General features: G+C 71.8%; 177 protein-coding genes and 8 pseudogenes (1 of these 185 running past the window's edge). 106 read left to right on the forward strand and 79 right to left on the reverse strand.

Annotated elements, in window-relative coordinates:
• The 3 genes from OG357_RS37090 to OG357_RS37100 form a co-directional block, all read left to right on the forward strand.
• Nucleotides 1–1,481: the 3' portion of an ATP-binding protein gene (locus OG357_RS37090; protein WP_329625285.1), read on the forward strand. It extends 1,699 nt beyond the left edge of the window; the window shows 1,481 of its 3,180 coding nt (coding positions 1,700–3,180); its start codon lies off the left edge, out of view; it ends in the stop codon at nt 1,479–1,481.
• Between the two features lie 93 nt (nt 1,482–1,574).
• Nucleotides 1,575–1,949, forward strand: a complete 375-nt coding sequence (locus tag OG357_RS37095) for a hypothetical protein (RefSeq protein ID WP_329625286.1) — start codon at nt 1,575–1,577, stop codon at nt 1,947–1,949.
• Complete coding sequence (locus tag OG357_RS37100) at nt 1,946–5,290, forward strand: S8 family serine peptidase (RefSeq protein ID WP_329625287.1); 3,345 nt, start codon at nt 1,946–1,948, stop codon at nt 5,288–5,290. The genes OG357_RS37095 and OG357_RS37100 overlap by 4 nt, the downstream gene beginning before the upstream one ends.
• Nucleotides 5,291–5,370: 80 nt before the next feature.
• On the opposite strand, the gene OG357_RS37105 is transcribed toward OG357_RS37100, so the two are convergent.
• The 3 genes from OG357_RS37105 to OG357_RS37115 all read right to left on the reverse strand — a co-directional run bounded on the left by OG357_RS37105 (nt 5,371) and on the right by OG357_RS37115 (nt 8,040).
• Nucleotides 5,371–5,718, reverse strand: a complete 348-nt coding sequence (locus OG357_RS37105; protein WP_329625288.1) for a DUF1330 domain-containing protein — start codon at nt 5,716–5,718, stop codon at nt 5,371–5,373.
• Nucleotides 5,719–5,863: 145 nt separating this feature from the next.
• The gene (locus tag OG357_RS37110; protein WP_329625289.1) at nt 5,864–6,976 is read right to left on the reverse strand and encodes a hypothetical protein; all 1,113 of its coding nucleotides are present in this window, start codon (nt 6,974–6,976) and stop codon (nt 5,864–5,866) included.
• Nucleotides 6,973–8,040: a hypothetical protein gene (locus OG357_RS37115; protein WP_329625290.1), complete on the reverse strand. Its 1,068-nt coding sequence runs from the start codon at nt 8,038–8,040 to the stop codon at nt 6,973–6,975. The genes OG357_RS37110 and OG357_RS37115 overlap by 4 nt, the downstream gene beginning before the upstream one ends.
• A 175-nt stretch (nt 8,041–8,215) precedes the next feature.
• Between OG357_RS37115 and OG357_RS37120 the strand changes: the two genes are divergently transcribed.
• On the forward strand, nt 8,216–8,608 hold the full coding sequence (locus OG357_RS37120) for a nuclear transport factor 2 family protein (protein WP_329625291.1): 393 nt from the start codon (nt 8,216–8,218) through the stop codon (nt 8,606–8,608).
• Nucleotides 8,609–8,639: 31 nt separating this feature from the next.
• On the opposite strand, the gene OG357_RS37125 is transcribed toward OG357_RS37120, so the two are convergent.
• Nucleotides 8,640–9,602, reverse strand: coding sequence for a GlxA family transcriptional regulator (locus tag OG357_RS37125; protein WP_329625292.1), 963 nt, complete (start codon nt 9,600–9,602; stop codon nt 8,640–8,642).
• An 88-nt stretch (nt 9,603–9,690) separates the two neighbouring features.
• Here OG357_RS37125 and OG357_RS37130 point away from each other — a divergent pair, with 88 nt between their 5' ends.
• The gene (locus OG357_RS37130) at nt 9,691–10,641 is read left to right on the forward strand and encodes an NADP-dependent oxidoreductase (RefSeq protein WP_329625819.1); all 951 of its coding nucleotides are present in this window, start codon (nt 9,691–9,693) and stop codon (nt 10,639–10,641) included.
• 85 nt (nt 10,642–10,726) lie between these two features.
• Here OG357_RS37130 and argG read toward each other — a convergent pair whose 3' ends face one another.
• Nucleotides 10,727–12,181, reverse strand: coding sequence for an argininosuccinate synthase (argG, locus tag OG357_RS37135; protein WP_329625293.1), 1,455 nt, complete (start codon nt 12,179–12,181; stop codon nt 10,727–10,729).
• 145 nt (nt 12,182–12,326) lie between these two features.
• On the opposite strand from argG, the gene OG357_RS37140 reads away from it, so the two are divergent.
• Together OG357_RS37140 and OG357_RS37145 are read left to right on the forward strand one after the other, a co-directional pair.
• Nucleotides 12,327–13,151, forward strand: a complete 825-nt coding sequence (locus OG357_RS37140; protein ID WP_329625294.1) for a maleylpyruvate isomerase family mycothiol-dependent enzyme — start codon at nt 12,327–12,329, stop codon at nt 13,149–13,151.
• 89 nt (nt 13,152–13,240) lie between these two features.
• Nucleotides 13,241–13,540, forward strand: a complete 300-nt coding sequence (locus tag OG357_RS37145; protein ID WP_329625295.1) for a DUF1876 domain-containing protein — start codon at nt 13,241–13,243, stop codon at nt 13,538–13,540.
• A gap of 125 nt (nt 13,541–13,665) precedes the next feature.
• Here OG357_RS37145 and OG357_RS37150 read toward each other — a convergent pair whose 3' ends face one another.
• Nucleotides 13,666–14,268, reverse strand: a complete 603-nt coding sequence (locus tag OG357_RS37150) for a CBS domain-containing protein (protein WP_329625296.1) — start codon at nt 14,266–14,268, stop codon at nt 13,666–13,668.
• 158 nt (nt 14,269–14,426) lie between these two features.
• On the opposite strand from OG357_RS37150, the gene OG357_RS37155 reads away from it, so the two are divergent.
• Entirely contained in the window at nt 14,427–14,564 is a 138-nt protein-coding gene (locus tag OG357_RS37155; protein WP_443066781.1) for a hypothetical protein, read from the forward strand.
• 18 nt (nt 14,565–14,582) lie between these two features.
• Here OG357_RS37155 and OG357_RS37160 read toward each other — a convergent pair whose 3' ends face one another.
• The 6 genes from OG357_RS37160 to OG357_RS37185 form a co-directional block, all read right to left on the reverse strand.
• Complete coding sequence (locus OG357_RS37160) at nt 14,583–16,655, reverse strand: galactose-binding domain-containing protein (protein ID WP_329625297.1); 2,073 nt, start codon at nt 16,653–16,655, stop codon at nt 14,583–14,585.
• Between the two features lie 133 nt (nt 16,656–16,788).
• Nucleotides 16,789–17,382 (reverse strand): TetR/AcrR family transcriptional regulator, encoded by a 594-nt coding sequence (locus OG357_RS37165; RefSeq protein WP_329625298.1) that lies wholly within the window; start codon nt 17,380–17,382, stop codon nt 16,789–16,791.
• 445 nt (nt 17,383–17,827) lie between these two features.
• Nucleotides 17,828–18,928, reverse strand: coding sequence for a DNA helicase (locus tag OG357_RS37170; RefSeq protein WP_329625299.1), 1,101 nt, complete (start codon nt 18,926–18,928; stop codon nt 17,828–17,830).
• 7 nt (nt 18,929–18,935) lie between these two features.
• Complete coding sequence (locus OG357_RS37175) at nt 18,936–20,792, reverse strand: DUF1998 domain-containing protein (protein WP_329625300.1); 1,857 nt, start codon at nt 20,790–20,792, stop codon at nt 18,936–18,938.
• Complete coding sequence (locus OG357_RS37180) at nt 20,789–23,914, reverse strand: helicase-related protein (protein ID WP_329625301.1); 3,126 nt, start codon at nt 23,912–23,914, stop codon at nt 20,789–20,791. The genes OG357_RS37175 and OG357_RS37180 overlap by 4 nt, the downstream gene beginning before the upstream one ends.
• 55 nt (nt 23,915–23,969) lie before the next feature.
• Nucleotides 23,970–26,645 carry a sigma-70 family RNA polymerase sigma factor gene (locus OG357_RS37185; RefSeq protein ID WP_329625302.1) on the reverse strand — a complete coding sequence of 892 codons (2,676 nt, stop codon included), beginning with the start codon at nt 26,643–26,645 and terminating at the stop codon, nt 23,970–23,972.
• Nucleotides 26,646–26,965: 320 nt separating this feature from the next.
• Between OG357_RS37185 and OG357_RS37190 the strand changes: the two genes are divergently transcribed.
• The 9 genes from OG357_RS37190 (at nt 26,966) to OG357_RS37230 (ending at nt 47,314) form a co-directional block, all read left to right on the forward strand.
• Complete coding sequence (locus tag OG357_RS37190; protein WP_329625303.1) at nt 26,966–33,331, forward strand: protein kinase domain-containing protein; 6,366 nt, start codon at nt 26,966–26,968, stop codon at nt 33,329–33,331.
• Nucleotides 33,332–33,363: 32 nt separating this feature from the next.
• The gene (locus OG357_RS37195) at nt 33,364–36,312 is read left to right on the forward strand and encodes a DEAD/DEAH box helicase (RefSeq protein WP_329625304.1); all 2,949 of its coding nucleotides are present in this window, start codon (nt 33,364–33,366) and stop codon (nt 36,310–36,312) included.
• Nucleotides 36,312–40,358 carry an Eco57I restriction-modification methylase domain-containing protein gene (locus OG357_RS37200; protein WP_329625305.1) on the forward strand — a complete coding sequence of 1,349 codons (4,047 nt, stop codon included), beginning with the start codon at nt 36,312–36,314 and terminating at the stop codon, nt 40,356–40,358. Before OG357_RS37195 ends, OG357_RS37200 begins: the two co-directional genes overlap by 1 nt.
• Nucleotides 40,359–40,430: 72 nt before the next feature.
• A complete protein-coding gene (locus tag OG357_RS37205; protein ID WP_329625306.1) occupies nt 40,431–41,672 on the forward strand; it encodes a hypothetical protein in 1,242 nt (413 codons plus the stop codon).
• Between the two features lie 258 nt (nt 41,673–41,930).
• Nucleotides 41,931–42,671 carry a DUF4352 domain-containing protein gene (locus tag OG357_RS37210; protein ID WP_329625307.1) on the forward strand — a complete coding sequence of 247 codons (741 nt, stop codon included), beginning with the start codon at nt 41,931–41,933 and terminating at the stop codon, nt 42,669–42,671.
• A gap of 108 nt (nt 42,672–42,779) precedes the next feature.
• Nucleotides 42,780–44,981: a competence protein CoiA family protein gene (locus OG357_RS37215; RefSeq protein WP_329625308.1), complete on the forward strand. Its 2,202-nt coding sequence runs from the start codon at nt 42,780–42,782 to the stop codon at nt 44,979–44,981.
• A 664-nt stretch (nt 44,982–45,645) separates the two neighbouring features.
• Complete coding sequence (locus tag OG357_RS37220; protein ID WP_329625820.1) at nt 45,646–46,026, forward strand: ATP-binding protein; 381 nt, start codon at nt 45,646–45,648, stop codon at nt 46,024–46,026.
• A gap of 109 nt (nt 46,027–46,135) precedes the next feature.
• Nucleotides 46,136–46,807 carry a hypothetical protein gene (locus OG357_RS37225; RefSeq protein ID WP_329625309.1) on the forward strand — a complete coding sequence of 224 codons (672 nt, stop codon included), beginning with the start codon at nt 46,136–46,138 and terminating at the stop codon, nt 46,805–46,807.
• A gap of 210 nt (nt 46,808–47,017) precedes the next feature.
• Nucleotides 47,018–47,314, forward strand: a complete 297-nt coding sequence (locus OG357_RS37230; protein ID WP_329625310.1) for a hypothetical protein — start codon at nt 47,018–47,020, stop codon at nt 47,312–47,314.
• 33 nt (nt 47,315–47,347) lie between these two features.
• Here the strand turns inward: OG357_RS37230 and OG357_RS37235 are convergent, their stop codons facing one another.
• Nucleotides 47,348–50,647, reverse strand: a complete 3,300-nt coding sequence (locus OG357_RS37235) for a type ISP restriction/modification enzyme (protein ID WP_329625311.1) — start codon at nt 50,645–50,647, stop codon at nt 47,348–47,350.
• A gap of 298 nt (nt 50,648–50,945) precedes the next feature.
• Between OG357_RS37235 and OG357_RS37240 the strand changes: the two genes are divergently transcribed.
• The 6 genes from OG357_RS37240 to OG357_RS37265 all read left to right on the forward strand — a co-directional run bounded on the left by OG357_RS37240 (nt 50,946) and on the right by OG357_RS37265 (nt 60,738).
• Nucleotides 50,946–53,351 (forward strand): AAA family ATPase, encoded by a 2,406-nt coding sequence (locus OG357_RS37240; RefSeq protein WP_329625312.1) that lies wholly within the window; start codon nt 50,946–50,948, stop codon nt 53,349–53,351.
• Nucleotides 53,348–53,731, forward strand: a complete 384-nt coding sequence (locus OG357_RS37245; RefSeq protein WP_329625313.1) for a hypothetical protein — start codon at nt 53,348–53,350, stop codon at nt 53,729–53,731. The genes OG357_RS37240 and OG357_RS37245 overlap by 4 nt, the downstream gene beginning before the upstream one ends.
• Before the next feature lie 57 nt (nt 53,732–53,788).
• Complete coding sequence (locus OG357_RS37250) at nt 53,789–55,426, forward strand: hypothetical protein (protein WP_329625314.1); 1,638 nt, start codon at nt 53,789–53,791, stop codon at nt 55,424–55,426.
• Nucleotides 55,427–55,488: 62 nt separating this feature from the next.
• Nucleotides 55,489–57,345 (forward strand): DUF4357 domain-containing protein, encoded by a 1,857-nt coding sequence (locus tag OG357_RS37255; RefSeq protein ID WP_329625315.1) that lies wholly within the window; start codon nt 55,489–55,491, stop codon nt 57,343–57,345.
• A gap of 5 nt (nt 57,346–57,350) precedes the next feature.
• Entirely contained in the window at nt 57,351–58,559 is a 1,209-nt protein-coding gene (locus tag OG357_RS37260; protein ID WP_329625821.1) for an McrC family protein, read from the forward strand.
• 40 nt (nt 58,560–58,599) lie between these two features.
• On the forward strand, nt 58,600–60,738 hold the full coding sequence (locus tag OG357_RS37265; RefSeq protein ID WP_329625316.1) for a UvrD-helicase domain-containing protein: 2,139 nt from the start codon (nt 58,600–58,602) through the stop codon (nt 60,736–60,738).
• Between the two features lie 27 nt (nt 60,739–60,765).
• On the opposite strand, the gene OG357_RS37270 is transcribed toward OG357_RS37265, so the two are convergent.
• From OG357_RS37270 to OG357_RS37280, 3 genes are all read right to left on the reverse strand, one after another.
• Nucleotides 60,766–62,442, reverse strand: a complete 1,677-nt coding sequence (locus OG357_RS37270) for an N-6 DNA methylase (RefSeq protein WP_329625317.1) — start codon at nt 62,440–62,442, stop codon at nt 60,766–60,768.
• A gap of 96 nt (nt 62,443–62,538) precedes the next feature.
• Complete coding sequence (locus OG357_RS37275; protein ID WP_329625318.1) at nt 62,539–63,210, reverse strand: GntR family transcriptional regulator; 672 nt, start codon at nt 63,208–63,210, stop codon at nt 62,539–62,541.
• 73 nt (nt 63,211–63,283) lie between these two features.
• Nucleotides 63,284–64,468: a CaiB/BaiF CoA transferase family protein gene (locus tag OG357_RS37280; RefSeq protein WP_329625319.1), complete on the reverse strand. Its 1,185-nt coding sequence runs from the start codon at nt 64,466–64,468 to the stop codon at nt 63,284–63,286.
• A 158-nt stretch (nt 64,469–64,626) separates the two neighbouring features.
• Between OG357_RS37280 and OG357_RS37285 the strand changes: the two genes are divergently transcribed.
• Complete coding sequence (locus OG357_RS37285; RefSeq protein WP_329625320.1) at nt 64,627–65,808, forward strand: acyl-CoA dehydrogenase family protein; 1,182 nt, start codon at nt 64,627–64,629, stop codon at nt 65,806–65,808.
• A gap of 48 nt (nt 65,809–65,856) precedes the next feature.
• On the opposite strand, the gene OG357_RS37290 is transcribed toward OG357_RS37285, so the two are convergent.
• Both OG357_RS37290 and yczR read right to left on the reverse strand, forming a co-directional pair.
• A complete protein-coding gene (locus tag OG357_RS37290) occupies nt 65,857–66,360 on the reverse strand; it encodes an FBP domain-containing protein (RefSeq protein ID WP_329625321.1) in 504 nt (167 codons plus the stop codon).
• An 88-nt stretch (nt 66,361–66,448) separates the two neighbouring features.
• Nucleotides 66,449–67,915, reverse strand: a complete 1,467-nt coding sequence (yczR, locus tag OG357_RS37295; protein ID WP_329625322.1) for a MocR-like transcription factor YczR — start codon at nt 67,913–67,915, stop codon at nt 66,449–66,451.
• Between the two features lie 99 nt (nt 67,916–68,014).
• On the opposite strand from yczR, the gene OG357_RS37300 reads away from it, so the two are divergent.
• Nucleotides 68,015–68,236 carry a hypothetical protein gene (locus OG357_RS37300; RefSeq protein ID WP_329625323.1) on the forward strand — a complete coding sequence of 74 codons (222 nt, stop codon included), beginning with the start codon at nt 68,015–68,017 and terminating at the stop codon, nt 68,234–68,236.
• Here the strand turns inward: OG357_RS37300 and OG357_RS37305 are convergent.
• A complete protein-coding gene (locus OG357_RS37305; protein WP_443066782.1) occupies nt 68,195–69,652 on the reverse strand; it encodes a DUF6777 domain-containing protein in 1,458 nt (485 codons plus the stop codon). The two genes, OG357_RS37300 and OG357_RS37305, sit on opposite strands and share 42 nt — an antisense overlap.
• A gap of 140 nt (nt 69,653–69,792) precedes the next feature.
• Between OG357_RS37305 and OG357_RS37310 the strand changes: the two genes are divergently transcribed.
• Nucleotides 69,793–71,121, forward strand: a complete 1,329-nt coding sequence (locus OG357_RS37310) for a streptophobe family protein (RefSeq protein WP_329625325.1) — start codon at nt 69,793–69,795, stop codon at nt 71,119–71,121.
• Nucleotides 71,122–71,124: 3 nt separating this feature from the next.
• Here the strand turns inward: OG357_RS37310 and OG357_RS37315 are convergent, their stop codons facing one another.
• The 3 genes from OG357_RS37315 to OG357_RS37325 are packed head-to-tail and all read right to left on the reverse strand — an operon-like array spanning nt 71,125 to nt 75,429.
• The gene (locus OG357_RS37315; protein WP_329625326.1) at nt 71,125–72,111 is read right to left on the reverse strand and encodes a serine/threonine-protein kinase; all 987 of its coding nucleotides are present in this window, start codon (nt 72,109–72,111) and stop codon (nt 71,125–71,127) included.
• Nucleotides 72,111–72,809: a hypothetical protein gene (locus OG357_RS37320; RefSeq protein ID WP_329625327.1), complete on the reverse strand. Its 699-nt coding sequence runs from the start codon at nt 72,807–72,809 to the stop codon at nt 72,111–72,113. The genes OG357_RS37315 and OG357_RS37320 overlap by 1 nt, the downstream gene beginning before the upstream one ends.
• Nucleotides 72,810–72,813: 4 nt before the next feature.
• Nucleotides 72,814–75,429: an FHA domain-containing protein gene (locus tag OG357_RS37325; RefSeq protein WP_329625328.1), complete on the reverse strand. Its 2,616-nt coding sequence runs from the start codon at nt 75,427–75,429 to the stop codon at nt 72,814–72,816.
• Between the two features lie 103 nt (nt 75,430–75,532).
• Between OG357_RS37325 and OG357_RS37330 the strand changes: the two genes are divergently transcribed.
• On the forward strand, nt 75,533–76,189 hold the full coding sequence (locus tag OG357_RS37330; RefSeq protein ID WP_329625329.1) for a TetR/AcrR family transcriptional regulator: 657 nt from the start codon (nt 75,533–75,535) through the stop codon (nt 76,187–76,189).
• Here OG357_RS37330 and OG357_RS37335 read toward each other — a convergent pair.
• Entirely contained in the window at nt 76,153–76,959 is an 807-nt protein-coding gene (locus tag OG357_RS37335) for a class II aldolase/adducin family protein (protein WP_329625330.1), read from the reverse strand. The genes OG357_RS37330 and OG357_RS37335 overlap by 37 nt on opposite strands.
• 269 nt (nt 76,960–77,228) lie before the next feature.
• On the opposite strand from OG357_RS37335, the gene OG357_RS37340 reads away from it, so the two are divergent.
• Complete coding sequence (locus OG357_RS37340) at nt 77,229–77,888, forward strand: ThuA domain-containing protein (protein ID WP_329625331.1); 660 nt, start codon at nt 77,229–77,231, stop codon at nt 77,886–77,888.
• Between the two features lie 150 nt (nt 77,889–78,038).
• Nucleotides 78,039–79,436 carry an NADP-dependent succinic semialdehyde dehydrogenase gene (locus tag OG357_RS37345; RefSeq protein ID WP_329625332.1) on the forward strand — a complete coding sequence of 466 codons (1,398 nt, stop codon included), beginning with the start codon at nt 78,039–78,041 and terminating at the stop codon, nt 79,434–79,436.
• Nucleotides 79,437–79,460: 24 nt separating this feature from the next.
• On the opposite strand, the gene OG357_RS37350 is transcribed toward OG357_RS37345, so the two are convergent.
• Both OG357_RS37350 and OG357_RS37355 read right to left on the reverse strand, forming a co-directional pair.
• A complete protein-coding gene (locus OG357_RS37350) occupies nt 79,461–80,501 on the reverse strand; it encodes a PHP domain-containing protein (protein ID WP_329625333.1) in 1,041 nt (346 codons plus the stop codon).
• Nucleotides 80,502–80,511: 10 nt separating this feature from the next.
• Nucleotides 80,512–82,596 carry a SpoIIE family protein phosphatase gene (locus tag OG357_RS37355; RefSeq protein ID WP_329625334.1) on the reverse strand — a complete coding sequence of 695 codons (2,085 nt, stop codon included), beginning with the start codon at nt 82,594–82,596 and terminating at the stop codon, nt 80,512–80,514.
• Nucleotides 82,597–82,713: 117 nt separating this feature from the next.
• Between OG357_RS37355 and OG357_RS37360 the strand changes: the two genes are divergently transcribed.
• Complete coding sequence (locus tag OG357_RS37360; RefSeq protein WP_329625335.1) at nt 82,714–86,043, forward strand: ATP-binding protein; 3,330 nt, start codon at nt 82,714–82,716, stop codon at nt 86,041–86,043.
• A gap of 3 nt (nt 86,044–86,046) precedes the next feature.
• On the opposite strand, the gene OG357_RS37365 is transcribed toward OG357_RS37360, so the two are convergent.
• Nucleotides 86,047–86,208, reverse strand: a complete 162-nt coding sequence (locus OG357_RS37365; RefSeq protein WP_329625336.1) for a hypothetical protein — start codon at nt 86,206–86,208, stop codon at nt 86,047–86,049.
• Nucleotides 86,209–86,575: 367 nt separating this feature from the next.
• On the opposite strand from OG357_RS37365, the gene OG357_RS37370 reads away from it, so the two are divergent.
• Nucleotides 86,576–86,776, forward strand: a complete 201-nt coding sequence (locus tag OG357_RS37370) for a hypothetical protein (protein WP_329625337.1) — start codon at nt 86,576–86,578, stop codon at nt 86,774–86,776.
• Between the two features lie 148 nt (nt 86,777–86,924).
• Entirely contained in the window at nt 86,925–88,115 is a 1,191-nt protein-coding gene (locus tag OG357_RS37375; protein WP_329625338.1) for an acyl-CoA dehydrogenase family protein, read from the forward strand.
• A 49-nt stretch (nt 88,116–88,164) separates the two neighbouring features.
• Here the strand turns inward: OG357_RS37375 and OG357_RS37380 are convergent, their stop codons facing one another.
• Nucleotides 88,165–89,727 (reverse strand): MFS transporter, encoded by a 1,563-nt coding sequence (locus tag OG357_RS37380; RefSeq protein ID WP_329625339.1) that lies wholly within the window; start codon nt 89,725–89,727, stop codon nt 88,165–88,167.
• Nucleotides 89,728–90,045: 318 nt separating this feature from the next.
• Between OG357_RS37380 and OG357_RS37385 the strand changes: the two genes are divergently transcribed.
• Nucleotides 90,046–91,056 (forward strand): hypothetical protein, encoded by a 1,011-nt coding sequence (locus OG357_RS37385; protein ID WP_329625340.1) that lies wholly within the window; start codon nt 90,046–90,048, stop codon nt 91,054–91,056.
• Nucleotides 91,057–91,104: 48 nt separating this feature from the next.
• Here the strand turns inward: OG357_RS37385 and OG357_RS37390 are convergent, their stop codons facing one another.
• The 3 genes from OG357_RS37390 to OG357_RS37400 form a co-directional block, all read right to left on the reverse strand.
• Complete coding sequence (locus OG357_RS37390) at nt 91,105–91,845, reverse strand: phosphatidate cytidylyltransferase (RefSeq protein ID WP_329625822.1); 741 nt, start codon at nt 91,843–91,845, stop codon at nt 91,105–91,107.
• 62 nt (nt 91,846–91,907) lie between these two features.
• The gene (locus tag OG357_RS37395; protein WP_329625341.1) at nt 91,908–93,692 is read right to left on the reverse strand and encodes a histidinol-phosphate transaminase; all 1,785 of its coding nucleotides are present in this window, start codon (nt 93,690–93,692) and stop codon (nt 91,908–91,910) included.
• Between the two features lie 136 nt (nt 93,693–93,828).
• Nucleotides 93,829–94,596: an SDR family NAD(P)-dependent oxidoreductase gene (locus OG357_RS37400; protein ID WP_329625342.1), complete on the reverse strand. Its 768-nt coding sequence runs from the start codon at nt 94,594–94,596 to the stop codon at nt 93,829–93,831.
• Between the two features lie 189 nt (nt 94,597–94,785).
• On the opposite strand from OG357_RS37400, the gene OG357_RS37405 reads away from it, so the two are divergent.
• The 4 genes from OG357_RS37405 to OG357_RS37420 all read left to right on the forward strand — a co-directional run bounded on the left by OG357_RS37405 (nt 94,786) and on the right by OG357_RS37420 (nt 101,510).
• Nucleotides 94,786–97,341 carry an ATP-dependent Clp protease ATP-binding subunit gene (locus OG357_RS37405; RefSeq protein WP_329625343.1) on the forward strand — a complete coding sequence of 852 codons (2,556 nt, stop codon included), beginning with the start codon at nt 94,786–94,788 and terminating at the stop codon, nt 97,339–97,341.
• A gap of 134 nt (nt 97,342–97,475) precedes the next feature.
• On the forward strand, nt 97,476–98,909 hold the full coding sequence (locus OG357_RS37410; RefSeq protein WP_329625344.1) for a hypothetical protein: 1,434 nt from the start codon (nt 97,476–97,478) through the stop codon (nt 98,907–98,909).
• 76 nt (nt 98,910–98,985) lie between these two features.
• The gene (locus tag OG357_RS37415; protein ID WP_329625345.1) at nt 98,986–100,245 is read left to right on the forward strand and encodes an AAA family ATPase; all 1,260 of its coding nucleotides are present in this window, start codon (nt 98,986–98,988) and stop codon (nt 100,243–100,245) included.
• Nucleotides 100,242–101,510 carry a vWA domain-containing protein gene (locus OG357_RS37420; protein WP_329625346.1) on the forward strand — a complete coding sequence of 423 codons (1,269 nt, stop codon included), beginning with the start codon at nt 100,242–100,244 and terminating at the stop codon, nt 101,508–101,510. The genes OG357_RS37415 and OG357_RS37420 overlap by 4 nt, the downstream gene beginning before the upstream one ends.
• 19 nt (nt 101,511–101,529) lie before the next feature.
• On the opposite strand, the gene OG357_RS37425 is transcribed toward OG357_RS37420, so the two are convergent.
• Entirely contained in the window at nt 101,530–102,672 is a 1,143-nt protein-coding gene (locus tag OG357_RS37425) for a helix-turn-helix transcriptional regulator (protein ID WP_329625347.1), read from the reverse strand.
• Nucleotides 102,673–102,774: 102 nt separating this feature from the next.
• Between OG357_RS37425 and OG357_RS37430 the strand changes: the two genes are divergently transcribed.
• The 3 genes from OG357_RS37430 to OG357_RS37440 all read left to right on the forward strand — a co-directional run bounded on the left by OG357_RS37430 (nt 102,775) and on the right by OG357_RS37440 (nt 106,376).
• A complete protein-coding gene (locus OG357_RS37430) occupies nt 102,775–103,068 on the forward strand; it encodes a hypothetical protein (protein WP_329625348.1) in 294 nt (97 codons plus the stop codon).
• 75 nt (nt 103,069–103,143) lie between these two features.
• Nucleotides 103,144–103,998 (forward strand): oxygenase MpaB family protein, encoded by an 855-nt coding sequence (locus OG357_RS37435; RefSeq protein ID WP_329625349.1) that lies wholly within the window; start codon nt 103,144–103,146, stop codon nt 103,996–103,998.
• A 92-nt stretch (nt 103,999–104,090) separates the two neighbouring features.
• Entirely contained in the window at nt 104,091–106,376 is a 2,286-nt protein-coding gene (locus tag OG357_RS37440; protein WP_329625350.1) for a serine/threonine-protein kinase, read from the forward strand.
• Between the two features lie 99 nt (nt 106,377–106,475).
• Here the strand turns inward: OG357_RS37440 and OG357_RS37445 are convergent.
• Nucleotides 106,476–106,627 (reverse strand): annotated as a pseudogene (locus OG357_RS37445) (M15 family metallopeptidase); the annotation flags it as partial.
• A gap of 60 nt (nt 106,628–106,687) precedes the next feature.
• Here OG357_RS37445 and OG357_RS37450 point away from each other — a divergent pair.
• The 4 genes from OG357_RS37450 to OG357_RS37465 all read left to right on the forward strand — a co-directional run bounded on the left by OG357_RS37450 (nt 106,688) and on the right by OG357_RS37465 (nt 111,632).
• Nucleotides 106,688–108,259 (forward strand): phytoene desaturase family protein, encoded by a 1,572-nt coding sequence (locus OG357_RS37450; RefSeq protein WP_329625351.1) that lies wholly within the window; start codon nt 106,688–106,690, stop codon nt 108,257–108,259.
• Nucleotides 108,260–108,448: 189 nt separating this feature from the next.
• Nucleotides 108,449–109,483, forward strand: coding sequence for an L-threonine 3-dehydrogenase (tdh, locus tag OG357_RS37455; protein ID WP_329625352.1), 1,035 nt, complete (start codon nt 108,449–108,451; stop codon nt 109,481–109,483).
• A 3-nt stretch (nt 109,484–109,486) separates the two neighbouring features.
• A complete protein-coding gene (locus tag OG357_RS37460) occupies nt 109,487–110,686 on the forward strand; it encodes a glycine C-acetyltransferase (RefSeq protein WP_329625353.1) in 1,200 nt (399 codons plus the stop codon).
• Between the two features lie 37 nt (nt 110,687–110,723).
• Nucleotides 110,724–111,632, forward strand: coding sequence for a LysR family transcriptional regulator (locus OG357_RS37465; RefSeq protein WP_329625354.1), 909 nt, complete (start codon nt 110,724–110,726; stop codon nt 111,630–111,632).
• 71 nt (nt 111,633–111,703) lie between these two features.
• Here the strand turns inward: OG357_RS37465 and OG357_RS37470 are convergent, their stop codons facing one another.
• Nucleotides 111,704–113,767 (reverse strand): sialidase family protein, encoded by a 2,064-nt coding sequence (locus OG357_RS37470; protein ID WP_329625355.1) that lies wholly within the window; start codon nt 113,765–113,767, stop codon nt 111,704–111,706.
• A 260-nt stretch (nt 113,768–114,027) separates the two neighbouring features.
• Entirely contained in the window at nt 114,028–115,794 is a 1,767-nt protein-coding gene (locus tag OG357_RS37475) for a serine hydrolase (RefSeq protein ID WP_329625356.1), read from the reverse strand.
• Here OG357_RS37475 and OG357_RS37480 point away from each other — a divergent pair.
• The 5 genes from OG357_RS37480 to OG357_RS37500 all read left to right on the forward strand — a co-directional run bounded on the left by OG357_RS37480 (nt 115,793) and on the right by OG357_RS37500 (nt 120,669).
• Complete coding sequence (locus OG357_RS37480; RefSeq protein WP_329625357.1) at nt 115,793–116,851, forward strand: hypothetical protein; 1,059 nt, start codon at nt 115,793–115,795, stop codon at nt 116,849–116,851. The genes OG357_RS37475 and OG357_RS37480 overlap by 2 nt on opposite strands.
• Before the next feature lie 45 nt (nt 116,852–116,896).
• A complete protein-coding gene (locus OG357_RS37485; RefSeq protein ID WP_329625358.1) occupies nt 116,897–117,094 on the forward strand; it encodes a hypothetical protein in 198 nt (65 codons plus the stop codon).
• A 105-nt stretch (nt 117,095–117,199) separates the two neighbouring features.
• Nucleotides 117,200–118,309 (forward strand): NAD(P)H-dependent flavin oxidoreductase, encoded by a 1,110-nt coding sequence (locus OG357_RS37490; protein WP_189512914.1) that lies wholly within the window; start codon nt 117,200–117,202, stop codon nt 118,307–118,309.
• Entirely contained in the window at nt 118,306–119,856 is a 1,551-nt protein-coding gene (locus OG357_RS37495; protein ID WP_329625359.1) for an acyl-CoA synthetase, read from the forward strand. The genes OG357_RS37490 and OG357_RS37495 overlap by 4 nt, the downstream gene beginning before the upstream one ends.
• Nucleotides 119,857–119,964: 108 nt before the next feature.
• A complete protein-coding gene (locus tag OG357_RS37500) occupies nt 119,965–120,669 on the forward strand; it encodes a GNAT family N-acetyltransferase (protein WP_329625360.1) in 705 nt (234 codons plus the stop codon).
• 14 nt (nt 120,670–120,683) lie between these two features.
• Here OG357_RS37500 and OG357_RS37505 read toward each other — a convergent pair whose 3' ends face one another.
• A complete protein-coding gene (locus OG357_RS37505) occupies nt 120,684–121,589 on the reverse strand; it encodes a nitroreductase/quinone reductase family protein (RefSeq protein WP_329625361.1) in 906 nt (301 codons plus the stop codon).
• Between the two features lie 153 nt (nt 121,590–121,742).
• Here OG357_RS37505 and OG357_RS37510 point away from each other — a divergent pair, with 153 nt between their 5' ends.
• Together OG357_RS37510 and OG357_RS37515 are read left to right on the forward strand one after the other, a co-directional pair.
• A complete protein-coding gene (locus OG357_RS37510) occupies nt 121,743–122,147 on the forward strand; it encodes a MarR family winged helix-turn-helix transcriptional regulator (protein ID WP_329625823.1) in 405 nt (134 codons plus the stop codon).
• 41 nt (nt 122,148–122,188) lie between these two features.
• Nucleotides 122,189–123,286, forward strand: coding sequence for a calcium:proton antiporter (locus OG357_RS37515; RefSeq protein WP_329625362.1), 1,098 nt, complete (start codon nt 122,189–122,191; stop codon nt 123,284–123,286).
• On the opposite strand, the gene OG357_RS37520 is transcribed toward OG357_RS37515, so the two are convergent.
• Nucleotides 123,276–125,675, reverse strand: coding sequence for a penicillin acylase family protein (locus tag OG357_RS37520; RefSeq protein WP_329625363.1), 2,400 nt, complete (start codon nt 125,673–125,675; stop codon nt 123,276–123,278). The two genes, OG357_RS37515 and OG357_RS37520, sit on opposite strands and share 11 nt — an antisense overlap.
• Before the next feature lie 167 nt (nt 125,676–125,842).
• On the opposite strand from OG357_RS37520, the gene OG357_RS37525 reads away from it, so the two are divergent.
• Nucleotides 125,843–127,360 carry a fatty acyl-CoA synthetase gene (locus tag OG357_RS37525; RefSeq protein WP_329625364.1) on the forward strand — a complete coding sequence of 506 codons (1,518 nt, stop codon included), beginning with the start codon at nt 125,843–125,845 and terminating at the stop codon, nt 127,358–127,360.
• A 155-nt stretch (nt 127,361–127,515) separates the two neighbouring features.
• Here the strand turns inward: OG357_RS37525 and paaK are convergent, their stop codons facing one another.
• Nucleotides 127,516–128,808, reverse strand: coding sequence for a phenylacetate--CoA ligase PaaK (gene paaK, locus OG357_RS37530; protein ID WP_329625824.1), 1,293 nt, complete (start codon nt 128,806–128,808; stop codon nt 127,516–127,518).
• 234 nt (nt 128,809–129,042) lie between these two features.
• On the opposite strand from paaK, the gene OG357_RS37535 reads away from it, so the two are divergent.
• The 3 genes and pseudogenes from OG357_RS37535 to OG357_RS37545 all read left to right on the forward strand — a co-directional run bounded on the left by OG357_RS37535 (nt 129,043) and on the right by OG357_RS37545 (nt 131,709).
• Complete coding sequence (locus OG357_RS37535; RefSeq protein WP_329625365.1) at nt 129,043–130,266, forward strand: cytochrome P450; 1,224 nt, start codon at nt 129,043–129,045, stop codon at nt 130,264–130,266.
• 60 nt (nt 130,267–130,326) lie between these two features.
• Nucleotides 130,327–130,846, forward strand: a pseudogene (locus OG357_RS37540) (cupin domain-containing protein).
• Between the two features lie 86 nt (nt 130,847–130,932).
• Nucleotides 130,933–131,709 (forward strand): GNAT family N-acetyltransferase, encoded by a 777-nt coding sequence (locus OG357_RS37545; RefSeq protein ID WP_329625366.1) that lies wholly within the window; start codon nt 130,933–130,935, stop codon nt 131,707–131,709.
• A gap of 78 nt (nt 131,710–131,787) precedes the next feature.
• On the opposite strand, the gene OG357_RS37550 is transcribed toward OG357_RS37545, so the two are convergent.
• Nucleotides 131,788–132,633 carry an NAD(P)H-binding protein gene (locus tag OG357_RS37550; RefSeq protein WP_329625367.1) on the reverse strand — a complete coding sequence of 282 codons (846 nt, stop codon included), beginning with the start codon at nt 132,631–132,633 and terminating at the stop codon, nt 131,788–131,790.
• A gap of 81 nt (nt 132,634–132,714) precedes the next feature.
• Between OG357_RS37550 and OG357_RS37555 the strand changes: the two genes are divergently transcribed.
• On the forward strand, nt 132,715–133,686 hold the full coding sequence (locus tag OG357_RS37555; protein ID WP_329625368.1) for an AraC family transcriptional regulator: 972 nt from the start codon (nt 132,715–132,717) through the stop codon (nt 133,684–133,686).
• A 15-nt stretch (nt 133,687–133,701) separates the two neighbouring features.
• Here OG357_RS37555 and OG357_RS37560 read toward each other — a convergent pair whose 3' ends face one another.
• Nucleotides 133,702–134,517, reverse strand: coding sequence for a pentapeptide repeat-containing protein (locus OG357_RS37560; RefSeq protein WP_329625369.1), 816 nt, complete (start codon nt 134,515–134,517; stop codon nt 133,702–133,704).
• A gap of 133 nt (nt 134,518–134,650) precedes the next feature.
• Between OG357_RS37560 and OG357_RS37565 the strand changes: the two genes are divergently transcribed.
• Complete coding sequence (locus tag OG357_RS37565; RefSeq protein ID WP_329625370.1) at nt 134,651–136,171, forward strand: alpha/beta fold hydrolase; 1,521 nt, start codon at nt 134,651–134,653, stop codon at nt 136,169–136,171.
• Between the two features lie 7 nt (nt 136,172–136,178).
• On the opposite strand, the gene OG357_RS37570 is transcribed toward OG357_RS37565, so the two are convergent.
• Both OG357_RS37570 and OG357_RS37575 read right to left on the reverse strand, forming a co-directional pair.
• Nucleotides 136,179–136,604, reverse strand: coding sequence for a hypothetical protein (locus OG357_RS37570; RefSeq protein ID WP_329625371.1), 426 nt, complete (start codon nt 136,602–136,604; stop codon nt 136,179–136,181).
• Nucleotides 136,601–137,272: a protein kinase domain-containing protein gene (locus tag OG357_RS37575; protein ID WP_329625372.1), complete on the reverse strand. Its 672-nt coding sequence runs from the start codon at nt 137,270–137,272 to the stop codon at nt 136,601–136,603. Before OG357_RS37575 ends, OG357_RS37570 begins: the two co-directional genes overlap by 4 nt.
• Nucleotides 137,273–137,275: 3 nt before the next feature.
• Here OG357_RS37575 and OG357_RS37580 point away from each other — a divergent pair, with 3 nt between their 5' ends.
• Together OG357_RS37580 and OG357_RS37585 are read left to right on the forward strand one after the other, a co-directional pair.
• Nucleotides 137,276–142,066, forward strand: a complete 4,791-nt coding sequence (locus OG357_RS37580; RefSeq protein WP_329625373.1) for a DUF6531 domain-containing protein — start codon at nt 137,276–137,278, stop codon at nt 142,064–142,066.
• Nucleotides 142,067–142,129: 63 nt separating this feature from the next.
• The gene (locus OG357_RS37585; protein WP_329625374.1) at nt 142,130–143,215 is read left to right on the forward strand and encodes a hypothetical protein; all 1,086 of its coding nucleotides are present in this window, start codon (nt 142,130–142,132) and stop codon (nt 143,213–143,215) included.
• Here OG357_RS37585 and OG357_RS37590 read toward each other — a convergent pair.
• Complete coding sequence (locus tag OG357_RS37590) at nt 143,202–144,842, reverse strand: acyl-CoA synthetase (protein ID WP_329625375.1); 1,641 nt, start codon at nt 144,840–144,842, stop codon at nt 143,202–143,204. The genes OG357_RS37585 and OG357_RS37590 overlap by 14 nt on opposite strands.
• Before the next feature lie 183 nt (nt 144,843–145,025).
• Here OG357_RS37590 and OG357_RS37595 point away from each other — a divergent pair, with 183 nt between their 5' ends.
• From OG357_RS37595 to OG357_RS37635, 9 genes are all read left to right on the forward strand, one after another.
• A complete protein-coding gene (locus tag OG357_RS37595) occupies nt 145,026–145,826 on the forward strand; it encodes a crotonase/enoyl-CoA hydratase family protein (RefSeq protein WP_329625376.1) in 801 nt (266 codons plus the stop codon).
• A gap of 75 nt (nt 145,827–145,901) precedes the next feature.
• A complete protein-coding gene (locus OG357_RS37600) occupies nt 145,902–146,870 on the forward strand; it encodes a Zn-ribbon domain-containing OB-fold protein (RefSeq protein ID WP_329625377.1) in 969 nt (322 codons plus the stop codon).
• Complete coding sequence (locus tag OG357_RS37605) at nt 146,870–147,967, forward strand: thiolase domain-containing protein (RefSeq protein WP_329625378.1); 1,098 nt, start codon at nt 146,870–146,872, stop codon at nt 147,965–147,967. The genes OG357_RS37600 and OG357_RS37605 overlap by 1 nt, the downstream gene beginning before the upstream one ends.
• Complete coding sequence (locus OG357_RS37610; protein WP_329625379.1) at nt 147,960–149,126, forward strand: thiolase domain-containing protein; 1,167 nt, start codon at nt 147,960–147,962, stop codon at nt 149,124–149,126. Before OG357_RS37605 ends, OG357_RS37610 begins: the two co-directional genes overlap by 8 nt.
• A 34-nt stretch (nt 149,127–149,160) precedes the next feature.
• The gene (locus OG357_RS37615; RefSeq protein WP_329625380.1) at nt 149,161–149,556 is read left to right on the forward strand and encodes an ACT domain-containing protein; all 396 of its coding nucleotides are present in this window, start codon (nt 149,161–149,163) and stop codon (nt 149,554–149,556) included.
• Between the two features lie 134 nt (nt 149,557–149,690).
• Nucleotides 149,691–150,848 carry a serine hydrolase domain-containing protein gene (locus OG357_RS37620; RefSeq protein WP_329625381.1) on the forward strand — a complete coding sequence of 386 codons (1,158 nt, stop codon included), beginning with the start codon at nt 149,691–149,693 and terminating at the stop codon, nt 150,846–150,848.
• 439 nt (nt 150,849–151,287) lie between these two features.
• Entirely contained in the window at nt 151,288–154,077 is a 2,790-nt protein-coding gene (locus OG357_RS37625) for an ATP-binding protein (protein ID WP_329625825.1), read from the forward strand.
• A 56-nt stretch (nt 154,078–154,133) separates the two neighbouring features.
• Nucleotides 154,134–154,634: a hypothetical protein gene (locus OG357_RS37630; protein ID WP_024757478.1), complete on the forward strand. Its 501-nt coding sequence runs from the start codon at nt 154,134–154,136 to the stop codon at nt 154,632–154,634.
• Nucleotides 154,635–154,650: 16 nt separating this feature from the next.
• Nucleotides 154,651–155,016, forward strand: a complete 366-nt coding sequence (locus OG357_RS37635; protein ID WP_329625382.1) for an RNA-binding S4 domain-containing protein — start codon at nt 154,651–154,653, stop codon at nt 155,014–155,016.
• Nucleotides 155,017–155,076: 60 nt separating this feature from the next.
• On the opposite strand, the gene OG357_RS37640 is transcribed toward OG357_RS37635, so the two are convergent.
• Complete coding sequence (locus OG357_RS37640) at nt 155,077–157,278, reverse strand: terpene synthase family protein (RefSeq protein WP_329625383.1); 2,202 nt, start codon at nt 157,276–157,278, stop codon at nt 155,077–155,079.
• 156 nt (nt 157,279–157,434) lie between these two features.
• The gene (locus OG357_RS37645) at nt 157,435–159,363 is read right to left on the reverse strand and encodes an N-acetylmuramoyl-L-alanine amidase (RefSeq protein WP_329625384.1); all 1,929 of its coding nucleotides are present in this window, start codon (nt 159,361–159,363) and stop codon (nt 157,435–157,437) included.
• A 318-nt stretch (nt 159,364–159,681) separates the two neighbouring features.
• On the opposite strand from OG357_RS37645, the pseudogene OG357_RS37650 reads away from it, so the two are divergent.
• Nucleotides 159,682–160,068: pseudogene (locus OG357_RS37650) on the forward strand (transposase); the annotation flags it as partial.
• 67 nt (nt 160,069–160,135) lie between these two features.
• Here the strand turns inward: OG357_RS37650 and OG357_RS37655 are convergent.
• Nucleotides 160,136–162,397, reverse strand: coding sequence for an MMPL family transporter (locus OG357_RS37655; protein WP_329625385.1), 2,262 nt, complete (start codon nt 162,395–162,397; stop codon nt 160,136–160,138).
• A gap of 175 nt (nt 162,398–162,572) precedes the next feature.
• On the opposite strand from OG357_RS37655, the gene OG357_RS37660 reads away from it, so the two are divergent.
• Entirely contained in the window at nt 162,573–163,745 is a 1,173-nt protein-coding gene (locus OG357_RS37660; protein ID WP_329625386.1) for a sensor histidine kinase, read from the forward strand.
• Nucleotides 163,720–164,382: a response regulator transcription factor gene (locus OG357_RS37665; RefSeq protein WP_329625387.1), complete on the forward strand. Its 663-nt coding sequence runs from the start codon at nt 163,720–163,722 to the stop codon at nt 164,380–164,382. The genes OG357_RS37660 and OG357_RS37665 overlap by 26 nt, the downstream gene beginning before the upstream one ends.
• 340 nt (nt 164,383–164,722) lie before the next feature.
• On the opposite strand, the gene OG357_RS37670 is transcribed toward OG357_RS37665, so the two are convergent.
• On the reverse strand, nt 164,723–165,850 hold the full coding sequence (locus tag OG357_RS37670) for an aminoglycoside phosphotransferase family protein (RefSeq protein WP_329625388.1): 1,128 nt from the start codon (nt 165,848–165,850) through the stop codon (nt 164,723–164,725).
• A gap of 233 nt (nt 165,851–166,083) precedes the next feature.
• On the opposite strand from OG357_RS37670, the gene OG357_RS37675 reads away from it, so the two are divergent.
• A complete protein-coding gene (locus OG357_RS37675; protein ID WP_329625389.1) occupies nt 166,084–167,577 on the forward strand; it encodes a DNA-binding protein NsdB in 1,494 nt (497 codons plus the stop codon).
• 121 nt (nt 167,578–167,698) lie between these two features.
• Here OG357_RS37675 and OG357_RS37680 read toward each other — a convergent pair whose 3' ends face one another.
• Nucleotides 167,699–169,204 carry a PP2C family protein-serine/threonine phosphatase gene (locus tag OG357_RS37680; RefSeq protein ID WP_329625390.1) on the reverse strand — a complete coding sequence of 502 codons (1,506 nt, stop codon included), beginning with the start codon at nt 169,202–169,204 and terminating at the stop codon, nt 167,699–167,701.
• A 426-nt stretch (nt 169,205–169,630) separates the two neighbouring features.
• On the opposite strand from OG357_RS37680, the gene OG357_RS37685 reads away from it, so the two are divergent.
• Nucleotides 169,631–170,662 (forward strand): hypothetical protein, encoded by a 1,032-nt coding sequence (locus OG357_RS37685; RefSeq protein ID WP_329625826.1) that lies wholly within the window; start codon nt 169,631–169,633, stop codon nt 170,660–170,662.
• Between the two features lie 58 nt (nt 170,663–170,720).
• Nucleotides 170,721–171,944: a threonine synthase gene (locus tag OG357_RS37690; protein WP_329625391.1), complete on the forward strand. Its 1,224-nt coding sequence runs from the start codon at nt 170,721–170,723 to the stop codon at nt 171,942–171,944.
• Nucleotides 171,945–171,967: 23 nt separating this feature from the next.
• Here OG357_RS37690 and OG357_RS37695 read toward each other — a convergent pair whose 3' ends face one another.
• The 3 genes from OG357_RS37695 to OG357_RS37705 form a co-directional block, all read right to left on the reverse strand.
• On the reverse strand, nt 171,968–172,639 hold the full coding sequence (locus OG357_RS37695) for an NADPH-dependent F420 reductase (RefSeq protein WP_329625392.1): 672 nt from the start codon (nt 172,637–172,639) through the stop codon (nt 171,968–171,970).
• A 72-nt stretch (nt 172,640–172,711) separates the two neighbouring features.
• Entirely contained in the window at nt 172,712–174,004 is a 1,293-nt protein-coding gene (locus OG357_RS37700) for an MFS transporter (RefSeq protein WP_329625393.1), read from the reverse strand.
• Entirely contained in the window at nt 174,001–174,537 is a 537-nt protein-coding gene (locus tag OG357_RS37705) for an ArsR/SmtB family transcription factor (RefSeq protein ID WP_329625394.1), read from the reverse strand. Before OG357_RS37705 ends, OG357_RS37700 begins: the two co-directional genes overlap by 4 nt.
• Before the next feature lie 401 nt (nt 174,538–174,938).
• Between OG357_RS37705 and OG357_RS37710 the strand changes: the two are divergent.
• Nucleotides 174,939–175,034: pseudogene (locus OG357_RS37710) on the forward strand (IS5/IS1182 family transposase); the annotation flags it as partial.
• 38 nt (nt 175,035–175,072) lie between these two features.
• Here OG357_RS37710 and OG357_RS37715 read toward each other — a convergent pair.
• Nucleotides 175,073–175,819, reverse strand: coding sequence for a hypothetical protein (locus tag OG357_RS37715; RefSeq protein WP_329625837.1), 747 nt, complete (start codon nt 175,817–175,819; stop codon nt 175,073–175,075).
• Between the two features lie 86 nt (nt 175,820–175,905).
• Between OG357_RS37715 and OG357_RS37725 the strand changes: the two genes are divergently transcribed.
• Nucleotides 175,906–176,768 (forward strand): IS5 family transposase gene (locus OG357_RS37725; protein WP_443066783.1). Its coding sequence is split into 2 segments (ribosomal slippage): nt 175,906–176,299 and nt 176,299–176,768, totalling 864 coding nucleotides; the frame shifts between segments, so codons are not numbered across the junction.
• Nucleotides 176,769–176,842: 74 nt separating this feature from the next.
• Nucleotides 176,843–177,265: a VOC family protein gene (locus tag OG357_RS37730; RefSeq protein WP_329625396.1), complete on the forward strand. Its 423-nt coding sequence runs from the start codon at nt 176,843–176,845 to the stop codon at nt 177,263–177,265.
• A gap of 45 nt (nt 177,266–177,310) precedes the next feature.
• Here the strand turns inward: OG357_RS37730 and OG357_RS37735 are convergent, their stop codons facing one another.
• Nucleotides 177,311–177,784 carry a hypothetical protein gene (locus OG357_RS37735; protein WP_329625397.1) on the reverse strand — a complete coding sequence of 158 codons (474 nt, stop codon included), beginning with the start codon at nt 177,782–177,784 and terminating at the stop codon, nt 177,311–177,313.
• 278 nt (nt 177,785–178,062) lie between these two features.
• Here OG357_RS37735 and OG357_RS37740 point away from each other — a divergent pair, with 278 nt between their 5' ends.
• On the forward strand, nt 178,063–178,239 hold the full coding sequence (locus OG357_RS37740) for a hypothetical protein (RefSeq protein WP_329625398.1): 177 nt from the start codon (nt 178,063–178,065) through the stop codon (nt 178,237–178,239).
• A gap of 94 nt (nt 178,240–178,333) precedes the next feature.
• Here OG357_RS37740 and OG357_RS37745 read toward each other — a convergent pair whose 3' ends face one another.
• The 4 genes from OG357_RS37745 to OG357_RS37760 all read right to left on the reverse strand — a co-directional run bounded on the left by OG357_RS37745 (nt 178,334) and on the right by OG357_RS37760 (nt 182,892).
• A complete protein-coding gene (locus OG357_RS37745) occupies nt 178,334–179,323 on the reverse strand; it encodes a hypothetical protein (RefSeq protein ID WP_329625399.1) in 990 nt (329 codons plus the stop codon).
• A gap of 48 nt (nt 179,324–179,371) precedes the next feature.
• On the reverse strand, nt 179,372–180,550 hold the full coding sequence (locus OG357_RS37750) for a hypothetical protein (protein ID WP_329625400.1): 1,179 nt from the start codon (nt 180,548–180,550) through the stop codon (nt 179,372–179,374).
• Nucleotides 180,551–180,651: 101 nt separating this feature from the next.
• Entirely contained in the window at nt 180,652–181,620 is a 969-nt protein-coding gene (locus OG357_RS37755) for a hypothetical protein (RefSeq protein WP_329625401.1), read from the reverse strand.
• A 36-nt stretch (nt 181,621–181,656) separates the two neighbouring features.
• Nucleotides 181,657–182,892, reverse strand: coding sequence for a hypothetical protein (locus tag OG357_RS37760; RefSeq protein WP_329625402.1), 1,236 nt, complete (start codon nt 182,890–182,892; stop codon nt 181,657–181,659).
• Between the two features lie 481 nt (nt 182,893–183,373).
• Here OG357_RS37760 and OG357_RS37765 point away from each other — a divergent pair, with 481 nt between their 5' ends.
• Nucleotides 183,374–184,483, forward strand: coding sequence for a hypothetical protein (locus tag OG357_RS37765; RefSeq protein ID WP_329625838.1), 1,110 nt, complete (start codon nt 183,374–183,376; stop codon nt 184,481–184,483).
• 73 nt (nt 184,484–184,556) lie between these two features.
• On the opposite strand, the pseudogene OG357_RS37770 reads toward OG357_RS37765, so the two are convergent.
• A pseudogene (locus OG357_RS37770) lies at nt 184,557–184,655 on the reverse strand (holo-ACP synthase); the annotation flags it as partial.
• A 462-nt stretch (nt 184,656–185,117) separates the two neighbouring features.
• Here OG357_RS37770 and OG357_RS37775 point away from each other — a divergent pair.
• Nucleotides 185,118–185,297, forward strand: a pseudogene (locus OG357_RS37775) (transposase); the annotation flags it as partial.
• On the opposite strand, the gene OG357_RS37780 reads toward OG357_RS37775, so the two are convergent.
• Both OG357_RS37780 and OG357_RS37785 read right to left on the reverse strand, forming a co-directional pair.
• Nucleotides 185,298–185,777 (reverse strand): DUF1772 domain-containing protein, encoded by a 480-nt coding sequence (locus tag OG357_RS37780; RefSeq protein ID WP_329625403.1) that lies wholly within the window; start codon nt 185,775–185,777, stop codon nt 185,298–185,300.
• A 186-nt stretch (nt 185,778–185,963) separates the two neighbouring features.
• Nucleotides 185,964–186,404: a hypothetical protein gene (locus OG357_RS37785; RefSeq protein WP_329625404.1), complete on the reverse strand. Its 441-nt coding sequence runs from the start codon at nt 186,402–186,404 to the stop codon at nt 185,964–185,966.
• Nucleotides 186,405–186,503: 99 nt separating this feature from the next.
• Here OG357_RS37785 and OG357_RS37790 point away from each other — a divergent pair, with 99 nt between their 5' ends.
• Both OG357_RS37790 and OG357_RS37795 read left to right on the forward strand, forming a co-directional pair.
• Nucleotides 186,504–187,025 carry a GNAT family N-acetyltransferase gene (locus OG357_RS37790; protein ID WP_329625405.1) on the forward strand — a complete coding sequence of 174 codons (522 nt, stop codon included), beginning with the start codon at nt 186,504–186,506 and terminating at the stop codon, nt 187,023–187,025.
• A 178-nt stretch (nt 187,026–187,203) separates the two neighbouring features.
• On the forward strand, nt 187,204–187,944 hold the full coding sequence (locus tag OG357_RS37795; protein ID WP_329625406.1) for a class I SAM-dependent DNA methyltransferase: 741 nt from the start codon (nt 187,204–187,206) through the stop codon (nt 187,942–187,944).
• Between the two features lie 25 nt (nt 187,945–187,969).
• On the opposite strand, the pseudogene OG357_RS37800 reads toward OG357_RS37795, so the two are convergent.
• Together OG357_RS37800 and OG357_RS37810 are read right to left on the reverse strand one after the other, a co-directional pair.
• Nucleotides 187,970–188,176: pseudogene (locus OG357_RS37800) on the reverse strand (IS5/IS1182 family transposase); the annotation flags it as partial.
• A 198-nt stretch (nt 188,177–188,374) separates the two neighbouring features.
• The gene (locus tag OG357_RS37810) at nt 188,375–188,959 is read right to left on the reverse strand and encodes a YdeI/OmpD-associated family protein (RefSeq protein WP_329625407.1); all 585 of its coding nucleotides are present in this window, start codon (nt 188,957–188,959) and stop codon (nt 188,375–188,377) included.
• A gap of 183 nt (nt 188,960–189,142) precedes the next feature.
• Here OG357_RS37810 and OG357_RS37815 point away from each other — a divergent pair, with 183 nt between their 5' ends.
• The 4 genes and pseudogenes from OG357_RS37815 to OG357_RS37830 all read left to right on the forward strand — a co-directional run bounded on the left by OG357_RS37815 (nt 189,143) and on the right by OG357_RS37830 (nt 190,893).
• Nucleotides 189,143–189,469 (forward strand): LacI family DNA-binding transcriptional regulator, encoded by a 327-nt coding sequence (locus tag OG357_RS37815; RefSeq protein WP_329625408.1) that lies wholly within the window; start codon nt 189,143–189,145, stop codon nt 189,467–189,469.
• A 46-nt stretch (nt 189,470–189,515) separates the two neighbouring features.
• Nucleotides 189,516–189,716: pseudogene (locus OG357_RS37820) on the forward strand (ABC transporter substrate-binding protein); the annotation flags it as partial.
• A 37-nt stretch (nt 189,717–189,753) separates the two neighbouring features.
• Entirely contained in the window at nt 189,754–189,951 is a 198-nt protein-coding gene (locus OG357_RS37825; RefSeq protein WP_329625409.1) for a hypothetical protein, read from the forward strand.
• A 3-nt stretch (nt 189,952–189,954) separates the two neighbouring features.
• Nucleotides 189,955–190,893 (forward strand): carbohydrate kinase family protein, encoded by a 939-nt coding sequence (locus OG357_RS37830; protein ID WP_329625410.1) that lies wholly within the window; start codon nt 189,955–189,957, stop codon nt 190,891–190,893.
• On the opposite strand, the gene OG357_RS37835 is transcribed toward OG357_RS37830, so the two are convergent.
• Both OG357_RS37835 and OG357_RS37840 read right to left on the reverse strand, forming a co-directional pair.
• Nucleotides 190,871–192,160: an ATP-binding protein gene (locus OG357_RS37835; RefSeq protein WP_329625411.1), complete on the reverse strand. Its 1,290-nt coding sequence runs from the start codon at nt 192,158–192,160 to the stop codon at nt 190,871–190,873. The two genes, OG357_RS37830 and OG357_RS37835, sit on opposite strands and share 23 nt — an antisense overlap.
• 193 nt (nt 192,161–192,353) lie before the next feature.
• Nucleotides 192,354–192,713: an SPW repeat protein gene (locus tag OG357_RS37840; protein ID WP_329625412.1), complete on the reverse strand. Its 360-nt coding sequence runs from the start codon at nt 192,711–192,713 to the stop codon at nt 192,354–192,356.
• 309 nt (nt 192,714–193,022) lie between these two features.
• On the opposite strand from OG357_RS37840, the gene OG357_RS37845 reads away from it, so the two are divergent.
• Entirely contained in the window at nt 193,023–193,394 is a 372-nt protein-coding gene (locus OG357_RS37845; RefSeq protein WP_329625413.1) for a cupin domain-containing protein, read from the forward strand.
• 51 nt (nt 193,395–193,445) lie between these two features.
• On the opposite strand, the gene OG357_RS37850 is transcribed toward OG357_RS37845, so the two are convergent.
• Nucleotides 193,446–194,405, reverse strand: coding sequence for a TauD/TfdA dioxygenase family protein (locus OG357_RS37850; RefSeq protein ID WP_329625414.1), 960 nt, complete (start codon nt 194,403–194,405; stop codon nt 193,446–193,448).
• Nucleotides 194,406–194,908: 503 nt separating this feature from the next.
• Between OG357_RS37850 and OG357_RS37855 the strand changes: the two genes are divergently transcribed.
• From OG357_RS37855 to OG357_RS37895, 9 genes are all read left to right on the forward strand, one after another.
• Nucleotides 194,909–196,138 (forward strand): ROK family transcriptional regulator, encoded by a 1,230-nt coding sequence (locus OG357_RS37855; protein ID WP_329625415.1) that lies wholly within the window; start codon nt 194,909–194,911, stop codon nt 196,136–196,138.
• Nucleotides 196,139–196,214: 76 nt separating this feature from the next.
• Entirely contained in the window at nt 196,215–196,286 is a 72-nt protein-coding gene (locus tag OG357_RS37860; protein ID WP_329625827.1) for a putative leader peptide, read from the forward strand.
• Nucleotides 196,287–196,609: 323 nt separating this feature from the next.
• On the forward strand, nt 196,610–198,229 hold the full coding sequence (locus OG357_RS37865) for an ABC transporter substrate-binding protein (protein ID WP_329625416.1): 1,620 nt from the start codon (nt 196,610–196,612) through the stop codon (nt 198,227–198,229).
• 1 nt (nt 198,230) lies between these two features.
• The gene (locus OG357_RS37870) at nt 198,231–199,175 is read left to right on the forward strand and encodes an ABC transporter permease (protein WP_329625417.1); all 945 of its coding nucleotides are present in this window, start codon (nt 198,231–198,233) and stop codon (nt 199,173–199,175) included.
• 5 nt (nt 199,176–199,180) lie between these two features.
• Nucleotides 199,181–200,056 (forward strand): ABC transporter permease, encoded by an 876-nt coding sequence (locus OG357_RS37875; protein WP_329625418.1) that lies wholly within the window; start codon nt 199,181–199,183, stop codon nt 200,054–200,056.
• Nucleotides 200,053–201,981, forward strand: a complete 1,929-nt coding sequence (locus OG357_RS37880) for an ABC transporter ATP-binding protein (protein WP_329625419.1) — start codon at nt 200,053–200,055, stop codon at nt 201,979–201,981. The genes OG357_RS37875 and OG357_RS37880 overlap by 4 nt, the downstream gene beginning before the upstream one ends.
• A 110-nt stretch (nt 201,982–202,091) precedes the next feature.
• Complete coding sequence (locus OG357_RS37885) at nt 202,092–202,916, forward strand: formylglycine-generating enzyme family protein (RefSeq protein ID WP_329625828.1); 825 nt, start codon at nt 202,092–202,094, stop codon at nt 202,914–202,916.
• A complete protein-coding gene (locus tag OG357_RS37890) occupies nt 202,913–205,231 on the forward strand; it encodes an arylsulfatase (RefSeq protein WP_329625420.1) in 2,319 nt (772 codons plus the stop codon). The genes OG357_RS37885 and OG357_RS37890 overlap by 4 nt, the downstream gene beginning before the upstream one ends.
• 72 nt (nt 205,232–205,303) lie before the next feature.
• Nucleotides 205,304–205,696, forward strand: coding sequence for a nuclear transport factor 2 family protein (locus OG357_RS37895; RefSeq protein ID WP_329625421.1), 393 nt, complete (start codon nt 205,304–205,306; stop codon nt 205,694–205,696).
• A gap of 96 nt (nt 205,697–205,792) precedes the next feature.
• On the opposite strand, the gene OG357_RS37900 is transcribed toward OG357_RS37895, so the two are convergent.
• From OG357_RS37900 to OG357_RS37910, 3 genes are all read right to left on the reverse strand, one after another.
• Entirely contained in the window at nt 205,793–207,004 is a 1,212-nt protein-coding gene (locus OG357_RS37900; protein ID WP_329625422.1) for a serine hydrolase domain-containing protein, read from the reverse strand.
• 136 nt (nt 207,005–207,140) lie between these two features.
• Complete coding sequence (locus tag OG357_RS37905; protein ID WP_329625423.1) at nt 207,141–207,482, reverse strand: DUF5713 family protein; 342 nt, start codon at nt 207,480–207,482, stop codon at nt 207,141–207,143.
• Nucleotides 207,483–207,804: 322 nt separating this feature from the next.
• On the reverse strand, nt 207,805–208,215 hold the full coding sequence (locus OG357_RS37910; RefSeq protein WP_329625424.1) for a hypothetical protein: 411 nt from the start codon (nt 208,213–208,215) through the stop codon (nt 207,805–207,807).
• A gap of 112 nt (nt 208,216–208,327) precedes the next feature.
• Here OG357_RS37910 and OG357_RS37915 point away from each other — a divergent pair, with 112 nt between their 5' ends.
• Nucleotides 208,328–208,801, forward strand: coding sequence for a GNAT family N-acetyltransferase (locus OG357_RS37915; RefSeq protein ID WP_329625425.1), 474 nt, complete (start codon nt 208,328–208,330; stop codon nt 208,799–208,801).
• 291 nt (nt 208,802–209,092) lie between these two features.
• Here the strand turns inward: OG357_RS37915 and OG357_RS37920 are convergent, their stop codons facing one another.
• On the reverse strand, nt 209,093–209,458 hold the full coding sequence (locus tag OG357_RS37920) for a hypothetical protein (RefSeq protein ID WP_329625426.1): 366 nt from the start codon (nt 209,456–209,458) through the stop codon (nt 209,093–209,095).
• A 52-nt stretch (nt 209,459–209,510) separates the two neighbouring features.
• Nucleotides 209,511–210,464, reverse strand: a complete 954-nt coding sequence (locus OG357_RS37925; protein ID WP_329625427.1) for a LysR family transcriptional regulator — start codon at nt 210,462–210,464, stop codon at nt 209,511–209,513.
• 136 nt (nt 210,465–210,600) lie between these two features.
• On the opposite strand from OG357_RS37925, the gene OG357_RS37930 reads away from it, so the two are divergent.
• Entirely contained in the window at nt 210,601–211,953 is a 1,353-nt protein-coding gene (locus OG357_RS37930) for an MFS transporter (protein WP_329625428.1), read from the forward strand.
• A 52-nt stretch (nt 211,954–212,005) separates the two neighbouring features.
• On the forward strand, nt 212,006–213,442 hold the full coding sequence (locus OG357_RS37935) for a carboxylesterase/lipase family protein (protein WP_329625429.1): 1,437 nt from the start codon (nt 212,006–212,008) through the stop codon (nt 213,440–213,442).
• Between the two features lie 34 nt (nt 213,443–213,476).
• Here OG357_RS37935 and OG357_RS37940 read toward each other — a convergent pair whose 3' ends face one another.
• Both OG357_RS37940 and OG357_RS37945 read right to left on the reverse strand, forming a co-directional pair.
• On the reverse strand, nt 213,477–213,950 hold the full coding sequence (locus OG357_RS37940) for a hypothetical protein (RefSeq protein ID WP_329625430.1): 474 nt from the start codon (nt 213,948–213,950) through the stop codon (nt 213,477–213,479).
• A gap of 53 nt (nt 213,951–214,003) precedes the next feature.
• Nucleotides 214,004–214,435 (reverse strand): hypothetical protein, encoded by a 432-nt coding sequence (locus OG357_RS37945; RefSeq protein ID WP_329625431.1) that lies wholly within the window; start codon nt 214,433–214,435, stop codon nt 214,004–214,006.
• Between the two features lie 87 nt (nt 214,436–214,522).
• Between OG357_RS37945 and OG357_RS37950 the strand changes: the two genes are divergently transcribed.
• Nucleotides 214,523–215,155, forward strand: coding sequence for a hypothetical protein (locus tag OG357_RS37950; protein ID WP_329625432.1), 633 nt, complete (start codon nt 214,523–214,525; stop codon nt 215,153–215,155).
• A gap of 242 nt (nt 215,156–215,397) precedes the next feature.
• On the forward strand, nt 215,398–217,626 hold the full coding sequence (locus tag OG357_RS37955) for a sulfatase-like hydrolase/transferase (RefSeq protein ID WP_329625433.1): 2,229 nt from the start codon (nt 215,398–215,400) through the stop codon (nt 217,624–217,626).
• Between the two features lie 172 nt (nt 217,627–217,798).
• On the opposite strand, the gene OG357_RS37965 is transcribed toward OG357_RS37955, so the two are convergent.
• Nucleotides 217,799–218,236: an OsmC family protein gene (locus tag OG357_RS37965; RefSeq protein ID WP_329625434.1), complete on the reverse strand. Its 438-nt coding sequence runs from the start codon at nt 218,234–218,236 to the stop codon at nt 217,799–217,801.
• Between the two features lie 161 nt (nt 218,237–218,397).
• Here OG357_RS37965 and OG357_RS37970 point away from each other — a divergent pair, with 161 nt between their 5' ends.
• Nucleotides 218,398–218,559, forward strand: coding sequence for a hypothetical protein (locus OG357_RS37970; protein ID WP_329625435.1), 162 nt, complete (start codon nt 218,398–218,400; stop codon nt 218,557–218,559).
• Here OG357_RS37970 and OG357_RS37975 read toward each other — a convergent pair whose 3' ends face one another.
• Nucleotides 218,560–219,375, reverse strand: coding sequence for a type 1 glutamine amidotransferase (locus tag OG357_RS37975; RefSeq protein ID WP_329625436.1), 816 nt, complete (start codon nt 219,373–219,375; stop codon nt 218,560–218,562). It lies immediately after the preceding gene.
• 193 nt (nt 219,376–219,568) lie between these two features.
• Between OG357_RS37975 and OG357_RS37980 the strand changes: the two genes are divergently transcribed.
• The 3 genes from OG357_RS37980 (at nt 219,569) to OG357_RS37990 (ending at nt 222,915) form a co-directional block, all read left to right on the forward strand.
• The gene (locus OG357_RS37980; protein WP_329625437.1) at nt 219,569–219,955 is read left to right on the forward strand and encodes a hypothetical protein; all 387 of its coding nucleotides are present in this window, start codon (nt 219,569–219,571) and stop codon (nt 219,953–219,955) included.
• Between the two features lie 168 nt (nt 219,956–220,123).
• Nucleotides 220,124–222,421 (forward strand): molybdopterin cofactor-binding domain-containing protein, encoded by a 2,298-nt coding sequence (locus OG357_RS37985; protein WP_329625829.1) that lies wholly within the window; start codon nt 220,124–220,126, stop codon nt 222,419–222,421.
• Between the two features lie 14 nt (nt 222,422–222,435).
• A complete protein-coding gene (locus OG357_RS37990; RefSeq protein ID WP_317593015.1) occupies nt 222,436–222,915 on the forward strand; it encodes a (2Fe-2S)-binding protein in 480 nt (159 codons plus the stop codon).
• Nucleotides 222,916–222,941: 26 nt separating this feature from the next.
• On the opposite strand, the gene OG357_RS37995 is transcribed toward OG357_RS37990, so the two are convergent.
• Entirely contained in the window at nt 222,942–223,319 is a 378-nt protein-coding gene (locus OG357_RS37995; protein WP_329625438.1) for a MerR family transcriptional regulator, read from the reverse strand.
• Between the two features lie 63 nt (nt 223,320–223,382).
• On the opposite strand from OG357_RS37995, the gene OG357_RS38000 reads away from it, so the two are divergent.
• The gene (locus tag OG357_RS38000) at nt 223,383–224,615 is read left to right on the forward strand and encodes an MFS transporter (protein ID WP_443066784.1); all 1,233 of its coding nucleotides are present in this window, start codon (nt 223,383–223,385) and stop codon (nt 224,613–224,615) included.
• Nucleotides 224,616–224,686: 71 nt separating this feature from the next.
• Here the strand turns inward: OG357_RS38000 and OG357_RS38005 are convergent, their stop codons facing one another.
• The 5 genes from OG357_RS38005 to OG357_RS38025 all read right to left on the reverse strand — a co-directional run bounded on the left by OG357_RS38005 (nt 224,687) and on the right by OG357_RS38025 (nt 230,374).
• A complete protein-coding gene (locus OG357_RS38005; RefSeq protein ID WP_329625439.1) occupies nt 224,687–225,514 on the reverse strand; it encodes a hypothetical protein in 828 nt (275 codons plus the stop codon).
• Nucleotides 225,514–226,788, reverse strand: a complete 1,275-nt coding sequence (locus OG357_RS38010; protein WP_329625440.1) for a VWA domain-containing protein — start codon at nt 226,786–226,788, stop codon at nt 225,514–225,516. The genes OG357_RS38005 and OG357_RS38010 overlap by 1 nt, the downstream gene beginning before the upstream one ends.
• A gap of 248 nt (nt 226,789–227,036) precedes the next feature.
• A complete protein-coding gene (locus OG357_RS38015) occupies nt 227,037–228,260 on the reverse strand; it encodes an HTTM domain-containing protein (protein WP_329625441.1) in 1,224 nt (407 codons plus the stop codon).
• A complete protein-coding gene (locus OG357_RS38020) occupies nt 228,250–228,942 on the reverse strand; it encodes a DUF5819 family protein (protein ID WP_329625442.1) in 693 nt (230 codons plus the stop codon). Before OG357_RS38020 ends, OG357_RS38015 begins: the two co-directional genes overlap by 11 nt.
• Before the next feature lie 169 nt (nt 228,943–229,111).
• Nucleotides 229,112–230,374 (reverse strand): ice-binding family protein, encoded by a 1,263-nt coding sequence (locus OG357_RS38025; RefSeq protein ID WP_329625831.1) that lies wholly within the window; start codon nt 230,372–230,374, stop codon nt 229,112–229,114.
• Between the last annotated feature and the right edge of the window lie 312 nt (nt 230,375–230,686).

Raw genomic sequence — 230,686 nt, forward strand, 5'->3', positions numbered from 1 at the left:
AGCCGGACGCCGACGCCGTTCCCGACGGCATCCGCCGCCTTGTCGGCGGCAGACTCACCCGACTGCCCAAGGACGCCCGCCGCACGCTGGCCGCTCTCGCGGTCGCGGGCGGTACCGCCGTCTCCCTCACCGAGCTGGAGGCCGTCACCTCGGCCGGTCTGCATCCGCCGCCGGCGGGGCCGGAGGTCACCGCCGCGCTCGACGCGGCGACCGTCTCGGGCATCGTCGAGGAACGCGATGTCGTCCTCGGCGGCCGGGCCGTTCTCGGCTACGCCTTCCGCCACCCTCTCGTACGGCTGGCCTGCGCGGACCAGCTGAGCAGGGCCGCGCGCAGGCGCCTCCACCAGGCGTACGCGGACACGGTGCTGCGGCTGCGTCCCGACGCCGTCGACACCCTCGCGTTCCACATGACGGTGGCCGACGACGAGCGGGCACCGGTCTTCCTCCGGGCGGCCGCCGACCGGGCGGCCTCGCTGTACGCCAACGACAGCGCCTGCGACTACTACCGGGAACTGGTCGCCCGACTCGACACCACCGACCGGCCGGCGGCGGGAGAGGCGCGACTGGCCTGGGGGGAGGTCCTGCGCCGCGCCGCCCGCTACCCGGAGGCCGAGGACGTGCTGAGGCGGGCACTGCGGGACCTGACGGCGGCCGGGGACCCGTCCGGTGCGCTGCGCGCCGCGGTGTGCCTGGCGGAGGTCCTCGGCCGTGCCGGACGTACGCTCGACGGTCTCGCGGTGCTCCGCGAGGCGCCGCAGAGCGGGTCGACGGCCGGTGACCGCGCACGGCTCCATCTCGCCTTCGGCGCCCTGGGCTTCCACGCCGGGCACTTCGAGGACACGCTCGCGGCTCTGCGTTTCGCGGAGCGGGAGACCGCGGGGCTCCCCGCAGGAGAGCGGGATGCGGTGCTGTCCCGCACGTTTACCACCCGCGCCGCCGCCCTCCTCGTCACCGGACAGGTGCGGGAGAGCCGCGAGGCGGCCGAGGCGGCACTGCGGACGGCCGAGCGGACCGGCGACGCGGCCCTGATCTCCAGCGCGCTCTCCGTCGTGGGCGAACTGGCCCGCGAGGAGGGCCGGCCGACGGCCGCACGGGACTTCGCGCGGCGCGCCGTGTCGGTCGCCCGGCGCACCGGCGACCCCACCGTGCTCGCCTTCGACCAGAGCAACCTGGCGGGCGCGGAGCTGCTGGTGGGAGACCACCGCCGGGCGACCGCTCTGGCCAACGCGGCAGTACGGCTGGCCCGTTCACTGGGCACCTCGTGGGCGCTGCCGTACGCCCTGGTGGGACTCGCCGAGGTCGAACTGCGCTGCGGGCGTCGGGCGCGGGCGGAGGAGGCGCTGAAGGCCTGCGCCGACGCGCTGCCGTCGGCCCGCGACCCGCAGGTGCTCGAAGGAATGCGACGGCTGACGGAGGAACTGGCCGCGACGCGGGAAGCCACCGGGAGCGCCGGTCGGCGGACCGCGCCGGCAGAGCGGTAATTCGCGGGTAACGAGGGTTGCCTACGGTCCTGGCCACCCCCGGAACCCCGGGGTGAGCGTGCCCGTACTCCCGCCCGCCCAGGAAGAACCGCCATGTGTACTGCCTCGCCGCCGACGTCGTCCGGCGCCCCGTACGCCGGGTCGTCCGGCCTGCACGACACGGACGAATCCGTCGGCTCGGTCGACTCGGTCCGTGCCGTCGTCGACGCGGGCGGCGAGCCATGGGCGCGCATCCTCGGCCTGCTGGAGCGGCACCGGTACGAGCTGCCCGAGAGCAGCGTGCTGGAACTGCACAGCGCCAACCCCCAGGTCCGCCCCGCCCTCCGCGAGTGGTGCCGGCTCACCGGAACCATGCTGCTCACGGAGGAGGAGACGGACGACCGGAGTGCGTACCGCATCAAGCTGCCGCCGCCTTCCGCGCCCGGCACGCCGACCCCGTCCCCCCTCCAGAAGCCGGAGATCCCATGAGACCCCTCGCCCGCGCCCGACTCGTGGCGGCGATCACCGTCGTCACCCTGTGCGCGCCCGCGGCCCTGCCGTCGGCGACCGCGGCGCCTGTTCCGGACGTGGCCGTCACCCCGGCCGTCACCCCGTCCGGCGCCTCGGAAAGCCGTACCGTCACTCTCGTCACGGGCGACCGGGTCACGGTCACCACCACCGCGGACGGCAGGAAGGCGTACAGCGCGGAGCCCGCGGCCGGTTCGGCGCCGGGCACGCTCCTCGCCCGTACGGACATCGACGGCGACGCGTACTTCTACCCGAGCGACGTCATCGGCAAGGTGGGCTCCGTCCTGGACCCGCAGCTGTTCAACGTCGACGGTCTGATCCGCGACGGGTACGACGACTCCCGCGCCGGCACGCTGCCGCTGATCGTGCGCCGTACCGGCGCCGAGCGGCCGGAGACACTGGCCGACGACGGACTGCTGCCCGCGCAGCGCGACTTCCGCTCGCTGAAGGCGAGCACGGCGGTCCTCGACAAGGACGACGCGGCCGAGCTCGGTGACGCCCTCGACACCCAGGGCGGACTGAACGACGGCGAACTGAAGGGCGTCGAGAGCATCTGGCTGGACGGCAAGGTCCACGCCGACGCGCTGGACCGCAACCTCACCCAGATCGGCGCCGACACCGCCTGGCAGTCCGGCCGTACCGGCAAGGGCGTCAAGGTCGCCGTGCTCGACACCGGCGCCGACCAGACCCATCCCGACCTCGTGGGCCGCGTCAGCGCGACCAAGGACTTCTCCGGCAGCGGCAGCACGCTCGACAAGCAGGGCCACGGCACCCATGTCGCGGCGACCGTGGCGGGCAGCGGCGCGGGTGCGCCGGGCCTCCGGTCCGGCATCGCACCGGACGCCGACCTGATCGTCGGCAAGGTCCTCGGCGACGACGGGTCCGGCTCGGACTCGCAGGTCATCGCCGGTATGGAGTGGGCGGTCGCGCAGGGCGCGAAGGTCGTCAACATGTCGCTGGGCAGCGGCCCGACGAACGGCAAGGACCCGGTCACCCAGTCGCTCGAAGCACTGGCCACCTCGTCCGGCACCCTCTTCGTGGTGTCGGCGGGCAACAACGGTCCGAACATCAGCACCGTGTCCGCCCCCTCGATCGCCCCGCACGCCCTGTCGGTCGCCGCGGTGGACTTCATCGGCGGCACCGCCTCGTTCTCCAGCCGCGGCCCGTCCTTCAACGGCACCGTCAAGCCGGAGATAGCCGCCCCCGGCGTCAACGTCGTCGCGGCCCGTGCCACGGGCACGAACATCGGCACCGTGCAGTCCGACCCGGCGTACACGGCACTGTCCGGTACGTCGATGGCCGCCCCGCACGTCGCCGGAGCCGCGGCCCTCCTGGCCCAGGAGCACCCCGACTGGACCCCGGAGCAGCTCAAGCACACGCTGATGGGCACCACGAAGGCTCCGCAGAACGGTCAGTCGCTGTACGACGTCGGCACGGGCGTGCTGAACCTCCCCGCCGCGCTGAAGCAGACCGTCGTGGCCGACACGGGGGCCCTGGACTTCGGGCGCCTGGACGTGACCGACGGCACCGCGACCCGTACCGTGAAGCTCACCAACAAGGGTGACGCGACCGTCACCCTGGACCTCACGGGCACGCTGGCCGCGACCGGTTCGACCCCGCCGGCCGGCATGCTGACCCTCTCGACCCCCACCGTCACGCTGGGCGCCGGTGAGTCCACCGACGTCACCCTCACCGTCGACGCCACGGGCACGCCGACCGGCACCTACACCGGCGCCCTGACGGCGCTTCCCGCCGGCGGCGGCCCGGCGCTGCGCGTCCCGCTGCTCCTGGACCGGGCACAGTCCGTCAAGGTCACCACGCTCGACCGCGCAGGGAAGCCCGCACCCGCCCAGATCTCCCTGCTCAACGCCGACAGCGGTGCCTCGCTGAACGCGGAGATCCGTGCCGAAGGCACCCGCGACCTGCGGGTCCCCGAGGGCCGCTACATGGGCCTCGCGATGATCGCGATGACCATCGACGGACTCCGCCAGATCGCCATCGTCAGCGCCGACCTGAACGCCGGCTCGAACGAGATCGTCTTCGACGCCCGCAAGGCCCGTCGCTGGACCGCGTCCATGGAAGGCAAGGACACCAGGCCCGAGTTCATGGCCGGCAACCTGACCCGTACCACCGACGACGGCAAGTACGGCATCCGGCACAGCATGCTCGCCGGCGGCGCCTACGGTGCCTTCCCGCGCGACGCGCTCTGGATCACGCCCACCACGGAAACCCACCTCGGCAAGGTCGCGTTCAACGAGCGCTGGCGTCTCGCCGACGCGGACAGCGACACCACCGTGGGCGACACGTCCGTCCTCTACGACGCGGCCTACGCCCGGACCGAGGTCGGCGACGACCCCGAGCGACGGCTGACCCGCAGTGAGGTCGAGACGTTCGCCAAGGTCCGCATGACGTACCGGGGCATGAACGAGAAGCACCGTTACCAGGAGGGCAGCACGGTCTACGGGACCGGGCTGAACGGCCTCAACGCGTCCTCGCCGTCCTATCTGACCGTCCCCCGGGAGCGTACGGAGTACATCCAGGCCGAGGACCGGATCTGGCTGCGCTTCACGTACCGCAACAAGGACGGGGTTTCGGTGAACTACGCGCCCGCCCAGTTCACCTACCGGCCGGGCACCACCACGAAGGACACCTGGTTCACCGGCCCGTTCTCCGTGCTTGCCACCGGCCAGACCACCGGTGCGCGCCTTCAGTTGAAGCTGGACGACAGCGTCGACCCCGAGGGGCGCGTCGGCCAGAACGGCGACTTCAACTTCCCCCAGCGCGTCCAGACCACGACACGGCTCCACCGCAACGGCACCCTGGTCGCCGATCGGGGCTCGCTGATCGACAAGACCTTCGCCGACGCCGACAAGGCCTCGTACGAGCTGAGCCGTACGTACACGTCCGCCGGCATCTTCCCGATGGGCGGCGAGGCGACCTCCAAGTGGACCTTCACCGCCGGTGGTGCGGGTGACACGGCGACCCCGGTGAAGCTGCTCAACGTGGCGTTCGACGCGCCGTTGGACCGGCTGAACCGGGCGCGCGCCGGCCTCCCGCTGCTGGTGAAGGCCGATGTCACAGGGGCGGTCGACGGTCTGCGCAAGGTGCGCGCCTGGGTCACCGCCGACAACGGCGTGACGTGGAAGCAGGTCCTCGTCTTCGGCCACGACGGCGAGTACCGGTTCCTCGCACCGCACACGGCGCTGAAGCCGGGCGGCTTCCTGGGCGTTCGCGTCACGGCCGAGGACGGTAGCGGCAAGACCGTGGACACGGCGCTCCCCAGGGCCATTCCGGTCGGCTGATCCCGCATTGACGACACGCCGGTGCCACCGCCCCTTGGAGGGCGGTGGCACCGGTGTGTTCCAGGAGCAGACCGCGTTGCCTAATCGGCGGGCAGGGCCTCCCTCATGGCCTTCGCGGTGGCAGCCGGGTCGTAGTCCGCGGGGACGCCCTCGACCAGAATGATGTCGCCGCCGATGTGCCGGGACCGCAGCGGCGCGATCTCCCGGTACGCCGGCGAGTCCCACCAGGCCCGCGCCTCGGCGATCCCGGGGAACCCGATCATCACCACCGCTCCGGACCAGTCGCCCTCCTTCACCTCGTGTGCCGTCCCGTGCACGAGGAAGCGGCCGCCGTACGGCTCGAAGGTGGCGGGGATGCGCTCGATGTACTCGACGACCTCGGCGTGCGGGGTCCCGTTGTGCAGCTTCGCGATGGCGTAGGCGGTCATGGCGTTGCGTCCCTTCGGTCGGTTCCTGCTCCGTACACGGATGATCGTGGCATTGCGCCGTGGCAGGGGTCGATGACCTGGCAGGTAATCGACTCCGTCGCCCGGCCCCGCCCCGGCCCCGGTCGCGCGTCCCGCCGGACAGGCCCTAGTCGACGGTGACCGTGCAGTCGTGGGCCTTCGCCGAGCGGTCGGCGAAGGCCGAAAGAGCGGTGCGGAGGCCCGCGTGGTCGAGGGCCAGGTCGGTGGTGCGGTCGCGTTCGCCGCCCACGGGTTCGACGACGTAGGCGGCCCGGTCCACCGCGCCGCGGCACTCGGCCCACAGGACGTAGCGGCCGTCCGGGGCGTCGCCCGCCCGCTGGTCGGTCACGTCGTCGAGGAGGTCCCGCGTGCTCCGCTCCAGTGCGGGGCCGTACGACGCGGTGAACGTGTACAGCGGCGCGCCCCGCAGGCCGCCCAGGGTGCAGCCCTCGACCGGCTTCGGTCCCGGCGCGGTCTCCACGGCCGTACGGACGCCCCAGCGTGCGGCGGTCCGCGGGTCGACGATTCCGGCACAGCTGCCCGACACCGACGCGAAGGGCTCGTAATCCCAGGCGTTCACGGAGGTGGCGACCTTCCGCACCGGCTCGCCCTCGGTGACCTCGCACCCCTCCTGCTGCCGGGCGTAGGCCGTCGCCGTCCGGGTCAGCACCGCGGTGAGCTCCGTCCGGGCTTCCGGGTGGCCGAAGTCCGCCCGGTCGATCCTGGCGCTCACCTCCGCGACGACGCCGCCGCCCCGTGTGCCGCCGCAGTCGAGCAGGACGGTGGCGGACGCCTCGCCGCGGTCCTCCCGGTCGGGATCGAACGCGAAGCCACCGGTCCACCCGTGGCCCAGAGGCGCGTCGGTGCGTGTCGCGTCCACCGTGGCGAAGTGGTCCCGCGCGTCGCTCACCGTCACGCGGACGTCGATACGGCCGTCCTCCTCGTACTCCTCATCGGCTTCGCTCACCCGGCACTGCCAGAAGCTCCGCCCCGTCCTCACCTCCGCCGTCACTTCGGCCCCGCCGACCAGCTCCCGCACCGGATCGGCCGCCAACGTGCCGTCGCACGCCGAGTCCAGGGCGCGGTCGTGGAGCCAGGCCTGCAAACCGCCGGACAGCCAGAACAGGCCGCCCGCCACCACGGCCGCGCCGGCCGTCAGGCCCGCCGCGAGCCGGATCCGCCGCCGTCGGCGCATCCGGTCCAGCTCCTGCTCCTGGGTCTCCACGGTCTCCTCGCTCATCCCCACACCTTTCCGAGCACCTTCGTGTCACCGCAGTCGCCCGACGCGTCGAGGTAGCGCGCGAGGAGCGAGTCGGCGCGGGAGAGCAGCAGATCGCGGTCCGCTCCCTCCAGGCCGAGACGGTGCAGGGTCCGGCCGCCCGCGCACCGGGCCTCGGCCCACACCGCGAGTTCGTACGTCTTCGCCCCGGCGGCCGGCCGTCCGTCACGCCCGGCCATCGCGAGCTCGCGGCCGTACTCGGTACGCACCTCCGGCAGCACCTCGCCCCACCAGCTCGCGGAGCTCACCACCACGCCGCCCCCCGGCTTCGAGAGGGTCGAGGAACAAGCCCTGGCCCAGGCGTGCGTGGCCCCGTAGGCCGACTGCTCGGCGCCCTTCAGGGCAGGGCCGAGCAGCGCCGGGCGGAACCAGGCGCACTCCGCGGGCGGCGCGTCCGGCGCCTCCTCCTGCGCGGACGGGGAGACCGGTCGCACGTCCGTGTCCCGCACCGGCGCACCGCCGCAGCGCCCGCTCCCGCGTACGTCCTCGGCGACGGCGGCGACGAGCGTGCCGAGCCATTCGCTCGCCGGGCTGTCCGTCGAGGCGTGCACCCGGAAGGACGTGACCGGGCGGGCGTACCCCGGCAGGCCGTTCGGGCAGGGGACCGTGACGACCTGGTTCGCCCGCTTGTGTTCCTTGGCCCAGTCCGGCAGTTCCTCGTACGGGGTGCGGCTGACGACGTCGTCCACCCGGACGCTCTCCAGCGGCGGGTCCAGGACCGGCTCCGCCGTCACGGTGAACCACGGGTCGCCGTCGCCGTCCCCGCCGAGGGTGCACGACACAAGACCCCGCGGCCCGGGTCCGGTCCGCAGCGTCCACCAGGCGTCGTCGGCCAGCAGCTCCGCCGCGTCCTCCCGGGGCAGCGCCCCGCCGCACGCCCGGGCCAGCGCATCCTCGTTGTGCCGGTCGCGCTGCTCGCCCCGTACGAGGGCGAAGCCCGCCGTCAGTGCCACGAGCAGCAGGACCAGCGTCGCCTGCGGCAGCCACCGGTGCCGCCGGAACCGGGCCCATGCCGAGTCGCTCATCCCCGCCCCCCTCTTTTTGCTTCCCGCCCTCGCGCAGGGGCATCGCACCTGCGAATCAACCACCGCACGCTATCCCACCCGCCCCACGCGCCTGCCGCTGGACAGCCGCACCGTCCAGGCATAGCCTCCGACTCACCTATTCAACTTATTGAGTACGTGTACGTGAGGAGGGTCCATGCACCCGTTCCGCAAGGCCGTCGAGGACCGTGACCCGGACGCCCTGGAGGCGCTGCTCGCCGAGGACGTCGTCTTCACCAGCCCGGTGGCGTTCGCGCCGTACGCGGGCCGGGCGATGACCGCCGCGATCCTCCGCGGCGTGATGCGCGTCTTCGAGGACTTCACGTACGTACGGGAGATCGCGAACCCCGACGGCCGCGACCACGCCCTCGTCTTCACCGCGACCGTCGCCGGGAAGCAGATCCAGGGCTGCGACTTCCTGCACGTCGACGAGGACGGGAAGATCGACGACCTGACCGTCATGGTCCGGCCCCTGTCGGCGGCCCGGGCGCTCTCCGAGGCCATGGGTGCGCAGTTCGACCGGATCGCCCGCGAGGCGGCCGGCGGCTGAGTCGCCGAGTCGATGAGGGCCGGGGCGGGCCTCAGGCCACGGGCACGCCGCGGAAGGTACGCCGGTAGGCGAGCGGGGTGACGCCGATCGCGGCGTGCAGGTGCTGGCGCAACGAGGTGCCCGTGGCGAAGCCGACCTGCCCGGCGATGTCGTCCACGGCCAGGTCGGTCGTTTCGAGCAACTGCCGGGCGCGGGAGACCCGCTGCTGGATCAGCCACCGCCCCGGGCTCATGCCGACCTCCTCGTCGAACCGCCGGGCGAACGTGCGCAGGCTCATCCGGGCGTGCCCGGCGAGCTCGCTCAGGGCGAGCGGTTCGTGCAGTCGCTCCAGCGCCCACTGCCGGGTCGCCGAGGTGTCGTTCGCCGTCGCCTCGGGGACCGGCTGCTCGATGTACTGCGCCTGCCCGCCGTCCCGCCACGGCGGTGCGACGCACATGCGCGCGACCCGGTTGGCGACGGCGGCGCCGTGGTCCTTCCGTACGAGATGGAGGCAGACGTCCACTCCTGAGGCGGCGCCCGCCGAGGTCAGCACGGATCCGTCGTCGACGAAGAGGACCTCCGGGTCGAGCGCCACCTGCGGGAACCACGAACGGAAGGTCTCCACGAGCGCCCAGTGCGTCGTGGCGGGTCGCCCGTCGAGCATCCCGGCCGCGGCCAGCACGAACGCGCCCGTGCAGATGGAGACCAGGCGAGCCCCCGCGGGTACGGACGCGAGCGCCTCGGCGACCGCCGGCGGCACCTCGCGGGTGAGGAGCGACAGGTCGAAGGGCGGCAGCACCACCGTGTCGGCCGTGCGCAGCACCTCCGGGCCGTGCGCGACGGTCACCGAGAAGTCGGCATTGGTCCGGATGGGCAGGCCGTCCACCGAGCAGGTCGCGACCTCGTAGAACTCCGGCACGGCACCGAACACACGGTTCGGGATCCCCAGCTCGAAGGGGTACACCCCGTCCAGGGCGAGGACGACGACACGGTGGCGGTTTCCCCTGACGGTCATGGCAGAATCCTGTCGAAAGATGGCAATCATGCCATGGTACGCCGCGGGGCGGGCGGCGAGGCTGGTGGGCATGACGAATCACCGCACCATGCGCGCCATGAGCCAGGATCTCCACGGAACCCCCGACGTTCTCCAGGAGGTCGTGGTCCCGCGGCCCGAGCCGGGCCTGAACCAGATCCTCGTCGCCGTCCGCGCGGCCGGCGTCAACCCGACCGACTGGAAGCACCGTTCCGCCGGCCTGTTCCTCGACCGTCTGCCGCTCGTCCTCGGCTGGGACGTCTCCGGTGTCGTGGAGGCCGTCGGCTACGGCGTGACCGTCTTCAAGCCGGGCGACGAGGTCTTCGGGATGCTGCCCTACCCGTACGGCGTCGGCGCGCACGCCGAGTACGTGACGGGCCCCGCCCGCGCCTTCGCGCACAAGCCGGCCGGCATCGACCACGTCCAGGCCGGAGCCCTCCCGCTCGCCGCCCTCACCGCGTACCAGGCGATCGTCGACACCGCCCAGGTCGGCCCCGGACAGCGGGTCCTCGTCCACGCGGCCGCCGGCGGCGTCGGTCACCTCGCCGTCCAGATCGCCAAGTCCCGCGGCGCGTACGTCATCGGCACCGCGAGCGCCGCCAAGCACGACTTCGTCCGCTCCCTCGGCGCGGACGAGGTGATCGACTACCGCTCGGTCGACTTCGCCGAGGTCGTCGGGGACGTCGACATGGTCCTCGACGCGCTCTCCGGGGACACCCGCGTCCGTTCCCTCGACGTCCTGCGCCCCGGCGGCGTCCTCGTCTCCCTCCTCCCGGGCACCGACCCGGACGAGGCGACGAAGGCCGCGGCGCGCGGAGTGCGCGTGGAGACCCTCCTCGTGGAGGCCGACCACGCCGGTATGAACGCCGTCGCCGGTCTCGTCGCGTCCGGCGCGCTGCGCGCCCACGTCGAGGCCGTCTTCCCGCTCGCCGACGCCGCCAAGGCCCACGCCCTCGGCGAGACCGACCGCACCACGGGCAAGATCGTCCTGGTCGTGGACGGGGTGCCCGCCGCGGGCTGAGCGCCCCTCGACACAGGAAAGGCCGGCTCGGCGCTTCGCGCGCCGAGCCGGCCCTTTCCGTGTGCCCGAAGGGGCGGACGGACCGTTAGTCCGTGCCCATCTCCATCGCCGCGCGGTCGAGCATCTCGTCGTCGTCCGAGACCTCGCCGCGGGAGGCGATCGCCTCGGCGCCGCCCTCCGGCAGCTCCGTCAGGGTGCCGATCAGGCCGGTCGCGGCGGCCTGGGCGGCGCCGATGGCGGGGCTGCCCGTGCCGATCAGGCCGAGAACGGCGTACTGCTCCAGCTTGGCGCGGGAGTCGGCGATGTCGAGGTTCCGCATGGTGAGCTGGCCGATCCGGTCCACCGGGCCGAAGGCCGAGTCCTCGGTGCGCTCCATGGAGAGCTTGTCCGGGTGGTAGCTGAACGCCGGGCCCGTCGTGTCGAGGATCGAGTAGTCCTCGCCGCGCCGCAGCCGCAGCGTCACCTCGCCGGTGACGGCCGCGCCGACCCAGCGCTGGAGCGACTCGCGGACCATCAGGGCCTGCGGGTCCAGCCAGCGGCCCTCGTACATGAGACGGCCGAGACGCCGGCCCTCGTTGTGGTACTGGGCGAGGGTGTCCTCGTTGTGGATCGCGTTGACGAGCCGCTCGTAGGCCGCGTGCAGCAGGGCCATGCCGGGCGCCTCGTAGATGCCGCGGCTCTTGGCCTCGATGATCCGGTTCTCGATCTGGTCCGACATGCCCATGCCGTGGCGGCCGCCGATGGCGTTGGCCTCCATCACCAGGTCGACGGGGGAGGAGAACTCCTTGCCGTCGATGGTCACGGGCCGGCCCTGGTCGAAGCCGATCGTGACGTCCTCGGCGGCGATCTCGACCGACGGGTCCCAGAAGCGGACGCCCATGATGGGCTCGACCGTCTCCACACCGGTGTTCAGGTGCTCCAGGGTCTTCGCCTCGTGCGTGGCGCCCCAGATGTTGGCGTCGGTGGAGTACGCCTTCTCCGTGCTGTCCCGGTAGGGGAGGTCGTGGGCGACGAGCCACTCCGACATCTCCTTGCGGCCGCCGAGCTCGGTCACGAAGTCCGCGTCGAGCCACGGCTTGTAGATCCGCAGGTGGGGGTTGGCCAGCAGGCCGTACCGGTAGAACCGCTCGATGTCGTTGCCCTTGAACGTCGAGCCGTCGCCCCAGATCTGGACGTCGTCCTCGAGCATCGCCCGGACCAGCAGGGTGCCGGTGACGGCACGGCCGAGCGGCGTGGTGTTGAAGTAGGCGCGGCCGCCCGAGCGGATGTGGAACGCGCCGCAGGTGAGCGCGGCCAGGCCTTCCTCGACCAGCGCGGCGCGGCAGTCGACCAGGCGGGCGATCTCGGCGCCGTACGCCTTCGCACGGCCGGGCACCGAGGCGATGTCGGGCTCGTCGTACTGGCCGATGTCGGCGGTGTACGTGCACGGGACGGCGCCCTTGTCACGCATCCACGCGACCGCGACCGAGGTGTCGAGGCCGCCCGAGAAGGCGATGCCGACGCGCTCGCCGGCCGGAAGGGAGGTAAGGACCTTAGACATAGGAAGAGTATGCATGATCCTGCATGGTCATGCAACGTGGGGTCCGCGTGAAGATCGGCGCCGCGTGGGCTTACCCCTGGTACGGTCCCTCACCGACCGGTACTCCGCAACGGGAGCCACCGGCGTCCTGGGAGGGGTGGAGAGGGTGCAGCGAACGGCCGGGGTACTGACCGAGGAACTCGCCGAGGCGATACGCGGAACCGCCGAGGACATCGCGAAAGTCCTGCGCGCACCGCAGGGCGGGGGCGTCGGGCACCGCGGCGGTCTGCCGGTTCCCCGGTCCGTCTGGACGGTCGGCGAGGCCGCCGCACACCTGGCCCAGGCGAACGCCCTCATGGCCGACCTCGCCGCCGGTCACGAGCGCCCCTACGGCGACGGCACCCCCGGCAGCCTGGCCGAGGCCAACGAACGCGCCCTCGCCGGATTCGCCGAGCGCGACCCGGCCCTCCTCGCCGACATGATCACTGCGCAGGCCGAAGCCTTCCTCGACGCCGTCGAGCGGCGCCGACCGGACGAGGTGCTCACCACCCCGCTCGGCACCATGAGCCCGGCCGTCCTCGGCTCGTACCTGCTGACCCACATGCTCGGCCACGGCTACGACCTGGCCCTCGCCCTGGGGCGCCCCCACATGGCCGACGCCCACCGGGTCGCCCTCACCCTCCCCTTCATGTTCGTCGCGATGCCGAGGGTGGCCGACCCGGCCGCCGTCGCCGGTCTGACCGCGGCCTTCGCGGTACGGCTCCGGGGCGGCCCGGCCTTCGGCGTCACCGTCACGGACGGCGAGGTCCGGGTCGCCCCCGAACCGCCCGCACGCCCGGACTGCACGATCCTCACCGATCCGGTCGCCTTCCACCTGCTGGCCCTGGGGAGGCTCGACCCGTGGCCCGTGATCGCCCGGGGCAAGGCGCTCGGCTGGGGGCGCAAGCCCTGGCTCGCGCCCCGCTTCCCCCGCCTCTTCCGCGCGCCCTGACGAGGTTCGGGGGCGCCGGCCCCGCGCCCCCGCGCGCGGAGGCGCGGGCCGGTGGATGCTGGTAGTAGCCATGCGCGAGGAGGCAGACCATGACACGCACCCTGGAGTGGACGGTCGGCCTGGAACTGGTCGAGGAGAGCGGCAGGACGGACGCCGAGGCGCGCCTGAGCACCGGCACCTCGACCATCACGGGCCACGGCACCGCCCGCTGCAACCCGTCGGACGTGGACGTCCCGGCGATCGGCGACGAGCTCGCCGCGAGCCGGGCCATGAAGGACCTGGCCGGCAAACTCATGCGGGAGGCCAACCGGGAGATGGAGGCGGTGGGCGCGGATACCGTACCCCGGCGCACCGGCCCCGGATACGGCTGGCCGGAGGCGGTCTCCTGACCCCGGTCTCCTGATCCCTGGTCTTCCGATCCCCGGTCTCCCGACCCCTGATCTTCCGATCTCCTGACGGAGTCGCCACCCGCCCCCGGGGTCCGGCCGGACGGCACCGCCCGGCCGGTTCCCCGCTAAGCGGTGCCGCCGCCGTCCTCGTATGCGAGCCGGTCCACGACCTCCACGACTCCGTCCACCGTCTCGCACAGCCGGACCAGGATCGGCGCGGTGTCCGCGCTGTCCAGGGTGCCGCTGAGTGTCACCACGCCCTCGTCGACGTCGATGTGCACGGCGGCGGGGGAGAGGCGCAGGATGCGGACGACGACGTCCTCCCGGATCTCCTCCTGGATCGACCGGTCCCGCCGCAGGAACAGCTGGAGGAGGTCGCTGCGGCTCAGTACGCCGATGAGCCGGCCGTCCGAGTCCACCACCGGCAGCCGCTTCACGCGGTGCCGCTCCATCAGCCGGGCCGCCTCGACCGCCGTCCACGACGGGCGGGCCGTCAGGACCGGGCTCGACATCATCGCCTCGGCCGTGCTCGGGCCGTCCTTCGCGGTGTGCCGCCGCAGCAGGTCCGCCTCGGAGACGACGCCCACGGGCCGGTTCTCGTCGTCGACGACGGGGACCGCGGTGATGCCGTACTCGTCGAGGAGCCGCGCGATCTCCTTGAATGACGTCCCCCGCTGCACCGCGACCGCGGCCGGCGTCATCAGGTCCGCGACACTGCGGTTCCTCATCGTCCGTTCCGTCCCTTCTGCGTTCCGGACTCCATGGTCCCGCACCGGAGGTAGTCCTGGTGTGAGGGGGTGGTGATCGAGGGCCGGACAGGGGCATGTCGGAGATGGCATGTGCATGGTTGCACGGCTCGCGCCACCACGGTCTGTCGATCAGTCCCGTGACGGCGATCGACTTCGCCACCGGCCCGCGGGTGGCCACCGGCCCGCGGGTGGCCACCGTCGATGTCGGCGACCACCCCCGGCGCGTCCGGTTCGCCCGGGTGCCCGCCGACTGGACGGGCACCACGGGGTGTTGAGCCGGGGCGCGGCGAGCGTCAGGTGCGGTGCACCGCGACCTCGTGGAGCGAGTAGCCCCACTGGGTCGCGCGCCGCACCCCCTGGATCCGTACGTACCGCGCGGACTGCGAAGCGAACTCCGCCGTGTCGTAGCCGCCGTCACCGGCGTCCGTGGACCATGCCGTCCGCCAGTCCGTGCCGTTCTCGGACAGCTCGATGCGGTACTCCCGCGCGTAGGCCCGCTCCCAGTCGAGGGTGACCTTGCCCACCCGGTGCACGGAGCCGAGGTCCATCTGGAGCCACTGGCCGTCCGACCAGTTGCTCGCCCAGCGCGTGCCCGTGTCGCCGTCGACGGCACGGCCCGGCGCGTAGCTGGTGAACGGGTGCCACTCCGCGGAGCTCGCCGAAGTCGCCGCACCCGAGGCGAGGTTGATCCCCGGCTCGTGCTTCTCGGTCGACTTCCACGTGGTCAGGTACGACTCCGCGCCGTCGGCCAGCTCGTCCACGACTCCCTGGCCGCCGCTGAGCCGGATCTGCTCGATCCAGTCCGGGACCAGGCCGTTGTGCGCGGCGCCGTCGGTGTTGAGGTCCCACGTGCGCTCGCCCGTGACCTGACGGTCGATCATCGCGCCGCCGTCGGCGCTGCGGAAGGGGTACTTCACGGCGTTCGGCGCGTCCGGGCCGACCGGACCGGGCCAGCCTCCGACGCCGTTCATGTCCGTGCCGTAGCCGAGACCGACCCCGTACTTCTCGCGGAGGTCCGCCTTCTGGCCCGCCTCGCCGATGAAGCCCTCGGCGCCGTGCATGTACTGGGCGACGAAGCCACCGAGGCGGTAGAGCCGCTCGGTCCAGTCGAGGTCCATCCAGCTGTGGGTGGAGAGGACGCCCGGGTACTCCTGGGACTCCAGGATGTCGAGCGCGCGGCCGGCGGCCTTGACGCTCATGTGGTCGAGCTCCAGCATCATGCCCCGGTCGATCATGCCCCGCAGGGCGTGCTCGCCGAGTCTGGTGAGGCCCCGGGTGTTGCACTTGGCGTCGGAGGCGTACGAGGGCACGCTCACCCCGGCCGGCAGCTTCTGGGCCATCACGGGCGCGGCGGCCAGACCGATCGGGTTGTCGTGCTGCGGGCCCGTGCACTGCTCCGTGGCCCAGAAGGTCCCGGTGGACAGGAACTGGCCGATGTTGACGGCGGCCCCGATGGTCCCGGAGTCGAAACGCACGCCGCACAGCGCGTTGTCGAACTTGTGGCACAGGAACATGCTGCGCACGCCGAGCCCGTACAGCTCGTCGAGACCGCGGTCGATGTCGGCCTTGTCGCACTGGGCGACGTCGAGGATCTGCTTGCAGCCGAACGGCTCCGAGGTCTCGACGCCGAGGACCACCGCGAGCTTGCCCTGCTCGATCACCGAGCGCGCCTGGGCGGAGTCGGTGACGATCCGGAACCAGCCCTTTCCGGGGCCTCCGTACATGCCGTCGACGTAGTCCTGGAGCTCGTACGTCTTCTTGGCCTGGAGACGGATCGAATCCATCTCGTCACAGCCGCGGTCCCGGGGCAGGATCGAGCAGATCAGGCCGTTCGTCACCAGGTCGTTGACGAGGACGCGCTGCCCACCGCGCCAGGCGCGCTCGACCCAGGCGTAGTAGTTCTGCTGATGGGTCAGGGAGTTGTTGGCGGGCCAGTCCTTGAACGAGGGCCAGCCGACCGGGTCGTGCGTGCCGTCCGCGCCGCCGGTGATGTTCTCGAAGAGGGCGCCCCTGCCGTCCGGGTAGTGCTCGGGGCAGTCCTTGAGCGCGTCGGCGATGCCCGCCGTGGAGAACGTCTGACCGCAGATGAGCCGGCCGCCGAACCCTTCGTTGGACATCAGGTGGTTGTGCGCGTCGACGAACCCGCGCACCTTCCCCTGGGCGTCGGTCCCGGTGAACGGCGCACCGGTGACGTTGATCCCGGAATCCGGTGCGGGCCGGGATGCCGGCTCCCACCACGTACCGGCGGCGGATCCGGCGGCCGCCGCGGGGACCGGCCCCGATCCGAACAGGAGCGCGGCGAGGGCGAGGAACAGGGCGAGGAGGGCGGATCTGCCGCCGGTCCTTCGCGGTGAGGGTCGAATCATGGTCGGCGATGCCTCCGGTCGGTGGGGGTGTGCCGGGCGCCCCGAGAATCGCGGTGTCGAGCCAGTGAGTCAAGAGTCCGGGACAAACGACCTGTTGACGAAGTGACCGACCGGTAGACCGACCGGTAGCCTGTCACTCGCCGATCAGGGCCACCAACTGATCAGCTGTCATGTCGAGCTGGTCGTCGGCGACTTGCTTGTCGCCCAGGACCAGGAACTGGAGGGTGAGCCCGTCGATCGCCGCCGCCAGATACCGCGCCAGCACCTCCACCGGCACCCGGGGGTCCGTGCCCCGCACGACGCCCACCTGCTCGATCAGGGCGGCCGCCGACGCCACGTACTGCTCGTACTGGGCGCGTGCCAGATGCTCGAACCCGGGCTCGCGCAGGGCGTACTGGGTGAGGTCGTACGTCAGCATGTGCTCACCGGGGTGCGCGGTGACGTGGTCCCAGTACGTCTGCAGCCCGGCCCGCACGGTCTCGCGCAGCGTGGCCCGCGGCTCGACCGCCGACTTCACCCGGGCGACGTAGTTGCCGGTGATCGTCTCGATCGCGGCTTCGAGCAGCGCCTGCTTGGACTCGAAGCAGTAGTGGAAGACGCTCAGCGAGACGCCCGCCTCGGCGCAGATCGACCGCGTGGTCGTCCGCGCGACACCGTCCCTGGTCATCGCCCTGATCGCCGCCTCGACGAGCTGCGTGCGTCGTTCGGCCGACGGCATCCGCGCCATGGTTCCTCCTCGCGTCCGGCGACAGGGTAGGCGAGAGCCGCGCCCGTTGTAACGGCGGTCCGCGGCCCGCCGCGCGCTCCGGGCGTGCGACGAGACAGGACGGCCGGAGGCGTCAGGGTGTACGGGCTGTCGCTGTGGCGCAGCTCGGTCATCGCCGGTTCGGCGACCCGGTACATGGCGGTGCGCGGATCGTGACGATCGCGGCCGGGGCGGCGTCCCCACGGGTCAGGTGGACGACGGTCGCCTGCCGCGCAGCCGGCGAGGAGGCATCGATCGATCACCGGCGTACGGTCCCCGAGCGAGGCAGCGGCGGCCGGTGCGCGGGTTCCGGCGTCGTTGCGCTAGGTGACCAGCCCTGCTCCGCGCGTCGCTCGTCTTCTGGTTCCGTGCATCCCAGGCTCCTCCTTGTCTGTGGAGGAATCACGAGAGGGTCGCGGGAGACTGCTTACCCCCGTACCAGGTCCCGGCGTGGTATCTGCGCGATCAGGGGCGGCTCGCTCTCGCCCTCGTGGCCGAAATGCAGCTCATGCCGGGCGCGGGTGGCCAGCACGTAGTACGCCATGCGCAGCGACGCGGAGGTGGGGTCGGTGCCGGCGTCCGCGTGGGTGTCGGGGACCACCACGACGTCGAATCCGAGCCCTTTCGCGCTGGCCCGGTTGACGAGGGTGACGCCAGGGCGTGCGAGGTCGAGATTGCGGTAACGGCCGTGCTCGGCCTCCGCCGTGTACATCTGCGTCTTCAGTCGTGGCGCGGCCCGGTCGAGCTGGGTCATCAGGGACAGCTGGGACCGGGTGGACTTCAGGATCACTCCGATGGAGTGCCGGGGATGCAGCTGGGCCATGCCCACGAGCAGGTTCCTGAGATCGCCGCGCCGGGCGAACGCGTGTACGCGCGGTGGTGGTCCAGTGCGTTCGGGCAGTTCGGGAGACGCATGCCCGACATGGAAATGGCGAGCCACCTCCGCGATCTGCCGGGTGTTCCGGTGATTGCCCTCGATTTCCCGTACGGGACAGCCGCCGAGCGCCTTCGCGATCTCCGCGAGCGTCGAGTGGGTCGCGGTGAGCTGCTGGCACTCGTCCGCGTACACCGTGATCCGGGCTCCCAGCACCCGGCAGAATCGGTAGAACTCGGGAGGTAGGTCCTGGCCTTCGTCCACGACCACCGAGAGACCGGGCACAGGTTCGGTGAGGGTGGCTGTACGGACGAAAGCACCCCAGTCGTACCAGCCGTCCTCCGAACGAGGCGCGTCGGCACCGGTCTGTTCCCGGTACCAACCGGCGAGCCAGGCGTGCGCCGTGGCCACCTCCACTCTGTCCTGCGACGGGCCCAGTGCGGACACCATGGGCGTGATCGACTGCCGCAGCAGGTTCGAGCGCGTCAGCAGCACCGCCGGTCCACCGGTGAGCGCCTGCAGCACCGCCCGCTGTACGGCCAGCAGGCTCTTGCCGCTGCCGGGAGCCCCACTGACGAGGTGGTTTCCACCGAACGGAAGGTCGTCGAGTGCCGCCCGCTGGTGTTCCGTCAGGTCCAGGTAGGTGAGAGTCATCGTCGGTTCACTCCATCGCTGTCGCCGCAGCGGCGCGGGCAGCCGCGACGATCGGCTCGAAGTATCCGGGCACCTGCCCGCCACCCACCACCAGGGCACGGTCCAACAGCGTGTTGCCCGTCTCGCAACTGGTCTCCGGCAGAAGGGCGCAAGCGTGACACGCTGCCCGGTTGAGGTTGTCGAAGCCCTGGCCGGTGTGCTCGGCACAGAGCGGATCGGCGGAGCACCAGGCCGCCGCCTCCGCCATCCGCAGAAGTGTCTCGGCGAGTCGCGGGGGCTCACCCTGCTGGACGAGACCACCCAAGGTGCCCTCCGCGTCACCCGCCGCCGTGTAGATCAGCACTCCGTACTGGTCGTTCTCGGGCCGCGCGTACACCCGCTCGCGGAGGCTCGCCGTGGAGTAGCCCGATTCGAACGACAGCTGTCGGATGAGGAGATGCGCGAAGGTGTGCAGGAGAACGAAACGCGCGGACAGCTCTTCGCCGGTCACCGCCGCAAGCCGGTCTGCCTGGAACGAGCGGGACAGATCGTCACGCAACCCGGCCACTCGGTCACGTACTTGCTCGTTCCGCTCCCATCCGGTCAGCTCGCCCTTGTCCAGGGTGAGGAAGATTCCCTCGCCGAACACCTCCACGGCCGGCAGCCAGCGCAGCCGCCGCGATGTGTCGGCCGGGACGAACGCCGAACTGGGGGACACCCGGCGGAATCCCTGGAGCGCACGCACCTCCCGGAGCCGGTCGGCGAGCACGATCCTGCCCACCCGCTTCCCAAGGCCGGCCCACGGTTCCGCCGTTTCGCCACCGAGCCCGAGATCCGTCGCACGAACGGCGAAGTCCCTCGTGGCCGGTTGGGCGGGGGCAAGGAAGGCTGCCCACTCCTCACGGCTCAGCTCCGGCACCATGGGTGCGTCCGAGGTGCTCTCTCCGGCCGCACCCGAAGAAGACGCCGGAGCGACGCCGATCTCCTCGGCGAGAAGTGCGTCCAGCAGAGCGTCGTCCGCGCCGGTGTCCTCCTTGATGATGTCGCGGTACATAGCGGCCCGGGGCGTGCCGGCCACCCGGCACAGCGGGACCCAGAGGTCCGAGCCGCGCACCCGCTTGGCCAGCAGCTCGTCACCGGCGTCGGCCTGGGCCTCACCCTCGGGAATGTCGAGCGCGGAACTGACGACGGGGTAGTACACGTTGCCCGCGGTGCGCTGGACGACCTGGACCGGTTTCACGCAGTCGGCGGTCTCGTTGCGACGCTGCCATGGGTTGCGTCCGGAGCACCGCATTCCGTGCGTGCCGAGGACGTCGAGCAGATCGCGGGAGGCGCCGCAGTCCTTCCCGGTGCAGGAGACCGACAGTGCCTCAAGGCCGGTCGCGCGCTCGGATACATCGAAGCGGAGCCGGTCGCGTGACGCGCATGCCTGCCGCGCCTGCGGATCGAGGCGGGAGTGCGCCCAGAACCACCAGTCGACATCGCCGAGATGACCGTCCGCGCAGATCTGCACGAACCGCATCGGCGACAACTGCCGCACCGGCGAGCAGTTCGGGCAGCGCGGGGGTGTGCCCGGCTTCTCGTCGGCGATGCGCCACCGGGTCATGCGCCGGCACGCGCCGCAGAACAGCCATGCCGGAAAGCGGATGTACGGCGCTCCCGCCGCGTCCTGCCGGTCGAAACGGTCGTCGGCGGCCGGAGGAGCGGCATAGAAGCCGCTCGCTCCCAACTGGTGGGCCAGCCGGGGCGACCGGACCTCCTGGCGTTGCCTCGGCCAGTCTCCGATGCCGGTGGCCACGAACGACTCGCCCTGGATGTCGAACACCGCCCCGACGCCGAAAGGAAGGACCGTCTGGGCCTGGCGCACGCGCAGTCGCCTGCTCACAGTTCCGCCCCCTTCACCGTCACCTGGCACTCCCGGTCGACGTTGCGCATCGAGTGCGGGGTCTCCCAGAGGCCCCCGTGCTGCTCGAAGTTCTTGAGTAGATTCATCTGGCCCTTGCCCTGACTTCGGTAGTACAGCTCCTTGCCCTCTTTGCGGGCGTCGAGCGCGTGCTGCTGCCATGCGGTCAACAGATCGTCGAGCTCTTCGAGCACGGCGGAAGCGGCTCGGGCATCACCGGCCGCGGCCCGGGAGGCCAGCTGTTCGGCGAGGGCGACGACCTCCGGCAGCCGGTCGAGCATGTCGCCCGCCTGGTTCTCGGCGGACAGGCCGAGGTCGTGGCGTACGAGAATCACCAGGGCGGCGTGCAGGGCGCGGCGGCGTGAGGGCGCGGACCACGGTGTCACGCTCGTCGGCTCGACATGCCGGTACAAGGCCCTGTGGTAGGCCTCGAACGTCTCGTAGTGTGAACGGTCCCTCGGTCGTGTGGCGTTGAAGAACGCCACCACGAGTCCGGGCACGGCGTGACGGCCCACCCGGCTGGTCGCCTGGATGTACTCGGCGGTGGTCTTCGGCTGTCCCTGCATCAGCATCAGGGCGAGCCGTTTCACGTCCACGCCGACCGACAGCATGTTGGTGCACGGCAGGAACGACACCGCGTCCGCCGCGGTGTACGGCTTCTCCAACCGGTCCAGCAGCACGGGCTGTTCGGCCCTGGGGAGATTACTCGTGAGCTCCTGCACCGCGTTGTCCGTCAGAGTCCGTGTGCCGTGCCCGCTGCCGAGTCCGGCCAACTGCGCGGGGATGTCGTCGGCGGCGGCGGTGACCGTACGGCCGAGTTCCCGGAGGCTGTGGTGGTAGGCCACCAGGGTCCAGTACGCGTCCCGGTGTTCCTCCGGCAGCTCCCACGCGCCCTGCAGCATCGCCGCGGCCGTGGTGACGGCGGCACGGCCGGCCGTGTGCCCCTGCGCCATCACTCCGACGTACCGCCTGCCGGGCCGTGAGGTGTCAGGCTCCGCGAAGTACGAGTGGCGGGCATCGAGCCCGGCAGGCGGGAACAGCTGCACCGCGCGTCCGTACAGCCCTCGCACCTGCTCCCCGGAACGCCGGATGGTCGCCGTGGAGGCGACGACCTTCGGGCCGACGCCGTCCCGTGTGCACAGCCCGAGCACGGCCGCCTCGTACAGCCCGACGGTCGTGCCCAGTGGCCCGGTCAGCAGATGCAGCTCGTCCTGGATGACCAGGGACGGCGGACCGGCAGGGGTTCCGGCGCCGAACAGGCGCCCGGACCGGGGCTCCCACGCGAGTCGCGCGAACTTGTCCACGGTGCCGAGGACGAACGTGGGCGGGCGGTCGTAGAGCTGTTCGTCGACGACCGCGACCGGCAGTTCGCCGTGGAAGGCGCACGCGTCACTCGGGCAGAAGAACGCGAAGGAGCCGGCCTCCGCCCGCACCCCGTAGTCGCCGATGTCCGGCGATTTGTGGCTGGGCAGGATACGTGTACCGCACCACGGACAGCGGTCGAGGATGAACACGTCCTCCGGCTTGGCCGCCGCACGCACGTCGTCGAACGCTTTGCGTGCCGCCTCGTAGGTGTTCGGTGACGTCGCCTCGCCCACCCACAGACCGATGGAGAACGGATCCTCTCCCAGGGCGGCGGAGTTTTCGCGCCGCAGGCTCTCCAGTGCGCAGACCGTGGTCGCCGCACGTTGGAACTGCTGCGTCGTCAGCAGGCTCAGTGTGTAGCGGCTGAGGACCGCCGTGCCGCCGCCGTCGGGCTCACGACGCCGCAGCACCATCACGAACGCGGCCAGCAGCAGATACGCCTCGGTCTTGCCGCCTCCGGTGGGGAACCAGATGAGATCGGCGATCTCACGGTCCGGGTGTCGGGGGTCCGCCACTCCGTCGACTGCCAGCAGGAAGAACGCCAGCTGGAACGGGCGCCATGCCGCGTCGGGGAAGGGGGAGGGGTCGGCGGACGTCGCGCCGCGCTGCCGTGCTCGTCGCTCTCCTGCCTGGTCGCGCGCGGAGTGCCGCATCTGCAGTGCCATGGCGCGGTTCGCCGTACGGAACGCCTCAAGCAGCTCGGGTCGGTCGGGATCGCACAGGGTGCGGACGCCCGATTCGATCCGCTCCACGACGGCTTCGACGCGGTCGAGGACACGCTCCGCGGCCTCCCAGCCCCAGTCGGGGATCTCGGTGGCACGCTGCTCGACGTACCACTGTCGGTATCCGGCGGTGAACGCCAGGAGCTCGGATCGCAGCGTGTCCCGAGGCACGGCGGGGTCGGCGAGGTGGAGCACCCGCAGTACGGGCAGCCCTACCGGGCCCGCCGCCCGGGTGGCGGGTACCTCGGACCGGGGCATCACGGTGGCCGCGACACCGGTAACGGCGCCGTTCTCGGCGTGGAGCTCTTCCACCGCGCAGCCATGGCCGACGGCGCGTGTGACGACATGCCGGTACTGGAGCGTCAGTTCCTGCTCCTCCGGATCGCGGCTGGCGAGCCTCACACTCGGGTAGGGACGAATCCGCCCGTCGCGAGGACGGGCCTCCAGCCGTACTTGGAACAGCATCCGATCCCACTGTGCCGCCCGGCCTCGGCCCGCCGCGGGGGCACTGGTGTGGGCGGCGTTGACCAGAGCGACCGTGACGAGCTGCCCGCCGCCGAACTCGCGACGCCGGAGCCGGATCTCGGCCCGTCCGTCGAGCACCTTCGTCATGTGCTCGTCCGTCCCCAAAATCACGGTCTCCACCGGCAGGGCGATTCGCTGCCAGTACCTCGACCGCTCGTCCTGCCGGGTCTCGTAGCGGGCGGCCCCGCACACGACCTCCAGGGTCGACGCGGTCGTGTAGAAGCTGAAGCCGAGAGACGACGGCAACCAGGAGTTGGATTCGGGAATGGGATCGGCGGCCGGGGACGTGTCGTCGGCCGTCCCTTCGGTTCCCGGGCCGTCCAGCTCCTCGGCGGTCTCGGTCAACCGTCGCTGGAGGTCCGCGTCCTGGGGGTAGAGCGTGCCCATGAGGTACTGCCGGTCCGGCGGGGCGTCGAGCACCTCGTCCTCGCCCTGGGCCGGGCCGACCAACTGCCTTCGCAGGTAGTCGACGAGCTCGTCTCGCGGGTTCACGTGCGGGGTTCTCCTTGTCGTCGATTCGGGGCGTCGTGCTTCCGGCGTCTCTGCTTCAGCCTTGCTGCCACCACTTGCGCGGGTCGGGACCCTGCGGGATCGCGGGCGGAGCCTGGGGCGCCGGGCGGAGCGCCGCGAGCTGAGCCTCCAGCTCGGCGATGCGCGACAGGGAAGCCTCCTGGACTTCGGCGACACGCTGTTCGGCCCGTCGCTCGACGGCCCGCATGCGCTCGGCCGTCTCGCGCTCCAGCGTCTCGGCGGCGGTGATCCGCTGGAAGGCCGCGGCCTGGCCCTCCCGAAGACGCCCCTCAATCGCGGCCACCCGCAGGGCCGCCACCCTTTCGACCTCGCGGACGCGTTCTTCAGCCTCAGCCTGCGCGTTCCTTATGCGCTCGTCGGCCGCCTCGTGTGCCTCGCGGAGCTCCCGTAGCCGGTGCTCGGCTTCCTGGTGGCGGTGCTCCGCCGTGGGTGCGGGCGGCTGCGTCCCGCCGATCGGTTCCTCAACCGTGACGTCAGGAGGAGTGAATTCCTTGAGCGCCTGGGCGAGTGCCAGCCGTCCCTCGGGCTTCACCGGGGGGTGTGCGGACAGATAGACCCTGGGGCATTGGCCGAGCAGAGCGGGAGAGGGGCATTCGAAGAAGTCCTCCGGCCGTAGTCCCTGTTCCTTGAGGGAATCCAGCACCCGGACGAGCACATGGAGTGCCTGTGCGACGGGCTGATCCGGGAGTCGGTTGCCGTCGGCTGCTTCATCCACCGTCCGTGCAGGATGGGGGCCGAGAATCTCGTCCAGCAGGGCGTGGCCGAGCGCGTGACGCACATAGTGAGCCATCCATCGCACGCTCCGGTCCAGCGTGACGGGCAGCTCGATGGCCTCCTCCCACCGGCCTGAGTACCGCTCGATGGCGGGCGCTTCAGGTACTTGAGTCACGTCGGTCACCTGATGTACCGCGGGCATTTCGGCCGGATCGGGTGTGACAGGCATGTACGGGACCTCATGCGCCTCGGGTGTATCGGTTCCGGCGGACACGTTCTGTACCACGGGTTCCGTGGGTGACGGGGAAGGCTGAGGGGCGGGTACGGCGGGGACCGGTGTCCGAGGCGGGACACGTCGGGGTGCCTGTCGTGGCTTGTCCGGGGTGTTCCTCCAGCGGAAGCCGACCATGGACAAGATGATCTTGCGATGCATCGGCAGGCCGTCGCCCGACTCTCCAGCGGTCGACCGCTGTTCGGCTGCCCACACCCCCAGGGGGAAGCCGCCTTCGACATGGTCGTCGGCGGGCCGCGCATGCCCCTTCCTGGCGTGGAAGGCACGCATGGCGACAACGCCAGCGCTCCATTTGCTGCTCCGGAGGTCCCTGCTGATCCCGCTGACAGGGTTCCCGCCGGCGCGAGGGTCCGTAAGCATGGACCGCAGGGCGGTGCGCGGATCCCCCGCGGGAGCCTCCAGCGCGAGACGCAGTACGGAGAAGACCTGCCCTTCCAACTGCCTCACCCGTTCTCGCGTCACCTGGAGTTCCGTCCCGATGACGTCGAGCGTGGCCGGCTCCTGGCCGTCGAGTCCGATGCGACGGTTGACCACGTACGCGTAACGCTCGGGCAGGAGTGCCACGAACCGGTGGACGTCCCGGTCGGCGAGGGACCGCAGCACCGTCCCTTCCACGGAAGGGAGTGCCGTGCGGGTCTCGACGAGCTCTCCGAGGCTGGTTCCGTCTCCGATGACGCGGTCGAGCGAGTCGGTCACTCTGCTGATGCGCCGGATCTCCTCGACCTTGGTGATCGGCAGATCGCAGGCGACGGCGATGTCGGCGGCGCTCAGGGAACGCCCGGCGGAGAGCAGCTGACGCTCGGCGCGGGCTACCTTGTGCATCAGGTCGTGCATGTAGACCGGAACCCTGATGGCCCTGCCTTCGTCGGCGACGGCGCGACTCACCGCCTGCCGGATCCACCAGGTGGCATAGGTGGACAGTTTGTTGCCCTGTGACGGGTCGTACTTGCGGACTGCGTTGATCAGTCCGAGGACCCCGTGCTGGAAGAGGTCCGCGTACTCCAGGCCCTGGTCGACGTACCCGCGGACGATGGAGTGGACGAGCCCCTGGTTGTGTGCGATCAGGCAGTCGCGTGCTCTGCGGCGGATGTCCTGAGGGGAAAGGTCTGCCAGTTCCCTGGCGGTCGGCTCGACACCGACGCGGGCGGCCCCTCCGCGGAGCAGCACGCTCAGTCCGACCTCTTCGGCCGCGGTGAGGACGCGCTTCTCGGGCCGCTCGGTGAAGCGGTCCTCGTCGAGGACCTTCATCGCGGCCGATACGGCGGGGCTGAGACCGTCCGGCAGGACGGTGAGGGCGTCGGGCCGGGATGCCGCAGCGACGGGTTCGGACCTGGCCGGACTCTCGGTGGGCGACGGCTCGGCACGCACCGAGAACCGTGCGGTCGCCCTTGCCCGGAACTCGGCGGATTCGGAGGCCGTCAGACCCGCCAGGCGCGCCACACCTGTGACGACGCGCTCTGACACGGAGCCCGCGACAGCGTAGCGAGCGACCAGATCCAGCAGTATCCGAACGGAAGAGGGAACGCTTTCCGCCGTTTGTGGGTTTTCCGGGCGCGACTGTGCAACCTTCTCCCCATCGTGGGTGTCGGAGATGGTTGAGAACTGAACATGGCGATCGCTCACGCGCAGTTTCATGCGATCCAGCTCGGCGACCAGTCTCGCCCGTGCCGCTTCGTCGAGTCCCAACCGCGCCACCTCGGCCTCGAAGGCGATGGCCGGGACGGCGCCGTCGACCGCGACCTGCTGGAGGTTGCGGTGGAGCGCTGCGAGTGCGGCCCTGAGGTCCAAGGTCACCCAACTTTCACGCGGTGTGGTGGTGGGAGTACGCCCCTGATGCGGAGTCAGCATAGGGTGGTCTGTTGGCGATGTAAACAGGTTGATGCGTGGGTAAAAGTCGGCGTGAACGTGTACGCTGTCCTCGTCGGATCCGCTCCGTCGGCGACGATGGAGCCCCGGCGGAAGCCAAGGGGAGGCGTGCGCTCTCGACCAGAGGGTGCGCGGGAAGCATGTACGAGGGAGTGGCCATGGACCTGGAGACGGTCGCGGGACGGTTCAGGCTTCGCGGACCGGTCGGTACCGGGAACATGGGGGAGGTGCACCGGGCCGAGGACCTCCAGGTGCCTGAGGGGGCCGCGGGACGCCTCGTCGCCGTGAAGCTGATCCTCCGCCACCGCTCCGGTGCGATCGTCGACACCCGAGCCGACGCCAAGGCCGTTGACCGGTTCGCTCGGGAAGTGCGCATCATGCGCCGCCTCCAGCACCCCAACATCACGCGCATCGTCGACGGTGGGGTGGATACCGCCCGGGACTCCGAGCGGGGCGGGCTGCCCTACCTCGCGATGGAGCTCCTCGACGGCGACACCCTCGGAGACCTCATCGACGAGGAGTCGCAGCTTCCCGTGTCCTGGGCCGCCGCCATCGGCGCGCAGATCGCCGACGGCCTCGCCCACGCGCACGCCGCCCGCGTCATCCACCGGGACCTCAAGCCGCGGAACGTCATGCTCACCCAGGGCGGCGTCGTCAAGGTCCTCGACTTCGGCATGGGCCGCATCGCGGACGACTCCGACGAGACACGCCTGACCAGCAGTGGCACCGCGGTCGGCACCGCACGCTACATGGCCCCCGAGCAGTTCAGGGCCGGCCTCGTCACCGAGGCGGCCGACCTCTACGCCTTCGGCTGTGTGCTGTACGAGATGCTCAGCGGCGTCCCGCCCTTCACGGACGGCTCCGCGTACGACCTCGCCCAGAAGCACGTCAACACCGCCCCGACCCCCCTGGGGCTCATCCGTCAGGACCTTCCCCGGGAGCTTCTCCGGCTCGTCGACCGGCTGCTGGCCAAGGCTCCGGCCGACCGCCCGGAGAGCGCTGTCGCCGCACGTGAGGCGCTCCTCCCCCTGGCTGTCTCCGACGGCGGCGCGTCGGAGGTTCCGTCCTGGGGCGCGTTCGATCCCGTCAGGGGACTGCGCGTCCTCGTCGAGGCGCGAAAGCCCGCCGACAGCGTTCCGGAACCGGCCGCGACCGTGATCCCCACCGCCGAGGAGCAGACTCCCGCCCCCGCCCCCGGCATGGACGTCTTCGGCTTGCACCGCGAGCTCATCAAGGATTACCGCGCCTTCACCGAGGGCGGTACCGTCATCCGCGACGAGGTCATCCGGCAGTTCGTCGAGAAGGACCTTGAGGGCAAGTCGCAGTGGCCCGACCCCTGGCTGTCCCTCAACCCCTTCTTCGCGAGCGGCGGCACCGTCCTCGAACTCGCCGGCCAGAAGGTCCTGCATGAGGAGTGCGCCAGGATCTTCCAGGCGAAGAAGACGGCGGGCGGCACGGTCTGCGACGGCCGCTCCCTCACCCTCCACCAGCATCAGCGGGAGGCGATCGACGCCGCAGCGGCACGCGCCTCGTACGTCCTCACCACCGGCACCGGCTCCGGAAAGTCCCTCTCCTACATTGTCCCGATCGTTGACAGGGTCCTCCGCGACCGTGACGCGGACAGCGATGCCGACCGCGACGCCGAGGGCCGGAAGCCGGAGAAGCGCGTCCGCGCGGTCATCGTCTACCCGATGAACGCCCTCGCGAACAGCCAGCTCAAGGAGCTGGAGAAGTACCTCCGCGACGGCTACGGCGAGGGCCGCGAGCCCGTCACCTTCGCCCGTTACACCGGCCAGGAGGACGACCAGCGCCGCAAGGAGATCCGCGACAACCCGCCGGACATCCTGCTGACCAACTACGTGATGCTGGAGCTGATGCTGACCCGCCCCGCGGACCGGGCCAGCCTCATCAAGATGGCCCGTGGCCTGGAGTTCCTCGTCTTCGACGAGCTCCACACCTACCGGGGCCGTCAGGGCGCCGACGTCGCCCTGCTCATCCGACGTGTCCGTGAGGCCTGCCAGGCTGCCGACCTGCAGTGCATCGGCACCTCCGCCACCATGTCCACCGAGGGCACTCTCGACGACCAGAAGGCCGTCGTCGCCGAGGTCGCCTCCACGCTCTTCGGCGCCACGGTCCGCCCCGAGCACGTCATCGGCGAGACCCTGATCCGTGCCACCGATCCGGCTCCCGACACGGTCCCCGCCGAGCGCCTGCGGACCCCCGCCGCCCCGCGCGCCTACGCCGACCTGGTGCGTGACCCGCTCGCACGCTGGATCGAGACCCACTTCGGTCTCGCCACCGACGAGGAGACCGGCCGACTGGTACGCCAGCGGCCGGCGAAGATCGAGGAGGCCGCGAAGGAGCTCGCCGAGCGGTCAGGTGTCGACGAGGAAGCCTGCGTCGCCGCAATCCGCGCCACCCTGGAAGCCGGTTCCCAGGCCAAGAACCCGAACACCGAACGCCCCCTCTTCGCGTTCCGCCTCCACCAGTTCCTGTCCAAGGGCGACACCGTCCACGTCACCCTGGAGGACAAGAACACCCGTCACATGACCCGCGCGTACCAGGTCGAGCAGCCCGGCAGCGGCGGCAAGCCGCTCATGCCGCTCGCCTTCTGCCGCGAATGCGGTCAGGAGTACGTGACCGTCTGGCGTGACGAGAAGGACGGAGATGTCCGCTACGAAGCACGTCGCGACACCGCCGCAACCGGCGGACGACAGGGAGACGGCTACCTCTACATCGATCAGGACCGGCGCTGGCCGACGAGTACCCAGCAGGCCGTCGTCGACCGCCGGCTCCCCGAGTCCTGGCTCGAAGTCGACGACAAGGGCCAGGAGGTCGTCAAGAAGTCCTACCGCGACCGTGTCCCGTCCGCCGTCACCGTCGACCCGCTTGGCTACGAGGGCCGGGGCGAGCTGAACGCCGCGTTCATTCCGTCCCCCTTCCTCTTCTGCCTGCACTGCGGAGTCTCCTACGAGCAGACCCGAGCCAAGGACTTCGCCAAGCTCGCCACGCTCTCCCAGGAGGGCCGCTCCTCCGCGACCTCCCTCATCTCCGCCTCCGTCGTACGCTCCCTGAAGTCCGTCCCCGCCGAGGCCCTCGACAAGGAGGCGCGCAAGCTCCTCACGTTCGTCGACAACCGCCAGGACGCCTCACTCCAGGCGGGCCACTTCAACGACTTCGTCCAGATCACCCAGCTGCGCGGCGCCCTGTACCGGGCGGCCCTCGACGCGGGTGACGAGGGCCTCCACCACGAGGATCTCGCCTCCGCCGTCGCCAACGCCATCGGTCTCGACCCCGTCGACTACACCGGTGACGGCGATCTGCCGCCCGCCCTTGCTCGTAACGCCGCCCGGACCCTGCGCGACGTGATCGCTTTCCGCCTCTACCTCGACCTCGAACGAGGCTGGCGCATCACCATGCCCAACCTGGAGCAGACGGGTCTCCTGGAGATCGACTACGAGGACCTGACCTGGATCGCCCGGAAGCAGGACCGCTGGGCGGGCACCCACAAGGCCCTGCGTGACGCCGACCCCGCCCTGCGAGCCGAGATCACGAAGGCGCTCCTCGACGAGATGCGCCGCTCCCTCGCCGTCGACGTCGCCTATTTCCGTGACGACTTCGACTCGCTCCAGCGTGCCAGCGAGGAGCGGCTGGTCGACCCGTGGATCCTCAGCGCCGCGGACAAGCCCACGGTCGCCACCGCCTACCCGCACCCCTCGCGCCCCGGCCTGGACCGTTCCAACCGGTTCCTGTCCGCCCGCGGAAAGTTCGGCAAGTACCTGAAGCGCGCGGACGCGGCCTTCATGGAGCTCGGTCAGGACGACCTCCAGCTTGTCATCGAGGAGTTGCTGAAGGTCCTTGCCAAGGCCGGTCTGGTGAAGGAGGTCGCCGAGGCTCCGCAGCGCGCCGGTCGCTTCCACCGCCCCACCGGCCCCGTGCCGACCGGATACAGGGTGGCCGCCCAATCCCTCGTCTGGCGGGCCGGCAAGGGTGCGATCGGCGCCCACGACCCGCTGACCCGTACGTACCAGAGCGGCGACGGCCCGCGCGTCAACACCTTCTTCCAGCAGCTCTACAAGGACGCGGCGAGCGAGCTGGCCGGCCTGTTCGCCCGCGAGCACACCGCCCAGGTCGCCCCCCAGGAGCGGGAGAAGCGCGAAGAGGCCTTCCGCAAGGCGGAGCTGAAGCTGCTGTACTGCTCGCCGACGATGGAGCTGGGCGTCGACATCTCCTCGCTCAACGCGGTGATGATGCGCAACGTCCCGCCGACGCCCGCCAACTACGCCCAGCGCAGCGGCCGCGCCGGCCGCAGCGGCCAGCCCGCCCTCGTCACCACGTACTGCGCCACCGGCAACAGCCACGACCAGTACTACTTCCGCCGCTCCGACCGCATGGTCGCCGGAGCCGTCGCCCCGCCGCGCCTCGACCTCGCCAACGAGGATCTGGTCCTCTCCCACCTGCAAGGCGTATGGATTGCCGAGGCCGGGCTCAAGCTGGGCCGGGCCATCCCCGAGGTGCTCGACGTCTCCTACCCCGAGACCGGCGACCGCCCGCAGCCCGCGCTCCGGCTCCAGCCGGACATCCGCGACGCCTCGCTCGACCCCGACGCCCAGCGCCGCACCGTCGACGCCGCCCTGCGTGTACTCGCCCCGCTGATCCCGCAGTTCGCGGAGACGACCTGGTGGTACGACGACTGGATCCAAGACCGTGTCCGCACGGTTCCGCAGCGGTTCGACGACGCCTTCGACCGCTGGCGCGACCTGTTCCGGGCCGCACTCGACGACCAGTACATCCAGAACAAGCGCCGGCTCGACTACACCCTCACCGAGGGCGACCGCAACCGTGCCAACGGCCGCCGCCGCGAGGCCGAGACCCAGCTCAACCTGCTGATGAACGAGAGCGTCGACAGCAAGTCGGTGCTCTCCGACTTCAACCCCTACCGCTACCTCGCCTCCGAGGGCTTCCTGCCCGGCTACTCCTTCCCGCGCCTGCCGCTCGCCGCCTATATCCCCACCATCGGCCGCCGCCGCGGCGACGGCGACTACCTTCAGCGTCCCCGCTTCCTCGCCATCCGCGAGTTCGGCCCCGGCGCGCTCATCTACCACGAAGGCGCCCGCTACCAGGTCACCCGCATCCAGCTCCCGCCGGACTCCTCGGGCGATCTCGCCACGACCGCGTCCCGCCGCTGCGACCGGTGCGGCTACCACCACGACCCGGAGGAGCGCGCCGACCGCTGCGAGATGTGCGACGAGCCCCTGGGCTCCGCCACCCACGGCCTGCTGCACCTGCACACCGTCTACACCACCCGCCGCGAGCGGATCTCCTCCGACGAGGAGGAGCGCCGCCGCGCCGGTTTCCGCCTGGAGACCTCCTACCGCTTCCAGGACCACGGCACCCGCAAGGGGCGCCAGGACGCCCAGGTCTCCGACACGTCCGGCGAGCGGATCGCCGTCGTGTCGTACGGGGACTCGGCGACCGTCCGCATCACCAACACCGGCCGGGTCCGCGCCAAGAAGGACGAACCGGCCGGCTACTGGCTCGACCTCGCCGACGGCCGCTGGATGAACGACCGCGACGCCGCCGAGGCCTCCGGCGACTCCAGCGAACTGCCCGTCGTCGACCCCGACGGCAACGAGCGCCGCAGCAAGAAGCGCGTCCTCCCCTTCGTCGAGGACCGCCGCAACATCCTGGTCGTCACCCTCGACGAGCCGTTGTACGAGCCTGTCGCGCTTTCCCTGATGTACGCCCTCGAACGCGGCATCGAGGCCGCCTACGAGCTGGAGGACTCCGAGCTCAGCGCCGAACTCCTCCCGCCCGACGACGGTCCGCGCAACCGCATCCTCTTCACGGAGGCCGCGGAGGGCGGCGCGGGCGTGCTGCGTCGGCTGCAGTCCGAGCCGGGCGGCCTCGCCAAGGCAGCCGAACGGGCCCTGGAGATCTGCCACTTCGACCAGGACGGCACCGACCTCGCCCACCCGGAGTCCGCACGGCCCTGCGCGCTGGGCTGCTACGACTGTCTCCTGACCTACGGCAACCAGATCGCCCACGCCTCCATCAACCGCCATGCGGTGAAGGAACTCCTGCTGCGCCTCGCCTCGGCGACCGCGGCACGCGAGAAGCGCGGCGAGTCCCGAACGGAGCAGTTCCACCGACTCCTTGGTCAGACGGACACGCCTCTCACCCGGGTCGAGACGGCGGTGGCCGAGACCATCGCCCAGGACAACCTGCTGACCTGGCTCAAGGCCAAGGGCCTCAACCTCCCCGACGAAGGCGAGACACTGATCACCGAGGCCAATGCCCAGGCCGACTACGTCTACCGGCTCGGCAACCTCGACATCGCCGTCTTCGTCGACCTGCCGGACACGGAACCCACCGCCCTGCGCGACGAGGACGCCGAGGAACGCCTCCTCGACGCCCGCTGGGACGTCGTCCGCTTCCCGCACGACACCGACTGGGACACCGTCGTCGCCGCACACCCCCGCATCTTCGGCACCACCACCCACTGACGCCCGCCCACCACGAGGACTCGACCACCGACATGGCACTCACATACACCGCCGGATCCCTGGTGACCGCCCGCGGCCGCGAATGGGTGGTGCTCCCCGAGAGCGCCCACGACATGCTCGTCCTGCGCCCCCTCGGCGGATCCGACGACGACATCGCCGCCGTCTTCCCCGCCTTCGAGAACGTCAAGGGCGCCGAGTTCACCGCCCCCGAGCCCTCCGACCTCGGCGACCAGCGCGCCGCCGGCCTGCTGCGCACGGCCCTGCGCATCGGATTCCGCTCCGGCGCGGGCCCCTTCCGCTCCCTCGCCGGCATCGCCGTCGAACCCCGTGCCTACCAGCTCGTGCCGCTCCTGATGGCGCTGCGCCAGCAGACCGTACGCCTGCTCATCTCCGACGACGTCGGCATCGGCAAGACCATCGAGGCCGGCCTCGTCGCGTCCGAGCTGCTCGCCCAGGGCGAGGCCACCGGCCTCGCCGTGCTCTGCGCGCCCGCGCTCGCCGAGCAGTGGCAGGCCGAGCTGCGCGGAAAGTTCGGCATCGACGCCGAACTCGTCCTCGCCTCCACCGTGTCCAGGCTGGAGCGCGGCCTGGACCTCGGACAGTCCCTGTTCGACAAGTATCCGCACGTCATCGTGTCGACGGACTTCATCAAGTCCACCCGCCACCGCGACGACTTCGTCCGTCACTGCCCCGACCTTGTCATCGTCGACGAGGCCCACACCTGCGTCGCCGCCGACGACACCTCGGCCGGCGCCCAGAACCAGCTGCGCTACGAACTCCTCAAGCGCGTCGCCGCCGACACCGAGCGCCACCTGCTTCTGGTCACCGCCACCCCGCACTCCGGCAAGGAGTCCGCGTTCCGTAACCTCCTCGGCTTGGTCAAGCCCGAGCTGGCCCGCGTCGACCTGGACAGCGAGTCCGGCCGAACCCTGCTTGCCCGGCACTTCGTCGCCCGCAAGCGCGCCGACGTCCGCCAGTACCTCACCAAGGAAGACGGGCTGAGTGACGACAGCCTGGCCGAGAAGACTGCGTTCCCCTCCGACCGGTACTTCAAGGACGAGACGTACAAGCTCGCCCCCGCGTACCGCGCCCTGCTCGACGACGCCATCGCCTACGCGAGCGAACGCGTCGAGGCCGCCGGCAGCCAGGGCAACCGGGAGGCCCGCATCGCCTGGTGGTCCGCGATCGCCCTCCTGCGTTCGCTGGTCTCCTCGCCGCGCGCCGCCGCCCAGACCCTCCGTACCCGCTCCGCCGCCGCGGTCGCCGCCTCCGCCGAGGAAGCCGACCGCCTGGGCGCCCCGCTGACCAGCGACTCCGCCGACAGCGACACCCTGGAAGGCATGGACGTCGCCCCCGGCGCCGAGACCGAGGAGGAGAACGCGGGCAGCCGCCTCGCCGAGCTCGCCGTCCGCGCCGCAGCGCTGGAGGGCCCCGAGCAGGACCTCAAACTGAAGGCGCTCGTCAAACACCTCAAGGCCCTGCTCGCCGACGGCCACAACCCGATCGTCTTCTGTCGTTACATCCCCACCGCCGAATACCTCGCCGCTCAGCTGGGCAACGACCCGGAGACGAAGAAGCGCGGCCCGCTCGGCGCGAAGACCGTCGTCAAGGCTGTCACGGGCACCCTCTCCCCGCAGCAGCGCATCGAACGCATCGAGGAGCTGGCGGTGGAGGCCGGCGACGACGCCGCCGCCCGCCGTGTCCTGATCGCCACCGACTGCCTCTCCGAGGGCGTCAACCTGCAGCACCACTTCGACGCCGTCGTCCACTACGACCTGGCCTGGAACCCGACCCGCCACGACCAGCGCGAGGGCCGCGTCGACCGCTACGGCCAGAAGCGGGACCAGGTCCGCGTCATCACCCTGTACGGCGACGACAACGGCATCGACGGCAAGGTCCTCGAAGTCCTCATCAAGAAGCACCGCCAGATCAAGAAGGACCTCGGCATCTCCGTCTCCGTTCCGGACGAGATGTCCACGGGTGTCACTGACGCGATCGTGGAGTGGCTGCTCCTCCGGGGCCGCGAGGGCGAGCAGCAGGCCCTCTTCGGCTCCGATGCCTTCCAGCAGAGCTTCGGCGACCTGGAGCAGGACTGGAACTCCGCGGCCGAACGCGAGAAGAAGTCCCGCTCTCGCTTCGCCCAGCGCTCCATCCACCCGGAGGAGGTTGCCCGCGAGGTCGCCTCGGTGCGCGAGGCATTGGGCAGCGCCGGCGAGATCGAGACGTTCGTACGCGAATCCCTGGGCGCGCTCGGGGGAGTACTGCGCGAGACGGGCGACCTGTCCGCAGGGGACTTCACGGCCCAGGTCGGCGGCACGCCCGCCGGCCTGCGCGACGCGCTCGCCCCCGCCGTCGGCCCGGAGATCATCGAGAAGGACCGCCCGATCCCCTTCCGCCACGACCCGGCGGTGGCACGCGGCGAGGCCGCCCTCGTCCGCACGGACCCGGTGGTCGGCGCGCTCGCCGGACACGTCCTGAACGCCGCCCTCGACAAGGAGGCCGAGGGAGTCCGCCCGGCCCGCCGCTGCGGCGTCGTCACCACGGACGCCGTCGCCACCCGTACGACCCTGCTCCTCGTCCGCTACCGCTTCCACCTCACCCTGCCCTCGCGAACCGGCGAAAGGCAGCTCGTGGCCGAGGACGCCCGGCTGCTCGCCTTCCGGGGTGCACCGAAGAACGCCGAGTGGCTCACCCAGGAGGAGGCGGTCGCGCTTCTCGACGCGACCGCCACGGAGAACACCCCCGCAGACTTCGGCGAGCGGACCATGACCCGCATCCTCGGCCAACTGGACGCGGTGACCGACCGCCTGGAGTCCTACGGCGAAGAGCTCGCCACCGAACTGGACGACTCCCACCGCCGGGTCCGCAAGGCCGCCGACGAGATCGTCCGAGGCCTCCGCGTCACCGCCCAGAAGCCCGCCGACATCCTCGGCGCCTACGTCTACCTGCCCGCAGCCGCTTCCGGAGAGGCCGTCGCCTGATGTCCGCCACCACCCGCAACCAGGTCTTCTCCGCCGTCCAGACGGTCGGCGCGCTGCTCCCGGCCGACATGCTGGTCCGGATCTCCGAGGGCAAGGACGTCCCCGGCTCCAAGCCCGCCGACTACGGTCTGCCGACCTCCCGCTCCGTACGGGACGAGGCCGAGCGCAGCTGGGAGTACCTCAAGCCCCTCTGGCGCGACCTCCGCAAGCGCCTCCCTGAAGACACCGGGACGGGCGCCCCGGCCGCCGACCCGACGGGCCTCGCGACCAGCGACTGGCTGGCCCCGCTCTGGCGCGAGCTCGGCTTCGGCCCGCTGACGGCGATGGGCCCGGCGGGCATCGTCGCCGACTCCGACGCGGACAAGTCCTTCCCGGTCTCTCACCGTTGGCGCCACGCCCTCATCCACCAGACCGCCTGGAACGCCGGCCTCGACAAGCGCGTCGCCGGCCAGGTCCCGCCCCAGTCCATGCTCCAGGAGTGCCTCAACCGGACCGAGGCCCACCTGTGGGGCGTCCTCACGAACGGCCGCCAGATCCGGCTGCTGCGCGACTCCAGCGCGCTGGCGACCGCGTCGTACGTCGAGTTCGACCTCGAGGCGATCTTCGACGGCGAACTGTTCAGCGAGTTCGTCCTGCTGTACCGGCTGCTGCACGTCTCCCGCTTCGACGTGGCGGACGGCGCGGCACCGTCCGGCTGCTGGCTGGAAAAGTGGCGTACGGAAGCCATCGCCTCGGGCACACGGGCCCTGGACCAGCTCCGCAAAGGCGTCCAGGCTGCCATCACCACCCTGGGCACCGGCTTCCTCCGCCACCCGGCCAACAAGGCCCTGCGCGAGGACACGGACGTCAAGGCCCTGCACGGAGCCCTTCTCCGCCTGGTCTACCGCCTGCTCTTCGTCTTCGTGGCGGAGGACCGCGACGCGCTGCACGGCCTGGAGGCGAGTGAACAGGCACGCGAGCGGTACGCGGCGTACTTTTCCTCGGAGCGGTTGCGCAAGCACGCCCGCCGCCGCCGGGGCACGGCCCACGGCGACCTCTACCAGGCCCTGCGGATCGTCCTCGACGCCCTCGGCGACGAGAACGGCCGCCCGGAACTGGGCCTGCCGGGCCTCGGCGGCATCTTCGACGCCTCGGACGTGGACGCCCCGCTGGACGGCCTGTCCCTGTCGAACGAGTACCTCCTCACGGCCGTACGCCACCTCTCCCAGGTCCGGGACACGGGCTCGCGCCGCTGGCGCACCGTCGACTACCGGCACCTGGACGCCGAGGAACTGGGCTCGATCTACGAGTCCCTGCTCGAACTCGTCCCGCAGCACAGTGCGGTGGACCGCACCTTCGAACTGGTGGAACTGGCCGGCAACACGCGGAAGACGACGGGCTCGTACTACACTCCGTCCTCGCTCATCGACTGCCTGCTCGACTCGGCCCTCGACCCGGTGATAGACGATGCGGTCAAGCGCGGCGAGCAGGCGGCGACGTCGGCGGGCGAGCCGGACCCGTCGAACGCGATCGTCCGCGAGCTCCTCGGCCTGACGGTCTGCGACCCGGCCTGCGGCTCGGGCCACTTCCTGGTGGCGGCGGCGCGACGCATCGCGAAGCGGGTGGCGGCGGTACGGGAACGCAACCCGGAGCCGACGCTCGAGGCCGTCCGCCATGCGCTGCACGAGGTCGTGGCCCGCTGCATCTACGGCGTGGACCTCAACCCGATGGCGGTGGAACTGGCGAAGGTGTCGCTGTGGCTGGAGGCCCTGGAACCGGGCAAGCCGTTGGGCTTCCTTAACGCGCACGTGAAGCACGGCAACGCGCTGATCGGGGCGACGCCGAGTCTGCTGCGGGGTGGGATCCCGGACGAGGCGTTCATCGCGACGGAGGGTGACGACAAGAAGCACGCCAAGTCCCTGGAGAAGCTCAACGCCGAGGAGCGGAAGGGCCAGTTCACCCTCTTCGACATGGAGGACGAGGGTGTGAAGGTTGCCAACACCACCTTCGCGTCCGGCATGCGTCGCATCACCCACGCTCCCTCTGACGACCTGAGGGACGTACGTGGCCAGGCGGCGGCCTACGAACAGTGGGAGAAGTCCTCCGACTACGTCAACGCCCTCCACCTGGCCGACGCCTGGTGCGCGGCCTTCATGTGGCTCAAGACATCGGAGGCTCCGAGGGCGGTGACGCACGGTGTGTTCCGCGCCCTGGAGGACCCGAGCGCGTCGAGCGCGTCGAAGGCGACCCACGACGAGATCCTGCGGCTGCGGGAGCAGTACCACTTCTTCCACTGGCACCTGGAGTTCCCGGAGGTGTTCGCGGTCCCGGAGTCGGGGAAGGGGATCAGCGAGGCGACGGGCTGGGCTGGCGGTTTCGACTGTGTCCTTGGCAACCCGCCGTGGGACAGCGTGGAGCTGAAGGAACAGGAGTTCTTCGCGCAGCGCGCCCCAGAGATTGCCGCGATCTCGAACGCGAGCGCCCGCAAGAAGCAGATCGCCAAGCTCCAGGAAGACCCGGAATCGCTGGAACTGTACAAGGAGTACGCGGAGGCGAAGCGAGCCGTCTACGCGGAGAGCCACTTCCTGCGCAGGTCGAAGCGGGTACCCCTGACGGGGCAGGGGAACCTGAACCTGTACGCGGTGTTTGCGGAGACGGACCGGATCCTGACGGGGGAGCGGGGACGAGCCGGCGTCATCGTGCCGACAGGCATCGCGACGGATGCCAGGACGCAGTACTTCTTCAAGGACCTGGTGGAGAACGGTTCGATCGCGGCGCTGTACGATTTCGAGAATCGTAACGCCCTGTTCCCTGACGTGGACTCCCGAATGAAGTTCAGCATTCTGTCCATCATGGGCCGGGGACTACGTGAGCTTGTAGCGCGATTCGCCTTCTTCCTCCACGACCCGGCAGAGCTGGACGACGTGGATAAGGCGTTCACCCTCACCCCGGAAGAGATTGCCCTCCTCAACCCGAACACGGGCACGTGTCCGGTCTTCCGTACCCGTCGAGATGCGGAGATCACCCTGGGCATCTATCGCAGGGTGCCCGTTCTTCTGAAGGAGGGAGATTTGAATGGGAACCCGTGGAGTGTTTCGTTTTCTCAGGGGCTGTTCAATATGGGGCACGACTCTGCCCTTTTCAATTCCCGGGCAGAATTGGAAGCGGGGGGTTGGCGCCTGAAGGGCAACGTTTTCGTCAGGGGAGACAACAGGATGTTGCCTCTATATGAGGCGAAGATGACGGACTTCTTCAATCACCGCGCCGCTGACGTGGTCAAGAGTGCGACTGCGGTTAAGCGTCAGAATCAGCCGCACCCCCTGACTCTCGCGGAGTGGGAAGATGCTAACCGGTGGGCGCTTCCGGACAACTGGGTAGAGGAAGCTGATGTTCGCTCTAGGTTGGCTGACAAGGCGTGGAGTCGCCGTTGGCACATTGGGTGGCGGGATGTGACTAGTTCGACCAATGAGCGCACGATGGTGACGTCGGTCATTCCTGACGTCGGCGTAGGTCACAAGTTCCTACTTGCTATGTCGAAGGCTCCGGAACTCCTTGTGTCTGTGTGGTCGTCGTTCGCCTTCGACTATGTCGCACGACAGGGTATCGGCGGCAACTCGATGAGCTTCTTCATCGTCAAGCAAGTGCCCGTCCCAGGCCCTGATGAGCTTTCCGCGCACCGCAGTTGGGTCGTACCGCGAGTTCTCGAGCTCTCCTATACGGCGACCGACATGGACGGATTCTCGGCTGACCTCGGCGATGATGGGGGCGCCTTCGTCTGGGACGAAGACCGCCGCACCGTCATCCGTGCCGAGCTCGACGCCCTCTTCTTCCACCTTTACGGGATCAACCGCGACGACGTCGACTACATCCTCGACACCTTCCCCATCGTCAAGCGCAAGGACGAGGCCAAGTACGGCACGTACCGCACGAAGGACCTCATCCTCGCCGAGTACGACCGCATGGCGGCGGCCGGCGTAAGCCTCACCACCCCCCTCGTGGACGGCGAGAACTACACCTCCACGCTCACCCCACCCCCGGGACACGGCCCCCGCCACCCGGCAGCCTGACACTCACCACGCCTACGCGGCCCGGACCGGAGGGGAGCCACGGTCCGGGCCGCGACCCGAAAGGGGTCGACCATGGATGACGAGATCCAGCTGTTCAGAGACAGCGATGGCCTGGCGGTCATCGGAGACCCGGCGGCAGTCGAACGCTTCCTCGTCTCGGAAGGACTGCCGTCGAAGGGCCCCGGAACGCGACGATTCGGAACCGCCCTCGGCAGCGTGGCCGGATTCGCGCAGACGGGTTCCGACATTGCCGCCGGCTCGGGTCGCTGGGTGAAGCTGACCAAGGAGTCCGCGCAGCGCATCGACAAGATCGGGCTGAGGAAGAGCGCCAAGACAGGGCTCGAAACAGGAGTGCTGAAGGGACCCAAGGGCCAGATCAAGGGGTTCGTCGAGTTCGCGAAGGGGGCCGGACCGTTTAAGGGCAACCCGGCACAGATGGCCAACATCGCGGCGGTCATGGCACAGCTGGCGATGCAGCAGATCGGGGACGAGATCACCGAATACCTCGCCTCGATCGACGAGAAGGTCGACGACGTGCTCCGCGCCCAGCAGGACCAGGCGCTGGCGCGGATGATCGGGGTGGACTTCGTGCTCAAGGAGGCCATCACGGTCCGGGAGCAGGTGGGCCGAGTCTCCGAGGTCACGTGGTCGAAGGTGCAGAACACCTCCACGACGATCGCCGATACCCAGGCGTACGCGCTGCGTCAGCTCGACGCGCTCGCGGAGAAGACGGAGCGCAAGAGCAAGATCGGTGAACTGGCCAAGGCGTCCAAGGAGATCGAGTCCAAGGCGCGGGAGTGGCTCGCCGTTCTGGCGCACTGCTTCCAGCTCCAGGACGCCTTCGCCGTACTCGAACTCGACCGGGTACGGGAAACGGATCCGCACGGGTTGGACTCGCACCACCTCGGACTTCGGGCTGCCCGGAAGAACCGGATGGATCTCATCTCGGAGAGCACCGAGCGCCTCGTGGCCCGGCTGCACACGGCCGCCGGCACGGCCAACGCGAAGGTGCTGCTGCACCCGACCACGTCCCGCGAGGTGGTGCACGCGCGCAACCACGTCGAGGTCGCCGTCGTCGACTTCCACGGTCGGCTCGGGATCGAGCGCGATCAGGAGTCGTTGGAGGCACGGCGCTGGAAGCAAGCGGCCGTGGAGGTGAGGGACAGGGCGCTGGAGAAGGGCGCGGAGAACGTCGACGCCGCCCGGCGCCTCGGCACCGAGACCCTCGGCCGGGCCAGGTCGGCGACGGGCAAGCTCTCCAGCGGGATCGCCGAGCGAGCGCGCCGTCGGAGCGGGGACGACGCGGAAGCTTGAGAGAGCGGCGATGGTCAGCCAGTTGGAGTCCGTTGAGACTGGACCAGCGAGCCTCTCGGGCTCGATCTACCGCGAAGGGCTTCATGTGAGCCGATCTGGCCTTGTCAGCGGCCACTTCTCTGAGATCCATGCGGTGATGGTGGGCCGGGCGCTGTCGGCAACCAGCGGACTGAGGCCCCACCCGCACCCTCGATTGCGTTGAGCCCCGAAACAGCCCTGCCCGCCCCGAACGGGCCCGCACCCCAGGAGCCTTCTGCCATGATCCCGCCCAAGCCCACCGACGAGCCCACGCTTCTCGCCGCTCCCGTTCCCGCGCCCGCCAGACCCCGGCTGACCCGTCGCGCCGTCGTCCTGGCGGCTGTCTGGACACTGCTCGTCGCCGGTGTGTCTTCCGGAATCACCGCCGCCGTTGTCGGAGGCGGCAGCGGCGACAACGAGGGCGCTGCCGCGCCGACGGCCAGTCCGTCGATATGGCAGGACCCCAGAACCTACCCCGCTGATCCCCCGCAAGAGCCGGAGGCGGTCCCCAGCCCATCGCCCACCGCTGCGAGCTTCTCCATGGGGGAGAAGGCGAAGAGCGGCGGTGCGACGGTCGTCGTCAAGAAGGTCAGTGAGGCCGCGATTGTGACCCTCGACGACTACGACTCGGACAAGATCCTCAAGGCCGGTAGGGGAGCGAAGTTCGCGATCGTGGAGACGACCGTCTACAACGACGGCACCGAGTCGTTCGACCCCGTGTGCGGTGGCGGGATCTCGCAGGGTCTCATCGACTCCGAGGGGCGGAAGTTCGACGTCATCGAAGAGGTGTTCCTGGTCAAGGCCAACCACAAGGCCGAAGCCTGCGGCGAGGAGTTGCAGCCCGGGTTCAAGCGTGACGCCGTCTTCGTCTACAAGTTCCCCGCCGACGCGAGCCCGGCCGAGTGGTCGTTCTCCGGCTCCAGGGGCATGACCGAGGGCGACCTGGCCGTCGTGAATCTCAGCGGCACCACGTCGAGTTGACGGGCCATCCGTCCGGCCGATCATCCTGTGCGCGGCGGTAGCCCGCCCGCACCGACCCTGAACATCCCGCACCATCCGCCGCCGCCGCTGACCGCCCGGAGCCGTGCCATGACGCCGTACGCCGACGAGGAAGACACCCGCAAGGTCCAGACCGCCGTCATCGGCCGGGCCGGATCCGACATGCCCGTCTTCCTCCCCTTCGAACCCGACGAGTTCGACACCTTCATGCGGGGCCGTTCTCGCGAGGACTTCTACTGTGGGACCCTCCTCGGTGGCTGCGGAAAGAAGTTGACGGCCAGGCGGTACACGCAGAAGAAGTGCCACTTCGCGCACCGCCCACCCGTCCACTGCCGACGTACCGCGAACGGCGAGTCCAGCGCCGACCACCTCTACATCGGCAAGGCGATCCTGGACTGGCTGGGTCGCCAATGCGGCCACCCGACGGCGACCGTCACCTACCCGGACCTGGGCGACGGTCCCGGCGGTGCCATCGAAGTCCGGTTCGGCAAGGGGCGGCTCATCCGGGTCCAGATGGGACGGTTGTCCCTCCGTGCGTGGCAGGCCGACGGCGACCGGCTTGCCCGACAGCACCCGCGCGGCGCCCACTGGGCGTACGGACCCGACAGCGGCCTCGCCCACAACGAGATCGAGGCGACCGGCCACGCCATCCGCTTCTCCTGCCGCACCGAGGGCGGCACCCGGAAGGTGTACGTCGGTACTCAGCTCCCCGGCCACGCCGTCGAGTGGGCGACACTCCCCGAGTGCCGGCTGACGGAGGACGGCATTGTCACGCCCACCCTCGTCGCCAGGAAGTCCGTGCCTGCACCCGAGGGGCCCGCCCCGGTGGCCTTCCCCCTTCAGGGCGGAGCCATCGCCTTCACTGGCGCGGTCGAGATCCCGGCTCGCCAGGCCGACGGCACTCGCCTCTACGAGGCTGACGTTCAGCCCGAAGGCTCAGCCGTGACCCGCGCCCGGATCGCCCTTCCTCGCCAGGCCCCCGTCCCGTCGGCCCACCTGATCCATACACTCGGCGGCCTCGCCCACCTGGTCCCGCTGGCGGACGCCCACTGGCTCATACGCGCCGAGGCCGCGACCCCGCTCCCGCACGGGACGGACCCCCGCTGGCCGGACCTCCGCCCGCCCGCCCCGCCGAGGCCGCTGATGGGCGAAGGAGAAATGGTCGCCCTCTTCCGTAAGAAGCTGGAGCAGGTTCACCGCTTGCGTGGGCGTATCGACTGGGAGACATTGATCGGTCGCGCGGACGCGACACCCGGCGACTTCACCCCGGCGGACCGTGTCCGCATCCTGGCCGCGGTCGACTCGCCGCACACTCCCGGGACCCCCCTGCTCTCCGCCGTGGTGCAGCTGAACCGGGAGACCCCGGGCCCCGCCCCCTTCTTCTCGGACATCCTCGCCCGCCTCGGCCTGGGCGCGGACCTCACCGACGCCAGGGTTTACCACGCCTGGCGGAAGGCAATTCAGCACCGGGACCAGATCCCGGAAGCTCCGGGTCCGCCCGCCGTAGGCAATGAACGGCAGCTGCATGAGCGAAAGTTGGTGAGCGCCCTCCGCCGAGAGCTGATGCTCGTGGCCAAGGCTGGTGGCCGGATCAAATGGAGCATGCTCCTGCAGCGGCAGGGCGTCGCCACGACGTCGGTGTCGTTCGATGCCCAGGTCCGCATGCTCGCCGCCGTGGACGGGTCGTACGAGCCAAATGGTCCGTTGTTGTCAGCGCTGGTGAAGGCGAAAGGTACGAACGGCCCCGCCCCGTCCTTCGAGAAGGTACTGACCGAGTTGGGGTGGCGGCCGGACAGGAAGACACCCACGGTGACAGCCGCCTGGCGCATCGGGCGGGACCGTGCCTACGAGGCGGCCGGTCGTTCCCCAGACCACATCGCAGAGCGGAGCAGGGCCGCGCGGGTGCCCGACGGCATGGGCGTGATCAGCAGGAGGGCCGTGCGACCTGTACGGCAGGCTCTTGTCGATGCCGCGCGCCGTCAGGTCTGCGTCGGCTGGCACACGCTTGCCGCAGCGGCTGGAACTGAGCCGGGAGAACTCTCCGCCGAGATGCGGAGGGCCATCCTGACGGCTGTCGACAGGCAACCCCACATCCCCGGAGTGCTCCTGTCAGCCCTGGTCATCGGCCCCGGCCACACGCCTGTCCCGTACTTCGACGACATCCTCCGTGCCCTGGGCCGACCCTATGGTCTGCGCCCCATCGAACTGGGCCTGGTACGGAAGACCGAGCAAGCCCGCGCATTCGCCGCATACGCGCCCGCGAAGTCCACTGACCCCAAGGGAAGACCATGAGAACCACCCGCCGTCGCCTCGCAATCGGCATAGCTGCCACCCTCGCCGTCGTCACGCTCTCGGGCGCGGCCGGTGCAGTGGCCGGCGCATACGTCGTCGCGACCGGCCCCGCAGGCGCCCAGGGCCCGGCCGGGCCCATTGGGGCTGAGGGCCCGCGAGGGGCACAGGGCGGACAAGGCCCGCAGGGAGAGCGCGGGGAGCAGGGGGAGCGGGGCGAGGAAGGTGCGCAAGGGCCTGCGGCCCTTCCCGTCGTCGCCGAGTTCCCTGACGACGAGTCCGGTCCTGATCTGTCCGGAGCCCTGGTCATCGCGGACGGTAGGTGTCCCTTGGGAACGTGGTACTCGGAGACCGTCTATGTCGGGCGGAGCTCCGTCCTGGGCTCTCCAGGTGAACTCGACACACGCTCGATGATGCTCTGCAAAATCTCCTGAGCGCAATCCCCCCACACCACCACAACCGAAACGCTGAGCGAGTCCCCCCCCCCTTGATCGACAGCACCACCCCTCTCCACGACACCACCCCCTCCGCGATACGCGCCGAGCGTCGGCGGGTCGTCGAGTCCGTCCAGGCGCACTGACGGCCGCTCTTGAAGCGGCGACTGTTCGAGGTCTCGGACCGGCAACGGCTGAACCGTGAGGCCAGGGAGCGCGACTGAAGCCAGCTCATCTCGTCCACTCGGCGCGGCGCGCGTCTCGCCCGGCTCCTGGCGGTGGCGCAACTCCACTCCTGGGATGTCTCGCAGGACGTCACGGAACGTGGGGAACAGATCGTCGCGGAGCTCGCCGCGAACGCCGTACTCCACGGAGGGCTTCCAGGGCGCGACTTCCGGTTCGCTCTCGCGCTCGACACGGTGGTCGGCGGGCTCCGCATCGAGGTCACCGACGCGCGGGGCGACCGGCTGCCAGTCGTGACATCGCCGGGCGAAGGCGACGGCGGCAGGGGGCTGCCGCTGGTGGCCGCCCTCGCCGACCACTGGGGAGTCGTCCCTTACCCACCCGGCGGCAAGACCGTGTGGGCATCCCTCGCCCTGCCGCCCGCCGCGTGAGGATTCTGACCGGAACTCCGCCGCAGCGGCCGTACACCTCGCCGACCTGCGGTCCGCGTGGCCCGGGGGGAAGCTGGAGGCGGGGGAGCGCTCGGAAGGAGCCGTCGCCATGGGAGGACACTCGCGTCGCCCTCACGGACTCGTACGCCTCGCGGCCGTCGGTGTCGCGGCGGTCGCAGGCGCCGCACTGCTGTCCGGATGGGGCGGCGACGGTACGGCGGGAAGAGTCCAGGGGCCGGCCCCGTATCTCACCGCCGCCGGACTGGCGGTTGCGGCACCGGCCGCGCCCAGCCCGTCGGCCGATGACGTACGCACCCTCAAGCAGGGCCAGACACTCACCGTCGCCATTTCGCCCAACAACACTTTCGACATCCCGGCGAGCTCGGCCGACGTGACCCTTACCGCCTTGAAGCAGGCGGACCGGCTCCCGCAGGGCGAACACCTGAAGCCCGAGGTCGCCAAGGCCGGCACCACCTTCGTCTGCCTGGAGTTCAAGGTCAAGAACGTGAGTACCGAGGAGTTCGACACCTCGCATCTGGCCAGGGCGCGTTGGACCGGCAAGGACGGCGAGACGACGAAGGTCGACCAGGAGACCAGCGGGAACTGCGCCGCGCTCGGGCTCGTCGAGGAGAATCTGCTGACAGAACCGGACCCCCGCCCTGGTGAGTTCGTGCGAGGGACCACTGTGTTCGAAGTGCCCGACACACAGCCGGGAGTCCTGGAGTTCGCTGACGGCCTGGACCACCCCATGTTCAAGGTCGAGACGGCAGCCTCACGCTGACCTCTGTGCATGATGGCGCGGCGGACCGGCGTGGCGGATGGGCATACGCCCGGACTGGAGCCAGGTCTCGGGCGACCGAGTGACAGCGGATTCTCCGGCTCAAGCCGCACGACGAGAGGAGCGATGTGCTAGGCATGCGCCATGCACGCTCCCGCCTCCCTACCGTATGTGGACCTCACAGGCCCTCAGTGGCACTTGCTTGAGCAGCTGGTGACGGCACCGCTTGAAGAGACCGCCGGGGAGACTACCGCCCGCGGCCTCGACCCCGACCAAGTGCGGGCCGACCTGCCAACTCTGCTCTGGCTCAAGCTCGTCGAGAGACGGGGAGAGCGGCTCACGGCCACTGACCGAGGGGCGGCTGTGCACTACCGGTCGCTGTACGAGGCCTCGGAGGAGCGCCTGAGTGAGATCGCCCGGTTCGCCCAGGCCCAGGGGACCGTCGCGCCCGACTTCGCGCGAGCCGTGCGCTTGCTGGCGCAGAAGCCCCTCTCCTCCACCGAGGCATAGGCCGGTCCCGGTGCGGAGCCGGCCTGACCCGCCTCATGAGATCGAGTCCTCACCGAACAGGCCGTTCGGCGCCGGCCGGCGCGCTTTGCGCGAAGCTTCCTTGACCGGCAGCACACACGACGCGACCATTTGGGACCGCGTGAGGACAGGGCCGGCCAGTACCTCGTGGAGGAGTTCGCTCTGGGCCGGCGCGAGGTCAGTGAGACGGCGCAGTACCGAGAGCAGCTCGATGAGCTCCATCGTCCACTCGGCCGGCCAGACATCCACATGGATGTCGTCCAGCGGACTCGTGCGCTTACTGCTGGGCCTGGCCTTGCGATAGCCGAACCACTTGGTGACGACGTGCATGCCACCGACGTCATAGGACCAGACGGCCTCGGGCACGGGGGCGAACGTACCGTCGCCGACATGGAGGGTTCGCGTGTCGACGTCGTACCGCATCTTCTCCGGAACTGCCCGGCCGATGGGCGTGAGATAGCGAACCTGCCGAGGATCCCCTGGCAGGAACTCGATGCCGCCTTCCTTACGTCCGGCATCGTGGTCCACGCGGCGATGGCCGTACGTCGATGCCCACATCACCTCCCCGCCCAGCGCGACCGCCCGGCCCCACAGCCCTGGATCGCGTGTCAGCGGCACGCGTACACCGGGGGTGAGGAGTTCCTCGGCGAAGTGCTCAGTGAACCGGCCGTGCCCGGTGATGCCGAGCACATACGCAGCCAGATCCACCGCGTCGACCGTCGTGCGGCCGAGAGCGCGTGCGAGTAGAGGAAGGAGGCCGCTGAGGACGTTCGGTGAACCGTCGGGGTGGAGAAGCGGCATCACTCTGCCGCCGCGTCCGTTGAAATGGTGAGTGTCCGGAATCAGGTGGGTCGCCATCACGGCGGGGCCGGACTCGATCTCATGGGACGACTGCTGGTTGAGGAAGAGTTGCCCAGTCTGTTGCGTTGCAGCCCACAGATCAGGACGGGGGAAGTCGATGACGCGGTGATCAGGAATCAGCCACTGCCGGTCGAAGCTCCGCAGAGCTGTCCGGACCGCTTGCGGCTGGGTCGACCCCTCCTGGGCGATCGAGCGTTGGTGGACCGGCTGACCGGGCAGGGGGTCTCTCTTCCCGGACAGAGTCCGGTCACGAGTCTCCTTGAACAACTCCGCCTTGGCCACTGGATCCGGCTCCCGAACCAATCGCGCCCACCTCTTTCGCAGAGTCTCGGCGGACGGGGCACTCACCCACGAGCGATTCGGCTTGACCCCCGGACTGCCCCAGGGGAACAGGTCGTCCAGTGCCGGGAATTCGTCCCAGCCGGACTGAGTCCGCGGCGTGAACGGGAGCACGTCCTCGCTGTGCGCCTCTCGCCAGTTGTCGTCGTCCAACTCGATCGCCCGTAACGCCGCGAACTTCTCCGTCCGCTTCCCCGAAACGGACCGGTAGTGGACAACAGCCCTGGGATCCGACGCATGCCGCCCCCTCTGCCTCCGCACGAAGACACATATGGCGAGCGGTTGGGCGACTCCAGGGAACACGCGGGTGGCGACATCGGACCGCTGGCCTTCCGGGGAGAGGTTGATGACCCAGCCCTCGTCGCAGGTGCGCCGCAGGTACTCCCTCATGCCACGGCCGCCCGGCCCAGTGGTCCACCCGGAGGGTGAGATGAAGCAGACAACCCCCTGCCGGTTGTCTTCATGGGTGTCGAACACCTTCCAGGCCGCCCAACGCCAGAAGTACACGTACATGTTCTTGAGCATGTGCTCGTATCGGCCGTTGCCTGGAAGCCGGAAATCATCGAGCAGCGGCCTGCCGTGGCCGCTGCCCTTCTCCACCCACCCGCCCCGGTTCTCCGCCTTGTCGTCAAAGGGAGGATTGCCGATGACGACGGTCACGGGCGTCCTCGCCTTGACCTCATTGGCTCGGCGTCTGGAGTCGGACAGTGCGCCGTACAGGGAGGGGAGGTGGTCGTCCTCGACGAAGGGGTTGTCCAAGGTGTCGGTGACGAAAAGGTTGAGTCCGCCCTCGGGGAGGGCCGACTCATGGCGTTTGAGGATGTCGGAAGCACGTAGCTCCGCGACCGCGAAGGGGCCCATTTGCAGTTCGAACCCGTAGAGACGGCTTGCCAGCCGGGAAACGGCGTCCCCGGCCATGGCCGGGCCGTGTCGTTCGGCAGCCCACCCCGCCACCCGCTCGATGACGGTGTGCAGATACGTACCGGTTCCCATGGCCGGATCCACGATACGTACGTCCTCGCCGCCGAAGCCTTCCTGTTGCCCGAGGCGGGTACGCAGGACGTCCTCAGTGAGGCGGACCATCTCCGTGACGACCTCGTGTGGCGTGTAGTAGGAGCCGCTCTTCTGGCGCAGCGCCGGGTCGTAGACGGTCAGGAAGTGTTCATAGAGGTGAAGGTAGGCATCCTGGTTGCCGGAGCGGATCGCCGGCCAGTCGACTCCCGCGATTGTGCGCTGCAGGAGATCGAGGGTGACGGTGAACCGTTCGTTCACATGGTCAGTCAGAAGCTGGAGCGCCTTGCCCATCAGCGCGTGGTCCGCATCGAGGCGTCGGCCGATCTCGTGCAAGCTCGGGCCGTTGTCGAGCATCCCCTCGGACCGGGCCAGGAGGAGGGCGAACGTGACGGCCTGCGCGTAGCCGTCGGCGAACGTGGCATCGTCGGCGGAGGGGAAGAGTAACCGACGCCACTCGTTCTTCAGACCGGTGAACGGGCGGGCGCGCGCGTCGTCGTCCGGACTAGGTGACTTGGCCTCGGCGGCGAGCTGTTCCAGAACCGTCGACCTGAGCAGGCGGCACAGCGGGGCGAGATGTTGGACGAGCCGGGTGACATGGGCGATCCGGGGCGGTTTCCACAACAGGAACATCTGCAGCAGCGCGTCGAAAGAGGCAGGGTCGGCAAGAGCGAGTTTGTCCCCCGCGCTGTGGAGAGCGCCTGTGAAGTACACGGTCTCGCCGAGCTGTTGCCCGTCGCGGAAGAGCCGCCATTCGGTGCCGTTCGAGTACAGCAGGTTAGGCAGGTTCCGCAGCTTCTCCCACTGCTCCCTGTTGGTCCTGGCGAAGGTACCGGGGTCCACGGACAGCCCGGGCTTCTTGAGCTCGAGGTAGCCGGTGACTTCTCCACCCGCTCGTACCGCGTAGTCGGGTCTCACGCCGAGATCGGCGACACGGAACTCGTCGTGCCAGGAGACCTCTCGGAGATCGTGGTGTTCACCCATGGCCTGGAGGAGGTTTTCGAGCGGCCCGCGGATCGAAGCCTCCGGGCTTCCGGCGCCGGAAAGCTTCGCCTTGCAAGTGTGGCCGAAACGTGAAACGGCAGCGCGCAGCCAGTCGTACACGTCCCCCGACATATGCCCCCCAGGATCGCGACTGATGACGAGGGTAGCCACGGCTGGTCAGTGAGGGAAGACGGAGTGTGAGGGGGCGGCAGGCTGGCGCGACGATCGAACTTCCCTGTAGATCATCGGAGTTGTAGTGGACGGCCGGGAGGGATCGAATTCACGCTTCAGGAATCGAACATGCCGGAGCATCTGTTGACTACGTAAACGCGCATGTGTCAGCCTGGTTGTGCGGCTATGCCGGGCGGCCTCCCCGTGCCGATCTCGACGTCGATGCCCGACCTGAGGAGCGCCAGCCATGACCGAAGACACCCCTTCTAGCCCGGCCCCTCTCCATGACCTCGTCCTCGGTCGACTACTCGACTCCGGCCTGGCGCCCGAGGCGCAGGACGTCGTGCGAGCACTGCTGCCTGCCACTCCCGTCGGACACGGCCGGCGGACGGGAAACGTGTACCTGGAGTCGGTCTCGGCATCCGGGTGGCGCGGCATCGGCCCGGGCGTCACGCTCGACGTTCCTCCCGGTCCGGGTCTGACGATCGTGGCCGGGCGTAACGGCTCCGGGAAGTCGAGCATCGCCGAGGCGGCCGAGATGGCGCTCACCGGCGACAACTACCGCTGGCAGGACCGTACCCAGGTGTGGAAGCAGGGGTGGCGGAACCTGCATGACCACGACAGTCCGCAGGTTTCCGTCACGCTGTCCTTCGGAGGTGCCGAGCCTGCCGGCACCGTGCGCCGGAGCTGGCACGGTATGGGACTGGCGGACGCCCGCACATTTGTCCAGCGATGTGACATGCCGGATGCTGCGCTTCAGGAGGTCATCTCCACGGACGACCTGGCGCTTTACCGGCCGTTCCTGCCCTATAGCGAACTGGGTGCGATGATCACCGCTTCGCCGAGCGTGCTGCATGATGCTCTCTCGCAGATCCTCGGATTGGACCTGCTCGGCGCGACCGACAAGAAGGCCCAGGTCCTCGCCAAGTCGCTGACTGACAGTGTCAACGCGGCGACCGCGATCGCGCGAGGCGTCCGCGAGAGGCTGTCGGAACTGGACGATCCCCGTGCGGCTGAAGCGGCGGACGCTCTCGCGGGCAAGGCCCCAGACCTCGGTCGGGTGCGGGCGCTCCTTGATGGGAGCACGCTCGCCGACGACGAGGATCTGGCGCGGTTGCGCCGACTGGCAGGGCTGGAGGCGCCTGACCCGCATACCGTCAAGATGACCGTCGCCCGCCTTCGTGAGGCAGCCGCAGCGGCCGACGATGCGCGCTTCAGTACCGCCGAGGACGCACGGCAGCTCATCGAGCTGCTCGAGAAGGCTCTCGACCACCGCCGCCGTCACCCCGAGTCCGCCGACTGTCCGGTGTGCGGCAGCAGCGGCCGCCTCGACCGGGCGTGGGCGGCGCGTGCACGCGAACAGGTCGAGCGCCTCCAGGCCGAAGCCGCAGCGGCGCGGAGAGCGCGTCAGGACCTGGGCGCCGCCAAGCGGGCCGTTCACGATTTGGTGCACCCCGTGCCGCCTCACCTCGAATCGGACGAACCCGATCTCGCCCCGCTCTGGCATGACTGGACGACATGCCGGGCAGTCGCCGACGCGCACGAGTTGGCGGTGCGCGCCGAGCGGGCCTCGGCCGTCCTCGGTGACGCCTGCGCCCAGGTGCGAGACGACGCAGCCAGGCGGCTCGCTGCCCGGAACGCCCGCTGGCAGACCGCGGCCGGGCAGCTCGGGGAGTGGCTGAGCCAGGCCGAGGCCGCTGAGGAAGCGAAGCCCCGGATCCGGCATTTGAAGGCCGTGCGCGCCTGGTTGAAGAAGACGACCGAGGAACTGCGCGACGAGCGACTGCGGCCCATCGCCGACCAGTCCCAGGCCGTGTGGAACCTGCTGTGCGAGCGCAGCAGCGTCTCCCTCGGCGCGATCGCTCTCACCGGGACGACGACCAGCAGGAAAGTAGTACTCGATGTCTCGGTCGACGACATCGAAGCGCCCGCCTTCGGGGTCATGAGCCAGGGCGAACTGCACTCTCTTGCCCTGGCCTTGTTCATTCCCCGGGCCACGCACGAGAACAGCCCGTTCCGGTTCCTCGTCATCGACGACCCGGTCCAGTCCATGGACACGGAGAAGGTCGACGGACTTGCCAAGGTGCTGGATCTCTATGCCCAGCATCGGCAGGTGATCGTCTTCACCCACGACACCCGGCTCGAGCAGGCCGTCAGGCGCCTCGGCATCAAGGCCACGGTCAAGTACGTGTCGCGCCAGACCGACTCGGTAGTCCAGGTGACCGACGTGAGCGATCCGGTGTCCCAGGCGCTGGACGAAGCCCGGGCGATCGCGCTGGACCCGAACCTGCCCTCCGACGTGGCGGACCGCGTACTGCCGGCGATGTGCCGGGTCGCTCTGGAAGCCGCCTACCTCGAACGTGCCCGCATCGCGTTGCGCGCCGCGGGACTCGACGAGCGGGCCGTGGAGGAGCGGATCGCCGCCGTCGGACCGCTCACGGAGTTGGTGGCCCTCACCCTCGCCCCGTCGGACGCCCGGCTCAACCGAGGTGACGTGCTCGACAGCATCGCGGCCGATTACGGCACCTGGGCGAAGGCGCTCGTCCTTCTCTGTAACGAGGCTTCCCACCAGGCACCTCGCACCCCCGTCGGTGACCGCCGCGACCTCGTGCGACGCACCGAGCGGCTCGCCAAGGCGGTGCTCGCCCGATGACTCTTCCCACGAGCGGACTGCTCGCCGCCGCCGACCAGTTGCTGTCGGGACACACCCCCCAGGGCGCGGCGCACACGCTCCCCCCTGGGCTCCGAGCCAGGGCCGCGGCAGTCCTGCTCCGGCTCGCTCTGGACGAGACGCTCGACTTCTTCTGGCAGAGCGTGAGCCCGCACATGACCCGCAACGGCCGCAGCCGGCTGATCTGCCTGCAGTGGTATGTCCGTCCCTCGGTCGCCCGCCAGTGGTACGCGGTATGGTCCGCCCTCAGCGCCGCCTGCCACCACCACACCTACGAACTGCCGCCGACTCCGGCCGAGGTACGTGCCTGGCACCAGGACGTGACCGAATTGCTGAGGATCCTTCCCTCGGCCCGGCTCTGACCCTCGCCCCGCTCCGCACCGCGGAGCACGGCCTTCGATGACGACCAGAGGAGCATCATGGACACCCGTCGCTACCGCATGGTGGTCACCAGCGGACTCGACTACGTCAGGACCGGCGCCGCCGTCGACGACCAGCTACGCCGGTGGCTGAAGGAGGCGCCGAAGGGCTACGACGTGGACGCGTTCACTGAAGGGCGCAACGAGATCGCCCGCGGCGTGACCCTCGACCACGACGCGAGCACCGGGACTACCGGTGCCTACGGACGATGGAGGCTTCGAGAGACAGCGCCTGGCGGCATCTGGCAGACAGTCGTACTGGCCCGGCAGGTGAACGACGGGCCGACATGGGTGCAACTCGACGTCGAACATCTGCCCGACGATCCCGACATACTTCCCGTCCCAGCGAAGACACCACGTCTGGCCAAGAGCCTGCTCACCGTGTTGGAAGCTCGTGACGGCCGCGCAGATGTGACAGCCATGCCGCAGGTTGTCGAGGCGGAAGACGTCGAATCGGTCATCGACGAGCTCTGTGACGCAGAACGGCGTCTTCCGATCGTCCTGGCGAGCACCCCATACGGAGAGGACTTCGACAAATGGCTGGAAAGGACCGTCGACCCGCTGGTCCGCCCCCTCGCCGGACTGGCGGTTCTGTACGTCCTGACCTCTGAGGCGGGTGCGGAGTTCAACCGGCACCTCGAGCACCACCGTGTCTACGGCGGAGGCGTCCGTACGTACCTGCCGGGTGTCGATCCGGCCTGGTCCGCCGACGCCCAACGGCACCGGGTGATGTCGCGCCGGCTGATCACCGAGAGGCCCCAGCACGCTCGCCGCATCCTCGCCCAGCTGCCCCAGAATCTCGCGGCTCGTATCCCGCTGCCGGCGGAACTGGACTCGGTCCCGGTGATGCGCACACGTACGAGGGAAGGTGTGGGCGGCTCCGAACTCGACTCGCTGCGCGACGAGAACCATGCACTGCTGGAGATTCTCGACGAGGCGGGGCGCGAACAGCGCGTGCGCGCGGACGAGATCCGGGACCTGAAGCACGAGCTGCGCAGGGCGGGGGACAACGAGACTCAGTTCATCGTCGACTACGACGAGCAGTACCAGGAGCTTCACCGGGCGAAGGCGCAGGTACTGGATCTTCAGCAGCGGTTGGCTGTCTTCGTCGCCGCCGAGGAAGCTTACGCCGTGTCCGGGGGTCTCGGTGACGGCCCTTCCTCGTTCGATGAGATCCTCACCCGGATCGATGCCATGCCGAGAGTCCATTTCACGGGCTCCCGGAAGACCGCCCTGGAACTCGACGACCAGGCCTACGGCTCGTCGTGGGTGCGCATGGCCTGGGATGCTCTCCTGGCCCTGAGGGACTTCGCCGACGCTGCCGCAGAGGGCGAGGTCGCCAGCGACTTCAAGCAGTGGTGCGCATCCGCCCCCAGCGGAGTACACGTCCTGTCGCCGCGGAAGATCGTCCGTGACGAGTCCAAGAGCGTGAAGGCCAACACAGCCTGGCGCAAGGAACGCACTTTCCCGGTGCCGGCACGTGTGCACGAGGAACGGAAGATCTTCATGGGCGCGCACGTGCGGATCGGCGGGGGCAATACGGTGGCCCCCCGGCTCCATTACCACGACGCCGCTTGCGCGGACCACGGGATCTATGTCGGTTACATAGGACCCCACCTGACCAACACCCTGACCTGACGCCCACCGTCGACTGTCGAACGCCGCAGGTAGGGTCGAGAAGGCGTTGACGAGGAGTGAGTGTGAGCGAGCAGTACGACCAGAGTCCCGAGCCCGTGGCGTATCCGGAATTCCTGCTGCGTCTGCCCGGGGGAGGGCCCCGGGCGCGGGGGCGTCTCCTTGCGGAGAAAGGCACCAACGGCAGCCAGAAGTTCGTCGTCCTCGCGGGCTCGCCGGCACGGCCGGAGGTCGTCCCCTCCTTCCCGGAGCGGATGCCATCCTCGCACCGGTTCCGGGAGCAGCTCATCGAGCAGGGAGCGATCCGGGAATCCGCGACCTGGACGGGATGGCTGGAGACGGACCGCGACATCGAGTGCAACTCGCCGTCGGCCGCGGCGGAGATCCTCGTGGGACGTAGCGCCAACGGATGGGTGGAGTGGAAGACCGCTGACGGGCACCCACTGGGAGACTTCCTGAACCACGCCGGCTGGGGCCCCAGCCGTGCCTGGCTCGTGCGCGGGTCCAACGTCACCGGCATCGACTTGGTGCAGCGCATGTGGCTGCCGGAGCAGCGCGTCTCCCTCGCCGCCACCCGACTGCGACAGGACGTCGCCCAGGGCGTGAGCAAGGACCGGCTGCGCTCCTTCGTCGAGGAGGACTACGAGTCGGCGGCCACGTACAACCAGAAGCTGGAACTGGTGGAGGAACTGCACGCGTTCCTGTCGCGCATGAAGCCCGGCGACACCGTGTGCACGATCTCCCGGGGGCAGCTGTACGTCGGCGAGGTCGCCGGAGCCATGGAACAGACCGTCTCGGACGGGGGCCGGTCCAACCTGCGGCGGCCCGTCGAATGGCAGGCCCGCGGCTACCCGTACGACGAGCTGCCCGAGGAACTGCAGCAGAAGCTGTCGGTACAGCACGACATCGTCGACCTGACCGTGGTCAAGCCGCTCCTTGACGGCCTTGGACTCTCTGACGCCGAACTGGCCACGGAAGCCGAGGCGGCGGCCGACGGCGACGCGAGCGCCGAGATCGAGGTGATCACCCAGCGCCGGCGCGAGCTCGAACTACCCGAACCGGGAAAGGAACTGGCCGACGACCTCCTCGTCCACGACGTGGACTGGCTCAATGAACTGCGCGACCTGCTCTGGGACGAGCGGCAGCTCGTGCTCTACGGGCCGCCCGGCACGGGGAAGACCTTCCTCGCGCTCCGCCTCGCCGAGTTCCTCGGCGGCGGACCCGAGCAGGTCAAGCTCGTGCAGTTCCACCCCTCCTACGCCTACGAGGACTTCTTCGAGGGCTTCCGGCCGCGCGAGGACCCGGACACCAGGGAGGTCGCCTTCCGGCTCACGGCAGGCCCGCTGCGCGAACTCGCCGACCTCGCCTCCCGGGAGGGCAACCGGCACATCCCCCACTTCCTGATCATCGACGAGCTCAACCGCGCCAATCTGGCCAAGGTCTTCGGCGAGCTGTACTTCCTGCTGGAGTACCGCAACAGGTCGGTGCGCCTGACCTACTCCGGCGACGACTTCGCCCTGCCGCCGAACCTCTTCGTCATCGGCACCATGAACACCGCCGACCGCTCCATCGCCCTCGTCGACGCCGCCATGCGCCGCCGTTTCGCCTTCGTCGAACTGTCACCCCGCACCGAACCCACCAGCGGCCTGCTCCGGCGCTGGCTCGCGGCCCAGGGCCTGGATCCCGAACCCGCCGACCTGCTCGACGCCCTCAACGCCCGCATCGACGACCCCGATTTCCGGATCGGCCCCTCGTACCTGATGAAGAAGGGCGTCTACCGCGAAGGCGGTCTCGGCCGCACCTGGCGCACCAAGATCCTTCCCCTGCTCGTAGAGCACCACTACGGTGAAGGCGTCGACATCCAGGCCCGGTACGGGCTCGAAAGCCTGCGTAGGGCGATCGATCCGGAGAACGTGGTGTGACCGCCATCCCCGCCGTCCGCCTCGTCGAGCATGCCCCGGCGGTCCGGCTGCCCCTGCCGGCAGCCGTCGGACAGGCGCTCGCCGCGTCCCGGATCGTCGACGCCGCACCCGACCCGGACCAGCCCGGCCAGTGGAGACTGCGGGCGGGCAGCAAGGTAGGCGCGGTCACCTTCCGGCTGCCCGGCACCGGGGACTTCATGCTGCGGATCACACCCAAGGTGCCCATCGCCCGGCTGTTCTTCCTCATGAGCTACGCGTTGTCCCCGTCCACCGCTCCGACCGGCCACGACGTCGACGTCGCCGAACACGCCGACGTACTGCCGGCCTTCGCGCACGCCTACGAACGCCAGCTCGCCAGAGCACTCGGCCAGGGACTGATCCAGGGATACCGGACCACCGAGGAGAGCGCCCTCGTCGTCCGGGGCCGCGTCCGCGAGGCCGACCAGATACGGCGCCGCTTCGGACAGCCGCTCCCCGTGGAGGTCGTCTACGACGAGTACACGACCGACATCGCCGAGAACCGCATCCTGCGCGCCGCCACCGAGAAACTGCTCCGCTTGCCCCAAGTGCCCCGGGACGTGCGGCGCCGCCTTGCCCACCACCGTGGCCGGTTTGCGGACGTCGCACCGCTCGTCGGGGGCCAGCCCCTGCCCGCCTGGCGGCCGACCCGCCTCAACGCACGTCACCACAGTGCCCTCCGCCTCGCCGAGACCGTTCTGCGTGGTGCTTCCGTCGAGCACGGCGAGGGGCCGCTCCGCATCGAGGGTTTTCTCTTCGACATGAACAAGCTCTTCGAGGACTTCGTCTGCACCGCCTTGCGGGAAGCCTTGGCTCCATACGGCGGCCGGGCCGAACTCCAGGCCAAGGGCATCCATCTCGACCAGGGCAACACCGTCCGCATGAGACCCGACCTCGTCTGGTACGCGGATCACGGCGTGGCCCGCGCGGTCGCCGACGCCAAGTACAAAGCGGAGAAACCCGAAGGCTTCCCGGAAGCCGACCTCTACCAGATGCTCGCGTACTGCACGGCACTCGGCCTGTCCGAAGGACACCTCGTCTACGCCAAGGGCAACGCACCCCACGCCGCCCACCGCGTCCGCAACGCGGGCATCACCATCCACCAGCACGCGCTGGACCTGGACAGATCGCCGGACGTCCTCCTCCAGGACGTCCGAACCCTCGCCGAGCACCTCGCCTCCGGCGCACTCGTATGATCGCCACGTCGATCCCCATGTCCCCTGAGGAGTCCGCCCCGTGCCCCAACTCGCCTTCGCCAACTCCTTCTGGGAGAGCTACGAGGTTCTGGAGAAGCAGGTCAGAGCAGGCGTACGTAAGGCGATGACCAAGTTCCAGCTGCTGACGGTCGCGGAACTGCACGCGGACAAGGGACTGCACCTCGAATCCGTCGACAAGGCGCGGGACCCGAGGATGCGGACGATCCGCATCAACGACTTCTGGCGCGGTGTCGTCCTCGCACCCGACGACGGCAGCGACACCTTCCTCCTGCTGAACGTGGTGCCCCACGACGACGCGTACACCTGGGCCGCCAAGCGCCTCTACACCGTCAACACCGCCACCCGTGGCCTCGAAGTGCGCAACGCCGTCGCCATCGAACAGCTCACGCCCGCGCTGGAGAAGGCCGCGAGCACGGCCCCCAAACTGCTCTTCGCCTCGTATTCCGACACCACCCTTCGCCACTTGGGCATCGACGACCAGGTACTCCGGGCGGTGCGGACCGTCATCGACAGGCCACAGCTCGACGCGTTCGGGACGCTGCTGCCCGAGGACCAGTTCGAGGTCCTCACCTTCCTCGCCGAAGGGTTCACACCCGACGACGTCTACCGGGACGTGGTCGCCGTGCGCAGGCCGGCGGACGCCACACCCGAGCCGGACGAGGACCTGGCCACCGCCATCGCCAACACCAGCAGTCGGATCACCCTCATCACGGAGCCCGACGAACTCGCAGACATCCTGGCGAAGCCGTTCGCGGCATGGCGCGTCTTCCTGCACCCCTCCCAGCGGCGTCTCGCCTACCGGGTGTCGTACAACGGGCCCGCCCAGGTCTCCGGCGGCCCGGGCACCGGCAAGACCGTCGTGGCCCTGCACCGGGTGAAGCACCTGCTGTCCCGGTCGCCCGACGCCCGCGTCCTCCTGACCACGTACACCAACGTGCTCGCGGCCGCACTTCGGGATAACCTCGCCCTCCTCCTCGACGACGAGGCACAGCTCGCCCGCGTCGACGTGACCACGGTCAACGCCTACGCCTTTCGGCTGGTGCGCGACCTGGGCGGCCGGACACCCACCCCCATCGGGGACCAGGAGGAGCGGCGCGTCTGGCAGCAGGTGGTGAAGGATCTTGGGCTGCCGTGGACCGAACAGTTCCTGGCGCAGGAATACCGGCACGTGATCCTCGCTCAGGATCTGCGGACCGTCGACGAGTACCTCGGTGCCGGCCGCAAGGGTCGCGGGACAGCGCTCGGACCGCTGAAGCGGGCGCAGCTGTGGCGAGCGATCGACGCGTTCCGGACCACGCTCGCCGGGAAGGGGGTCCGCACCCACCTCCAGATCTGCGACGAGGCCGCTCGTCTGATGACGGAAGCCGGCCGCGCGACCCATGGGTACACGCATGTGGTCGTGGACGAGGCACAGGACCTCCACCCGGCCCAGTGGCGTGTGTTGAGGGCAGCGGTCGCACCGGGATCGGACGACCTGTTCATCACCGGCGACCCGCATCAGCGGATCTATGACACCCACGTCTCGCTGGCGTCGCTCGGCATTCAGGTCACGGGGCGTTCCAGCCGTCTGCGGATCAACTACCGCAGCACGGAGGAGATCCTGGTGTGGTCCACCGGCGTACTCGCCGACGAGCCGGTCGCCGACCTCGGCGGCGACGGAGGGGACAGCCTCGCAGGGTATCGGTCGCTGCTGCACGGCAGGCGTCCCCATGTCGGCGGCCACCCTTCGGAACAGGCCGAGGTCGCGGCGCTGGTCGAACGCGTCCAGGGATGGCTGGGCCAGGGGATCCGCCCCGCCGAGATCGCCGTGTGCACGAGGTTCAACCTCCTGCTCGACAAGGTGCGCACCCGGCTCGAAGCGGCCGGCGTACCGACGGTGAAGGTGAAGGACAACCCGGCGCCGACCGCCGAGGGGGTACGGCTGGCGACCATGCACGCGATGAAGGGGCTCGAGTTCCGGTGCGTGGCGGTCGTCGGTGTGACCGAGGGCGCCGTGCCGTTCGCCCGCGAGATCACGCCGCCGGAGGTCGACCGGCTCCAGCACGACTCGGACATGCTGCGGGAGCGGTGCGTGCTCTTCGTGGCCTGCACGCGCGCCCGGGAGGCCTTGCACGTGTCCTGGAGCGGCGAGCCGAGCCCGTTCCTGCCGGAGGCATGACGGCTCCCTTACAGGGGAGCCGGGAAGTCAGCTGCCGTCGCCTTCCGACGGCGGCAGCAGGGCTCCACCGGTGAGACCGTCACGCGCCAGCGTGGCGGCGCGCTCACCGAGCTCGGTGAGGTCCCGCACGAGCCGCTCGAACTCGACGAGGGAGCGGAAGGCGGCGCCGTACCGGCGCTGGTCCTCGATCCCCATCTGAGGGATGCGAGCGCCACGCGTGTCGGTACGGAACGTGCCGCTCGCAGTGGTCGACCGGCGATTATTGGCGGAGCTTCGGAGGAACCCGTTGAGGTAGTCGGTGTCTAGCTGCTCGCTGGTCGACACCGCCGCGTCCTCGGACGTCCTGATGAGTCCGGCGCGGGCGAGTTCGGAGAGGCTCACCACGGCGCCGTCCTGCAGGTTGCCGCCGGCGCCTTCGGACAGGGTGGGCAAGAGGTCCTGCAGCAGGGCCAGTCGCTTGCCGATATCGGCCCGGACAGCTGCGTACTGAGCTGCGTAGTCGGTCAGCCGGGCGGCGATGTGGGTCGACGGTGTCAGATCGACGGTGTCGTCGAGCAGCTCGATACGAGGTACCTCGGTGCTCTGCCCCGGCTGGGGTTCGAACGACGCGTCGAGCGCGTTGCCGGTGAGGTCGGTCATGCGAACGGACTCGACCAGCTGGTGAGCGTCCGTCGGACGCCTGAGCACCCACAGATGAACCGAAAGGGAGTGGGAGGCGGCCATCCCTGGAGGGAGGGCAACGACGTGGGTCAGCAGGCCACGACGTACCACCTCGGCCCGGATGCGGCGTCCGGCCTTTCGGTAGGCGACGGAGGTGGGCATCACCATGACGACCTGACCACCTGGGGTGGTGTGGAAGTAACAGTGCTGCAGCCAGGCCAGCTCGCTCTCGGCGCGGGATGGAACGCCGAACTCCCAACGCGGATCCAGGAGAAGGTCCTCCCGCCCCCAGTCGGCAACGCCCACCGGCGGTTCGCAGACCACGAGTTCGGCTTTGAGATCTTGGTACTGGTCGTTGCGCAGGGAATCGCCTGCCCGGACTGTGACATCGGGGAGAGCCATGAGCCCCCCGCGAAGCTCGGCGAAACGGGCGTTCGCGGGGTCGACGTCCTGGCCGGACAGCGCGTCGGCCCGGCCGCCGAAGGAGAAGAGCAGCGAACCGATTCCGCAGGCGGGATCCAGGACGGTTCTCGCCTCCTCGCCTGCGAAGTACATGATCGCTTGCGTGAGTCGTGGGGAGGTGATGCCATCGGACCCGGCGCGCCCGGAGGAGTCGACGTACCGGGCGGTGAGACCTGCGAGCAGCTCGGCGGGGGAGCGGTCCGCGGCCAGTTCACCGATGAGGGAACGGAGAGCATCCTCGCGGCTTCCCCTGCTGGCGCGGTCGCCCTGGACCAGGATCTCCGCGACCTGCGTGAGCCCGCGGACCATGTCGTCGCCGTAGATGGTGCGCAGCTGTTCCCACAGGCGGACCTCGGCGGACGCCTCCTTGCCCTTGCCCTTGCTCTGGTTCGCGAGCCAGGATCGGACCTCGGGAAGGGAGAAGAGCGGGCTGCCGGCACCACCCGCGACAGGGGCCGGGAAGTCCTCGTGACGCCTGCGCCAGTTGGAGACGGCGGCACGCGTCACTCCCGTCAGCCGGGCGATCTCGGCTGCGGTGACAAGGGGCTCTGTGGCTGCCAGGCGTGCGGTGTCATCCTCCATGCCTCCAAAGGTACACGGAGGGCTAGCAGATTACGCCTAGCTCATGTGTTGGCGATGTAAACGAACTGCATGTCTGTGGTCAAATGCAGCCGAATCTCAGCCCCGGTCCAGGTCCAGGACTTCGCGGAGCGCCGCCACCGCGTGGGCGCGGTGGTCGTCGAGCCAGCGCACGGCGGCGTGCTCGTCGCCGTGGAGGAGCGCGGAGAGCACGGCGCGGTGCTCGTGGACGGCCTGTGCGCGGTGCGAGGTCTTCGTGTAGTAGAGCGAGCGGTACGCGTCGGTGGAGTCCCACAGGGTCGCGATGAGGCGGACCAGGCGCGGCATCCCGGACGCCTCGATCAGGGTGAAGTGGAAGCGCCTGTTCGCCGCCGCCATCCCCGGCACGTCACCGTCCTCGGCCGCCCGCTCCACCTCGCGCTGGATGGCTTCGAGCGCCTCGACCGTACCGTCCGGCATGCGGCGCACGGCCATGCGCACCGCCTCCGTCTCCAGGAGCTCCCGGATCCGGTAGATCTCCTCCAGGTCGGCGAGCGAGAGCTCCGCGACGAAGTACCCCCGGTGTATGTGGTGCACGACCAGGCCCTCGGCCTCCAGGGCCTTGAGCGCCTCGCGGAGGGGGACGCGGCTCACGTCGAACCGGGCCGCCAGCGCGTCCTGACGGATCTGGTCGCCCGGCTTGAGCTCCCCGCTGGTGATGGCGCGCCGCAGTTCCTCCAGGACGAACTGCTGGGCGGTCTGCGGCCGCCGTCTCTGCACCGCGCTGCTCATCGCCTGTGACCTTCCGTTCCCGATGTCGCCCACCGGCCGCATCCACCGCCGGTGACCACCATCTTCCTATGGATCAGGGCGTACGCGCGGGCCGTCCCAGGGCCGCGAGCAGCGCGTCCGTGTGCTCGCCCAGACGCGGGGGAGCTGCTCGGTACGAGGGCGGGGTGGCGCCGAGCCGGATCGGGTTGACGACCTGACCGGGGCCGGCGGCAGGCTCGGGGACGCGCGGATCGAGCCCCAGCCGGTCGGCGAGGTCGAAGGCGGCGGCCAGGTCGTTGATGGGGCCGCAGGGCACCCCGGCGGCCGTCAGCTCCTCGAACCAGTCGTCGGCCGTGCGCGTGCCGAGCGGCCCGGACAGCGCCTCGACCAGCTCCTCGCGGTGCGCGACCCGGGCCGTGTTGGTCGCGAAACGCGGGTCCTCGGCGAGCTCCCGCCGGCCGAGCCGCTCACACAGGGCGCGGAACTGGCGGTCGGTGCCGACCGCGAGGACCAGCGGCCGGTCCTGGGCCTCGAAGACCTCGTACGGCGCGATGCTCGGGTGCCTGTTGCCCATCGCGCGCGGGACGACCCCCGCCCCGAGGTGGGCGGCGGCCTGGTTGGTGAGCGCCGAGAGGAGCGAGGTGAGCAGGGAGACCTCGACGCGCTGGCCCTCGCCGGTGCGCTCGCGGTGCCGGAGGGCGGCGAGGACCCCGAGGCCCGCGTGGAGGCCGGTGATGACGTCGACGAGGGCGACGCCCGCCTTCGTCCCCGGGCCCTCCGGCTCGCCCGTCACGCTCATGAGGCCGCCCATGGCCTGCACGAGCAGGTCGTAGCCGGGCAGCCGGGCGCCCTCGGCGGTGCCGAAGCCGGTCACCGAGCAGTAGACGAGCCCGGGATTGCCCGCGCGCACGTCCTCGTACCCGAGCCCCAGCTTCTCCATCGTGCCGGGCCGGAAGTTCTCCACCAGGACGTCCGCGCGGTCGACGATCGCGCGCGCCGTCGCCAGGTCCTCCGGGTCCGTCAGGTCGAGCGAGACGGAGCGCTTGTTGCGGTTCACCCCGAGGAAGTACGTGGCCTCGCCGCCGGCGAACGGCGGCCCCCACGCGCGGGTGTCGTCCCCGGAGCCCGGCCGCTCGATCTTGATGACGTCCGCGCCCAGGTCGGCGAGGAGCATCGTCATGTACGGCCCCGCGAGGACGCGGCCGAAGTCGGCGACGACGATCCCGTCCAGGGCACCCGCCGCGGCGGCGCCCGGTGTGCCCTCTTGGTCTGCGCGCATTCCGCTTCTCCCTCGCCGGCGATTCCGTCGGACGATACGACTCCACGATCGGATTTTCCATACTGGATCCAATATCCGATCTGACGCTACGCTTCGGATCGCCGAGTTGCACAGTCGCCAGTCGCCAGTCGCCAGTCGCCCGTCACAGGAGGCCGTCCGTGAAGTCGCCGTCCACTCCCGTCCACCCCTTCGACCTGCTCGCCCTCGACGGCCTGCTCACCGACGAGGAGCGCGAGATCCGCCGGACCGTGCGCGCCGTCGCCGACCGCGAGCTGCGGCCGCACGTCGCCGGCTGGTTCGAGAAGGGCGAGATCCCGGCCCGCGAGCTTGCCCGCACCCTCGGCGGCATCGGTGTCCTGGGCATGCACCTGGAGGGGTACGGCTGCGCCGGCACCAACTCCGTCGCGTACGGCCTCGCCTGTCTGGAGCTGGAGGCCGTCGACTCCGGACTGCGCTCCCTCGTCTCCGTCCAGGGCTCCCTCGCCATGTACGCGATCTGGAAGTACGGCTCCGAGGAGCAGAAGCAGCGCTGGCTGCCGAAGATGGCGGCCGGCGAGTACATCGGCTGCTTCGGCCTCACCGAGCCCGACGCCGGCTCGGACCCCGGGGCGATGCGGACCAACGCCAAGCGCGACGGCTCGGACTGGGTGCTCAACGGCACCAAGATGTGGATCACCAACGGCTCCGTGGCCGATGTCGCCGTCGTCTGGGCGCGCACCGAGGACGGCGTCCGCGGCTTCCTCGTCCCGGCGGGCACCCCCGGCTTCAGCGCCCCGGAGATCAAGATGAAGCTCTCGCTGCGGGCGAGCGTCACCAGCGAACTGGTCCTGGAGGACGTGCGCCTCCCGGCCGACGCGATGCTCCCCGACGCCCGCGGCCTCTCCGGCCCGCTCGGCTGCCTCAACGAAGCCCGCTTCGGCATCGTCTTCGGCGCCCTCGGCGCCGCCCGCGACTGCCTGGAGACGGCGATCTCCTACGCCCGCGACCGGACCGTCTTCGCCCGCTCGCTCGCCTCCTACCAGCTGACCCAGCAGAAGCTCGCCGACATGGCGGTCGAGCTCGGCAAGGGCATGCTGCTCGCCCTCCACCTCGGCCGCCTCAAGGACGCGGGCGAGATCACGGCCGAACAGATCAGCGTGGGCAAGCTGAACAACGTACGGGAGGCCATCGCGATCGCCCGCGAGTGCCGCACGATCCTCGGCGCCAACGGCATCACGCTGGAATACCCGGTGCTGCGCCACGCCAACAACCTGGAGTCGGTCCTCACCTACGAGGGCACGAGCGAGGTCCACTCCCTGGTCATCGGCAAGGCGCTCACCGGCGAGCAGGCCTTCCGCTGAGCCGAGCCGGAGGCCCGACCATAGGTGCGGATGTCCGGGGGGCGGCGGTCAGGCCGCCGTCACCCGGCCGACGAAGGCGTCCAGGTTGGCCGTCGTCCGCGCGATCCGCTCGTCCACGGTGAGGGACTCCTCCTGGCGCCCGGCGCGCAGCTTCGGCTGTCGCTTGCCCCGGACGTAGAGGGAGCAGGCGAGGTCGGCGCAGAGATAGATGCCGACGGTGTTCCCCTCGCGGCCGCGGCTCCCGGCGAGCGGCGCGACGAGGAGAGTGACGCCCGAGGAGGCGTGCGCGGTCAGACAGACCTGGCACATGCTGGACCTCACGGCGCTGGTCCGGCCGGTGGCCGGGACCCGCAGGGTCACGCCGAGCGGCCCGTCCTCATGGGGGACGACCAGGTGCGCGCGCAGCGGCGCGCCCGGGTCGACCCAGCCGAGGAAGTCCAGCTCCTCCCAGGGGAGTTCGGCGAAGTCGAGCGGCAGCTTGAGCCGCGCCGCCTCACCCTTCGTGCAGTTCACGAAGGACGAGCGGATCTCTTTGTCGGTCAGCGGTTTCACTCGTTGGACCGTACACGGACCGCCGATGCGCGGCACCCGAATATGCGGCGACCCCAGGCCTGAGGACCGCGGCCTCAGGCCCCTGGCCTCAAGCCACCCAGTCCGGCAGCGCCGGGTCGGCGAACCGCCCCGGAGTCCCGTCGAGGGCCGCCGCGAGCCGCTCGGCCGCCGGCTCGTACACGTCCTCCGGCAGCGTGTACGGGATCCGCAGCCGGTGCTCGTGCGTCCCCGGGTCCACCCCGAACCGCGCGCCGCCCTCCACCCGCACCCCGTGCCGCAGGGCACGGGAGGAGACGGAGGAGGCAACGGGGCGGCCCAGGTCGATCCACAGGCACATCCCGCCCGGCGGCACCGTCCAGTGCCAGTCGGGCACGTGCCGGGCCAGCGCCGTCGTCAGAGCGTCCCGGCGCCGGCGCAACTCCTCAAGGCGTCGTGGCACGATCGTGTCGAGCCGCTCCATCAGGGCGACCGCGACCAGTTGGTCCAGGACGGACCCCGACAGGTCGGCCGTGATCCGGACCCGGGCCAGCTCGGTCACGACCCGGGACGCGGCCCGGACCCAGCCGACCCGCAACCCGCCCCAGCAGCTCTTGCTCAGCGAACCGACGGAGACGATCTGCTCGCCGTCGCCCCCGCCGGCCGCCGCCGCGAACGGCGGTGGCGCGGGCACGTCCAGGGCGATGTCGGCGAGCGTCTCGTCGGCCACGAGCCACGTCCCCGTGGCACGCGCGGCCCGCGCGAGCTCCCGGCGCTGCTCCTGCGGCATCAGATGCCCGGTCGGATTGTGGAAGTCGGGGATCAGATAGGCCAGCCGCGGCGCGGTCTGCCGCAGCGCGGCGTCGACGAGGCCGGTGTCCCAGCCGGTCTCGGTCACCGGCACCGGGGTGATGCGCAGCATGCGGCCGCGCATCGCGTCGAGCGCGTTCGTGTACGAGGGGTTCTCGGCGAGCACCCGGTCACCGGCCCGGCCGAGCAGCGTCAGGACCAGCGACAGCGCCTGCTGCGCGCCCGTGGTGACGAGGATCTGCTCGGGCCGGGTCGGCAGGCCGCGGGCCGTGTACCGGTCCGCGATCGCGGCGCGCAGGACGGACAGTCCGTACGGGTGGTAGCCCTGCGTGCCGGCGTAGCGGGGGAGTTCGGCGGCGGCCGAAGCGAGCGCCGCGGCGAGCTCGTCCGGGGCCTGCGGCGCGGCCAGGGCGAGGTCGATGGTGGCCCCGGCGTCGTCCTGGAAGGCGCCGAGCGGGGTGGGCGCCTGACCGTCCGGCAGCGCGGTCCAGGTACCGGCACCGCGGCGGCTGTGCGCGTACCCGCTCTCCCGCAGCAGGTCGTACGCCCCGGTCACGGTCGTCCGGCTCACCTGCAGCACCGTCGCGAGCTCGCGCTCCGCCGGCAGCCGCAGGCGCAGCGCCACCCGCCCGTCGAGCAGGGCCTCGCGGACCGCCCGCGCGAGCTCCCGGTAGCCGAACCGCCCCTCGACCGGCGGGGTGAGGAGCGACGCGAGCTGGCGGCCCGTCAGGGTCCGGTCCGCTGTGTGGAACACGCGTGCCACTGCCATGCCAATCACTCCTTATTGGCTCTGCTGTCCAGGCCAATCAGAGTACAGACTCCTGTCCAGTGGCCTGGTGGCCACCTCCCCACGGGAAGGAGACGACCGATGTCCGGACACTTCACCGACCGCGACGAGCGGATGTGGCAACAGCGCGCCGAGGAGCGCAAGGCCCGGCCCCTGACGATCGGAGCCTGGCTCCGTGGCCTGCGCAGGAACGCCCGTACCTCCGTACCGGGTGGATCCGGCACGGAGGTACGGGCGGACGGGGGCCGACGGGCCGAGAGGTCAGATGACGGGCGCGGCGCCCGGACCGGCCCCCTGGACTGAGCCCGGTGCCGAGCCCGACGCCGACTGCGGGACGGACGGCGCGTCCGACAGGGGCAGCGACGGGGACGGGGGCTGGGACTGGCTCTGCGGGGACGACGGGGGGAGCACCGACGCCGACTCGGCCGCCGGCGAGGTCGTCGTCAGCTCCGCGGACTCGTCGGTGGCCGGACTGGACTCCGGAGCGGGCGACTCCTCCGCCGGCGGCGACTCGGACGACGGCGACTCGTCGGCCGGGCTCGTCGAGTCGGACGGCGAGGACGGGGAGTCCGACGGGGACGTCGAGTCCGACGGGGACGTGGAGGCCGAGGTGGACGGCGACTCGGAGGGCGGCTTCGAGTGCGACGGCGGCGGAGGCGGCGGCGGAGTGGGCTTGTCCTGCGTGCCGGTGTCGCCGTGCTTCCGGGCGAACCAGCCGTCGTCCTCGGGGTCGTACACGACGAAGACGTTCACGACCGTCACCGACGGGGCCACGACCACGACCTGCGAGGAGTTGTACCCCTGCCAGGGCGTGCCCGTCGTCTTCGGCGCCTTCTGCGCCACCGGTTCGGTCAGCGGATTGCCGCACGCGCAGCGGACGCGCGGTACGCCGCGGCCGTCGACCAGGACCGCGGTCCCGCTCTGGAGGGTCGCCTGGTACGAGGTGGCGGCGCCGTCCCGGAAGCCGTGGTTCGTCACGCGGGTGTCGGCCCGGAGCTGAAGCGGGGTCAGGGAGCGGAGATAGCCGGGGACCGCGTTGGGCTCGATGTCGAGGACCCCGGCGAAGGCCGCGTTCTTCGCAGGCTGGGCGGAGAGGTAGCGCACCTGCTGCTCGACGTCGCAGCTCGCGACCGACTGGGTTCCGCCGTAGAGGCCGGGTGTCGAGCCCGACACCTGCGGCGTGCCGGCCTCGGCCGTCGCGGTACGGGGCGGCAGCGAGGGCGGCGAGGCGGAGGCGGCGCCGGTGCGGGCCGTCGACTGGGTGAACGGGTCGGGGCCGGACGCGGCGGCGTTCTGGAGGAAGACCTCGCCGCCGCCGGATCCGGTCGAGCCGTTCGTGTCGCCGGGCTGGTTGGTCAGGACGACGGCCAGGGCCACGCCCGCCACGAGGACGGCGGTGGCCGACGCGACCTTCGGGACGGAGCGCCACCACGGGCCGCCACCGCCGCCCTTGCCGGCGTCGCCGCCGGACGGGCCGCCTCCGCCGGACGGGCCGCCTCCGCCGGGCGCGCCGCCTCCGCCGGACGAGCCGCCGCCCGGGCCGCCGCCCGAGGGCGGGCCGGGAGGTGGCGGGGGGCCGCCGCCGGTCCCGGGGCGGTTGCCCGGTTCCGACAAGGGGCCGGAGGGCGGGCCTGACGGCGGTACCGACGGAGGGCCGGACGGAGGGCCTGACGGCGGGTGGGAAGTCACGTTTTTCCCTTTCTTCCGTTCCGGGCCCATTGTGTGCGCGGAACGGTGCCCACCCGCAAGCGGAGGAACACCCACCGGCAAGCGGAGGAACGCCCACCCGCAAGCGGAGGAACACCCGTCCACAAGCGTGGGAGACCGTCCACAAGCGGGCGGCCGCCACCGGTACTAGCGTGGACAGCGTGAGCAGTCGGCTCTCCACCTCAGCGAGCCCCGTGACCCCGACCGGGCTCTTCGTACGCGTCGGCGTCCAGGCACTGGCAGCGGTGGTCGCCGGGTACGTCGCCATGGGCGTCGTCGCCGGACTCGGCCTCTGGGCCGCGGGCGCCGCCGACCTGCCGGGCGGCTTCACCGCCGTCCTCGCCGCGGTCGTCGTCATGGCCGCGGGCGGCAAGGTCGACCTCTCCGGCGACGCCGGAGACCTCGCGGGAACCCAGGCCGAACTGACCGCGATGCCCCTCACCGTCACCCTGGTGGGCGCACTCGTCATCGGCTACTGCTTCCTCCGCCCCCTGCGCCACCACGCGGTCGCGGGCACCCGTGAACTCCTGCTCCGCGCCGCGGGGACCGTCGTCCTCTGGCTGGCCGGCCTCCTGGGCCTCTCCGCCCTCGCCCGGCACGACTTCCCGCTCACGATCGGCGGAGACACCTCGGAGGCGTCGCAGGATTCCCTCGGGGACCTCTTCGGCGAGCTCCTCGACGCCGTCAACCCCACGGTGGGCTTCCGTACCGACGTCGGGCCCACCCTCTTCTACGGGCTCCTGTGGATCCTCGGCGTGCTCGTCGTCGCCCTCCTGGTGTCCCGCAGAACCCCGCTGCCGCCCCGCCTCGTCCGCTACCACGAGCCCGTCCGGCCCGCCGCCCACGCGATGCTCATGCTCCTCCTCGCGTACGTGGCCGTGGGCCTGGTCATCGGGATCGTCGTCGCGGCGGCCAAGGGCCATGCGGCGGAGACCCTCGCCGTCCTCCTGCTCGGCCTGCCCAACGTGTCCTGGCTCGCGCTCGGCGTCGGCATCGGCGGCTCGTGGGAGGGCAAGGTCGAGGGCCCGTTCGGCCTTCCCATGCCCCAGATCCTCGACGCCGTCCTCCGCGACGGCGGCGGCAGCACCGACCTGTCCACGGTCGACCTTTCCTCGCTCGCCGCGGAGGACGCGAGGGCCTGGTGGCTGCTGCCCATCGCGGTCGTCCTGGTCCTCGCCGCGGCCTTCGCGGCGGCGGTCCGCTCCCCGGCCAGGACCAAGCTCTGGCAGCACTCCCTGCGCATGGGCATCGCCTTCGCCGTGACGATGCTGGTCGTCGCCCCCCTCACCCTGGTCGAGGCCCGCTTCGGTCTCTCGATCCTCGGCATCGGCGACCTCGAGGCACTGGGCGGCGAGGTGCTGCTGCGCCCGGACGTCTGGAAGACGGTCGGCTTCGCCCTCCTCTGGGGTCTCGTCCTCGGCTTCCTCGGCGGCCTCCTCGCCTCCCGGGTCCACCGCAAGGGCGAGGCGGAGAAGAAGTAGACCTCAGAGCTCCCGGAAGACGGGCCGTGCCCACACCGGCGGTGCCGGCGGCGGTCCGGGCCGTCGGGTGCGCGACGTGACCACGGAGCCCCCGGCCGCGCCCGGGCCGGCCAGTGCAGCCCGCAGCTCCGCGACGAACTCCAGACACGTCCCGTACCGCTCTTCGGGGGACTTCGCCAGCGCCCTCGCGAAGACCGCGTCCGCCGCCTCCGGCAGCCCCGGGCGCACTTCGGAGAGGGGCGGCGGCGGATCGTACTGCTGCGCCCACAGCACCGCCCAGTCCGTGTCGCGCCGGAAGGGCGGCGCGCCGACCAGGGTCTCGAAGACCACGCACGCGAGGCTGTAGACGTCGCACCGGCCGTCGACGGGCTTGCCCGAGATCTGCTCCGGCGCCACGTAGTCCAGGGTGCCGACGAACTCGCCCACGGTCGTGAACCCGGTCAGCGAGAGCGACTTCTTCGTCAGCCCGAAGTCCGTGAGGTAGACGTGCTCCGGATGGTCACGGTCGGTGCCCTCGGCCACCAGGATGTTGCCCGGCTTCACGTCCCGGTGCACCAGGTCGTGCGCGTGCGCCGCGTCCAGGGCGGAGGCCACCTGGATGGCGATCCGCCCCGCTTTCGCGGGCGGCAGTGGCCCCTCGCGGTGGAGCAGGGCCACCAGGTCCTGCCCTGCCACGTACCGCATCGCGATGTACAGGACGCCCTCCGTCTCGCCGGCGTCGAAGACCGGCACGATGTGGGGGTGGTCGATGGAGGCGGCGACCCGTGACTCGTGCGCGAAGCGTTTGCGGAAGGTGTCGTTGCGGGCCAGTTCGGGCGCGAGGAGCTTCAGGGCCACCGTCCGGTCCAGGCGCAGGTCGCGCGCCCGGTACACGACGGCCATGCCCCCGCGTCCGATCTCGCTCTCCACGCGGTAGCCCGCGATCTCCTTGCCGAGGAGCCCCGAGGGCCGGCCCGCCGGGAGCTCCGCGTCCTGCGCGCCGCCGGCCATCAGTCCTCACCCGCCGCTCCGGGCGGCCGCTCCACGACCTGCGTCGGCGGCGGCCCGGCCGCCACCGCCGGGTCGGCCTGGGGCACCACCTGGGTCGGCTCGTACGCGGGAGGTGCCTCCGCCGCCCGGTCGCCGGGGGCGGGCCCGGCGGGCTCCGGGACCTCTTCAAGCCGCGGCGCGGGGGAGCCGGCGGCCGAGGGGGCCGCGGACGCCGCGTACGTATGGAGTCCGAGGCCGTCGCAGAACACCCAGCGCTCGTGCTCCGCGTCGTACAGCCACACCGACTCGCCGTCGACGACCATCCCCACCCGCAGGCCGCGGGTCCGCAGCCGGAAGGCCTCGCCGTCCAGACGGCCGGCGCCCAGTTCGTCGGCCGCCCGCCGGTACCGGCCCAGCGCGTCCTCGGCGCGGGCGAGCAGGGGTCGCGGATCGGCCGTCCTGGTGAGCGGCCGGCCCGCCGCCGGAGGATCGTCCGGCACGGTGACGAGGAGCCGCGCGTCGACCCACGCCGACCAGCCGTTGGAGCACAGCACGTGCCCCCAGTCCCCGGCCCGCTCCGTCAGCCGCACCGGCAGGAACGCGTCGAGCGAGACCGTCGGCAGTCCCGGATCGGGGGTTTCCCAGGCGGGCAGACCGTCGCGCGGCACGACGTGGGTGGGCCGGAAGTCCGGCACGCCTTCGGGTACGGGGACGCTCACGGGCCTACCTCCGCATCACGACCGGCTCGTGGCGGCGCAGCAGCCGCGCCACGACCACTCCGAGGGCGAGACAGATCACGACCAGCATGCCCATGTCGAACAGCCAGGCGTCCAGGGTGTGGCGCATCAGCGGATCGTCGGTCTTGTCGGTCGGCGCGACCTCCCCGATGTCGAGCGTCGCGCCCATCGCGGCGAACGCCCAGCGCGAGGGCACCAGCCACGCCAGCTGTTCCAGGCCGGGCGTACGCACCGACAGGAGCGCCCCGCAGAACACCACCTGCACGATCGCGAGGAGGACGAGCAGCGGCATCGTCACCTCCTCCTTGCGGACCACGGCCGACACGAGGAGGCCGAGCATCATCGCGGTGAAGGAGAGGAGCGCGACGGCGAGCGTGATCTCGACGAGCGGGGGCAGCAGGACGCCCTTGCCCCCGGGCACGTTCAGCGGGACGCCGATCAGGGCCACCAGGGTCAGGACCACCGCCTGCACGACCGTGATCAGGCCGAGGACCACCACCTTGGAGGCGAGGTACGCGGAGCGGGACAGTCCGACGGCTCTCTCGCGCCGGTAGATCGTGCGCTCCTTGACCAGCTCGCGCACGGCGTTCGCCGCGCCGGTGAGGACTCCGCCCACACAGAGGATGAGCAGCACGTTCAGCGTCGACTCGGGATTGAGCTCGCCCTCGGACAGGGCGCGGGCCATCGCGCCCATCACGAACGGCAGCGCGATCATGATCGCGAGGAAGGTGCGGTCGGCGGAGAGCGCGGCCGTGTACCGGCGGACCAGGGTCCGCAGCTGGGAGCCCCAGCTCTGCGCCTTCGGCGGCGGATCGGTTTCCGGTACGAGCGGCACCGCGCCGGAGGGCCCGCCGTCCCCGGTGGGCAGCAGCGGGCGCGCGGTCGCGTCCGAGACGTACCGGCGGTGGAAGTGTGAGGACCGGTACTGTCCGGCCCAGTCGCGCTCCCGGTCGTTCTCGAAGGCCTCGAAGGCCTCCGGCCACTGCGTGTAGCCGAAGAAGCCGAGGGTGTCCGCGGGCGGTCCGTAGTAGGCCACCCGGCCGCCGGGGGCGAGGACGAGCAGCCGGTCACAGACGTCGAGGCTGAGGACGCTGTGCGTGACGACGACGACCGTGCGCCCGTCGTCCGCGAGCCCGCGCAGCATGTGCATCACGGACCGGTCCATGCCCGGGTCGAGGCCGGAGGTCGGCTCGTCGAGGAAGAGGAGCGAGGGCTTGGTGAGCAGTTCGAGGGCGACGCTCACCCGCTTGCGCTGGCCACCGGAGAGACTGTGGATCGGCTGCTCCGCGCGCTCCACGAGACCGAGCTCGCGGATCACCTCGTCGACCCGGGCGCGGCGCTCGGCCGGCGCCGTGTCCTCGGGGAAGCGCAGCTCGGCGGCGTAGCCGAGGGCCCGCCGGACGGTGAGCTGGAGGTGCAGGATGTCGTCCTGCGGGACGAGCCCGATGCGCTGGCGCAGCTCGGCGTAGTCCCGGTACAGGTCACGGCCGTCGTAGAGCACGGTGCCCCGGTCGGCGGGGCGCTGGCCGGTGAGTGCGCCCAGGAGGGTGGACTTCCCGGCGCCGGACGGTCCGACGACCGCGAGCAGGCACTTCTGGCCCACCGGGAACGACACCTCGTCGAGGAGGGTCTTGCGGCCGTGGTCGACGGTGACGGCGAGCTCCTGGACGTCGAGGGAGATCTCGCCGTTGTCGGTGAACTCGACGAGCTGCCCGCCGATCAGGCAGAACGCGCAACGCCCGACGCCGACGATGTCCTCCGCCGTCACGCGCGCGTCCACGACGCGGCGGCCGTTGAGGAAGGTGCCGTTGTGACTGCCGAGGTCGTGGATCCAGTACGTGCCGTCGGGCTTGGCGCGCAGTTCGGCGTGACGGCGGGAGACGACGAGGTCGGAGACGACGACGTCATTGTCGGGCGCGCGGCCGATCCTGATGCTGTGGGCGGGCAGCGGCCGCACGGACGTCGGCTGCCGGAAGGTGCCGGTGGCGGCGGGGTACGAGACGGAGGAGGGTCGCAGCGGCTCGGCGGCAGGGGGCTCCGCGAGGGGTGCTGCGGGGACGGGGGGCGCGGGGGCGGACGGCTCAAGGGGCGCGGGCTCGGGGGGCGCGGGCTCCGGGGGCGCCGGCTCCGGCACCGGCGGTGCGGGGACAGGCGCCTCGTGGACCGGGGTTTCGTGGCTCGGCGGCTCGGGGCGCGGGGTTTCGTGGACCGGCGGCTCGGGCGGCGGGGCCTCGTGGTGCGGCGGCTCCGGGGTCGGGGGTGCCGGCGGGTGGGCCCGGGGCGCGGTCGAGAGCACCGCGCGCGGGCCGTCCTGCGGGTGTCCGAACCGTACGACCGTGCCGGGGCCGACCTCCCGTACCCCCGACACCCTCAGCCCGTTCGTGAAGGTGCCGTTCGTGCTGCCCTCGTCCGCCAGGTCCCAGTGGCCGGCGACGGCGCGCAACTGTGCGTGGTGCCAGGACGCCCGGGCGTCCGAGAGCACGAAGTCGCTGGTGGGGTCGCGCCCGATGCGATAGACGCGGCTCGGGTCCATGAGCGTCGCGTCCCCGTCGATCTCGAGGATCAAAGCGGGCGCGGCGGGTGCGACGGGCCGCTCTCCCATGCGTGAATCCTATCCGTCGGCGCTGATCCCTGCCCGGGATGAGGCGCCGGTAGGGTGGGCGCTTCCGCCGCCGGACGCGGCGCCCGACGAAGGAGGCCCACCCGTGCCGAAAGGTGTCACCGGGCGACGGCCCCGCACGCGCGCGGCGCTTCTGAAAGCCGCCCTGGAGGCCTTCGCCGAGCACGGTTTCCACGCCACGACGATCGAGCAGATCTGTGAGCGCGCGGGTTACACGCGGGGCGCGTACTACTCGAACTTCGCCAGCAAGGAAGAGCTCTTCCTCGCGCTCTTCGACGAGCACAGCGACCGGACCGTACGACGGCTCGCCGACGAGATCGACGCGCTGACCGCCGAGGAGTACACGCTGGCGCGGCTGGCGGAGCTCGCCGCCCGGATCGAGCCGGACGAGCGGGACTGGTACCTGGTCACCACCGAGTTCACTTTGCACGCCATTCGCGACCGGCAGGCCGCCTGGGTGCTCGCGCGTCACGACGAGCGGCTGCGCGCCGAGATCGCCCGCGGTCTCACCCTCGTCCTGCGCCGGGCCGGGCGGGAACTGACCGTGGACGCCGACCGGTTCGCCCGGCTCATCGTGGCCCTGCGGGAGGGCGGACTCGCGCAGAGCTACGTCGAACCGGCGGCGCTGCCGCCGGGGAGCCTCGAACGCGAGTTCCTCGCCCCGCTCCTGGAGGTGTCGACGCGGGAACTCCCCGTCCCCGAAGGTCAGTCGAACAGGTCCGGGTCGGACGCGGTGATCTGATCCCACAGGGGGCGCGCCTGGAACCAGCCCGCGAGGTGGCCGCCGACCTGGCCGCGGGTGAGGAGTGCCGTTTCCCGGTCGATCGGCTGCGGGGTGCCCGCCGCCATCGCGAGGAGCTGGGCCTGGCAGGACCGCTCCATGGTCACGAACCACCACACGGCCTCGGCGACGGAGTGACCGACCGTCAGGAGGCCGTGGTTCTTGAGGATGACGGCCTTGTGCCCGCCCAGGGCCTTCGCGACCCGCTCGCCCTCCTCGGTCTCGTTCACCACGCCCCGGTAGTCGTCGTAGATCCCGTGGTCCTCGAAGAAGGCACACGCGTCCTGGGTGATCGGGTCCAGTGGGATGCCGAGGCTGGAGAACGCCTTGCCGTGCAGGGAGTGCGAGTGCGCGGCGGCGACCGCGTCGGGCCGGGCGGCGTGGACGCGCGAGTGGATGACGAACGCGGCCCGGTTCACGGGCCTGCGCCCTTCGAGGACGGTCCCCTCGTGGTCCACCAGGATCAGGTCGGAGGCCTTGATCTGGTTGAAGCTCACCCCGAACGGGTTGACCCAGAAGGCGTTCGGATCCCCGGGATCGCGGACGGTGATGTGCCCCGCGACCCCCTCGGAGAACCCGAGCCGACCGAAGATCCGGAACCCGGCGGCGAGCTGCTCCTTGCGGTAGCGGCGCTCCTCCTCGACGGTCTCGAAGGAGGGCGGCAGCGGCAGGACGACCCCGTCGGGCAACGGCCCGACAGCGGCGGCGAGCGCGGGCGGCACGGTGCTCATGGCGGCTCCTCGGCTTCCTGGGCGAGCGGGTGGGGCACGGCGCGCCAAAAGATACAGAGATGTATCCGATACGACAATGGATCGGCGTCAGGCCGCCGGGCCCCGGAACCCGGGATGCCGCCGCACGGGGGAGTCCGCCCGAGTGGCGGGGCTTGCGGCGTGGGGTTTTCGCTGGTTACGTTCGGGGCCGACGATGCAGAAAGCGCTTTCTGGCGTCGCCGCTCCACCGCACTTCTCTACTGAGCCCCAGCACCCCAGGAGTCCACCGCGTGCCCACCGCCGACGTGCTGATCTACACCCGCACCGCCGGGTACCGCCACGACTCGATCCCCGCCGGCGCCGCCGCCCTCGCCGAGATCGCCGGCGATCAGGGCTGGGGAGCCGAGGTCACCGAGGACCCGGCGGCCTTCACACCCGGGCGGCTGGCCGGGTGCGCCGCCGTCGTGCTGCTCTCCACCACCGGCACCGTCCTGACGCCCGAGGGGCGCGACGCCTTCGCCGCGTACCTCCGGGGCGGCGGCGCCCTCCTCGCCGTCCACGCGGCGGCCAACGCCGAGCCGGACTGGCCCTTCTACGGGGAGCTCCTCGGCACCCGCTTCGACGGCCACCCGGAGATCCAGCCCGGCACCGTGCTCGTCGAGGACCCCGGCCACCCGGCGACGGCGCCGCTCCCGGGCCGCTGGGCCTGGACCGACGAGTGGTACAACTTCACGGCCAACCCGCGCGGGACGGGCGTACGGATCCTGGCGCGGGCCGACGAGACCTCGTACAGCGGCGGCACCCTCGGCGACGACCACCCGCTGGTGTGGTGCCGGGAGGTCGACCAGGGGCGCGTCTTCTTCACCGCACTCGGGCACTCCTCGGAGGCGTACGACGATCCGGCCTTCCGCGCGCACCTCTCCGGCGCGCTGGCGTGGCTCACCGCCTGAGGCCGGAGGCCACCCGTCGGTGGGCGCCCCTCCCCGTCGGATCACCCTGCCCCACCAGGCCGGTGTCACCCCACCGCCCCGCCCCTGTTGCGCCGCCACGCCCGGCGCGGGAGGTTGCCGGTGGGGGCCGATGGCAGGAGGAGAGACGTCATGGGCATCGCCACGGTGAACCCCGCGACGGGCGAGACGCTGCGCACCTACGAGGCCCACGGGCCCGAGGAGGTCGAGCGGCGCATCGCGGCCGCGCACGAGGCGTTCCGCCAGTACCGCACCACGTCCTTCGCCGAGCGCGCCCGCCTGATGCGGGCCGCCGCCACACTGCTCGACGAGGACACCGAGGACATCGCCCGGACCATGACGGTCGAGATGGGCAAGCCGATCGCCGCCTCCCGCGCCGAGGCCGCCAAGTGCGCCAAGGCCATGCGCTGGTACGCCCGCAACGCCGAGGAACTGCTCGCCGACGAGCATCCGGCCGAGAGCGACGTCCAGGACTCCGGCGCGGACCTGGCCCGCGTCCACTACCGTCCCCTCGGCCCGGTCCTCGCCGTCATGCCGTGGAACTTCCCGCTCTGGCAGGTGATCCGCTTCGCCGCGCCCGCTCTCATGGCGGGCAACACCGGCCTCCTCAAGCACGCCTCCAACGTGCCGAGGACGGCCCTCTACCTCGGCGACCTGTTCCGCCGCGCCGGATATCCGGACGGCTGCTTCCAGACACTCCTCATCGGCTCCCGAGACGTCGAGGCCGTCCTCCGGGACCCCCGGGTCGTCGCCGCCACCCTCACCGGCAGCGAACCCGCCGGCCGGGCCGTCGCCGCCGTCGCGGGCGACGAGGTCAAGAAGACCGTCCTGGAGCTGGGCGGCAGCGACCCGTACATCGTCATGCCCTCCGCCGACATCGTGCGGGCGGTGAAGACCGCCGTCACCGCGCGCGTGCAGAACAACGGCCAGTCCTGCATCGCCGCCAAGCGGTTCATCGTCCACCAGGACGTCTACGACGACTTCGCCGAACGCTTCACCGCCGCCATGAACGCCCTCACCGTGGGCGACCCCCTCGACGAGTCCACCGACGTCGGCCCCCTCGCCACCGAGCAGGGCCGCACCGACCTGGAGAGCCTCGTCGACGACGCCGTACGCCGGGGCGCGCACGTCCTGTGCGGCGGCGGCCGCCCGGAAGCCGAAGGGCTACGGCGGGGCTGGTACTACCGGCCGACCGTGCTCACGGGCATCACCCCCGCGATGCGGATCCACCTGGAGGAGACGTTCGGGCCGGTCGCCACCGTCTACCCGGTGCGTGACATCGAGGAGGCCGTCACCGTCGCCAACGACTCCCCGTTCGGGCTCAGTTCGAACGTCTGGACCCGGAAGGAGGAGGACATCGCCTTCTTCGTCCGCGACCTGGAGGCCGGCGGCGTGTTCGTCAACGGAATGACGGCCTCGCACCCGGCGCTCCCCTTCGGCGGGATCAAGCGCTCCGGCTACGGCCGAGAACTCTCCGGCCACGGCATCCGCGAGTTCTGCAACGCGACCACGGTCTGGCAGCGCGCCTGACCGGATGACGTCCGGGGCGGGCCGTCAGCCCCGCGTCCACGCCAACAGCCGCTCCGCCGGCCAGGTGTTGACCACCCGGTCCTCCGGTACGCCGCACTCCTCGGCCCGTGCGCAGCCGAGGATCTGCCACTCCAGCTGACCCGGCGCGTGCGCGTCCGTGTCGACCGCGAAGTACGCGCCCGCGTCGACCGCGACGCGCAGCAGCTCGCGCGGGGGATCGAGGCGCTCCGGGCGGCTGTTGATCTCCACCGCCGTACCGGCCTCGGCGCACGCCGCGAAGACCCGTTCCGCGTCGAACTCCGAAGCGGGCCGCAGCCGGCCGCCCGCCACGAGCCGCCCCGTGCAGTGCCCGAGCACGTCCACGAGAGGGTCGCGGACGGCCCGTTCGAGCCGGCGGGTCATCGGGCCCGCGTCCATCCGCAGCTTCGAGTGCACCGAAGCGACGACCACGTCCAGCCGTTCGAGCAGCTCGGGTTCCTGGTCGAGCGAACCGTCCTCCAGGATGTCGCACTCGATCCCGGTGAGCAGCCGGAAGGGCGCCCACTCCTCGTTCAGCCGCGCCACCACGTCCAGTTGCTCCCGCAGCCGCTCCGGCGAAAGACCCCGCGCGACCGTGAGCCGCGGCGAGTGATCCGTGAGCACCGCCCACTCATGCCCGATCCCCGCCGCCGCACGGCCCATGGACTCGATCGTGGCGCCGCCGTCGGACCAGTCGGAATGGAGATGGCAGTCGCCGCGCAGCGCCGCCCGCAATGTGGCACCGGCACCGGCAGCGTCACCGTCCGCCGGCTCCACCGGCCCCAGGCTCGCTTTGAGCTCCGCCTCAAGACCCGCCAGGTACTCCGGCACCCGGCCCTCCAGGGCTTCGCGCACCACCGCCGCCGTCTTCGGCCCGAGCCCCTTCACCGACTCCAGGGTCCCCGCTGCCGCGCGCCGCGCCGCCTCGCCCGCAGGCAGGGCGTCGACGGCGGCGGATGCCGTACGGAACGCCCGCGCCCGGTACCCCGGTGCCTGGGTGCGCTCCAGCAGGAACGCGATCCGGTTCAACGCGGCCACGGGGTCCACGGCCTCCTCCTCACCCGCCGCCCGGGGCGGCGTCTGCCGCCATCGGAGCCGGCTCGATCTCGCACCAGACCGCCTTCCCCTCGCCGCGAGGTTCGACGCCCCAACGGGACGCGAGCGCGTCGAGCAGGAGCAGTCCCCGCCCCGACGTGGCGGCCTCACCGGGGGTACGCCGCCGGGGCCAGGCGCTCGACCGGTCCTGCACCGAGAGCCGTACCCTCCGCACCGGCTCCGGCAGCACCTCCAGGGTCAGCACCGCGCCGCCCTCGGTGTGCAGCAGGACGTTGACGAGCAGCTCGCCCGTCAACAGCTCGGCGTCGTCGGCCAGTTCCGGCAGACCCCAGTCGCGCAGCGCCTGCCCCACGGCCGCCCGCGCGTCCGAGAGCCCCTGCGGATCGGCCTGGTGGATGTACTGGTGGATGCGCGGCGCCCGGGGCGTGCCCGGGTCCGGGCTGCGCCGCAGCACGAGGAGCGCGACGTCGTCGCCGGAACCCCACCGCTCCCACAGCCGCTCCGAGAGGTGGTCGGCGAGAGCCTCCGCCTGCGGCGGGCCGCTGCCGATCGCCTCGGAGAGCGCGGCGAGCCCCGCGTCGATGTCGGAGCCGGGCTGCTCCACCAGGCCGTCCGTGCAGAGCACGAGCGTCTCCCCGGGCACGAGGTCGAGCCGCGTCTCCGGGAACTCCTCGTCCCCGAACACGGTCGCGAGCCCCAGCGGCAGTCCGCCCCGCAGGTTGGGCTGACCGACCCGGCCGTCGGTGTGCCGGATCAGCGGGCCGAGATGCCCGGCCCGTACGGCGCGCAGGGTGCCGCTCGCCAGGTCCACCTGTGCGTAGGTGCAGGTCGCGAAGCGGTTGGTGTCCAGCTCGGCGAGGAAGCGCGACGCCCGGGCGAGGACCGTGGACGGGGCGTGCCCCTCACCCGCGTACGCCCGGAGCGCGATCCGCAACTGCCCCATGATGGCGGCCGCGTGCGTGTCGTGCCCCTGCACGTCGCCGACGACGATCCCCACCCGGCCGCGGGGCAGCGGGATCACGTCGTACCAGTCGCCGCCGACCTGCCGTCCGCTCCACGCCGCGTGGTAGCGCACGGCGATCTCGCCGCCGGTGATCTCCGGAATCCGGCGCGGCAGCATCGTCGCCTGGAGACCCGTCGCGAGCTCTCGCTCCTCGTCGAAGAGGATCGCCCGCTGGAGCGACTGGGCGACGATCGCCGCGAGACCGAGCGCGAGGTTCCGCTCGTCGGCGTTGAAGGACGAACGGCCCCGGTAGAACAGCGCCATGCCGCCCAGCGAACGGGCCTGCGCCACCAGGGGCAGGTAGCAGGCGGACCGGAACTGCAGCCGCGACAGGTACGGCGCCAGCTCGGGGAAGTCCCGGCCCAGCGACTGGAACGAGGACACGAACCGCGGCCGGCCGCTCAGCACCGTCTCGGCCAGCGGAAGGCCGCGGTCGAGCCGCCGGGTGCGGAAGTCGTTCAGGGCGTCGAGGGACTCGCCGCTGAGCGCGATCACGTTGAGCGAACCGTTCTCGACGAGCCCGAGCGCCAGCCCCTCGGCGCCGAGCCGGGCGAGCCCGCCCGGACCGGTCAGGGCGGCGGTCACGTCGTCGACCGTCACCGCGCGCGACAGCGCGTTCGTGGTGCGTTCGACGATGCTCGTCTGCAGCTCGCGCCGCTTCTCCAGCTCCAGTACGAACGCGGAGTGCGTGACCTCGGCGGTCGTGTCCCGCACGACTCCGACGATGCGCTGCGCCCTGCCGTCCGGCTTGCGCAGGATCCGTGCCTGCACGTGCGTCCAGTGGGGGGCACCCTCGTCCTGCGGGATCGGGAAGTGCGCGGTGTACGACACCGAACCGCCCTTCACCGCGTCCCGGACGATCCCTTCGAGCCGGGTCCGCTCCTCGGGCGCCAGGCGCGCGACCAGTGTCGCCGGGCGCCCGTCGTAGGTGTCCGGGGCCAGCCCGAAGACCAGCAGCCCGGCCTCGTCGACATCGATCGTGCTCGTGTCGAGATCCCAGTCGAAGCTGCCGGTCCGGTTCATGGCGAGCCGCTCGGCGGGCCCGATCTCGCCACTGCGCGTATGCCGGTCGTCGTCGGTCATCCCCCCCATTGTCGAACCCGTACCCCGTGGACGCCATGGCGGTGACACGGCGTGGCGCAAGTTCGCCTCGACGGGCCGGGCGCCCGGTGGGTGTCCCCGGCGGGGCAGAATGGGCCGGTGCAGCCGTCCTACCGTGTTCTCGGCCCCTGTCAGGCCCTCCGTACCGACGACGGGACGGAGGCCACGCTCGGCGGTGCCAGGCTCCGGGCGCTGTTCACCGCGCTCGCCGCGGGCGCCGACGGCGCCGGTGGAGCCGGGCGGCCGATGAGCACCGGCGCGCTGATCGCCCAGGTGTGGGCCGACGACGACCCGGCCGCCGACCAGGACCGGACGGCCGCGCTCCAGGCCCTGGTGGGCCGCCTGCGCCGGGCCCTCGGGCACGAGGCGATCGTCTCCGAGCCCGGCGGCGGCTACCGGCTGGCCGCCGACCCGGACGCCGTCGACCTCCACCGCTTCGAACGGCTCGCCGCCGAGGGCGCGGCCGCCCTCTCCGGCGGGGACGCCGTGCGGGCCGCCGCGCTCCTCGACGAGGCGCTCGGCCTGTGGCGCGGGCCCGCCCTCGCGGACCTGCCGGGCCGGGAGGGCGATCCCCTCGTCGTACGGCTCGAACAGCGGCACACGCGGGCGCGCCGCGACCGGTTCGCGGCGGATCTGGACCTGGGGCGGGCCGCCGACGTCCTCGCACCCCTCACCGCCCTCGCCGCCGGGCACCCGCTCGACGAGCCCGTCCAGGCCCTGCGCATCCGGGCCCTGCGGGCCGCCGGACGGCCCGCGGAGGCCCTCGCGGCGTACGAGGACGTGCGCACGGGCCTCGCCGACCGGCTGGGTACGGACCCGGGCCCCGAACTGCGCGCCCTGCACGCGGAGCTCCTCGAAGCGCCCGCGCCCGGACGCGCCGGGGACGGGAGCGGGGGCCTCCGGAGCGGGGGCCTGCCGGCCCGGCTGACCTCGTTCATCGGCCGGGACGGCGAACTGGGCGCGCTCGCCGCCGGTTGGGGCGGCCCGCGGCTCGTCACCCTCACCGGACCGGGCGGCGTCGGCAAGACCCGGCTCGCCCTGGAGGCGGCCGAGACCTTCGAGGGCGGACCGGTGCACCTCGCCGAACTCGCCTCCGTACGGGAGGAGTCCGCGGTCGCCGCCGCCGTCATCGGTGCGCTGGGGGCCCGTGAGACCCACCTCTGGAACGGCCCGGCCGTCGCCGACGCGGCCGGGCCGAAGGACTCGCTCGCCCGCCTGGTCGAGTACTGCGCCGGACGGCGGATGCTCCTCGTCCTCGACAACTGCGAGCACGTGATCGCCGCGGCGGCGGAGCTCGCGCACACGCTTCTCACGCAGTGCCCCGGCGTCACCGTCCTGGCGACGAGCCGGGAGCCGTTGGGGGTGCCGGGGGAGGTGCTAAGCCCGTTGGGGCCGTTGCCGGTGGAGATGGCGTTGCGGCTTCTGGGTGAGCGGGGTGCGGCGGCGCGGCCGGGTTTCCGGGTGGGGGACGACGTGGGGGCGGCGGAGGAGGTGTGTCGTCGTCTTGACGGGTTGCCGTTGGCGATCGAGTTGGCGGCGGCGCGGTTGCGGTTGTTGTCGGTGCGGCAGATCGCGGAGCGGCTTGACGATCGTTTCCGGCTGTTGACGTCGGGGGCGCGGACGGTGTTGCCGCGTCAGCAGACGTTGCGGGCGGTGGTGGACTGGTCGTGGGAGTTGCTGGACGGGGCGGAGCGGGCGGTGTTGCGGCGGCTCGCGGTGTTCACGGGCGGGTGTGATCTGGCGGCGGTGGAGATGGTGTGCGCCGAAGACCGGGATGGTGACGTCCTGGACGTCCTCGGTGCCCTTGTCGACAAGTCGCTCGTGGTCGCGGGGCCGGGTCCCGAGGGTGAGGGGATGCGGTTCCGGCTGCTTGAGACGGTGGCGGAGTACGCGGGGGAGCGGCTGGACGAGGCCGGTGAGCGGGCGGCGACCGAGCGGCGCCATCTCACGTACTACCGCGAGCTGGCCCGCCGTACCGACCCCGAGCTCCGCGGCGCCGGACAGGTCGCCGCCATCGCCGTCCTGGAACGCGAACACGGCAACCTCCGCACCGCGCTCCGGACGTCCGTGGCGCTCGGCGACGAGCAGGAGGCGCTCAGCCTCGTCCACTCCCTGAGCTGGTTCTGGCAGCTGCGGAACCACCAGACGGACGCCCGGACGTGGGCAGCGACGGCCGCCCGGCTCGGACCCGACCCGTTCCAGGAGCCCGTCCGCCCCGCCGAACCCTTCGAAGGCCGCTGCGTCGACGTGCCGCCGCCGTGGACCGGCGAAAGGCTCTGGGAGGCCCGTCGCGGAGCCCACCTGTACGCGTTCGCGACCGAGGGCGGCGAGGGCGCCACCGCCTTCGAACGGCCCGAGACCCGCGCCCGGCTCGCGGCCCTCGTCGCCGCGTACCGCCCGGGCCTCCCGCAGACCTGCCGCCAGCCGGGGACGATGTGGTACTACGCCCTCCTGATGACGGGGGAGTCGGCCGGCCTCGACGAGACCCTGAAGCTCATCGTCGAGTCCTGCCGCGACCACGGGACCGACTGGGACCTCGGCTTCGCCCTCCTCGTGCGCGGAAAGCTCCTCGGCCACGGCCCCGCGGACGCCGACGAGGCACTCGCCATCTTCGAGGCCGCCGAGGACGCCTGGGGCGTCGCGGAGTCCCTCTCGGCGCGGGGCGAGGCGTACGAGCGCGCCGGCCTGCTCATCGAGGCCGCCGCCGACTTCGAGCGGGCCGCCCACGCCGCCGCCTTCGTGGGTGCGCGCTCCCAGGTGCCGCTCTTCACCGCGCGCCTGGCCGCCGTACGCCTCCGGCTGCGCCCCGAGCGGAACGAGGCGGCCGAACGGCTCCTGGCCGAAGCCGCCGACGAGGCGGGCGCGTGGGGGGCCGAGGCCGCCGGCACCGGTCGGCTGCTGCTCGCCCAGCACTACGCCCACACCGGGCGAGCGGCCCTCGCCCGCGCGCAGCTCACCCGGCTGGAGGACGAGTTCGGCGAGCACACCCCGGCGCTCTTCTGGGGCTTCGTCGGTGGGATGCGGGGGTGGCTCGACTGCCTGGACGGCGCCCACGACCAGGCCCTGGACCGGCTGGCCCGTGCCGTCGTCGACCTGGAGACCCTCGCCCGCCTCGTCGCCCCCTACCTCGTCGTCGCCCAGTTCTCGACGGCCGCCTGGGCCCGAGGCGGGCGCGGCGCTCCGCGCGACGCCGAGACCGGAGCCGCGCTCCTCGGCGCGTACGACGTTCACAGTGGTCCCGGGACCGGCAGCGGCTTCCGTCCCTTCGCCCCGCAGACGGAGGCCGCGATCCGCGCCAGAGCGGAGCAGGCGCTCCGCGAGCGCCTCACCCCGGCGGAGTACATCCGCCACTACACGGAGGGCACGAAGCTCTCCGTCGCAACGGCCGTGGACCTCGTCCGGAGGCCTCAGGAGGCCCTGGATGCCTGACCGTTATGCGTACCGCGTCACGTCCTGACGCGGGGACCGGCCCGCCGGCCGGCGGAGCGCGGCCACCACCGTGGCGAGGGCGGGCACCGCGCAGGCGTCGGCGTACAGGAGCGTCCAGTCGCCCGCGCCCGGGTCGAAGGGAAGCTGTTCCTCCCGCGGACGCACGACGCGGAGCCCGTCCTGCCCGCCGTCGGGGCGGACGGCGACGTGACCACCTGCCGGTCGGGTCCGTCGAGCGTGAATCCGGCCAGGGACGGGCCGCCGAGGGTGACACGCAGTGTACGCGGGGTGATCCGGCGGACGGAGGTCACCCGCAGGCGCCGCAAGGGGAAGGCGCGGGGCTGGGACACGGCTGACTCCTGGGGTGGGAACGGGCTCGCCGACGGGCTCACTCACCGTGCCGGGGCTCGTCGACACGCCACCGACACCCCTTCGTCCCCCTCGGCGGGGAAGGGCCGGGCACCGCCCCGGATGCGCTCCCGTCGGCAGGACACGAGAATGGCGAGTGCCGGAAGAACACGTAGGAGGCGGCATGAACGCTGAGCCCGACAAGATGTCCGCGGGGGATCTCCCGACGCCCGACCGGCTGCTCCACGCCGGATCGGAGGGCGAGTTCACGGCGGAGGACCTGGTCCTGGCCTCCGGCCGTGACGTGAATCAGAAGAGCCTCGCCTGGGCCGAACGCCGTATGGCGGAGAAGGGGCGCGCCTCCATGGACGAGCTCCTTCCCTAGACCTGTCGTCTCACCCGTCCCCTCGGCCCCGGATCGGCTTGCCCGATCCGGGGCCGCGGCCTTCCGTATTTGTGAAACACGTTCTACCGTGGCCGCCGTCACGCGACGCCACAGGACGCCGTAGGGCGCGCCGCCACGGGAGGCCCCCATGCACCTCGAGTACACGCCCGCCCAGAAGAGCCTGCGCGCCGAGCTCCGTGCGTACTTCGCCGGGCTCGTCCCGGACGACTTCCACACCCGGTACGAGGACCCCGCCGCGCAGAAGCGTTTCTACCGGGAGACCGTGCGCCGGCTCGGCGCGGACGGCTGGCTGGGGGTGGGCTGGCCCGCCGAGTACGGGGGGCGCGGGCTCTCCCCGATGGAGCAGTTCATCTTCTTCGACGAGGCCGCCCAGGCCGGCGTGCCCCTGCCGCTCATGGCGCTGAACACCGTCGGGCCGACGATCATGCGGTTCGGCACCGACGAGCAGAAGGCCTACTTCCTGCCCCGGATCCTCTCCGGCGAGATCGACTTCGCCATCGGGTACAGCGAGCCCGACGCGGGCACCGACCTCGCCGCGCTCAAGACCCGCGCGATCCGGGAGGGCGACGAGACCACCGGCCAGTACACGGTCAACGGGCAGAAGATCTGGACGACCAACGGCGACACGGCCGACTGGGTCTGGCTCGCCGTCCGCACGGACGTCGACGCCCCGCCCCACAAGGGCATCACGATGCTCCTCGTCCCGACGAGCGACCCCGGCTACTCCTGCACGATCATCAACACCCTCGCCTCGCACGACACGACCGCCAGCTACTACGACAACGTCCGCGTCCCGGCCTCGCGCCGCGTCGGCGAGGAGAACAAGGGCTGGCGCCTCATCACGAACCAGCTCAACCACGAACGTGTGACGCTCGCGGCCCACGGGACCATGGCGATCCGCGCCCTCCATGACGTGCAGCGCTGGGCCGCCGACACGACACTCACCGACGGCCGGCGCGTCCTGGACCTCCCGTGGGTCCGCCGCACCCTGGCCCGCACCCACGCCCGGCTGGACGCGATGAAGCTCCTCAACTGGCAGATGGTGAACGCCGTCCAGCACGGCACCCTCACCCCCCAGGACGCCTCGGCCGTCAAGGTCTACGGCTCCGAGGCCCGCCGCGACGCCTACGCGGCCCTGATGGAGGTCGTCGGCTCGGCGGGCGCCCTCAAGGAGGGCTCGGCGGGCGCGGTCCTCCACGGCGAACTGGAACGAGGCTACCGCTCCGCCGTCATCTTCACGTTCGGCGGCGGCAACAACGAGATCCAGCGCGAGATCATCTCCTGGATCGGCCTGGGCATGCCCCGCGTCCGCCGCTGAGCCGATGTGACGAGGGGCGGCGGGCTTGAGCGGTGCTGCCGGCACACTCTCAGACGGAGCTGCGGGCCTCCTCGTAGTCCGGCTCCGGTGTCGGATCCTTCTTCTTTCCGGCAGCAGGCAGGGTCATCAGCAGCACGGCCGCTCCGAGGAGTGTGATGGCCGCGATCCAGCCCGCACCGACGTGCATGGCGTGGATGAACGCATCATCAGCGGCCTGAGCAAGAGTGGGCCGGTGGACGGCGGTGGCGACGTGGCGGGCCTGTTCGGCGGAAACGCGCGCCTGATCCTGTACCGGACCGGGTGCACCCTCCAGCGAGGGTTCGATCGCACGTCGGTACATGATCGACATGATCGTGCCGCCTACGGCGATTCCGATCACGCTGCCGGTTTGTCGCACGGTGTTGGTGACGGCCGATCCTGCGCCGGCCCGTTCCAACGGCAGGTCGCTGATCAATGCGGCCGTGACGGGGCCGATCACCATGCCGACCGAGAGGCCCTGTACCAACAACAGGATCTCGATCCAGACGAGTGGAGTGTGGAGTCCGAGGAATCCGTACCCGCCCATGGTCAGAGCGGCCACGGTGAGCGCCGGCACGGTGACAAGGCGTAGTGGCAGGCGCCGAACCAGGCGCGAGGCAAGGGGCGCCCCCGCGAGCGCGCCGACTGCGGTCGGGATATTGGCCAAACCCGCCTCCATCGGCGAAAATCCGCGCGCGCCTTGCAGGTAGAACGCGTTATAGAAGGTGATGGCGGCCACGCCGAAGAGCAGCAATCCGAGCGCCGCATTTCCGCCACCGAATGTGCGTTGCGCGAACAGTCGCGGATCGAAGCTGGGCACCTTGACGCGCAGTTCGACGCATACGAAAACGGCCAGCAGAACCAGACCGACAACGATCGGCACCCAGACGCCGGTGCGACTCCATGCCGCCACCTGACCCGCCCGGATCAGCCCGTAGGTCAACGCCACGAGCCCACTGATCGACAGCAGCATTCCAGCGGGGTCCAGTGGCCGCAGAGTGGGGCTGCGGAAATTCGGAACCAGCACGGCGAGCCCGACCGACGCCAACAGCGCGACCGGGACATTGATCAGAAAGACCGAGCCCCACCAGAAATGATCGAGCAGGAACCCCGCCAGCACCGGGCCTGCAGCCATTCCGACACCGGCCGACGTCGAGAAAATGCCGATCGCGGCAGCTCGCGCGGGGCCGGTAAAGGTCCACATGAGGATGGCCATCATGGCGGGCGTGATCAGCGCGCTGCCCACCCCCATCGCAGCTCGAGCTGTGATCAGCAGGCCCGCATCGCTTGCGTACGCCGCCCACAGCGAGGATCCGGCGAAGATGATCAAACCACTGGAAAACACAGTCCGGTGACCGAACCGATCGCCCAACGCGCCTGCAGTGAACATCAAGGTGGCGAAGGCCAGAGTGTACGAACCGGTCGCCCATTGCAGCTGACCGGGATCGGCCCCCAGTCCACGGACCGGGTCTGCAAGGGTCTCCAGCGTGGCACTCAGGACGGTATTGTCCAGCCAAATCAGCAGCGAACACAGCATAAGAACGGCAAGAATCAACTGCTGCCTGAACTTCGGCAACGTTGGAGGCGCGGTCATGAACACCTTCGAATATCGATCGGCGGGAACCTGAACGACTGGACCATAAACAAGCTCAACGGCGCCGTCAAGCTTGGAATTTCTTGTCGAAACTGTTGCGACTGAACGGAATTTATGTCCTCTGCAGGATTTGCGGACTGAACAATTTCGTGCCCTCTTTTGGATTTACGAGTTGAAGGATTTCATGACTTCCGGAGGGTTGTGACGGGGCAGTTATCATGCCCTCCAGTGAGCCGGGGAGGGTATTTCCTTCGGGGGCTCCCGCCGAACGACTCGCGCCGCGATCGGTTGACTGACGAGAGGGACGAGGAACAGCGCATGAACCATCCCCGTGTACCCGCACGGCTCCTCGCCCGCGAGTTCCTGCCCGGTGTCAGCGAGGCACTGGGGAACATGGACGGCTGGCTCCTGCGCGACGGCGCGCACTGGCTCGTCACGCGGCACGACGGCGTGATCACCGCCGGAAGGGTCGCCACCGACTCTTCCCGGGTACTCGCCGACCGCGCCACGTGGAGCGACCCGGTTCCGGGCGGCTCCGGTACGTACTGCTCACCGCTGCCCGACGGCGCCCTGGCTGTCAGCGGCCGGGAGGCCGTCACCGTCCACGAGGCCGACGGCACCGTCCGCTGGGAACACCGCCACGGCAGCTGGTTGCATTCGCCCGCGGCCTCCGGCGCGTGCACGCCCGACCCCTCCGGCCGTGCCCTCCTGACGGCCATGGCGGGACCCCACGGCCCCGGCGGGTCCTACGCCGGCGACATCTGCCGCGCCCTCGACCTGGCCACCGGCGAGGTGCTGGCCGAGCATGTCCTGCCGTCCTTCTCGGCGACGTACGCCTTCCAGCAGTTCCCGGACGCACGCTCCGAGGTGCTGCTCACCGCATCCATGGGCCAGGACGGCACCCTGTGCCTGCTGGTCGCCCGCACGGCCGCCGGGCTCGACATCCGGGCAGCGGGCACCGCGGAGGAACCCTACGTCGGCCTCGGCGGCGGCGGGGTGGTGGTCGGCCAGGACGTCGGCGGAGGGTACCTCTGCCGTACGCAGGGCGGCGCCGACGACGTGATCGTCGAGGCCGGTGAGGTTCTCCCCGAGGGGTGGGTCTTCGTCGGCTACACCCCGGGATTCGCCGACGACCGGCAGATCCTGGTCGTGGCGGCCGAGGAACAGTGGGCGGAGGAGGGCACCCATCTCCTCCTCGACGCCCGTACGTTGAGGCCCCTCGCCGCAGTCGCCTACCCGCGGACGCCGGGGGTGGCCGCCATCCCGCTCGGCGACGGCACATGGCTCACCCACGACGAAGAGACGGTGCAGCGCTGGACGACGACCTGATCCGGATCCGCCCGCGAGTGAGGCCGTGAGCGGAACCCGTGCCGTGCCTCAGCTCAGAACGAGCAGTACCGCCAGGGCGACGAGGAGCGAGTCGATCCGGTCCAGCAGACCGCCGGAGCCGGCCAGCCAGCGGCCGGCGTCCTTCGCGTGGGCACCCCGCTTGACCATCGACTCCAGCAGGTCCCCGAGCGGGCCGCCGACCGCCACGGCCACCGCCGTCTGCCACGTCAGGGACGACAGCACGGCGAGCGCGCAGAGACCGGCCGCCGACCCGGCCAGCGTGCCGCTCCACCGCTTGGCGGGCGACAGCGGGGAGAGCCGGGGGCCACCGAGACGGCGACCCGCCGCGTACGCGACGATGTCGGCGATCGACACGGCCACGAACAGGACGAGACCGAGGGCGCCCGACGGCACGAGGCCGGCCAGGGCACCCAGCCACACGAGCCCGAGCAGCCCCGCCCCCAGGCGGCGGAGCCCGTGCTCCGCGTCGCCCGACAGCAGGGGCACCCCGGCGATCGCGAGCGCCCCGACCGCCGCCACCCGGAGCATTTCCCCGGGTGCCAGCCAGGCGGTCAGGATCAGCCCGACGAGCGCCGCGCCGAGCACCGCCCGGTCCACCGGGCCCAGCCGCAGCAGCCCGCCGTACTCCGCCACCGCGATCACCCCGACCGCGGCCGCGAGGACCGCGATCCCCGGCGGGCCGAGCCAGAACGCGACGGTGACCAGGGGGACTCCGAGCGCCCACACGCACCAGCGGACCATCAGCTCGCGCTGCCGGGTCGCCGCCACCGCGATCCCGCCGACCGCCAGTGCCCCGCCCAGGTACGGCACGAGACCGGCGACCGTCGGCGTCACCAGGAGACCCGCCCGTCCCGCACGCCCGACGCCACCGGCGCGCCCGACGCCACCGGCACCGGTGCGCCCAGGGCCTCCAGGGCGCTCCGGCAGGCCGCCACGATCCGCGCGTTCTCCGCCGTGTCGCGGACGGCGACGCGGACGGTCCGCCCCTCGTACGCCGGGGACATCGGCGACAGGTCCCGCAGGTACACGTCGTGGCGGCGGCACTCGCGCACCAGCAGGGGCGCGCTCGGCCCGTCCGGCGGCAGGGTCACCGTGAGGAAGTTCGACACACCCTCGTCGACCGAGGCGAACCCGTCGAGCTCCGCGAGCCCGGCGGCGAGCTCCCGGCGCAGCACAGCGGTGCGCGCCCAGCGTTCCGCGTAGTACGCGGGGTCGCGCAGCGCTGTCACGGCGGCCAGCTGGGCCGGCAGGCTCACGGGCCACGGCGGCGTCCAGCGGCGCAGCTCCCCGGCCGTGTCCTGGTCCGCCACCAGATACGCGGCCCGCATCCCCGACAGCGCGTACATCTTCGACAGCGAGGTGCAGACCACGACCCGGGGGTCGACCGAGGCGAGCCCGGCCAGCGAATCCGCCGGATCGACATAGCCCAGGTACGCCTCGTCGATCCACCACCGGGTCCGCGCGGGCGAGGCCTCGATCACCGCGCGCAGCGCGTCGGCGGGAGCGTGGCGACCGGTCGGGTTGTTCGGATTGACCACGACCACGAGGTCGTACCGCCCGCTCGTGGTCGCGGCGGCGAGCCGGGCCGGATCGAGCAGCCAGCCGTCCTCCCGGCGCAGGCTCAGCCGGTCGACATGGCAGCCGATCACCCGCTCGGTGACGTGCGCGTACTCGCCGTAGCTCGGATCCAGCAGGAGCACCCGGCTGCCCGGCGTCAGCCACCGGCCGAACGCCCGGAAGATCAGGTCGGACGAGCCCGCCCCGACGACCAGCGACTCCACCGGCAGCCCACGGACTCCGGCGATCTCCGCGAGCAGCCCTTCCGCGCCCGTCGGCGGCGAGGTCCGCGCCGCCCACCCCGGATCCTCCGACAGGACCGCGCGGACATCGGGGGACGGCGGGAACCAGGCGTCCAGCACGTCTGCCGCGACCACCTCGTGACGGCGGTTCAGCGTCCGGAAGTCCGTACCGATCGCCGAGAAGAACGCACCGCCGTGCTCGCAGCCGTCCGCGCGCGGCGCGAACGCCACGTCCAGCCGCCAGTCGAGGTCCGCCCGCAGCCGCTCCAGGGTCCGCCCGTGGCGCTCCGCGACCGTCCTCGTCAGCTCGGCCACGGAGCCGGTCAGCACCTCGAAGGAGACGGCGCCCGAGTGGACCGTCCGCCCCACCGGCCGCAGCCCGGCGGCGAGATACATGTCGAGCAGCTCCGTGCGCCCCATCGCCACCACCCGGCGACCGCCCCGCGCCGCGACCCAGCGCAGCGCCGCGTACATGAGGAGCGGCGCCGCCGCGGTGGACCGCCAGCGCTCTTCGACGGTCAGGACGCGGATCTCGAAGGGCGCCTCCTCCGTCAGGACCGGCAGCTCCTCGCGCGTCAGGTACTTGTCGAGCGAGTAGCGGCCGACCCACGGCGGGGTGAGGCTGACGAAGCCGATCCGCGTCTCGCCGCGCGCGGCCACGAGATACACGTTGTCGCCGTCGAGCCCGTCGCTCAGCCGCCCCGACGGATCCACCGGATGCTGGCCCAGCTCCTCCGCGTACACGCGATGGCGCAGCTGGTGGATCCAGTCGTGATCCGCGGGAGTGGCAGCGCGCAGCTGCAAGGCGTGGTTCATGTGTGTCCCCCTGTGACGCATGACGCTCCGGTGTTCGAGCATCAGCATCGCGGAGGCCGGGCGACGATACCTGAGTACGCCTACTCACCTCGGGGGCACTACGCATAGGGCCGTGGCGTGCGGCCCCGTGCCGACGTCAACTCCGCAGATGCGAAGCGCCATTGAGGTCGAGGATCGTGCCCGAGGACCACTCGGCGGCGGGGGAGGCGAGCCACAGCACCGCCGCCGCGACCTCCTCGGCCGAGCCCACCCGCCCGAACGGGCTCTGCGCCCGGATCGCTTCGCCCTCGGGCCCCTCCACACGCGGCGCCACCCGTTCCGTCGCGAAGAAGCCGGGGGCGACGGAGGCGACGGCGATCCCGTACGGCGCGAGCGAGACCGCGAGCGACTGACCCAGGGCATGCACGGCGGCCTTCGTCGCCCCGTACGCCGGATGGTCCGGCTCGCCCCGGAAGGCGCCTCGGGAGCCGATGTTCACGATCCGGCCGCCCCCGCCCTGGTCGATCATCCGCCGTGCGGCGAGATGGCTCAGGTTGGCCGTGGCGAGCAGGTTCACGGCCACGTGCCGCTGCCACACCTCCACCCACTCCTCGTACGGGGTCTCCGCCAGGGGGTGGCGGATATTCACGGCCGCGTTGTTCACCAGCACGTCGATTCCGCCGAGTGCCTCCGCCGCCGCGTCCACCACGGCCACCGCCCCCGACGGGTCCGCGAGGTCGCCGCCGACCAGGGTGTGGCCGCCGCCGGCCAGGGAGGCGAGAGTGGTACGGGCCTCCTCCTCGCGCGAGCCGAAGTGGACTGCCACCCGGTCGCCGTTGGCCGCGAACGCCCGGGCCACCGCGCGGCCGAGCCCCCGTGACGCGCCGCTGACGAGCACGCGTCGACCGGATGCGGGTACGTTCATGACTGGTGCCTCTCGAAGATCGGGTGTTCTGCCCGGCGGTGACGATACGGCTCGGCCCGACCGCCTCACCGTCCGACCGCCTCTCCGCTCGACCGCCTCTCCGTCCGCCGTCGCTCCGTTTGCGGACATGTCGACATCGGGTTTGGGTGTGAGACGAGGACCACCCCCCCTGCGCATCAGGAGCTCGGCATGTCGATGGCGTTCGGTTCACCCTTCGGTTCGTCCGACGACCCGTTCAGCGATCTGCTGAGCCGGTTCTTCGGGATGTCGCCGGCGTCGTCGCCCCCTGCCGTGCAGCGCGTACCGATCGGGCGGCTGCTGACGGAGTCGTCGCACGAACTCCTCAACCTGGCCGCGCGCAAGGCGGCCGAGGACGGCACGTCCGACCTCGACACGGAACACCTCCTGTGGGCGACGACCCAGGTCGACCCCGCGCGGCGGCTCCTCGCCCAGGCCGGGGTGGACACCGAGGCGCTCGCCGCGGAGATCGACAAGGTGCTTCCCGGGGAGTCGCAGGAACCGTCCGCCGAGCCCGGGCTCACCCCCGCCGCCAAGCGCACGCTCGCCCTCGCCCACGCCACGTCGCAGGCGTCCGGGGTCTCGTACATCGGCCCCGAGCACATCCTCGGCGCGCTCCTCAACGACGCCGACTCGGGCGCCGGGCGGTTCCTGCGCGCGGAGGGTGTCGACGTACGGAAGGTGCGCGGCGTCGCGGACCAGGCGGTACGCGCGGACGGCGCCGCCGGGACCGGGACCGGGACCGGAGCCGGGGCGGGCAGGCAGGGCAAGGCGGGCGCGCAGGCACAGCAGCCGTCGACGACGCTCGACGAGTTCGGCAGGGACCTGACCGAGGAGGCGAAGGCGGGCAGGCTCGACCCGGTCGTCGGCCGGGCGGAGGAGATCGAGCAGACCGTGGAGATCCTCTCGCGGCGCTCCAAGAACAACCCCGTGCTGATCGGCGAGCCCGGCGTCGGGAAGACCGCCATCGTCGAGGGACTGGCCCAGCGCATCGTGGCGGGCGAGGTGCCCGACGCCCTGAAGAACAAGCGCGTCGTCTCCCTCGACATGTCCGGCCTGGTCGCGGGCGCCCAGTACCGCGGCCAGTTCGAGGAGCGGCTGAAGAAGGTCATCGAGGAGGTGCAGGAGGCCGGCGGCGACATCATCCTCTTCATCGACGAACTGCACACGGTCGTCGGCGCGGGCGCCGGCGGCGAGAGCTCGATGGACGCGGGCAACATGCTCAAGCCCGCCCTCGCGCGCGGCGAGCTCCACGTCGTCGGAGCGACGACGATCGACGAGTACCGCAAGTACGTCGAGAAGGACGCCGCCCTCGAACGCCGCTTCCAGCCCGTCCTCATCCCCGAGCCCACCGTCGAGGAGACGGTGCAGATCCTCGAAGGACTGCGGGACGCCTACGAGGCCCACCACCAGGTCCGCTTCGCCGACGGCGCCCTGACCGCGGCCGCGGAACTCTCCGACCGCTACATCAGCGACCGCTTCCTGCCCGACAAGGCCATCGACCTGATGGACCAGGCCGGCGCCCGGGTACGGCTGCGCAGCGCCGGCCGGTCGACCGAGGTCGTCAGCCGCGAGGACCGCCTCGCGAAGCTGACGCGCGAGAAGGACCAGGCCGTCGCGGGCGAGGAGTTCGAGAAGGCCTCGGAGCTGAAGCGGCAGATGGCCGAGATCGAGGGCGAGCTCGCGGGCATCGAGGAGCGCCGCGAGGGCGTCGTCTCGGTCACCGCCTCCGACATCGCCGAGATCGTCTCCCGCCGCACGGGCATCCCGGTCTCCCAGCTCACCGCCAGCGAGAAGGAGAAGCTCCTCAGGCTGGAGGAGGAGATGCACGCGAGGATCGTCGGCCAGACCGAGGCGGTCACCGCGGTCTCCGAGGCCGTACGCCGCAACCGGGCGGGCATGGGCGACCCGAACCGCCCCGTCGGATCGTTCCTCTTCCTCGGGCCCACGGGCGTCGGCAAGACGGAACTCGCCAAGACACTCGCCGAGCTGCTGTTCGGCGACGAGGACCGCATGATCCGCTTCGACATGAGCGAGTTCCAGGAGAAGCACACCGTGGCCCGGCTCGTCGGCGCGCCTCCCGGATACGTCGGTTACGAGGAGGCCGGCCAGCTCACCGAGAAGGTCCGCCGCCAGCCGTACAGCGTCGTGCTGTTCGACGAGGTGGAGAAGGGGCACCCCGACGTCTTCAACACACTGCTCCAGATCCTCGACGACGGCCGGCTCACCGACGGACAGGGCCGCACCGTCGACTTCCGCCACTGCGTCGTCATCATGACGTCCAACATCGGCGCCCATCGCATCCTCGCCCACGAGGGCGACGCGGCCGAACTCAAGGACGAGCTGATGCAGGACCTGCGGGGGAAGTTCCTGCCGGAGTTCCTCAACCGCATCGACGACATCATCGTCTTCCACAGCCTCACCGAGGGAGACCTGTCGGAGATCCTCGAACACCTCCTCGACCGCAGCAAGCACCGCGTCCACGCCCAGGGCATGACCCTCGAGGTCACCGAGGCGGCGAAGAAGCTGCTCGTCGCGCACGGCTACCAGCCGGCGTTCGGCGCCCGCCCGCTGCGCCGCACGATCCAGCGGGAACTCGACAACCGCGTCGCCAACCTGCTGCTCGGCGGCGAGGCCGGGCCCGGCGACACGATCGTCGCCGACATCGTGGACGACTCGCTCCACTGCACGGTCCGCAAGGGCGAGCCGCAGGAGCGGGCCGCTTAGGGCCTGTCCGGCGGACGTTCCAGAGAGGCGAGAATTCGGTGGCGGGTCGTCATGAGCAGCCCTACGATCATCGCGATGACGACTACTCACTCTGTTCACAGATTGGGGGACCCGTCCGCGCAAGGTGAGTGCTGATGCTCACCTCGACAGCGAACGGGGCCTCCCGCCTCTCCCTCTGGCTGCGCGTGCGCGAGTTCGCCGTGCCGCCCTCCATGATCGAGACAGCCTCCACCCGCCGCCTCGGCGGCGACTGGGCGGGGGCCTGTGCCGCCGCCGGGATCGATGTCGATCTCGATCTCCGTTCCGTGGGCCGCGTCCACGGCCGGGAACTCGCCCGCCGCGTCCGCGACGATCTGCGCCATCTGGCACCCGATCTGCTGCGGTGGCACATGCCGCGGATCGCTCCGGACGGACTGCTGCGACCGGGCCTGACCATTGCTCTGGCCCGGTACGGGCAGACCGGCCCGGACGGTGCGGAACCGGCGCCGCACCTCGTGGTGCGGACTCCGCCCGCCTGGGCGGACGCCGGTCAGCGGATCAGCCTCGCCCTGTGGGACGGTCACCCCACGGGCGCCGCGGCACGGCATCCGCATCCCCGCCCCAGCCGGCGGTTCCGCCTCGACCTGCACCGCCACCTGTGGGACGCCCGCAGGGCTGATGAGCTCCGCGTCCGGTCGGGGGACGGCCGCGAACCCGCTCCCGCTCCCGCTCCCGCCTCCGGTCCGGCGGAACTCCTGACGGTGCCTCTGCCGCCCGGGCTCAGCTGCGCCGTCGACCGGTGGGCGGCCGAGGCGGAGCTCGTGAACCGCGCGGAGGGCCGACCCGGCGGCGGCGCCGTCGTGGTGCGGCTCGGCTCCCGGCGGCGGGTGCTCCTGGAACCACTCCTCGACGGGTTCGCGGCGGTCACTCCGCAATCCCCGCAGACCCCGCAGACCCCGGAACCCGCGGAGCCTTCGGAGAACCTCGCCGACACGCTGCCCGTTCTGCCCGACGCGGCCACATGGGTCCTGCCCGACCTCGAACTGCTCCGCGCCGGACTCGTCGAGGTCGACCGACTGCACCCGCTCGTCGCCGCGGCACTCGTACCGGACCATCGGCCGACCGGCCCCTTCCGGCCACCGGACCCGGCGGGACAGCCCCGCCTCGTGGAGTGCCGGGGCGCCCGGCACCGGATCGGCCTGGTCGACGGCGTACTGGCCGCACTGGACCACGAACCGGCCGAGGTCGGACGAGAGGAACTCCTCGCCGCCCTGACGGGTACGCCGCTGCCCTGCCTCCAGGCCATCGACGAGGCCCATCGCCGACCGGACTGTCTCACCGGCGTCCGCGAACGCCTGGACCACGGGGACACCGCCGGCGCGCTCGCCGTCGTCGAAAGCCTCCTCGGCCCGGACGCACTGCTGCGCGGCGGCGCCCTGCGCGACGAACTGGAGGCGGCCGCGCACCGGCGGATCACGTACGGCCTCTACCGGGCCGGCCTGATCGGCCCAGCCCCCGACCGACTCCTCCCGGGCGCCCGCCGTCCCCGCGACCGGCGTTCGCACCCGCGCGACGTGACCCGTCGCTGACCGGGGAACCTCCATCCCTGCCCTGCTTCCGCCCCCCCGGCCGAATCGGCCGTCCCGAACCCTCAGGTGATCACCCATGCCGACGAACACCCTGTACGCCGCCACCCCCGCGCACCCCGACGGGATCGACCAACTCGACGTCGCCGGTGAGCTGCTGGACCTGCTGCGCGACACGAGCACCGAGCCGCGCCCCGACCCCCAACTGGAGGCCCTGACCCTGGCCGTCGCCGCCGACCTGCCCGTACTCCTGTGGGGCGAACCGGGCATCGGCAAGACCGCGGCCCTGACCCAGCTGGCCGCGTCCCTCGACCTTCCGCTGACCACGGTGATCGCCAGCGTCCACGAGCCCTCGGACTTCTCGGGACTCCCCGTCGTCGGGGACGATCCCGCCGAGCAGGGCATCCCGATGGCGCCGCCGGACTGGGCCGTGCGTCTCGTACGGGCCGGGCGGGGGCTGCTGTTCCTCGACGAGCTGTCCACGGCGACCCCCGCCGTGCAGGCCGCCCTGCTGCGCCTCGTGCTCGAACGGCGGGTGGGCGCCCTGCGGTTGCCGCCCGGTGTGCGCATCGTGGCCGCCGCCAACCCGCGCGCCTCGGCGGCCGACGGCTGGGAGCTGAGCCCGCCCCTGGCCAACCGGTTCGTGCACCTCCAGTGGACCCACGACCACGAGGTGGTCGTCCGCGGTCTCGGCGGGACCTGGCCGCGGGCCACCCTGCCGCGGCTCGACCCGGCGAAGCTGCCGGAGGCCGTGGACTTCGCCCGCCGCGCGGTCTGCGGGCTCCTCGCCGCCCGCCCCGCGCTCGTCCACCGACTGCCGAGCGGAGAGACGCGCCGGGGTGGCGCCTGGCCGTCACCCCGGAGCTGGGAGATGACCCTCCATCTGGTCGCCTTCGCGACCGCGGCGGGCTCCGCGCGCGACGTCCTGTCCCTGCTCGTCAGAGGCACCGTGGGCGACGGGCCCGGCCTCGAACTCCTGGCCGCCCTGGACCGGATGGACCTGCCGGACCCCGAGACGCTGCTCGCCGACCCCGACAACGCCGGCCTGCCCGAACGGGGAGACCTGCGTCAGGCCGCACTGGACGGAGTCGTGGCGGCGGTCCGCGCCCGCCCGGACAAGTCCCGCTGGGACGCGGCCTGGGCCCTCCTGGCCCGTGCGATGGAGACCGGGGCCCCCGACCTGGTCGTCGTCCCCGCGACGACCCTCGCCGCGCTGCGGCAGGAGGACTGGGACGTTCCGGCGTCGATCGAGCGGCTCGCCGGAGCGGTGTCCCTGTCCCGGCGGGCGGATCGCGCGGCCGACCGGGTCGCGGTCGCGGAAGAGGTGGCGGCCCGATGACCCGACGTACACCGAACGGCCCGGCCGCTCCCCACGCGCCGGAGGCACTCGACCGCGACAAACTCTTCGCCGCCCGGCTGCACGCCGTCCGCGCACGGCCCTATCTGGCGACCGCGCTCTTCGCCCTCCACACCATCGAGTCACGGCAGGTGCCGACGATGGCCGTCGACCGGTACTGGCGTTGCTACGTCTCCCCGGCCTTCGTCGACCGGATGCCGGTGGAGGAGCTGGCCGGGGTGTGGGTGCACGAGGTGTCGCATCTGCTCCGCGACCACCACGGGCGGGGTGACCGGGTCGCGAGACAGCGCGGTCTGACCCGCCCGGGCGACCGGTTGCGGATCAACATCGCCGCGGACTGCGAGATCAACGACGACGTGTTCGGCGACGGCCTTGCCCGGCCCGAAGGCGCCGTCGATCCGGAATCCCTGGGGCTCCCGGAAGGCGAGCTCATGGAGGACTACCTGCGTCAGTTCCGGCTCGGTCCGCACCTGGAGAGCGCGGCCTGGCTGGACTGCGGCAGCGGCGCCGACGGCTTGGAACGGCCGTGGGACCTGGGGCCGGACGGTGCGCACGGGCTCAGCGAGCAGGAGCAGGACGCCGTCCGGTTCCGGGTGGCCCAGGGCATCACCGGCCGGCCGGGGGACGCCCCCCAGGGCTGGCGGAGGTGGGCGGAGGAGGCCTTCCACGCGCCCCAGCCGTGGCGGGAGCTGCTCGGAGCGGCGGTGCGCTCGGCGGCCACCGGCTCGGGAGCGGGCGAGGACCACACGTACGGACGGCCCTCGCGGCGCGCGACGGCGGTGCCAGGAGCCGTCCTGCCGAGCCTGCGGCGCAGACCGCCCAGGGTCTCCGTGATCATCGACACGTCCGGCTCGGTGAGCGACGGCGAGCTGGGCAGCGCGCTCCTCGAAGTCGCCGCGATCTCCCGGGCCGTCGGAGGCCGTCGTGACCTGGTCACCGTGGTGCCGTGCGACGCGGCGGCCCGGATCGCGCACCCGCTGTGCCGCGCCGAGGGCATCCCGCTGATCGGCGGCGGGGGTACGGATCTGCGGACCGGCTTCGCCGCGGCACTGGCCGCGCGGCCCCGGCCGGACGTCGTCGTCGTGCTGACCGACGGCCAGACACCCTGGCCACGGAGACGACCGCCGTGCCGGACGGTGGTGGGACTGTTCTCCCGCCAGTACGCGCGCTGGAGCTGGGACGAGGACGACCCCGACCACGTACCGGACTCGCCGCCCTCCTGGGCGCGCGTGGTGGACATCGGCTAGGGCCTGTCCGAGGCCCGGCTCAGGTGCCCAGCGCGCGGGCCAGGAGCCCGCGGCGGTGGCGGGTGCCGGTCTTCGTGAAGACGGACTTGAGATGGTCCTGGACGGTGTGCGCGGACAGGGACATCGCGTGCGCCGCCGTGCCGGTGTCGGCGCCGTCCGCGAGGTGGCCGAGCAGTTCCGTCTCGCGAGCCGTCAGGCCGTGGGCGCGGCAGAACACGTCCAGGCGGTCGGTCGGGGTGGTCTCCTCGATGGTCACGGCGATCTCCCGGTCGAGCGGTGTCGATCCCTCCGCGCCCGGCACACCCGCGCCCGGCACGCCCGCGCCCGACCCGCCTGCGCCCGGCACGCCCGCGCCCGCGCCTGTCACTCTCGATCCGTGGTCGATCCGTGCCGCGCGCAGCGTCAGCCACAGGCCGTCGGCGAGGTGCACGCGCGCGCGTGGCGGGTTCGGATCGACGCCCGCCTCGCGGGCGAGCAGCTGCGCGGCCACGTTGTACGCGGCCGCCGGGACCGGCGCCCGGCCCTCCTCCGGCGGGATCAGGCCCGCCAGATAGGCCGGGGCCTCGGGCGTCTGGCCGCGCACCCGCAGGTCCGGGGAGAGCAGCAGCACCAGCGGGCCCGGCCCGGCCGCACCGGGCGGGCGCGCCGGGAACCCCGCGGCCTGGGCGCGCCGCAGTGCCTCGGTGACCGGCGCGGCCACCGCGTCCAGATACGCCAGGTCGGCCGCGCCGAACTCCGCCCCGTACCGCCACAGATCGAGGAAGCCCCAGCAGCCGAACCGGTCGCGGAACACCGCCGACGCCACGTCCCGCACCCCGGCCGGCCGCAACAGCTCCTCCCACAGCGGCCCCCGTTCCACCTCCGGCAGGCCGCTCAGCGCGGCGGCACCCTTCAGGGACGTCCAGCGGTCCGCGCGGGTCAGGTACTTGAGCCGGATCAGCCGGGGCAACTCCGGCAGGACCGGTACCCGGGCCACCGGCGCGCACCCCACCGACGTCACCGGATCGGTCAGGAGGAACGCGAACGCCTCGGCGCCGAGCAGCGCCCGGAACTCCCGGAGCAGCCGGACCCGCAGCGTGTGCGCGTCCCCGTCGGCCCCGCCGGCCGCGCAGATCCGCAGGACGCGCTCGCGGGAGCGGGCGTGCGCGGCGGGAAGGGGCATGGGCGGAGCGTACGGGCCGATACCCCAGAGATCTGGGATGTACGCGACGCGGTGCCGCGGTCCACGCTGGAAGCGTTCCCCCGGACGCCGGGAGGAGGAGCCGTGATCACCCTGCACATCGAACACCCGATCACCGACTACACCGTGTGGAAGGCGGCGTTCGACCGCTTCGCCGACGCCCGCAGGGACGCCGGAGTGCTCCGGCACCAGGTGCGCCGGCCCGTCGACGACCCCGCCTACGTCGTCGTCGACCTGTCCTTCGCGACCGCCGAGCGCGCCGAGGGCTTCCTGGACTTCCTCCGTACGCGCGTGTGGGCGAGTCCCGAACGGGCCCCGGCGCTGGTCGGCACGCCTGCCACCCGCGTACTCGTCACGGAGGAGGAAGCGGAGACCTGACCGGGCCCGAGTCGTTCGGGACCGGTTCTCCCGGGACCTGCTGTCCGGGGCGGCTTCCGGCGTAGCCTGAGCGCCATGAGGCAGGACGCCGACCCCGGGCTCTTCGGACCCCGCTCCGTCACCTGGCAGCTCCACGGCGACCCCGTGATGTGGATCGCCGGCGTCCGGGCCCTCTGGCTCCAGGCGCTCCACCCCGTCGCCGTCCGCGGCGTCATGATCAACAGCAGCTTCCGCGAAGACCCCTGGGGCCGCCTCATGCGGACCGCGAACTTCGTCGGCACGCTGAGCTACGGGACCACCGGGGCGGCGGAGGCGGCCGGCGCCCGCGTCCGCCGGATCCACCGGCTGCTCGGCGTGGACGACCCCGAACTCCTTCTCTGGGTCCACTGCGCCGAAGTCGACTCGTACCTCTCGGTGGCGCGCCGCTCCGGGATCCCGCTCACCGACGCCCAGGCCGACCGCTACCTCGACGAGCACCGCGTCTCCGCCCGTCTCGTCGGCCTCGACCCGGACGCCGTACCGGGCTCCGCCGCCGCGCTCGCCCGCTACTTCGCATCGGTGCTTCCCCGGCTCGCCGCCGGGCCGGACGCGCGGACCGTCGAGGAATTCCTGCGCCGTCCGCCGGTCAAACCCGCCCTGGTACCGGCGCGCGAGGTGATCTGGCGGCGCGTGACGGCCCTCGCGTACGACACCCTGCCTCCCTACGCCCACGCGCTCTACGGCAGGCCCGCCCCGGCGCCCGAGACCGTCACCCACCGGCTCACCGCGACGGCCAACCTCCTCCGGTGCGTCCCCGACCGCCTGCGCTGGCGGCTGCCGCCGCGGCACATCCTCCGGGCCATGGACCGCCTCGGCCAGGACACCCGCCCCGACCCCCACGCCCTCCTCGGCGCCCCGGGCGCGGGCGTCGGTACGCCCCCCGACCCCTGACACGCGCCCTACCTGTACCCACTGTCGGACCCTGCGGCCATACTGGACATGTCGGGGAGGGTGCACGCAAGCGACGGGGGCGACAGCACACGATGGGGGACAGCAGGCTGATCCAGGGCCGGTACCGCCTGCACGAGGTCATCGGCCGCGGCGGCATGGGCGAGGTCTGGCGTGCCACCGACGAGGCACTCGGGCGCGGCGTCGCCGTGAAGTGCCTCAAGCCGCTCGGTCCGCAGCACGACCCGCACTTCCTCTCGGTGGTGCGCGAGCGCTTCCGGCGCGAGGCCCGCGTCGCCGCCGCGCTCCAGCACCGCGGCATCACCGTCGTGCACGACTTCGGCGAGTACGACGGCGTGCTCTTCCTGGTCATGGAGCTCCTGGAGGGACGCAACCTCAGCCAGCTCCTCACGGCCAACTCCAAGCACCCGCTGCCCGTCCAGGACCTCGTCGAGATCGCCGACCAGGTCGCCGACGCCCTCGCCTACACGCACCGCCAGGGCATCGTGCACCGCGACCTCAAGCCCGCGAACATCATGCGGCTGGCGGACGGGACGGTGAAGATCTGCGACTTCGGAATAGCGCGCCTCGGCACCGACATGGGCTTCACCTCCAAGCTCACCGGCACCGGCATCGCCATGGGGACGCCCCACTACATGTCCCCGGAGCAGATCGGCGGCGGCGAGGTCGACCACCGCAGCGACCTCTACTCGCTGGGGTGCGTGCTGTACGAACTGGCCACCGGTGCCCCGCCCTTCGACCTGGACGACTCCTGGGCGATCCTCATCGGACACCGGGACACGGTGCCGCGCCCGCCGCGCTCGCACCGCGCCGAGCTGCCCCCCTACTTCGACCGGATCGTCGTCGACCTGCTCGCCAAGGTCCCCGAGGAGCGACCCGCCGACGCGGGCGACCTGCGGCGCCGGATCGTCTCGGGCCGCTTCGCCCCGACCCCGGTGCCCGTACCGGTCCCGGGGCCTGGCCTGGAGCTCGCGGAGACCGCGCCGTACCCGGTGCCAGGAGTCCTGGTACCCGGCCCCGGTGCGCACGCGCCCGTGTGGGCCCGGGGGATGAGCGGCGGACACCGGCCGGTGGTCGCGGGCGCCCCGGCCGGCGCCGCCACGACGCCGCGTCCGGTCGCCCACGACCCGGCCGCGGCCGTGCTCACCACCGAGTGGACCACCGCCACGCGCGCGTCGGACGCGAGCTCGCTCGCCGACGAGACGGCGGTTCCCGCCCCCGGGCCCACCGCGGAGCTGCTCGCCGTGCTCGCCGGCCGCCACCGCGCCGGGATCGGCCTCGGCCGACTCGACCGCTGGGACGAGTCCGAGACGGTGCACCGGTCCGTCGCCGAGCACCGCGCCCGCGTCCTCGGCGACGACCATCCCGACACGCTGACCAGCCGTTACGAGGTCGGCTTCGCACTCGCCCGACTCGACCGCCCTGCCGAGGCCCTCGACGCCTTCGACCGCGTCGCCGAAGGCCGCGCCCGGGTCCTCGGCGACGACCACCCCGACACCCTGGCGGCGCGTCAGGAGCGGGCGTACGCGCTGGGCCGTCTCGGCCGGCACACCGAGGCGTACGAGGTGTACGTCGCCGTGCTCGCCGCCCGCGAGCGCACCGTGGGCCCCGACCACCCCGACACGCTGCGCTGCCGGCACAACCTCGCCTTCACGCTCGGGCGCCTCGGCCGCCTGGAGGAGTCGTACCGCACGGCACACGAGGTCGTGGAGGCCCGGGCCCGGCTGCTCGGCGAGGACCACCCCGACACGCTCGTGACCCGCCACGAAGTCGCGTACACCCTCGGACGGCTGGGGCGCGGGCAGGAAGCGCTCGCCCAGTACCGCGCCGTGGCCGACGCGCGCGCCGCGGCCCTCGGCGACGACCACCCGGACACCCTCACCGCCCGCTACGAGACCGGGGTCTGCCTCGGCCGTATCGGGCAGGCCGCGGACGCGCTCGACGTCTGCCGTGACGTCGTCGCGGCCCGCACGCGCGTGCAGGGCTCCGACGGCCCCGAGACCCTGCGCGCCCGCCACGCCCTCGCGGTCAACCTCGGCAGGCTCGGGCGGTGGGAGGAGGCGCTCGACGAGTCCGAGAGCGTCCGCTCCGCCCGGGAGCGCGTCCTGGGCCCCGACCACCACGACACCCTCCTGAGCCACCGCGAGACCGCCGTCGCCCTCGGGCGGCTCGGCCGCTGGGAGGAGGCCCTCACAGCCCACCGGGCGATCGCGGCCATCCGCAGGCGGGTCCTCGGCCCGGACCACCCGGACACCCTCGCGGGCCGTGACGACGAGGCCCAGTGCCTGGAGCGCCTCGGCCGCCCCACGGAGGCCGCCGCCCTCCACCGCGCCACGTCCGGCCTCCCCGCCTCGGACTAGGCATGAGCCCCGACGCTCGGCTGCGGCTCTGCGGCTCTGCGGCTCTGCGGCTCTGCGGCTCTGCGGCTCTGCGGCTCAGCCGCCCAGTGGCCCAGCGGCCTCCCGCCCTGCGTTCATCCGGGTCCCCAAGTCCAGTTCACGCCCGTCGGGCCGACCAGGGTGAGGTCGACGGCCGCGCCCGCACTGTGCGGCGCGATCTCGGGCGGGGACACGTACCGGCTCGCGGCCGTACGGATCCGCTCCGTCGGCCATCCGGTGGCCCGCGGTCCCGCGGTCTTCCCCAGCCCGTCGATGCCGTGTGAGCATGAGCCATGACCGCCCGTGCCCCGCTTCCCGGCGCCCCCGGCGCACCCCGCGCGTACGACGCCGTGATCGTCGGAGGCGGTCACAACGGCCTCGTCGCCGCCGCCTATCTGGCCCGTGCCGGCCGGTCCGTCCTCGTCCTGGAGCGGCTCGGTTCCACCGGTGGGGCGGCCGTCTCCACACGGCCCTTCGCCGGGGTCGACGCCCGCCTCTCCCGGTACTCGTACCTCGTCTCGCTCCTCCCCGAGAAGATCACGCGGGAGCTGGGGCTGCGCTTCGCCGTACGGAAGCGGTCCATCTCCTCGTACACCCCGAAGGGCGACGGCGGTCTCCTCGTCGGCGGAGGGTCCGACCGCACGCGGGCCTCCTTCGCCGCGCTCACCGGCTCCGACCGCGCGTACGAGGCCTGGCAGGCCTTCTACGGCCGTACCGGCCGGGCCGCCCGCCGCATCTTCCCCACGCTCACCGAGCCGCTCCCCACCCGTGCCGCGCTCCGCGCCCGCGTCGACGACGCCGAGACGTGGCGGATGCTCTTCGAGGAACCCCTCGGCGTCACCGTCGAACGCGCCTTCGCCGACGACCTCGTGCGCGGGGTCGTCCTCACCGACGCCCTCATCGGCACCTTCGCCGACGCCCACGACCCCACGCTCCTCCAGAACCGCTGCTTCCTCTACCACGTCATCGGCGGCGGCACCGGCGACTGGGACGTCCCCGTCGGCGGCATGGGCGCCCTCACCGACGCCCTCGCGGACGCGGCCCGCACCGCCGGGGCCCGCATCCTCACGGGCCACGAGGTCACCCGTATCGAGACCGACGGACGCCGTGCGGCGATCACCTACCGCACGGCCGACGACGGCGAGGGCACCGTCGAGGCCGGCCAGGTGCTCGTCAACGCCTCCCCGCAGGCGCTCGCCGGTCTGCTCGGCGAGACGCCCCCGCCGCCCCCGGAAGGCGCCCAGCTCAAGGTCAACATGCTGCTCACCCGGCTGCCGAGGCTCCGTGACCGTTCCGTCGACCCGAGCGAGGCCTTCGCGGGGACGTTCCACATCGCCGAGGGGTACGGGCAGCTCGCCGCCGCCCACGCCGAGGCCGCCGCCGGACACCTCCCCACCGCCCCGCCCTCCGAGATCTACTGCCACTCCCTGACCGACCCGACGATCCTCGGCCCCGACCTTGCCGCCCGGGGCCACCACACCCTCACCCTCTTCGGACTGCACACACCCGCCCGGCTGTTCGCCGCCGACAACGACGGCACCCGCGCCACCCTCCTCAAGTCCACCCTCGCCCAGCTCGACGCCCACCTCGACGAGCCGATCGCCGACTGCCTCGCCCTCGACGAGGACGGCCGCCCCTGCATCGAGGCGAAGACCCCGCTCGACCTCGAACGCGAACTCCGCCTGCCCGGCGGCCACATCTTCCACCGCGACCTCTCCTTCCCGTACGCGGAGGAGGGCGCCGGCCGCTGGGGCGTCGAGACCCGCCACGCCAACGTGCTGCTGTGCGGAGCGGGCGCGATCCGGGGCGGCGGAGTCAGCGGCATCCCCGGCCACAACGCCGCGATGGCCGCCCTCGGACGGTGAGCGGACAGCGCGCCCGGGTTGACGCCCGACCGTCCCCGCCTGGGGCGTGAAGCTGATCTGCGAGCGCGCTTAAGAAATCCTCGATGGACCAGGAGCCCCGCGTACGGAAGATTCTCTTCCAGGGATCTTGGGTGCTCAGTCGCGCCCGGACCCGCACATCACAGGACACGCACGTCGGGAGCCGATGCATTGAAGGCGCTGGTCAAGCTGAAGGCGGAGCCGGGACTCTGGCTCACGGACGTGCCCGAGCCGGAGACCGGCCCCGGGGACGTACTGATCAAGGTCAAGCGGACCGGCATCTGCGGCACCGACCTCCACATCCGCTCCTGGGACGGCTGGGCGCAGAAGTCCATCGCCACCCCGCTGACGATCGGCCACGAGTTCGTCGGCGAGGTCGTCTCCGTCGGCCGTGACGTCGCCGACATCGCCGTCGGCGACCTGGTCAGCGGCGAGGGCCACCTCGTCTGCGGCAAGTGCCGCAACTGTCTGGCCGGCCGCCGCCACCTCTGCCGCGCCACCGTCGGCCTCGGCGTCGGCCGCGACGGCGCCTTCGCCGAGTACGTGGCGCTGCCCGCCTCCAACGTGTGGGTGCACCGCGTCCCCGTCGACCTCGACATCGCCGCGATCTTCGACCCCTTCGGCAACGCCGTGCACACGGCGCTCTCCTTCCCGCTCGTCGGCGAGGACGTCCTCGTCACCGGCGCGGGCCCGATCGGCATCATGGCCGCCGCCGTCGCCAAGCACGCCGGCGCCCGCAACGTCGTCATCACCGACGTCAGCGAGGAGCGCCTCGACCTGGCGCGCAAGACGGGCGTCACCCTCGCCCTCAACGTCGCCGAGCAGACCATCGCCGACGGCCAGCGGACCCTCGGTCTCAAGGAGGGCTTCGACGTCGGCCTGGAGATGTCGGGCAACCCGCACGCCATGCGCGACATGGTCGCCAACATGACCAACGGCGGAAAGATCGCCATGCTGGGCCTGCCCAGCGAGGACTTCGCCGTCGACTGGGCGAAGATCGTCACCTCCATGATCACGGTCAAGGGCATCTACGGCCGCGAGATGTTCGAGACCTGGTACGCGATGTCGGTGCTCCTGGAGGGCGGTCTCGACCTCGCCCCCGTCGTCACCGGCCGATACGCGTACTCCGACTACGAGGCCGCCTTCGACGACGCGGCCTCCGGCAAGAGCGGCAAGATCATCCTCGACTGGACTGCGGGAGCCTGACCCATGTTCGATTCCGTACGCGACGACATCCGTGCCACCCTCGAAGAGATCCGCCAGGCCGGGCTCCACAAGCCCGAGCGCGTGATCGGCACCCCCCAGTCGGCCACCGTCGCCGTCACCGCGGGCGGTCGCCCCGGCGAGGTCCTGAACTTCTGCGCCAACAACTACCTGGGCCTGGCCGACCACCCCGAGGTCGTCACCGCCGCCCACGCGGCGCTCGACCGCTGGGGCTACGGCATGGCGTCCGTCCGCTTCATCTGCGGCACGCAGGAGGTGCACAAGGAGCTGGAGGCCCGCCTCTCGGCCTTCCTCGGCCAGGAGGACACGATCCTCTACTCCTCCTGCTTCGACGCCAACGGCGGCGTCTTCGAGACGATCCTCGGCCCCGAGGACGCCGTCATCTCCGACGCCCTCAACCACGCCTCGATCATCGACGGCATCCGCCTCTCCAAGGCCCGCCGCTTCCGCTACGCCAACCGCGACATGGCCGACCTGGAGCAGCAGCTCAAGGAGGCGACCGAGGGCGGCGCCCGCCGCAAGCTCATCGTCACCGACGGCGTCTTCTCGATGGACGGCTACGTCGCCCCGCTCGCCGAGATCTGCGACCTGGCCGAGCGGTACGACGCCATGGTGATGGTCGACGACTCGCACGCGGTCGGCTTCGTCGGCCCCGGCGGCCGCGGCACCCCCGAGCTGCACGGCGTCATGGACCGCGTCGACATCATCACCGGCACCCTCGGCAAGGCCCTCGGCGGCGCCTCCGGCGGCTACGTCGCAGCCCGCGCCGAGATCGTCGCCCTGCTGCGCCAGCGCTCCCGCCCGTACCTCTTCTCCAACACCCTCGCCCCGGTCATCGCCGCCGCCTCCCTCAAGGTCCTCGACCTGCTGGAGTCCGCCGGCGACCTGCGCGACCACCTGAACGCCAACACGGCGCTCTTTCGCTCCCGCATGACCGAGGAGGGCTTCGACATCCTCCCCGGCGACCACGCCATCGCCCCGGTCATGATCGGCGACGCGGCCGTCGCCGGCCGCATGGCCGAGCTGCTCCTGGAGCGAGGCGTGTACGTGATCGGCTTCTCGTACCCGGTCGTGCCGCAGGGCCAGGCCCGGATCCGCGTGCAGCTCTCCGCCGCGCACTCCACGGAGGACGTGAACCGGGCCGTGGACGCGTTCGTCGAGGCCCGCGCCGCCCTCCAGGGCTGAGGCGGGCGCAGGCCCCGCGGCCTGCGAGACTAGGGGCATGATCGAAGCGCGGCGGTTGCACATCCTCCGTGCGGTGGCGGACCACCGTACGGTCACGGCGGCGGCCGCCGCGCTCTATCTCACCCCGTCCGCGGTCTCCCAGCAGCTCGCCGCCCTGGAGCAGGAGACCGGCCACCGGCTCGTCGACCGCAGCGCCCGCGGCGCCCGGCTGACCCCGGCCGGCGAGATCCTGCTCAGCCATGCCAACGCCGTCCTCGCCCAGCTGGAGCGCGCCGAGTCCGAACTGGCCGCCTACGGCTCCGGCGAGGCCGGTACGGTCACGGTCGCCGCCTTCGCCACCGGCATCGGGCTCGTGGTGGCCCCCGCCATCAGGGCCCTGGCCGACTCCGCCCCGGGCATCCGGGTCCGGGTGCGGGACGCCGAGGGCGACGAGAGCCTGATGATGGTCCTCGACCGACAGGTCGACGTGGCCGTCGCGGTCGAGTACCGGGGCGCTCCGGGCGAGGACGACGCCCGGCTCACCCGCGTCCCGCTCTACGCGGAGCCCTTCGACGCGGTGCTGCCCCCCGGCCACCCCCTCGCCGCCGGCGAGCGGGTCGCGCTCGGCGACCTCGCCAAGGACGCCTGGATCGGCCAGTCCGCCGGTAATCCCTGTCACGACGTGACCGTCCTGGCCTGCGAGTACGCCGGATTCACGCTGCACCCGGAGCACTCGTCCGACGACTTCCGCGCCGTCGTCGCCCTCGCGTCGTCGTCCGCCGGCGTGGCCCTCGTGCCGCGGTCGGCACTGCGCGGCATGGAGCTCACGGGCGTGCACGTCCGCCCGATCGACGGCGTCGCCCCGACCCGCAGGGTCTTCGCCGCCGTCCGGCGAGGCGCGGAGGAGCACCCCCTGATCAGCCCCGTACTGACCGCGCTGCGCGCCGCGTCGCAAACCGGCGACTGACCCGCTCGGCGGACGGGCGCATGCCCGCCGCCGAGCGGGTCGTCCCGGCTACCGGACGGTGGACAACCCGCCTACCAGATGGTGGAGAAACCGAGGCGCAGACGCTCGTCCTCCGTGGCCACGGCGAGGGAGCCGTCCCGCACCAGGGTGGCCTCGTCCGGGGTCAGCGCCCGCTGGAAGAGACGCACGTCGTCCAGGGTGCCGCGGAAGAGCTGGGCGACCCCGGCCGGCTGGTTGGGGAAGTCGGGCCGGGCACCGATGTGGATGTTGAACTCGCCGGTGGGGGTGAGGTTCCGTTCCGTCGCCGAGTTGCCCGCGGGCATGACGGCCGTGGCGGGAACGCCCCCGTCCACCGAGAGGCCGAGCGTGAGGCTGTCGCGGGTGAACACGACGTGGTGCCACCCGCCGTCGTTGTACGAGGAGGGCAGCGTCACCTCCGTGGAACCGATGTCCGTGCCGACGGTGGCCCGCAGGACGTCGGCGGTTCCGGTGCCGGGTTCGGCCCGGACCGAGAAGTGCCGCCCCTTCTTGAGCGGGTCGGTGCCGGGCATCCCGTACGCCCACACGATCGGCAGTGTGCCGGTGGTGGCCGTGTGCCGGAACCAGGCCGTGACGGTGAAGTTCCGGTCGTCGACCCGCAGGGAAGGCGAGCAGACGAGACGCAGGTAGTCGTCCTGGCCGTCGAACTCCATGGCCTTGCCGCTGCCGCGCGCTCCCAGCGCGGCCCCGCCGTGGATGACGGCGTGGTTGCCGGGCTCGCCGGCAGCGCGCTCGCGGGTGTCGGCGGTGCGCGGGCGGCGCAGCTCCTTCTCGGCGGTGTCCATGGCGCCCTCGGTGAAGGCCGTGAAGACGACGTTGCCGTGCGGGATGTTGCCGGCGGTCTCGTACAGGACGCCGATGGAGCCGCTCGACAGCACGGTCAGGTCGGAGTAGCCGGTGCGGGCCGCGGAGACCAGGGTGCCGACGGTCTTCCAGGTCTTGCCCTCGTCGTACGAGGAGCGGACGGCCAGCTCACGTCGGTCCTCCAGCGGGCCGGCGCCGAGGCGCGAGGGTCCCGAGTAGAGGAGCCGGTTCGGCTTGCCGTCGCGGTCCTGGGCGTGCAGCCGCAGCAGCGAGCCGAACGTCGGGGACGTGTCCAGGTTGGCCACCGGGGTGAAGGGCGCGGCGAACGAGGCGCCGCCGTCGGCGCTCGTGGTCTCCAGCCGGTGCTCGTTCGTGGCGCAGCGGGTCGGCTCGGAGTTGCGCGCGTTGACGTACACGCCGCCGTCGACGGTCTGGGCGACCGTCAACTCGGCCGGGTACGAGCCGGACTTGGCCACGGGGGCGGTGGTGGCGCCGAGCTGCCAGGTCAGGCCGCCGTCGTCGCTGTAGGACAGGTGGGCGCCCGCGGTCGTGTTGCTCCCCGCCGTGTGGTCGCCGGGCACGATCAGCCGGCCGTGGTGCGGGCCGCGGTCGAGCTGGATGCCGTGGCCGGGGCCGGTGGACACCCAGCTCCACCCCGCGGCCTTCAGCTGCGGCAGCGCGACGCCGGCGGACCAGGTCAGACCGTTGTCGGTGCTGTGGACGGCGTGGACGGTACGGGCGAAGCCGCTGCGCGAGGGCTTGGCCGCGTCACGGTTCCAGTCGCTGCTGGAGTACAGCAGCGTGATCCGGCCGGTGACCGCGTCCACGACCGGGGCGGGGTTGCCGTGCGCGAGCGCGTCGCCCGCGCCGACGACGACCTGGAGGGCCTCCCAGGTCGCACCGCCGTCGAGGGACCGCTTGAGCACGAGGTCGTTGTCGCCGACGTCGTGGCAGCCGGTCGTCGTCAGCCGCGTGCGGCCCTCGGCGAAGGCGAGGAGGACACCCGTCTTGCTGGTGACGAGGGCCGGTATCCGGGTGCAGAAGTAGTTCTCGCGCGCCTTGAACGGCTCGGTGGACACCTGCGTGGTGAGCGACGCGGTCGTCGCGGTCGTCGCGGAGGCGGTCGTGGCCGTAGTCGTGGCGCCGGCGATCGTCGTCGACGCGGCCGCGCGCGACGGCGGCGTGACCGCGAGGACGACCGCGGCCAGGACCGCGAAGGAGAGCGCGCACAGCCATGCGGGCAGCGCGAAGCGGCGAGCGCCCGGTGGACGGCGCTCGGACAGGGGCAGCATGAAGGAACACCTCGGTGTGAAGGTGAGGGCGAAGGACGATGGGGCGGCTGGGCCTCGAAGCGGTTGTGCCGCGTTCGTCAGCGGGCCGGTTGCGGCGACCCCCGCGGAGCGGAAGGCCACCGCGAACGGGCGACGCGACGGACGCTCGCCTAGGCGTTCGTCCCATCCCCCGGTGAGATCTCCCGGCGGGGACGCTACCTCATGTGATCATTTGTGCGCAGTCCGCCCCGGTAGTCCGCCCGTAGACCGTACGTGCGGGCTCAATCGGCCGACCTGGCCCAGCCGTTCGCCTCGATCCGTGCCCCGTCCGCCGGCCGCGCCTCGTCGAACACCGGGCGCCCAGCCCCGTCGAGAAGCCGCAGCCCGTCCACGTACACGCCCCGTCCCACGTACCGCTGGTCCGTGGTGTACCGCCAGCGCAGGAGGGTGTCCGCCCCGGGCAGCGGTGCGGACACGGAGTGCCAGCCGCGGCCGGACCAGCCGCCGACCGTGCCCGTCGGGTGCTCGGTGCCGCCGTCGGTGGTGAAGGGCACCGGCTGCCACGTCGTGCCGCCGTCGGCCGAGGTCTCCAGTGCGACCGGGTCGGCGTGCGGCTCGGTGTCCCACCACAGTGCGCACTCCAGGCGTGCAGCGCCTGCCACATGAGGGAGCGTCAGTGTGGACGTCGTGGTGCTCGCCATGCCGGAGAACCAGGCATGGCGGCCCCGGGCGGGGCGTACGGGGACGGCGCGGGCCAGGTGGTTCGCCGCGGTGACCCGGGGTGCCGAGCCGGAGCGCCATGAGCGCACCGGGTGGACCGAGTTGCCGAGGACGATCAGGAAGGCGTCGGTCGTCGGGTCGAGGACGAGGCTGGTGCCGGTGAATCCGGTGTGGCCGGCCGTACGCGGGGTGGCCATCGCGCCCATGTACCAGTGCTGGTAGAGCTCGAAGCCGAGGCCGTGCTCGTCGCCGGGGAAGGCGGTGTTGAAGTCGGTGAACATCAGGTCGACGGACTCGGGGGAGAGGATGCGGGCCCGGCCGTACGCCCCGCCGTTGAGGAGGGTGCGCGCGAGGATCGCGAGGTCCCAGGCGCGGGAGAACACCCCGGCGTGGCCCGCGACACCGCCCAGACTGTAGGCGTTCTCGTCGTGGACCTCGCCCCACACCATGCCCCGGTCAAGACCCGACCAGGGACGCCGGGCGTCCTCGGTGGCGGCGATGTCGGGCCGCCAGGAGAGCGGTGGATTGAAACGAGTGCGGTGCATCCCGAGCGGAGCGGTGATCTCGTCGTGGAGCAGGACGTCCAGACCGTGACCGGTGATCTCCTCCAGGATCAGCTGAAGGGAGATCAGATTGAGGTCGGAGTAGAGGTACGTGGAGCCCGGCGGGTTCGCCGGGATCTCGTTCCAGAGCAGCCGCAGCTTCCCCTCCCGGGTCGGCTCCCGGTACAGGGGGATCCAGGACCGGAACCCCGACGTGTGCGTGAGCAGTTGACGCACCGTGACGTCCTGCTTCCCGCCGCCCCCGAACTCCGGGAGGTACGCGGTGACCTTCGCCTCCAGTTCGAGGGTCCCGCGCTCGATCTGCTGCACCGCCAGGATCGACGTGAAGAGCTTCGAGACCGACGCCAGGTCGAAGACGGTGTCCTCGGTCATCGCGAGCTGCTCGCCCGGCGGCAGCTCGACTCCCGTGTCCGTCTTCTCGTCGTACGCGGAGTAGCGGACGGCCGAGCCGATGGGCCGGTGCAGGGCGACGGTCCCGCCGCGCCCGGCGAGCAGCACGGCCCCCGCGTACCAGGGGTGCGTGGGGGAGGGGGCGAGGAAGGCCTCGGCGTCCGTGACCAGCCGGTCCAGGTGGTCCGCTAGCAGCCCGGCCCGCTCGGCCGACCCGCGCCGCAGGATCGTCCGCCGCGCCGCACCCCCAGGACCGGCCGCCGCCGCGGCCCCCGGCACCGCACCGATCATCACCGCACCTCCCAGTGCCAGTACCCCGCCGCCGAACGCGCGGCGGCTCAGAACTCCGTCTCGTGCTGTCGCATCCTCCGTCATGCCCACCCTCTCCCACGACGCGCCGCGACGAAACGTCGACCTGGCGCCGCTTTACGGCCGGATCCGGTCACGGCATCACGGCTTCCGGCGCGCCTCGCAGAGCCTGGTGGCACCACGGGGCGCGACGGGTACGCTGCCCATCCGTGCAGCCGGGCCGCCGCACTCTTCGAACCGACGGGGGAGCGGTCCGGCTCAGGGGTGGGTGGCAGCGCAAGAAGACCCGGGGGTAGCCGTGGCGTTGGTCATGTGTCCGCTGTGCAGTGACGACGAGGACATCGAGGTGGGCGCGACGCTCGACGGCGGACGCCGGATGGTCAGGCATCGGTGCGGCTTCGAGTGGGAGCATCGAGAGCCCTTGTCCCCGCAGGGACAACCGGCCCGCTCCTTCGAGGTGCTCAAGGCGAGATTCCCCAGGGCCGAGGACGTGGATCCCGAGCGGCTGGAGCGCGTGGCCCGGCTCAAGGAGCAGTATCTCGCCGTCAAGCCGGACTTCGATCCGCGCGTGGCGGCCTACTGGTCGACGTACCAACAGGTTTTCGCCCCTGACGGGCTGCGGACGTGCAACCCGCAGGTGCTCAAGGACTTCGCCAACTCCGAGATCGGTGCGCGGCCCGGGAACCAGGCCACCTTCAACTCCGCCTGGAACGACTTGGGGGATGCGGCGGCGGCGGAGAGAACCCGCGCGACGATCGGGTACCTCCTGCACGGACCCGACGGGGTGCCCCTGGAGGATCGGCTCCAGCACCTGCTGGCAGGCACGAAGCCGTTCTCCATGACCGGCTTCAAGGAAGCCCTCCTCACGCGGGTTCTGTGCGTGATGCGCCCTGACCGGTTCCTCACGATCCTCAAGTACACGACGGATGCCGGCGGCAAGCGCGAAATCGCGCGACTCGTCTACGGCTTGGAACTTCCGGAGCCCGAGTCGGTGAACTGGACCCGTGGGCGCCTCATTCTCTGGAGCAACGATCTCCTGCGCACTCTTGCCGGTGAGGGTTTCGCCAACCAGCAGCACGCGGCGGCGTTCCTGTGGTGGGCCAAGGACCGGGTCGACGGGTGAGCGTCGTCTGCGGGGCAGAAGTCGACCGAGGAGAGGAGGGGCGCCGTGTCCCAGGAGGAGCGTGACGCCAGGCTGGGTCTCACGGGCCTGACCGGTGCGGAGCGAGAGGCCCGGGTGCGTCTGCTGACGGAGCAGATCGCGCGGGAGGTCGCCGAGGCGAGGGCCGCACTGGATGCGCAACGGGCAGGACGCCGCGCGTCACAGGGCGCCGGGCAGGCCGTCGACGCCCCGGAGGAGGGGTGAGGCGCGGCGGACGGCACCCGAGGAAGAGGCGCCGTCCCCAAAGAATCTGACGCAGCATCAGGAAATCTCTTCCCTCCGCCGCGCCGCTGCGGCATCCTGCCGCCCATGAAGACGGAGCTGAGTCGCACACTGGGGATCGAGCACGCCATCTTCGGCTTCACGCCCTTCCCCGCGGTGGCCGCCGCCCTCACCAGAGCCGGTGGATTCGGAGTTCTCGGCGCGGTCCGCTACACCGCGCCCGACGACCTCGCCCGCGACCTCGACTGGATGCAGGAGCACACGGACGGGCTGCCGTACGGCCTCGACGTCGTGATGCCGGCGAAGAAGGTCGAGGGCGTGAGCGAGGCGGACGTCGAGGCCATGATCCCCGAGGAGCACCGCGCGTTCGTCCGCGCGACCCTCGCCAAGCACGGCGTGCCCGAACTCGCCGAGGGCGAGGCCTCCGGGTGGCGCATCACCGGCTGGATGGAGCAGGTCGCCCGCGGCCAGCTCGACGTCGCCTTCGACTACCCGATCAAACTGCTCGCCAACGCCCTCGGCTCCCCGCCCCCGGACGTCGTCGCCCGCGCCCACGACCACGGGGTCCTCGTCGCCGCCCTCGCGGGCAGCGCCCGGCACGCCCGCCACCACGCCGAGGCCGGCATCGACGTCGTCGTCGCCCAGGGGTACGAGGCGGGCGGCCACACCGGCGAGATCGCGTCCATGGTCCTCACCCCCGAGGTCGTCGAGGCGGTGTCCCCGCTGCCCGTGCTCGCCGCCGGCGGCATCGGCAGCGGAGAGCAGATCGCCGCCGGACTCGCCCTCGGCGCCCAGGGCGTCTGGCTCGGCTCGATCTGGCTCACCACCACCGAGGCCGACCTGCACTCGCGCGCCCTGACCGCCAAGCTCCTCGCCGCCGGCTCGGGCGACACGGTCCGCTCGCGCGCGCTGACCGGCAAGCCCGCGCGCCAGCTCCGTACCGAGTGGACCGACGCCTGGGACGACCCGGCCGGCCCCGGCCCGCTCCCCATGCCGCTCCAGGGGCTCCTGGTGGCCGAGGCCGTCTCCCGGATCCAGAAGTACGAGGTCGATCCGCTCCTCGGCACGCCCGTCGGGCAGATCGTCGGCCGGATGAACTCCGAGCGCAGTGTCCAGCAGGTCGTCGACGAGCTCACCCGGGGCTTCGAGAAGGCCGTCGACCGCATCAACCGCATCGCGGGACGGAGCGAGGCATGAGCCAGGCGACCACCGGATTCTGGGCCCAGGCAGCCGCGGACCCGGGCCGTACGGTCCTCGTCGCGCCCGACGGCGAGGAGTGGACCGCCGGCCGGCTGCACACCGAGGCCAACCGGCTCGTCCACGGGCTGCGCGCCGCCGGACTCGAACGCGGCGACGCCTTCGCCGTCGTCCTGCCCAACGGCCCCGAGTTCTTCACGGCCCATCTCGCCGCCACCCAGGCCGGGCTCTACCTGGTCCCCGTCAACCACCACTTCGTCGGCCCCGAGATCGCCTGGATCGTCGCCGACTCCGGCGCCAAGGTCCTGCTGGCCCACGAGCGGTTCGCCGAGGCGGCGACCGTCGCCGCCGACGAGGCCGGGCTCGCCCCGAGCCACCGCTACGCCGTCGGCACGGTCCCCGGCTTCCGCCCGTACGCCGAACTCCTCGAAGGCCAGGACGGCTCCGCACCCGCCGACCGCACGCTCGGCTGGGTCATGAACTACACCTCCGGGACCACCGGACGGCCCCGGGGCATCCGCCGGCCGCTGCCCGGGAGGCTCCCGGAGGAGACCCCGCTCGGCGGCTTCCTCGGCATCTTCGGCATCCGGCCAGGCGACGGCAACGTCCACCTCGTCTGCTCGCCGCTCTACCACACCGCCGTCCTCCAGTTCGCCTCCGCGGCCCTGCACATCGGGCATCCGCTGGTCCTCATGGACCGGTGGACGCCGGAGGAGATGCTGCGGCTGATCGACCGGTACGCCTGCACCCACACCCACATGGTCCCGACCCAGTTCCACCGCCTGCTCTCCCTCCCCGAGGAGGTACGGGACCGGTACGACGTCTCCTCCATGCGCCACGCCATCCACGGCGCCGCGCCCTGCCCCGAGCACGTCAAGCGGGCGATGATCGAGTGGTGGGGCCGGTGCGTCGAGGAGTACTACGCGGCCAGCGAGGGCGGCGGCGCCTTCGCCACGGCCGAGGAGTGGCTGAAGAAGCCCGGCACGGTCGGCAGGGCCTGGCCGATCAGCGAACTCGCCGTCTTCGACGACGACGGGAAACGCCTGCCGCCCGGCGAAGTGGGCACCGTCTACCTGAAGATGAACACCGGCGGTTTCCAGTACCACAAGGACGAGGCGAAGACGGCGAAGAACCGCATCGGCGACTTCTTCACCGTCGGCGACCTGGGCGTCCTGGACGAGGACGGCTACCTCTTCCTCCGCGACCGCAAGATCGACATGATCATCTCCGGCGGGGTCAACATCTACCCGGCCGAGATCGAGGCCGCGCTCCTCACCCACCCGGCCGTCGCGGACGCCGCCGCCTTCGGCATCCCGCACGCCGACTGGGGCGAGGAGGTCAAGGCCGTCGTCGAGGCAGCCGAGGGACACGAGCCGGGACCCGCGCTCGCCGACGAGATCCTGGCCCACTGCGGCGACCACCTCGCCGGCTTCAAGCGCCCCAAGTCCCTCGACTTCGTCACCACCATGCCCCGCGACCCCAACGGCAAGCTGTACAAACGCCGCCTCCGCGACCCGTATTGGGAGGGCCACGACCGCCCGCTCTAAGGGCCGCCCGGCCGGGCGGTGTCCCGCCCCCTTAGACTTCGTCCGCGAGGAGGTCTCCCACGGTGACCTCCTTCCCCGTTCGGCACGGAGCTTGAGAGGGACAACACGATGGCGGGTCGCGATCCCTTCGTACTGGACGACCCGGTGGGCGAGTCCCTCCGCGGCCGTCACGCGCATCTCGCCCGCAGTGTCGGCCGGGCCGCCACCTATCTGCCGGACGTCTCGACCTTCGCCGCCGTGTCCACCGACCCGGATCCGGCGAGGTGGGCCGACCTCACCGAACTCCTGGGCCGGGGCGCGTTCGCCGACATGTTCAGCTGCCCGGTTCTCCCGCCGTCGGACTGGGAGCCCGTCTTCGTCCTTGAAGGCCGCCAGATGATCCGGCCGGACGGCGGTGCGTCCGGGCGTCCGGGCGACGAGACGGACGACCGCGTGGTCGAACTGGGTGCGGACAGCCTGCCCGAGATGCTGGACCTCGTCGAACGCACCCGGCCCGGTCCGTTCTGGTCCCGCACCCCCGAACTCGGCACGTATCTCGGCATCCGCGAGAAGGGCACGCTGGTGGCCATGGCCGGCGAGCGGCTCCGGCCGCCGGGGTGGACCGAGATCAGCGCGGTCTGCACCGCGCCCGAGGCCCGCGGGCAGGGGCACGCGGCCCGCCTGGTCGACGCGCTCGCGGCACGTGTCGAGGCGCGGGGCGAAGGCGCCTTCCTCCACGTGGCGGAAGCGAACACCGGCGCGATCGCCCTCTACGAGAAGCTCGGCTTCGTGACGCGCAAGCACGTGACCTTCCGCGGTTTCCGCACGCCGTAGCTCCCGGCGACCGGCTACGTTCCGGGCACGGCCCGCCCGCGCGTGAGTGCCGGGACCAACTGTGCCTCCTCGTACGTGAAGTGGTCCTCCAGCCGGGTCGCGAGACGGTCCACCTCGGCGCGGAGAACCGCCGGTGTGACGTCCGAGGCGAGGAGGTCCTCCAGCTCCTCCACGGTGTGGGCGACCACCTTGTGCTCCTCGCGCATCCGGTCCAGCGAGTCGGACAGCTCCGGGAACTCGCGCTCCAGGAGGTCGAAGGCGCTGTCCTCATTGTGGTGGTGGGCGTGCAGCGCACCGCAGAAGGTCAGGCAGTGGCGGGCCAGCCGGCGGCCGAGTGCCGGGGCGGCCCGTACCGCCGTGCCGGGCGCGTTCGCCGTGCCCTCCGCCTCCTTCGCCGCGGCGTCCAGCCCCTCCCGTAAAGCCGTCAGTTCGGCCCGGAGTTCGGCATGGACCGCGACCAGGTGGTCGGCGATCGCCCGGTGCCGCGCCGGGTCCCCGAGGTCCACCCGGTGCAGGGCGACGACCGGGATGGTCCTGTCCGTGGCCGCCTGGTAGGCGGCGAACCCCGGTTCGCGGTCCGCCTGTTCCGCGTACAACCGGTCCCGCTCCGCGCCCTCCGCCACCACCGCCGTCGCGATGAAGCGCTCGACGGTGCCCTCCGGCGTGCCCAGCTCGACGGTCACGTGCGGGTCGGCGCTGAGGTTGTGGAACCAGGCGGGGTGCTTCGGCCCGCCGGCGTTCGAGGCGAAGACCAGGAGCCGTGCCCCGTCGCGTGCGTACACGGCCGGAGTGGTGTGCGGCCGCCCGGTGCGGGCGCCCGTCGTGGTGAGCAGGAGCAGGGCCGCGCCCTCGAACATCCCGCCCACCAGGCCGCCGTTGGCGCGGAACTCCGCGATGACCTGTTGGTTGAAATCGGACATGGCTGTGCCTTCCGGTAGCATCGACCCCGACGGATCTATTTGCTTTGAAAGCAAAGCTAAAAGGGAGGGTGTGAGGTGTCAACCGCACACGAGGGTGACGAGGCCGCCGACGGGCCGGAACTCGACGAGGCCGTGCGCACGTTGCTGCTGCTCATGCCTCGGATGGTCTCGCGCGTGAAGCGCATCAGGATTCCCGACGAACTGCAGACGCTCACGCTCGCGCCCCGCCATCTCTCGTTGCTCGCCTACCTCCTCTTCGACGGGTCGCTGAGCGTCAACGAGCTCGCCGCCCGCCTGGAGGTCGCCCCGACGACGGTGAGCCTCATGGTGGGGGACCTGGCGAAGAAGGGCGTACTGGAGCGGGTCGAGGACCCCGCCGACCGCAGGCGCAAGATCGTCTCCATCGCGCCCGCGCACGCCGCCGCCATCGACGGCTGGCTCGGCCGCAGCGCCGGCGCCTGGCGCTCGGCCCTCGCCCCGCTCGACGCGCCGCAGCGACGGATGTTCCTCGAGACCCTCAGTGCGTACGAGCGAGGCCTCAGCGACCCCTTGGATTGACCGAACCGGGCAAAAGCCCCCTTTGTGGCAGGATGCGGATCATGAGTTCGAGCACGGCGTCATTGACAAGGCAGTGGACCACCTGGGGGCCGGTGGTGGCGGCGCTTGCGCTTGGCGCGGCGTGGGGGCGTGACCTCCCCGGCTTCGCCGTCGCGCTCATCGCGGTCTGCCTCATCGCCGCCGTCCTCGCGGCCGTCCATCACGCGGAAGTGGTCGCCCACCGCGTCGGCGAACCCTACGGCTCGCTCGTCCTCGCCGTCGCCGTCACCGTCATCGAGGTCGGACTCATCGTCACCCTCATGGCGGGAGGCGGGGAGAAGACCTCGACCTACGCCCGCGACACCGTCTTCGCCGCCGTCATGATCACCTGCAACGGCATCGTCGGCCTGTCGCTCCTCGTCGGTACGCTCCGCACGCGCGTCGCGGTCTTCAACGCCGAGGGCTCCGGCGGCGCGCTCGCGACCGTCTGCACCCTCGCCGCGATGACGCTCGTCCTGCCGACCTTCACCACGAGTGAGCCCGGCCCCGAGTTCTCCACCGCGCAGCTCGCCTTCGCCGCCGTCGCCTCCCTCTGTCTGTACGGTCTGTTCGTCGCCGTGCAGACCATCCGGCACCGCGACTACTTCCTCCCCGTGCCGCGGCCCGGCGAGGAGTCGTCGGACGACCACGCCGACCCGCCGGGCAAGCGCGAGACCCAGGCGAGCCTCGGCCTGCTCGTCCTCGCCCTCGTCGCCGTCGTCGGCAACGCCAAGCTGGTCTCGCCCACCATCGAGGACGGCGTCGAGTCGGCGGGTCTGCCCAAGGCGGTCGTCGGTGTCGTCATCGCCCTGATGGTGCTGGCGCCCGAGACTCTCGCCGCCGTCCGCGCGGCCCGCCGGGACCGTATGCAGACCAGCCTCAACCTCGCCTACGGCTCCGCGATCGCCAGCATCGGTCTGACGATTCCGGCGATCGCGCTCGCCTCGATCTGGCTGTCCGGGCCCCTGGTCCTCGGCCTGGGGCCGGTCCACATGGTCCTGCTCGTCCTCACCGGTGTGGTGAGCGCGCTGACCGTGGTGCCCGGACGGGCGACCCTCCTCCAGGGCGGCGTCCACCTTGTGATCTTCGCCGCCTTCGTCTTCCTGTCGTTCAGCCCCTGACGACCACCACCCGCAGCGCCGGCGAGCGCAGGATGTCCTTCTCGCAGAACCGGGAGGTCACCCAGCGCTCGCCCGCGTACAGCCGGGTCTGGTCGCCGTAGTGCGGCGACGCCGGGTTCGAGGACTGGGAGTACGAGAGCAGGGTGCGGGCCACCGGACACCGGCCCCCGTCCCAGCCCACCGCCTGTACGTGGCTGGTCCCGTGCGCGACCTCCACGTAGCCGCCGCCCGCCGCGTTCCACACGGGCTCCGTCTTGTTCCAGACGCCCAGCGACTCGGTCCCGCCGCTCACCGGGAGCCGCTCCCCGTTCCGTGCGACGAACTGGTGGGAGCCGAGCGGCGCGTCCAGCGGGATCCCCGCCGCCCGCAGCTCCGCCGCCGCGTCCCGCAGCGCCTTCGCGAAGCCCGGCGCCGCCGTGTTCACGGTGTGCGGGGTACGGACCGGGTCCGCCGCCGAGAACGGCACCTTCCACTGCTCGGCCGGCGGCACCGTACCGCTGAACTTCCGCCAGAACCGGTCGAAGAACAGCGCCCCCCGGCTCCCGGCGTTCACCGTACGGTCCCACGCCCCGATCACCCGGCAGGCCTCGGGATCGTCCGGCAGCGCCGCGGGACAGGCCGCGGCGACGTCGGCCGCCGCCAGGTCACCGGCCGGAACCCGGTTGGCGAACTGCTGACGCTGGAGGTCGGCCACCGTGAGCCGCCCCCGGTCCGCCATCGCCGCCACGTCCTCGACACCGCCCCGGGTGCGCAGCGAGCGCTGGGTGGCGATGGTGCCGAAGACCCGCTCGTAGCCGGTCAGCGGCCGGTCGGCGTTGGTCAGCCACGCACTGTCGTTGGAGTTCTCGACGTACGGCGTGTCCCGCAGGACCGGCATCCGCGCCGGGCCGAAGACCCCCGGCTGGACCGCGTCCGGGTCCGAGCCGAGCGCGCAGTCGGAGCGCGAGCCGTCGAGCACCGCGACACCCGAGGCCGGATAGGTGGCCCGGCCCAGCGGGGTCGAGCAGCGCTGGGCGAGCTCGTCGGTGATCCGCGGGAGCACCTGCGACTGGCTGAAGTAGGAGCGCCCCGCCGAGTCGGCCGCGATCGTGTTGACCCACGGCAGCCCCTGGACGCGCCGCAGGGTGTCGGCGATGTCCTGGGTCGAGCGCGCCTTGCCGAAGCCGAGCGCCGTGTCGGAGCCGCGCATGTTGGTCGCGTTGGGGTCGTTGAGCGCGTACGCCGTCGTCGCGGTCCACGGCAGCGGGAGCTGCGCGCCGAGCCCGCCGACGACGGGGCCGTACCGGGTCCACCACTGGGTACGGGTGACGGGGGCGCCGTCCTTGACCGGGACGGTGACCGTGCGCGCGGTCATCCGCTCGGGCCGGCCGTCCACCAGGTAGGCGGTCGGGTCGCCCGGGGCGAGCGTCAGCTGGTGGAGGTTGAGCGGCACTCCGGTGGCGACGGTGTGGCTCCAGGCCACCTTGTCGTTGAAGCCGATGTTGACGACGGTCGTGCCGAGGAGCGAGGCGCCCGAGACGTTCAGCTCGCCCGGGATGGTCTGCTGGGACTGCCAGAAGCGGCGGCCGCCCTGCCAGGGGTAGTGCGGGTTGCCCAGGAGCAGCCCGCGCCCGTTGGCCGACGTGGCCCCGGAGAACGCGACGGCGTTGGAGCCCATCGTGGCGTTCTCCGCGGCGAACAGGGCGCGGGCCGCCTCCGCGGTGCGCGCCGGGTCGGGTGCCTGCCCGGATGCCGGGGGAGCGGTCGCCGGGGCAGCGGCGGGCGGCCGTGCGCCGGTGATGCCGTCGACGGCACGGCCCTGTCCGCCGAGGACCGAGACGGCGAAGCCACGCCGGGCCACGTCGAGGGCGCTGACCGGGCGGACCCAGTCGGCGCCGGCGCAGGCGGGGTCCGTGATCCGGTTCTTCCGCAGCCAGGCGTTGTAGCCGGCCGCCCAGCCGCGCATCAGCTCCTTGAGATCGCCGCTCGGACCGGCCGGCGCGGGGGTCCGGACCAGCTCCTCGACCGTCCCGGCGTCCTTCACGCCGCGGAAGTACAGATCGCTGGACACGTTGGTGGCGGCCGAGGACAGCGAGCCGTCCGGGGCGGCGTCCGGACCGAAGTACCGGGAGCGTTCGCCGTTCACGGTCAGGAAGCCGTCGGCGAGGACACAGACCTGGTCGGCGGCCTGCGCCCAGCCCGTGCCGAAGCCCAGGTTCGCGTAGTCCTTCGCCACGATGTGCGGGATGCCGTACTCGGTGTACCGGATGACGGCCGACAGGCCCCGGTCGGACGGCCGGTGACCCCGGTCCCCGGAGTCGGCGGCCGCCGCGCCGGGCAGCGTGGCGGTGACGACGGCGAGGGCCGCGCCGGTGAGTGCCAGGTGTTTCAGGCGGGTGCGGAGGTGCAAGGTGCCTCCCAACGGATGGATGAGCACTGCGGGTCGGACCATGCACGCAGTTGCGTGCCCCCTTGTCAACATCCCGTTCGGTATCCGAGGTCGGGGGAGGTTCCGAGGATGTACGGGGTAGCGCCCGGTACTTGACCTTCCGCCCGTTCCGCGCCCAGGATCACCGCATGGAACGACTCCTCAGCCGCACTGTCGACGGCGTTCTGCGCATGAGCGCCCAGCGCGTCCCGGACCGGATCGCCCTCCGGTACGCCGACCGGACCTGGACGTACGCCGAGCTGGACGCGGCCGTCTCCACCGCAGCGGCCTTCCTGCGGGAGCCGCACCACGGCATCGGCCTCCCCGAGTCCGCCCGCGTCGCGACCTACGGCCACAACTCGGACGCCTACCTCATCGCGTTCCTCGCCTGCGCGCGGGCCGACCTGATCCACGTGCCGGTCAACCACCACCTGACCGGCGACGACCTCGCGTACCTCCTGGAGCAGTCGGAGAGTTCGCTCGTCCTCGCCGACCCCGCCCTCGCGGACCGGGTCCCGGACGGATTCGCGGTCAAGGCCCTCCGGGACGCGCCCGGTTCGCTCCTCGACGCGGTCGCCGTACCGGAGGCGTACGAACCCGACCGCGACGCCCGGGAGATCGTGCAGCTCCTCTACACGTCGGGCACCACCGCCCTCCCCAAGGGCGCGATGATGACGCACCGCGCGCTCGTCCACGAGTACGCGAGCGCCGTCGAGGCCCTCGACCTGCGCGAGGACGACCGGCCCGTGCACGCGCTGCCGCTCTACCACTCGGCGCAGATGCACGTCTTCCTGCTGCCCTACCTCGCGGTCGGCGCGGAGAACACGATCGTCGACGGACCCGACCCGACCGTCCTCTTCGACCTGATCGAGGCGGGCCGCGCTGACAGCTTCTTCGCGCCGCCGACCGTATGGATCGGCCTCGCCAACCACCCGGAGTTCGCCGGTCGGGACCTGTCCGCGCTGCGCAAGGCCTACTACGGGGCCTCGATCATGCCCGTACCCGTCCTCGAACGACTGCGGGCGCGGCTGCCCGGACTGCGCTTCTTCAACTGCTTCGGCCAGTCCGAGATCGGCCCCCTGGCCACCGTCCTCGGACCCGACGAGCACGAGGGTCGGATGGACTCCTGCGGCCGGCCCGTCCGCCATGTCGAGGCCCGGGTCGTCGACGAGGACGGGAAGGACGTGCCCGACGGCACCGCAGGGGAGATCGTCTACCGCTCACCGCAGTTGTGCGACGGCTACTGGCGCAAGCCGGAGGAGACCAAGGCGGCCTTCCGGGGCGGCTGGTTCCACTCGGGCGACCTCGCCGTGCGCGACGCCGAGGGCTTCCTCACCATCGTCGACCGGGTGAAGGACGTCATCAACTCCGGCGGCGTGCTCGTCGCCTCCCGGCAGGTCGAGGACGCCCTCTACACCCACCCGGGCGTCGCCGAGGTCGCCGTGATCGGCCTCCCCGACGAGCGCTGGATCGAGGCGGTCACGGCCGTCGTCGTCCCGCGCGGCGAGGTCACGGAGGCCGAACTCCTCGCGCACGCCCGCGAGAAGCTCGTGCACTTCAAGGCCCCGAAGCGCGTCCACTTCACCCCGGAGCTGCCCCGCAACGCGAGCGGCAAGATCCTCAAGCGCGAACTGCGGGACCGCTTCGGCGGGGCGGGGGAGTCCTGACGGGGACTCCCATGTGACGGGTGGGAGTCCCCGTCAGGGGACCCCTGAGTGCCTGACGCCGGACCCCCACCTGACGGGGTGGGAGTCCCGACGGGACCCCCCCACGGGTGGGGGAGTCCTGTCGGGACCCCCCCCACCCGTCAGGTCCCGTGCCGTCAGGCCTCCCGCTCCCGCAGGTCCACGATCCGCCGGAGCTTGCCCATCGACCGTTCCAGCGTCTCGGGGTCGACCACCTCGACCCCGACCGAGACCCCGACCCCGTCCTTGACCGCCGCCGCGATCGCCCGGGCCGCCTCCGCGCGCTCCTCGCCCGTCGCCTCAGGCCGGGCCTCCGCCCGTACGGTGAGGGCGTCGAGCCGCCCCTCCCGGGTGAGCCGCAGCTGGAAGTGCGGGGCCACGGACGGCGTCCGCAGGACGATCTCCTCGATCTGGGTGGGGAAGAGGTTCACCCCACGCAGGATGATCATGTCGTCGCTGCGCCCGGTGACCTTCTCCATCCGCCGGAACACCCGCGCCGTTCCCGGCAGCAGCCGGGTCAGATCGCGCGTCCGGTAGCGGATCACCGGCATGGCCTCCTTGGTCAGCGAGGTGAAGACGAGCTCTCCCTCCTCCCCGTCCGGCAGCACCTCGCCCGTGAACGGATCCACGACCTCCGGGTAGAAGTGGTCCTCCCAGATGTGCAGTCCGTCCTTCGTCTCCACGCACTCCTGCGCCACGCCTGGGCCGATCACCTCCGACAGGCCGTATATGTCGACCGCGTCGATGGCGAACCGCTCCTCGATCTCCTTCCGCATCGCCTCCGTCCACGGCTCGGCGCCGAACACCCCCACCTTCAGGGACGTCGAGCGCGGATCCACGCCCTGCCGCTCGAACTCGTCGAGCAGCGTGAGCATGTACGAGGGGGTCACCATGATGATCTCGGGCTTGAAGTCCTGGATGAGCTGCACCTGCCGGGCCGTCATGCCGCCCGAGGCGGGGATCACCGTGCACCCGAGCCGCTCCGCGCCGTAGTGGGCGCCGAGTCCGCCGGTGAACAGACCGTATCCGTACGCCACATGGACCTTGTGCCCGGGTCGCGCCCCGGCGGCGCGCAGGGAGCGGGCCACCACGTCCGCCCAGGTGTCGAGGTCCCGGTCCGTGTAGCCGACGACGGTCGGCCGCCCGGTGGTGCCGCTGGACGCATGGATCCGCCGCACCTGGGACTGGTCGACGGCGAACATGCCGAAGGGGTAGTGGTCGCGCAGGTCGGACTTGGCGGTGAAGGGGAAGCGGGCGAGGTCCGCGAGCGTACGGCAGTCGTCGGGGGACAGCCCGGCCGCGTCGAAGGAGTCGCGGTAGAAGGGCACGTTCTCGTACGCGTGCCGCAGGGTCGCGCGCAGTCGCTCCAGCTGGAGCGCCGCCAGCTCCTCGCGCCCGAGCCGTTCGCCGCTGTCGAGCAGTCCCGTCAGATCCGGCATGCGCCGCTCCTTCACCCGTACCGTCGTCCACGCTGTCGTAAAACGGACTACCGATCATTCGGTAGATCCTTGTACGGGCCAGTAAAACCACTGGGGCCCGGGGGTTGGCAAGGGGTGGGACGTGATCACTCCCACCTGTCGGGTGATTCGCCCCGGGATCACGCCTTGGGGTGCTTTCGGGTGAATCGAAACGGTCGGGTGACAAAGCGGGGAAAAGTGAACGTCATGTCCACCCAGTCCACGCTCGACACCGCCGACACCCCCGAGGTCCACTTCTGGGCCGTGCCCGACCTCACCGGCCTCGCCTTCGACCCGCTGCTCGCCAAGCTGCTGCACGAGGACCCCGTCACCCGGGTCCGGCTCCCGCACGGCGAGGGCCACGCCTGGCTCGTCACCCGCTACGAGGACGTCAAGTTCGTCTCCGTCGACCCCCGCTTCAGCCGCCAGGCCGTCTGGGGTCGCTCCATCACCCGCGTCGCCCCGCACTTCATCCCGATGGAAGGGGCCGTCGGCTTCGCGGACCCGCCAGACCACACCCGGATGCGGCGCGTCGTCGCCCGCGCGTTCAGCGCCCGCGCCCTGACCGCGCTCCGCGGTCACGCCCAGGAGGTCATGGACCGGCTCCTCGACCGGGTCGAGGAACACGGCGCCCCCGCCGACCTCATGGAACTCGTCAACCGCCCCTTCCCGCTCGCCATGGTCAGCGAACTCATGGGCGTCCCCGAGGGCGACCAGCCGCTCATGGCCCGCTGGTCCGACACGATCATCTCCGCAGGCGCCGGACGGGAGGCCGGAGAGCAGGCCAAGGCCGAGATGGGCCGGTACGTCACCGAACTCGTCGGCCGCAGCCACGGCACAGGCAAGGAGACCCTCGCCGCCGTCCTCGCCGACGCCGTCGACGAGGACGCCCTCACCGAGCACGAGGCCGTCGGGCTCGCCGTCCTCATCCAGATCGGCGGCGCCCACGCCGTCCGCAACAACAGCGCCAACATGGTGTACGCGCTGCTCACCCACCCGGAGCACCTCGCCCGGCTGCGCGCCGAACCCGAACTCCTCCCGCAGGCCGTCGACGAGCTCCTCCGCTACATCCCCCACCGCAACGCCGTCGGCCTCTCCCGGATCGCCCTGGAGGACGTCGACGTCGGTGGCGTCACCATCCCGGCAGGAGAGCCGGTCTACGTCTCGTACCTGACCGCCAACCGCGACCCGGACGTCTTCCCCGAGCCCGAGCGCCTCGACTTCGACCGCGGCTACAACCCGCACGTCGCCTTCGGCCACGGCCCGCACTACTGCCCGGGCTCCGCCCTGGCCCGCATCGAGTCGGAGATCCTCCTCGACTCCCTGTGGACCCGCTTCCCGGACCTGCGCCTCGCCGTCCCCGAGGAACAGCTCCGCTGGCAGCGCGGCGCCCTGATCCGGGGCCCCGAGACCCTGCCTGTCACCTGGTGAGAGGACCCGGCATCCCGTGACCGCCAGCCACAGCCATCGGACCGGGGCGGCGGCCTCGTCGTGCCGCCCGGCCACGGCAAGACCCTCACCACCGCCGCCCAGCACCTTCAAGGTGACCGGCGAGCACTCCCGTACCGCCTCCACCTTCGAGGTCGTCGTGCCGCCCGGCTTCGACGTCGGCGCCCACGCCCACGGGCACAGCGAGGAGCTCTTCTACGTCCTGGAGGGCGAGCTCGACGTCCTCGCGTTCGAGCCGCTCGTCCGTACCCCGGACAGCTGGCGGGAGTGGGAGTCCGGCACGGGACAGCGCGCGGTACGGGCCACGCGCGGCACGCTGATCCTGGTGCCGCCGGGCTGCCCGCACGCCTTCGCCAACCCCACCGGGGAACCCGTGCGGATGCTGTTCCAGGCCTCGCCCCCGCCCGACCACGAGCGGTACTTCGAGGAGCTCATGGACATCCTCGGCTCGGGCGGCGAGGTCGACCACACCGCCGTCGAACGGCTCCGCCGCCGCTACGACATCGAACAGATCACCCCGCTCCGGCACGACGCGGGGCAGCCGGGCATCCCCACCTCGTGACCCCACCGGCGGAGCATCACCGCCCGGCGCTCCGGCCAGGCAAAACCTGTTGCCGGGCGCCCGGGCCCGGTGCTGGAGTGACCCGCATGGAACCCCAGCACATCCGTGACCTCTACGACCGTCAGCTGCGCCGCGAGGCGCGCCCCGACGGACCCGGCTGCCGCGTCGAGCGCGTCGGACCCGTCGTCCGGCAGACCGGGCCGGCACACGCCTGGAACGGCGTCCTCTGGTCCGGTCTCGACGCCGCCGGGGCCGACGCCGCCATCGCCGGACAGATCGCCCACTACCGCACCGCCGGACTCCCCTTCGAGTGGAAGCTGTACGGGCACGACGGCCCCGCCGACCTCGCGGACCGCCTCCTCGCCGCCGGATTCACCGCCGAGGACCCCGAGACCCTCATGGCCGCCGAGGCCGCCGCCCTGCCCCAGGACGTGCCGCTCCCCAAGGGGGTCGAGCTCCACGCGGTCACCGACGAGGCCGGGGTGCGCCAGGTCGTCGAGGTCCACGAACGCGCCTTCGGCACCGACAGCTCCCACATCGGCCGTCAGCTCCTCGACCGGCTCGCCGCCGACCCGGACACGGTCACCGCCGTCGTCGCCGTCGCGGCCGGCGAACCCGTCAGCGCGGCCCGCCTCGAACTCTGCCCGGGCACCGACTTCGCCGGACTCTGGGGCGGCGGCACCGTCGAGGCCTGGCGCGGCCGCGGCCTCTACCGCGCGCTCGTCGCGCACCGGGTCCGCATCGCCGCGGCCCGCGGCCACCGCTACGTCCAGGTCGACGCGGCGGACACGAGCCGACCCATCCTCCGGCGCCTGGGCTTCCTGACGCTCTCCACGACGACCCCGTACACGTACGGCACCTGAGGCCGCGCGCGGCTCCGGTCGGCCGTGCCGGGGGCCCCGTCAACCGTGCCAGGGCCCGTCAGCCGTGCCAGCCGCCGGTCAGCCGTGCCAGACACCGGTCACGGCGGTCCTCGCGACGAAATCGGCGAAGTCGCGAGGCTCGCGGCCCAGCGCCCGCCGGACTCCGTCGGAGAGGTGGGCGAAATGGCCCTCGCCGATCCAGCCGAGGAGGAGGCTCAGCATCTCGGCGACCTCCTCGGGCAAGCCTCTCCCCGTGGCGTAGCGCGTGAAGTCGGCCGGCGAGACGGGCCGGTAGGCGATGTCCCGGCCGGTCGCCCCGCCGATCTCCCGACTCAGCGCGCCCAGGCTCAGCAGCCGCGGCCCGGACAGCTCGTACGCCTCCCCCGCGTGACCGGCCTCGGTCAGGGCCGCCACGGCGACATCGGCGACGTCGTCGAGATCGACGAACGGCTCGACGCCGTCCCCGGTCGGCAGCACGACCTCGCCTTCGAGGAGCTGTCCCCGGAAGAACCCCTCCTCGCTGAAGTTCTGCATGAACCACGCCGGCTTGAGGATCGTCCACTCCGCGCCGGACTCCCGCACCGCACGCTCGCAGGGAAGCTTCTCCTCGCCTGCGGACGCCAGCCAGTCGCGGTGGGACAACAGCACGAGCCGCTCGACACCGCCCGCCGCCGCGAGCTTGCCGAAGGCCCGCATCGACGTCGCGGCGTCGTCGCGCTGCGAGTCGATCAGATAGGCCGCGCCGACGCCTTCGAGCACCGGCTCCCAGGTGTTCTCGTCGGTCCAGTCGAAGCGGGCGGGCCCGTCGCCCTGCCGGGAGGCCACCCGCACCTCGTGACCGCGTGACCGAAGACGGGACACCACACGGCGTCCCGCCTTGCCCGTACCTCCGAGGACCAGAATCGGTCGTTCCTTGATCATCATGTGATCAGTCAACCGGAGCGCCGCTGAGTCACGGAATGGCCTCCACGCTCACCTCGATGTCTCAGCGTCTAAGATCGCCGCGTGGATCCCCTGGCGAGCCTCCTGCACGAAGTGCGGTCCGACGGCGCCCTGTTCAGCCGGAACATCGTGGCACCCCCCTGGGCGGTCCGCTTCACCGCCGGGACACCGCTCGCCGTCGTCACGATGCTGCGTGGCACCGGCTGGGTCGTCCCCGGCGACGCCGCACCCGTCGCCCTCGGCCGCGGCGACGTGGCCGTCGTGTCCGGGACGGAGCCCTTCACGGTCGCCGACGACGACCGTGCGGACACACAGCCCTTCTACGTCGTCCACCCCGACGGCTGCACGACGGGCGACGGCGAGTCCGTCGGCGACGACGTCATCCTCGGCCTCCGCACCTGCGGGAACGGCAGCGGCGGCTCGACCGTGCTGCTCACGGGCAGTTACCAGGTCGACGGCCGCGTCTCCGAACGGCTGCTGAGGGGGCTGCCCCGGGTGCTCGTGGTCCGCCACGACGGCACGCTCGGCCCGATCCTGGACCTCACCGACCGGGAGATCGACCGCGACGACGCGGGACAACAGGCCGTGCTCGACCGACTCCTGGACCTGTTGCTGCTGGCCACGCTGCGGGAGTGGTTCTCCCGCCCGGAGGCCGACCCGCCCGCGTGGTACCGGGCGCTCGGCGACCCCGTCGCGGGCAGGGCGCTACGGCTGATCCACGACCGGCCCGCGCGTCCGTGGACCGTCGCCGCCCTCGCCGAGGAGACGGGCGTGTCGCGCGCCACCCTCGCCCGTCGCTTCAGCGACCTCGTGGGCGAACCTCCCATGGCGTACCTGACGGGCTGGCGTCTCGCCCTCGCCGCCGACCTGCTGGCGCGCACCGACGCCACCGTGGACGCGATCGCCCGCCAGGTCGGCTACCGGAGCGCCTTCGGGCTGAGCGTGGCCTTCAAACGCGTCTACGGAACCCGCCCCAGCCAGCACCGTACGGGGCCCGCCCGCACGGACGGTCCGATCGGGGCCGCTGCCCCCTAGGGAGTGTCCGGCGGATCAGGGCGTCCAGTGCGCGGGGCGCTCGAAGCCCGCCGGGAGACGGGTCGCCGCGTTCCCGCGCGCCGCGTTCAGCTGCGGCTGCGTGAGAAAGAGCGCGCCGGTCAGATCCGCCCCCGACAGATCGGCGTCCCGCAGGTCCACGCCGATGAGATCGGCGAGCGTCAGATCGGCCCCGGTCAGGTCGGCGGCGATGAGGAGCGCCCCGCGCAGATCCGCGCCCCGCAGTTTCGCGCCACGCAGCCGCTTGCCGATCAGGTCGGCCCCCCGACGGCTCTTCGGCTTCCCGCCGGCCGTCGCACGGACGAGCTCGCTCGTCCGCAGGAGCAGCGGGTTCACCTCTGCCCGCACGGGTGCCACGTCGAGCTTCTCCAGCGCGTCGGGCGTTCCCCCGGCCAGCTCCTCGACCCGGGCGAGCGCCCCGCGCAGCTCCGCGTGGAGCGGCCGGGCGGCGGCCAGGGCCAGGGCCTCGGTGAGGTAGCGCAGCAGCTCGTGGAGCTGGCGTACGACCGGGAACACCTCGTACATCCGGCGCGCGGTCTCCGGCGCCTCGCGCCAGGACACGCCGCCGAAGGTCACCTGGGAGACCCGCTGGCCCGCGCCGAAGCAGTCGTACACCGTGCAGCCCTGGAAACCGCTGGGCCGCAGCCGGGTGTGGATGCCGCAGCGGAAGTCCTCCTGGAGGTTGCGGCAGGGCTCACCGGACGACTTGTTCACGGCGAAGTCGGCCGACTTCGCGAAGGGCAGCGCCACGCAGCACAGCCCGAAGCAGTTGGCGCAGTCGCCGCGGAGCGCGGATTCCCGGATCTCGGGCACGGTGGAACGGTTCCTTCACATGTCGGGGGACGTCCGCCCACCGTATCGCGCCCCCAGGGGGCGTCTTGTCGATCATGCAGCCCTCGGCGAAATCCGTTGCGAAGATCAACAACGGGCCGTGATGATCGGCGGCATGCCCACCTTCACGACGTACGACGGCACCGAACTCGCCTACCGCGCGCAGGGGGAGGGGGAGCCGCTGATCTGCCTGCCGGGCGGTCCCATGCGCGACGCCGCCTACCTCGGAGACCTCGGCGGACTCGCCGCCCACCGCACCCTGATCGTGCTCGACTCCCGCGGCACCGGCGCGAGCGCCGAGCCCGCCGACCCCGGCACGTACCGCTGCGACCGCCAGGTCGGCGACGTCGAAGCCCTCCGCGCCCACCTCGGCCTGGAGCGGATCGACCTCCTCGGCCACTCCGCCGCCGGAAACCTGGCCACCCTGTACGCCGCCGCCCACCCCGAGCGCATCCGCTCCCTCGTGCTCGTCACCTCCATCGGATGGGCGCTCGGACTCGGCACCACCGACGAGGAGTGGGACGAGGCCGTCGAGGTCTTCGCCGACCGGCCGTGGTACGAGGAGGCCCGGGCCGGGCTCGCGACGATCGGCCCCGACACCCCCCTGCCGCGCGTCCTGGAGATCGTGGCGCCCTTCGGCTACGGCCGCTGGGACGAGGCCGCCCAGGAGCACGCGGCGAAGGCGGAACAGGAGATCCGCTGGGAGGCCGCCTCCGCCTACCACGGCGAAGGCGCCTACGACCCGGAGGCCACCCGGCGCGCGCTCACCGCGCTCACGGCGCCGGTGCTGATCCTGGCGGGGGAGTACGACGCCGGCCCCACCCCGGCGAGGGCGGCCGAGATCGCGGCCTGCTTCCCCGACGCCGAACTCGTCGTCCAGCCCGGCGCCGGACACTTCCCCTGGGTGGACGACGCGGACGCCTTCGTCCGCCCGATCGCCGCCTTCCTCGACCCGGAGGTCCGCACGGTCACCGTGGACGGCGTCCGCCTCGCCTACCGGGTGCGCGGCCCCGAGGACGCCCCGCCCGTCGTCCTGGTCCACGGCCGCGGCGAGAACGGCACCGGCTGGCACGGCGTCACCGGGGAACTCGCCGCCGACCACCGGGTGTACGCGCTCGACCTCCGCGGCCACGGGCTGAGTGACCACCCGGGCCGCTACGGCTTCGAGGACCTCCGCGACGAACTCGGCGGGTTCCTGCGTGCCCTCCGCCTCGCCGGGGCGACCGTCGTCGCCCACTCGATGGGCGGCGCGGCCGCCTGCCTCCTCGCCCAGCGGGAACCCGGCCTGATCGGCCGCCTCGTCCTGGAGGAGGCGCCCGCCTTCCTCCCGCTCGACCCCGCGCGCCCGGTGGCCGAACGTCCCGACGGCCGGCTCGCCTTCGACTGGGAGGTCGTCACGACCACCGACGCCCAGCTGAACGCCCCCGACCCCGCCTGGCGCGAGGGCCTCACGGCGATCACCGCCCCCACCCTCGTACTCGCCGGAGGCCCGGCCAGCCACGTGCCCCAGGACCAGCTGACCTGGCTCACCGAGCGCATTCCGGGCGCCCGCCTGGTCACGATCGACGCCGGGCATCTGATCCACGCGTCCCGGCCGGCCGAATTCCTCGGCGCGATCCTGGAGTTCGGGCTCTAGGCGGAATTCACACCAACCTGCCGGGGACGGGCCGGCGACCGGACTTCTCCGCGGGCATGGCCTGGCTCACGGGAGCGCTGCCCACGGTCTTGCACACCGTCACGACGGTGACGTACGCGGAGTCCCGCACGGTGTCGCCGACCTTGTCCTCGAAGGTGTCCGCGTCGTCGCCGAGAGCCGCGGTCACGCCGGGGTTCGTGGTCTCGGCGGACGCGTCGCGGATGTCCGTCGCCAGCCGACGCGCCGCAGCCGTCGCGGCCGGATCGTCTCTGTAGAGGTCCACGGCGTACGTGGGGTTCGTCCGCCGGAACGTGCCGATGGCCCGGAAGGCCTCGTCGCAGGCGGCTCGGGGGTCGTCGGACTTTCCGAAGGGGCACAGCCAAGCCGCCGGGACCGCCGCCGTGACACACAGCAGGAGCACGAGGCCCGTCACGGCCGGCCTGCGTGCCAGGCCCGGCCGGCGCGGCGACTCGGCGGGTTCCGGTGCGGGTGCGGGAGCAGGTACCGGTGCCGGTGTGGGGGTGGGTGCAGGGCTGTCGACACGAGTCGCGTCCACCACCGCCAGCCCCGCGCCCGCTCGGGCGCCATGTACTCCATGGAGCCGATGACCGCACCCGCCGTCGTCAGGGTGGTGTCGGCGTGATGGACCGCGATCCCGAAGTCGGCGAGGAGGGCCTCGCCGGTCCCTCTGAGCATGACGTTGGCCGGCTTCACGTCGCGGTGCACTGTTCCCGCGTCGTGCGCCGCCCCGAGCGCCCCGAGCAGCTTCGCCGCGAGACCTGCGGTCTCCTCCACCGACAGGGGTCCCTGGGCGTCGATCCGAGCTCGGAGACCAGCCGGTAACGGCCGCCGATCACCTGACCCGATCGTGCCCCCTGAGCCACGGCCGCCCCCGGACCTCGTCGCTGTCGTTGCCGGGCCCAGCCTAGCCCTGCGGGTGTTCGGCGGTGCGGGCCTTTCACGGCCGTTCCCGCCGGTCGTTCGGGGAGGGTGCGTGGAGGTTCTCCCACGCCGATGATCTCTCAACAGGGGTTCGTGGTAGGACTGTTCCGGCCAGTCGACGCGGCTGGCCGGGGAACGTCTCCACGGACGGGGGAACACAACGTGGCGGTCACGGTTCCGGGCTGGGCGGACACACTTCTCGATCTGATCGGGGTGGCGTGGCCGAACGTCGACGAGGACGCGTATCGCGAGATGGCGGACGCTCTCAGGGAGTTCGCGGAGGACCTGGAGGACGACGGTCAGCTCGCGAACAACCACTTCGAGCGGTTGCTGTCGTCGGGTGAGGGCGAGGCGCTCGATGCTCTGAACGAGCACTGGGCGAAGATCAAGACCAAGCATCTGAAGGACATCTCGGGTGCGGCGCGGACGGTCGCGGGCGCTCTGGACACGGCGGCGGGCGCGATCGAGGGCATGAAGCTCGCGGCGATCGTGCAGCTGGGCTATCTGGCGGCCGAGGCGGGTATCGCGATCTCGCTGATCCCGGTGACGGGTGGTCTGTCGGCGCTGATCGGCGCGGGGGCGATGCGGGCCACGCAGGAGGTCATCAAGCGGCTGATCAAGGAGTGCGTGGAGGAGGCCGTCGGTTACGTCGTGGCCGCGATGACCGAGCCCGCGGTGGCGGCCCTTGAGGGCATGGCGGCCGATCTCGTCGTCCAGTTGGGCGCGGTGGCGATCGGTCTGCAGGACGGGGTGGACCTCGACCAGACCAAGGACGCCGGGCAGGACGGCTTCAAGGAGGGCGTCCAGACGGGCAAGGAGGCCTTGAGCCTGGCCTCCGCCGGTGGCGGGAAGGGCCCGGGTGGCGGGCTGAAGAACCTGCACATCGAGCACCAGGAGCACGACCACGCCTCCACCCAGCTCAACACCGTCAGCGCGGGCATCCACGGCAAGACCGCGGGCAAACTCACGAAGGCGAAGACCGCGCACGGCCGGACGCGGGGCCGCGACTCGATCGCCGACGCGATCGACCCGATCGCGGACAAAGCCCTCGAAGCGCTCACCAAGGCCGCGAAGAACATGGGCGACCACGTCGGCCAGACGCTGCCCAAGGCCGTGAAGCAGATCTCGGTCGACCACAAGAACACCGACGACAACCTCCGCGACCGCTTCGCCCGCCAGCGCAAGGGCGACCACGACAACAACGGCGACGGCAAGGGGAACGGCTCGCCGCGCAGGGACCCCGGTGACGACATCCGGACGATGCCCAACTCCGTCAGGGACGCCAAGGACGACCCCCGTACCCACGGTGTCTCCCTCGACAAGACGGTCTGCAAGAACGACCCCGTCGACGTCGCCACGGGCAAGATGCTGCTGCCCCAGACGGACCTCACCCTGCCCGGCGTCCTGCCGCTCGTCCTGCGCCGCACGCACGTCTCGACGTACCGCTACGGCCAGTGGTTCGGCCGTAGTTGGGCCTCCACCCTGGACGAGCGGATCGAGGTCGACGCGTCGGGCGGCGGCGCCATCTGGACACGCGAGGACGGCGCGGTACTGATCTTCCCCCGACTGCCCCGCCCGGGCGACGACCGGGTCATGCCCCTGGAGGGCGACCGCCTGCCGCTCCTCCACGGCGGTGTGGCCGGCGACGAGACCTCGTACGAGATCCACGATCCGCACAGCGGCCAGGTCCGCGTCTACACCGGCAGCCCCTACCGCAGCTCCACCGCCTACTGGCTGTCCGCCGTCGAGGACCGCAACGGCAACCGGATCGGGTTCTCGCGCCGCTCCGACGGCGCACCGACCGCCGTCTCGCACTCGGGCGGCTACGTCCTCCAGATAACCGCCGACGCCTCGCGCGTCACCGGCCTCGCCGTCCGCGGAACCGGAGAGCCGGCCGCGCTCGTGGGCTACACCTACTCCCCGTCGGGCGACCTCACCCGGCTGACCGGCCCCGAAGGCCCCACCGGCCCGGCCATGACCTTCACGTACGACGGCGACAGCAGGATCACGTCCTGGACCGACCGCAACGACACGACCTTCCGGTACGTGTACGACGCCGAGGGCCGGGTCTCCGGCACCGTGGGCCCCGACGGCATCCTCTCCTCGCGGTTCGCCTACGACGTCCACCCCGACACCGGCCACCGCATCACGCGGTACACCGACTCCACGGGCGCCACCACCACCCTGGTCCTCAACGACCGTCTCCAGGTCGTCGCCGAGACCGACCCTCTCGGCCACACCACCCACCTCACCTGGGACGCGTACGACCGTCCGCTGAGCCGCACCGACCCGCTCGGCCACACCACCGAACTCACCTGGGACGAGGACGGGAACCTCGTCGAGGTCCGGCTGCCCGACGGGAACACGGCGACGGCCCGCTACGACGAGCGCAACCTGCCACTGGAGGTGATCGCCGCCGACGGCACGCCCTGGCGGCAGACCTTCGACGACCTCGGCAACTGCACGTCCACCGAGGGCCCGGACGGCGCGGTCACGCACTTCACCCACGGACCCACCGGCGCCGTCGCCTCCGTCAGCGACCCCTTGGGCGCCACCCTCCGCATCCGCTCCGACCGTGCCGGACTCCCGCTGGAGATCACCGGATCCGACGGCGGGGTGGCCACGGTGGAGCGCGACCACCGGGGCCGGCCCCTCGTGATCACCGACCCGTCCGGCGGACGCGAGGAGTTCGTCTGGGACCACGACGACCGGCTGAGCAACCGGACCGCCGCCGACGGGTCGCGGGAATCCTGGACCTGGGACCCGGAGGGCAACTGCCTGGCGTACACGGACGCCGCCGGCGGCGCCTGGACCACCGAGTACGGCCCCTTCGACAAGCCGCTCGCCCGCCTCGCGCCGGACGGCGCCCGCCACGAACTGCGCTACGACACCGAACTGCGGCTGCTCGGGGTGACCAACCCGCTCGGCCAGGACTGGCAGTACCGCTACGACGCGGCCGGGCGGCTGGAGGCGGAGACCGACTTCGACGGCCGGGAGCTCACCTACGGCTACGACGCCGCGAACCGGCTGACCACCCGCACCACACCCCTCGGCCGGAGCGTCACCTACACCTGGGACGCCATGGAACGCCTGGTGGCACGCGACGCCGACGGCGCCGTGACCCACTACGCGTACGACCGCTCCGGCGCCCCCGTCGAGGCCCGCACCGCCACCTCCACGCTCACCGTCGAACGGGACGCGCTCGGCCGTCCCCTCGCCGAGACCGTGGACGGACGCACGCTCCGCCACGCCTACGACACCACGGGACGCCGCGTCACGCGCATCACCCCGACCGGCGCGATCAGCCAACTCCTGTACGACGCGGCGGGAGACCGGGTCGCCCTGATCACCGGGGGGCACGCGCTCACCTTCACCCACGACCCCCTCGGCCGCGAACTCACCCGCAGCTGGGGAGGCCAGGGGACGGCCACCACGCTCACCACCGACTGGGACCGGATCGGCCGGCCCGTCGGCCAGACCCTGTCCGCGTCCGGTTCACCGGAGCCGGTGCGGGCCCGCGACTACACCTACCGCGCCGACGGCTACCCCGTCACCCTGGGCGAGACCACCGGGAGCCGGACACGGCGGGACAAGCGCATCACCCTCGACGCCGTGGGCCGGCCGCTGTCCGTCGAGGCACCCGACTGGGTGGAGCGGTACGCGTACGACGCCGCCGGCAACCAGACCTCGGCCGAATGGCCCGAGGCGGCGGGACACACCGAGGCGCGCGGCCCGCGCCGGTACGAGGGCGCGCACCTCGTCTCAGCGGGCGGCGTCCACTACGAGCACGACGCCGCCGGCCGGGTCGTCCTGCGCCGCCGCACCCGCCTCTCCCGCAAGCCCGACGTGTGGCGGTACGCCTACGACGCCGAGGACCGCCTCGTCGCCTGCACCACGCCCGACGACACCCTGTGGACCTACACCTACGACCCGCTGGGCCGCCGCAGCGCCAAACACCGGATGGCCGCCGACGGCACCACCGTCGTCGAGACGATCCGCTTCACCTGGGACGGCCCGCTCCTCGTCGAGCAGTACGACGAGACCGCCGGCACCATCCTCACCTGGGAGTACGAGGGGCACCGGCCGCTGGTCCAGTACGAACGCAGGCCGCTCGACGACGACGAGGTCGACGCGCGCTTCTTCGCCGTCGTCACCGACCTGGTCGGCACCCCCACCGAACTGGTCTCCCTCGAAGGGGACACGGCCTGGCGCAGCCGGTCCACCACCTGGGGCGCCACCGGGTGGAACACCGCGGCCACCGCCTACACCCCGCTGCGCTTCCCCGGGCAGTACGCCGACCCCGAGACCGGGCTCCACTCAAGCTACTTCCGGCACTACGACCCCGACACCGCGCGCTTCACGAGCCCCGACCCGCTCGGCCTCGCCCCGGCGCCCAACCCCTCGACCTACGTGGTCAATCCGTGGGTGTGGACCGACCCGCTGGGCCTGGCGCCCAAGCGGTGCCAGATGGACGCCTACGACTGGGACGGCTCGATCCGGTACGGACGCCTCGACCACCTGGGCAGGCCCACCGGCGTCTACGCCTGCCTGCGGCCCGACATCATCGACGCGAAGAAGGGCACGGAGGCCGGCAAGCTCAAACCGCCGGGCTGGCGCGGCGACGGCACCGCCTTCAACGAGGCCCGCGGCCATCTCCTCGCCGACCGGCTCGGCGGTGCGGGCAAGGGACGACTCGCCTGGCACAACCTCGTCACGCAGACCCAGACCCCGACCAACTCGCCCGACCAGCGCGACCAGGTGGAGCAGGTCATCTTCGACCAGGTGACGAAGAACAAGGAAGTCGTGCAGTACCACATCAAGCCGATCTACGAAGGGGCCAACCCGATCCCGATCCGGCTGGAGTTCACGGCGTTCGGCAACAAGGGCTTCTCCTTCACCCACAGTCTGGAGAACCCGGCCGCGGGCGTCCGCACCGCCGTCCCCGGCCTGTAGCCGCCCGGCTTCCGACCGCCGGCCGATAGCATCGAAGCCGAACCGCCCCTGGAGGATCCGCGCATGACCCGCACCACGCCCCCGCGTCCCGTCGACATCGAAGCGGTCTTCCCCGCCCTCGCCGCGTACCGGCGGACGGCGACCCGGCTGCACCCCCGGCAGGGCACGGCGAAGCCGGAGGAGAGCTCGGTGGCGGGGCCGCTGCTGTGGCCGGCCGACGAACCGTGGCCGGTGTGCACCTCCGTGCACCCGAAGGGCACGGGGCACCTGCTGTCCGACGTACGGGCCCGCCGGCGCATCCAGGACGAGGCCCGGGGGCGGGACTTCACCGACGAGGAGCGGCGGCTCCTCGACGGGATGACGTCCGGGACGCACGCCCCGGACCTCCGTGACGACGACCCGCTGCCGATGCTGGCCGTCGCCCAGCTCTACGCCCGGGACGTACCGGACCTCGCAGGGCCCGAAGGACACGACCTGCTCCAGGTGTTCTGGTGCCCCTTCGAGGTCCACGGCCCGGAGCGGACCATCGACGTGGAGCTGAGGTGGCGGCGCTCCGCCGACGTCGGCGCGGTCCTCGCCCCGCAGCCCGAACCGCCGGTCGCGGGCCGCGAGGAGTGCGTCCCCACGTCCTGCGTCGTCCACCCGGAGCAGGTCGTCGAGCACGAGTACCTCGGGCTGCTCGGCGAGGACCTCCAGGAGGAGATCGCCGAGTGGGAGGAGGGCCTCCTCGACGAGGAGGACGACGACGAGGACGCGTACGACTCGTCGTCACCCGCGAACTACGCGACGTACGAGGAGTACGAGGCCGCGATGGCCGCCGCCCGCGCGGAGGAGCCCGAAGAGATCGACTACATGAGCGATCTCTCGATCGCCCCGGGCTGGAAGACCGGCGGCTTCGCCTCCTGGCACCTGACCGACCCCAGGCCGGTCGACTGCCCCGCGTGCGGGACGCCGATGCCGCCGCTGCTCACCGTCGCCACGGTGGAGTGCGACGGCGCCTCGCGGAGCTGGCTGCCGGTCGAGGACCGGGCCGCGGCGGACGACCCGCGGGTGATCGACCCGGCCGGCGTCTACCTGGGCCGCGGCCTCATGCGCGTCCACACCTGCACGACCGACCCGGCCCACCCGCACCGGCTCAGCTTCCAGTGACGGGCGTTCCCGCGTCCGCGTCCACGGCCACCGAACGGGCCCAGCGGTAGTCCGCCTTGCCGCTCGGGGAGCGCTGGATGCGGTCGGTGAGGACCAGCTGGCGGGGGACCTTGTACCCCGCCAGGCGCGCGCGGCAGTGGTTCTGCACCGCTTCCAGATCCAGCGGCGGCGCGTCCGCGCGGAGCTGGACGACCGCGGCGACGTGGTTGCCCCAGCGGGCGTCGGGGACTCCGGCGACCAGGGCGTCGTACACGTCGGGGTGGGACTTCAGGGCCTGCTCCACCTCCTCCGGGTAGACCTTCTCGCCGCCCGTGTTGATGCACTGCGAGCCGCGCCCGAGGACGGTGACGACGCCGTGCTCGTCGACGGTCGCCATGTCGCCGAGGAGCACCCACCGCACGCCGTCCTTCTCGAAGAAGGTCTCGGCGGTCTTGGCCGGGTCGTTGTAGTAGCCGAGCGGGACGTGGCCGCGCTGGGCCAGGCGGCCCGTCTCGCCCGTCGCGACGGGCTCGCGGGTCACCGGGTCGACCACCTGGGTGCGTTCGTTGACATGGAGCCGAAAGCCCTTGTCCGGGCCGGAGTCGTCCGTCGCGCGGCCGTTGGAACCGGACTCGGTGGAGCCGAAGTTGTTGAGCAGCAGTACGTTCGGCATGAGCTCCTGGAGCTGGGCCCGCACCGTGTCGGACATGATCGCCCCGGAGGACGAGAGGCTGAAGAGCGCCGACAGGTCCGTGCCCTTGAGCGGTCCGCGCAGGGCGTCGACAAGCGGACGCAGCATCGCGTCGCCCACCAGGGAGATGCTGGAGACCTTCTCCTTCTCCAGGGTGCGCAGGACCTCCTCCGGCACGTACTTGCGGTGGAGGGCGACCCGCTGGCCGTAGTTGAAGGCGATGAACGCCGTCAGCGTGGACGTGCCGTGCATCAGCGGCGGCGCCGGGAAGAACGTGATGCCGGGACCGCCGGCCGCGACCCGCTCGGCCAGCTCCTCGGGGCGCTTCACGGGCTCGCCGGACGGCTCGCCGCCGAACAGACCCGCGAAGAACAGGTCTTCCTGGCGCCACAGGACGCCCTTCGGCATCCCGGTCGTCCCGCCGGTGTAGATGATGAAGAGGTCGTCCCCGGAGCGCGGCCCGAAGCCCCGCTCCGCCGACCCGGAGGCCTCCGCCTCGGCGAACGGCACGCAGTCGAGCGCCGGCGCTCCCTCGGGCGGGGTCCCCACCCGCACGAGGTGCCGCAGCTTCTCCGTCTGCGGCAGCGCCGCCGCCACCCGCTCCGTGAACTCGGCGTCGAAGACGAGCGCCGCCAGGTCCGCGTCGCGGTAGAGGTAGACGAGCTCCTCCTCCACGTACCGGTAGTTCACGTTCACCGGCACGATCCGCGCCTTGAGGCAGGCGAGGACCGTCTGCAGGTACTCGACGCCGTTGTACAGGTGGAGGCCGAGATGCTCACCGGGACGGATGCCCGCCTCGACGAGGTGGTGGGCGAGGCCGTTCGCCGCGGCGTCGAGTTCGGCGTAGGTGAGGCGGCGCTCCTCACCCGTGCCCGGGTGATCGACGTACACCAGAGCCTCGCGGTCCGGGACCACGTCGACCACCGATTCGAACAGGTCGGCAAGGTTGTACTCCACCGTTCCTCCTGACCCCGGCTCGCGCTGACTCGTACGGGTACGCAGTGACTCGGCGGTCATTAGAGCGCCGACCGGCGACGGGGGGAAGGGGGTGCGCAGAAGAATCTGACTGAGTGTCAGAAAACTATTGAACTGGACCCCCCACTCCTGCAACCTGTTCCAGAACTGGAGACGGGAGACCCCATGGGTGGCACCGAACATCTGGACGTGCGGCGCGAAGGCGCCACGCTCGTCCTCACCTTGAACCGGCCCGAGGCAAAGAACGCCCTCTCGCTGCCGATGCTCGTCGGCCTCCACGACGGCTGGCTGGAGGCCGACGCCGACGACGGCATCCGCTCGATCGTCCTCACGGGCGCGGGCGGGGCGTTCTGCGCGGGCATGGACCTCAAGGCACTGGCCGGCAAGGGCATGGAAGGCGAGCAGTACCGGGACCGGCTGAAGGCCGACCCCGACCTGCACTGGAAGGCGATGCTGCGCCACCACCGACCCCGCAAACCCGTCATCGCGGCCGTCGAGGGGTACTGCGTGGCCGGCGGCACCGAGATCCTCCAGGGCACCGACATCCGGGTCGCCGGCGCCTCCGCCACCTTCGGCCTCTTCGAGGTCAAGCGCGGCCTCTTCCCCATCGGCGGCTCCACCGTCCGCCTGCCCCGCCAGATCGCCCGCACCCACGCCCTGGAAATGCTCCTCACCGGCCGCCCGTACACCGCGGACGAGGCCGCCCGCATCGGCCTCGTCGGGCGCGTCGTCCCCGACGGCACGGCGCTCGACGCGGCCCTGGACATCGCCGAACGGATCAACGCGTGCGGGCCGCTGGCCGTCGAGGCGGTGAAGGCGTCGGTCTACGAGACGGCCGAGATGACCGAGACGGAGGGTCTTGCCGCCGAGCTGAAGCGGGGCTGGCCGATCTTCGACACGGCGGACGCGAAGGAGGGGGCGAGGGCGTTCGCGGAGAAACGGGCGCCGGTGTACCGGCGGGAGTGATCTTTCTCCACGCAACGGCCCCATCACCCGCACCCGACGCCACCGTCCGCCCCCCCCCGACAAAGGAGCCGCCCCATGCCACCCACCCCCGCCTCCCCGCCGGAGGCCCTCCGCGCACCCCTCGTCGTCGAGTTCCCCTTCACCCGCTCCCTCGGCCCCGTCCAGTCCGCCTTCCTCACCGGACTGCGCGAGCGGACCGTGCTCGGAGTGCGCACCGAAGCCGGCGACGTGCTCGTCCCGCCCGTCGAGTACGACCCCGTTACCGCCGCCGAGCTCCGCGAGCTCGTCGAGGTCGGTGCCACCGGCACTGTCACCACCTGGGCCTGGAACCCCGAGCCCCGCGCCGGCCAGCCGCTCGCGACCCCCTTCGCCTGGGTCCTCGTCCGCCTCGACGGCGCCGACACCGCCCTCCTGCACGCCCTCGACGCCCCCGGCCCCGAGGCCGTCCGCACCGGACTGCGGGTCCGGATCCGCTGGGCCGCCGAACGCTCCGGCGCCATCACCGACATCGCCTGCTTCGAGCCGTACGAGAGCGACGACGAAGCGGCGGAACCCCCGGTCCACGACGGGCAGTTCGACGGCGCCGTCACCGGCATCGTCGCCCCCGCCCGCCTCGACTACACCTACAGCCCCGGCCGCGCCCAGACCCGCTACCTCCACGCGCTCTCCGAGCGCCGCACCGTCGGCGAGCGCTGCCCCTCGTGCACCAAGGTGTACGTGCCGCCCCGGGGTGCCTGCCCCACCTGCGGCGTCGCCACCACCGACCAGGTCGAGGTCGGTCCCCGCGGCACCGTCACCACCTACTGCATCGTCAACATCAAGGCCAAGGGCGCTGCCATCGAGGTCCCGTACGTCTACGCCCACATCGCCCTCGACGGCGCCGGGCTCGCCCTCCACGGCCGCATCGCCGGCATCCCGTACGACGAGGTCCGCATGGGCCTGCGCGTCGAACCCGTGTGGAGCGAGGACGGCCGCTACCCCGACCACTACCGGCCCACCGGCGAGCCCGACGCCGACTACGACACCTACAAGGAGCTGCTGTGATGCCGCACCGGCCGGAACGAGAGGTGGCGATCGTCGCCTTCGCCCAGAGCGACCACCGCCGCCGCACCGACGACCTCTCCGAGGTCGAGATGGTCATGCCCGTCCTGCACGACGTGCTCCGGCAGACGGGACTCAAGGCCTCCGACATCGGCTTCACCTGCTCCGGCTCCTCCGACTACCTCGCAGGACGGGCCTTCTCCTTCACCATGGCCCTCGACGGCGTCGGCGCCTGGCCGCCGATCTCCGAGTCCCACGTCGAGATGGACGGCGCCTGGGCCCTGTACGAGGCATGGGTGAAGCTCCTCACCGGGGAGGCCGACACCGCCCTCGTCTACGCCTACGGGAAGTCCTCGCCCGGCTCCGTACGCGACGTCCTCACCCGCCAGCTCGACCCCTACTACCTCGCCCCGCTCTGGCCCGACTCCGTCGCCCTCGCCGCGCTCCAGGCCCAGGCGCTCGTCGACGCGGGCCACACCGACGAAGCCGCCCTCGCGGCCATCGCCGACCGCAGCCGCGCCGACGCCGCCGCGAACCCGCACGCCCAACTGCCCGGCGCCCGCCCGCAGGGCGAGTACGTCGTCCAGCCGCTCCGCACCGGCGACTGCCCGCCCGTCGGCGACGGAGTCGCCGCCGTGATCCTCGCCGCCGGCGACCGGGCCCGGGAACTCTGCGCACGCCCCGCCTGGATCCGGGGCATGGACCACCGCATCGAGGCCCACTCCCTCGGCGTCCGCGACCTCACCGACTCGCCCTCCACCCGCCTCGCCGCCGAGCGCGCCGGAGCCTTCGATCTCCCCCATGGCCTTAAGGGCATGGGAGGTGCCCCCAACGTCGACACCGCCGAACTCCACGCGCCCTTCACCTCCCAGGAAGTCGTCCTCGCCAAGGCGCTCGGCCTCGACGACACCGTCCGCATCAACCCCTCGGGCGGCGCCCTCGCCGCCAACCCCGTCATGGCGGCGGGGCTCGTCCGCCTCGGCGAGGCCGCCGCCCGCATCCACCGGGGCGCCTCCGACCGCGCCCTCGCCCACGCCACCTCCGGGCCCTGCCTCCAGCAGAACCTGGTCGCCGTCCTGGAAGGGGACTCCGATGCCTAAAGAGCCCGTGGCGATCGTAGGGATCGGCCAGACCAAGCACGTCGCCGCCCGCCGGGACGTCTCGATCGCCGGACTCGTCCGCGAGGCCGCCGTCCGCGCCCTGGAGGACGCGCAGCTGACCTGGGCGGACATCGACGCCGTCGTCATCGGCAAGGCCCCCGACTTCTTCGAGGGCGTGATGATGCCGGAGCTGTACCTCGCCGACGCCCTCGGCGCCGTCGGCAAACCCATGCTCCGGGTCCATACGGCCGGATCGGTCGGCGGCTCCACCGCACTCGTCGCCGCCAACCTCGTCTCGGCGCGCGTCCACCGGACCGTCCTCACCCTCGCCTTCGAGAAACAGTCCGAGTCCAACGCCATGTGGGGCCTGTCCCTGCCCGTCCCCTTCCAGCAGCCGCTGCTCGCAGGCGCCGGAGGCTTCTTCGCCCCGCACGTCCGGGCCTACATGCGCCGCACCGGCGCCCCCGACGCGATCGGCTCCCTCGTCGCGTACAAGGACCGGCGCAACGCCCTCAAGAACCCGTACGCCCACCTCCACGAGCACGACCTCACCCTGGAGAAGGTCCAGGCCTCCCCGATGCTCTGGGACCCGATCCGCTACTCGGAGACCTGCCCGTCCTCGGACGGCGCCTGCGCCATGGTCCTCACCGACAGCGCGGGAGCGGCACGTTCGCCGCGACCGCCCGCCTGGGTGCACGGCGGCGCGATGCGCAGCGAGCCCACCCTCTTCGCCGGCAAGGACTTCGTCTCGCCGCAGGCCGGCCGGGACTGCGCCGCCGACGTCTACCGGCAGGCCGGCATCACGGACCCCCGGCGGGAGATCGACGCCGTTGAGATGTACGTGCCGTTCTCCTGGTACGAGCCGATGTGGCTGGAGAACCTCGGCTTCGCCGAGGAGGGCGAGGGCTGGAAGCTCACCGAGGCCGGGGTGACCGAACTCGACGGCGACCTCCCCGTGAACCCCTCGGGCGGAGTGCTCTCCACCAACCCCATCGGCGCCTCCGGGATGATCCGGTTCGCCGAGGCCGCTCTCCAGGTACGCGGCGAGGCGGGCGAGCATCAGGTGGAGGGCGCACGACGGGCGCTCGGCCACGCCTACGGCGGCGGCGCGCAGTTCTTCGCCATGTGGCTCGTCGGCGACACCCCGCCCACCGGCTGAGTCATGACGGCGGGGTACGCCTACCCTGACGTCCATGAACGCGGAACGTGATCTGACCCGGCTGCTCGCCGGGATGCGGCCGGAACTCGACCCCGGCCGCTACGTCTTCACCACGGTGGACGGCCCCGCCCCGGCCGGGGTCGCCCCGGTGGTCACCGTCACCGAGGACGAGGGCCTCACCCTCGTCGTACGCCAGGAGGAGGCGGACGCCGCCTCCCTCCCGTACGACTACGTGGCGGGCCGGATCACGCTGCGGGTGCACTCCGCCCTCGACGCCGTCGGGCTGACGGCCGCCGTCGCAGGGGCCCTCGCCGGAGCGGGGCTCAGCTGCAACGTGGTGGCGGGTTTCCACCACGACCACCTCTTCGTGGAACACGCCCGCGCGCAGGAGGCGCTGGCCGTTCTCGAACGGCTCGCGAAGGAGGGGTGACCCTCGGGGTCACCCCCAGGTCACCCCTAGGGAAGCGAAGGGCGTCACTCCTCCCCAGTCATGATCGCAGGGAGGGTCCACCGGCCTAGGCTGAAGCCAACTCCAGTCGCTCCAGCCGTATATGAGGACATCCCGTGACGTCGCACCGCAAGGCCACCGCAGTCTCCGTACTCGCCGCCTCCGTCGCTCTGCTCGTGCCCGCCGCCCCTCCCGCCGCGGCCGCCGCCCCGGGACCCGGGCCGGACCGGGCCGCGCTCCAGCAGGCCCTCGACGCCACCGTCGCCGCCGGCGTCCCCGGAGCCGTGGCCGAGGTGCGCACCGGGCGCGGGGTGTGGCGCGGCAGCAGCGGGACCGCCGATCTGGCCACGGGACGTACCGCCAAGGCCGATGACCGGTTCCGGGCCGGAAGCGTGACCAAGACCTTCACCGCCACGCTCGTCCTCCAGCTCGTGGCCGAGGGCAAGGTCCGGCTGGACGACACCATCGAGGGACAGCTCCCCGGCGTGGTGCCGGGCGGCGAGCACATCACCGTACGCCAGCTGCTCCACCACACCAGCGGCCTGGCCAACTACACCGACGTCCTGCTGAGGAAGCCCGACCCGGTACGGGACGCACAGAAGGCCACGTACACCCCGCGCGAGCTCATCGCGCTCGTCGCCGATGCGCCGAACAGACCCGCCCCCGGCACCACCTGGGAGTACTCCAACACCAACTACGTCGTCCTCGGACTGCTCGTCGAGCACGTCACCGGGTGGTCGCTCCGGTACGAGACGGACCGCCGCATCCTGCGGCCCGTGCATCTGAAGGGCACCTCCTTCCCGACCACCCGGAGCATCCCGGGCCCGCACCTGCACGGTTACGAATGGCTCGACGGCCGCGGAGCGGGCGCCGCGCCCACCGACCTCACCGAGTTCAGCCCCGCCGCCTACTGGGCCACCGGGACCCTCATCTCCACCACCCACGACCTGAACACCTTCTACAAGGCGCTCTTCGACGGCCGGCTGCTGCCGCCCCACCTGGTGCGGGAGATGCGTGCCATGCAGCCCATGAACCCCGGGCGGCCCGGGCGTTCCTACGGCCTCGGCCTGGAGAGCAACGCGAACACGTGCGCCGCCGACGGGCCGGTCGTCGGCCACACGGGAGAGGTCGTCGGATACCAGACGTTCAGCTTCACCTCCGCGGACGGCGAGCGGCAGGTCACCCTCTCCGTCAACACCGGGTTGACCCTGTCCGACGCGGCGGCGACAGCCGCCATGAAGGTGCTCTCCACCGCTCTCTGCCGAGCCGAATGAGCGGTGGACGCCACCGCGCGCCCTCGCTTGGACGTTTGACGGTCTCAACTCACTCCTTCGGGCGTACGCTGGGGCTTTCGCGGGGCCTCCCGCCCGGCACCCCGCACCGTGCGCCGGGCGTGCGCCCCCGGTGTGGGGGTGGAACGTGGTACATGGGAACGGCAGGCCTGCCCGTAAGGGATTCGGCCTCTTCGAACGCGAAGCGGCGCTCACGGCGGCCAAGGAGGCACTCGACCTCCTGACGGGTCTCGCCGAGGAGCCCCCTGCCCGGCCCGACCGCGTACCCGCACCCCGCGAGCCCCGCGGCCCCCGTCTCGTCGCGGTTCCCGACGGAGGACCGACCCCCGCCCGGCCCGCCCCCCTCCCCGGTGCGGAGCCCGCCACGCGCCCGCGCCCCTTCCCGGGCCCGGCGGATGCGCTCGACGGAGCCTCCACCGACCTGCCGCACGCCACCCGCCGCGGCGGCATCCTCGCCTACGCCGCCCCCGCCGGGCTCGGCAAGACCACCCTGCTCGCCGAGATCCGGCGCCTCGCCGCCGCCCGCGGCTGCACCGTGCTCTCCGCCCGGGGCGGAGACCAGGAGCAGCGGGTCGCCTTCCACGTCGCCCGACAGCTCCTCCAGCCCCAACTGGCCCACGCCTCCGACACCGAACTCCGCGAACGGCTCGGCTCCTGGTACGACATCGTCGGCCCCGCCCTCGGGCTGCGCGCCACCGGCGCCGGCTCCCCGCCCGACCCGCAGGGCCTGCGCGACGGACTCGACTGGGTCCTCACCCACCTCGCCGTCCGGCGCGCCCCGCTCGTCGTCGTCCTCGACGACGCCCACTGGGCCGACCCCGAGTCCCTCGGCTGGCTCGCCGCCTTCGCCCCGCGCGCCGAGGAGCTCCCGATGCTCCTCGTCGTCGGCTACCGCCCCGACGAACTCCCCGACGAGGGCGCGGAGTTCACCGGACACCGCTCCGGACAGCGGCCCCTCGGCCTCGCCCCGCTCACCACCGACGCCATAGCGCAGCTCGTCCGTGACCGCGTCGGCGCCCACGCCGACGACGCCTTCTGCCGCGAGTGCTGGACCGTCACCTCCGGCAACCCCTTCGAGGCCGTCGAACTCGCCGCCAAGGTCCGCGACCACGGCCTCGAACCCACCGCGGGCGGCGCCCACGAACTCCGCGACCTCGCCGCCGCCCTCAAGGGCAGCGGCCTCGTCACCCGGCTCGAACGCCTCGGCCCCGCCACCGTCCGCCTCGCCTGGGCCTGCGCCGTCCTCGGCACCGAGATCTCCCCGCAGCTCGCCGGGGCCGTCGCGGGACTCGGCGACGAGGCCGTCGCCGACTCCGCCGGGCGCCTGCGCGAGGCACGGGTGCTCGCCGAGGCCGACGGCCCGGACGAGCCCCTCGAATTCGTCCACCCCCTGATCGCCGGCACCGTCTACCGCTCCATCCCCGCCGCCACCCGCGTCGCCCTCCACGGCCAGGCCGCCTGGTGCGTCGTCGACGCCGGCCTCGGCTCCACCGCCGCGGCCCGCCACCTCCTGGAGACCCACCCCGAGGGCGACTCCTGGGCCGTCGGCCACCTGCGCGCCGCCGCCCGCGAGAACCTCCGCGCCGGCGCGCCCGACGCCGCCCGACGCTTCCTCGCCCGCGCCCTGCGCGAGCCCCCCACCGCCGACGACCGGGCCGCCGTTCTCTTCGAGCTCGGCTGCTCCTCCCTGCTCACCGAACCCGCCACCACCGTCAACCACCTGCGCGCCGCCCTGGAGGAACCGATCGCCGACCCGGCCCTCCGGCACGGCATCGTCTACCGCCTCTCCCAGGTCCTCGCCCACAGCGACCGGCTCGTGGAGGCCTCCGAACTCCTCGGCCGCGAGGCCCGGCAGACCACCGACGCCCGCAGCCGCCTCCGCATGCAGGCAGAGAAGTTCATGTGGGACGCCTTCCGCGCCGACGAACCCGAGTCGCCGGCCCGCTCCCGCCGCCTCACCGCCCTCGCCGACCGGCTCACCGGCCGCGACCTCACCGAGCGGTACGTCATCGGCCTGCGCGCCTGGGACGCGACCCTGCGCGCCGAACCCTCCGCCGTCGCCGTGGGGCACGCCGAGCGCGCCCTCGAAGGCGGCCTCAGCTGGGCCGACGAGAGCCGCGGCTTCGAGGTCCCGGTCCTCACCGCCCTCACCTTCCTGTACGCCGACCGTCCCGGCCGCGCCGAGGAGCTCTTCGCCGACGGCACCGCCGAGTTCGAGCGCCAGGGCTGGCGCGGGGCCCACCTCTCCTTCGCGTACACCCTGCTCGGCTACATCCGCTACCGCCGGGGCCGCCTCGTCGAGGCCGAGGACTTCGTCCGCGCCGGACTGCGCCTCGCCGAGCGCGTCGGACCGCGCACCCCCGCCCAGTGGTACGCGGTCGGCGTCACCATCGAGGTCCTGCTCGCCCGGGGCCGGGTCGAGGAGGCCGACCGCATCGCCCGCGACCACGACTTCGGCGAGCCCTTCCCGGCCGCCGTCACCTTCCCCGACTCCCAGACCGTCCACGCCGAGCTGCTCCTCGCCCGCGGCCGCACCGACGAGGCCGCCGCCGAGCTGGCCGCCGTCGGCCGCCGCCTCGACCCGCGCGGCATGCGCAACCCCGCCTGGTGCCCCTGGATGCTCCACCTGGCCGTCGCCGAGGCGGTCACGACTCCCGCACGGGCCCGGCGGACCGCCCAGGAGGCCGTCGCCCGCGCCCGGCAGTACGGGGCACCCTCCGCGATCGGCTCGGCGCTCCGGGTGCTCGCCGAGGTCTCCGCGCCCGCCGACCGGGTGAAGCTCCTGGAGGAGTCCGTCGACTGGCTCGACCAGTCGCCCGCCGCGTACGAGCTGGCCCGCTCCCTCGTCGCCCTCGGGATCGCCCTGCGCCGCACGGAACGCGCGGGGGAGGCCGCCGAGCACCTCTACCGGGGCCTGGAGGCCGCCCAGGACTGCGGCGCCGATGGCCTGGTCGACGAGGCGCGGGCCGAGCTCGCGGCGGCCGGACTGCGCCCCCGCGCCCTCCACCCGGCCGGCACGGACACGCTCACCGCCCGTGAGCGCCAGGCCGCCGATCTCACCGTCCGCGACCGGGACGCGGCCCTTCACCTCGGCGTCGACGCGGCCACCGTCAACCGGCTGCTTTCGGCCGTCTACCGGAAACTCGGCACCGACCGGACCGGCCTCGACCAGGCCCTGCGGAAGACGGGCCGCCCCGGTGAGCAGGCCTGAACGGAGAGGGGCGCCCGGCGCGCGGCATCGCGCGCCGGGGCACGTACCATGGCCGTATGTCCTTCCTCCGCCGCCGCAGCGCCGCCACTCCCGCGGGTCCGGACTTCGATGTCCTGGCCATGGATCCGGGCGACTGGCCCGGCAATCTCGGCGCCGGTCTGCTGCCCGCCCCCGACGGCTCCTGCCAGGGCGTGTTCCTCCGGTACGACCTGTTCGGCGGCCGCGGCCCCGCGATGATCATCGGTAATCTCCCCGAGGGTTCCCCGGCGCGCGAGCTCGCCGACGGGCAGATCCCCTTCGAGGTCGCCCAGCTCCTCGCGGCCCTGGAGAACGACGAGCCGGTCGAGGTGCTCGACACCGAGGACGTCCCCGTGATGCAGGGCGACAATCTCCTCATCGTCCGCCGCCTCAAGCTCTCCGAGAGCCGCATCTCCTGCGTCCAGTTCGACCGCAGCGACAACGTCCTCGTGACGATCGCCAGTTGGGACCGGCCGATCACCGACGACCTCTACGCGCTGCTCAAGCCCCTGCCCGCCGAGCTGTTCCAGCAGGGCTGACGGGGAGCGGGGGCCGATGAGCGCGCGCGTCGACGCCTGGATCTGGGCGGTACGCCTCACCAAGACCCGGGCACAGGCCGCCGCGGCCTGCCGGGCCGGGCACGTGAAGGTCAACGGCGACCGGGCCAAGCCCGCGCAGTCGGTGAAGCCGGGAGACGAGGTCCGGCTCTTCCACGGCGGCCGTGAACGGATCGTCGTGGTCAAGGAGTTGCACATCAAGCGGGTCGGGCCGCCCGTCGCCGTCGAGGCGTACGTGGACAACAGCCCGCCCCCGCCGCCCCGCGAGCACGTGGCCGTCGCTGCGGTGCGTGACCGGGGCGCGGGCCGCCCCACCAAGCGCGAGCGCCGCGAGATCGACGACCTGCGTGGCCGTCGCCCCTGACGTACGCCCGTTCCCACGAGGGCCGTCCCCGGAACATCCCGGAGACGGCCTTCGTCCGTGTCAGCGCGGAGCGGAGCCGATCAGCGCGGCGACCCGCGCGGCGGAGGTGCCCAGGCCCGTCGGGCCGCGCCCCACCAGCGGGGTGCCGCTGCCCACGTGGACGTCCTCCGCGCCGTAACGCCGCACGCTCTGATGCCAGTTGAGGATGCCCGCGAGCCAGTCCTCCAGCTCCCGCAGATACGCCTCGAAGGCCGCCCGGCCCTCCTTGTCGAGCGCGAAGTCCTCGTACAGCAGCGGGACTTCGTTCTTCTTCAGGTGCTCGTACTGACGCAGCCGCCCCCGCATCAGGTCGTCGACCATCGCCACCCCCGTCGGGTAGTCGCAGTCGAAGAACTTCTGCAGGACGAGCACGCCGTTGTGCACCTCGCCCTCGACCTCGATCTCCTTCTGGTACGAGAACAGGTCGTTGATGAGCGTCGCGTAGTCGGCGACGGAGTTCTCCAGGGCGCGGACCGTACCCGTCCGGTAGATCTCCGCCGGCAGGGCCTCCGTGTGCCGCAGCCGGCAGAGCAGCATCGTCAGCTCGGAGCCGAAGGTCGTCCGGCGCATCTCGATGTAGTCGACGGGATCGGGCACGCGGTGCTGGGCCTGGTTGTGCAGCTCCCAGAGCCAGCTGTCCAGCATCGCCTCCAGCGCCACCCTGAGCTGGGCCCGCGCCTCGGGCCCCATCGGTCCCGCCGTGCGCGCCCAGAGATCGGCGAGGGAGACCTCCAGGGGGTGCGAGGCGGCCGCCCCCACCGCCGCCGCCGGATCCTCAAGCGGCATGAAGGCCTTCAGCCCGTCCGTGAACCGCTTCGCGCCGCCGAGGTCGCGCGGCCGCCCGAAGACGAGCGGGTAGTAGTCGTCGCCGTACGTCCCCCAGGTCAGCCACTCCGCGCTGAGCTCCAGCTCCTCCAGCGTGGCGTCCGGGTCGATCCCCGCCGAGCAGAGCGCGAAGTCGAAGCCCTCCGCCAACGGCCGGTCCCAGATGTCGTTCAGGAGACCCATGCGCTCGGCCCAGTCCACCGAGAGGCGCAGCGCTTCCTTGTGGTGCGGGCTGAGGGTGAGCGGGTACGGCAGGTCGAACTCCGGGAGCAGCGAGGGCCCCACGTGCTGGTGCGGCGTGTGCGTGAGCGCGCGCAGCCGGGACGCGGCCGGACGCCCGAAGAGCGTGCGGATGTCGAGGGCGGAGGTGCCGATCACCCCGTCGAACCCGGAAGGGCCGCCGACCATGCCCTCGTTCATGTACCGGCTGGAGCGCATGTGCCATTCGTGCCCGCCGGACTGCCAGTCCTGGAGCCCCTTCGCGTACGCCGCCACGGCCGCGCACTCCGCCGGGCCCAGGCCCTTCTCCGCGGCGAGCAACGGCACTTCGGTGAGGGCCGTGTTCTCGAACTGCTGGAGCCGCGAGGTCAGCAGGTCGTTGACGGCGTTCGCCGCCTCCTGCGTCGTGCAGCCGAGGAACTTCTCCAGGACCAGCACGCCGTTGCTGTTCTCGCCCTCGTCCTCCACCTCGCGCTGGTACGAGAAGAGGTCGTTGCGCAGATGCACGGCGTCCGAGAAGGCGTCCCTGAGGACGCGCAGCGGCCGCGAGTACGCCACCCGGTCGGGGACCTCGGCGCCCGCCGCGTACTCGACGAGACCGGCCGACCAGGGCGCGCCGCCCACCTTGCGGCGCATCTCGATGTACTCGACGGGGTTGGCGATCCGCCCCTCGTTGATGTTGTCGAGTTCCCAGAGGGACTCGTGGAGCAGGTGCTCGGTCGCCTCGGCGAACCGCACCCGCCAGGCGTCGGACATCGACGGGATCGTGCGCCGCCAGAGGTCCGCGAGGCCCGCCTCGACGGGATTGGTCGGCTCGGGCATCCCCGTCGCCGGGTCCGCCGGCATGAACAGCGGCAGCCGGTCCAGATAGGCCTTGCTGCCCGCCCGGTCCTGGGTGCGCTTGAACATCTCCAGGAAGTGGTCGTCGAAGAAGAAGACCCACGTGTACCAGTCCGTGACGAGGTCGAGAGCCTCCGCGTCGCAGTCGGGATGGGTGTACGAGCAGAGCAGCGCGTAGTCGTGGGACTGGAGGTCGTGCTCCTCCCAGACGCCCGAGCCCTCCAGCATCCCCATCTCCCGCGCCCAGTCACGGGTGTGCGTGCGGGCGGTCTCCACATGGGGATTGAGCCGCGCCGGATACGGAACATAGAAATCCGGCATAACGAAGGGCTGAGGCATTTCCTGAGGGGCCTTCCGGTGAGCAGGTGCTGTGACCGGCCCAGCCTTACCCGTCGCCCGGATGGCACACGCGATCTCCCGAATAGTCGTATGAACGCCGAGAGGGTGGTGCCGAAGCGTTTCCCCGGCACCACCTCACGCCTTTCGGCCACACCCCTATCGGCTCTGCGAAACCCGCACGTCAGAGGCCTTCACAAAGGCCACGCGATGGCCGAACTGGATCTCGTAATACTCCTCCTGACCCCGGACCACCGTGTGCCCGCTGCTGTCGAACACCGGCGCGAAGTAGTACTCGCCCGGAGTGCGGTCACCCACCACGTACCGCTGACCCGCGAGCAGCTTGTACGGGAGCGGAGACACCGCCTGCACCGGAACCCCCGCCGGGTACGCCGAGGCCTCCGGATACGCCCGCCCGTAGACCGGCACCTCCGCGAGCCCCTCCCGGGGAGTCAGGACGAGCCCCCGCGCGTTCACCGCCGTCGGCTCCTTGCGCGGGTTGTGGAACCACGCCGGCTGCCCCAGGTACCAGATCGCCGTCCACTCGCCCCGGCGCTCCGCCACCGCGAAACTCTGCCCCGTCGAGGCGCGCGCCCCGGTGTCGTTGACCCCGGTGGTCGAGTCCTGCCCACCCGGCCGCAGCCCGATGTCCTTCACCAGGGGCGCGTCGGCGCTCGGCGCGGTGTGCAGGCGCACGGCCCCGCTCCCGTGCGGCGCACACACCTCGCCCGCCTTCACACAGCCCGTGTAGACCGGCTGATGGGCGCTGTAGTCGGGCCGGATCGTCACCACACCGGCGTTCGGACCGGCGCTCGGCGTGATCGGCCGGCCCAGCAGCCGGAAGTAGTGCGCCCAGTCCCAGTACGGTCCCGGGTCCGTGTGCATGCCCCGGATCGTCGAGGTCACCGTCCCCGGCACGGTGTCGTGCCCCAGGATGTGCTGCCGGTCCAGCGGGATGTCGTAGCGCTGGGCGAGATAGCGCACGAGCCGCGCCGACGTCCGGTACATCGCCTCCGTGTACCAGGAGTCCGGCGCGGTGAGGAAGCCCTCGTGCTCCAGACCGACCGACTTGGCGTTCACGAACCAGTTGCCCGCGTGCCAGCCGACGTCCTTGAGCGGCAGGTGCTGCGCGATGTGCCCGTCGGAGGAGCGCAGCGAGTACTGCCACGACACGTACGTCGGGTCCTGCACCAGCTTCAGCGTGACGTCCCAGGTCGCCTCGGTGTCATGGATGACGATGTAGTCGATCGACTGCGACGAGGGCCGGTTCGCCTTGTCGTGGTTGCCGTAGTCTCCGTCGCCGAACTCCTCGTACGGCGCGGGGATCCACTCGCAGGCCACCGAGCGCGGGCACTCCACCGGACCGGCGGCGGGCCGGCGCAGCCCGAGCGCGTCGACCTGCTCCGTGGCGGGCGCCACCGCCGGGACGGCCGGCAGCGTCACCCGCTGGCCGCTGTCCGTCGTGCGGGACTCGCCGGTCCTGATCACGTCGAACACGTCGTTCGCGTACGTCGCGGCGGTCGCCGAGTCGTCGGCGCCGGAGTACCGCGCCACCGCCCCGTACCAGTCGGCGGGGTCGCCGCTCGCGGGCAGCCCGGCCTCCCGCTGCGCCGCGGCGAGCAGCGCCGCCCCACCCTCGATGTTCGCGGCCGTGGAGCCGCGCAGCTCCTCGGCCGGGATCCCGGAGAGCGCGGACGCCCGCTCCAGCGTCCGCAGCCGGCCGGGCAGCGCCTCGGGCGCGGGGACGGGAGCCTCCGACGCCGTCCGGGCCGTACGCGAGGAGTCGCCGCGCGCGTCCTCCTCGCCGTCGGAGTGGTGCGGGACGGCGGCCCCGGCGAGCGCCGTCACCGCGTCCGTCAGGTGCATCGGCCCATAGCCCCCGGTCACGCTCGGCGCACCGCCGTGGGCGTCCCAGCGCGACTGCAGGTACGAGACGGCGAGCAGGACGCTCTCGGGCACGCCGTGGCGCGCGGCCGCCCGAGCGAACTGCCCTTGGAGCGTGCCCGCCTCGGGCACGTCGGCGACGGCGGACGGAGCCGCGGACAGCAGAGGGAGCAGCAGGGCGGCGGACGCGACGGCGCCCGCCACCCTGGGGACACGGCGAGGGGATCGCGACGGGGGTGACACACGTCTGTCGGACGCGGAACGGAGCAAGGCAGCCTCCAGGGGCGGGGGGTGACACGGGGGCGTGCGGGACCGAACCCGTACAGGGGTATCGGCTCCCGGACGATCCGTCAATCACGCCTGCCCACACGGAAGTTCCCACGTCAGGACGGGAATGGAGGCCATTCGGCGGAGTTTCGCGGAGACGGGTCCCGGGCCTGGGACGCGTCAGTGGAGTGGACCAATGGGGCCGCCGCCCGCGAGGCTCGCGCGGCGGACAGGACAGTGCGCCGTGTCGTGGAAGAACGACGACGCATCCGGCGTCGGCGGAAACTCCGGCTGAAGGCCGCCCTCCTCGGACGTTCCAGAGGCGGGCAGACCAGCAAGGTCCACCTCGCCGCCGACCGCAAGTGCCGCCCGCTGGCGTTCATCCTGACCACAGGCCAGGCAGCGGACAGCCCGCAGTTCATCCCCGTCCTGAAGAGGGTACGGGTACGCGGGCCCGTCGGCCGACCCCGCATCCGGCCGGACGCGGTCGCCGGGGACAAGGTGTTCTCGTCCCGCGGAAACCGCGCCCACCTGCGCAAACGCTGTATCAAGGCCGACAAGATTCCCGACAGCTACCTCGCCGGTCTCCACCTGCGCGCCTCGATGATCTGGATCAAGCACCTCACCAGGACCACCCGATGATCACGACTCGATATGCCCCTAGGTGACGCGCTGAGGTGCCGGACGCCACGGGCGGGCAGGAGTTGAGTCAACGGTCAACCAGCCGTGGACGCGGGGCCTCACCCGTGGATTCCGCGTCGGTGCCGACCGGGCCGCGGGGAAGCATCCGGTCCAGCCACTTCGGCAGCCACCAGTTGGCCCGGCCGAGGAGTGTCATGGTCGCCGGTACCAGCACCATGCGTACGACCGTGGCGTCGATGAAGATCGCGGTGGCCAGGCCGAGCCCGAACATTTTGGTGGAGGGGTCCTCGGCGACGGCGAAGGACAGGAAGACCGCCACCATGATGAGGGCGGCCGAGGTGATGATCCGGGCGGTGCGCGAGACGCCCTCAACGATCGCCGTGCCGTTGTCGCCGGTGCGCACGTACTCCTCGCGCACCCGCGAGAGAAGGAACACCTCGTAGTCCATCGACAGGCCGAACAGGATGGCGAAGAGGAACATCGGGATGAACGACACGATCGGAACCGTCGCCTCCAGCCCGATGAGCGCACCGCCCCAGCCCCACTGGAAGACCGCGACCATGATGCCGTAGGCCGCGCCGATGCTCAGCAGGTTCAGCAGCACCGCCTTGAGCGGTACGACGACCGAACGGAAGACCAGCATCAGCAGCAGGAACGAGAGCGCCAGCACGGCGGCGACGAACACCGGCAGGCGTTCGCTGGTGCGTCGGCCCACGTCGGACAGGCTCGCGGCGGCGCCGCCTACGTGCGCCCTGGCCGGGCCGTGCCCGATCGCCGCGGGCAGCACCTCGGTGCGCAGCCGGGAGAGGGTGTCGGCCGTGGCCTTGTCCTGAGGGCTGGTGGTCGGGAACACCACGAGGGTCGCGATGCCGGTGGCCCGATCGATGTGCGTCGGCGCGACGGATGCGATGCCCGGATCCGCCGCGACCGTCGCGACGAGACGGTCCACCACTCCCGGATCACCGGCGGGGTCCGCGGCGATGACGAGGGGACCGTTGGTGCCCGGGCCGAACCCCTCGGCGACGAGGTCGTGGGCCCGGCGCTCGGTACGGCTCTGCGGCAGTGAGCCGTCGTCGGGCAGGCCGACGCGCAGGCCGAGCACGGGCAGCGTCGCCGTCAGCAGCAGCGCCGCCGCGCCGACCGTGTACGGCACCGGGTGCTGGCCGACGTGCCCGAGCCAGCGCCGCCACCCGACGGCGGGGACGGCGCCCGCCGTCGGGTCCCGCCGTCGGCCGAGGCGGCCCGACCGCCCGGTCCGAAGTGCCCGGCCGATCCGGCCGGCCCGGCCCAGCCGAGGGCCCGCCGCGCCGAGGAAGGCCGGCAGCAGCGTCACCGACGCGAGCACCATCGTCAGGACGACGATCGAGACGGCGAGCCCGCCCACCGTCATGAACGGCACGTTCGCGACCGCCAGGCCGAGGATCGACACGACGACGGTGCCGCCGGCGAAGACCACCGGCCGCCCCGCCGTTGCCACCGCTCGTCCGGCCGCCGCCTGCGGATCGAGCCCGCACGCGAGGTACTCCCGGTGCCTGGCGAGCACGAACAGCGCGTAGTCGATGCCCACTCCGAGCCCGACCATGCTGCCCAGGACCGGTGCGAAGGTGGGGACCTCTGTCACCCCCGCCAGTACCGTCATCGTGGCGACCCCGATGGTCAGCCCGAAGACCGCCATGCCGATCGGCAGCGCGGCGGCGACGAGCGAACCGAACGCCAGGAACAGGATCGCGGCCGCGGCGAGGAGGCCGATCAGCTCGCTCGTGCCGCCGTCGGGGTCGGAGAAGGCGTAGAAGAGGTTCCCGCCCATCTCGATGCGCAGGGGCAGTTCGGCGCGCAGCCGGTCGCCGAGATCGACGAGGGCGTCGAGGTCTTCGGCCGACAGCCGGCTCTGGTCGGGGTACTGCACCCGGACGACCGCGATCCGCCCGTCGGCCGAGACGAGGCCGCCGCGCACGGCGGTGTCCCCGCCTGCGTCGAGTGCCCCCGCCGGGTCGCTCGTGCCGAGCACGTGCGGCAGCCGCTTCACCTCGGTCTGCAGCCGCGTGAGAGCGGTGCGCGCGCCGTCGTCGTCGAAGAACGTCGCACCGTCGTCGAGGGGGGTGACGACCACTTGGGCGGTCATCCCCTCCTGGCCGGTACCGGCCCGCTCGATCAGTTCCGCGGCCCGTTGGGAGTCCAGTCCCGGAGCGGTCATCGAGTCCGCGGTCCGCCCGCCGAAGGCGATCGCGGCGAGGACGGCGAGCGTGGCGGCGATCAGCCATGCCGCGATCACCCGCCAGGGATGGCGGGCGGCGCTTGCGCCCAGGCGCAACAGGGCTTTCGAGAGCATCGGGTCCTCCAACCACCTCAGCGGCCGTCCTTGTACGGCCTCCGATACCGAGGCTCGTCGCCACGGCGCTCCGCGGCATCGGCCCGCGGGCCGCGGATCCCTCGGCCCCGGGGCGGAGTGACGACCCGTCCTTTCGGCCGATGCGCGGCACGCTGCGGTCCCTAGGCTGAGAACCGTGCTCCGAGACGACCTGCGAACCCTGTGGACCGAACCCCGGCCGCCCGACGCGCCCGCCCGGGTGCTGCGGGACTGGGCGCTGCTCGCCGCGGGCCTTGCCGGTGTGGCGCTGGAGGCCACCCTGCGCGAGAACGTCGTGTGGCGGCCGGTGGCGGTGGTGTTCGCCGTATGGCTGTGCCTGCTGCCCCTGTGGCGCCGGACCCGCCCGCTGGCGATGGTGACGCTGGCGTTCGGCTCGGTGAGCCTGCTTCCGGTGGCCTCGCTCGTCGCCGCACCGCGCGAGTCCGTCGGCCTGTACACCGGCGCGGTCGTGCTCGTGCTGGTGTACGCGCTGCCCCGGTGGGGATCGGGACGGGAGATCGTGCTGGGCGGCGCGGTGATCCTCGCGGTCGGCGCGCTGTGTGTCGTCACGGACGGGACCCCGGTCGTCGAAAAGGTCGTGGGCTTCGTCTTCCTGCTGATGCCCGGCGTGGTCGGGGCTGCCGTGCGGTTCCGGGTGACCGCTCGCGAGCGGCAGTTGGAGCAGGTGCGCTCCCGCGAGCGCGAGCAGCTCGCCCGGGAACTGCACGACACGGTGGCCCACCACGTGTCGGCCATGGTGATCATCGCCCAGGCGGGCCGGGTGCTCGCGGGCACCGACCCGTCCGCCGCCGTCGAGGCGCTGGAGGGGGTCGAGGAGGAAGGGGCGCGCACGCTGGAGGAAATGCGCGCCATGGTCGCCGCGCTGCGCGACCGCGGGGTCGGCGCCGAGCTGGCGCCGCCTGCCGGAGTCGCGGACCTGGAGCGCCTGGTGCGCACCCCGGGTGGTCGCCTCAGGGTCGACCTGGGGCTCGACGGCGAACTGGACGCGCTGCCCCCGGCCGTGGACGCGGCCGTCTACCGGATCGTGCAGGAGTCGGTGACCAACGCGCTGCGCCATGCGGTCGACGCGACCGAGCTCGTCGTTCGGGTCGCCGCGGAACGGCACACGGTACGGGTGAGCGTGCGCGACAACGGCCGGCGCACCGGCCGGGGTCGCGACGGATACGGACTTACCGGATTGCGCGAGCGCGCGACGCTGCTCGGCGGCACACTACGAGCCGGCCCGGGTACCGACCGGGGCTGGCATGTCGACGCCGAACTGCCGAGAGCGAGGAGCGAGAGCGGTGTCCATTCGCGTCCTCGTCGCTGACGACCAGACGATCATCCGCGCCGGGTTGCGGATCATGCTGAACGCCCAGCCCGGCATCGAGGTGGTCGGCGAGGCCGCCGACGGGCGGGAGGCGGTACGTCTGGCCCGCGAACTGCGCCCCGACGTCTGTCTGTTCGACATTCGTATGCCTGTACTCGACGGGCTCGAGGCCACCCGGCTGGTCGCCGGCCCGGGCGTCGCCGACCCGCTGGCCGTGGTCGTCATCACCACGTTCGACCTCGACGAGTACGTCTACGGCGCGCTGCGTGCCGGCGCCCGCGGATTCCTCCTCAAGGACACGGGACCAGACCTTCTGGCCCAGGCCGTACGGTCGGCGTCCGGCGGTGAGGCGCTCATCGCGCCCAGCGTCACCGTCCGTCTGCTCCAGGCATTCGCGGACCTGCCCGCCGGCCGGCCCGTGGCCCAGCCGGTCTCCCCCGTCACCGCCCGGGAGGAGCAGGTGCTCCTCGCCGTCGCTCGCGGGCTGACCAACACCGAGATCGCCGATGCACTGCACATCAGCCTCAGCACGGTGAAGACGCATCTGGCCAGCCTGATGGCCAAACTCGGCGCCCGCAACCGGGTCGAGATCGCGATGTGGGCCTACGAAACGCGCCGTATCCTCCCCGGAACCTGAGCCGGGTGCCGGGCCATGTCCCATGAGTCCCCGCCCGGACATCAGTGCACCGGTCGGCTCACGTCGGCTCCACGTGCCTCACCCGCCCCAGAGCGTGACGTACCAGGAGGCCGGAACCGGGACGGTGAGACACCCGATACGACAAGACTCCCGACAGCTACCTCGCCAGTCTCCACCTGCACGCCTCGATGATCTGGATCAAAGACCTCACCAGGACCACCCGATGATCACGACTCGATACGCGCCCTAGGGCCCTGTCGTCAAAGTTCCGCCTGGGCCGCTTGGGCAGCCGGCGCTCCTTTGACGACAGGGCCCCGTATCGCCGGCCGGACCCGCCTCTTCAGCGCGTTCCGACCGCCGCGCGCACGGCCCGCCGTGCCATGGCGCAGTCGTCGTGCAGCCGCCTCAGCAGCAGCCGCTGCTCCTCACCCGCGGAGAGCACGCCGGAGGGCACCGGGACCGTCCCGGCCGGCGGAGCCTCCTTGATGGTGCGCTGCACCGCCGTCTCGTAGGTACGGATCTCCCGCGTCAGCACGATCATCAGGTTCACCAGGAAGGCGTCCCGGGAGGCCGGGCCCGCCTGCTGGGCGAGCTGACTGATCTGGCGCCGGGCCAGCGGTGCGTCACCGAGCACCGCCCACAGGGTCGCCAGGTCGTAGCCGGGCAGGTACCAGCCCGCGTGCTCCCAGTCGACGAGGACGGGACCGGCGGGGGAGAGCAGGATGTTGGAGAGCAGGGCGTCGCCGTGGCAGAACTGGCCCATGCCCTGCCGGCCGCCCGCGTGGGCCAGACCGTGCAGCAGCTTCTGCAGGTCGTCCCGGTCCCGGTCGGTGAAGAGACCGAGCTCGTGGTAGCGCGCGATCCGTGTCCCGTAGTCCAGCGGGGCGTCGAAGGTCCCGGCCGGCGGCCGCCAGGCGTTGAGCCGGGCGATCGCTCCGAGTGCGGCCCGCACGTCGGCGCGCGGCGGGGCCTCGACGGGGTGGCGCGAGAGCGCCGCCGCCCGTCCGGGCATCCGCTCGATCACCAGCGTGCAGTTCTCCGGGTCCGCGGCGATGAGCCGGGGCGCCCGCACCGGCGGGCGGTGACGGACGAAGGACCGGTAGGACGCTATTTCGTGCCGGAACCGCTCGACCCACGCGGGGGAGTGGTCCAGTAAACACTTCGCGACCGCCGTGGTCCGTCCGGTCGTCCCGACGATCAGGACGGAGCGCCCGCTGCGTCGCAGCACCTGGACCGGGTTGAACTCCGGGCAGATGCGGTGGACCGCGGCGATCGCCATCTTCAGCTGCGCCCCCTGCGGGCCGGACAGGTCGATTCTCCCGCTCACCGGCTGCGTGCCGGTGCCGCCCGTCCAGCGCCGGGGCCGTACGGCCTGGGGCGCGGGGGCGAGGTACGGCCCGGCACCCGCCGGGACGATGCGGTGCTGCGGCCGGGGCGGGGCGGACACGGAGGACGATGCTGTGTACATGGAGGTGACAGATCCCTTCGTGGTCCGACGAGTTGCGTGCGTCGCCCCGCCCGCCCCCGGTCCGCACCCTGGGGAATGAGGGCCGGTCGGCGGGGCGGGGTGGCGCGTTCCTACCTGACACCGGGACGCGGGTGGCGGAACATCGGGCGCACCCTGGCGAACCCTGGCGAATAGTCGCCAGCCCTATGACAGGGGGTTACTGTCAACTCAGCCGAGAACCTGGGGGCTTAGACGTGACCGGACAAACCAACACCCGCCTGGCAGACCTGTTCGGCCTGGCCGGCTGGTCCAAGGGCGAACTCGCGAGACTCGTCAACCGGCAGGCGGCGGCCATGGGCCACCCCCAGCTGGCGACCGACACCTCGCGGGTGCGGCGGTGGATCGACCGGGGCGAGACCCCGCGCGATCCCGTCCCCCGGGTGCTGGCAGCACTGTTCACCGAGCGACTCGGCCGTGTCGTGACCATCGAGGACCTCGGGTTCGAACGACACGGGCGCGCCGGAAAGCGGCAGACCGTCAGGCAAGACGACAACCCTGACAACCTGCCCTGGCCACCCGATCGTACGGCTGCGGTCCTCACCGAATTCACGGGAATGGACCTCATGCTCAACCGACGCGGCCTGGTGGGCGCGGGTGCTGCGCTCGCCGCCGGCTCCGCACTCAGCAGCAGCATGTACGACTGGCTGCAGACCGACCCCGCACGCAAGGCCACCGCCCAGCGCGCCACCGATCCCCTCCACGCCGACCCCGCCGGGTTCGACCGCTACGAGGCCGCCCCCGTCGGGTCGGAGGAGATCGAGGCGCTGGAGTACTCGGTGAACGTGTTCCGCGCGTGGGACGCCTCCCGCGGCGGCGGCCTTCAGCGCAAGGCCGTCGTGGGCCAGCTCAACGAGGTGGGCGGCATGCTCGCCTACCGCCACGCCGACCACCTCCAGCGGCGCCTCTGGGGCGTCGCGGCCAACCTGGCCGTCCTGGCGGGCTGGATGTCCCACGACGTGGGCCTCGAACCCACCGCGCAGAAGTACTTCGTCATCGCCGCCCACGCCGCGCGCGAGGGCGGCGACCGTCCCCGGGCGGGCGAGGCGCTGTCCCGGGCCGCCCGTCAGATGGTGCACCTGGGCCGACCCGACGACGCCCTCGACCTGATGAAGCTGGCCAAGGCCGGCGGGGGCGAGGAGATGCTGCCGCGGACCCAGGCCATGCTGCACACCATCGAGGCCTGGGCGCAGGCCTCGATGGGGCGCGGCCAGGCCATGAAGCGGACGCTGGGCGAGGCCGAGGAGCTGTTCGTCTCCGACCGGGCGGACGTGGAACCGCCCAGCTGGATGCAGAACTTCGACGAGGCCGACATGCACGGCATGCAGGCCCTCGCCTACCGGACCCTCGCCGATCACGACGCCTCCGCAGCGATCCCCGCGCAGCGGCACGCCAGGCTCGCCCTGGAGCTGCGCAGCCAGGGGCACAACCGCTCCAAGCTCTTCGACTTCATCTCGATGGCCTCGGCCTGCTTCATCGCCGACGACCCGGAGCAGGCCGACCGGTACGCCCGGCTCGCCCTCGTCTCGATGGGGGAGACCTCTTCCCACCGGACGTGGCACCGGCTGCGGGAGATGTACCGGCTCACCGGGCAGTACGCGGGCCACTCGAAGATCGAGGTCCTGCGCGAGGAGATCGAACTGGCCCTCCCCAAGTCGCCGGTCAACCGGCCGAGAACGGGTCAGGCCTGAGCCCTCGCGGGGGCTCAGGGCCTGTCGCGGGGCAGGGATACGACAGGACCGATCCGGAGCGGACACGCCGATGACCCGAAACCTCTCGTGGTTCCGGGGCCCTCGGCGATCCGTGTCTCCGTCAGCTGCCGACCCGCACCACCATCACGCAGGCGTCGTCCTCGCGCGGTGCCTCGCCGAACTCCTCGACCACCGCGCGCACGCAGTCCTGCGCGTCCCGTGCCTCGGTGAGCCGGGGGCCGAGGGCGAGCAGCCGCCGTGTGCCCGTGTCGTCGTGCACGCCGCTGCCGCGGGTCAGTCCGTCCGTGTGCAGTACCAGCAGGTCGCCGGGGAACAGCCGGGTCTCGGTCTCGCCGTACCTGCCGCCGGACGTCGCCCCGAGCAGCACACCCTCGGGCCGCCGGAGGGCGTGCCCCGTCCCGTCGCGGAAGAGCAGCGGGGCGGGGTGGCCGGCCTGCGCCCAGGTGAGCGTCTGGGCGACCGGGTCGTAGCGGCAGCACATCGCACTGCCGAGCGCGGGCTGTACGGAGGTCTCCAGGAGCTGGTTGAGGTGTCCCATCAGGGCGCCTGGGCGGATCCCGGCGACGGCCATGCCGCGCAGCGCGCCGAGGAGCATGGCCATGGAGGAGGTCGCGGCGACTCCGTGGCCGGTCAGATCGCCGACGGTCAGCAGTGCGTCGCCGTCGGGCAGGGCCAGCGCGTCGTACCAGTCGCCGCCGATGAGACCGGTGCTGGCGGCCGGCAGGTAGTGGGCCGCCACGTCGAGCGGGGCGGGGCCGTCGTGGGCGAAGCGGAGCGAGCCGCGCCACGGCGGGAGCACCGCTTCCTGGAGCTCGACCGCGACGCGTCGCTCGGTGCGCTCGATCTGGCGGCTGCGCTCCAGGCTGTCCCGGCTCTCGCGGACCGCCCGCTGGCTGCGCCGCAGCTCGCTGACGTCTCGTAAAACGGCCCACATGGAGGCGGTGCAGCCGTCGGCGTCGAGGACGGGCTCACCCGTCATGTGCACGGTCCGCACGCGGCCGTCCGTCCGGACGATCCGGAACTCGCCGTCGATCGGCTTGCCGTCGATGAGGCAGTCCGTCACCAGCCCCTGGAGGACGGACTGGTCCTCGGCGAAGACCATGGAGGGCAATTCGTCCAGCGACATCGGGCCGCTCTCGCGCGGGCGGCCGAAGATCTGGAACAGCTCCTCGGACCAGCTCACCTCGTCGGTGAGGAGGTTCCACTCGGCGCTGCCGACGCGGGAGAGCAGCGAACCGGTGCGGGCCGGGGCGGCCTCGCCGTAGGCGGTGCCGGGATCGGCCTCCGAGGCGAGGACGGCGTCGGGGACGGCGTCCGGGGCGGTGTCGTGCTCGGTGTCGGTCCCGAACCCGCTCCCCGGTGCGACCCCCTCCGGGACGCCGACCCGGAGCTGGCCCAACTGGGCTCCCAGATCATCGAGTTGGTGGACGGCGAGGTCGCACAGGGCGCGCTGCCACCGCTGCTGGGGGTCGTCGTCGTTCGCCACGGCGTCCCGGCGGACGGCGTCCACCTCGCCGCGCAGGCGACGGGTCTGCGAGATCAGCGCGTCCACCGCGCCTGGCTCCGGCGGTTGGGCGGGACGGTCCGCGAACAGATGGGACGGCATGTCGTACTCCGATACAGGCGCGGCGCGGCCAGGTGGGAAAAGGAGGCCCGCACACGACTGTTGCACAGCCCGGGACACCTCGTAAGGGATTTGGCAACACTCGATCCGGTGGTGCATCTGACATATGCCAACGGCCCGACGATTATCGGACAGGCCGCGACGCGTTACGGTGCGGGGGTGGTGATCGACGGCGGAAACGGCACGGTGGGCACGTACGCGGCAGGTACGCCGGTGCGGGAAGCGAGCGCGCGTGCGAGCACGCGGGCCGACGCGCGGCCCCGCGCGTATCCGGGTGCGGACATACATGCGGACGGGGGCGTGGGCGGGGGCGCGGACGTGCGCGGGGGCGCGCCGGGCGCGCCAGGCGCTGCGACGGTGGGCACCGCGGTGCTTCTCGCGGCCGCGCCCGCCGGCCGGGGCCGCGCCATGGACGCCGCTTCCGTACTGCCGGTCCTCGCCGCCGTACCACCCGCCGTCCTCACCGGCACCGCCACCGCGTCCGTCGTCGAACTCGCCGATCCGCTGGACCCCCAGACCGTCCTCACGCGCCTGCGCGCGGCGGCGGCGAGCCCCGGTCCCCTCGTCGTCTTCCTCGCGGGCCAACTCCACCTCGACAAGCGGCAGTACCTGCCCCATCTCGCCCTGGCCCGCACCACCACCGCGACCCTGCGCTACACGGCGCTGCCCTGGCACTGGCTCGCGGGCGAACTCGGCGGCCGGCCCGCCGGCACCACGACCGTCGTCGCCGACCTCGCGGCGGACCCCGACGTCTGGCAGCGCCTCACCGCCGCACCGGAGTTGCTGCAATTGGGCCCCGGAGCGCACCTGTACGGACGGGTGACACCCGCCCCGCGCCGGGGTGAGCCCACGACCCCCGAATACCTCCGGGCCTGGGCGGAACTCTGGCGCGCCGGCGCCCGTCTGCCGGTCCCCGCGATGCACGCCGAAGCCTCCGTACGGGCGGCGGCCCGCGCGACCGCGCCGGAGGTATTCCACCTGGCCCCCGCGCCGGTCGTCGTGCCGGCCCCCGCCACCCCCGCGCCGGTCGTCGCCCCGGACCCGCATCCCGCGATCCTCGCCGCCGCCATGGCCGGCCGGCACGGCGAGGCCGCAGGCCTGGCGGCCGCCTGGGAGAGCGAGGCCCTGCGCCACCACGGCCCCCGGTCGGCCGAGGCCGTGCACTGGACGGAGGTACGGGCCGACCTCGCCCGCCTCGCCGGCGAACCGGCCCGCAGCTGCGAACTGTGGCTGGCCGCCGCCGAGTCCAGGCTCGCCCTGCGGCAGCGGGCGGACGACCCCGATGTCGAGGCGGCCGTCGACCGGGCCCACCACCAGTGGGAACAGATCAGCGACCGTACGAGGGCGGGCACCCTCGGCCCCGCGCTCGTCGCCCTGCGGGAGCGGGTTCCCGGCCGCAGCCCGGGCGCCCTCGCCGCACTGCGGCGCCGCATGGCCTGACCCCCCGGCTCGCCGCGCCACCCGGAGCCGCCCCTCCACCCCCACGAAAGGCCACAGCGTGACCCCGCCCGCCGCAGCGCAACGCTCGCTCGCCACCGCCCAGCGCTCACTCGCCGATCCCTCCGTACGCCACCCCCTCTGGCCGCCGCTCACCGCGGGCTGCCCCGTCACCTCCACCGACGAGGTCGCGTACCCCCTCGACATCGACTACGCCTACGACGAGGTCCCCGACGGCCTGTTCACGCGCCCGGCGGCCCACGGTCTCGACCGGTGGGCGCCGCTGCTCCCGCCCCTCGCCGCGCCCGGCCTCGGCGAGGGCAACACCCCGATGGTCGAGCTACCCGACGGCGTCTGGGTCAAGGACGAGTCCCGCAACCCCACATGGAGCCACAAGGACCGCCTCAACCGGGTGGCCGTCAGCGCGGCCGTCGCCTCGGGTGCGCGCGGCATCGTCGTCTCCTCCTCCGGCAACCACGGCGCGGCGGCCGCCGCCTACGCGGCCCGTGCAGGGCTGCCCTGCGCCGTCTTCACCTCCCCGCACGCCCCGCCCGCCGTGGCCTCCCACCTCCGCGCCTACGGGGCGACGGTCCTGACCGTCCCGTACGAGACGGTCCGCCCCCTGATGCGCCGGATCGTCGACGAACTCGGCTTCCAGGCCGTCAGTAGCGTCACGGACACCGCCCACACCGGGCACCCCTTCGGGCCCGAGGGCTACAAGACCCTCGCGTACGAGATCGCCCTCGACCTGGGGAGGGCTCCGGCGGCGGTCCATCTCCCCACGGGATACGGGGAGTTGCTCTTCGGTGTCGCCAAGGGATTCCAGGAACTCGCCCGGCTCGGCGTGACCGGCTCCGTCCCCCGGATGTACGCCACCGAACCCGCCGCGGCCGGCGCGCTCACCGAGGCCCTCCGCACCGGCAGGCCCGCCGCCCGGGTCCCTGTCGGGCCCACCCTCGCGTACGCCATCGACTGCGAGATCAACAGCTACCGAGGCGTCGTCGCCGTCCGGACGACCGGGGGAGCGGCACGCACGGTGACGGACGGTCAGATGACTGCGGCCCGAGCGGAGTTGGCGGCTCAGGGAATCTGGTGCGAGACCTCGGCGGCGGCCGGCCTCGCCGGACTGCGGGCCCACGGGCCGTGCGAGACCGACGGCCCGGTGGTGTGCGTGGTCACGTCCAGCGGCTACAAGGACGTGGCCACGGCGGGGGAGACGTACGAGCCGACGGTCCCGGACTGGCCGGCGATCAAGTCCGCCCTGACGGCTGCCAGGGCGGCCTGACCTACCGGGAACGGGTCGGGGCGTCACGCGGCCCCGGTGTTCGCTCCGTCCGTGACGGGCGGCACGAACCGGATGTTGAACCTGAAGTCGCCCGTCGCCAGGGCGATCCCCACGAACAGCAGGGCGAAGTGCTCCTGTCCCCGGGCGGTGACGATGCCGCCCAGGTCGAGCAGCGACTCGGCGGGCCAGCCGAGATCGGCCAGGAGGCCGCCCACGACGCGCTTGGCCTCGGCGTCCTCGCCGGAGAGGAAGACGGTGCTCGGGCCCACCAGGGAGTCCGGTGCGACCATCACCTCGCGGTCGATCGTGCAGAGGGTCTTCACCACGCGGGTGTCCGGGAACGCCCGCTGGATCTCCTCGCCGAGACTGACGACCTGGTGCGAGAGCGACTCGTCCTCCAGGAAGCCGACCGCGACGTCGAGGAGGACCTTCCCGGCGAGCGCCGGGGCCCCGATCGATTCGAGCAGAGCCACGGAGGCTGTGCCCGGGGTCGCGTTCACGAGGACCTCCGCGTGCGCGGCGGTCCCGGCGGGGTCGTCGACCCGTAACCCCACCTGGAGGAGTTCCTTGAGCCCCGTCAGGAGCTCTTCGTCGCCGGGCCGCCGTGACCCGAGGACGACGTCATGGCCTGCCCGCGACCACGCTGCGGCGAGTGCCCGTCCTACATTGCCTGTTCCGAGAATTCCGATGCGCATGGTGATCATCCTGGCGCGCGGGGAACCGCCCCCGCGTCGGCCGGGGGACCGTACCCGCGTCGGCCTATCGCCCTAGGCCTCTGTGTGAGCGTCACCGCGTCGGGAAGCGGATGCCTCAGGTCGGTCGTGGACGCACGGGGCGGCGGCACGCAGCGCCGCTTCGACCCGGCGGTTGCTGGTCATGGATGCCGTGATGGCCGTCATCGTCAGGAGGAGGGCGGCGGCGGCGTAGAGCGGGGTGCGGATGTCGTAGGTGGTGGCCAGCCAGCCGCCGAGGAAGGCCCCGATGGGGGCGGCGCACATGGCCAGCATGCGGGAGGTGGAGGCGACCCGGCCCATGAGGTGGGCCGGGACGATCGTCTGCCGGAGGGAGGGCGCGAGCACCATCGTGGCGCCCATGCCGGCCCCGCAGACGGCGAGCGCCAGCCCGGCCACGTACGGGTTCGGGGCAGCGGCAAGGCCCAGGATGGCAAGCCCTTCGACCGCGGCCGTGCAGGTCAGTGCGGTGCCGGTGCCGAGTCGTCGGCCAAGGTAGGAGGCGATGGCGGCCCCGAGCAGACCGCCGGTGGCTTCCGCCGTGAGGAGCAGGCCGAAGCCGAAGGTGCCGATGCCGAGGCGGTCGTGCGCGAAGAGGGCGAGGACGGTCTCCACGGCGAGGAAGGCGACGTTCCCGACCGCCGGGCGGAGCGCGAGCCCGAGCAGCAACCGGTCCCGGAAGACGTACGAGGCCCCGGCCCGCGCCTGCCGAAGCAGCGACTCGCGGACCTCCGGCACGGGCCGGGGCAGGGCGGGCAGCGTACGCACGAGCAGCGCGGAGAGCGTGAAGGACACCGCGTCGGCGAGCAGCGGAACCGCCCGCCCGAGCGCGAGCAGCGCACTGCCCGCAGGCGGCCCCGCGAAGCCGGACATGGCGGTCTGGGCGCCGCGCAAGCGAGAGTTGGCGCGCTCCAGGAGTGCGGGGTCGCGGCCGAGCAGGTCCGGCAGATAGGCCGTGGCGGCCGTATCGAAGAAGAGTCCGCCGAGGCCGAGCGCGAAGGCGACGGCCGCGAGCAGCGGAATGCTCAGCACGTCGAGCGCGGCCGCTGCCGCCGGTATCGCGAGCAGCACCGCACGCACCGCGTCCGTGACCCACATCGTGCGCCGGCGGTCCCAGCGGTCCACCAGCGCACCGCCGAGCACCCCGAAGAGCAGCCACGGCAGCGTCCCGGCGGCCGTGACGACGGCGAGCGCCATCGGATCCCGCGTCAACGTCAACGCGAGCAGCGGCAGCGCGGCATGCGACACCCCGTCACCGAGCGAGGACACCGTCTGCGCGGTCCACAGCCGTCCGAACCCGGTCGGCAACTTCTGAACGTCTGTGGTCACTTGGCGCCTCCCTCGGCCTGCTCGCGCGATGCCGGGTGGAACAGTGCGAAGACGAGTGACGCGTCCGGCAGCGACGGATCGGACAGCTCCCGGTACTCGTCCGCCAGTGCCTCCAGCCGCGCGCCCAGCTCCGCGAACTGCTCCTCGGTGAGCCGCAGATGCGCCATCCGTACGTGCCGCTCATCCACCGGCGACGCCTCCAGGTCCGCCACCGCGTGGCGCATCAGCAGATCCGGCCCTCCCTCGCCCGGATCCGGCAGCTCGATCGTCCGCGCGGCCATCGCGTAGTACCGCTCGGTGACACCCCGCACCTTCCGTGTCCGTACCACCTTCACGAGGCCGGCCCGCTCCAGCAGCCGTACGTGATAGCTGGAACTCCCCTTCGCAAGGCCCACCCGCTCGGCGATCTGCGTGATCGTCGCGGGCTCGAAGCGGAGCACGGCCATGATCCGGTGGCGCGTGAGACTGGAGACGGCGCGCAGCTGCTCGTCCGTGGTGACGTGAAACGTCTCTGGAAGATCATCGGTAGGCATGCGAGTAATGGTCAACGTTTCTTGACCATTGCGCAAGGGGATTTCGCGCGGACTTTCGGAATCGCGCGAGTCTCGACCGGAGGACAGAAGCTGGGACGCCAGCTCGACGCGCTCACCGCCGCCGGGTGTGCCGGGTCGAGGAGCCCGGAAGGAACGTGCTCTGCCCCGAACGGGGTGTCGGCAGCAACGAGCCCAGGCGGCCTGCCCGGCCTGCCCGTCTCCGTCGGCCAGGACCTGTCCGGCCGATCATGTTCGAAGCCGGATGACGAGTGCGAGGGCCGTCTCGACTGGACTACGGCGGGGGTGGACTCGACGGTCTGCTGGGCACATCAGCACGCGGCCGGTGCACGCAAGCCGATCGGCAGAACCGCGGTAGCAAGGGCGGGCGGCCCGCTGGCTTCGACCGGGCCCGGTATGCCCGTAGGAACGAGGTCGAGCGCACGATCAACGCCCTCAAGGGCTTCCGCGCCGTGGCCACTCGATTCGACAAGCGGGCTTACGTCATCCACGGCACGGACTTCCGATCCACCCTGGCCTACCGCAGGACGGGGCGGTTGGCGGATGTGTACTCGTCCGCGATGTGGAACACGCTGGCACAGTCCGGGCATTCGGCCTTGCCGAAGAGGTGGGCGATTCCGTCGGCGAGTGCCTCGTGCCCGTCGCGGACAGCAGTCTCGTGCATCCACCGGCCGGTGCCGGAGAGTTCCTCGGAGGACGCTGGCCGTAGGCCACGGCGGTCCACGTCGCCCAGGTTCCGGTCCCGGATCGCTGAGTAGCGCCCGTGGTCCCCGATGGCGATCGTCACGTCCACGGCGCAGTTGGGGCAGGCCAGGTGGTAGAAGTCGTCCGTGAAGTCCCCCAGGACGGCACTCCAGTGGAACTCCTCCATGGCCGCGAGCGAATCGAGGAAGGCCGCGAGGTAGTCGACCGGCCGCGATTGCAGGTGCCGGTCCAGCAGCTTGCGGAAATCAGAGATCTCGTCGGCGCAGTTCGCCAGCAGATCATCGCAGCCGTGGTGTCCTGCCGCGCATCGCAGGATCGTTCCCGCCAGTCCACGCGCCCGTGCGCTCCTGGAGGCAAGACACATCAGGCGCGGCAGGGCGGCAAAGCTGGCGGGCAAGACGAGGTCGTGTTCGAGGACCAGCGGGTATCCCAGCTCCTTCCATGTTTCGGCGTTGTCCTCGAGCTCCACCTGTTCCAGAAGCGCGGGCACGCGATCGACATCCCCGTAGCAGTCGTGCATCTGCGTCCAGTTCACCACCTGGGCATTGAAGCGCCTCATGGCAGCCGGGGTGGGCGCGCCTGTTCCCGACTCAGAAGACTAGGGCGTGTTTGAGATGTCGATCAAGGTCGTGAAACGATCTTGGGATGACTCGTGGCGATCTGACGGGCGAACAGTGGGCGCGACTGGAACAGCTGTTGCCGCCGATTCCGAAGATGGGCCGGCCTCCACGGAATCGGCGGCAGGTCTTCGACGGGATCTGGTGGCGTGCTCGCACTGGCTCGCCCTGGCGAGACATACCTGAGCGGTGCGGTCCGTGGGAGACGGCATACGCACTGTTCCGTCGCTGGCAGATCGACGGCGCATGGGCCAGAGTCTTGAAGAAGCTGCAGGTCAAGGCCGATACTGCCGGACATATCGAGTGGGAGGTGTCGGTCGAGTCCACGATCTACCGAGCCCGTCGGCACGCCGCCGGGGCTCGAAAAAGGGGGCTGCCGACACAGGCCGGACGAGTCCGGACGGCCTGGCGGCCGAGCCGGACGACCACGCACTCGGCCGCTCGCGCGGCGGCCTGACCACCAAGATTCACCTTGCCGTCGACGCCTCCTTTCACGTCCTGGCCGCCGTGGTCACCGCTGGACAGCGGGCCGATGCCCCGGTGTTCACCGAGGTCATGGACCGCATCCGCGTTCCGCGGATCGGCGGCGGACATCCGCGCACCCGACCCGCTCACGTCCTGGCCGACCACGCCTACTCCTCTCGAAAGATCCGCGAGTACCTGCGCCGCCGGCAGATCCCTCCCACCATTCCGGAGAAACGCGACCAGGCCGGACACCGCAGACGCCGAGGTTCGACCGGCGGCCGCCCACCCGGCTTCGACTGTGAGCGATACAAGGCCAGACACAAAGTCGAGTGCCGGATAGGGCTCCTCAAGCAGGCGCGAGGCGTCGCGACACGCTACGAGAAACTCGCCGTCCGCTACGAAGCCCCATCATCCAACTCACCTTGATACGCCAGGCGTTGTGACCACATCTCAATTGCACCCTGGGTGCCGTCCAGCGGCTGGACTACAGTTGACCCACCATGCCAGATCTCTTCGGTATCAACCATCTAACTCTTTCCACGAGCGACCTCGACCGGCTCGTGACGTACTACACGGAGTTGCTCGGAGCGGCGCTCGCATTCGAGCGCGCTGCAACCCCTTCTGATCCTCGGATCGCAGTCATCGATGTCGGTGGGGACGACCACCTAATGATCGTCGAAACCGCTACCGCCCCCACCACTGATCTCGATCCCCTCAACAAGGCCGGATGGGGGCTGCGCGTGGGAACATACGCGCAGCTGTGTGAGGTTCGCGAACAAATCCTGGGCGCCGGGTGGCCGGTCGGACAGATCGAGACACTGCCCACGCAGTGGACGATGACAGCTCGCGATCCCGATGGACGCCCTGTGGACGTTCGAGCCCATCGCCCACGCACCGCATCGCCGTCACGAACCCCTGGCTAACGGCTGCCCCGACTATCAAAACAGGCCCTACCGTGCACGAGCTCGTTAGTCTCCTGAGAATCCGAAGATTCCCAGGTGCGTCGGCCTATCGCCGGAGTAGAGGGCGATGTAGTAACCGGTCCACGGCATCTGACACTCGCCGAGCAGGCTTGGTTCGTGCTCCTCATGGCTCGCAGCCTCGTTGCCGGCAGCAGCGAGTTCCTCGTACTGCTCGACCGACGGGCGGTGTGTGCCGAAGTGGTGCATCACGCGATTGAGGGCCAGAGGGCGCAGGGTGCCGTAGTCAGCGATACCGGAGCGCGTCGGCGGGTCATCCGTGGCAACGACCCTGTCGATGTCGAGGACCGTATGGGTGCCCTCGGTCCCCATGAACTCTTCGTCCTCGTAGAGATCCTCCAGGCTTCGGTACCGGTCATCACTGCCGTACTCCTCCCGGAACACCATGGCCCGCAGTGTCGCCAAGGCCGCCTCGACATCGCCGTCGTACCTGGTGACGTAGTCCCATCCGCTGGCACCCACCGAGCCACCCCTCCCTGAAGATCGTGAACGGGCGAACGATAGCGGCGGGGACTGACAACGCCGCGGCCTGGCATCGGGCTCTGACCAACTCCCCGGACCGAGGTATCCAGGCGGTCGACCGCATCACAGAGATCGCCCGGACAGGCCCGCTCGGTGGTGGCCGTTCGGCCCCCACCATGCCCGGGTTCCCCGACCCCGGGCATCCACTCAACCGCGCGTTCCCCAGGGGCCGCGGGTTATGGATCCAGCCAGGCAGAGACGCCGAGTTCGGCATCATCGTGATGCTGCTGGTGGGCGACTCGGGCCTGAGCCACGCGGCGGCCGCGACGGTGCTCTGCGCCGTCATCATGGCGCGGGCGGTGCTTCGCCTGATGTACGCCACGCGTTACGCATACCTCTGCTACGCGATGGATCCCGGCGGCGGCATCGGCTTCGACACCGACGACCCGCCGTAGTACGGCGTTGAGGGGCTCGGGTCCACCGGTCGTCTGATCCCGTCGTGGGGGCGGCACGGCAAAGCTCTGCCTCCGCCGGTCGGACCAGGCCTTCTCACCCCGTGGGCGGCCGGTCGTGACCGGCCTTTCTCTCCACCTTGCGCTTCTTCCTGTCTCCTTCGACCTCCTTGACGTTCCAGGGGCCGGAGACGACCGAGGGGACCTCACCGGAGGCCACGGAGGACAGTGGTTGGCCGTCATCGTCGTAGACGGTGGCGACGTCCGTCAGTTGCCAGAAGAAGTTGAGCTCGGAGTGCTCGCCGAGATTCTGGTAGGTGCTGGAGACGAAGGACGTCGTCTGTGTGGACACGGTGAGTTGCTGGCTGGTGGTGGACGACTCGCTCAGGGAGGCGGAGACGGACGCGCTGAAGGGGCCCCATCCGGCGCCGGCACTCACGCCGACGGACGCGTTGGTGGTCTCGGTCTCCGAACTGCTCTCCTGCATGCCCTGGCTGACGGTGTAGTTGACGGTTCTGGTCTCGCCCGGCGCGAGGCTGTACGACTCCCCCGTGCAGTGCCAGAACTGTTCTCGGGTGACGGTCACACCGAGCCCGACCTGGTCGTCCGCCCACGTGGTCACCGGGGTGCGGGCCGTGGTGCCGTGCTGGACGAGACCGGTGGCCACCAGGACGCTCGGTCCGTCCTGCGGGATGAGCATGTCCGCGCTGGGCTCGGGGACCGGTCCGATGTCGTTGGGGTCCAGCAGGTCGAACCCCGAGAAGGTCATGGTGCTCTTGCCGCCGGGGTTCTGCAGGGCGGCGGCGAAGGCGCCGGAGTAGTGGGACTTGGCCAGCCAGTAGCTCTCGGCCCAGCAGTCGCCGGTGATCACGGCGTTGTCGCCGTCGGCCTGCATGACGAGTCCGGGCAGGCCCGCGATCCAGTTCCCTTTGGCGTCCGGCCCGCACAGGTCGCCGGACTGGTCGACGTAGAAGATGTCGAGGGGGATCGAGAGGTCGTTGATGACCAGGACCGCGGCCCTGGCCTCCTTGGGGGGTGAGAAGAGGGTCCCGGCGAGGGCCGCCAGGTAGGTTTCGTTCATTCGCATGGTGAGCTCCGATCACCTGCCGCGCATCCGCGCGTGAGGCAGAGCCACTCAGAATTCGGGCTCGTCGGTGAGGTAGTAGACGCGCGGGCCGCACTCGGTGTGGACGAGGGCCAGCGGCCCCTGCGCGGCCACCCCGGCAGCGGCCGGAAGCTTCAGATCGGCGGTCAGGTCCCACCACTGCCAGTCCGACTCCGGTCCCCTCCAGAGGGCGAGGTGGTTGTCCTCGTCCACGTAGGACACCCAGGGGTGGCGGTCGGTGCTCGCCGCGCATGCGACGGAGCTGTTGGCGGCCACCACCGGACGGGCTCCCTTCCGGTTCGTGTAGATCTCCTGGGTCCGCCAGCCGGACTCGTAGTTCGCCCAGAGCGGTTCGGATTCCCGGCCCCACAGGGCGACGCCCTGCACGAAGCGGTCGGTCGGCGCGGCCGCGAGCGGGCTTCCGTCCTTGAGCTGCCTGACACCCTTCCCGCCGAGGTTGTCCGACGACCAACTGCTCCTCTCGTCCCCGTAGCCCCTCAACTCGATGAGGCTGTCGTCGGTGTCCGAGTAGTAGATGCGCCGGCGGTCGTCGCCCCATCCCACGGCGGCCAGCCCACTGAGTGGGGAGGGTGAGGGCAGGTCCATCCACCTGTTGAGATCGGTGATCCTGCCTGTCGGCTTCCCGAAGCCCTCCACCTCCATGACGCGGTTGCTCTTGGTGATGAAGTAGACGAAACGGCCTCTGCCGTTCTGCATCGCGGCCAGCGGACTCTTCGCCGGGACCTTGGGGAGGTGGAAGTTGATGTCGATTCTCCAGCCGCTCCTGGAGGACTTCATGACGATGAGCGTGCCGTCCTCGGCCACGTAGTAGACCATCATCGTCCCGGATCTCATCCCGCCGGTGGCCAGCGGACTGTTCCACGCGGCCACGGGGACTCCGATGCTGCTGGTGAGGTTGTCGTGGTCCCAGCCGCCTTCGTTTCCGTCGGTCTTCAGTTCGATGACTGCGCCGTCGGTGTCCGCGTAGTAGACGCGCCGATTGTCCGATCCCCATCCGGTGGCGACGTAGCCGCTGGTCAGGGCCGGGAAGGGGGCGGGTCTGGGGATGCCGCGCGACCCGTCTTTGCTCGCGGCGATGTTGAGGTTGGTCCATTGGAACGAGCCGTCCGGCTTCTGGGCCACTTCGATGACCGCCGTGTAGCCTCCGCCCGGGGTCACGCCCATGGGGCGGGCGCGCGCTGTCGCCATGATCTCCTCCAGCTGTCGGTGGGTGTACCTCGCCCGGGGGTGTCTTGTCCCCTGGGGCCTGTCCGGCGGATCAGGGTCGGGGCCGAGGCGCCGGACAGGCCCTAGGCCGACCGGAGCTGCTCCGGCGCCGGCCGCACGGAGACGATCTCGGGCACGTCGTCCCGGATTTCGGCACGCAGAGCAGTCGGGTCCGGATCCTCCTCCAGATTGTCGATCTTCACGGGGCCCCAGACGACGGAGGGGCCCGTGGCGGAGACGACCGATGACAACGGGGTGCCTGTCTCGTCGAACACGGTGAGGGTGTCGGCCAGTTGCCAGTACAGGCACAGCCAGCCGTGGGCCGACTCGTTGGAGTAGCTGTTCGACGTGAAGCTGGTCGTCTGGGTGGACACGGTGACCTGCTGGGTCTTGGTCGACGACTTGCTCAGGGAGGCGTTGACGGAGGCGCTGAACGGGCCCCAGCCGGCGCTGGCACTGGTACTGACCGACCCTGTCACCGTCTTGGCGTCGGACGAGCTGTCCTGCATCCCCTGCGTCTGTGTGTAGTTGACGACCTTCTCCTCGCCCGCCGCGAGGCTGTAGGAGTTAGGCAGACGCTGCCAGAACTGCTCGCGGGTGACGAACCTGTCCTTCTGGAGCACTCCCGCCCCCACCAGGATCCTCGGCCCGTTCGGCGGGATGATCATGGAGCCGGTGGGCACGGGGGTCTCCCCGATGTCGTCCGGGTCCAGCAGGTCGCGGCCGGTGACCGTCACGGCGGCGTTGTCCCTGTCGGCTCGCCAGACCGCGGCGAAGGCGCCCGAGTACCCGACCTTGGCGACGAAGTAGTAGGAGCGGTCGATGTTGTTCCAGGTGATGGTCGCTCCGGGGTCCAGGACCTGGCCCGGGTAACCGGGGGCCAGCTTGCGCGTCCGCTTGTTGCGGCCGTACAGCAGACCGTCGAGCCCGACCCAGTACACCAGCAGGTGCACCGGCGTGCCGTTGGTGACCGTCATGTTCGTCCGGCTTCCGTTGTCCGTGGACTTGAGGGTCCCGCTCACGGCGTCCCGGTAGGTGTCGTTCATGCGCATGGGGGTGCTCCTCCTTCGGCCATGGAGCCGATTCGTCTACTCCTCGCTCGTGTAGTAGACGCGCGGGCCGCTGGTGTAGATGGCGGTGATCGGGCTGGGAACACCGGTGGCGACATCGGGGAGGTCCAGTTCGGCACCCAGGCGACGGGCGGTCCAGACGACCCCGGACCCCCGCAGTTCGATCAGGTGGTTGTCGCCCTCTCGCGGTCCGGCGCCCGCGTCGGCGGCGCCCAGGTAGTAGACCTGGGCGCCCCGGCTGCCGGTGCGGGCCACGGCGGCCAGTGAGCTGCCGTCAGCGGCCGCGGGGGCGCCCGCGCCGTCGTCGGCGTCCAGGCCGGCATGGTTGACGTCCCAGCCACGACCGTTGAACCCCACCTCGACCACCATCCGGTCGGTGTCCAGGTAGTAGAGCCGCGGATGGCCCTCGGCGGTGAGCACGACCGCCGGCCGGCTGCCGGCCGCCGCGGCCGGGGCCCCGTACGCGGACAGGCTCTGCACCCGCCACGCCACGCTGCCCTCGGGATTCTTCTTCGTACCCTCGATGACCGTGTGTTCCAACTGCACGGGTCTGTCGTTCTCGTCGAGAAAGTACACGAGCCGGGAATCGGCACCGCGACCGGCGGCGGTCAGCCGACTGAGCGGGGAAGGGGTCGGGCACCCCTCGACACCGGCCGTCAGATCGGCGAACGGCCGGCCCTCCGCCCCGAGCCACGACACCTCGACGACATGGCCCCGCGCGTCCAGGTAGTAGACGTACTCGCCCTGCCCGGTGGTGACGGCGGCCAGCGGACTGATCGGCGAACCGCGCGGGGCGTCGGCGCACACGGTGTACGTCCACTCCCGAGACCGCTCCTCCAGCCTCACCAGACGACGACCGCCGTCGAGCCGGCCGTCGTCGAGATAGTAGACCCGCAGGTCACCGATCTCTCCCGTCACCGCCAGCGCGCTTCCCGCATCGGCGCTGGGGGCACCGATCCCGGTGGTGAACACCCGGTACCCGGCCCACCGACCGTCCGGCAGCGAGGGCTTGTACGCCGTGCCGACCACGCTCCTGTCGAGGTCCTGGTAGTAGACCCGGCGGTCGTCCTCGGCCGATCCCACGGCCGCCAACCCGCTCCCCGCGACCGCCACCGGACTGACCTGTCGCCATACCGGCCCCTCGCCGGAGTCCGGAGAATCAGGCATCCGCCCTTCGGTGAAGTTGATGTCCGAATACCCCCACTTTCCGTCCTGCTCCGCCACCTCGATGATGCTGAAGACCTTCTCGGCCATGCCTCTCACGCCCCTGTCCCTTCGTCTGCCGGGCGCGGCCACCACAGCGACCCCACCGTCCCGCGCAGTCCCGCCCCGTCGGAGTCCGGACCGGTGGTACCACCGCAGTCCTCCCCTCCACGGTGAACCCTTGCGGCGGCCGTCGCATCCGGAGGGAGACCCGATTGGCAGGCCAGCAGGGGAAGTTGACGCGCACGCCGAGGACGGCGGCTCCGGAACGACGGTGCTTCCGCCGCAAGATGCGGGAGCCCGCGCATGGTGGGTAGATGGACTGAGGGGCCCGCAGCCGATCCGATCGGCTGACGACGACGGGCCACCGCCTGCCCCGGCAGCGCCGGTCGGGGTCTGAGCATGGCGGTAGGCGCACCACCCTCCGCGGTCGCCTCACTGAAGGACTCATCGTCATTCGGCGCAGTCTCGAAGGACGGGTGTTGTGAAAGCATTCCCGAGATGGCGCTTGCATGAGTCTGTGGCGCATTGGATGTACGATCCGAATGTCGTCGGGCTCGACATGAGATACAAGGTCGTTGGCGGTCGGGAAACGCGCGACTGGGCAATCTGTGTACAGGTGCTGGAAAAGAAGCCGATATCCGCCCTTTCTGTGGGAGAGCTGTACATCCCACCCGCCGTGGAGACCTTGACGGCCGATCCGGGAGTCTCCGCAGCGCGAGAGCTCACGCCTACGGATGTGATCGAAGTCGAACGACCCGTCCTTCATGAAGGATTCGTGGGTTGGTATAGCCGTCCGGCCTGGGGTGGGCTCGGAATAGGTATTTGGGACGATGACGGTGAGAAAATGCTGGAGGGGACGATGACTGTCGTAGATTGGGGAGGCCCGGCCAGGATTCTTTCCGCAGGCCACGTCCTTAATGTCAGACACGCAACCGATGGTTTCCCTGACAGAAACAAAGTGAAGCCTTTGGAGCCCATCTTCCAGCCCCCAGTAGGGGGTGAGCTGGACCCCCCGGGTCGGTGGAGAGAGAAAAAGATGGAGATCGGGGTGATGGAGAACGGTTACCCTCTCTTCCGCTACCCGGTAGGCCACTTGGGGCCCTATTACTTCAATACCTACGACCTCGCGTGGGCGCTTCCCCGGCTTCGCGCGACAAGCTATGCGATCGGACCGGGTGGCCTGTCTCCTATTTGGCCCCAGCCGAACCGGAGTATTGTCATTACAGACGTCGACAAGATACCGCAGATGGCGGATCTGGAAACACACGGAGGGCCTGCCTATGGGCTCCGCGTGGCTTTCGCGGGAGTGGCGACCGGAATGCATGAAGGGCGTATCAAAACTGTTCGTTCGCTCATGAAGACCTGGGGTCGCAATCGCCAATGGTGTTATCTTTTCAGGGATCTCATACGTGTAGAGCCGACTTTTGGCGGGGGTGCCAAGTCGGGGGATTCGGGTTCCATACTCATCGGGCTGGGCACCAGAAAGGGTGCGGGGCTGGGCAGCTTGGTCGGAGGTAACGCCCAGTCGGTATATTTCGCGAGGATTCCCACGGCCAATCCAGGAAGTGGGCCGCTGCGACAGCCGAATTACGCTCCTGGCCCGGATCCGCCCCCAGAAGGCGGAACTCAGTCGATGTGAGTTGATCAGCCGGCTCCACCCCCACCTCCTCGGACAGCGCCGCGGCGCGGCCCGTCAACCGGAGGGACGGGCTGCCGGATGGGGCGCGCACCACCTCGGTCTCGGTCAGGATTGAACCGGTGAGGCCCACTCCCAGCGCCTTCAGGACCGCCTCCTTGGCGGCGAAACGCACGGCGTACCGTTCGGCGCCGTCCGCCGGGATGTCGTAGGAGGCGCGCGCTCGCCGGGTGCGAACACCCGCGCCGAGAAACGTGGTTGGCGGGCCAGGACCGCCCGCATCTCGCCCGCCTCGACCAGATCCGTGCCCCCGTACAGGACGGGCCTGCCGACCAGTCCGTACGCCGTCGAGGCCGACGCCTCACCGAGGATGGAGCATGCGCGTGGTGAGCAGGCCATGGCCCACCGCGTGGTTGGGGCACACCCCACCGCAGCCGTCCCCGGTGATCGAGCGCCCCTCGGCGACCGGCAGGCAGGCCTCCGCCAGGTCCTCAGCTCCGTCTCGTCCGGTAGGGAGTCGGCGGTGTCCCGCGGCCCCAGGACGAAGAGGGTGATCGCCTTTCCCCATCAGGCCACCCTGCTAGGACTTGTCCGGCCGATCATGTGGCTGGTCCGTGCCGGAGCCGTTGATGTGGGCATGGGGCGGGGCGATCTGACGGATGCCCAGTGGGAACGGCTCCGGCCGTTCCTGCCGGTCAGCAATAGGCGTTGTGGCCGATGGCGGGCCCATGGTCAGGTGATCGACGGGATTCTGTACCGGGTTCGGACCGGGGTGCAGTGGCGTGATCCGCCCGAACGGTTCGGCCACAGGACCTGGCTAGGCCCGGTTCCGGGCCGTAGCCGTCGGCTGCCACAGGCAGAGGACGATCAGCAGGACGAACGCGGTGAGTGCCGTGAGCGTGCGCAGGTTGTTGAACAGCTCCCAGCGCCGCAGGATCTCCGCGTGATCGGCGGGGGCCGCGGTGAGCGCCCACTCCTTGATGCGGCCGTTGATCGGCACGTTGCCGAGCCGCGTGATCAGGAAGGACGCCAGCGTCAGCAGCGCCGCCGCACCCGCGATCAGCCGCGCGCGGCCGCGCGTGAGGAGAGCGAGTGCCAGGGAGCTCAGCGTCGACACCGCCATGGCCGCCTGCACGGTGATGCCGTTCATCTTCATCAGCTCGGCGTGGAACGAGAGCCGCATGTCGAGCGGTACGGCGTTGAAGGTGGGGACCAGGTTGGCCGCGCCGTATGCGAAGGCGCCCGTGAGGAGGCCGGTGGCGAGCAGGGCGAGTCCCTGGATCACGCGGATGTTCATGGTCGCAGGGCTCCCGTGGCTGAGGCGTGTGGGCCGGGGCGTGTCGGCGTCCTGGCGTAGAGGCGTCCGGGCGTCTGGTCGTACAGGCATCCGGACGTCTGTACGAGGGTGAAAGCTATCGCGTGACTGCTCCGGCCGCGGGCCGAGGTGGTCGTGCCACGCCCGGCGGCCCGCAGCCGGCGGACGTCACGTGAAAGCCGGGTCGGAGAGGTCGAGGCGCAGCTCGTTTCCCCAGTCGTTCGTGAAGACGGCCGTCGCTCCCTCGTAGCGCACGCCCACGAAAGGATTCGAGGCGTCCATGAAAGCCACCCAGCGCAAGGAGCCGTCGGCGTCCAGGCGGGCGAGATGGCCGGTGTTGCCCATGCCGCCGCCGCCTCCGCACATCCGTCCCGATCCGTCCGGCAGTGGGCTCTCGAAGAAGTGGTCCACCTCGGCTGTGCCGTCCTCCTCGACGGCCTGGAGCACGTCGAACGGCTTGCCCAGGCGGAAGGGGATCGGTTGCCGGGCGTCCGGGTGATACGCCCCCGGGCCCTCCACGTGCACGTCTCTGCCGGTGTCGTCCGGGCGGTACAGCCCGTCGCGGTACGGCGTCTCCCCGGTCGCCCACAGCCGTACGACAGTCCCCATGTCCCCACCCCTACGCACGCCGTTGCTCCGTTGACCCCAGGACGGAAACGCGCGGACCTCCCGTGTCGTTCCCGTGCGTGGCCTGAGAGGATCGGAGCCATGCCCGTCTCCCCGACCCCGACCCCGACCGCCACCACGGCGCCCCCCGCACCCCTCACCACCGACCGGCTGCTCCTCCGGGCCGTTCGCCGCGGTGACCTCGCGGCCGTGTCCCGGCTGTGGACCGACCCCCAGGTGCGGCTCCATCTCGGCGGCCCCGTCACCGAGCCCGTCATCCGTATCCGGCAGCGGCGGATCGTCGGGGCGCCCGGTTTCCATGCCGTGATCCGGGTCGAGGACGACGTCCTGCTGGGCCTCGTCACCGTGGAGCCGGGTGCGCGGAACGGGGAGACGGAGGTGTCGTACCAGTTCCTGCCCGAGCACTGGGGGCGGGGCTACGCCCGGGAGGCCGTCGGCGCGGTCGTCGCGCGGGTCCTGGAAGGCACGCCGAGCGTCGTCGCGGTCACCCAGGAGGCCAACGACCGCTCGCGCCGCCTCCTGGAGGCCGTCGGCCTTGAGCACGCCGAGTCCTTCGTGGAATGGGACGCCCGCCAGGTCCTGTACCGGAGGGTCGTCCCTTAGGACTCCTCACGAAATGATCTCCAAGGTGGTGGGACCACTCCGGGACTGATGATCCGGGGTGCGCGGCGGTTCGGCCGAAGCCCTGGCAAGGCGACGACGAGTTGTGGGGGTGCACGCTGAGCCGTGGAGAACTAAATGCGTCGACAGCGCCCCTCGGCACCCGGCACAGTGGCCACCCGTGACGAGCAGTGAACTGTGGACCCGCGCGACCGCCGACCGCTACGACGCCGAGGAAGCCGAAGCGTCCTCGGCTGCCGTTCTCGGACCAACCCTCGCCTTCCTCGCGGAGCTCGCCGGAGACGGCCGGGCGCTGGAGTTCGCCATCGGAACCGGACGGGTGGGAGTCCCGCTCCGGGAACGCGGCGTGCCGGTGGTGGGCATCGAACTGTCCGAGCACATGGCGGCGGTGCTGCGGCGCAAGATCGACGAGGGCACCCTCCCGGTAGTCATCGGGGACATGGCCACCACCGTCGTTCCCGGCGGGTTCACCCTGGTCTACCTCGTCTACAACACCATCACGAACCTGCTCACGCAGGACGAGCAGGTCGAGTGCTTCCGCAACGCCGCACGGCATCTGGAGCCCGGCGGCAGGTTCGTCATCGAGCTGGGTGTGCCGCCGCTGCGGCTCCTGCCGCCCGGCCAGGTCGCGGTGCCGTTCGATGTCTCCCAGCAGCATCTCGGCTTCGACACCTTCGACCTGGTCGAGCAGATGCTCGTCTCGCACCACTTCACCCGCGACGGCGACGACGGCCACTACCGCCGCGAAAACTCCCGGCACCGGTACGCCTGGCCGGCGGAGCTCGACCTGATGGCGCGGATCGCCGGGCTCGAGCTGGAACGTCGTGTTGCGGACTGGGACGGGTCTCCGTTCACCCAGGACTCCGCGAAGCACGTCTCCGTGTGGCGCAAGCCGGCCTGACGTTGGCCGTGCCTGTCTTGAACTCCTATTGGGAGTTCAGGCGTCGCCGGCAGATCAGTGCGCATCCGAGGGCGAGGAAGGCTTCGTGGTTGTCGTCGCGGATCTCCCAGCGGATCCGCAGGCGGCGGAACCAGCGCAGGCGGGCGAATGCTCGCTCCACGAACCAGCGTTGCGTGCCCAGGCCCGAGCAGTCCCCGGTGCCCCGGCGGGCGATCAGCGGCTTCACGCCGAGATCCCGGACGAGGCGGCGCCGACAGGTCATGCCCGAGCCGAAGCCGAGTTCCTGCGGCAGATGCTCCCAGAGGATTCCGGTGTGCAGGACGAAGGATGGCCGGGGGCGCGGGGTCTGGCACGGCACCTCGCCGCGTCGCCTTGCGACGCACCGCGCCAGACCCCGCGACCTGTCCGACCCTGATCCGCCGGACAAGGCTTAAGGAGCGCCGCCCTCCGCGAGCGCCGCGATCGCCCGTGCCAGGCGGGCCGCCCTCGTCTTCGCCGTACGCGCCTGCCACAGGCTCAGGATCACCAGGTAGCGGTCCGTCTTCCCCAGGGCCTCGAAGGCTTCCGAGGCCCGTGGGTCCGCCGCCAGCGCTGCCGCCAGGTCGTCCGGGACGGTCGCGTCCTTCTGGGAGGGGTACGCGGCCTCCCACCGCCCGTCCGCCCGCGCCGCCCGCACCTCCGCGAGGCCCGGCTCGCGCATCCGGCCGGCGGCGGTGAGCGCTTCGACCTGGCGTACGTTGACCTGGGACCAGAGACTGCGCTTCCGGCGCGGGGTGATCTTCTGCAGGTACGTGCGCTCGTCGCGCGTGATGCGCTTGCCGGTGATCCAGCCGTACATGAGCGTGCCGTCGAGGATCTCGTCCGCCGTCGGTGAGGGGAGGTCCGTGCCCTTCTTGGCGAGCAGCAGCCAGATGCCCGGGGTGTCCCCGTGGTGCTTTTCCAACCAGGCCTCCAGCTCCTTCCCGTCGTCGAACGCGATCACTGCGAGCCCCTCGACCGTTTCGACCGTCTCCACCGGTAAACCCTTCCCCCGTACCGCCGACGCCGCCGGCGAGTCCGCCGACGGTCCTTCGTGAACAAGATATTCACAGCGGCCGGAAGACGGTCGCAACTTGAGTGCAGCGTCGTACTAACGCGCGTTACTCAAGGGCGTAACCCGGAGATCGAACCGGGGCAGTGATCCAGGGGAGGGGGCGTCGTGGCAGCGAACAGCGCCCGCAACGTCACCATGAGCGATGTGGCCCGACGGGCGGGGGTCTCGCGCACGGCCGTCTCCTCCGTGCTGAACGACCGCCCCGGAGCCGCCATCCCGGACGAGACCAGGCGTCGAATTCAGGCCGCGATCGACGAGCTCGGCTACCGGGTCGAGGCCGGTCACGAGCGCATCGGCTTCATCAACCTGGACCCGGACATCCCCGCCGCCCTCGGACTGCGCGAGGGGTACGAGCGGGCCCTGCGCGAGGCCGGTCATCCCCTGGACCCGTCGCTGATCGTCTTCGGACACGCGACGGCCGACGGCGGCTGAACGGCCGCCTGCGAACCTCAACCCCTTCTCGTCGAAGGCCGCGCCGATGACCAAGGAGGCGGTCTACGAGCCGCTCCTGGTCCACAATCCGACCGACGGCAAGGACACGCCCTGGCGCGCCGCCTCCTGGGCCCAGCCACCGGACGGGAAGTCCGGCACCTTCACCCTCCGTGAGGGCGTGAAGTGGTCCGACGGCAAGCCCCTCGTCGCCGATGACGTCGTGTACACCTTCGAGCTCCTGCGACAGCGACGCCCTGTCCCCCCGCCGCTTTACCGACCTCGAAGTGACCACGCTGCTGCGGCACGGGGCGACGTACCATCTCCGGATCGTCCACCAGGGCGCCCGCGTCCAGGTCTTCCTCGACGGGAATCGGATCATCGACCGTACCGACCCGGCCGCCGCCCACACCGACGGCCATGTCGGACTGAACGTGTTCGGCGGCCGGGCCGGCTACCAGGACACCTACGCCAAGGAGCTCTGACCCATGTCCTTCCTGGTGATCGGCGAGTGCGTCGCCGACATCGTCCGCGCCCCCGCCGGGTCCGGCGCCGCCGACCGCGTCCACCCGGGCGGCAGCCCCGCCAACGTCGCCTACGGCCTCGCTCGCCTCGGCCGGGACGTCACCCTGCTCACCCAGCTCGCCGACGACCCCTCCGGACGGCTGATCGAGGCCCACCTGAAGGGCGCGGGGGTGCGGATCGCCCTCGGCGGCGCCCCCGCGCGCACCCCGTCGGCCGTCGTCGGCCTCGACGACCGGGGACAGGCCACGTACACCTTCGACATCGCCTGGACCCTGGAGGCCGGGGAACCGGCCGACGCGTCGCCCACCCATGTGCACATCGGCTCGATCGCCGCCGTCACTGCCCCCGGCGCGGACACCGTGCTCGCCGAGACCGAGCGGCTCCGCGACCGGGCCACGGTCAGTTACGACCCCAACGTCCGCCCGGAGTTGATGGGGGAGCGCGGCGAGGCCGTCGCCCGGGTCGAGCGCTGCGTCGCCCTGAGCGACCTCGTCAAGGCGAGCGACGAGGACCTGGAATGGCTCTATCCCGGCGAGGACCCGCACGCGGTCGCGGCCCGTTGGCTGGCCCTCGGCCCGGCCGTCGTCCTCGTCACCCGGGGCGCGGACGGCTCGCTCGCCCTCACCCGGCGCGACACCGTCGCCGTCGGCGCGCCGCCGGTCTCCGTCGTCGACACCGTAGGCGCGGGCGACTCCTTCATGTCCGCCGTCCTCGACACCCTCGCCGGTCAGGACAGGGCGGCGCTCGGCGCGCTCTCTGCGGAGGAGCTCACCGGACTGCTCGCCCGGGCCGGCGCGGCCGCGGCCGTCACCGTCTCCCGGGCCGGCGCCCAGCCGCCCGACCGGGCTGAACTGGACGCCGCGCGCGAGGTGTTCGCGCTCAGATCCGGGCGTGCGTCGTGATGTCCGAGGCGAACTGCTCGACCATCGCGGGGGTGACCGTCGGGCGGCACTGCCCGATGGCCTCCAGATAGTCCGCCGTGCTCGCCCCGGGCGCGGGACCGTCTGCGCCCCGGCCGCCGACCGCCACCAGGTCCCGCTCGAAGGAGGCCTGGGCGGCGATCCGGGCCGCGTGCTCGATGTCGGCGGGGGTGAACAGGTCGCTCGCCAGGACCAGTTCGTCGATGTCGACGTCCGTCCGGCCGTCCGTGTAGCGGGCCCAGATCGCCGCCCGCGCCACCTTGTCCGGCGTACCGATCGGGATGAGGTAGTCGAAGCGGCCCGGGCGCAGGAACGCCGGGTCGAGGGAGCGGATCGAGTTGGTGGCGCAGACGAGCAGCCGCTCGTCCCGCTCCCGGAAGCCCGGTATCAGCTTGAGGAGTTCGTTGGTGACGCCGTGCATGCCGCCCGGCTGCGCGGGCTCCGAGCGGACCGGGGCGATCTCCTCGACCTCGTCGATGAAGACGAGGACCCGCTCCAGCTCGGCGATCCGCGCGAACGCGGACCGCAGGGCGGCGGCGAGGTTCCCCTCGTCGGCGAGGCGGGACGGCAGGATCTCCACGAACGGCCAGCCAAGCCGGGAGGCGATGCCCCGCGCGAACGTCGTCTTCCCGGTGCCGGGCGGACCGAAGAGGCAGACCGCGCGCGGCGGCCGCACCCCGTGCCGGGTGGCCCGTTCCGGCTCGGCGAGCGGCAGGACGACCCGGCGCTCGATGAGGTCCTTCTCCCGCTCCATCCCGGCGACCTTCGCCCACAGGTCACCCGGGAGCAGCCGCCCGCCGAGGTCGTCGAGGAGCCCGGCGGCGGGCCCGTGCAGCGGCTCCACCTTCTCGAAGTACGCGACGGCCGGCTGCCGGGTGTACCCGGCGTTGAGGAGACCCTCGCCGAGGAGCTCCTCCTCCGGCAGTACGTACGCGATCCGCCCGACGCGGGCCGCCACCAGCCGCCGCTCCAGCTCCACGAGCAGGGCGCTGGCCAGGCCGCGGCCACGCCACACCGAGGAGATCGCGATCCGCATCACCCAGGCACGCTCGCCGGAGACGCAGGCGAGCGCGGCGCCGATGGGCGCGCCCTGGTGGACGGCGACCACGGCCGGCTGCCGCGAGGTGAGGGCCCCGATGCACTCGGCGAGCGAGAACACGGACTCCTGCCCGAGCGCGGCCGTGGTGTCGATCAGATGGACGACGGCCGCGAGATCGCTCTCGCGATAGTCGTGGATGTGCCAGTTCACCGGTGTACCGCCCCTCGTCAATACCGATGCGGCGAGGCTAGGCGCGGCCGTGGACACCGGTCGTGCGCCATCGTGCACAAGGCGGTGCGGACAAACGCTCCGTACCGGCTCTATGCGGCCGGCCCGGAGGACACGATGAACGGCGGCGCCTCCACGGGTGGGAGGTGCCGCCGTTCCGGGAGAGATCGGAATGTCACGTCCTTCTCTTGGTCATGAGCAGACCGCCGGCCGTGAGGGCGAACAGGCAGACGCACGCGCCGGTGATCACGTTGCTCAGGATCACGCCGGTGTCAGGGTTCGACGAGACCACCCACGGGGCGATGATCAGCCACGCGCCCAGGAGCAGGACGACGAAGTTCAGGTCCTGCGACCGCTCGGGGGCCATCGACATGCACAGGCCCAGGGCCGCGATCGTGATGCCGACGACCAGATTGCTGATGGCGAGCTCCGGTCGGGCGGCGGAGAAGTGAACCGTCCACGCGGAGATCGCGGCGTAGATTCCGGCGAGGATCACGAGTTCCTCGACCGCCGCGACACCTCGGGTCTGGAGCATGCGGGCGTAACGATCCCGCATTTCCGACGCATCGGGGTGCCCCGAGATATCACCAGGACGGTGAGAGACGTCGGCCATACGACTCGCCTCCTTCTGGCGTCATGCACGTCTGACCGCTTGTGTGGCAATCATGCCGCGGCTCCATTGTGCGCTTATCTGTCCTTTATGTGTAGGTCTGCCCCCTAGGGGAAGCGCACAGAATTCGAGCCGCGGATATGCCCGGAACCACCAAACGCGGGTGGGCCCGACCACCCCGGCGTAGCCTGGAAGAGGACTCGGGGCCAGGCCTTTACACCGCCGGGAGACGAGATGGCCGGCATCGTGCAGAAGAGCTTCGATTCAGCGGACGAGACCCGTCCCTTCGAGGACGGCAAGGGCAGGCTCGACCTGATCAACGCCGAGCGCGGAGCGGTCGGCCGCGCCGTGTTCGAGCCGGGTTGGCAGTGGTCCCAGCACGTGAAGCCGATCGCCGGCACCGACAGCTGTCAGGCGTCGCACGTCGGATACATCGTCAGTGGCCGGATGAAGGTCGTCATGGACGACGGCGAGTCGGTGGAGTTCGGCGCCGGCGACTTCATGCAGGTCACGCCCGGGCACGACGCCTGGGTCCTCGGCGACGAACCCTGCGTGGCCCTCGACTGGGTCGGCTTCGCCGACTACGCCCAGCCGTCCGGCTCCTGACGCCTTACCCGGCGCGGCCCACGAGGCGCGCGCCGGGGTGGCGGGCTCCGCTCACACGGTGACGGGCTCCGTCGTCGACGCGCCGGAGGCGATGCCGAACGCCGGGTCCGGGACGGACTCGGGGGCGAGGAGGACCGAGGTCGCACCGTCCACGCCGACCGGCACGTCTCCGTCGATGGTCACCCGGCGCAGCTTGCGCTCGTGGTCGTCGGAGTCGTCCACGCCGTAGTGCTGGGTGGCGCGGTTGTCCCAGATCGCCACGTCGCCGACCTGCCACTGCCAGCGCACGGTGTTCTCGGGGCGCTCGATGTGCGCCTGGAAGAGCGCGAGCAGGGCGCGGGAGTCGGCGCCCGTCAGGCCACTGATCCGCTGCACGAAGTTGCCGAGGAGGAGCGTGCGCTCGCCGGTCTCCGGGTGGACCCGTACGACCGGGTGCTCGGTGAGGTACTTCGTCGAGGCGAAGACCTCACGGAAGCGCGCGAGCTGCTCGGGCAGGACGCCCGGGCGCAGGGCCGCGTAGTCGTAGTCGTTGGAGTGCACGGCACGCAGACTGTCGGCGAGCACACGGAGCGGCTCGGGCAGCTTGGCGTACGCGGTCGCGGTGTTGGCCCAGAGGGTGTTGCCGCCGTACGGCGGAATGGTCACCGCGCGCAGGATCGAGAAGGCGGGGTACGCCGGCACGAAGGTGACGTCCGTGTGCCACTGGTTGGCCCGGGCGCCGTAGTCCGAGTCGATGGGGAAGGAGTAACGGCCGTCCGCGGAGGGGACGGTGGGGTGCGCGACGGGGGTGCCGAGGAGCTTGCCGAAGGCCTCGTGGGCCTCCTCGTCCAGGTGGTCCTGGCCGCGGAAGAAGACGACCTTGTGCGCGAGGAGCGCGGCGCGGATCTCGGCGACGGTCCCGGCGGTGAGGTCGCCTCCCAGGCGGACGCCGGAGATGACGGCGCCGAGGCGGCCGCCGACCTTCTGGACGGTGACGGGGGTAGCGGTAGTGGTGGCGGTAGCGGTCGACATGGTGGTCCTTTCGGAAGTGTGCGAACGGGCCCGGGAATTAATTCCGGAGCGGAAGCAATGACGTGACGACGAGGACCCGGCCCGGCCGGGGGAGTCGTACAGGGGAAATGGAGTACGGCGCACGAGCGCGGTGTACGGAGGCGGCGAGCTGCGCGCCGGGGGTACGGGTGCGGGCGGCGAGCCCGGCACGCGAGAGGGTCGCGAGGATCAGGCGCCGGAGCCGGCGGGACACGAGGAGGTCGCGAACATGTCCCGGAGCCTCGCAGCGGCCGTCGCGGGACGTCAAGCGACCGTCGGGGCCCCGAGCCGTGCTTTGTGATGGTTGAATCGGCGCCTGCCCGCCGCCCGCGCCCCCGCTCTCCGTACCCCGGCTCACCCGCGCTGACCAGCGGCGATGCCACGAACTCGGGAGGGAGTGGGCCGGAAGGGCGGAGCCGTGACGGCCCCGCCGCCGGTGGCGCCGGGAATTCACACCGCCGCAACAGTGACGCAGAGAGGCACCCATGACGACCACCTCCCACGGTTCCCGGATGGCGGGCGACGGCCGGCGCGAGGCCAACGCCGCCACCGTGCTGCGGACCGTGCTCGACCACGGTCCGGTCGCCCGCGGCGCCGTCGCCCGGCTCTCCGGTCTCAGCCCCGCCGCCGTCTCGCGCCAGGCCACCGACCTCACCCGGCTCGGCCTCCTGCGCGACCTGCCGGAACTGGCCGGCGGCGGGAGCGTGGGACGCCCGCAGATCCCCGTCGACCTGCACGTCGGCGCCTCCGGCGGACCGGTCGTCGGCGGCGTCCACCTCGGCGTCCCCAGCTCGACGTTCGGCCTGGTCGACCTGCGCGGCCGGGTCCTCGCCCGGCGCACCCACCCGCACGACGGCATCGCGCCGGACGGCGTGCCCACCGCCGTCGGCCGCGCGCTGCGCGGCTTCCTCGACGAGCACACCCAGGGGCGCCCGCTGCTCGGGGTCGGCGCCGCCGTCGGCGGCTGGGTGGACCCCGAGGCGGGGGTCGTCGTCCGTCACGACGCCTTCGGCTGGCGCCGCCGCCCGCTGGCCGCGGAGCTCGCCAAGGGCCTCGGCGGGCACACCGTACGGCTCGACAACCACGCCCGCTCCATCGCCCAGTCGGAGATCCTCTTCGGGCGGCCCGCGGCCCGGCGCAGCCTCGTCCACCTCTTCATCGGGAACGTCGTCGACGCGGCCGTCGGGCTGGCCGGGATCGTGCACCAGGGCCCCGGCTCGGCGGCCGGCGACGTGGCGCACCTGCCCGTACCGGACTCCACCGTCCCCTGCCCGTGCGGGCGTTCGGGCTGCCTGGAGGCGACCGCCTCGAACACCGCGCTCGGACTCACCGCCGTGCGACGCGGGATCGTCCCCGAGCCGGACACGTTCCTCGTCGTGGACGCGGCGGCGGCGGGGGACCGGCGCGCCGACCGGCTGCTGCGCGAGCGGGCGCGGGCGGTGGGCCGCGCCGTCGCGCTGCTCCTCGACGTCCTGAACCCGGATCTGGTCGTCGTGACCGAGCACTCCAGCGTCCTCGACCCGGACTACCTGGAGGAGATCCGCGGGGCGGCGATCGACCTCTCGCACGTCTGCGACGACCCCGAACGCATCGTCAGTCCACATGCCGGACCGGCCACACTGCCCGTCGCGGCGGGCACGGTTCTGCTGAATCCCCTGTTCAGAAGGCCTCTTCAGACGGTCGACGAGCTTCTCGCCGGGGGTGGTCAGAAGTGACGTCGTCTCAGAATGCGGGCATGGCCGGTTGACCGCCTCGCGGAGCCGCTGTCATATTGCTCCCGTGAATCCGGACATGCGCCTCATCTCCCGCAGGCACGTCGACCTCTGTCGACAGGCCAGTGCGGTCTGTGCCGTCCGCGTCTGAACCTTCGCGTCGGGCGTCGAACCGATCGCCCCGCCGGGTTCGCTGATGCCGCCCCGGACCCGCTGAACTTCCCGGGCTTCCCTGACCTTCCGGCTTCCCTGGCCTTCCGGCAATTCCGGCGCGCTCCTGGCGTCCGGGCTGCTCCGGCCCGTCGGCGGCCGGCCCATCGCCGTACCGCGTCGTACCGCCGTACCGCCGCACCCGTCCCGTACCGCCACCGCGCACCTCCGCGTACCCCGCACGCCCGGCGTGTCCATTTCTCCCGCTGCGGAAGGAATGGCCGCACCCCGCGCGCCTCCGACCTCTTTCACAGGCAGGCAACGATGACCGAGTCGTACCCCACCCAGCCCACCGCTCCCACCCGGCGCACCACCCTGCGCGCCGCTGGAGGCGGCGCCCTGCTCCTCGGGCTCGGTCTCGCGGGCTGCCGCTCGGCGGTCTCCGAAGCCGAAGCCCCGTCCGGCACGGCGGGCGAGGCCGGCGCGGCGGGCAAGACGAGTGCCGAGCCCCGGCGCGGCGGCACCCTCACCGTCGCCGTCAACGCGGACTTCACGCCCAGCCTGCTCTTCGCCCAGAGCGCCCAGTCGCTCCAGCAGCGGCTGATCTACAACACCCTCACCCGCTACGACGACGGGCTGAAGCCGCAGCCGGAACTCGCCACCTCCTGGGAGTACGCGAAGGACGGCCGCGCCGTCACCCTCGCGCTGCGCACCGGCGTCACCTTCCATGATGGCCGTCCCTTCACCGCCGACGACGTGATCTTCGCGGTGAAGAACCTTCAGAACCCGCTGCGCGCCGCCCAGTTGAGGGCCACGGCCGCCGCCGTCACCGGCTTCGAGAAGCGCGGCGACCACGAGCTGGTCCTGAAGCTCGCCCACCCGGTGAACAACCTCTTCGACCTCTTCGAGTTCATGATCATCACTGATCGGCGCAGCGTCGAGGACGCCGTCACCGGCAAGAAGCTCATCGGTACGGGACCCTTCCGGCTGACCAAGTGGAGCCCCGGCTCCGGGGTCAGCCTCACCCGCAACGAGACGTACTGGCAGCCCGGCCGCCCCTACCTCGACGGCGTCGAACTCCGGGTCGTGCCCCAGGCCGACGCGCTCCTCTCCTCCCTCAGGACCGGCCAGTCCCAGCTCTCCTTCAGCGTCCCCGGCAAGAACCTCGCCGTCGTCGCCGCCACCCCCGAGCTCGCCATCAGCGAGTACTCCACGGGCGGCGGAGCCGTGTACCTCGGCGTCAACACCACCGTGGCCCCGCTGAACGACAAGACCGTCCGGCAGGCCCTCGCCTGGAGCATCGACCGCGAACGAATCCTCAAGCAGGTCCTCGGCGGCTACGGACTCGCCTCCGCCACCCCCTGGCCCAAGTCCTCGCCCGCCTTCACCGAGACCGGTCGCACCCACTACACCCACAACCCCGGCAAGGCCCGCGAGCTCCTCAAGTCCGCCGGACACACCCGCCTCGACCTGCCCCTTCTCCACATCAATCTGCCCGGCGAGACGGCCGTCGCCGAGGCCGTCCAGTACGACCTCCGGCAGATCGGCGTCCATGTCACGCTCCAGCCCACCGACTCCGCCGCCGCCCAGAAGAACCTCATCTCCCAGAACATGCCCGGACTCTGGACGATGAGCCACAGCTTCGCCCAGGTCCAGCCGTCCACCCTCGCCGTCAGCGCCTACCCCTTCAACGAGGCCAAGAACACGTCCAAGTTCCGCTCCGCCGCCTACACGAAGGTCGTCCGCGAGGCCTGGACCACGCCCGCCGACGGCGCCCGCGCCAACACCCTCCGCCAGCAGATCACCGACACCCTCCTCGACGAGGCGTTCATCATCGACCTCGCCATCCGCGGCGCCGTCCAGGTGTCCGCCAAGAAGCTCCACGGCGTCACGCTCAACAAGTTCTCCTACCTCAACCTCGACAACGCCTACCTGGCGGGCTGAGATGCACGGCTATCTGCTGCGGAGACTCCCCTCCGCCCTCCTCGTCCTCCTCCTCGCCTCCTTCCTCGTCTTCGCCGTGCTCCGGCTGGTCCCCGGCGACCCCGCGGCCGTCCTCGCCGGACCCGACGCGAGCGCCGAGGCCGAGGCCGCAATCCGGGCCCACCTCGGCCTCGACGACCCCCTGCCCGCCCAGTACGCGCGATGGATCGGCGGCCTCCTCACCGGCGACCTCGGACCCTCCTACGCGATCGGCGGCCAGACCGCCGACCTGATCGCCGACGGCGTCGGCGCCACCGTCGAACTCACCCTCGGCGCACTGCTGTTCGTCGTCGTCCTCGGCGGCTTCTTCGGCATCGTCGGCGCGACCTCCCGCAACCGCTGGCTGCGCGGCGCCGTACGGATCCTCACCACCGGAGCCCTCGCCGTACCGCCCTTCGTCACCGGCGTCCTCCTCGTCCTCCTCTTCGCCGTCCTCCTCGGCGTCCTGCCCCCGGGCGGCCGCGTCCCGCTCCTCACCGCACCCGACCTCGGCGTCCAGTACCTGCTGCTGCCCGCGCTCTGCCTCGCCCTGCCCAGCGCCGCCGTCCTCGGCCGCTACCTGGAGGACAGCATCGGCCGCGCCCTCGCCGAGGACTACGTCCGCACCGCCACCGCGGCCGGCATCACGCCCCGGCGCCTGCTCTGGCGCCACGCCCTCCCGAACGCCCTCCCGCCCGTCGTCACCCTCCTCGGCATGCAGACCGGCCACCTCCTCGGCGGCGCCGTCCTCGTCGAGGCGATCTTCGCCTGGCCCGGCCTCGGCCAGCTCGCCGAACAGGCCCTGGTCCGCCGCGACTACCCCGTCGTCCAGGACCTCCTGCTCCTCCTCGTCACCGTCTTCGTCCTCGTCCAGCTCGTGACCGACCTCGTCCACGCCTGGCTCGACCCCCGGATCAGGTGGGAGTGACCGCCATGACCACCCTCGCAGCGGCCAAGCCGCCCCTCGCCCGCAAGTCCCGCAAGTCCCGCACGTCCCGCCACCCCTACCGGGCCGCCCTCGCCACCGCCCGCGGCCGTACCGGCCTCGCCCTCGTCGGCCTGGTCGTCCTCGCCGGGCTCCTCGCCCCGCTCCTTGCCGGCCACGGCCCCACCGACCAGAGCGCACTCGCGCTCGCCGGGCCCGGCACTTCGGGCCACCCGCTCGGCACCGACGACCTCGGCCGCGACCTCCTCGCCCGACTCCTGTACGGCATCCGCGCGGACCTCGGCATCATCGCCGTCGCCGTCCCGCTCGGCGCCGCCCTCGGCTGCCTCCTCGCCCTGGCGGCGGCCACCCACCCGGTCGCGGACACCGTCGTCCAGCGCGCCTTCGACCTGGTCCTCGCCTTCCCCGGACTGATCCTGGCGCTGGCCGTCACCGCGATCCTCGGCCCCGGCCGGACACCCGTGATCCTCGTCATCGCCCTCGCGGAGATCCCCGTCTTCGGGCGGCTCCTCCGCACCGGCATCCTCGTCCAGCGCGGCCGGGAGTACGTGACGGCCGCCCGCGTCGGCGGCACATCCGGCGGCCGGATCCTCACCCGGCACATCCTGCCCAACGCCGCCGACCCGCTCGTCGTCCAGCTGGCCGTCTCCCTCACCGTCGCCGTCTTCATCGAGGGCGCCATGAGCTTCCTCGGCGTCGGAGTCCGGCCACCCGAACCCACCCTGGGCGCCGTCCTCAGCCAGTCCATGCCCTATCTCGCCCAGGCCCCGCACTTCGCCGCGGGACCGCTCGTGACCGTGACCGCGCTCGTCCTCGGCCTCTCCCTGACCGCCGAGGCACTGAACCGGGAGATACGCCGATGACCAGCCCGCCGCTCCTCGAAGTCCAGGGCCTGGAGGTGGAGTTCACCACCCCCGACGGCGGGGCGCTGCACGCCGTCCGGGACGTGTCCTTCACGCTCCGCCGGGGCGAGACGCTCGCCGTCGTGGGCGAGTCGGGCTCCGGCAAGTCCACCACCGCCCTCGCCCTGCTCCGGATGCTCCCCGGCACCGGCCGGATCAGCGGCGGAGCCGTCCGGCTCGACGGGCAGGACCTCGCCACCGCCGACGAGTCCGCGCTGCGGGCCGTGCGCGGAGCCCGTATCGGCATGGTCTTCCAGGACCCGATGACGGCCCTCAACCCCGTCCTCACCGTCGGCCGCCACCTGGACGAGGTACTCCGCGCCCACGACGGCCGGGCCGGTGCCGGTGCCGGTGCCGGTGCCGGTGCCGGTGCCGGTGCCGGAGACCGCGGGGCCGGGTCCGGCCGCGGTGACACGTCACGCCGCCGCGACAAGGCCGCCCGGCGCGCCCGCGCCGTCGAGCTGCTCCGCCTCGTCGGCATCCCCGACGCCGAGCGCCGCCTCGACGACCACCCGCACCAGTTCTCCGGCGGCCAGCGCCAGCGCGTGCTCATCGCCATGGCCCTCGCCGGCGAACCCGACATCCTCCTCGCCGACGAACCCACCACCGCCCTCGACGCCACCGTCCAGGACCAGATCCTCACGCTCCTCGGCGAACTCACCCGCACCACCGGCACCGCGCTCGTCCTCATCACCCACAACATGGGCGTGGTCGCCCGCGCCTGCGACCGCGTCCTCGTCATGTACGGCGGCACCGTCGTCGAGGACGGCCCCACCGCCGAGGTCCTGTCCCGCCCCCGCCACCCCTACACCGCCGGCCTCCTCGCCGCCGTACCCCGCCTCTCCGCCCCCTCCGGCACCCGGCTCACCGGCATCCCCGGCACCCCGCCCGACCTCTCCCTGCCCGTAACCGGCTGCGCCTTCGCGGCCCGCTGCGCCCTCGCCGAGGACCGCTGCCACACCACCACCCCGCCGCTCACCGCCGTCACGGAGACCGTCCGCGCCGCCTGCCTGCCCGCCGCCGAGCGCACCGAGCCGCTGCCGCCGCCCCCGCCGCCCGTCCGGATCGACCGGCCCGCACCCGGCGCCGTCGTCCTCAGCGCCGAGGGCCTCCGCAAGACGTACAAGGGTCGTGGCCGACGTACCTTCACCGCCCTCGACGGCGTCTCCCTCACCCTCGCCGCGGGCGAGACCCTCGGCATCGTCGGCGAGTCCGGCTCCGGCAAGTCCACCCTCGCGCGCGTCCTCGCCCACGCCCATCCCGCCGACGGCGGCCGGATCCTCCTCGACGGCCGGGACGTCACCCGCCCCGGCCGGGCCGCCCTGCACTCCGTACGCCGCCGCGTCCAGATGGTGTTCCAAGACCCGTACGCCTCGCTCAACCCCCGCATGACCGTCGGGGAGATCGTCGCCGAACCGCTGCGCGCCTTCGGGACCGTCGCCCCGGGGGAGCGCGCCACGCGCGTCGCGGAACTCCTGCGGCTCGTCGGCCTCGACCCGGCCGCCGCCGGCCGGCACCCGCGCTCCTTCTCCGGCGGCCAGCGCCAGCGCGTCGGCATCGCCCGCGCCCTCGCCCCCGAACCCGCCGTCCTCATCTGCGACGAACCCGTCTCGGCGCTCGACGTCTCCGTCCAGGCCCAGATCGTCGGCCTCCTCACCGACCTCCAGCGCGACCTGGGCCTCGCCCTCGTCTTCATCGCCCACGACCTCGCCGTCGTGCGCCAGGTCAGCCACCGCATCGCCGTCATGCACGAGGGCCGGATCGTCGAGACGGGAGGCGCCGACGAGCTGTGCGAGCACCCCCGCGACCCGTACACCCGCGCGCTCCTCGCCGCCGCGCCCGAACCCGTACCCGTCCGGGTACCCGCCGGGGCGGTGTCCGCGTGAGCGCCTGCTGCACCCCGGGACGGGTCTGTACGGGGGACGCCGGCGCCGCCCGGGCCGTCGATCTGCTGCCCCTGCCGACCGTACGGACCGCTGCCCCGCCGCCCCGCCCCATGGTGGAACTGCCCGGCGGCACCTTCCGCATGGGCGACGCCTTCGGCGAGGGCTACCCGGCCGACCGCGAGGGACCCGTACGGGAGGTCACGGTCGACGCCTTCGCGATCGACGCCACCGCCGTCACCAACGCCCGGTACGCGGAGTTCGTCGAGGCCACCGGGTACCGCACCGACGCCGAACGCTTCGGCTCCTCCTTCGTCTTCCACCTCCTGCTCCACCCCGCCGCCGCGGGCCACGTCCTCGGCCGGGTGGAGCAGGCCCCCTGGTGGCTGGGGGTCGAAGGGGCCGCCTGGCACAGTCCCGAGGGCCCCGGCTCAGGCATCCACGACCGCGCCGACCACCCCGTCGTCCACATCTCGTACGACGACGCCCTCGCCTACTGCGCCTGGGCGGGCGTCCGGCTGCCCACGGAAGCCGAGTGGGAGTACGCGGCCCGCGGCGGCCTCGACGGCGCCCGCTACCCGTGGGGCGACGACTTCACCCCCGGCGGCACGGAGAAGTGCAACACCTGGACCGGCGACTTCCCACACCGCTCCGACCGGCCCGGCGGCCGCGTCGGCACCGTGCCCGTCACCGCGTACGAACCCAACGGTCACGGCCTGTACAACACCTCCGGCAACGTCTGGGAGTGGTGCCAGGACGCCTTCGGCCCGGGGGAGCGCGTCATCCGGGGCGGCTCCTACCTCTGCCACGCCTCCTACTGCAACCGCTACCGGGTCGCCGCCCGCTCCCGCAACACCCCCGACTCCTCGACCGGCCACGGCGGATTCCGCACCGCCCGCACGCTTCCCCCGCATCCGGAAGGACCCGCCCCCGCATGACCGCCGCCCCGCCCCGCCGCGACCCCTACGAAGGCTTCCCCGGCCGTGTCGGCCGCACCTTCGCCGAGTCCGAACCCGCCTGGCCCGGCCGTACGACCCCGCCCGCCAAGGCCCCCAACATCGTCGTGGTCCTCGTCGACGACATGGGCTTCAGCGACATCGGGCCGTTCGGCTCCGAGATCCCGACACCGGTCCTCGACGGCCTCGCCGACGACGGCGTACGGCTCACCAACTACCACACCATGCCGCTCTGCTCGCCCGCCCGCGCCGCCCTGCTCACCGGGCTCAACCCGCACCGCGTCGGCTACGCCATGGTCGCCAACGCGGACCCCGGATTCCCCGGCTACGGCATGGAGGTCGCCGACGACATCCCCACCCTCGCCGAACTCCTCCACGACGCCGGCTACGCCACCTACGCCGTCGGCAAATGGCACCTCGTCCGCGACTCCGCCTCCAACGCCGCCGACGACCGCGCCAACTGGCCGCTCCAGAAGGGATTCGACCAGTACTACGGCGTCCTGGAGGGCCTCACCAGCCTCTTCCACCCGCACCAGCTCGTCCGGGACAACAGCCCCCTCGACATCGACGAGTTCCCCGACGACTACTACTACACCGACGACATCACCGACCAGGCGATCTCCATGGTGAAGTCGCTGCGCGCCCACGACCCGGACAAGCCCTTCCTCCTCTACCTCGCCCACAACGCCGTCCACGGCCCCCTCCAGGCCAAGGCCGAGGACATCGCCCGCCACCGCGGCCGCTACGACGACGGCTGGGACACCCTGCGCGAGCGCCGCTTCGCCGCCCAGCTCGCCGCCGGACTCTTCCCGCCCGGCACCGAACTCCCCGAACGCAACAGCGAGGCCGGCCTCGACGTCCCCGCCTGGAACTCCCTGACGGATGATCAGCAGCGGCTCTACGCCCGCTACATGGAGGTCTACGCCGCCCTCGTCGACAACATCGATCAGAACCTCGGCCGGCTCACCGGCACCCTCGCCGCCCTCGGCGAACTCGACAACACCATCATCGTCTTCACCTCCGACAACGGCGGCACCGGCGAGGGCGGCGCGGAGGGCACCCGCTCCTACTTCAGCCGCTTCGTCCACCACCCCCGCCTCCCCGGCGACTGGGACCCCGACGTCGACCGTGACCCCGAACTCATCGGCGGCCCCCGCAGCCTCGTCCACTACCCCCGCGGCTGGGGCATGGCCTCCAACACCCCCTTCCGCCTCTACAAGGGCCACACCTACGCCGGCGGCGTCCGCGTCCCCTTCGTCCTCTCCTGGCCCGAAGGGGCACGGGACGGCAGACTCTCGACGGGGCTGCGCCCCCAGTACCAGTACGTCACCGACATCGCCCCCACCCTCCTCGAACTAGCGGGTCTGGCCCGGCCGGAGAGCCGCCGCGGCATCCCCCTCCAGGAGCCGGACGGCATCAGCTTCACCCCCGTCCTCGCCGACCCCGCCCACGACTCGACCCACCCCGAGCAGTACTGCGAGATGACCGGCAACCGCAGTCACTACCGCGACGGCCGCAAACTCGTCACCCTCCACCGGCCCGGCACGCCCTACGACGACTCCGAATGGGCCCTGTACGACATCCGCACCGACCCCACCGAGATCCACGACCTCGCAGCCGAACAGCCCGAACTGGTCAAGGAGTTGTCGGCGGCCTGGGAGGAGGCCGCCTGGCGCAACGGCGTCTTCCCGCTGCCCGACCACAGCGGCGCCCTCGCCCGCCGCAACCCCGCCGAGCAACGCCTCAGCCGCCCCGTCACCCTGCTCCCCGGCACCCCGGAGCTGGAGCGCTACCGCTCCTCCCGGCTCGTCTCCCTGCGGTCCTTCGAGATCGCCGTGGCCGTCGAGGAGACCGGCGACGGCGTCCTCGTCTCCCACGGCGACCAGGGCGGCGGCTACAGCCTCTACGTCGAGAACGGCCGGCTGGCCTTCGCGTACAACGAATACGGGCGCCTCCACGAGACCGACGCGGGCCCCCTCGCCCCGGGCCCGCACGAGATCTTCCTCGTCGCCACGGCCGAGGAGGGCCTCCGCTGGCGGTTCACCGTGCTCGTGGACGGCGAGCACCGAGCCGCCCCCGACAGCGTCCACCAACTCGTCGGCATGGCTCCCTTCCAGGGCATCAGCGTCGGCATCGACCGCAAGTCACCCGTCTCGTGGCCCCTCTTCGAACGCCACCGCTCCTTCCGCTTCACCGGCAGGCTCCGCTCCGTCACCTACCGGCCCGGAGCACCGGGCCCGGACGCGCCCGAGGCCGTCGCGGCGGCCCTCAAGGAGGCGGCGGCGGCCTTCGAGTAACGGCAGGCGGGAGGGGTGGGTCCCGGGAGAAAATCCCGTGACCCACCCCTCCCGACCAGCCACAATGGCCCCATGACCCAGGATCCCGACATCGCCGAGGCCATCGCGGGCGAACTGAGCCTGCTGGACCCGGCCGTCCGCGCCTCCCACGCTCTCTCCGTCGCCCTCTTCGACCCCGAGTTCGTCGAGGTCGGCGCCTCCGGCCGCCGCTGGACGTACGAGGAGATGCTCGCCGCGCTCCCCGAGCTGACCGGCAGCGCCGAGGACGGCCCGCACCACGAAGCCACGTCCTTCTCGGGCGCGGTGCTCGCCCCTGGAGTCGTCCACCTCACGTACGAGTGTGTGTACGACGGCCGTCTCGTCCGCCGCAGTTCCTTGTGGCGACGTGCCCCCGGGACGGCGGGCGGCGGGCCCCTGCGGATGTACTACCACCAGGGGACGCCCGTACCCGAACACCTCGCATGACGACCCGCCCCGCCCCGGGCTCCGGTGGCCTTCCCGGCGGGTCGCCGCCGCACTGGGCTTCGAGGAACTGGGCGCCCGACTCTCCGTCGAGCTCGCTCAGGACTGACGCGGGGTGACGTTGGCGCCGTCGTAGACGTTGTCCGGCGTGACGATCTGCGTGACCGCCCGGGCGAGCAGCGTCGACGGCTCCTGGTTGGCGACGCGGCGGGCGTCCGTGTTGAGCATGAGGACCAGGGTGGCCTTCTGCGAGGGCAGGTAGACGGTCACCGTCTCGTACCCCGGCAGCGAGCCGTTGTGCCCGATCCAGCCCTCGGTCTCGAAGATGCCGAGGCCGTACGTGGTTCCGGGGAAGCCGGTCGGGAGTGTCTTGAGCCGCTGTGCCTGGGTCTCCGGGCTGAGCAGCTTTCCGGTGGCGACGACCTCGGCCCAGTGGCGCAGGTCCTGCAGGTTCGAGATCATCGCCCCGGCGGCCCAGGCCCAGCTCGGGTTCCAGTCCGTGGCGTCCTCGATCTCGCCGCTCAGCGTCTGGTCGGTGTAGCCGTGCGAGTGAGGCTCGGGGAACTCGGCCCCCTTCGGGAACAGCGTGTGGAACAGGCCGGACGGGCGCAGCACCCGGTTGCGGATGACGTCCCGGAGCGGCTGGCCGGTCACCTTCTCGACCACCAGGCCGAGCAGGACGAGGTTGGAGTTGGAGTATTCGAACTGGGCGCCCGGCTTGAAGGTGTTCTTGTGCTTCATGCCGTACGCGAGCAGCTGCTCCGGCGTGTACGTCCGCTGGGGATTGCTCAGCAGGTCGTGGACGAACTGGTCGTCGGAGGTGTACGGGAACAGGCCGCTGCGCATCCCGGCGAGCTGGCGGAGCGTGATCCGGTGGCCGTTGCGCACGTGGGGGATGTACTTCGCGATCGGGTCGTCGAGACCGACCCGGCCGTCGTCGACGAGCTGGAGCAGCGCGGTCACCGTGAAGGTCTTGGTCTCGCTGCCGATCCGGATGTACGAGTCGGCGGACATCGGCTCGCGGGTCACCGTGTCGGCGACGCCGGTCGCGCGGACGTAGCTTCCCTTGCCCGGCATCCACACGCCGACGACGACGCCGGGGATGCCGGCCTGCTTGCGGACGTCCTCGATGGCCTTGTCCAGCCGGGCGTTCACCTCGGGGCCGAGACCGCCCGGCGGGCAGTCGTCCTTCTCGTACCGGTCGACGCCCGCGGCATGGACCGCCGGGGCCGGGGCCAAGGCCGTCGGGGCCAGCACGGACGCCACGAGCAGTGCTGCGGCGAACAGACGTCGGGTGGGGGTGCGTCGCATGTCGGGGGCGCCTCTTCCAGGTCGGGGAGCAGGCAGCCACATCACCACCCGGACCCCGGCCGGAGACCTCCTGTCCGAGGAGCGCCCCACCGAGTCCACTCGTTCGGCGCCGCGCGGATCGCTGAGACGGGCCCGCTCACCAGTCCCGGTCGGCGATCAGTTCCTCGACGTCCGCGTCCGTGAACCCGTACGCCGAAGCGATGGACCAGAAGTCCGCGGCGATCGACTCACGGGCAACCGTCTCGATCTCACTCCCCGCCGCCTCGAACTCCGCCTCCAGAAGGTTGAACTCCTCCGTCGCGGCCCGGGTCAGCACGTACAGCGCCGCCGGCTCCGAGGGCTGCTCGGCCTCGATCCGCTCGCACAGCCGCAACAGGATCGCCTTGCCCTGGTCGACGACGTGATCGGGGAAGTACGGGTCCGCGTAGAGCGGCCGCAGAAACGCGTGCCCTGTTACCTGCTGGTTGGTGATCGGCATGGCACTTCCCCGCCTCCGTAGAAGAACTGACGCGCCGATCATGCACGAGCGCACTGACAACGACGCCGCCCGTGGACGCCGGCCCGCTTGTGACCGGCCCCTTACGCGACTCGCGCCGACTCACCTGACCAGGACCTTCACCGAACCGAAGGGGTCGGGCCCCTTCTGCCCCGGCTCGTAGAAGGCCACGATCTCACCGTCGTGGCAGTCCGTCACCCGGAACAGAACGGCGAGGCGGTCGGTAGACCGCGCTCCGCGGTCCAGCGGTACAAGAAGGGCCTTGAGCGGATTGCAGTGGTGGGGACGGTACGGGAACAGGCGATCACGATCTGCAGGAGGAGCACGAGAGGAGTCGTCGGACGAACGGCGCCGTGCCCAGGACGAGTGCGGTGAAGACGACCAGCCGTTGGAGGCCGGGCTGAGCGGCGAGGCTGCTGTGCTGGATGCCGTAGGTGGCGTACCAGTTGGCGGCGAGGTCGGTCGTCACGATGGCGCAGGCGAGGTCAGTCCCTCGACGCTTGCCGCTGATGAGAAGCACAGCTGCGAGCGGGTCGAGGATCGCCAGCGAGGACCAGTAGAGGTTGAGCCACCTCGGAGCCCAGTCGTACGGATGAAGGCCGTGGCGAAGAAGGTCGGTCACATGCGCGACGGCGCCGACGAGGAGCAGGCCGGCTGCGATGGCGCACACCACGGCCACCACCCAGCGTGGGGTGCGGTGCATCCAAGTGATCACGCCACTGATGTTCTCAGCCGCTGGTCGCGCGCGGGCCGACAAGGCCTGTTCCTCCTGTGACCAGTAAGGAAATCGGTTTGCTTCAACGTGCCCCACAAGTGAGGCTCGCCCCATGGCCACAGATTTCCTGGTACGTCCGGCCCGGCCCTCCGATGCCCGGGCCTTGGCCGAACTGCGGTGGACGTTCAAGCAGGAGGACTACGAGGGGCAACCGCCGGTCCCTGCCCGGAACCTGGAAGGGGCCGAGCTCTGGATCCGCGACCGGCTCGGCGATGGCCGCTGGTCGGCCTGGGTCGCGGAGACCGGCAGCGAGATCTGCGGTCACGTCTTCCTCTGCCCGGTGGAGCGGATGCCGGAACCCTACGCGGACAACAACCCGGTCGGCTATGTCACGAACTTCTTCGTGATGCCGTCACGTCGGAACAAGGGATGTGGTTCGGCACTCCTCGAAGCACTGAAGCAGCACGCACGCAGCGTCGGCCTAGAAGGCCTGATCGTCTGGCCGTCGGAGCGCAGCACCCCGCTCTATCAGCGCTCCGGTTTCCAGCCTCCGGAGGAACTGTTGGAACTCCCACTCGACGCCTGAGGGGACCTGCCGTGAAGTGCACTGTCGGCGGCAGCTCGCCGCCGCAGCGGGGGCACACGGGCCATGGTGCCGGCGTGGCGGGTGGTCGCCCCCGGGCGAGCGTCGCCTGACACGGCAGTGGCTACACCTTGGACGGGATGGAGACAGCCGTCATCACGGCACGTTCCACCCGAGCACGACCGGTCTCCGGTGAGTTGCTCGATGTACAGGAACCGGGAGTCGGGAACCTCAAGCAGTCTCCCTCGCCGCTGGTCAGAGGCACTTCCCTTGTCTCTGAGCACGTGCGCGAGGCTAGGTGTACGCGTCCGTGACGCAGTCGACGGCGCACCGCCAGTGCTCGAACCGTCGCCGCAGTGCCGCCGCCGCGTGCTGCCGTTCCACCTCGGCGTACCCGTAGCGGTTCTCGGTCACGCGGACCACGGCCTCGACGGTGACGATGGCCGGTTCGCCGTCGCCGGCGGAGCTGCGGGCGGTCGCGATCACCTGATCGGCGGCCCGCTGGAGGTCGCGCGCGTACTCCCGCTGGGCGACGGACCGTGCCCGGGAAGCCGCGAACGGCCGTACGGCACGGCCCTTCCAGACGATGCCCGCCGTGATGAGTCCCAACCCGACGAGGGGGACGAGCAGCCCGATCACGGTATTGAGGTTCCAGGTCATCGCGTGCCGCCTTCCCCCAGGACCGCCGGTCCGGCTGCCGGTCGGTCCGATTCTAGAGCGCGGGGGGCCGCGTTCGCTGGCGTGCCCAGGAGGGTGTCCAGATGTCGGCCCCCGAGGCCTCGCTCCGGGGAGCGGCGAGGTGGTCGCGGAGGGCGAGGAGCCCCGGGTGCGGATTGTCCAGGGACCAGAGCAGCGAGTGCGGGTAGACCGGCGTCGGGCCGTGCACGGGGATGCGGCGCAGGTCGTGTGCCTCGGGCCAGACGAGGCGCGTTCCCGCGCCCACGAGGGTCGCGAGTTCGGGGGAGTCGGCGACGGTGTCGAGGAGCGGTTCGGTGCCGAAGTCGGGCCCGGTCACCTCGATCGTGAGCCCGAACTCGGCGGCGAGGTCGGCGTAGTAGGCGGCCCACTCGGTTCCGCTGACGATCCCGGGCACCCAGATCCGGTGCCCCGCGAGCCGCGCGGGTGAGACGGAGCGGGCGGACGCCAGCGCGTGGGCCGGCCCCGTGAGCAGTTGGAGGGGCTCGTCCAGGACCGGCAGGGCCCCGATGCCCTCGGGGAGTTGCCGGCCGGGCATGGTGACCGCGCGGAAGGACGCGTCGATCGTGCCGGACCGCAGGGCGGCGACGGCCGCGTCGGCGTCGAAGAGCGTGACGACGTCGAGCTCGATCTCCGGGTGCGTCCGGTGGAACGCGCGCAGCAGCGCCGCGGGCGCCAGCCGTCTGCCGATCACGTCCACGCGCAGCGCGCGGCTGCCGGGCCGTACGGAGGCGATCGCCCGGGCCTCGGCGTGGAGCAGGGCGCGGGCGTGCGGCAGGAAGGCCTGCCCGTCGATCGTGACCTCGGCGCCGTGCGCGGTCCGGGTGAGCAGCCGTACGCCCAGCTCCTTCTCCAGCGCGGCGACGCGCTTGGAGACGGCCTGCTGGGTGATCGACAGTTCGTCGGCGGCCTGCCGGAACCGGCCCGAGTCCAGGACGGCGAGGAAGGTGCGTACGGCTTCGAGATCCACGCTCCTCACGCTATCCCGACAACCGGTGGTTGTGCCCAGCCCGGCATCGGGTTGTTTGCTCCCGGTATCGGTGAGTCGCTTGGATGTCGGGGGCCGACGCGCGGTTGTTCGACGCGTCGCGGAGAGGAGTACGGACATGGCGGGCGGACGGCCGTCGCCGGGGCGCGACTTCGGATGGCTGTGGGCGGCCTACGCGGCGAGCGCACTCGGCACCGGGCTCGCGTTCAGCGCCTTCCCGCTGCTCGCGATCACCGTGCTCCACAAGGGTGCCGCCGAGGTCGCCTCGCTGGCCGCGGTGGGCGCCGCGGTGGGTGCGGCGGTCGCGGTCCCGCTCGGGCCGTGGGTGGAGTTCCGCCGCAAGCGGTCGGTGATGGTGGCGATGGACCTCGTCCGGTGCGCGGCACTGCTGAGCGTCCCCGTCGCGTACGCCCTCGGCCGGCTCGGCCTCGCCCAGCTCCTGCTCGTCTCGGTCGTCGTCGCCGCGGCCGACATCACCTTCGGCGCGGCGGCCGGCGCCTTCCTGAAGGCGCTGGTCAGGCCGGACGGCATGGTCGCCGCCCAGGCCCGTCTGGAGTCCACGACCTGGACCGCGACCGTCGTCGGGCCGCCGCTCGGCGGCGCCCTGATCGCGCTCCTCGGCCCGGTCGCCACCGTGGCGGCCGACGCCGTCAGCTACCTGCTCTCGGCGGCGGGCATCCGGGCGATCGCGCCACGGGAGCCCAGCCTCGGTGGGGAGAGCCAGGGGGGTAGTCGGCGGGAGAACCGGCAGGCGAAGCGGCGGGAGAACCGGCGGGAGACGCGGCGGGAAATCCGGTGGGAGACGCGGCCGCAGACGCGGTCCGGGGCACGCTTCGGCGATCTCGTCGAAGGCTGGCGCCACGTCCTCGCCCACCCGCTGCTGCGCCCGCTGTTCTTCCACACCGTCCTGGTCAACGGCCTGATCATGGCCACCGCACCGCTGCTCGCCGTCCTGATGCTCGGGCCGCTGGGGTTCACGCCCTGGCAGTACGGCCTCGCGTTCGCCGTCCCGTGCGTCGGCGGGCTCATCGGCGCACGCCTGGCACCCGGACTCGTCGACCGGTTCGGCCGCCACCGCGTCCTCCTCGTCTCGGGGGCGCTGCGCGTGTGCTGGCCGGTCGGTCTGGTCTTCGTCCATCCCGGCGTCATCGGACTCCTGCTCGTCATGGCCGTCGAGCTCGCGCTGATCACCTGCATCGGTGTCTTCAACCCGGTGCTCGCCGCCCACCGGCTCCGCCTGACGGAGACCGGCCGGGTGGCGCGCACCCTCACCGCCTGGTCGGTCACCGGCAAGGCCACCACCGCGACCCTGACCGCCCTGTGGGGCGTCCTGGCGGGACTCGTCGGCCCCCGGGCGGCGATCGCCCTCGCGGGCGTCCTCCTCCTGGCGACGCCGCTGCTGCTCCCGCGGCGCGAGGCCGTGGCAGGGGCGGAGCCGACATCGGAATTGACACGTGTAAGTGGACGGTGACACGCTCCTTGTCCGGCCCCGTGTCGCCCCCGCGCAGAAGGAGCAGCACCGCATGAGCACGACCGTCACCACCGCCCGAGGGCCCGTCCGCGGCGAACGCCGTGCCGACGGCAGCCTCCGCTTCCTGGGCATCCCGTACGCGCAGCCCCCCGTGGGCGACCTGCGGTTCGCCGCGCCCGTCCCGCCGGAGCCGTGGACGGAGCCGCTCGACGCCACCGCGTACGGCCCGACCGCGCAGCGCCGGCCCTTCGGCGAGGTCGTGATCATCCCCGAGCCCACCATCCCGGGCGAAGGCGTCCTCAACCTCAACGTCTTCACCCCCGACACCGTCCCGGAGGCAGGGCTGCCCGTCCTCGTCTGGATCCACGGCGGCGGCTACGTCGCCGGTTCGGCGGCCAGCCCCTGGTACGACGGCGCCGCCTTCAACCGCGACGGCGTCATCGTCGTCTCGCTCGGCTACCGGCTCGGCATCGAGGGCTTCCTCCACCTGGAGGACGCCCCCGACAACCGCGGCGTACGGGACTGGATAGCCGCCCTGGAATGGGTCCGCGACAACATCGCGGCCTTCGGCGGCGACCCGGCCAAGGTCACCATCGCCGGACAGTCCGCCGGCGGCGGCGCCGTCCAGACCCTCCTCGCCGTTCCGTCCGCCCGGGACCTGTTCCGCGGCGTGATCTCCGTCTCGGGCGCGGTCCTGCGCCCCGACGGCCCCGAGGTCGCCCGCGCCGCCGCCCGGCTCCTCACCTCCCGCACCGGCGTCCCCGCCACCGCGGCCGCGCTGCGGGACCTCGGCGACGACGAGATGCTCGCGCTCCAGGACCGGCTGGCCGAGGAGGGCCCGGACCGTGAGGGCCTGCCGCCACTGCTGGCCCTCGCCCCCTTCGCGGACGGCGAGCTGATCCCCGTACCCGCGCAGGAGGCGCTGACGACGGGCGGCGCGGGCGACGGCGTCCCGCTGATGCTCGGCTTCACCGAGCACGAGTTCACGATGGTCCCCGCGCCCGAGGGCGTCCCGCTGCCGCTCCTGCTCGGGGGCGTCGGCCTCGATGCTGCCCGGACCGATGCCTTCACCGAGGCGTACGCGAAGGGCGGCGAGGCCGCCCTCTTCGGCCAGGCGATGACGGACGCGGTCTTCCGCGCCCCGAACCTCGCCCTCGCCGACGCCCGCGCCGCGCGGGAACAGCCCACCTGGCTCTACGAGTTCGCGTGGCGCTCACCGGTCATGGGCATCGCCTTCCACTGCCTCGACCTGCCCTTCGCCTTCGACGTCCTCGACTCCGAAGGCGTCGCACCCGTCGCCGGGGCCACACCGCCGCGCGGCCTGGCAGACGCCATGCACCGGGCCTGGGTCGCCTTCGTGACGGACCAGGACCCGGGCGCCGACTGGCCGCGCTACACCACCGACCAGCGCGCCACGATGATCTGGGACACCGAGCCCCGGATCGCGGAGGACCCGCTGAGCGGGGTTCGCTCGATCTGGCTCGACTGAGCGGCCGGACACCCCTGACGGGGTGTCCGGCACGTCACCGTGCAGCTGCCGCCGGCGGATCCGTACGCATGCCGAGGAGACTCATCTCCACCGCGGTGGAGGGGGCGTCGGTACGGCCCGTGGCATCGGCGACGAGGGAGACCATGAGGGTGCGCAGCTCCGGTGCCGGCTCGGACAGGGCATACGTGCGCAGGACGAGTTCCAGCATCACCGCGTCGAACTCCGCCCCGAAATCCACGTACCGGTCCGGATCTCGCTCAGCCACGGCCCGGACGATGCGCCACCCACCGCCCTCGGACGCGTCCACCGGACCGAACTCGGCCCGGTAGACCTCGTGTCCCGTCCAGCTCCTCAGCAGCCGGACGGTGTCGCCCTCGGAGACCACATGCCACTTGCCCTCCATCGCACGGCTGACATGCCCGAGCCGCATCGCGTCCCGCTCGTCGTCGCTCCACACACAGGTGGGAAGGACGGCCAAGGGCTGTGGGCGCACCATGGAGGTCTCCATGGGCGAGATCGTAGTCCGGTGTCTCAAGGAGCGGCCGTGATCAGCACACGTCGCTACAGCTCGTAGTCCTGGGCCAGCTCTTCCCAGCGAATGCCGCGAAGCGCACGATCAGCGTCCTCGCCTGACGGGACATCCGGGCCGGATTGGAACCAGACCACGGTGAGAACGGAGCGGTGCAGCACCGGGTCGAGATCAGGAGCGACAGCTGTCGAGCCGAAAACACCGATGCAAGCCACGGAAGGCAGCACCTCGACGGGGCCGAAGGGGCCTGCGGTCCGGTCCGGGTACTCGCGGAGGGGCGGGACGAGATGGACCGGCGCGAAGGAGAACGCGGCCTCGGCCTCCCGCTGGACGCCACTGACCTTCAAGTCGTTGATGCGCTTGCACGGGTAGCCCTCCAGCATCCCCGCATAGGTCGACGACATCCGCAGCTCGCTGAGCTCGATCGAACGACCGGATGAGAGGACCAGACGACTAAGTGACATGCCGACACTCTAAGACGAGTCTGCGCCGTGGGAAGCGTGCTGCAAAATGCGATGTCCTGCGATGACGGGCCGTGGCACAGTCATCGGATGTCCGTCGACGTCGCCTATCCCGTCTTCCGTACCCCTGATCCAGCACTCGCCCTGCGCACGGCGCGCCGTCTCATGGAGTTCGGCCGCTGCGAGTGCTCCGACGTCTCCGCGTATGCGGAGTTTTCCTCCGTCGCCGAGGTGCGGCGGGTGGCGAACGCCATGCCCGGGGGACGGTTCCGCGGGGCGTCCGAGCTGGAGGAATTCCAGGGGGTGCCGTTCGAGGACCAGCCTCCTTTCGTCGTCGGTGTCCCGGCGAGCGGCCTGCCGGCCGAGGAGGCGGCGTTCGAGGGACGACTGCCGGTGGAGTGGGAGGCGTGGAATCTGCCGGTCGGCAGTATCGAGGACGGCTTCACCGCGACGATCGGCCCGAATGTGGGCTTGATCAACTGGCGGTCACTGCAATGGCCGGACGCGCCCGAAGCGGGATTCCACGGCGAGTCCAAGCACGCCGAAGTGACACTTCTCTTCCACACCCGTACCCGCGAGCTCGACGAGCCCACCGACGACCACACCGTCCTCGTCCACGTCCGCAGCGCCGTCTTCGACGGCCGTCAGAGAAGAGAGCCGTACGCCCACTGGCTCGCCGCACAGATGGGGCTCACGCTCATCGGGCCCGCGCAACGATGCTGACGGCGGCGCGCCGACCCTCGGGTGCCGCCGTACGAGCAACCTCGTGGGACACCGCCTCGTCGGAACCGTGGGGGGCGAACCTCGCCTGACGCGTGTCACACGTTCTTCATGCGCTGTGCATGGTCCGGCGGGGCGGGCGCGTCGATGATCGGCAGTGGCCCGGGAGCCGCACGACGAGCACCCGGGGCCTCCCCTGAAGCGTCGTCAGCCGCGCCCCACCGCCCTGCCTGAGGAGACCCTCCATGTCCAGCCGCCGTCGTTTCCTCGCCGGGTCCGCCGTCTCGCTGGGGCTCGGCGCGCTGCCCGTGACCGGCGCAGTCGGTGCCGCGGCGGGACCGGCCGCGGCCGCCGTGCCCGAGGACACCACCCGCCCGCCGAACCTGATCGTCGTGCTCGCCGACGACCTCGGTCACGGCGAGCTCGGCGCGTACGGGCAGAAGCTCATTTCCACCCCGCGCATCGACGGACTCGCCGCCGACGGACTGAGGTTCACGGACGCGTACTCGACGGCTGCCGTCTGCGCCCCCTCCCGCTGCTCCCTCCTCACCGGACTGCACACCGGGCACGCGACCGTACGCGCCAACCCGTCCGGTGCCCAGGGCTCCCTCACCGCCGCCGACACCACCTTCGCCCAGGTGCTCAGGGCCCGCGGCTACCGCACCGGCGTGATCGGCAAGTGGGGCTTCGGGCCGGAGAGCGCCGGCCAGGACAGCCATCCCAACGCCCGCGGCTTCGAGGAGTTCCACGGCTACATCGACCACGGCCACGCGCACCAGTACTACCCCGAGTACCTCTGGCACAACGGCGCGAAGGAGCCCGTCCCCGGGAACGCGGGCGGCGCCAAGGGCACCTACGCGCCCGACCTGCTGCGGCAGCGGGCCCTCGACTTCCTCGACCGCCATGCCGCCGAACCGTTCCTCCTCCTGCTCACCCCGACCGTGCCGCACGCTCCCAGCGACATCCCCGACACCGGCGCCTACGCCTCCCGCACCTGGACCGCCGCCAACAAGGGCCATGCCGCGCAGGTGAGCCTCTTCGACTCCCTCGTCGGCGACATCGTCGACCGGCTGCGCGCCCTCGGACTCGCGGACGACACCGTCCTCCTCGTCACCAGCGACAACGGGCCCCACGAGGAGGGCGGCGTCAACCCCGATCTGTTCGACGCCAACGGGCCGCTGCGCGGCTACAAGCGCAATCTGTACGAAGGTGGTGTACGGGTTCCCCTCATCGCCTGGGGCCCCGGCCGCGTCCTGCCCGGCACGAGCGACCGCCCCACCCCGCTCACCGACCTCCTCCCCACCCTCGCCGAACTCGGCGGCGCCCCCGCCCCCTCCGACGTCGACGGCCTCTCGGCCGCGCCCCTCCTCGCCGGCGGCGGGAGCGCCGCCCACCACGACCACCTCTACTGGTTCCGCGACGAGCGCGGCGTCACGAGCCGCGCCGACGCCCAGGACAAGAAGCGGTCCACCTGGCTCGCGGAGGCGCTCCGCAAGGACCGGTGGAAGGCCGTGCGCTTCGCTCCCGTCCGCGACCACGCCCTGCCCGACGACCAGTGGCAGGTGGAGCTGTACGACCTCGCCACCGACCTCGGCGAGACCTCCGACCTCGCGGCCCGGTACCCCGCCCGGGTCGCCGAACTCGTCGCGCTGATGCGTTCCTCCTGGCAGGACACCTACCCCCGCGCCGACTTCGGGACGACCCTGGCCGTCCCTCAACTCGCCGTACCAGGGCAGCCGTTCAGCGTCACCGCAACTCTCGCCAACGGCTCCGCGCGAGCCTGGAACTCGGCCGCCGTCACGCTGCGCGCCCCCGCGGGCTGGACCGTACGGGCCACCACGGCCACCGCGGCGACGCAGCTCGCCCCCGGTGCCCGGCTCGCCACCAGCTGGCAGGTCACCCCGCCCGCCGGCGCCCCCGCCGCCACCCCGTGGACGCTGACCGCCGAGGGCACCGCCCTCGCGCCCGGCGGCCCCGTGCGGTACGCCGACGACGGTGTCGTCACCACCCCGCCCCCGGCGCCCACCCGGGACGGCTACCTCTCGGACCTGCCCTGGATCCGCGCCGTCAACGGCTGGGGCCCGGTCGAGCGCGACAGCTCCAACGGCAAGAACGGGGCCGGCGACGGCACCCCGATCGCCTTCGGCGGCACCACGTACCCCAAGGGCCTCGGAGTCCACGCGTACAGCGACGTGTCGTTCCACCTCGGCGGCGCGGCACAGCGCTTCACCGCACTCGTCGGCATCGACGACTTCTCGGCGCGCCAGAGCTCCACGGGCGCGACCCGCGCCACCGTGTACGGCGACGACCGCGTCCTCCTCGCCACCCCCACCCTGACGGCCGCCACCGGCCCCGTACCGGTGGACGTGGACGTACGCGGGGTCCGCGTCCTGCGCCTGGAGGTGACGGACGCCAACGCCAGGACGTCCTTCGACCACACCTCCTGGGCCCTCGCCCACATCACGGTGGGCTAGGTGCGGCCGACGACCGCGCATGCGCCTCGCGGTGAAGCCGGGGTTCGTCGAGGCGGAGCGGTTCGAGGAGTACGGAGCCGAGCACTGGTTCGGCGTGTGGTCACCGGTCAGTCATGCCGAACGACTGAGCGTCTGCTGTGTCTCGTGCTGTCTCGTGCTGTCTAGTGTTCCGTCAGCCTTCGAAGCCGACAGTGCCGTCCGGCAGGATCGCCTCGACCCGTGCGCCGTGCTCCACGGTGCGGCTCACCGTGCAGAACTTCTCGTGCGTCAGCCGCACCGCCCGGGCGAACACCTCATCCGCCTTCGGGTTGTTGTCCGGCAGCTCGAACTCGTAGCTGACCCTGATCCGGCCCACCCGGCCGTCGTCCTCCGGGCCCGAGACGGACTCCACCACGATCCGCAGGTCGTCGTGGTCCACGGCGCGCGCGGTCCGGTCCACGACCAGGCCGCCGCAGCCGCCCATCGCCGCGAGCAGCAACTCGACCGGGGTGAACGAGGGCTGCGCGTCCGCGTCGTCGGCGGCGGCCATCCGGACCTCCGCCCCCCGGTCGTTGCGGGCGGTCCAGTTCCGGTACCCGGTGCGGACGGTTTCGATCCGGTAGTCGGCCATGGCGGCGGAGCTCCTTCGCTGTCGTGCGGTGGCGGTACGGTCGACCGCCACACAACCCCACGGTCACGGTCCCGCCAAGCGGACGCGCCCGTCGCGCACCCAACCCGGAGGCGAGTATCCGCACTCATGTGCCGTGTCCGCGAGTCCGGTGGAATGCCACCATGCCCGACCGCCCCGCCGCCGCCCCGCCCGCCCCCGCCGCCGACCGCGCTCCGCGCGCCTGGATCGCACCGGCCGTCGCCACCGTCGCCACCCTGCCCCTCGCCCCCACCGCCGTCGTCCTCCTCTCTCTCCTCTTCCTCGCCCTCGTCGACCGGCCCTGATCACGTCCGGGCGGTGCGCGCTCCGGAGTGAGCCCGCACGACCGCGCCCCATGCCTCGGACACCGCGCCCCAGACCGTACGGAGTTCCGGCTCCGCCTCCCGTACCGAGGCCACCACGGCCGCCGGGTCGCCGCCGTCCGCGCGGACCTGCGCGTCGTCGGCCTCCGCCCACAGCGCGACCGTGCCGGACCCCGCCTCCGGATGGAACTGGAGCCCCCAGCCCGCACGCCCCACCCGGAACGCCTGGTACGGGCAGTCGTCACCCGTCAGCAGCGGGACGGCGCCTGCCGGCAGCCGGCCCACCTCGTCCCAGTGCCACTGCGCCGCCGGCGCGCCCTCCGGTACCCCGCCTAGTACGGGATCCTCATCGGCCGCGGCAAGCCGCCGCAGCGGCACGGCGCCCAGTTCGGGCCCCCCGGTCCGGGCCACGACGGAACCGCCCAGGGCGTCGGCCACGAGCTGGCCGCCCAGACATATCCCGAGCAGCGGCACCTCGCCGGCGACCGCCTCGCGGACGAGCGTACGGACGCGGGGCAGCCACGGGGCGGACTCGTCGTCCCGGCAGCCGACGGACCCGCCGAGGACGAGGAGCCCCGCGTGGCCGCCCAGGTCGTCCGGGAGGGGCTCGCCCAGCCAGGCGCGCACCACGTCGAGGCGGAGGCCGGCCCGTACGAGACGGTCCCCGACGAGACCGGGGCCCGCGTCCTCCTCGTGCTGGACGACGAGAACGGCAGGGGCTGTGCCCGGTGCCGCAGGGTTCTCGGTATCCCCGTCCACTTCGCCGGTCACAGCCGTCTCGCTCATCTCGCTCGTCACGGCGGTCGCGCCTCCCCGCTCCGGCCCGGGGACGCCCGGGGTGTTCGATTCCCCGAGGATCTCCGAAGAAGTGTCCGAGCGGGAGCCCCTGGAGTCCCCCCGTGATCGGCTGGGCATCAGGTGAGTAGGCCGCGCCGCCCGGCTGAGTACGCCGACCGATACGCCGCGCGCCGCCCACCGCTGGAATAGGGGCATGACCTCCGACGCCGGGCGCCCCCGCCCCCTCCAGCACGTCACCGCCACCGGCACCGCCCTCGCGGTGGCCCTCGGCCCCGTGGTGCTCGGCGCCCTGCTCGTCCGGTCGGCGGGCGGCGACCCGATGGCCTCCGTGAACGCCCTCATCGCGGGCGGCGGCCAGCGCGCCCGGGTCTCCGGGGCGCAGCTCCGCTCCTGCGGCGGCCGGGTTCAGTCGCGCGGCGTACGGGCCGGCAGGAAGGCCTGGGGCGCGCTCTCCTCGGGGTCCGGCTCCCGCGCAGGACGGGCCGTCTCGACCAGGCTGGGGAGGTGTGGTGACGGGGGAGTCCCGCGGACCGAACCCTCCCCGGAAGGGCTCCAGATGAGCGATGATCATCGCATCTGAGTAGTTCCGGCGGCACAGGACCGGGACCCCTGTCGAAAGGCACACCGAATGGCGCGGCGGCACCCCGGGCGGGACGAGTACACGAGCGGCACCGGGGACGGAGGCGCGCCCTCCGCGGACCACGCCACGGACCCGGCCGCGACCCCCGCCGACGGCCGGCCGGCCGGCATGGGGCGGCGCCGATTCCTCGGGTACGTCCTGGCCGCCCCCACCCTCACCGTCGCCGCGCAGCTCGGCGCCGAGGCCCTCGTGACCCGGCAGGCCGCCGCCGCGGCCCCGGCGCTCATCCCCTCGCTGCCCGGCCCCGCGGAACTCCTCGACCTCAACGACCTGCTGACGCTCGCGGCCCTGCCGACCAGCAACCTCATCACCATCCGCATCGACAGCGACGGCACGGCCCACTTCGCCCTGCCCCGCGCCGAGGTCGGCCAGGGCGTCACCACCTCCAGCGCCATGATCGTCGCGGAGGAACTCGACCTGCCCCTGGACAAGGTGAAGGTCACCCTCGCCGACGCCCGGCCCGAGCTCCTCTTCAACCAGCTGACCGGCGGCTCCAACACCACCTACTCCACCTACACCCCCATCCGGGTCGCCGCCGCCGTCGCCCGCGGCCGCCTGCTGCGCGCCGCCGCCCTCGTCCTCGGCGACGCCGTCGAGACCCTCACGACGAAGCTCGGCGCCGTGGTCTCCCCGGCCGGAGCGGTCCTCCACTACGGCGAACTCGCCACGAAGGCCGCCGCCCTCACCGACACGGCGGTGGAGGTGGAGCTCAAGGACCGCGCCGACTTCCGCGTCATCGGCACCGCGCAGCGCAGGCTGGACGCCCTCGACGCCGTCACCGGCCGCAAGAAGTTCGCCATGGACCTCCAGGTCCCGGACGCCCTGCCCACGATGATCTGCCGCCCGCCCACCATCAACGGCACCGTCCGCTCCGTGGCCAACCTCGCCGTGGTCCGCGCCATGCCCGGCATCACCGACGTCGTCACCGTCTCCACCGGCGTCGCCGTCCGTGGCCGCACCTTCGGCCAGTGCGTCGACGCCGTCCGGGCCCTCGACGTCGACTGGGGTCCCGGAACCGCCGAGGGCGCCTCCGACGCCACCGTCCTGGCCAAGCTCCGCCGGGCCGAACTCCCCCTGGTGGTCCCCCCGCTGCCGCTGCTCACCAAGGCGGTCGACGCCCGCTTCACCTTCCACTTCTCCAGCAACGCCGCCGTGGAGACGAACTGCGCCATCGCGGACGTACGGGAGGACTCCGCGGAGATCTGGGCCTCGCTCAAGGCCCCGATCGTCGCCCAGGAACAGATCGCGCTCAAGCTCGGCCTGCCGCCCACGGCCGTCCGCGTCCACGTCACCGAGGGCGGCGGGTCCTTCGGCCGCAAGCTCTTCCACGACGCGGCCCACGAGGCCGCCGAGGTCTCCCGCGCCCTCGGCAAGCCCGTCAAGCTCATGTGGCACCGCACCGACGACTTCCGCCAGGGCCGTACGCACCCGATGTCCACCTCGCGGGTCCGCGCCACGTACTCGCTGGGCGAGGTCCTCACGTACGAGCAGCGCCACACCTCCGTGGCCACCGACTTCGGGCACGGCATCGGCGAGCTCCTCACCGCCGAGGTGGCCCGGCTCCCCGTCGCCGACCTCGCCTTCTCCGAGACGATGTTCCAGCTCACCCAGGTGAGCCCCTACCACCTCGGCGTCACCACCCAGCTGCTCTCCGAGACCGACAAGGGCTTCAACACCGGTTCCATGCGCGGCATCTACTCGCCCAACGTGCGCTGCGCCCAGGAACTCGTCATGGACGAGCTGGCCCGCCGCATGGGCAAGGACGCGTACGCGATGCGACGCGGGCTCATGAAGGACCCGAGGGCGCGCGCCGTCCTCGACAAGGTCGCCGCGGCGGGGGAGTGGGGCCGGACGATGGCGCCCGGTACGGCCCAGGGCATCGCGGTCCACACCGAGTACCACTCGCACGTCGCCGTCCTCGCCGAGATCGACTGCCGCCCCGAGACCAGCGGACGGAAGGTCCCCAACGCGTACACGGGACCGCGCGTCACCAAGGTCGTGTGTGCCGTCGACGTCGGTCTCGCCGTCAACCCGCGCGGTCTGGAAGCCCAGATGATGGGCGGCATCGCCGACGGCATCGCCATCACCCTCACGTCCGGACTCCACCTGCGCGACGGACACTTCCTCGAAGGCAGCTGGGACCAGTACTTCTACACCCGGCAGTGGAACACCCCGCCCGAGCTGGAGATCATCGTGATGCCGTCGAACGGCGAGAAGCCGGGCGGGGCGGGGGAGCTCGCGGTGGCCGGCGCCATGGCCGCCGTCGCCTGCGCCTACGGGCGGGCCACCGGCACGATGCCGACGGTCTTCCCCGTCAACCACGCCGAGCCGCTCGCCTTCACCCCCCTGCCGACCGTCCCGCCCGTCCCGGCCTCGCCCACCGACGGCCGCGACCGCACCATCTGAGAGCTGGAGTCCCCGTGCCGCAGCACACCTTCATCCTGAACGGCAAGGCCGTCACCGCCGACGTCGAGGGCGACGTCCGGCTCCTCTGGGTCCTCAGGGACGTCCTCGGCGTCACCGGCCCCAAGTACGGCTGCGGGGTCGGCGTCTGCCGGGCCTGTACGAGCCACCTCAACGGCAAGGCGTTCACGCCCTGCGCCGTGCCCGTCGACGACCTCGCCCCGACCGACGAGATCACCACGATCGAGGGGCTCCCGGACACCGTGGGCGCCGACCTCCATCCCATGCAGGAGGCCTGGCTCGACCTCGACGTCGCCCAGTGCGGCTTCTGCCAGCCGGGCCAGATCATGGCGGCGGTGGCGACGGTCCGCAGGGCGCGGGAGGCCGGGCGGGAGATCACCGAGGCCGACCTCGACACGATCCGCAACATCTGCCGGTGCGGCACCTACCACCGCATCCGGCAGGCGGTCCTGGAAGGCTCCCGCCGCATGGAGTGAGAGCACGTCGCACCGCCGGAGCGGCTCTACGCCGCCCCGGCCGCCAACTTCTCCCGTACGGCGTCCAGATACTCCGCCACCGCGTCCCGGTTCCGGGTGAGGCACCGGATCCGCTCGGTCATCCGGTCCCGCTCCTCCTCAAGGGTCGCCAGCATCTCCGGCGTGGCGTCCGGGAAGTGGATGATCCTCGGCTTGTTCAGGCACGGCAGGATCTGCTTGATGAGCCGGGTCGGCAGCCCGGCGTCGAGGAGCCCCCGGATCTGCGCGACCCGGTCCAGGTTCGACTCGTCGTAGACGCGGTAGCCGTTCGGCTGCCGGTCCGCGACGATGAGGCCCTGCTCCTCGTAGTAGCGCAGCAGCCTGCGCGGTGTGCCGGTGCGCTCCGACAGCTCCCCGATCCGCATGGGACGCTCCCTCCCGGGACTCGCTTGACCTTCACATCAATGTGAGGGTTCGAGCATAGGTCCATGAGCAACCACACGACAGTGGCGGCCGGTTCCGCCACGACCACTCCCGCCATGCCCACCCCTGCGAAGCCCGCCGGCCGACTGCCCCTCGCCGCGCTGCTCGCACTCGCCACCGCCGTCTTCGTCACCAGCCTCACCGAGACTCTCCCCGCCGGCGTCCTGCCCGGCATGAGCGCCGACCTGGGCGTCGGCGAGGCCGCCGCCGGCCAGTCGGTCACCGTTTACGCGCTCGGCACCGCCCTCACCGCCGTCCCCCTCGCCGCCCGCACCGCCGGCTGGCGCCGCAAGCGCCTGCTGCTCACCTCGGTCGCGGGATTCGCCGCCGCCAACACGGTCACCGCCGTCTCCTCGTCGTACGTCCTCACCATGGGCGCCCGCTTCCTCGCCGGGGTCGCCGCGGGCGTGGCCTGGGCCCTGCTCGCCGGTTACGCGCGCCGCCTCGCCCCGCCGCACCTCCAGGGCCGGGCCGTCGCCGTCGCCATGACCGGCATCCCGCTCGCGCTCTCGCTCGGCGTCCCGGCGGGCACCTTCCTCGGCGCCGCCGCCGGCTGGCGAACCGCCTTCACCGCCATGACCGTCATCGCCGTCGTGCTCCTCGGCTGGATCGCCCTCGCCGTCCCCGACCTGCCGGGCGAACAGCGCGGCGGGCGGGCCCCGGTCGCCCGGACGCTGAAGGTCCCCGGGGTCCTGCCGGTCCTCGCCGTCACCTTCGCCCTCGTCCTCGCCCACACCGTCCTCTACACCTACGTCGCCGCCTACCTCGGCCACCTCGGCCTGACCGGCTCCACCGGGCTCGTCCTGCTCGTGTTCGGCCTGGCCTCGCTGGCCGGGATCTGGATCACCGGGCGGTACATCGACCGCAGGCTCAGGACCCTGACCCTCGCCGGTACGGTCCTCGTCGCCGTCGGCGTCGCCGCCCTCGCCGTACCGGCAGGGAGCACCGCGCTCGTCCTGGTGGCCGCCGGGCTGTGGGGCCTGGGCTGGGGCGGTGCGCCGACGCTGCTCCAGACGGCCGTCGCCGACGCGGGCGGGGACGCCGCCGACACCGCCCAGACGATGCTGGTCAGCCTCTGGAACGCGGCCATGGCGGCCGGTGGCATGGCGGGCGGCCTCCTCCTCGGCGGCTTCGGCGCGGCGGCGCTCCCCTGGAGCGTCCTGCTCCTGCTGGTCCCCGTCGTCGCCGTCGTCACGGGAGCCCGCGCCCACGGCTTCCCCGCCCACCGGCACCCCTGACATGCCGGAGTGCACGAAGGCCCCCACCGCGCCAGGGCGGTGGGGGCCTTCTGCCGTACGAGCGGGGTGGCTCAGACGGCCGGCGGGACCCGGGGCGCGCGGCCCGCGCCACGCGTCAGCGCGTAACCGCCGACGCCCGCGAGCGCCGCGAGGACGCCGCCCGCCACCGTCCAGATCCAGCGGTCGGACCACCAGCCCGAGGACCAGCCGTCCTCCGGGGCCGCCGCCTCCACGGCGGAAGGCCGGCCCGCGTCGGCGTCCGCCTCCGCCTGGTCGGCGGTCGTCGCCCCCGGCACGAGCGGCGCGGCGAGCGAGCCGTCCGTGGCGTAGGCGCCGCCCTTGTCCAGGGTGGTCACCCCGATTCGGGCCGTGAACGGCTGGCCGAGGTCCTCGTCCGGCAGCCCGGTGACGGTCAGCCGGACGTAGTAGCTGCCGGGCAGCGGGTCGTTCGCCCAGGCGTCCGCAGAGGCGCGGACCGGCCGCAGCACACAGGCGAGCTCCACCGACGCGGTGTCCTTGGCCGCCGTACGGGACTGGGTCCCGTACATGCACGGCTGACGCCGCCGCAGCCCGTCGTACACGTCGACCCGCCAGGTGGTGGGCCCGTGCCGCAGCGCCGCGTCGGGGAGCGTGACCGTGGCGTTCACCGTCGGCCGCTGCCCGGCGTCCGCCGGGAACACCCAGTACAGGTAGTCACCCGTGGCGGCCTGCGCGGTGGCCTGCTGCCCCGGGAGGAACCTCGCGGCCGTACGGAACGTGGTCCCGGCCTCCGTCGGACCGGCACTCGCGCCCGGGTCCGCCGTGGGGGTGGGGGAATCGGCCGTCGCGCCCGGCGCCGCGAGCCCCAGAAGCGCGGCGCCCGCGAGGGCGGCCGTGGCGAGCATGCGTACGGTACGCATCAGTTGGTCCTCCAGACAGCGACGCGCCAGCGGGACACCCAGCCCCAGAGCAGACCGGCCAGGAAACCGGCGAGCACGAGCACGCCGAGCAGCCACCAGCCGCGCCCGAGACCGAAGGCGGCCACGTCCGACGCGGCCGACGGCCCGTCGACGACGTCCACCGTCAGCTCGATCGGCATGCCCGGCGTCGTCGCGACCGACGGGGGAGCGGAGAAGGAGTTGCTGACCTGGAGACAGACGGTCTCGGCGGCCGGCTTGGCGTCCCCCGGCTCGTCGTCGAGGTCCGGCTTCGGGTAGCGGAGGCCGGTCGATATCACGTCCGTACGCCCGTCGCCCGCCTCGGAGCCGCGGACGATCTCCCGGCCGTGGAGGGTGACCGCGCGCAGCAGCACGCCGTAGTCGTTGTTGACGGCCCGGTCGGCCGACACGCTGACGGAGGCGCGCAGTTCCTGGCCGGGCAGCAGGTCCACCCGGTACCAGCGGTGCTCGCCGAAGGTCTCGCGGTCGGTGTACAGGCCGGCCTTGAGCTGCGGAGCGTCGACGCACCGCGCGGCACCCTTCGTCCCCACGGGGGTGACGACCGGGTCGGCGGCGCGGTCGACCAACTGCTTCACGCGGCGCGAGAGTTCGTCGGTGCGGTGGACCGAGGTATACGTGCCTCCGGTCGCCTCCGCGATACAGGTGAGCTGCTGCCGCGTCTTGGCGTCCGGCACGAGGCCCAGCGTGTCGATGACGAGGTGGATGCCCTTCGCCGCGATCTTCCGGGCGACCTCGCAGGGGTCGAGCGGGGCGCAGGTGTCCTCGCCGTCGGTGATGAGCACGATCCTGCGGGTGGCGTCGCCGCCCTCCAGGTCCTCGGCCGCGCCGAGCAGCGCCGGACCGATCGGCGTCCAGCCGGTCGGGGCGAGGGTGGCCACGGCGGTCTTGGCCTCGGTCCGGTCGAGCGGGCCGACCGGGTAGAGCTGCCGGGTGTCCTTGCAGCCCCGCTTGCGGTCGGGACCGGGGTAGTCGGCGCCGAGCGTGCGGATGCCGAGCCGGACCTCCTCGGGCACCGCGTCGAGGACTTCGTTGAAGGCCTGCTTGGCGGCGGACATGCGGGACTTGCCGTCGATGTCCTTGGCCCGCATGGACCCGCTGACGTCGAGGACCAGCTCGACCTTGGGGGATTCCTTCGCCACCGGCTCGTCGGCGGCCGCGCTCGTCGGCAGGAGCGCGGCGGTCAGGGCGGCGAGCAGCGCGAACGCCCCGGTCGCCAGCCGTTTTCTCGTGATCATCGCCGGATCGTATTGATGATCCTCCGACAATCCAAAACGGGGGTGGCCGGTTCGCCCTCCAGGGCCCCGGACGTCCGGTCAGCGGTGCTCGGGGTTCGCGAACTCCGGCTTGCAGCCGGCCTCCCACGCCGAGCGCCGTGGTAGCCGGGCACGGGCTCCCGCGTCCTGTCTCCCTCGCTCGGGTCCTGGATGCCGGGGAAGACTGCCCGCTGGGCTGATGTGCAGCGCGCAGCTCGGCCCGCTGTCTCTCAGCCCGGGTCGGACGTGGGCGCGGTAGCGAGCGCGGTGTCCATCTGCCCTGTCGAAGTGGCTCGATGCTTCGGGTCGGGTACGCCGGTCCTGCCTTGCGAGGGTACGGATCCGGGCCCTGCCGCTTGCCGGGGTGCCGGCCGGTACAGGCCTGTCCGCCGCGCTGCGCGTCGGCACAGGTGAGGCAGGAACCTGTAGAAGCGGTCGGGCAGGAACACGGCGTCCGCAACGATCATCGCGCCGGAGAAGAGGGGCAGCCCCATGAGTACGGCGATACCGATGTGCATGCCGAGCAGGACGGTCAGAACGGGATACTTGAGCCTGCCGAAGAGCACGAACGGGAAGGCGACCTGCAGGAGCACCGTCACGTAGCCGGTGATCGCGATCACCATCGGGTACCCGTCGACGAGATGGGAGAGCGCGGGCCAGGGCTGGAAGAGTTCGAGGTTCAGCGCGTAGTGGAGAGCGGTGCCGCCGCCCCAGGTGAGGCCCTGGATCTTGTACAGGCCGGCTGATCCGTAGAGGAAGCAGACCTGTACCGCGATGACGAACATGGCGCAGTTGTGCACCACCGTGGTCAGGGTGACGCGCAGGTCCCGGAGTTGCTGCGCGTAGAAACTCCTCACCGGCTCCGGCGTGTCGCCCGCACGTGCCGCCCTGAGCCGGTCGCGGCGTGCGTCCAGGGACCAGCGGCGACCGCAGGCGGTGAGGACGAGGTACAGGGACATCAGCAGGACCAGGTTGTCGCCGCCGTCCGTCATGAAGATCGCTCGTGCATGGAACGAGGTGACCACGACGGCGAAGAGGACGGACATGGCCCGGGTCCGCCAGCCCAGCGTGAAGAGCGTGGACGTGACGAGAGCCAGCACGTAGCAGAGCTCGAAGTAGGCGCGGCTGTCGGACAGGATCAGGAAGCTGTTCCAGCCCGTCTGGTCGAAGAGCTGTGCTGCCAGCGCGGGGGTCCAGGGCGAGTCGGGGCCCCAGATCTCGGCACGGTGCGGGAATTCGCGGAGCAGAAAGACCAGGTAGAGCAGCCCGTAGCCGATGCGCAGAACCGAGGCGGCGTACAGCGACACCGGCCGGTCGGTGAGAAGTGCCCACAGGGCGCCGATCCGGTCGACAAGCCACCGGCGGGCCGTGCCGGCGAGCGAAGCCTCGTGGCCGGCGGGCCGGTGTGGTGTGGCTTCCGTGGGGGGGAGCTGGGGGATCTGCTCATTTCCCATGGGGGGTCACCTTCCACCAGGGCAGGAGTCGGTTCTCGGTGGGCGCCGGCGGGGGGCTCCCGACGGGTGTGCCGGGCGCGGCGATGGGCATCGTGATGACCCGGAGCTGAATGAATTCGAAAGTTCCGCCGTCGTTGTGGGCGGCGACGCGGTCCGTGGCGATGTTACTCAGATACTTCTGCAGCATTACGGCCCGCTCCGAGCGCGCCGTGTCGCTTCCTCCATGCGTTTCGACATAGGAGCTCCAGGCGCGGCGCAAGAGGTTCTGAGCCGTGTGGCTCGGAAATGCGTTGTGTTCGACCGCAGAATTATCCACGGCGGCGAGATCGAACCAGGGACTCACGCGCACCGATCCGTTGGAGTCGGTGTGTGCGGTTCTCGCCAGGACTTGCCGGTTGAAGGAGTCGGGGTCCGGGGCGAACAGCCGCCAATTCTGTTCGAAGAGTGGGTACACCCAGCCGTTGACCTGTGTGCTGTACCGCTTCGACACGGGGTTGGAGGGAGCCACGTGCAGGAACACCATGACGACATGGACCAGGGTGGTCATCAGACACAGGACTACGGCGGTGTACAGCCCCGCCTTCAGGGCACGGGTGCCCCTGGCCGACCCGTCCGGCGTGCCCGCTCCGTCAGGACATGGCGGGGAGACCGGATCAGAATCGGACTGCTGGAGTTCCTTCACGGCCGCTGATTCAATTCCGCTCGACACGGCCCACCCTGTCTTTCTCGTATGTGTTGCTCGCGCCTGAGGTCGCTGCGACTTTCACCGACGGCCTACGGCGCGCGGCGGATTCGGTGAGGATTCCGCCGCGGGCCGTCATCCGATGAACGGGCTTCGTGCAGGCTGCTGCCTAGCCCTCGTGGTTCTCGTGACTGTCGGGGCCCGCGGGCTTGTTGCCGTAGCCGTAGTGCCCGTCCGGCTTCTGACCGTGGCCGTCGTGGCCGTGGCCCGGCTTACCGGATCCTTCGTCGTGCCCGTGACCCGGCGCGCCGTTGTCCGGCTTGCCGTGGTCCGGTCCGCCGTGACCCGGTCCGCCGTTGTCCGGCTTGCCGTGGTCCGGTCCGCCGTGACCCGGTCCGCCGTTGTCCGGCTTGCCGCCGTTACCGCCGGTGACGGCTCCGGTCGTGTTCCCGGCGGTGATGCCCGACGTGTCTCCGCCCGTGGTGTTCCCGGCGGTGTTGCCCGCGGTGTTTCCGGAGGTGTTTCCGGAGATGTTCCCCGAGGTGCCGCCGCTCACGAGGCCGACGCTCGGTCCGCCGATGAGGCTGCCGCCGATGAGGCCCAGGGTCGTGCCCGTCGTCGCCCCGGTCGTGGTGCCGGTGGTCGTTCCTGCAGTCGCTCCGGTGGTCGTGCCGGTCGTCGTTCCACCGGTGGCGCAGCCGCCGAGGAAGATCCTGTTGTTGTTGAGCGTCACCTCGCCGTTACGGGCCAGCGCCCGGCCCTCGACGCTCGCCCCCTGGTTCGCGAAGATCGAGGTCAGAGCCATGATGGTGCCGATGAAGGTAGAAGTGGTGCCGAGCGTCGCCGAGCTCCCGATCTGCCAGTACACGTTGCACGGCGAGGCGCCGTTCGTGAGCAGGATCCGGCTGCTGGACGCCGTCGTCAGGGCCTCAGGGATCTGGAACACCCAGACCGCGTTGGGGTTTCCCCCGGCGTTCAGGACCAGATCACCGGTGAGCCCGACACCCGATGTGGCCGTGTGGACGCCCGGAAGCAGCTCCTGGCCCCCGCCGATTCCTGCCGGAAGCGCGAAGTCCTGGGCCTGGCCGGCTGCCTGGTTGTACGCCACGACCAGATCGCTCTTGGCCTGAAGGGCATGAGCGTCCGCAGGGTGCACGGCACCGAGCACCAGGCCGGGCGGGAATCCCGTGATGGCCGGGTTCGGGTGCGTCCCGAGGTCGTGGTCGATCACCGAGGGGCCGGTGTTGGTGACTCCCTGACCAGCCAGAACGGAGTAGCTGGCGGTGGTGCCGAGAGGTACGGGTGTCGCAATGGCCAATGCCTGCGTCGGCGTTACGGCGACCATCACAGTGGAAACCGTTACGGCGACGGCCGAGGCCAACCAGCCGGACAGAGTGCGATGCTGAGCCACTTGAAAGATTTTCAGCTTCATCGAGAGGCCAATTTCTGTGGGGGGCCATGGCGTACCGGGCTCTATCGATCGCCCGGAAGGGTTTCTTGCCCGCTGAATATTACGCAGAAAAATTACGCGCCCCGACAATGAGTCAGGGGCGGAGGTGGGAATGAATAGACGCTCGGCAATGCAAGGCGCGGTGAAGATATTGGATTCATATTGCCGATCATCCGACATGCCCCCGAATGGACACTGCTTGAGTCACCCAGATGAGGCATTCTGGCCCGCCTGCCGTGAGCCGTCCCCGCCGTTCTTGGAGAAGTGCTGTCAGTCAGGTGGTCTCACGAACTC

Origin of the sequence: Streptomyces sp. NBC_01255 (assembly GCF_036226445.1) — a bacterium.
Classification (GTDB): domain Bacteria; phylum Actinomycetota; class Actinomycetes; order Streptomycetales; family Streptomycetaceae; genus Streptomyces.

What these genes read in the sequence shown, in the direction of transcription:
- OG357_RS37095 (WP_329625286.1), top strand. Translation starts at nt 1,575, where the DNA reads ATGTGTACTGCCTCGCCGCCGACGTCGTCCGGCGCCCCGTACGCCGGG.
- OG357_RS37100 (WP_329625287.1), top strand. Translation starts at nt 1,946, where the DNA reads ATGAGACCCCTCGCCCGCGCCCGACTCGTGGCGGCGATCACCGTCGTC.
- OG357_RS37105 (WP_329625288.1), bottom strand. Translation starts at nt 5,718, where the DNA reads ATGACCGCCTACGCCATCGCGAAGCTGCACAACGGGACCCCGCACGCC.
- OG357_RS37110 (WP_329625289.1), bottom strand. Translation starts at nt 6,976, where the DNA reads ATGAGCGAGGAGACCGTGGAGACCCAGGAGCAGGAGCTGGACCGGATG.
- OG357_RS37115 (WP_329625290.1), bottom strand. Translation starts at nt 8,040, where the DNA reads ATGAGCGACTCGGCATGGGCCCGGTTCCGGCGGCACCGGTGGCTGCCG.
- OG357_RS37120 (WP_329625291.1), top strand. Translation starts at nt 8,216, where the DNA reads ATGCACCCGTTCCGCAAGGCCGTCGAGGACCGTGACCCGGACGCCCTG.
- OG357_RS37125 (WP_329625292.1), bottom strand. Translation starts at nt 9,602, where the DNA reads ATGACCGTCAGGGGAAACCGCCACCGTGTCGTCGTCCTCGCCCTGGAC.
- OG357_RS37130 (WP_329625819.1), top strand. Translation starts at nt 9,691, where the DNA reads ATGCGCGCCATGAGCCAGGATCTCCACGGAACCCCCGACGTTCTCCAG.
- argG (WP_329625293.1), bottom strand. Translation starts at nt 12,181, where the DNA reads ATGTCTAAGGTCCTTACCTCCCTTCCGGCCGGCGAGCGCGTCGGCATC.
- OG357_RS37145 (WP_329625295.1), top strand. Translation starts at nt 13,241, where the DNA reads ATGACACGCACCCTGGAGTGGACGGTCGGCCTGGAACTGGTCGAGGAG.
- OG357_RS37150 (WP_329625296.1), bottom strand. Translation starts at nt 14,268, where the DNA reads ATGAGGAACCGCAGTGTCGCGGACCTGATGACGCCGGCCGCGGTCGCG.
- OG357_RS37160 (WP_329625297.1), bottom strand. Translation starts at nt 16,655, where the DNA reads ATGATTCGACCCTCACCGCGAAGGACCGGCGGCAGATCCGCCCTCCTC.
- OG357_RS37165 (WP_329625298.1), bottom strand. Translation starts at nt 17,382, where the DNA reads ATGGCGCGGATGCCGTCGGCCGAACGACGCACGCAGCTCGTCGAGGCG.
- OG357_RS37170 (WP_329625299.1), bottom strand. Translation starts at nt 18,928, where the DNA reads ATGACTCTCACCTACCTGGACCTGACGGAACACCAGCGGGCGGCACTC.
- OG357_RS37190 (WP_329625303.1), top strand. Translation starts at nt 26,966, where the DNA reads ATGTACGAGGGAGTGGCCATGGACCTGGAGACGGTCGCGGGACGGTTC.
- OG357_RS37195 (WP_329625304.1), top strand. Translation starts at nt 33,364, where the DNA reads ATGGCACTCACATACACCGCCGGATCCCTGGTGACCGCCCGCGGCCGC.
- OG357_RS37200 (WP_329625305.1), top strand. Translation starts at nt 36,312, where the DNA reads ATGTCCGCCACCACCCGCAACCAGGTCTTCTCCGCCGTCCAGACGGTC.
- OG357_RS37205 (WP_329625306.1), top strand. Translation starts at nt 40,431, where the DNA reads ATGGATGACGAGATCCAGCTGTTCAGAGACAGCGATGGCCTGGCGGTC.
- OG357_RS37210 (WP_329625307.1), top strand. Translation starts at nt 41,931, where the DNA reads ATGATCCCGCCCAAGCCCACCGACGAGCCCACGCTTCTCGCCGCTCCC.
- OG357_RS37215 (WP_329625308.1), top strand. Translation starts at nt 42,780, where the DNA reads ATGACGCCGTACGCCGACGAGGAAGACACCCGCAAGGTCCAGACCGCC.
- OG357_RS37225 (WP_329625309.1), top strand. Translation starts at nt 46,136, where the DNA reads ATGGGAGGACACTCGCGTCGCCCTCACGGACTCGTACGCCTCGCGGCC.
- OG357_RS37240 (WP_329625312.1), top strand. Translation starts at nt 50,946, where the DNA reads ATGACCGAAGACACCCCTTCTAGCCCGGCCCCTCTCCATGACCTCGTC.
- OG357_RS37245 (WP_329625313.1), top strand. Translation starts at nt 53,348, where the DNA reads ATGACTCTTCCCACGAGCGGACTGCTCGCCGCCGCCGACCAGTTGCTG.
- OG357_RS37250 (WP_329625314.1), top strand. Translation starts at nt 53,789, where the DNA reads ATGGACACCCGTCGCTACCGCATGGTGGTCACCAGCGGACTCGACTAC.
- OG357_RS37270 (WP_329625317.1), bottom strand. Translation starts at nt 62,442, where the DNA reads ATGGAGGATGACACCGCACGCCTGGCAGCCACAGAGCCCCTTGTCACC.
- OG357_RS37275 (WP_329625318.1), bottom strand. Translation starts at nt 63,210, where the DNA reads ATGAGCAGCGCGGTGCAGAGACGGCGGCCGCAGACCGCCCAGCAGTTC.
- OG357_RS37280 (WP_329625319.1), bottom strand. Translation starts at nt 64,468, where the DNA reads ATGCGCGCAGACCAAGAGGGCACACCGGGCGCCGCCGCGGCGGGTGCC.
- yczR (WP_329625322.1), bottom strand. Translation starts at nt 67,915, where the DNA reads ATGGCAGTGGCACGCGTGTTCCACACAGCGGACCGGACCCTGACGGGC.
- OG357_RS37300 (WP_329625323.1), top strand. Translation starts at nt 68,015, where the DNA reads ATGTCCGGACACTTCACCGACCGCGACGAGCGGATGTGGCAACAGCGC.
- OG357_RS37305 (WP_443066782.1), bottom strand. Translation starts at nt 69,652, where the DNA reads ATGGGCCCGGAACGGAAGAAAGGGAAAAACGTGACTTCCCACCCGCCG.
- OG357_RS37315 (WP_329625326.1), bottom strand. Translation starts at nt 72,111, where the DNA reads ATGGCCGGCGGCGCGCAGGACGCGGAGCTCCCGGCGGGCCGGCCCTCG.
- OG357_RS37325 (WP_329625328.1), bottom strand. Translation starts at nt 75,429, where the DNA reads ATGGGAGAGCGGCCCGTCGCACCCGCCGCGCCCGCTTTGATCCTCGAG.
- OG357_RS37335 (WP_329625330.1), bottom strand. Translation starts at nt 76,959, where the DNA reads ATGAGCACCGTGCCGCCCGCGCTCGCCGCCGCTGTCGGGCCGTTGCCC.
- OG357_RS37345 (WP_329625332.1), top strand. Translation starts at nt 78,039, where the DNA reads ATGGGCATCGCCACGGTGAACCCCGCGACGGGCGAGACGCTGCGCACC.
- OG357_RS37355 (WP_329625334.1), bottom strand. Translation starts at nt 82,596, where the DNA reads ATGACCGACGACGACCGGCATACGCGCAGTGGCGAGATCGGGCCCGCC.
- OG357_RS37370 (WP_329625337.1), top strand. Translation starts at nt 86,576, where the DNA reads ATGAACGCTGAGCCCGACAAGATGTCCGCGGGGGATCTCCCGACGCCC.
- OG357_RS37375 (WP_329625338.1), top strand. Translation starts at nt 86,925, where the DNA reads ATGCACCTCGAGTACACGCCCGCCCAGAAGAGCCTGCGCGCCGAGCTC.
- OG357_RS37380 (WP_329625339.1), bottom strand. Translation starts at nt 89,727, where the DNA reads ATGACCGCGCCTCCAACGTTGCCGAAGTTCAGGCAGCAGTTGATTCTT.
- OG357_RS37385 (WP_329625340.1), top strand. Translation starts at nt 90,046, where the DNA reads ATGAACCATCCCCGTGTACCCGCACGGCTCCTCGCCCGCGAGTTCCTG.
- OG357_RS37395 (WP_329625341.1), bottom strand. Translation starts at nt 93,692, where the DNA reads ATGAACCACGCCTTGCAGCTGCGCGCTGCCACTCCCGCGGATCACGAC.
- OG357_RS37400 (WP_329625342.1), bottom strand. Translation starts at nt 94,596, where the DNA reads ATGAACGTACCCGCATCCGGTCGACGCGTGCTCGTCAGCGGCGCGTCA.
- OG357_RS37405 (WP_329625343.1), top strand. Translation starts at nt 94,786, where the DNA reads ATGTCGATGGCGTTCGGTTCACCCTTCGGTTCGTCCGACGACCCGTTC.
- OG357_RS37410 (WP_329625344.1), top strand. Translation starts at nt 97,476, where the DNA reads ATGCTCACCTCGACAGCGAACGGGGCCTCCCGCCTCTCCCTCTGGCTG.
- OG357_RS37415 (WP_329625345.1), top strand. Translation starts at nt 98,986, where the DNA reads ATGCCGACGAACACCCTGTACGCCGCCACCCCCGCGCACCCCGACGGG.
- OG357_RS37420 (WP_329625346.1), top strand. Translation starts at nt 100,242, where the DNA reads ATGACCCGACGTACACCGAACGGCCCGGCCGCTCCCCACGCGCCGGAG.
- OG357_RS37425 (WP_329625347.1), bottom strand. Translation starts at nt 102,672, where the DNA reads ATGCCCCTTCCCGCCGCGCACGCCCGCTCCCGCGAGCGCGTCCTGCGG.
- OG357_RS37435 (WP_329625349.1), top strand. Translation starts at nt 103,144, where the DNA reads ATGAGGCAGGACGCCGACCCCGGGCTCTTCGGACCCCGCTCCGTCACC.
- OG357_RS37440 (WP_329625350.1), top strand. Translation starts at nt 104,091, where the DNA reads ATGGGGGACAGCAGGCTGATCCAGGGCCGGTACCGCCTGCACGAGGTC.
- OG357_RS37450 (WP_329625351.1), top strand. Translation starts at nt 106,688, where the DNA reads ATGACCGCCCGTGCCCCGCTTCCCGGCGCCCCCGGCGCACCCCGCGCG.
- OG357_RS37460 (WP_329625353.1), top strand. Translation starts at nt 109,487, where the DNA reads ATGTTCGATTCCGTACGCGACGACATCCGTGCCACCCTCGAAGAGATC.
- OG357_RS37465 (WP_329625354.1), top strand. Translation starts at nt 110,724, where the DNA reads ATGATCGAAGCGCGGCGGTTGCACATCCTCCGTGCGGTGGCGGACCAC.
- OG357_RS37470 (WP_329625355.1), bottom strand. Translation starts at nt 113,767, where the DNA reads ATGCTGCCCCTGTCCGAGCGCCGTCCACCGGGCGCTCGCCGCTTCGCG.
- OG357_RS37480 (WP_329625357.1), top strand. Translation starts at nt 115,793, where the DNA reads ATGCCCACCCTCTCCCACGACGCGCCGCGACGAAACGTCGACCTGGCG.
- OG357_RS37475 (WP_329625356.1), bottom strand. Translation starts at nt 115,794, where the DNA reads ATGACGGAGGATGCGACAGCACGAGACGGAGTTCTGAGCCGCCGCGCG.
- OG357_RS37490 (WP_189512914.1), top strand. Translation starts at nt 117,200, where the DNA reads ATGAAGACGGAGCTGAGTCGCACACTGGGGATCGAGCACGCCATCTTC.
- OG357_RS37495 (WP_329625359.1), top strand. Translation starts at nt 118,306, where the DNA reads ATGAGCCAGGCGACCACCGGATTCTGGGCCCAGGCAGCCGCGGACCCG.
- OG357_RS37500 (WP_329625360.1), top strand. Translation starts at nt 119,965, where the DNA reads ATGGCGGGTCGCGATCCCTTCGTACTGGACGACCCGGTGGGCGAGTCC.
- OG357_RS37505 (WP_329625361.1), bottom strand. Translation starts at nt 121,589, where the DNA reads ATGTCCGATTTCAACCAACAGGTCATCGCGGAGTTCCGCGCCAACGGC.
- OG357_RS37510 (WP_329625823.1), top strand. Translation starts at nt 121,743, where the DNA reads ATGCCTCGGATGGTCTCGCGCGTGAAGCGCATCAGGATTCCCGACGAA.
- OG357_RS37515 (WP_329625362.1), top strand. Translation starts at nt 122,189, where the DNA reads ATGAGTTCGAGCACGGCGTCATTGACAAGGCAGTGGACCACCTGGGGG.
- OG357_RS37525 (WP_329625364.1), top strand. Translation starts at nt 125,843, where the DNA reads ATGGAACGACTCCTCAGCCGCACTGTCGACGGCGTTCTGCGCATGAGC.
- OG357_RS37535 (WP_329625365.1), top strand. Translation starts at nt 129,043, where the DNA reads ATGTCCACCCAGTCCACGCTCGACACCGCCGACACCCCCGAGGTCCAC.
- OG357_RS37545 (WP_329625366.1), top strand. Translation starts at nt 130,933, where the DNA reads ATGGAACCCCAGCACATCCGTGACCTCTACGACCGTCAGCTGCGCCGC.
- OG357_RS37550 (WP_329625367.1), bottom strand. Translation starts at nt 132,633, where the DNA reads ATGATGATCAAGGAACGACCGATTCTGGTCCTCGGAGGTACGGGCAAG.
- OG357_RS37565 (WP_329625370.1), top strand. Translation starts at nt 134,651, where the DNA reads ATGCCCACCTTCACGACGTACGACGGCACCGAACTCGCCTACCGCGCG.
- OG357_RS37585 (WP_329625374.1), top strand. Translation starts at nt 142,130, where the DNA reads ATGACCCGCACCACGCCCCCGCGTCCCGTCGACATCGAAGCGGTCTTC.
- OG357_RS37595 (WP_329625376.1), top strand. Translation starts at nt 145,026, where the DNA reads ATGGGTGGCACCGAACATCTGGACGTGCGGCGCGAAGGCGCCACGCTC.
- OG357_RS37600 (WP_329625377.1), top strand. Translation starts at nt 145,902, where the DNA reads ATGCCACCCACCCCCGCCTCCCCGCCGGAGGCCCTCCGCGCACCCCTC.
- OG357_RS37605 (WP_329625378.1), top strand. Translation starts at nt 146,870, where the DNA reads ATGCCGCACCGGCCGGAACGAGAGGTGGCGATCGTCGCCTTCGCCCAG.
- OG357_RS37610 (WP_329625379.1), top strand. Translation starts at nt 147,960, where the DNA reads ATGCCTAAAGAGCCCGTGGCGATCGTAGGGATCGGCCAGACCAAGCAC.
- OG357_RS37615 (WP_329625380.1), top strand. Translation starts at nt 149,161, where the DNA reads ATGAACGCGGAACGTGATCTGACCCGGCTGCTCGCCGGGATGCGGCCG.
- OG357_RS37630 (WP_024757478.1), top strand. Translation starts at nt 154,134, where the DNA reads ATGTCCTTCCTCCGCCGCCGCAGCGCCGCCACTCCCGCGGGTCCGGAC.
- OG357_RS37635 (WP_329625382.1), top strand. Translation starts at nt 154,651, where the DNA reads ATGAGCGCGCGCGTCGACGCCTGGATCTGGGCGGTACGCCTCACCAAG.
- OG357_RS37640 (WP_329625383.1), bottom strand. Translation starts at nt 157,278, where the DNA reads ATGCCTCAGCCCTTCGTTATGCCGGATTTCTATGTTCCGTATCCGGCG.
- OG357_RS37655 (WP_329625385.1), bottom strand. Translation starts at nt 162,397, where the DNA reads ATGCTCTCGAAAGCCCTGTTGCGCCTGGGCGCAAGCGCCGCCCGCCAT.
- OG357_RS37670 (WP_329625388.1), bottom strand. Translation starts at nt 165,850, where the DNA reads ATGTACACAGCATCGTCCTCCGTGTCCGCCCCGCCCCGGCCGCAGCAC.
- OG357_RS37680 (WP_329625390.1), bottom strand. Translation starts at nt 169,204, where the DNA reads ATGCCGTCCCATCTGTTCGCGGACCGTCCCGCCCAACCGCCGGAGCCA.
- OG357_RS37685 (WP_329625826.1), top strand. Translation starts at nt 169,631, where the DNA reads ATGGACGCCGCTTCCGTACTGCCGGTCCTCGCCGCCGTACCACCCGCC.
- OG357_RS37695 (WP_329625392.1), bottom strand. Translation starts at nt 172,639, where the DNA reads ATGCGCATCGGAATTCTCGGAACAGGCAATGTAGGACGGGCACTCGCC.
- OG357_RS37705 (WP_329625394.1), bottom strand. Translation starts at nt 174,537, where the DNA reads ATGCCTACCGATGATCTTCCAGAGACGTTTCACGTCACCACGGACGAG.
- OG357_RS37715 (WP_329625837.1), bottom strand. Translation starts at nt 175,819, where the DNA reads ATGAGGCGCTTCAATGCCCAGGTGGTGAACTGGACGCAGATGCACGAC.
- OG357_RS37730 (WP_329625396.1), top strand. Translation starts at nt 176,843, where the DNA reads ATGCCAGATCTCTTCGGTATCAACCATCTAACTCTTTCCACGAGCGAC.
- OG357_RS37745 (WP_329625399.1), bottom strand. Translation starts at nt 179,323, where the DNA reads ATGCGAATGAACGAAACCTACCTGGCGGCCCTCGCCGGGACCCTCTTC.
- OG357_RS37750 (WP_329625400.1), bottom strand. Translation starts at nt 180,550, where the DNA reads ATGGCGACAGCGCGCGCCCGCCCCATGGGCGTGACCCCGGGCGGAGGC.
- OG357_RS37755 (WP_329625401.1), bottom strand. Translation starts at nt 181,620, where the DNA reads ATGCGCATGAACGACACCTACCGGGACGCCGTGAGCGGGACCCTCAAG.
- OG357_RS37760 (WP_329625402.1), bottom strand. Translation starts at nt 182,892, where the DNA reads ATGGCCGAGAAGGTCTTCAGCATCATCGAGGTGGCGGAGCAGGACGGA.
- OG357_RS37765 (WP_329625838.1), top strand. Translation starts at nt 183,374, where the DNA reads ATGTACGATCCGAATGTCGTCGGGCTCGACATGAGATACAAGGTCGTT.
- OG357_RS37780 (WP_329625403.1), bottom strand. Translation starts at nt 185,777, where the DNA reads ATGAACATCCGCGTGATCCAGGGACTCGCCCTGCTCGCCACCGGCCTC.
- OG357_RS37785 (WP_329625404.1), bottom strand. Translation starts at nt 186,404, where the DNA reads ATGGGGACTGTCGTACGGCTGTGGGCGACCGGGGAGACGCCGTACCGC.
- OG357_RS37790 (WP_329625405.1), top strand. Translation starts at nt 186,504, where the DNA reads ATGCCCGTCTCCCCGACCCCGACCCCGACCGCCACCACGGCGCCCCCC.
- OG357_RS37830 (WP_329625410.1), top strand. Translation starts at nt 189,955, where the DNA reads ATGTCCTTCCTGGTGATCGGCGAGTGCGTCGCCGACATCGTCCGCGCC.
- OG357_RS37840 (WP_329625412.1), bottom strand. Translation starts at nt 192,713, where the DNA reads ATGCTCCAGACCCGAGGTGTCGCGGCGGTCGAGGAACTCGTGATCCTC.
- OG357_RS37845 (WP_329625413.1), top strand. Translation starts at nt 193,023, where the DNA reads ATGGCCGGCATCGTGCAGAAGAGCTTCGATTCAGCGGACGAGACCCGT.
- OG357_RS37850 (WP_329625414.1), bottom strand. Translation starts at nt 194,405, where the DNA reads ATGTCGACCGCTACCGCCACCACTACCGCTACCCCCGTCACCGTCCAG.
- OG357_RS37855 (WP_329625415.1), top strand. Translation starts at nt 194,909, where the DNA reads ATGACGACCACCTCCCACGGTTCCCGGATGGCGGGCGACGGCCGGCGC.
- OG357_RS37865 (WP_329625416.1), top strand. Translation starts at nt 196,610, where the DNA reads ATGACCGAGTCGTACCCCACCCAGCCCACCGCTCCCACCCGGCGCACC.
- OG357_RS37870 (WP_329625417.1), top strand. Translation starts at nt 198,231, where the DNA reads ATGCACGGCTATCTGCTGCGGAGACTCCCCTCCGCCCTCCTCGTCCTC.
- OG357_RS37875 (WP_329625418.1), top strand. Translation starts at nt 199,181, where the DNA reads ATGACCACCCTCGCAGCGGCCAAGCCGCCCCTCGCCCGCAAGTCCCGC.
- OG357_RS37880 (WP_329625419.1), top strand. Translation starts at nt 200,053, where the DNA reads ATGACCAGCCCGCCGCTCCTCGAAGTCCAGGGCCTGGAGGTGGAGTTC.
- OG357_RS37885 (WP_329625828.1), top strand. Translation starts at nt 202,092, where the DNA reads ATGGTGGAACTGCCCGGCGGCACCTTCCGCATGGGCGACGCCTTCGGC.
- OG357_RS37890 (WP_329625420.1), top strand. Translation starts at nt 202,913, where the DNA reads ATGACCGCCGCCCCGCCCCGCCGCGACCCCTACGAAGGCTTCCCCGGC.
- OG357_RS37895 (WP_329625421.1), top strand. Translation starts at nt 205,304, where the DNA reads ATGACCCAGGATCCCGACATCGCCGAGGCCATCGCGGGCGAACTGAGC.
- OG357_RS37900 (WP_329625422.1), bottom strand. Translation starts at nt 207,004, where the DNA reads ATGCGACGCACCCCCACCCGACGTCTGTTCGCCGCAGCACTGCTCGTG.
- OG357_RS37905 (WP_329625423.1), bottom strand. Translation starts at nt 207,482, where the DNA reads ATGCCGATCACCAACCAGCAGGTAACAGGGCACGCGTTTCTGCGGCCG.
- OG357_RS37915 (WP_329625425.1), top strand. Translation starts at nt 208,328, where the DNA reads ATGGCCACAGATTTCCTGGTACGTCCGGCCCGGCCCTCCGATGCCCGG.
- OG357_RS37920 (WP_329625426.1), bottom strand. Translation starts at nt 209,458, where the DNA reads ATGACCTGGAACCTCAATACCGTGATCGGGCTGCTCGTCCCCCTCGTC.
- OG357_RS37930 (WP_329625428.1), top strand. Translation starts at nt 210,601, where the DNA reads ATGGCGGGCGGACGGCCGTCGCCGGGGCGCGACTTCGGATGGCTGTGG.
- OG357_RS37935 (WP_329625429.1), top strand. Translation starts at nt 212,006, where the DNA reads ATGAGCACGACCGTCACCACCGCCCGAGGGCCCGTCCGCGGCGAACGC.
- OG357_RS37940 (WP_329625430.1), bottom strand. Translation starts at nt 213,950, where the DNA reads ATGGAGACCTCCATGGTGCGCCCACAGCCCTTGGCCGTCCTTCCCACC.
- OG357_RS37945 (WP_329625431.1), bottom strand. Translation starts at nt 214,435, where the DNA reads ATGTCACTTAGTCGTCTGGTCCTCTCATCCGGTCGTTCGATCGAGCTC.
- OG357_RS37950 (WP_329625432.1), top strand. Translation starts at nt 214,523, where the DNA reads ATGTCCGTCGACGTCGCCTATCCCGTCTTCCGTACCCCTGATCCAGCA.
- OG357_RS37955 (WP_329625433.1), top strand. Translation starts at nt 215,398, where the DNA reads ATGTCCAGCCGCCGTCGTTTCCTCGCCGGGTCCGCCGTCTCGCTGGGG.
- OG357_RS37965 (WP_329625434.1), bottom strand. Translation starts at nt 218,236, where the DNA reads ATGGCCGACTACCGGATCGAAACCGTCCGCACCGGGTACCGGAACTGG.
- OG357_RS37970 (WP_329625435.1), top strand. Translation starts at nt 218,398, where the DNA reads ATGCCCGACCGCCCCGCCGCCGCCCCGCCCGCCCCCGCCGCCGACCGC.
- OG357_RS37980 (WP_329625437.1), top strand. Translation starts at nt 219,569, where the DNA reads ATGACCTCCGACGCCGGGCGCCCCCGCCCCCTCCAGCACGTCACCGCC.
- OG357_RS37985 (WP_329625829.1), top strand. Translation starts at nt 220,124, where the DNA reads ATGGGGCGGCGCCGATTCCTCGGGTACGTCCTGGCCGCCCCCACCCTC.
- OG357_RS37995 (WP_329625438.1), bottom strand. Translation starts at nt 223,319, where the DNA reads ATGCGGATCGGGGAGCTGTCGGAGCGCACCGGCACACCGCGCAGGCTG.
- OG357_RS38000 (WP_443066784.1), top strand. Translation starts at nt 223,383, where the DNA reads ATGAGCAACCACACGACAGTGGCGGCCGGTTCCGCCACGACCACTCCC.
- OG357_RS38005 (WP_329625439.1), bottom strand. Translation starts at nt 225,514, where the DNA reads ATGCGTACCGTACGCATGCTCGCCACGGCCGCCCTCGCGGGCGCCGCG.
- OG357_RS38010 (WP_329625440.1), bottom strand. Translation starts at nt 226,788, where the DNA reads ATGATCACGAGAAAACGGCTGGCGACCGGGGCGTTCGCGCTGCTCGCC.
- OG357_RS38015 (WP_329625441.1), bottom strand. Translation starts at nt 228,260, where the DNA reads ATGGGAAATGAGCAGATCCCCCAGCTCCCCCCCACGGAAGCCACACCA.
- OG357_RS38025 (WP_329625831.1), bottom strand. Translation starts at nt 230,374, where the DNA reads ATGAAGCTGAAAATCTTTCAAGTGGCTCAGCATCGCACTCTGTCCGGC.